Origin of the sequence: Rhodococcus sp. BP-332 (assembly GCF_019836065.1) — a bacterium.
Classification (GTDB): Bacteria; Actinomycetota; Actinomycetes; order Mycobacteriales; family Mycobacteriaceae; genus Rhodococcoides.
Map to the genome: position 1 here is coordinate 169349 of NZ_JABUEC010000005.1, position 200401 is coordinate 369749.

Below are 200401 nucleotides of genomic sequence, written 5' to 3' on the forward strand. Positions count from 1 at the left end.
CTCGCCGATCAGCATCTACGGCGTCACCGTCAACCGCATCGCGGCCGACGCCGGGCTCACCAACAGTCCGCTGACTCTGTTCCTCGGAAGTCTGCTGTTCAACGCGGCCATCGGAGCACTGCTCTTCACGTTCCTGGGCGGACGGTCGCTCATCGGGCGCAGCGTCCACGACGACGACGGTCTCAGGCCGGACGGCGATCCGGGTTCCGTGGGCGGCGGCACCACGCGGACGACCGTGATGCGCGGTTTCGGTGCGACGACGACCAAGCGTCCGTCCCAGACTGTCACCGTGGAGAACGCGCCTCCGCTGGCCACGGCGGTCAAGGCGATCACGCCCGATCAGATTCTCACCCTCGTGGGACTCGTGTCGCTGGCAGTCCTGTCGCTGATCCTCGATCTCGACGTGGGCTTCGTGTCCATGACGGTCGCGGTGGTGCTGGCACTGGCGTCGCCGAAGGCGCAGAAGGGTGCGATCAACCAGATCAGTTGGTCCACCGTCCTTCTGATCGGAGGAATTCTGACCTTCGTCGGGGTGCTGCAGGAAGCGGGCACGGTCGAGTACGTCGGTAACGCCGTCGCCGGCATCGGCATCCCGCTGCTCGTCGCCGTCCTGCTCTGCTACATCGGTGCGATCGTGTCCGCCTTCGCATCCTCCACCGCGATCCTGGGCGTCACCATTCCGCTGGCAGTGCCGTTCTTGCTGGCAGGTGAGGTGGGTGCCGTCGGCGTGATCGTCGCGCTCGCCATCTCGTCCACCATCGTCGACGTCAGCCCGTTCTCGACGAACGGCGCGTTGGTGCTCGCCAACGCGCAGGGCGTCGATCGCGACGTCTTCTACCGGCAGATTCTGAAGTACAGCGCGCTGGTCGTGGCCATCGGACCACTGGTGGCCTGGGCCGTGCTCGTCGTCCCCGGCTGGATGTAACCGCTCCGCCGACGCTCCGTTGACATCTCGTGGGCGTCGTGGTCTCCTTAATTGGCTAGGCCACTAGGTCACCGAACCAAAGCCACGCTCTCCGACAGGATCGAGAAACGCCATGCCTCTCAACACCACGGGCAGGACCGGCCCCCTCGACGGCACCGTCGTCGTCGATCTCACCCGCGCCCTCGCAGGACCGCACGCCGCGATGATGCTCGGCGATCTCGGTGCGGACGTCATCAAGATCGAATCGCCCAAGGGTGGTGACGACACCCGCGTGTGGGGCCCGCCCTTCGTCACACCGGAGCCGGGTGACGGTCACGCCGACCGCGAATCGACCTACTTCCTCTCCGCCAATCGGAACAAGCGGTCGATCGCCCTCGACCTCAAGACGGACGACGGTCGCGACGCCCTCGAGGCGATGATCGCCAAGGCCGACGTCCTGCTCGAGAACTTCCGCACCGGTGTTCTCGACCGGTTGGGATTCACGACCGAGCGACTGGCCGAGCTCAATCCCGGCCTGGTCGTGTTGTCCATCAGCGGTTTCGGCCACGACGGTCCGGAGGGCGGCCGCTCCGGCTACGACCAGATCGCACAGGGGGAGGCCGGCCTCATGTCCTTCACGGGCTCCGGGCCGGACGACGTCCAACGCGTGGGCGTTCCCATCGCCGACCTCCTGGCGGGCATGTACGGAGCTTTCGGAGTGCTCGCCGCACTTCGGGAACGAGATCGCACGGGGCGCGGAAAGGTGGTGCGCACCTCGCTTCTCGCGAGCGTCGTGGGAGTGCACGCCTTCCAGGGCACGAAGTGGACCGTCGCGGGGGAGATCGGACAGGCACAGGGCAATCACCACCCCTCCATCTGCCCGTACGGGCTGTTCCCGACCTCCGACGGCGCGGTGCAGATCTCGGTGGGCAGCGAGGGTCTGTGGCATCGCTTCTGCGACGGCTTCGGCATCGATCCGGACCTCGAGGGCATGGCCACCAACCCGCAGCGCGTCGGTAGCCGGGACGACGTCGTCGAGCTGGTGTCGAAGATCTTCCGCACGTACGAGACCGAGCCGCTGCTCGCTCTTCTCGACGAGATCGGCGTCCCGGCCGGCAAGGTGCGCAACGTCCAGGAAGTCTACGAATGGGAGCAGACCCGGTCGCAGGGTCTTCTCGTCGACGTCGAGCACGAGACGCTCGGGAAGGTGACGCTCCCCGGACCGCCGTTGCGCTTCTTCGACGCCGACGGAGCGGAGACCACCGAGACCCGGCACCTCGCTCCGCCCGTTCTGGGCGCCGACGAGGATCTGGTCCGCGCATGGTTGGCGGAGAGCGTCTGATGGCCGGCGTCGGTGCCCTCGCTCTGCTCGACATCGTGGTCGACGCGGGAAGTTTCGAGTCGTGGGACTCCACCCCGCACGATCATCCGGTCGACGAGGCGTACACCGCGGAACTCGCGGCGGCGCGGGAGAAGACCGGACTCGACGAGTCGGTGATCACCGGTGTCGCCACCATCTCCGGTCGGCGGGTGGCGATCCTGTTGTGCGAATTCCGTTTCCTCGGCGGTTCCATCGGGGTCGCGGCCGGGGAACGTCTGACGACGGCAGTACGCCGGGCGACCGCCGAGAGGCTTCCGCTGTTGGCGCTCCCGACGTCGGGCGGCACGCGAATGCAGGAGGGCACGGTGGCGTTCCTGCAGATGGTCAAGATCACGGCTGCGGTCACCGCCCACAAAGCGGCACATCTTCCGTACATCGTCTACCTCCGGCACCCCACCACCGGCGGAGTGTTCGCGTCCTGGGGATCGCTCGGTCACGTCACCATCGCCGAACCCGGTGCGCTGGTGGGGTTCCTCGGCCCGCGGGTGTACGAGGCCCTCTACGACACGCCGTTCCCGACGGGGGTGCAGACATCGGAGAACCTGCAGGCGCACGGACTCGTGGACGCGGTGAAGCGACCGGATCAACTCGGCGAGGTGGTGGATCGCGCTCTGCGCATCATGACGCTTCCGGCGGGGACACGCCCGCGGCCGGCGCCGGCGCCGGAGTGGTCGATCGACGACGTCCCGGCCTGGGACTCCATCGTGGCGTCCCGGCGGGCCGACCGCCCGGGTGTCCGCGAGCTGCTCTACAACGCGGCCTCGGACGTGCTGCCGCTCAACGGGACCGGGCAGGGTGAGACGGACCCCGGACTGATTCTCGCGCTGGTGCGTTTCGGCGACATGCCCTGTGTGCTGCTGGGGCAGGATCGCCGGGGCCAGACGCCGTTGACCCCGCTGGGTCCGGCAGCACTGCGTGAGGCGAGGCGGGGAATGCGCCTGGCTGCGGAACTACGACTGCCGTTGGTGACCGTGATCGACACCGCGGGCGCCGCGCTGTCGAAGGAGGCCGAGGAAGGTGGGCTCGGCGCGGAGATCGCGCGCTCCATCGCGGACATGGTCGATCTGGACACGCCGACCATCTCGGTGCTGCTCGGCCAGGGCACCGGTGGTGGCGCCCTCGCGCTGGTTCCGGCGGACCGCGTCCTGGCGGCACAGCACGCGTGGCTCTCTCCGTTGCCACCCGAAGGTGCGAGCGCCATCGTGCATCGCGACACCGCTCATGCCCCCGACATGGCTGTGCGCCAGGGTGTCCGGTCGCTCGACCTCCGTGGCGCCGGCATCGTGGATCTGATCGTGCCGGAGTATCCCGACGCCGCCGACGAGGTCCAGCCGTTCTGCGATCGCGTGGGTTCGGTGCTGCACCGGGAGCTGGCCGATCTGCTGGCAGAAGATCCGGACATGCGCAGGATCGCCCGGGAGAAGCGCTTCGACCGGATCGGTTCCGCCATGACGGCGGTGTGACGAGGAACCCTGTCAGCGCCTCCGGAGGGAGCGCACGATCGTGGTGGCCGCCACGCCCGCCAGAACCCACGGACCGCCGACGATGATCGGATCGATCCACGCGTGGTGCATGTCGACGCGGGTGGTTCCCCGCCTCGACCGCACCCCGTGGTGGGTGATCTCGGTGCGGATCCCGGTCTGCGTGATCGGGTTGTCGGGGTGCACGGTGGTCAGCGAACGCAGGTGGGATTCGACGGCGTCCACGCGGTCGCCCGCCAGGAGTAGCAGCCAGTGCGCCGCCCGGCCCTCGCTGTAGCGATAAGCGAACCGGCGCACGGCGCCGGACACCCCGCGCAGAGGTGCCGTCGTGCCGAAGACCGGCGGAAGAGTTCCGTGTTCGATGGATCGTTCGCGGGGACGCAGCTCGGGTTGACGCTCCGGGAAGTCCCAGTGCGCACCGGTCGCGCCGGGGTCGAATCGTTCTCGCGGCACGGACGGACGGTCTGCGGGATCGAGGTCGACACCCCATCCGGGTATTCGTGCGCGCAACTCGTCGTGGTCGGGTACGGGTGGGTGATCGGCACGGTAGACCATGGGTGGTCCTCTCAGCTCGCGTTCGGCAGCACGATCGGCTTGATGCAGCCGTCGAGCTTGGACGAGAAGATGTGGTAGCCGTCGGCGATGTGCTCCAACGGAATTCGATGGGTGATGATCTCGCTGGGCTTGATGTAGCCGTTACGAATGTGCGAGAACAAGCGTGGCCATTGGCGCTTGACGGGGCACTGGTTCATGCGCAGGGTCAGCCCCTTGTTCATCGCGTCGCCGAACTTGACCGCACTGAACATGGGCCCGTACGCGCCCACGACCGAGACCGTCCCGCCCTTGCGGACACTGTCGATGGCCCAATTGAGGGCGATGGGGGACCCGCCCTGGAGTGTGAGCTTCGCGGCGGTGACGTGCTGGAGGAAGTTCCCGTCGGCTTCGGCGCCCACCGCGTCGATCACGCGGTCCGCACCGAGATGGTCGGTGGCCCTCTTCATGGTCACCACGAGGTCGTCGTGCTCCGCGAAGTTGATCGTCTCGGCGTGGGCGAAGGTGCGGGCCTTGGCGAGACGGTTCTCGAGGTGGTCGACGACGATCACCCTGCCGGCGCCCATCAGCCACGCAGACGTGGCGGCGAACAGCCCGACGGGACCGGCTCCGAACACCGCCACGGTGTCACCCTCGACGATGTCCGCGAGCTGCGCGCCGAAGTATCCGGTGGCGAGGGCATCGGTGCACAGGAGCGCGTCCTCGTCGTCCATCCAGTCCGGGATGATCGAGGGCCCGACGTCGGCGAACGGTACCCGGACGTACTGTGCCTGACCTCCGTCGTACCCGCCGCATGTGTGGGAGTACCCGTAGATGCCGCCGACGGCCGTCGCATTCGGATTGACGTTGTGGCAGTTGGAGTACAGGCCGCGTGCGCAGAAGAAACACGACCCGCAGTACACGTTGAACGGCACCATGACCCGATCGCCCGGTGTCAGGTTCCGGACCGACGGCCCGACCTCCTCGACCACGCCGATGAACTCGTGACCGAACGTCGTCCCGATCCTGGTGTCCGGCATCATGCCGTGATACAGGTGGAGATCGGATCCACAGATGGCCGCCATCTCGACCCGGACGACGGCGTCGTTCGGATGCTCGATGGTCGGCATGTCCTTGTTCTGCACTCGGACCTTGTACGGGCCTCGATAAGTCATGGCTTTCACGCGGTGCGATCTACCCGGCCCGCGTGCGGGGAAACACCGAACAGGTGGGTGAATCTCGATTCGGTGCCCGCCGATCACTCAGTCGTCGAGTTTGAAGCCGACCTTCAGCGTCACCTGGAAGTGCGCGACCGCGCCGTTCTCGATGTGTCCGCGGGTCTCGGTGACCTCGAACCAGTCGAGCTCCCGCAGTGTGCTGCTCGCGCGGGAGATGGCCTTGCGGATGGCGTCGTCGACACCCTCCGTCGAGGTTCCGACGATCTCGGTGACGCGGTAGACGTTGTCGCTCATGGTGTGCCCTTCACTCGGTGACAGTTCCCCGTCATCGTGCGTCCTCGGGTGTCGTCCGGTCCAGGGTTCCGATCATCGCGGTTCGACGCGGTCGAGCACCTGTGTCCGTTTCGGAAGTGGGTGGCTCGGGTAGAAGACGTGCGGCGGCAGCGGCGGCGCGTGCGTCGGCGTGGACGCCCGGTGAGGTTGAGACCACAGCCTGCCGATGGAACGGCCTTCCCGCACGGACCACGCGGGCGGGGAGGCCGTTTCCGTCTCTTATTCGGAGTCGGGCGGAGGTCGGATCTACTCAGTCCGAGACGGTGAGACCGTGCGCGTGCACGTAGGCGAGTGCCTGGACCGTGTCGATGCGGGCTCCGTCGAGCACGGCCGACGTCCAGAACGTGGCATCGGCGATGCTGCCCCGCAGATCCGCATCGTTCAACCGGAGCCCGGAGGTGCGGGCACCGCCGAAGTCGACGCCGCGGAGCGTGGCCTTGCGGAGATCGGTCCCGACGAGGTTGGCGTCACGCAGGCGCGCCCCGGTGAGGTCGAGTCCGCGGAGGTCGAGACCGCCGAGCGAGGTGAGCATGAGGTCGACCTCGTCGAAGACCGCGGGCGTGATGCGCGAGTCCGCGATGGCGGAACCGAGGAACGATGTGCTGCGAAAAGTGCTGTGCCACAATCGGCTCCGCCGGAACTCGCAGTTGCGGAAGGCCGACCCGATGTGCGTCGAGTCCGTCAGATCCACGCCGGAGAAGTCGCAGTCGGTGAAGACGACACCGTGGGTGGTCAGACCGCCGAGGTCCGCGTCGATGAAGCTGCAGGACGTGTACGAACGCCTGTCCCACCGCTGGCCGTGTGCGTCGATCTCGTTGTAGTTCTCGTCCTCGAACGACCGGTCGGCGAATTCGTCCTCCACACGGGGGACTCTAGCGGGAAGGTCGGAGGCCGGTCGGGGTGTGGCGGGAAGGCCGGAGGCCGGTCGGGGTGTGGCGGGAAGACCGGAGGCCAATCGGGGTGTGGCGGGAAGGCCGGAGGCCGGTCGGAATGCAGGCGGTCAGGCGGTCGGGCGGGCGGTGGGGCCCATCCGCGGCACGCTGGCGGGGAGCACGGCGTCGACGAGAGCCGCCGCTCGCGGGTCCACGTCGGCATCGGTCCGGGCGATGAACGTCGTGGTGCTGGTGCACACGTCCTCGCCGTGCGACGTCAGATGGTTCTGGACCACCAGGATGTCGTTGCCCGCGAACTGGCGGATCGACAGCACCTGGAGAGTGGACACCAGCTGATCTCCCTGCATGACCGGGCGATGCAGAACGAAGCTCTGATCGGTCTGCATGACTGCCGTGATCTCGTACTCCACGAGGATGTGCGCGAAGAGATAGTCGATGGCGATGGATCCGACGACGCTCACGAAGGTCGCGGGCGCGACGAGTCCCTCGTATCCCAACTCGGCCGCAGCGGCCTCCTTGTGGTGCGCCGGATGTTCGTTCTGGATGGCGCGGGAGAGTTCGCGGATCTTCTCGCGGCCGACCTCGTAGTAGTCGGGGATGACGTAGGCGTGTCCGACCAGGCGGGAGCTGCGTTCGAACCGGTGATCGGGCTCGTGCGGAACGAGCGGGCGAGTCTCGTGAGCACCTGTCACGGAGTCGTCGGTCACCGAATTGCTGGTCACGTGGAGCCTTCCCCTGGGACGCGCCCACCCCCATCGGCACACGCGTATGTGAACAAATCCTACTTCGCGTGTGAATATCCACAAATGCGGCAGTCGAACCCCGTCGGTCGGGTGCGCGGGTGCGTGGTCGCCGCCGGCGTGCACGGGTTTCGTGAGGGGCACACCCTGTGCCGCGTGTCGACAGGGGTGTGGCGCGCTGAGTGGGGTGTGGGCGCGAGATCGGTCAGGGAACCTGAGTCGGTCGCATTCCGGTCAGGTGTCGGACCGGCCGCGTCGACTGTCGAGGTAGGCCCTCGCCCTGAGGGACCGCAGCCATTCCGGACCGGGCCGGACACTGTCGGGAGTGCGCCGGATCGGGTCGAACGACAGGTCGCCACCGGACTGGTCGACCGAGCCGAGCGTCAGTTCGGCCAGCGGGACGTACGCCCCGGTGCCCTCGGCCTGCTCGAACTCGAAGACCAGCGGCCTCGCACGTACAGCGTCGACGATGGAGTCCAGGGTGGGCAGCGGCGGCGCGGCGACGGCCCGCGCGCGGACCCACCACTGACCACCCTCGAACTGCAGCGGCATCAGCGTCGAGAAGGAGGCCGTCTCGAACGCGAGCACCGGGAGCGGAACGCACCGCCTCACGACCTCCCGCCCGGCGCTGGCAAGGAGGATGTCCCAGGCACCGTCGGCCCGGTCGGTCGGCGGGAGACGCAACGCGAGACCCGCGACGTCGGGAACCCGTCGGGGCAGCCCGAGCGCGGTGGACAGGCGCACCGTCACCTCGCACGTGCCCACAGGCAGTCCGGCGTCGCCCTCGGCGGTACGGCGCAGTGTGCCCGTCAGAACCTTCCCGTGGGGATGGAACAGCTTGGCGTGGCGCAGCGCCGACCCCAGCCCGAACGGCAGGGCGAGCGCGCGCACGGGCATCGACGTCTCGTTCACGCTCGGGGATTGCCCGGTGTGTGACGTGAGGAAACGTCGCCGCTCAGGCTCCGTCGTGGGCCTTCTGCAGGTCGGCGACCACGATCTTCGACATCGACAGCATGGCCTGCACGACGCGCTGGGACGCCGCCGGATCCGGGGTGCTCATCAGCTGCATCAGCTGGACCGGGACGATCTGCCAGGAGACCCCGAACTTGTCCTTGCACCAGGCGCACCGGCCCTCGGATCCACCGTCGGACGTGAGCGCGTTCCAGTAGCGGTCGACCTCTTCCTGCCCGTCGCAGCTGACAGCCATGGAGATCGCTTCGGTGAACGGGAACTGTGGCCCCCCGTTCAGGGCGTTGAATCGCTGACCGAAGAGCTCGAAGTCGACCATCATCGCGCGGCCCGGGGCGCCGGGTCCACCGTCGCCGTAGCGGCTGACGTTCAGTATCGCTCCCGTGCCGAACGTCGAGAGGTAGAACTCCGCGGCCTCCTCGGCCCGGTCGTCGAACCACAGTGTGGGGGTGATCTTCTGCATCGTGAGGTCCTTCGTCTTCGGATGGCGGAGCGAACTCGACCCGTCAGCCGTGTCGACTCCGGCCGACGGCGAAAGTCATCGCGCGATGCCGGCGGTCAGCAGTGTGGCCAGCTCCCGGTAGGCGGCGGCGTCGTCCAGACCCGTGCGACGGGCGAGGGCACGGCTCTGGATCGAGACCATCACGGACGCGGCGACGTCGGCGACGAACGCGGCGTGGACGTCCCGCACGTCGCCGGCGCGGACCCCGTCGTCGATGATGCCGCGGACTCGCTCGGCCGCGATGGCGGTGTTGCGTTCGTAGACGAGCCTCGACGGCTCGAAGTCGGCGAGGTCGGTCATGAACCGTTCCGACGCCGGCGCGAGTGCTTCACCGACCGCGCCCAGATACGCCGCGAGGCGCTCGCGGGTGCCCGTCGCGGCGTCGGAGGCCGCGTCCACGCGGACCGCTGCCGAGGTGAAGAAGTGCACCGCGGCGGAGCGGACGAGGTCGTCCTTGCTCGCGGCGAGGGTGTACAGCGTGCTCTTCGAGCACCGAAGGCGGGCGGCGATGTCGTCGAGAGTGAGGTGCGCGAAGCCTTCGGCCAGGAACAGGGCCACCACGGAATCGAAGAGCTGCGCGCGCCGCGCCGTCGCGTGAGCTGCTGTCATGGTGAGCGACAGTACTGCAGAACACCATGCAGTACTGTCGTAGTACTGAGGGGCCCGCTGCAGTACTGGTGCCGCCTCATCCGATCCGCGACCGAGACGAGGACCCATGGCTGTCGAACGACTGCTGCCGAACGACGACGCACGTGACCTTCTCCAGTTGACCCGCGACATCGCGGACAAGGTCCTCGACCCCATCGTCGACGAACACGAGAAGGCCGAGACCTATCCCGACGGCGTCTTCGCCACGCTCGGCGAGGCGGGGCTGCTCAGCCTGCCGTATCCGGAGGAGTGGGGCGGCGGCGGTCAGTCCTACGAGGTCTATCTGCAGGTGCTCGAGGAACTGGCGTCGCGCTGGGCCGCGGTGGCCGTCGCCGTGAGCGTGCACGGGCTCTCCTGCCACCCGCTGATGTCCTTCGGGTCGGAGGACCAGAAGTCGCGCTGGCTGCCGGACATGCTCGGTGGGCGCACGATCGGCGCCTACAGCCTCTCGGAGCCACAGGCCGGCAGCGACGCGGCCGCCCTCTCCTGCAAGGCCGTGGCCGGTCCGGACGGGTACACCGTCACCGGGTCGAAGGCCTGGATCACGCACGGCGGCAAGGCGGACTTCTACACGCTCTTCGCGCGCACCGGCGAGGGCTCGCGGGGCATCTCCTGCTTCCTCGTGCCCGCCGACCTCGAGGGGCTCTCCTTCGGAGCTCCGGAGGAGAAGATGGGGCTGCACGCGATACCCACGACGGCCGCCCACTACGACGGCGCGGTGCTGTCGGCAGATCGCCGCATCGGCGAGGAGGGGCAGGGGCTCGGCATCGCGTTCAGTGCCCTCGACGCCGGGAGGCTGGGCATCGCCGCCGTCGCCGTCGGCATCGCCCAGGCCGCGCTCGACGATGCCGTGGCCTATGCGCAGGAGCGAACGACGTTCGGCCGCAAGATCATCGATCATCAAGGGCTCGGGTTCGTGCTGGCCGACATGGCAGCGGCCGTGGACTCGGCCCGGGCTACGTACATCGACGCGGCACGCCGAAAGGATGCCGGACTGCCGTTCTCACGTCAGGCCTCCGTGGCCAAGCTCGTGGCGACGGACGCGGCGATGAAGGTGACGACCGACGGCGTGCAGGTGTTCGGAGGCTACGGGTACACCCGAGATTTCCGGGTCGAGCGGTACATGCGCGACGCCAAGATCACGCAGATCTTCGAGGGCACCAACCAGATCCAGCGTCTGGTGATCAGCCGGTCGCTGGCCTGACCCCCGTGCGCACTATGCGCATCCAGCGGTACGCACAGGGCGCACGGGGCGATAGCCTCCCGCTATGAGCTCGTTCACCGGAATCCCGGAGGCCGCCCTCGATTTCTACGAGGATCTCGAGGTCGACAACAGCAAGACCTGGTGGGCCGAACACAAGCACGTCTACGACGAATCGGTCCGCGCGCCCATGACCGCGCTCACGGAGGTACTGGCCGAGGAGTTCGGAACGGCCAAGCTCTTCCGGCCGCACCGCGACGTCCGCTTCTCCAAGGACAAGGTGCCGTACAAGACGCACCAGGGTGCCTACGTGCAGGTGGCCCCGTCCACGGGGTGGTACGTGCAGGTCGACGCCTCCGGCCTCATGGTCGCCGGCGGGTTCTACGCGTCCACGTCCGACTCCATCGCCCAGTTCCGCGCCGTCGTCGACGACGAGGTCCGCGGGTCGGAGCTCGCGCGAATCGTGGCCGATCTCGAGAGCCGCGGCTACGACCGCGGCGGTGACCGGCTGAAGACCTCGCCGCGCGGCTACGACGCGGATCATCCCCGCATCGATCTGCTGCGCCACAAGTCCCTGACGGCAGGACGGTCCTTCGGCTGCCCGCCGTGGCTCGACACAGCAGAGTGCGCCGATCACATCCGTGGCGCCTGGCGTGATCTCACACCACTTCTCGAATGGTGCCGTCAGGTACTGGCCTGACGTGCCAGCACGGCCAACTGGAGTTCCATCAGCAGTCGCGCGGCGGGATCCGACAGGTCCGTCCCGGTGATCTCCTCGGCCCGTCGGACCCGATAGCGCAACGTGTTCGGGTGCACGTGCAGGTCGGCCGCGGCCCGGCGCACGTCGGACGGGTGCCGCAGATACGTCGCGATGCTCTCGCGTAGCGACGAGGACGTGCGTGCGTCGTACTCGACGAGCGCCGCCATGCGCGGATCGTGCAGCGAGGGGTGCGCGAGGAGCAGATCGACGATCTCACCGAGCAGCACGGACGTCCGCGAATCGGCGAGTGTGGTCACCCTGTCGTCTGCTCCGGCGGTCCCGTCCAGGACGCGATCGACCTCGCGGCGAGCGGCGGCGACCTCGGACAGGGCGGCCACCGGCGATGCCACCGCGGCCCGCAACCGGATCCCCGTGCGTCCCTCGATGCCCTCGAGCAACCGGCGAGTCCACGACGGCACCGAGGCCTCCGCGCGGGTCCGTGGAACGAGGACGTAGATGCGGTCGCCGAGAGTGGTGACCAGGGACAGTCGGTGAAAGGAACTGGCGTGCAGTCGGATCGCGCCGGACAGATCGGCCATCGTGGCCGACGAGGGGGCATCGGGCGCGGCGCCGTCCACCGCGGCGAGACCGATCACCGCCGCCGGCCCGTCCGTCGGGATGGACAGCGCCGCGGCGAGTGAGGGCACGTCGACCCCACCGCCACGAGCGCCGAGCAGTCGCTGGATCTGCACCGCCTCGTTCGTGGGTGCCTCGAGGATGCGCGTGATCAACCGTGCCGCCACCGCGGCCGCGCCCTGCAGCACGCTCGGAGCATCGTCGGTGAGCGGTCGACGACCTTCCTGGATCCACAGCGTGCCTACCAGTCGCGGTGTGCCCGAACCATCCTGCGTGGCAGTCGTTCTGATGCCGGCGACCAGTCGCCGTCGGATACCCAGATCGGAGTGCGCCGGCACCTCGACGACCTCGTCGGAACGGCGGACCGCGTCGTAGACACCCCACTGCTCGAGTCGCCGGAGATACTCCGCGGGGCCTTCTCGTCCGAGAATGGACAGGGTCCGCAGCTCGTCCGCCTGATCGTCCGACGCCGAGTACGCCAACACGTGCGACCGCTGGTCCTCGATGCTCACCATCCCGCGCGTGAGCACCGCGACGGTGTGCGCCAGCCCGAAGAGATCGGTGTCCGCGCCCACCAGTCCCGCCAGTTCGGACGGTTCCGCGGACGACGGTGGAGGTGTGGTGATCGACGGCGAGGAATGGTCGAGCACGCCGCGCACCATCGACAGGAGGCGGTCCCAGCGGGTCTGCGTGTGCACCGCGACGAGAGCGACGCCGGCCGTGCGAGCCGCGTGCTGCATCAGCGTGGACGAGGCGGCGATCTTCGACATCACCGCGGTGGGTCGAAGGTCGCTGCTCCGCGTCGCCAGGTCGTCGAACCACGCAACGGCGTCCGCTTCCCGCACACCCGCCAGCAGATAGAGGTCCGCCGCGGCGGCGGTCGTGTAGAGCTCGGCGGCCAGATCGTCGGCGTCGACGAGCGTCACCGACCCGATCGGCACGTCCGACCCTGCCGGTGCCACGAGCACCTCGACGAAGGCGGAGTGCAGCGCACGCACGATCGAGTCGAGGGTCGACGAGGTGCGGGTCATGCCGTGCACTCTAGGTGTCCTTCATCCGATCGGACAGGGGTCGGTGTGTTTCTTTGGACGCTGGGCCGAATATCGAGGATGCCGCGTCCGCTTGGCTGAACCCACCGACCCGGCACGAAGACCCGACACCGAGGACCGACATGGACGCCGTCACCGCAGTACCCACCCCCCTGAACGAGCCGGTGCACACGTACGCACCCGGCAGCGCCGAGCGAGCGCGGCTCACGCACCATCTGGATCGACTCGCCGCCACGCCCACCGAGATCACCCAGGTCATCGGTGGAGACCACCGCGACGCGACGGGCCCACGCGAGCACGTCGTGCAACCGCATCGGCACGCGTCCGTCATCGGATCGTTCGCGAATGCCACCCACCAGGACGTGCGCGACGCAATCGACGCGGCGACCGCCGCCGCACCTGCGTGGCAATCGCTGCCCTTCGACGAGCGCGCCGCAGTCTTCCTCCGCGCCGCCGATCTCCTCGCCGGGCCGTGGCGCGAGATCATCGCGGCTGCCACCATGCTGGGGCAGTCGAAGAGCGCGTACCAGGCCGAGATCGACGCACCCTGCGAGCTGATCGACTTCTGGCGCTTCAACGTCTCGTTCGCCCGACAGATCATGGCCGAACAACCGATCTCCGCGCCCGGCGTCTGGAACCGCGTCGAATACCGCCCCCTCGAGGGCTTCGTCTACGCCATCACCCCGTTCAACTTCACCGCCATCGCGGGAAACCTCCCCACGGCGCCGGCGCTCATGGGCAACACCGTGCTGTGGAAGCCGTCGCCCACCCAGGCCGTCGCCGCGTACCTGACGATGCAGCTTCTCGAGGCCGCCGGACTGCCCCCCGGCGTCATCAACCTCGTGCTCGGTGACGGACCCCTCGTCTCCGAGGTCGCACTCGCCGATCGTCGTCTCGCCGGCATCCACTTCACCGGCTCCACACCGACGTTCCAGCGGCTGTGGCGCGAGGTGGGCGAGAACATCGCCGGCTACGACACCTACCCGCGACTGGTCGGTGAGACCGGTGGCAAGGACTTCGTCGTCGCCCACAGTTCCGCCGACCCGGACGTGCTCACCACGGCGCTGATCCGCGGTGCCTTCGACTTCCAGGGTCAGAAGTGCTCCGCGGCGTCGAGGGCCTTCGTGCCGTCGTCGGTGTGGAAGAGGATGGGGGACACGCTCGTCGACACCGCGTCGTCGCTGCGTTACGGCGACGTCACCGATCTGTCGAACTTCGGTGGGGCGGTCATCGACCGGAAGGCCTTCGACCGCAACGCGGCTGCACTCGAGCGCGCGAAGTCCACCCCGGGCATCACCATCGCCGCCGGCGGCACCTGCGACGATTCCGTCGGCTACTTCGTGGACCCGACGATCCTGCTCGGTGACGACGCGGGCGACGAGGCGTTCCACACCGAGTACTTCGGCCCGATCCTCGCCGTGCACGTCTACGACGACTCGAAGCCCGGTGCGTTCGAGAACACGCTCGCCATGGTCGACAGCGGGTCGAAGTACGCCCTGACCGGATCGATCATCGCCGACGATCGCGCCGCCGTCACGCAGGCCACCGAGGCCCTGCGCTTCGCCGCCGGCAACTTCTACGTCAACGACAAGCCGACCGGCGCCGTCGTCGGACAGCAGCCGTTCGGCGGTGCTCGCGCGTCGGGCACCAACGACAAGGCCGGATCACCGCAGAACCTGCTCCGGTGGGCCTCCGCGCGCACCATCAAGGAGACTTTCGTGCCGGCCGTGGACCACACCTACCCTCACCAGGGAATCTGACCGATGGCCACCAACCCGCTCCGCCCCGTCCTGCTCGCCGCCGGGCGATCGCGCCGCCTCGAACGCGTCGTCGCGCGGTCCGTCCTGACCAGGTCGCTCGTCGAACGCTTCATCGCCGGGAGCACCGAACCGGAGGTGGTCGGTGCCGTCGCCGACCTGCTCGGGTCCGGCCGCGTCGTCAGCGTCGATCACCTGGGTGAGGACACCACCGACGCGGCGCAGGCCACCGCGACCGTCGACGCGTATCTGTCCCTACTGCAGGCATACTCACGCCTCCACACCCCACAGCCTCCGGCTTTCCCGTCCAATTCCGGCCGGCCTCCGGCCTTTTCGTCCAATTCCGGCCGGCCTCCGGCCTTTTCGTCCAATTCCGGCCGGCCTCCGGCCTTCCCGCTGGAGATCTCGCTGAAGCTCTCGGCGCTCGGACAGTCGCTCCCCGACGACGGCCACGCCGTGGCCCTCGCCAACGCCCACAAGGTGTGCGCCGCCGCGGACGCCGCGGGAGTGTGGGTCACCGTCGACGCCGAGGACCACACCACCACCGACTCGACTCTCGCGATCGTGCGGGAGCTCCGCAAGGACTTCCCGACTCTCGGCACCGTCCTGCAGGCGTACCTGCACCGCACCGAACAGGACTGCCGCGAGCTCTCCGGTCCCGGATCACGAATCCGGTTGTGCAAAGGCGCATATCGCGAACCGGCCAGTGTGGCCTTCCAGAAGAAGGCGGACGTGGACGCCTCGTACGAGCGGTGCCTGCGGGTGCTCATGGAGGGGGAGGGTTACCCCATGGTGGCGTCTCACGATCCCCGCATGATCGAGGCGGCGCGACGAGACGCGGCCGAACTGGGACGTGGACCGGACGACATGGAGTACCAGATGCTCTACGGCATCCGCGACGGTGAGCAGACACGCCTGGTGTCGGAGGGGTACCGCGTCCGCGTGTACGTGCCCTTCGGTACGCAGTGGTACGGGTACTTCATGCGGCGGTTGGCGGAGCGTCCGGCGAACCTGACGTTCTTCCTCCGGTCACTGCTGACCCGCTCCTGACCCCTCGCCGCGCGCGCGATTCGCGCGTCCGTCGAAGCTCCCGTCCCGGCACCCCTCGCCGAGGGCGGGAGTGAAGACGGTGTCACCGCAGGTGCGGCAGTGGTGCGTGCGATGGTGACCGATGCCGCACGAGCACGACCTGGCTCCCACGAGAACCGAACGCGCTTGCAGCACATGACCGTTACCGCAGGTGGCCGGTGCCTCCTCGTGCCAGACCCCGTTCATCAGGTGCAGTCGGCGCCGACGGTTCATCACGGACGTCTCCTCGGGAATCACACGTCACGAGGGAAGGTCTGACGTCGGGTGGTGCAGTGACACCCACCCTACACGGGTGTCGAACACATGTTCGACTTCGAGTGGATCCGATCCGGGACGGAATCAGACGAGCGCGACGCGGGCCACGGCGCCCGAGGTGGGGAACGGTGATCCGCCCGCGGGTTCCACGGTCACCGAGAGTGCGGTGGCGCCGTCGACGGGCACGGATGCAGGCTGGGAGAGGTCGTCGGCATCCATCGTCCCGACGGACACGGGCGAGCCCTCGATGAGCCAGACCTGGTAGACCGATCCGGCGGGAGGCGCTGCGACATCCGTCATGCGGAGCACGGCGCGCTCGTCACCGGGGGTGTACTGCACGCTCATGGTGCCGCCTCCGGCCACCGGGGATTCGAGCGGTGCCGCGACGGTCGCGGTGGGAGCCGACGGAGTCGCGTTCTGCTGCACGGCCACCGCCCCGCCCACACCGACGACCACCGCAGCGGCGGCCGCCATCGCGGCGATGCGCCATCCGCGTCGGCGGCTGGGACGAAGGGGGAGGACTGTCGCGCCGTCGGGGTCGACCTGCGCCGTGTCCTCCACGGCCCCCAGGATGCGGACCCGGAGATCGGCGGGGGCGGGAGTGCGTGTCGCGTCCGACGTCACGGCCATCGTCTCGCGGACGTCACGCACGATCGCGTCGAACCTCCGCCTGGTGTGGGCGTCCGTGTCGTCGAGGCGAGTCATGGTCTCGTACTGCTCCGAGGCTGCCATGGCGTCGAGGGCACACAGGTACGCGAGCTCGAGAAGGTCCCGATCCGGCAGCTGCACGGGTCGTTCGGGCGAACCGTGATCGCTCATCTCGGGCTGCCTCCATGCGTGTGGTCGGTGGGTCAGTAAGAGTGGGCGAAAAGTACCCCCGTCACATCCACGGCCGTGCTCTCCTGGCTGATACACCGGGTATTCGGTGCGCTCGCCGCACCGGATGGGCGGAGGGCGTCAGCTCGGTCCGCCCTCGTCGACCAGTCGCGGCCGCAGGTGCTCGAAGATCAGTGTGGTCTCGGTCGCGGCCACCGACGGATGAGCACTGAGGTTCTGGACGACGAAGTCCCTCAGGTGCGCAGAGTCCGTCATCGCGACGTGGATCAGGTAGTCGTCGGCACCGGCGATGAAGTAGACGTCGAGCACCTCGGGGAACGTCGTGAAGGACTCTGCGAACTCGCCCAGGTGGCGCCGGGCACCCGCCAGCAGCCGCACCGCGATCATGGCCTGCAGGCCCTGCCCCAGTGCCGCCGGATCGATGTCGGCGTGGAAACCGCGGACGACCCCGCGCTCGACCAGTGAACGGACGCGTCCCAGACACGTCGACGGGGCGATCCCGGCGCGGGCGGCCAGGGTGTTGTTGGGGATGCGGGCGTCGTTCGCCAGTTCACGCAGGATGACGCGATCGATGCGGTCCAGAGATGCCGCCCGAAGATTGTTCGGTCGCACCGGGGCGGACAGACCTGTGTTCGACGATTCGATGTCCATGAGGCCAGTCTACGAAATTATCGTCACTTCGATTGCGGCTCGGTCGAACGAAGTTCACGATTATCGGACATGACGAGTCATCCGGTAAGGGCGAAGGGCGCACCATGAGAATCGGCATACCTCGGGAACTGAAGAATCACGAGTACCGGGTGGCGGCGAGCCCGGCGGGAGTGCACGACATGGTCGTGCACGGTCATCGCGTCGTCGTCGAGACCGAGGCGGGCGCGGGATCGTCGTTCTCGGACAACGACTTCAAGGCTGCCGGCGCGGAGATCTCGAACTCGGCCGACGAGGTGTGGGCGCGGGCCGAGTTGCTGCTCAAGGTGAAGGAGCCGATCGAGGCCGAATACCACCGGCTGCGGTCGGGCCAGGTCCTGTTCACCTATCTCCATCTCGCCGCGTCGGCCGCATGCACCGATGCCCTCGAAGCGTCCGGCACCACGGCGATCGCCTACGAGACGGTGACCGGCGCGGGCGGCAGTCTGCCGTTGCTCGCACCGATGAGCGAGGTCGCCGGCCGGCTCGCGACCCAGGCCGGGGCGTATCACCTGATGGCGCAGACGGGCGGCCGCGGCGTGCTGATGGGCGGCGTTCCGGGAGTGAGTCCGGCCAAGGTGGTGGTGATCGGCGGCGGGGTGTCGGGATCCAACGCTGTGGCGATGGCACACGGGCTCGGTGCGGACGTGACGGTGTTCGACCTCGACATCGCCAAGCTGCGGACCATCGACGCGCAGTACCGCGGCCAGGTCAAGACCGTGGTGTCGAACAGGTGGGAGCTCGAGCAGGCCGTCGTGGCCGCCGACCTCGTCATCGGGGCGGTCCTCGTCCCGGGTGCCAAGGCCCCGACGGTGGTGTCCAACGCACTGGTCGCACGGATGAAGGCGGGGTCCGTGCTCGTCGACATCGCCATCGATCAGGGCGGGTGTTTCGAGGACTCGCGTCCCACCACGCACGACGATCCCACCTTCCCGGTGCACGATTCGATCTTCTACTGCGTGGCCAACATGCCGGGCTCGGTTCCCCGCACGTCGACGCAGGCGCTGACCAACGCGACGCTCCCGTTCGTTCTCGCTCTCGCCGACCAGGGCTGGGAGCAGGCGTGCGCCACCGTTCCCGGGCTCGCAGACGGTCTCAGCGTGCACGCCGGCAACCTGCTGTCGGACACCGTGAGAACGGCGCTGGGTCGCTAGAGTCGGCCGGTATGACTGTCATCGAGGTCGACACCGGAACAGATCGCATCGAGGCGACACTCGAGGTCCCCGCAGGGGAGGGGCCCTGGCCCGCCGTCGTGATCGTGCACGACGTGTTCGGCATGACCGACGACATCAGGTCCATCGCCCGGCGCTTCGCCGACCAGGGCTACGTCGCGTTGGTGCCGGATCTCTACGCCCGCGGTGGCCGCGCAAAGTGTGTGACAGGAGTGTTCCGGTCGCTTCTCGCGCGCTCGGGCCGGGCGGTGGACGACCTGCTGGCGTGCCGCGACGCCCTCACCGCGCGCGCCGACACCACCGGCGCGGTGGGCATCGTCGGGTTCTGCATGGGTGGAGGTTTCGCTCTGGCGCTGGCGCCCCGGGGGTTCGAGGCGAGCGCGCCGTTCTACGGCATCCTGCCCCGTCACATCGAGTCGGCCCTCGAGGGCACGTGCCCGATGGTCGCGAGTTTCGGCAAGCGCGATCCGATGCTGCCGGGCGCGGGCCCGAAGCTCGAGAAGGTGTTGCAGGACAAGGGCGTTGCCCACGACGTCGTGACCTATCCCGGTGCCGGCCACAGTTTCGCGAACGACTTCGGATCGGGTCCGGGTGCACTGGTCATGCGCGTCACCGGATTCGGCTATCAGCACGAGCAGGCCGAGGACGCCTTCGCTCGGGTCTTCACCTTCTTCGGCGAGCACGTCCGGTCGCGCTGACGCCCACGAGGCTCAGCGGCCGACGGCCGGACCCTGCAGCGCCCCGCGCACCTCGCCCGTCTTGGGCTCGACCGCGCCGCGACTCTTGACCCAGCGGCTCGGCAGCTTGCCCACCAGCTCGCCGAGCGGGTTCACCGCAGCGGCGAGGACGTCCACGGTGTCCTGCAGAATCTCCACGCTGACGCTCATGCGCTCGAGGTTGGGCGCCAGCGAACTCAGCGACTCGGCGACGGTCACGAGCTGATCCAGCGGACCGTTGCGTGCCGTCAGCCGCTGGATCGCGCCTTCCTCACCGAGCAGCGTCTCGACGAGCCCGCCCTTGGCGAGGGCGTTGTCGATGACCCCGTTCTCACGGGTCAGCGCCTCGATCACGCCGCCCTCCTTGGTCAGGAGTTCGACAGGGCCGTCCTTCGCGGTGAGGCGCTCGATGGGTCCGTCGACGGCCGTGAGTCGATCGAGCAGACCGCCCTCGGCGAGGAGGCGATCCAGCGCACCGTCCTCCGCGAGGACTCGGGTGAGGGGGCCGTCGTCCGCCAGGATGCGTTCGAGAGGACCGCCGGGCTCGAGCAGTCGATCGAGGGTGCCGCCCTTGCTCGTCAACCTGTCGACGGCGCCACCGGGCTCGAGCAGTCGGTCCAGCGGGCCACCGGGCCGCAGCGCGTGACCCAGTGCGCGGTCGTCGGAGGTGAGCTCGGCCAACTGTCCGAGAAGCTGCAGCGGGCCGCTCCGAGGATTGGCCAGGGTGATGGCGTCGAGTGACCCGGAAGCGCCTGCGGCCAGCGCCATCCGGGTGGTCGCGACGGCCGACTCGGCCACCCCGACCGCCGACTCGGCGACAGCCAATCCGACACGCACCGGCAGTGTGACCGCGGACACCCAGTTCATGGGGTCACTCTAACCCGCGGCGGGAAGGCCGGAGGCCGGTCGGGATGGGACGGCGGGGAGGCCGGAGGCCGGTCGGGACGGCCGGGGGCGCGGTCAGTGGGCGAGCTTGAGTCCGATGACGCACCCGACGAGCCCTGCGATGAGGGCGACGCGGATCGGCGTCGCGGACTCGGTGCCGGACACCATCGCGTAGACGACGGTGAGCGAGGCGCCGATGCCCACCCACACCGCGTAGGCGGTGCCGGTCGGGATGGTCCGCATGGCGAAGGCGAGACCGCCCATGCTGACGACGAGCGCCGTACCGAAGACGATGGTGGCGACGGGCTTCGTGAAGCCCTCGGACTTGCCGAGTGCGGTGGCCCAGACGGCCTCGAACACGCCCGACAACACCAGAATGATCCATGCCATGAGTAGCCGACTCTCCTGGCACCGTCTTGTCGCTGGCCGGGTACGGTGCGCTCGTCCGGGTCTGTGTCGCAGTCTGTCCTCCACGGTAGCAAAGCGGACACGACGCCGGGTCGGGGCTCACAGGAACCTCACAGCGACACCCCGGGCAGGAACCAGCAACGCCGGACACCATGGCACTCGTGAGCGAGAATTCCGTCATGACGACTCCCCGACCGCAGACCACCGCCGAGGCGAAGGTACTGGTGGTCGACGACGAGCCGACCATCGTCGAACTGCTGTCGGTCAGTCTGAAGTTCCAGGGTTTCGAGGTGCGGACGGCGCTGGGTGGGCCCGCGGCTCTGGACGTCGCCCGGACCTTCCGGCCGGACGCGTTGATCCTGGACGTGATGATGCCCGACATGGACGGCTTCGGGCTGCTCCGCCGACTGCGCGCCGACGGCATCGACGCGCCCGCACTGTTCCTCACGGCACGGGACTCGGTGGAGGACAAGGTGACCGGTCTGACCATGGGTGCGGACGACTACGTCACCAAGCCGTTCAGCCTCGAGGAGGTGGTGGCGCGCCTGCGCGTGATCCTGCGCCGGTCGGTGCGCGGTCCGGAGGCGCAGCCGTCACGCCTGACGTTCGCCGACATCGAGCTCGACGACGACACCCACGAGGTGTGGAAGGCGGGCGAACCCGTCTCGTTGTCCCCGACGGAGTTCACGCTCCTGCGCTACCTCATGGTCAATTCCGGGACGGTGCTGTCCAAGCCCCGGATCCTGGACCACGTGTGGCACTACGACTTCGGGGGTGAGGTCGGTGTCGTGGAGTCCTACGTGTCGTACCTGCGCAGGAAGGTCGACACGACGGAACCCCGGCTGATCCACACACTGCGAGGCGTCGGCTACGTCCTGCGGGAACCGCGACGGTGAAGCGGCACCTACGCGCCGTCCCGCTCCGCGTCACCCTGGTGTCGGTGCTGCTGCTTCTCGTCGCCCTCGGTCTCGTCGGTTCGGGTGTGGCCGTGACCTCGGCACTGCAGAACACGCTGACCCAACGTGTCGACGAACAGCTCATGGAGGCGGCGTCCGGCTGGGCCAGGCCTCGTGTGGAGCGGTTCCTCGGACCTCCCCCGGAGGAGGCGAACCCACAGCGTCCGCCCACGGCGTTCTACGTCCGCTCGGTGGCGGCGGACGGCACCGTGCGTACTCCCGTGAACGATGTCGGGGACGATCAGCCGGATCTGACCGGCGTCCTGACCGCCACGCCGACCACTGTCGGATCGGTCGGCGATCCCGACGATTCGTGGCGCACGGTGACCGTCTCGAACGGGGACGGCCAGACGACGGTCGCGATTCCGCTGGCGGGCAACGAGGCCATCGTCTCCAGGCTCGTGACTCTGCAACTGTCCATCGGTCTCGGAGTGCTGGCGGTGCTGGGTGTCGCCGCGTACTTCCTGGTACGCCGGAGCCTGCGGCCGCTGCAGGAGGTGGAGGTGACTGCCGCGGCCATCGCGTCCGGGGATCTGCATCGACGCGTTCCCGAGCGGAACGAACGCACCGAGGTGGGGCGACTGTCCGCGGCACTCAACGGAATGCTCGCCCAGATCCAGCACGCCTTCGCTGCGACGGAGGCGTCCGAGAACGCGGCGCGCGAGTCCGAGAACGCGGCACGTGCGTCGGAGGACCGGATGCGCCGTTTCGTGGCCGACGCCTCCCACGAGCTCCGGACCCCGCTGACGACGATCCGCGGCTTCGCCGAGCTCTACCGGCAGGGGGCCATGACCGACACCGAGTTGCTGATGACCCGTATCGGGGGAGAGTCGGCGCGGATGGGTCTGCTCGTCGAAGATCTGCTGATGTTGGCGCGGCTGGACGCCCAGCGTCCGCTCGATCGGAGCCCCGTGGACCTCCTCGTGATCGCAGCGGACGCGGTGCACGATGCGGCCGCCACGGCTCCGGAACGAGCCGTGAGTCTGCAGGTGCTCGAGGGCAGCGGCGTGCCGGAGGTGCTGGGGGACGATGCGCGTCTGCGCCAGGTGCTCGGCAACCTGGTGGGCAACGCGCTCCGGCACACCCCGCCGACGGCGTCGATCACCGTGGCGGTCGGAACCGTCGGTGAGACAGCAGTTCTGGAGGTTCGTGACACCGGGCCGGGACTCACCGAGGACGATGCCGAGCGCGTCTTCGAGCGGTTCTATCGGGCGGACCGTTCGCGCACGAGAGAGAGCGGCGGGAGTGGTCTGGGTCTGTCGATCGTGTCCGCGCTGGTCGCGGCCCACAGCGGTCGGGTCTCGGTGGCGAGCGCGCCCGGCCGGGGTGCGACGTTCCGCGTGGAGCTGCCCCTGGCGGGCCGGCGTCCGGGTGGACGGGTGGAGTCAGCCGGAGACGAGCCCCTCGACCAGGACGACGGCGATGAGGAGCATGACCACACCGATCAGGACGTCGAGCACACGCCACGCGACGGGTCTGGCGAAGATCGGCGTCATGAATCGCGCGCCGAATCCGAGGGCCGTGAACCAGACGATGCTGCCCAGCGTCGCGCCGAGGGCGAACCACCAGCGCGCTGACCCGGTCTCGCGATTGGCGACGGAGCCGAGGAAGACGACGGTGTCGAGATAGACGTGCGGGTTGAGCCACGTCAGTGCCAGGCAGGTGAGGACCGCGGACCGCAGCGACACACTCGCTCCGTTCCCGCCGACTGTCAGACTCGTCGGGCGCAGGGCCCGTCGGAAGGCCATGAGTCCGTACACGGTGAGGAAGACGGCGCCGGCGACCGTGACGACGGTGACAGCCGTCGGGTAGGTCTCGACGACCACGCCGATGCCCGAGACTCCCGCGAGGATGAGGACCGCGTCGGACAGAGCGCACACCAGGACGACGGCGAGCACGTGCTGTCGTGCGATGCCCTGACGGAGAACGAAGGCGTTCTGTGCGCCGATCGCGACGATGAGGGAGAGGCCGACACCGAAGCCGACGAACAGGGAGGACATGACCGGAACGCTAGGTCGAACCAGACAATGTAGTCCAGCTCATGTTTTTCAGGACTGATGAGCGTAGCTTCACATCATGCAGTCGGACCAGCTCGAGGCTCTGCGTGCCGTCGTCGACGACGGCACGTTCGAAGCGGCTGCGCGGTCGCTGCACATCACACCGTCGGCGGTGAGTCAGCGCATCAAAGCGCTGGAACTGCGGGTCGGTGCCGTTCTCGTCTCGCGCACGAAGCCCGTGATGCCGACCGAGTCCGGCGTCGTGCTGCTCCGGCTCGCCCGGCAGATCCAGACTCTGACCGACGGCGCCGTGCGGGAGTTGCGCGCCGCGGACGACGTCGCTCGGGTGTCGCTGGCCGTCAACTCGGATTCCCTGGCCACGTGGGTGTTGCCGGCGCTCGCGCCACTGGCGGGCTCCGTGATCCTCGACATCCATCGAGAGGATCAGGACCACACCGCCGAACTGCTCCGCGGTGGAACGGTGACGGCGGCGATCACGTCCGTGGACACACCTGTCCGCGGCTGTACCTCGACCAGGCTCGGCTCGATGCGGTACCGCCCCTGCGCGTCTCCGTCGTTCGTGACTCGATTCCTGGACGACGGCGTCACTCCGGACGCCCTGGCCCGAGCCCACGTCGTGGTGTTCGACGAGAAGGACGCGCTGCAGGATCGCTACCTCTCGCGACACGGCGTGTCCGCGTCGGTGCCGCCGCGACACCTGGTGCCGTCGTCCACCGAGTACGCGCGTGCCGTGCATCTGGGCTTCGGCTGGGGCATGCTGCCGGACCAGCAGCGCGGCGGACTCGACGTCGTCGAACTCGACGACACCGTGATCGACGTGGCGCTTCACTGGCAGCAGTGGGCGCTGTCGTCGCCGGCGCTCGACACGGTGGCCGCGGCGATCGTCGGAGCCGCGCGGGCGGTTCTCGGACGACCGATCAGCGACGGGGGACGTGCTGCCCGTGGCCGAGTGCCGTGAGCGCTGCGGTGATCTTCTCCTGCGCCTCGTCCAACGACTCGGGCGACGGGGAGGTGTCGGCGCCGGAGATGTCGAAGTCCGCCATGTCGAAGGCCGGGAACACGTGCAGATGCAGGTGCGGCACCTCGAGACCGGCGATCAGCAGACCCGCCCGAGGGGCGTCGAACGCCGACCGGACGGCCTTGCCGACGGTCTGAGCGACAGACGTGAGCGAGCCGAAGGTCGTGGGATCGACGTCCTGCCACTGATCGATCTCGGCTCGCGGGACGATCAGGGTGTGACCCTGCGTGACCGGGGCGATGGTGAGGAACCCGACGACGTCGTCGTCCTCCCACACGAAGCGGCCCGGGATGTCGCCGGCGATGATTGCGCTGAACACGGATGCCATGGGCCGACTCTATTCGTCGGCTCCGCATCGGCTCCCGGGTACTTCCCGGGTTCGCCCCGGGTCGGTCCCGGGGCGGCGCACGAGTGTTCGGTGCATGACAACCAACTCAGTGGTGGAGCGGGAAGGCCGGAGGCCGGCCGGTGACGGGCGGGAAGGCCGGAGGCCGGCCGGTGACGGGCGGGAAGGCCGTGGGCGCGGGCGGGAGCCGGGGCCGGGTGGGGGTGCGGCGCGGACGGTGACCGTCGAGCTCGTGGTGCCCGTGTACAACGAGGAGGCCGCACTCGAAGCCTGTGTCCGCAGGCTGCACGCCTTCCTGCGGGCCGATGTTCCCTGGTCGACGGTGATCACCGTCGCCGACAACGCGAGCACGGACGCGACACGGTCGATCGCCGAGCGCCTCGCCCGGGAGCTCGACGGTGTCTCGGTGCGACATCTGGACGACAAGGGTCGCGGTCGCGCGCTCAAGGCGGTGTGGACGGAGTCGGAGGCCGACATCGTCGCGTACATGGACGTCGACCTGTCGACGGATCTCGGTGCACTCGTGCCCCTCCTGGCTCCGCTGGCATCGGGCCATTCCGATCTCGCGATCGGGTCCCGGCTCGCCTCGTCGTCGCGGGTGGTGCGAGGGGCGAAGCGAGAGTTCATCTCCCGCACCTACAACGTCCTCCTCCGCACGGGTCTGCGGACCAGATTCTCCGACGCTCAGTGCGGGTTCAAGGCCGCGCGCACCGAGGTCGTCCGGGAACTGCTTCCGCTGATCGAGGACACCGGGTGGTTCTTCGACACCGAACTGCTCGTCCTCGCGGAGCGGGTCGGTCTCCGCATTCACGAGGTGCCCGTCGACTGGGTCGACGATCCCGACTCGAGCGTGGACATCGTCGACACCGCACTGGCCGATCTGAAGGGCTGCTGGCGCGTCGGGCGTGCGCTCGCGACCGGCGCCCTCCCGATCGCGGACCTGCGTCTCAGCCTGGGTCGTGGACCCCTGTCGTCCACCGCCTCCACCACCGAGGTCTCCGAACTGAGGGGAGTGCCCGTCGGCATGATCGGTCAACTGGTGCGGTTCGCGCTCGTCGGCGTCGCCAGCACTGTCGCCTACGCGGTGCTGTACCTGATCCTGCACACGATCCTCGGCGCGCAGGGCGCCAACTTCGTCGCGCTCCTCGTCACCGCAGTGCTGAACACCGCCGCCAACAGAGCCTTCACATTCGGGGTCCGAGGCTCCGACGGGGCTGCGGCGCATCATCTTCAGGGTCTCGCGGTGTTCGCCTTCGGGTGGCTCGTCACCGCCGGTTCTCTCGTCGCCCTGCACGAGTGGGCTCCGGGTGCGTCCAAGCACGTCGAGCTCCTCGTTCTCGTTCTCGCCAACCTGGTCGCCACCGTGACGCGCTTCGTCGCGCTGCGCTGGGTCTTCCGGGCCGCATCCTCCGCCCGCACTCGTCAGATGGAGTCCACCTCGTGACCACCCTCCTCACCGCCCCGGAAGATCACGTGCACGACGGGGCTCCGCGCCCGGTCCGTACTCGTTGGGAACCATGGGCCGCTGCGGCCCTGATCCTGGGAACTGCTGTCGCCTACCTCGTGAACCTGAGCAGCAACGGATGGGCCAACTCCTTCTACTCCGCTGCGGTGCAGGCGGGTTCGCAATCCTGGGAGGCGTTCTTCTTCGGCTCCTCCGAAGCCGCGAACTCCATCACCGTCGACAAGCCGCCGATGTCGCTGTGGCTCATGGAACTGTCCGTCCGGGTGTTCGGGCTGAACTCGTGGGCGATTCTCGTGCCTCAGGTCGTGCTGGGTGTCGCCTCCGTGACGCTGCTGTGGCGCACCGTACGGCGACAGTGGGGACCGGCCGCCGGACTGCTCGCAGGACTGGTTCTCGCGCTGACTCCCGTGGCGGCACTGATGTTCCGTTTCAACAACCCCGATGCGCTGCTGGTGCTGCTCATGATCGCGGCGGTGTGGGCGATGATGCGGGCTGTCGAGACCGGTCGCACCCGGTGGCTCGTGGTCGTCGGCACGATGGTCGGACTCGGCTTCCTGACCAAGCAGCTGCAGGTCATGCTGGTGGTTCCCCCTCTGGCGCTGACGTACCTCCTGGCCGGGCCTGTGTCGCTGCGACGGCGCATCCTGCAGTTGTGTGCCGCGCTGGGCGCGATGATCGTGTCGGCCGGATGGTGGATCGCCGTCGTGGAACTCTGGCCGGCGTCGTCGCGGCCGTGGATCGGTGGGTCGCAGAACAACTCGATCCTCGAACTGACGCTGGGATACAACGGTCTCGGTCGGCTCAACGGTGAGGAGACCGGTTCGGTCACGCCCGGCGGCGGCGGTGGTGGCGGCGGAATGTGGGGGGAGACGGGCATCCTGCGGATGTTCGACGCCTCGCAGGGCGGTCAGATCGCCTGGCTCGTTCCCGCTGCGCTGATTCTGGGAATCGCGGCGATCGTGCTGCGCGGCAGGGCTCCTCGTACCGACCAGCGGCGCGCTGCGCTGATCGTCTGGGGACTGTGGCTCCTGGTCACCGGGCTGACGTTCAGCTTCATGGCCGGCATCTTCCACTCGTACTACACCGTGGCGCTGGCGCCGGCGGTCGCGGCGCTGGTGGGCATGGGCAGCGTGGCGCTCTGGCGGGCCCGCGAGCGCCTCGTCGCACGCATCGTTCTCGCCGCGACGGTGGTCGCGACCGTGGTGACGTCCTGGATCCTGTTGTCCCGCAGCGCATCTTTCGTTCCGTGGCTGAAGGTCGTCGTCGTGCTGGTCGGTGTGCTCGCGGTCGTGGGGCTGCTCGTTCCGCGGCTGACTCGCGGCAGGCTCGCCGCGGTCACGGTTCTGGCGGCGGTGATCGCGGGACTCGCAGGACCGACCGCCTACGCCGCGAACACCATCGCGACACCGCATCAGGGCTCCATCGTCACGGCCGGGCCGAACACCGGTGGCGGCTTCGGGCGTGGCGGCATGGACGGCGGGCGCGGCATGCGCGACGGCGGTGCCGGCCGGATGCCCGCCGGGGGACAGGCGCCGACGGGTGCGCCCGGTCAGCTCCCGGGTGGCGCCGCGCAGATGCCGGGTGGCGCGGACGGTGGCGGCGGCATGGGCGGGTTGCTCGATGGCAGTACTCCGAGCGCCGAGATGGTCGCCCTGCTCGAGGAGAACTCGGACTCGTACACCTGGGTCGCCGCGGCGATCGGGTCCAATGCCGCGTCGGGCTACCAGTTGGCGACCGAGGACCCGGTGATGCCGATCGGTGGCTTCAACGGGAGCGATCCCTCCCCGACGCTGGCCGAGTTCCAGCAGTACGTCGCTGACGGTGAGATCCACTGGTTCATCGCGGGCGGCGGTATGGGAGGCGGTGCGTCCGGTACCTCGGCGGAGATCAGCGAGTGGGTCACCGCGACCTTCACCGCCCAGACCGTGGACGGCGTGACGCTGTACGACCTCACCGCCTGACCCGGATCCGGTGCAGTGAACCGTGCTGACCACGGTCCACTGCACCGGATCTCACATCAGCGAAGTTCTCCGGCGATGTCGGCCGAGGCGAGCATCAGCACCAGCGCGGGCACGACGGTGCGTGCGGCGAGCCGGTAGTCGCCCCGGCCGTGCTGCTCGACGATCCGCGCCGACGTGAGGGTCTTCAGATGGTGATAGAGCTGACCGACGGACGACAGTCCCACCGCCGCCTGAAGATCGGCGGCGACTGCTGGACCGCGCAACAGTGCGCGGACCACGGCGAGCCTCACGGGGTGGCCGAGCGCCGCCAGCACCTCGACCGCCCGGTCGGGGGGAAGATCGAGCACGGCGTCGGGCACGTACTCGATGGACCAGGTGACGTCGCCGGCCAGATGGACGTCACCCGAGTAGGACACGAGGCCCCCGGTGGACGCCGCCGTCTGTCGGGGGTCCCCCTCGAGCGCCGCGACCCGAGCCTCCAGGGCTGCGACGCGTGCCTCCAGCTCGCTCACGAGATGCAGGCTAGCCGCCCCACTGTCGCCGGATCCGCCGCGGCCTCGAGGAGCAGCGTCTGATGCTGGGTCAGGTTCGTCGTCGCGGACTCGTACTCGGCTGCGGTCAGACCATGGTTCAGCCACACCACCACGGCGGGGGCGCCGTCCGCGCGGCGGAACTCGAAGCCGTGCGTGAGAACTCCGGGCAGATTTCCGCCCTTGAACCCCATGGCCACGAACCCGGCGTCCGCAGGCGGGTCCTGCCATTCGAGGTGGCGCCTGACGGTGTCGACCCCCGAGCCGTAGGAACCGTCGGCGACGGCGGTGTGGAATCGCGCGAGCTCGGCGGCCGTCCCGGTCGGGCCGAACCGATCGAAGTACGTGAGGAGTTCCGTCTCGTCGCGCGGTCGCGCGGTCGTTCCGTACGTCGCGCGGAAGTCGGCGTCGAAGGCGAACCGCTGTGCGAGCGACCACAGATCGTCCGTGTCGACGGTCGCGTCGAGGGCGCCGAGCGTGACGCCGACGAGGGTGGGTGGTGTGAAGTCGCTCCACCCGCCCGCTGCGGCGGCGTCCCGCAACGCGTCGTCGCCCAGGCGGTACCGGAGGTAGTCGGGCACTCCGTTGTCGCTCTCACGCACCATCGCGGTGACCATGTCGTCGAGCCGCACCGTCGCGGCCGGATCCGTCGGCGATGTTCCGTCGTTCGCGATGCCGAGGCGATTCAGAGCAGCGATGTGGGCACCGCCGTCCGTGCCGGGTGCGTACCACCGCTGCCAGTCGGCGACAGGGATGCGTTCGTCCGGGTCCAGCGTGCCGTCGGCCACGGCGCGGGCGTAGGCACCGAGGTGTACGACCTTCACGGCGGAGGCGAGGGGGTGCGGCGTGTCCGCGTCGTGCTCGGCGGTGTGTCCGAGCCCGTCGTCCACCGCGAAGGACACCGATTCGGGGTGCTCGGCGGCGAAGCCGATCCAGCCGTCGGGTGTGGTCATGTCCGCAACGGGGGCCGGTGCGCACGTCGTGGTGGACGTCGGCTCGGTCGTGCTAGGCGGTGCGGACGAGCACCCGGCCAGCAGAATCGACGCCGCGGTCACGGCGGTGAGAGTGCGCATCATCGGTTCTCCTCGAGTCGCATCGTTCGGCTATTCCGTAATTCCGGAATTACCATAGCGCGAACGGGTGCGCTGGTCCAGAGGTCGTGGCCAGTACGCTGCTCTAGTGCGAGTACTCGTCATCGGTTCCGGAGCCCGTGAACATGCCCTGCTGATCGCCCTGGCGGCGGACCCCGAGGTGAGCGCGGTGATGTGCGCCCCCGGCAACGCCGGCATCGAGACCGTCGCCCAGACGTACCCCGTCGACGTCGCCTCCGGGGAGGCCGTCGTGTCGCTCGCTCGCGAGCGCGGCGCCGATCTGGTCGTCATCGGCCCCGAGGTACCGCTGGTGCTCGGCGTCGCCGACGCGGTGCGCGAGGCCGGGATCGCCTGCTTCGGTCCGTCCGCCGCCGCCGCCCGGATCGAGGGTTCCAAGGCGTTCGCGAAGGACGTCATGGCGTCGGCCGGGGTCCGCACCGCGACCAGCGAGGTGGTGGACACGCCGGCACTGCTCGATGCCGCCCTCAACCGCTTCGGGCCGACGTGGGTGGTGAAGGACGACGGACTGGCCGCGGGCAAGGGAGTCGTCGTCACGCAGGACCGCCTCACCGCGCGCGCTCACGCCGCCGAGCTCCTCGAACTCGGCCATCCCGTGTTGCTCGAATCGTTCCTGTCCGGCCCGGAGGTGTCGCTGTTCTGTCTCGTCGACGGCGAGACCGTGGTGCCGCTGCTGCCCGCTCAGGACCACAAGCGCGTCGGAGACGGCGACACCGGGCCCAACACCGGCGGGATGGGCGCCTACACACCGTTGCCGTGGTTGCCCGACTCGATGGTCCAGCGCATCGTCGACGAGGTGGTCGCGCCCGTGGCAGCGGAGATGGTGGCACGGGGTTGCTCGTTCACCGGCCTGCTCTACGCGGGCCTCGCGGTGGACGGTGAGGGCCCCGCGGTCATCGAATTCAACTGTCGCTTCGGTGATCCCGAGACCCAGGCCGTGCTCGCACTGCTCGACTCACCGCTCGGTGCGGCGCTGTACGCGGCATCCACCGGAACATTGGCGGACCTGCCGCCGCTGCAGTGGAAGCAGGGTTCGGCGGTCACCGTCGTGCTCGCCGCCGAGAACTATCCCGGCCGACCGCGCACCGGAGACGCCATCACCGGCGCCGAGAACCCCGGCGTGCTGCACGCGGGGACGGCGCACGGCAGGAACGGTGGCCTCGTGTCGGCCGGGGGCCGCGTGCTCAGCGTCGTCGGCACCGGGGCGGATCTCGCCGCCGCCCGCACCGAGGCGTACGACGTCATGGCGCGAGTGTCGTTGACCGGCGGCCACTTCCGCACCGACATCGGACTCTCGGCCGTCGAGGGCCGGATCTCGATCCCCTCCTGACGATGGTCGAGGAATCCGCGCGCTCGCGTATCGAGCCGTTCCGCGTCATGGACGTGTTCGCCGCTGCGGCGCGCCGCCAGGAGACTCACGGCGACGTCGTGTCCCTCGCGGCCGGACAGCCGTCCACGCGCGCGCCCGGGCCGGTCCTCGCTGCCATGCGCACGGCGCTCGACGACGACGTGATCGGCTACTCCGAGACGTTGGGTACCGCGCGGCTGAGGGCGACGATCGCCGCCTACCTGTCGACGCGATCGCAGGTCGTCATCGAGGCCGAGGACGTCGTGGTGACCACCGGGTCGTCGGGTGCGTTCACGTTGCTGTTCCTCGCGGCGTTCGACGCCGGCGACACCGTGGTGATGGCGCGACCCGGTTATCCCGCGTATCGCAACACGTTGTCCGCGTTGGGGTGTCGCGTGGTCGAGCTGGACTGCGGCGAGGACGTGCGCTTCCAGCCGACGGTCGCGATGCTCGATGCGCTCCCCGAACCTCCGAAGGGATTGATCATCGCCAGTCCGGCCAATCCGACCGGCACGATCATCGATCCCGACGAGTTGGCCGCGCTCGCGCGATGGTGCGACGAGCACGGCACGCTGCTGATCTCCGACGAGATCTACCACGGCATCTCCTACGGCGACGTCTTGTGCCGGAGCGCTCGGGAGTTCTCGGACGGCGCCGTCTCGATCGGATCGGTCTCGAAGTACTTCTCCATGACCGGCTGGCGTCTCGGCTGGATGGTGCTCCCGCGTTCGCTCACCCGAGCGGTCCAGCGGCTGGCCTCGAACATGACGGTGTGTCCGCCGACCGTCTCGCAGCTCGCCGCGGTCGCCGCCTTCACAGACGAGTCCCTCGCCGAGTTGGACGGTCACGTGCGGCGGTACGCCCGCAACCGCGAGGAACTGCTCGGCGGTCTCCGTGACGCCGGCATCACCCGGCTCGCTCCCGCGGACGGCGCCTTCTACGCGTACGCCGACATCGGGCACCTGACGGACGATTCGTTCCGGTGGTGTGCCGACACCCTGGACGAGACCGGCGTGGCCGTCGTCCCGGGTGCGGACTTCGACACGGTGCACGGTCACCACACGGTGCGCTTCTCCTTCGCCGGTGCGACCGAGGACATCACCGAGGCGCTGCGTCGGCTCGCCCCGCGACTGCGGTAGTGGGCTGCGCCCCCGTGCGCCCTTTGCGCATCCAGGGATACGCAAAAGGCGCACGGGGGAGAAGCGCCGGTGGCAGCATGTGTACGCATGTCGACCGGCTCCGCTCCCCGCTCGACGCCCAAGGGTCGGCGTCGGCGCGAGGCCCTCATCTCGGCCGCAGCGGATCTTCTGCTGGCCGGAGGGTACGATGCCGTGCGGCACCGGAGCGTCGCGGCGAGGGCCAGGCTTCCGCTGGCGTCCACGACCTACTACTTCGACTCCCTGGACGACCTCGTCACGCACGCCGCGGAACTGAACGGGGTCCGTGAGATCGCGATGATCCGCGACCGGATGACCGCATTCGCGCCGGCTGCGTTGGACACCGCGGACACGGTGGACCTGGTGGTGGACCTGCTCGTGGGTCCGGACGACGGCGACGAGGTCCGGCGGGACCTGATGGTGGCGCGCTACGAGCGGGTGCTGGCTGCGGCGCGGCATCCGCAGCTGCAGGAACTGCACTGCCGGCTGCGTGGTGAGCTGGAGGACATGCTGTCCGACGTGCTGTCCGCCGCGGGTCGGCCCACCGACCGTGACCACGTCCGCCCGCTCCTGGCCCTCGTCGACGGTGTCGTGATGGGCGCGTTGGGTGAGAATGGGGCGGACCTGCGGTCACGCGTGCGGGACGTCCTGCTGGATGCGGTGGACCGTCACGCGCCGTTGTCGCGGGAAGTCCGGAGGACGGTCGCGCAGTAGAGGCGCAGTCCGGGGGACGGTCGCGCAGTGAGGGGACCGTAAACTGGCCGCTCGTGAGCCGTATCCCGAATGTCCTCGCCCACCGTTACGCCAGTCCCGACATGGCCCGTCTGTGGTCACCCGAGCACAAGATCGTGCTCGAGCGTCAGCTGTGGATCGCCGTGCTGCGAGCGCAGGCCGATCTCGGTGTCGACGTCCCGGCGGAGGCCATCGCGGACTACGAGCGAGTGGCCGACCGGGTCGATCTCGAGTCGATCGCGGATCGAGAGCGGGTCACTCGTCACGACGTGAAGGCGCGGATCGAGGAGTTCAACGCCCTTGCCGGCCACGAGCACGTGCACAAGGGTCTGACCAGCCGCGATCTGACGGAGAACGTCGAGCAGCTGCAGATCCTGCGGTCGATGGAACACGTGTACGGGCACGGCGTGGCTGTCGCGGCGCGTCTGGCCGAGCGCGCGGCCGAGTACACCGAGGTGGTCATGGCCGGCCGCAGCCACAACGTCGCGGCGCAGGCCACGACGCTGGGCAAGCGGTTCGCGTCGGCTGCCGACGAGTTGATGGTGGCGTCGACCCGGCTCCGGGAGCTGATCGACCGGTACCCGCTGCGCGGCATCAAGGGTCCGATGGGGACGGCCCAGGACATGCTCGATCTGCTCGGCGGCGATGCCGACAAGCTCGAGACCCTCGAACGCGCGGTGGCGCAGCATCTCGGTTTCGCCCACGTCTTCACGAGTGTCGGCCAGGTCTACCCTCGTTCCCTCGACCACGACGTGGTGTCGGCGCTGGTGCAGGTGGGTGCGGCGCAGTCCTCCTTCGCCCACACGGTGCGCCTGATGGCCGGACACGAGCTGGTGACCGAGGGTTTCCAGCCGGGTCAGGTGGGCTCGTCGGCCATGCCGCACAAGATGAACACCCGGTCCTGCGAACGCGTCAACGGCCTGCAGGTGATCCTGCGCGGGTACGGGTCCATGGCCGCGGAGCTGGCCGGCGCACAGTGGAACGAGGGCGACGTCTTCTGTTCCGTCGTGCGTCGTGTCGCGCTGCCGGACGCATTCTTCGCCATCGACGGGATGATGGAGACCTTCCTGACCGTGCTCGCAGAGTTCGGTGCCTATCCCGCCGTGATCGCCCGCGAGCTCGATCGCTATCTGCCCTTCCTGGCGACGACCAAGGTGCTCATGGCCGCCGTACGTGCGGGAGTCGGTCGGGAGACCGCCCACGAGGTCATCAAGGAGCATGCCGTGGCCGTCGCTCTCGCGATGCGGGAGCAGGGGAGGGAACCGGACCTCCTCGACCGACTCGCGGCCGACGAGCGGTTGCCGCTCGACCGCGCGGCACTCGACACGGCGCTGGCGGATCGGTCGGCGTTCATCGGCGCCGCGCACGCGCAGGTCGCTGCGGTCGTCGCCGCGGTGCAGACACTGGTCGACGCGAACCCGGAGGCGGCTCGGTACACACCGGCTCCCATTCTGTGATGTGAACCGTGACGACGGGATGGTCTCCCGGTGGAAGTGACGGCCGTCAGACCCTACGGTTCGTCATGTGAGCAAAGTTGTCGTCATCGGAACGGGTTACCTGGGCGCCACGCACGCTGCGTGCATGGCCGAGATCGGACACGACGTCCTCGGGGTCGATGTCGACCCGAGCAAGCTGGCCAAGCTCGAGGCGGGGGAGGTGCCCTTCTGGGAGCCCGGCCTCGAGGAAGTGTTGCAGCGCAACATCGCAGCGGGCCGCCTGCGCTTCACCGCGTCGTACGCGGACGCTGCAGCGTTCGGTGACATCTTCTTCCTCGCGGTGGGCACGCCGCAGAAGAAGGGCGAGTACGCCGCTGACGTGACGTACGTGAACTCGGTGGTGGAGAACCTCGCACCGCTGATCACCGGACCCGCTGTCCTCTTCGGCAAGTCCACGGTTCCCGTGGGCACGGCGGAGCGACTCGGCGCGTTGGCCCATGCGCTCTCGCCGGCAGGCGAGGACCTCGAGGTGGCCTGGAACCCGGAGTTCCTGCGCGAGGGTCACGCCGTGGAGGACACGCTGCACCCGGACCGGCTGGTGCTCGGGGTCGACCGGAACCGTCCTCGGCGCGCGGAGGAGGTCGCCCGCGAGGTCTACGCGCCCCTGCTCGCCGAGGGGATCCCCTTCATCGTGACCGATCTGGCCACCGCCGAATTGGTCAAGACGTCGGCCAACGCATTTCTCGCGACGAAGATCTCGTTCATCAACGCTATTTCCGAGGTCTGTGACGCGGCAGGCGCCGATATCACCGTTCTGGCCGATGCAATCGGTCACGACGATCGAATCGGACGCAAATTTCTCAACGCCGGGATCGGTTTCGGTGGCGGTTGCCTGCCCAAGGACATTCGCGCATTCATGGCCCGTGCCGGTGAGTTGGGAGCCGATCAGGCGCTGACCTTCCTGCGCGAGGTCGACAACATCAACATGCGTCGGCGTACAGGCATGGTCGACGTCGTCCGTGACACTGTCGGCACCCTCCTGGGGGCGCAGGTGGCGGTGCTCGGTGCCGCCTTCAAGCCCGATTCCGACGACGTCCGCGATTCGCCGGCTCTCAATGTCGCTGGGCAACTGCAACTTCAGGGTGCCGGTGTGACCGTGTACGACCCGAAGGCCAACGACAACTCGCGCGCGCTGTTCCCCACGCTGGGGTACGCGAGCTCTGCGCTGGAGGCGTGCGCGAAGGCCGACGTGGTACTCGTGCTCACCGAATGGCGTGAATTCCGCGAGCTGGTTCCCGCCGATCTGGAGGGCGTGGTGCGAGAATGCAGAATCATCGACGGACGCAATTGCCTCGACATGAATGTGTGGCGTTCTGCCGGGTGGCACTATCGCGGTCTCGGACGACCCTGAGTCCGACGAAACGACAGTCGACAACGCCATTGATACACTCCTGCCGAATATCGGTCCGAGAACGAGCAGAGGATTGTCGTGTCGAATGAGCTCGGTGGAACCACGACGGCACGGCGACGGCGGGTCCCGATCTGGGTGTGGATCGTGGCCGTCGTCCTCCTGGCCCTGGTCGCGTGGTTCGGGTGGACCGTCTACACGGCGTACAAGGGGCTGAGCTCCGCCCGTGACGATGCACTCGCGGCACGGTCGGCGATCCTGGCCGGCAACGCGGACGAGGGTCGTGAGCGCGTCGCGGACGCGACCGCCGCGTCGACAGATGCGCTGGATGCGACCGAGTCGCCCATCTGGAAGGCCGTCGCCGCCATTCCGGGTGTGGGCTCCCCTCTCGATGTCGTGGGTCCGCTCACCGGACTCGTCCACGACCTCACGACCGAGGTCCTGCAGCCCGCGGTCGACGTCGGTGCGGTGCTGAACCCGAGTGAACTGCGCGCCGACGACGGCACGATCGATCTGGGTGCGCTGCGCGAGGCGTCGCCGACCCTCGAGCAGGTGTCCGCCTCGGCGACCGCACTGAACCAGCGCGCGGAGTCCATCGACACCGACAGTTATCTACCGCAGGTCACCGAGGCCGGTGATTCGCTGAAGGCGCAGTTGGACGATCTGTCCGGGCTGCTCACCAACACCAGCCTGGCGTCGAAGATCCTCCCGGACATGCTCGGCGAGAACTCACCCAAGAGCTACTTCCTGGCGTTCCAGACCAATGCCGAGTCGCGCGGTACCGGCGGGCTCATGGGTGGATTCGCCATCATCGACGCGGACCGGGGCAAGATCTCGCTCGACGCACTGGCGAAGAACAGCGAGCTCGGTGCCCTCTACGACCCGATCGATCTGGGGCCCGACTTCGCCAAGGCGTACGGCAACCAGTACAACGCGACGGCCAACTGGCAGAACGCGAACGTGAGTCCTCACTTCCCGTACACGGGGGAGATCCTCCGATCGATCTGGCAGCAGGAGTCCGGCCAGTCCGTCGACGGTGTGCTGGCCACCGATCCGGTGGCACTGAGTTACATCCTCGGGGTGGTGGGTCCGGTGACTCTCGCCGACGGCGAGCAGGTCACCTCGGACAACGTGGTGAATCTGACACAGTCGGAGGCGTACTTCCGCTTCGCCGACGACAACCTCGCGCGCAAGGACTACCTGCAGCAGATCGCCGCCCGCGTCTTCTCCAAGGTGGAGGGCAAGATCAACGATCCTGCGGGGCTTCTCGATGCCATCGGACGTGGAGTCAGCGAGGGCCACACCGCCGTCTGGAGCGCGGACCCCGCGATCCAGAGTGTGCTGTCCGGAACCAAGATCGCGCACGAGGTGCCGGACGACCCCGCACCGTACGCCGCGCTGGTCGTCAACAACGGCGCCGGCGGCAAGCTCGATTACTACCTCGAGCGTGACATCACCTACACCGCGTCCTCGTGCGTGGGGGACACGCGGACGACGCAGATCACCGCCTCCGTGACCAACACGGCTCCGCCGCAGGACTACCCGAGGTACATCGCCGGACGTCAGAACGAGACGACCGCGTACGAGGGTCCCCCCGGAACCAATCGATCGGTGGTGTCGGTCTTCACGACGACGGGATCGACGCTGACGAAGGCGTCGATCGATGGTCAGCAGGTGTTCGTGCTCACCGGGCAGGAACGGGGTCATCCGTTCTTCTACACGCCGTTCGTCGTCGAGCCGGGGCAGACCAAGACCCTCGTCCTCGACCTCGTGGAGCCGACGGCGCCGGGTGCTGCGCGGGTGCCGCTCCAGCCTGCGACGCTCCCCGGCACCGCCACCGTCGACGTGCCGGACTGCTCGGGATCCTGACGCGGCTCTCGTGAGTTCGTGACGCGCTGGTCACAGCTGTCTGTGACCGGCCCCATTGCACTCCGCCGCCAGGCATGGTTAGGCTCGCCTTACAGTCGCTCGATCCCCCGAGCGTGCCGCAGGCGAGGAGGTCCGATGTCGACAGCGTTCGAACTCGACGCCGCGACGCTCGATGCGGAACCCGGCTTCTATCCGGCGTCGGTGCTGTCCACGACGGCGATCTCACCCAGCATGGTGCGCATCGTTCTCGGCGGCCCGTGGGTGGAACGGTACGTCGGCGTCGAGGCACCGGACGAGTGCGTGACCGTGTACTTCCCGCCCGCCGTCGACGACGTCCTGCCGCCGATGACCTGCTGTAAGGGCGTGTGGGGCTACCACGACGCGGCGACGCGGCCGGAGTGCCGCAACTACACCGTCCGCATGCGCGACGACGACACGCTGACCATCGACTTCGTCCTGCACGAGAGCGGCGTCGCGTCGAACTGGGCGCGGCTGGCGCGCCCGGGCCACAGCGTCGTCCTCTCGCGCCCCCGCTCCTGGTACCGGTGTCCCGAGGACGCCGCGTGGCAACTGCTCGTGGCGGACCAGACGGGTCTGCCGGCCATCGCCCGAGCACTCGAACAGGCACCGGCCGGGCTGCGGACCCACGTCGTGCTCGAGGTCCTCGACCCCGCCGACATCCAGTCGTTCGACACGGCGGCGGACGTCACCGTCGACTGGCGCGTGGGTACCGGCAACGGTGTGATGCCGAGTGTTCTCCCCGATGCGGTCGCGTCGTACGAGCGTCCCGCGGGCTCCGGATACGTGTGGTTCGCCGGTGAGGCGGGCGCGTCCCGCGCGGTGCGCTCCCACGTGCGCAAGCAGTGGGGCATGAGCACCCGTGAGTGCTCGGTCATCGGATACTGGCGCGAGCGCGCCGAGGAGTGGCTGGCCTCCTACAAGCGGTACGAGGCGATGGCACTCGCGGGCTACAAGCGCGCTCTGCGCGAGGGCAAGTCGGAAGCGCAGGCGCAGGACGAGTTCGAGGCACTCCTCGAGCGCGTCGGCCTCTAGCTCTTCTCGGGATCGGCGATACGGCCACCGGGCATCGCGAGTGCGGCGATCAGCAACAGGACCGCTCCGCCGATCACCGTGTAGAACACGATGTGCAGACCGTCGCCGAGTTCGGTCGGCGATGCGTCGTCTCCGACGGTGGCATTGACGATGGCCCCGCACACCGCGATGCCGACGGCGCTGCCGAGGTTGCGGGCGAACGTGTTGGTGGAGGTGACCACTCCGCGCTCGGACCAGTCGACACTCGACTGCGCCGCGATGAGCGCAGGGCCCGCGATCAGCCCCATCCCGGCTCCGATCACGAGGCACCCGACGCAGATCTCCCACACCGACGACGTCGTGGTCCATCCCAGTGTGAGCAGCGAACCGGCCGTGACGATCGACCCACCGATGACCGCGGTGCGCCGGAACCCGATGCGCAGATACACCCGACCCGACTGTGACGACATCAGCGGCCACGACAGCAGGAGCGGTGCGAGGGTGAAGCCGCCCGCCAGTGCGCTCAGCCCCAGTACGCCCTGGACGAACGTCGGGACGTACGTGGTGAGCGTGAGCACGACGGCGCCGATGACGGCGCCCACGGCGCTCGTGGCGACCAGGACACGTCGCGTCAGCACCCACAGTGGCAGCACGGGGGACGCGACGCGTCTCTCGACGAGCACGAAGGCGGCGAGCCCGGCCACTCCGACGGCGAAGACCGCGACACTCGCTCCCGACGTCCACGCCCACGATTGACCACCCTCGAGCAGCCCGAGGATGAGGGCGCCCGCGCCGACGGTGAGCAGCGCGGCGCCGACGTAGTCGATGCTCTGCCGCGTCGACGGCCTCGCCGTCTCGTCGAACTTGCGGATCAGCATCACCGCCGCGACCAGGCACAGCGGGATGTTGACGAAGAAGATCCAGCGCCACGACAGGAACTCGGAGAAGATGCCGCCGAGACTGGGACCCACGATGGACGACATCGCCCACACGCTGGCCAGGTAGCCCTGCGCCTTCGCGCGCTCGCGCACGGTGTAGATGTCGCCGGCGATCGTCTGCACCATCGGTTGGATCGCGCCCGCGCCGATGCCCTGGATCGCCCGGGCGACGATGAGGGCGGGCATGCTCCAGGCGATCCCGCACAGCACCGAGCCGATCGCGAAGACGGCGATGCCGAACAGGACGAGACGCTTGCGGCCGAAGAGATCCGCCAGCTTGCCGTAGACCGGCACGGTGACGGCCTGTGCGAGCAGGTAGATCGAGAAGAGCCACGGGAACTGGGAGAAGCCGCCCAAATCGTCGACGATGGTGAGGACGGACGTGGCGATGATCGTCGAGTCGAGGGCGACGAGCGAGTTGCAGAGCATCAGCGCCGCCAGGATCGGGCCTCGTTCGGACCGGAATCCGACCTGCACCCTGTCCGTCGTCGTCACCCGCCACGCTCCTTCGTTCGCCTCGGTACCGAGGGTCCCTCCGAACACTGCCAGACACCGCCACCACCGCGATGCGCGGCACGACTACGCTCGAACGTCGTGCGCCCCTCTCTCTCGCAGTATCCCCATCTGGCGGCCGGCAAGGTCCGCGACCTGTATCGCATCGACGACGACCATCTGCTCCTGGTGGCGAGCGACCGCATCTCCGCGTACGACCACGTGCTGTCGACGCCCATTCCTGACAAGGGTCGCGTGCTCACCGCGATGAGCGTGTTCTTCTTCGACACTCTCGGCGTGCGCGATCACCTCGCCGGAGACGCGGAGGATCCGCGGATCCCGCAGGAGGTGCTCGGCCGCGCGCTGGTGGTGCGCGCGCTGCGCATGGCACCGGTCGAGTGTGTCGCCCGTGGCTACCTCACCGGGTCCGGGCTGCTCGACTATCGGGAGACGGGTGCGGTGTGCGGCGTTCCGCTCCCGGACGGTCTCACCGAGGCGAGCACGCTCCCGGAGCCGATCTTCACCCCCGCCAGCAAGGCGGCGATCGGCGATCACGACGAGAACATCGACTTCGATTCCGTGGTCGCCCTGGTCGGAGCCGACACGGCGGACAAGCTGCGCTCGGCCACGCTCGACATCTACGCGCGCGCCGCGGAGTTCGCCGCCGGACGCGGAATCATTCTCGCCGACACCAAGTTCGAGTTCGGTGTCGACGACGACGGCGAGGTGGTCCTCGCCGACGAGGTGTTGACTCCCGACTCGTCCCGGTACTGGCCGCTCGACGGCTACACCGAGGGGCAGGCGCAGCCGAGTTTCGACAAGCAGTTCGTCCGGGACTGGCTGACCGGTGAGTCCGGATGGGACCGCCACGGCGACGCACCGCCCCCGCCGCTGCCCGACGACATCGCCGACCGCACCCGGTCGCGTTACGTCGAGGCGTACGAACGACTCTCGGGTCTCTCCTTCGACGATTGGGTACGACCGTGACCGACATGCAGACGCACGACGCACAGCAGACGACACCACCGATCGCCAAGACCGTTCCGCACACGCGCACACACCACGGTGACGTCGTCGTGGACCCGTACGAGTGGTTGCGGGAGAAGTCGGATCCCGAGGTCGTCGCGTACCTCGAGGCGGAGAACGCCTACACCGAGGCACAGACGGCCCACCTGGAGCCGCTGCGCACGGCGATCTTCGACGAGATCAAGTCGCGCACACAGGAGACCGATCTGTCGGTGCCCACGCGCCGCGGACTCTGGTGGTACTACGGGCGCACGCTGGAGGGCAAGAGTTACGGCATGCAGTGCCGCTGCCCGGTCGCCTCGGTGGACGACTGGACGCCGCCCGCGCTCGAACCGGGTGTCGAGGTCCCCGGCGAGGAGATCGTCCTCGACGCCAACGTGCTGGCAGAAGGACACGATTTCTTCTCGCTCGGCGCATTCTCCCTGAGCGACGACGGACACCTGCTCGCGTACTCCGTCGACACCGCCGGCGACGAGCGGTACACGTTGCGCATCAAGGATCTTCGTACCGGAGAGCTGTTCCCGGACGAGATCGAGCAGACCGCTCCCGGAGCGACCTGGTCCGCCGATCAGCAGTACCTCTTCTATCAGACCGTGGACGACTCGTGGCGTCCGGACAAGGTGTGGCGACACCGGATCGGGTCGCCCACGTCCGAGGACGTGGTGGTCTTCCACGAGCCGGACGAGTCCTACTGGGTCAGTTTCGGATCCACGCGCAGCGAGAAGTACCTCGTGATCTGGGTGGGGTCGAAGGTCACCACCGAGGGCTGGTACCTCGACGCGCAGGATCCGACGGGCGAGTTCCACGTGATCCTGCCGCGCAGGGACGGCGTCGAGTACAGCGCGGAGCACGCCGTGGTCGCGGGCCGCGACCGGTTCCTGATCCTGCACAACGACGTCGTCGACGGAGTGAAGGCGGAGAACTTCGTCCTGGCCGACGCGCCGGTGGAGGACCCGTCGGACATGACGATTCTCCTGGAGCACGCCGACGACGTGCGGCTCGAGGACGTCGACGCGTTCGCGCACCACCTGGTGCTGTCGTACCGCCGGGAAGCCGTGCCGCGCATGGCCTTGTGGCCACTGCTCGACAGCGGCTACGGCGAGCGTCACGAGCTCGAGTTCGACGAGGAACTGTTCTCGGTGGGTCTCGGCTCGAATCCGGAGTGGGACGCACCGCTGCTGCGTTTCGGCTATACCTCGTTCATCACGCCCTCGCGCGTCTACGACTACGACCTGGCCTCTGGCGAGCGCATCCTGCGCAAGTCGCAGCCGGTGCTCGGCGATTTCGACCCGACGCGGTACACCCAGACCAGGGAGTGGGCGACGGCGGAGGACGGCACGCGAGTGCCGCTCTCGGTGATCAAGCGCGTCGACGTCGAGGTGTCCGAGGGCGGCGCGCCGACGTTGCTGTACGGGTACGGCTCGTACGAGGCGAGCATGGACCCGGGCTTCTCGGTGTCGAGACTGTCCCTGCTCGATCGGGGCATCGTGTTCGTCATCGCGCACGTGCGCGGCGGCGGGGAGATGGGCCGCCTCTGGTACGAGGACGGCAAGATGCTGCACAAGAAGAACACGTTCACCGACTTCGTCTCGTGCGCACGGCATCTGATCGACACCGGGGTGACGTCTCCCGATCGTCTGGTGGCCGACGGTGGCAGCGCGGGCGGGCTCCTCATGGGAGCGGTGGCCAACCTCGCACCCGAACTGTTCGCGGGCATCCTCGCCAACGTCCCGTTCGTGGATCCGCTCACGTCCATTCTCGACCCGTCGCTGCCGCTCACGGTGATCGAGTGGGACGAGTGGGGAAATCCGCTGGAGGACAAGGACGTCTACGACTACATGAAGTCGTACAGCCCGTACGAGAACGTGGCGGAGAAGGACTATCCGGCCGTCCTGGCCATCACCTCGATCAACGACACGCGCGTGCTCTACGTCGAACCCGCGAAGTGGATCGCCGCTCTGCGGGTGAAGAACACCGGCAGCGAGCCGATTCTGCTGAAGACCGAGATGAGTGCCGGGCACGGCGGGGTCAGCGGGCGATACGAGAAGTGGAAGGAGATCGCCTTCGAGTACGCGTGGGTGATCGAACGCACGGGTGCGATTGCCACGGGTGGCCGCGATACGGCAAGCTGACGGCGTTCGCCGGGGGGTGGACTGCAGCGAATGACGGTCGGGGGCCGCAGTGAGTGAACGTCGTGATGTCGAGTTCGTGTCCGGGGACGCCACCTGTGCGGCGTGGCTGTACCGTCCGGACACACCGAGCGAGCGGCAGCCGATCGTCGTCCTGGCCCACGGTCTCGGCGGTGTCCGCGAGATGCGGCTCGACGCGTACGCCGAACGGTTCACCGCTGCCGGCTACGCGTGCCTGGTGTTCGACTACCGCCACTTCGGCGCCAGTGGCGGCGAGCCACGGCAGCTCCTCGACATCGGGCTCCAACTCGAGGACTGGGCGTCGGCCATCGCGTACGCCCGCACGATCGACGGGATCGATCCGACCCGAGTGGTGCTGTGGGGGTCCTCGTTCGGCGGTGGACACGTCCTCGAGGCCGCCGCTCGGGACGGCCGGGTCGCCGCGGTGATCTCCCAGTGCCCGTTCACCGACGGGCTCGCGTCGGCCCTGGCCACGCCGCTGAGCACGACGCTCAGGATCACCCCGCTCGCCGTCCGGGACATCGTCGGATCGCTCCGGGGCAAGCCTCCCGTGATGGTGCCGCTCGCCGCGGAACACCGTGGTGTCGCACTGATGGCCAGCACCGATGCACTCGACGGGTACCTCGGTCTGCAGCCCCCCGGTTCCGCCTTCTCCAACGAGGTGGCGGCTCGGTTCGCACTCGCCATCACCCGGTACTTCCCCGGCCGGGCGGCGAAGAAGATCACCGCGCCGGTGCTGTTCTGCGTGTGCGATCCGGACACCGTCGCACCGACGAAGGCGACCCTGCGCCATGCGGCGAAGGCGCCTCGCGGACAGATCGAGGTGTACCCGTACGGCCACTTCGAGATCTATGTCGGCGACCCGTTCGAGCACGTGGTGGCCGATCAGATCGCGTTCCTGGAGCGCACGGTCCCGCTGACGTAGCACCCCCGCGGGGAACTACCGGACCTTAAGATCGTCCGGTATGCGAAGAATTCTCGTCGCCCTGATAGTCGCCGTCGCGCTCGCGGGATGTTCGTCGGGCGAGCCCGCCGCGACGGCGCCGTCGCAGGCCGTGGACGACGCGTCGTCCTTTCCGATCACCGTCGAGGGGGCACTCGGATCCGCTGTCGTCGAGAGCGAACCGACACGCGTCGTCGCGTTGTCGTGGACCGACGCGGACATCCTGCTGTCCTTGGGGGTGACCCCCGTGGCGACCGCCCGCGCGACGGCCGAGTCGGGATTCCAACCCTGGACCGAGGCAGCGATCGCGGGGAAGGACGCTCCCGCTTTCCTGCAGGGCGCCAACGCCGATCTGTCGGTCGAGGAAGTGCTGTCCTACGAACCGGATCTGATCGTGGGCACCAAGGCGTTCGGACTCGACACCCGCTACGACCAGTTGTCCGCGCTCGCACCAGTCGTGCACTACGCGAGCACACCGTCGGCGGAGACGTGGCAGGAGGCCACGCGGACCATCGCGGGCGCGCTCGGTCGCGGCGACGACGGCGAGCGCGTGATCGAGGAGACCGAATGGACGATAGCCGCTGCGGCCGAGGCGAATCCCGGTTTCGCGGGCCGCACGTTCACGTTCTTCGTCGGTCCGGCCGACGGCAGTGTGTACGTCGTGAACTCCATCGACGACGCCGGTGCACAGTTCCTCGACGCCCTCGGGATGCGGCCCACCGATCACGCGACGACGTTGCCGACCAGCTCCATTCCGGGACGGGCGCAGATCACCTACGAGGACCTGTCGAACAACGACGCTGACCTCGTCATCGCCACGGGTCCGCCGGCCGCTCTCGACGAGTTCCGGGCACTTCCCGGCGTCTCGGCTCTGTCTGCGGTTCAACGGGGCGACTACGTGCCGCTCGCTCCCACCGAGGCGCAGTCGATCGCGTTCCCGTCCCCGCTCGGTCTCGCGTGGGCGGTCGAGACCATCGTCCCGACATTCTGACCGCACCCGTCGTCAGGCGGTCACCGCCAGCGGTACCGCACCTGGGGCCGTCCGGCCCTGCCGTACTCGGTGTGCCGCTCGACGAGCCCGTCGTCGGCGAGCCGTTCGAGATAGCGCCACGCCGTCACCCGGGAGACGCCGACGGCCTTGGCTGCCTCGGAGGCCCCGAGTCCCTCGGGCTGTGCCCGCACGCTGTTCGAGATCTCGGTGAGTGTCGCCGGAGCGATGCCCTTGGGGGAGGCGGCGCGCTCGTCCGCGGTGCGCAGAGAGGCCATGGCGCGGTCGATGTCGCGTTGACTCACCGCCGACTCGCCGTCGCGCAGGGCACTGCGAAACTCGCCGTACCGTTCCAGCTTGTCCCGGAACGCCGCGAAGGTGAAGGGCTTGAGCAGGTACAGCACCACCCCGTGCGCGACGGCGTTGCGCACGACGGCGAGGTCGCGCTCGGAGGTGATGGCGATGACGTCGGGTCCGGGGCGCAGTCCACCGAGTGCGGCGGCGACGTCGATGCCGTTGGCGTCCGGCAGCCCGATGTCGAGCAGGACCAGATCGAACGGCGACCCGTCGGCGATGGCCTTGGACGCCGCGCGCATGGCGCCCGACCCGGTGTGCACCATCGCACCCACGGTGAAGCCGGGGACACGACCGACGTAGCTCGAATGGGCCTCCGCGATCAGGGGTTCGTCCTCGACGATCAGCACGCGGATGGTGGTGTCGTCGGGACCGGGTGCCTCACTCATGCGGGATGCTCGCGGTGACGACCGATCCGTAGGTCGTCTCCGACGTCAGGGTCCCGTGATGGCGTTCGACCACCTGGGTGACCAGCGCGAGACCGAGGCCCCGCGAGCCGGACTTGGTGGAGTATCCGCGGGTCCGTGCTCTCGCCAGGGCGTCCGCGTCCATTCCCGGTCCACTGTCCGCCACCTGGATCACGAGGTCCGTCTCGCTCTCGCGCACGGTCACCTCCACCCACGGCTCGTCCGACTGTTTCGCTGCATCGATCGCATTGTCTATCAAATTTCCGGCGAGAGTGACCAATTCACGTCGGTCGAAGGACTCGGTGTCGGTGAGGGCGGTGTCCTCGGTGACCGTGAGCTCGACGCCCTGCTCGGCGGCCTGGCTCACCTTGCCCAGCAACAGTGCTGCGACCGCGGGTTCCTGCACCGTGCTCATGAGCCGGTCGATGAGGTTCTGCGACAGCTCGAGTTCCTGGGTGGCGAACTCGACCGCCTGCTCGGTGCGGCCGAGTTCGACCATCGTGATGACGGTGTGGAGACGGTTCGCCGACTCGTGCGCTTGCGAGCGCAGCGACTCGGCGAAGGACGTCATCGAGTCGAGTTCGCCCATGACACGCTGCAATTCGGTGTGATCGCGCAGCACGGTCACCGTGCCGAGCCGGCGGGACCCGTGCAGGACGGGGTCCTGGGTCACCACGAGGACACGCGTCGTCGTCAGGTGCATCTCGTCGCGAACGGCGGTGTCGCCCAGTCCGCGCAGCGATTCCGGAAGGCGCTCGCGCGTCACGGGACCCTCGGGCAGGTCCAGCAGCCGCCGCGCCTCGTCGTTGACCAGCTCCGCCTCCGAGTCGTCGCCCCACACCACCAGCCCCTCGCCGATGGAGTGCAGGACGGCGTCGTGGTGCTCGTACATGCTGCGCAGCTCGTCGGGCGCGAGCCCGAGGGTCTGACGACTGAGCCGCCGATTGAGTAGATACGACGCCGCGAGGGCCACGCCGAGTGCCGCCGCGATGATGCCGAGGACTGCCGGGAGCCCGGCGACGAACTGACTGGAGATCTTCTGGCGGGTGACCCCGGCGGAGACGAGCCCCACGACGCGGCCGTCGTCGAGCACGGGCGTGACGGCGCGGATCGACGGTCCCAGAGATCCGCGGTACGTCTCGGTGAACGTCTCGCCGGCGAGCGCCCGGTCGATCGTGCCCGTGAACTGCCCGCCGATCAGCTCGGTGGTGGTGTGGGTGAAACGCGTGCGGTCGGGCGACATGACGACGATGAAGTCCATCCCCGTCGCGATGCGCACGCGCTCGGTCACCGGTTGCAGCGCGGCTGTGGGATCCGCACTCGCGAGTGCGGTCACCGTGGACGGGGCAGTCGCGATCGAGACGGCGATGTCGACGACCTCCCGGCGGATGCTCTCGTCGCTGTCCCGGCGGGCGTCGACGAGGGCGAGAGCGCCGCCGAGCGTCACGAGAAGCACCACGACCGCGAGCTGGCCGACGAGGAGCTGCCGCGCCACGCTGCGGCGACGCCGGGTGTTCGTGCTGCTCACGGGGTTCCTCCGGGTTCGACTGTTCTGCTCACGACATGCGCGTGACCGCTGTACACATGAACGAAATGAACTCATTGGTGACTCGGGTCACGCTCATGGACCACCATTCCATTCAGACAAGCGTGATCCACCTCACGCCACGATCGTAAGGACAACCATGACCGCCAGCATCGACGCCGAACCGTACGACGCGACCCCGCCGCCCAAGAAGAAGCGGGACAAGACCCACTGGCTCTACATCGCCGTGATCATCGCCGTGATCGGCGGTGTCATCGTCGGTCTCGTCGCACCCGAGGTCGGGTCGAGCCTCGGCGTGCTGGGCACCATGTTCGTCGATCTGATCAAGATGATGATCAGCCCGGTCATCTTCTGCACCATCGTGCTCGGCATCGGGTCGGTCAAGGCCGCGGCCAGCGTCGGCAAGGTCGGCGGCCTCGCCCTCGGTTACTTCATCACGATGTCCACCTTCGCCCTCGCCATCGGCATGGTGGTCGGCAACCTGATCCAGCCGGGAACCGGCCTGAACATCGAGCCGAACTCCGGCGCTGTCGGCAAGCTCGTCGAGACCGCGGAAGGTGCCGGCGGCACGCTCGACTTCATCCAGGGAATCATCCCGACGTCGCTGCTGTCGTCGCTCACCGAGGGCAGCGTGCTGCAGACCCTCTTCGTCGCGCTGCTCGTCGGCTTCGGCCTGCAGGCCATGGGCAAGCAGGGTGAGGGCATCCTCCGCGGCATCGGCTCGATCCAGAAGCTCGTCTTCCGCATCCTGGCCGGCATCCTGTGGCTCGCCCCGATCGGTGCCTTCGGCGCCATCGCCAAGGTCGTCGGTGACACCGGCTTCGAGGCCGTGGTCCAGCTGGCCACCCTCATGCTGGCCTTCTACCTGACCTGCACCATCTTCGTCTTCGGCATCCTCGGCACGATCCTGCGCTTCGTCTCCGGCGTCTCGATCTTCAAGCTGGTCAAGTACCTGGCCCGTGAGTACCTGCTCATCGTCGCCACCTCGTCCTCCGAGTCGGCCCTGCCGCGCCTCATCGCCAAGATGGAGCACGTCGGAGTGCAGCGCACCACGGTCGGCGTCGTCGTCCCCACCGGCTACTCCTTCAACCTCGACGGCACCGCGATCTACCTGACGATGGCCTCGATCTTCATCGCCGACGCCATGGGCAACCCGCTCGGACTCGGCGAGCAGATCTCGCTGCTCGTCTTCATGATCATCGCCAGCAAGGGCGCGGCCGGCGTCTCCGGCGCCGGACTCGCCACGCTCGCCGGTGGTCTGCAGAGCCACCGCCCCGAGCTGCTCGACGGCATCGGCCTCATCGTCGGCATCGACCGGTTCATGTCCGAGGCTCGCGCCGTCACCAACTTCTCGGGCAACGCCGTCGCCACGATGCTGGTCGGCACCTGGACGAAGACCATCGACAACGAGCGCGTCAAGGACGTCCTCGGTGGCAAGCTCCCGTTCGACGAGACCACGATGGTGGACGACGGACACGGAGAGGCCCGCGATCCGGAAGCCAAGCCCGACCTCGTGAAGAACTAGCACCGCGCGCACCGACCGAGAGCGGGCGCATCCTCCACACAGGGAGGGTGCGCCCGCTCTCGTGCTCACGGGTTACCGGCCGGTACTGTGAGCCCATGACAGAACTGCAGAACGTCGGCATCAGCACTCTCGGCGGCGCTCCCACCTCGCTCGAGGAGTACAGCGGCCGCGCGGTGCTCGTGGTCAACGTCGCCTCGAAGTGTGGCCTGACCCCGCAGTACACGACGCTCGAGAAGCTGGCCCGCGAGTACGCGGACCGCGGACTCTCGGTCGTGGGCGTTCCCTGCAACCAGTTCGGTGGCCAGGAGCCCGGCTCGGCCGAGGAGATCGAGACGTTCTGCTCCACGACGTACGACGTCACCTTCCCGCTGATGGAGAAGGTCGACGTCAACGGCGAGAACAGGCACCCGCTCTACGAGATCCTGACGCAGACCGCGGACTCCGAGGGGAACGCGGGAGACGTGCAGTGGAACTTCGAGAAGTTCCTCGTCTCGCCGGACGGCGAGGTCGTGGGCCGATTCCGCCCCCGCACCGAACCGGACGCCCCCGAGGTTCTCGCGGCGATCGACAAGGTGCTGCCCGTTCCGACTCTCTGACGTCGCCCTGCGTTCACGCGGGACGAGACCGTCGTACACCTCGGTGTGCGACGGTTTCTTCATGAGTGCACGTCTGATCGTGTCCGTGTCCGGTATCCGCGACGAGACCCGCGACGCCGCCGCCGAGTTCGCCGCGGAGATGGATCGCCGCGACATCGAGTTGTCGCTTCTCGTGGCCCCGCGGTTGAAGGACAAGTACCGCCTCACGCGCGACACCGAGACGCAGGACTGGCTGCGCATGCGCCGCGATCACGGAGACGCACTGGTCCTGCACGGATACGACCAGGCGGCCACCAAGCGGCGTCGCGCCGAGTTCGCGACCCTCCCCGCTCACGAGGCGCAGCTGCGGTTACGCGCCGCGGACCGGGTCATGGAGGAGATCGGCATGCGCACCCGCGTGTTCGCACCGCCCCGCTGGGTCGCCTCACCGGGTGCGGTGTCCGCCCTTCCCACGGTCGGGTTCCGCGTCTTCGCCGGGCTCGCCGGCATCCAGGACCTCGAGCGGGGAACCACGGTGCGCGGTCGGGTCCACGGTATCGGTGAGGGCTTCGGCACCGGATCCGGTGGCTACGTCTGGGAGCCCGGGTCCACGGAACCGTGGTGGTGCCGCGCGCTCGTCATGGGTGCCGGCCGTACGGCTCGCCGCGGCGGCGTGGTGCGACTGTCGGTGAGCGCCAAGCAGCTCGGCCGTCCGGGCCCCCGTGCCGCCATGCTCGACGCGGTGGACCTGGCGCGCTTCCACGGTGCGACGTCGGCCCGCTACGAGTGGGTTCCGCGCTCACGCACCGCTGTCGCCTGACCCGGCCGCGACCTGCGCGTCGTACAGGTCGTAGGGATCCGCGATCGGCATCCCGAGGGCCTCGGACAGGGACTCCGCCGACCAGCTCGTTCCCTCGGCATCGGTGTCCACGGCGCCGTCCGAGGTGAGGTTCGACCGGAAGATGCCCGCGGCAGACGCGGGCAGGAAGTCCTCGTAGACAACGGGTTCGAGCCCGTCCGGCGTGCGAAGGTAGTAGGCCAGTCCGCGCTCCGCCATCTCCTGATCGGTGCCGGGGAAGTGCTGCGCCCACTCCCGGGCAGCGGCCTCGTCGGAGAGGCCGTCCACCCGCGCCATCGCGGTGTCGTACACCTCCCGGCCGCGGCGGGTGAGGGCGACGCCCCGTGCCTCCACCTCACCGAAGCGCACGCGGAGCCGATCGGAGAACGTGGCACCGGACGCGTCGCGAAAGAGTCGAGGTTCGGCGAGAGCGCGGAACGACGTCTGTCGCAACAGCACCGGCGGTCCGGCCCACCGAGGGGGTCCCTGGATCCTGTCGATCATCTCGATACCGCGCTCGGCCATGCGGCGGTACAGGTCGTCGATGTCGAGCACCCGCGGCGTCAGGTGGTTGATGTGCGTCGACGGCACCCCGCCGATGTCCGCGGCCACCGACGACACGGCTTCGAGCTCGTCGTACCAGGCGCGATCGACCGGCTCCGTGCCGAGTTCGAAGACGGCGACGGCACCGTCGACGAGCGTGGTGGCCTCCGGTTCCGGTAACCCGCCGTCCTCGGCGGCTCGGACCGCGAGGCGCACCAGGTCGGGCGGGACGAGCGTGCGCGCCTCGAGTACGTTCGTGAGTCGCCGCTCCAGATCGGCGGTGAAGAATCTGCGGTCGTCGACGACGAGCATGGAGCAGAACACCCGGAACGGGTTGCGGGCCAACTCGATCGAGTCCACGGGCCGGAACGCCGTGGACACCACCGGTATCGGGGTGGCGGCGTCACGCAGATCGTAGAAGCCGACGGGGTGCATGCCGAATCCCCCGAACAGTCGTGCCACGTCGCGCAACTCGGCGACGGTCCCCACCCGGACGGCTCCGTGCCGTTCCGCCGTGACGCGGTGGAGGGTGCCGAGGCGCTCGGCCTCGGCACCCTCACGGGCCACCACGTCCGCGTTCACCGCGGTCGCCACCTCCACCAGCGTCGTGTACGCCGGGACCTCACGGCCGTACATCGCCGAGAGGGCGACTGCGAAACGAGCGCGGAGATCGGACGCCGGGATCATGCGACGACGCTATCGCTGTCCGACCCGTTCCGGCACCCGGACGGCCACCAGGATGTCGTCGGAGACGTGGGGGGTTCCGGGTGCTGCCTCCACCAGTCGTGGACGCGTCTCGTCGACCGTGACGGTCCACTCGGCGGGGTCGAGGGACTCGGCGACGGAGTGGGGGCTGTGGAAGTCCGACGGATCGAACCCTGCCCAGCGGTGTCCGGGCGACGGGGTGTGGCCGACCATGAGCAGCGTCCCGCCGGGAGCGACGGTGTCGACGAGGCGCGCGACCCCGTCCGCCGGCCCGGACCGCAGGATGCCGAAGTAGTGCAGCGTCAGCAGATCCGTGGAGTGCGGCGGCAGCGGGTCGATCAGCAGGTCCCTTGCCAGCCACGTCACACCGTCGTGCAGTCCGCGTGCCCGCTCCACGGCCACCTCGGAGATGTCGACGCCGGTGACGGTCCAGCCGCGTTCCGCCAGCCACACGGCGTCGGCGCCCTCACCCGATCCGACGTCGACGGCGCGCCCGGGGGAGAGGTGCTCCGCGTACTGGACCAGTGTCGGGTTGGGATTGCCGCTCCACCGCTTGTCCGACTCCCGGTACAACTCGTCCCAGAAGTGCCCGTCCAACGCCGGACGGGGGCGCCCTGCCTGGACCGCCTGGTCGAACTCCTCGGAGACGAGGTTCGCGTTGACGTGAGCGCCGGCGAGGGCTCCCTGCGCGGTGGAGGCGATGACCGTGGCCGACGGGTCGGTGACGTTGCCCGCCGCCCACACTCCCGCCACGGTGGTGGCACCGAAGGAATCGACCTCGACGACGTCGCCGAGTCCGGTCGCGTGCGGCACGGTGGTGAGGCCGAGCGATCCGAGAAGTTCACTGCGAGCGGTGAAGCGCAGTCCCACGGCGAGAGCGTCGACCGCGACCTCGGTCCCGTCTGCCAGCCCGACCGCACGAAGACGATCCTCGCCGGCGAGCACCGCGGTGACCTTGTGCTCGACGATCTCGATGCCGCGCGCGGTGAACTTCTCACGATCCTCGTCCGCCAGTGGTCCGCCGTCGGTGAAGAAGATCAGATTCTCACTCCACTGCCGCCACATCGAGGCGTGATGGATGCTGAACGGCCCGGTGCTCAGGACGCCGATGCGGTGATCCTGGATCTCCCACCCGTCGCAGTAGGGGCACTGCACGACGTCCCGGCCCCAGCGTTCCGCCAGACCGTCGACGGGCGGGAGCAGATCGGTGAGACCGGTCGTCACCACGATGCGCCGCGCCGAGAAGGTGCGTCCGTCGTGTGCGTTCCGACCGTCCTCCGGACTGCCCGCAGTGGTCGCTGTGAAGTGCCCGACGTGACCGCCGAGTGCGGTGACCGTGGCGTCGACCATCGTGACGTCGTATCGCTCGAGGTCGGCTCGGCCGTTCTTCAGGTAGTCGAGCGGCGAGGTGTGGTCCCGACCCAGCACGCCGTGCATGTGCGAGGCAGGGGCGTTGCGAGGAGTTCCGTTGTCCAGAACCAGGACTCGACGGCGGGCGCGGCCGAGCATGAGTGCGGCGGACAGTCCGGCGGATCCGCCGCCGAGGACGATGACGTCGGCGTCGACGTGGTGGTGTGAGGTCATGCGGACACTGTGCGCCCGAGTCTGCGGATTTGACAAACTTATTTGCCGAAACTGCAATATGAGGTATGGACGACTTCGACGGTGTGATCAGTGCGATCGGTCCGCGCCTGCGCGCTCTCCGCGTCGCGGCGGACGTGACCCTGGCCGCAGTGTCCGAACGCACGGGCATCCCGGTGAGCACGCTCTCCCGGCTCGAATCGGGGCAACGCAAGCCCAGCCTCGAGCTGTTGCTGCCGTTGGCCAAGGTGTACGACGTTCCCTTGGACGACATCGTCGACGCCCCCGAGACCGGAGATCCGCGGGTGCAGTTCACGCCGGTCACGACGAACGGCGTCACCGTCGTCCCGCTGACGCGCCGGGCGGGCGGGTTGCAGGCGTTCAAGCAGATCGTCCCCGGAGATCGCTACGAGGAGAACCCGCGGTTGGGGTCTCACGAGGGTTATCACTGGATCTACGTGCTGAACGGGAAGCTACGACTCATCCTGGGCGACAAGGACCTGGTGCTGGGTCCGGGTGAGGTGGCCGAATTCGACACTCACCTTCCGCACTGGTTCGGCAGCGCCGACCGCCGGCCCGTCGAGTACCTGGGAATCTTCGGTCCGCAGGGCGAGCGGATGCACGTGAAGGCGACCTACTCGGGGCGCTGAGGGCCCTCGTGCTCCGGAATGTGCAGGAGGCGTCCGACGACCTCACCCATGAGTTCCGGAGGCACCGTTCCCGGCTGAGCGAGTTCCTCGACGGCGAGTCCGTTGCTGAGTGCCAGGATGACGAACGTGACCCACTCGGCGGGAACGTGCAGCGTCGCGCCGGCGCTTTCGGTGACGCTGACGACGGCGTCGGTGACCGCCGCACGAAGTTGCGCCCGGTGCTCGGCGAACCGGGCGCCCACCTCCGGGTCGCGCAGGGCTCTCGACCAGTAGTCCATGAACAGCAGGTGCCAGTCGCGGTTGTTCGAGATCGCTTCCGTCAGCCGGGTGCTGAGCACACGCTGGGCATCCCGCAGGTCGGACGGGAGTTCGGCGAGCAGGTCGACCGACATCCGGGCCCGGCCGAGCACCTGCCGGTCCATCAGTTCGTAGAACAGCCCCTCCTTGGAACCGAAATTCGAGTAGACCGCGCCCTTGGTGAACCCGGCCTGCTCGGCGATGGCGTCGAGCGTGGCGTCGGCGTACCCGCGTCGGCCGAACTCCGTCATCGCGGACGCGATGATCCGCTCGCGAACCTCGCTGCGAGGGGGGCGCGTGGTCGGCTCGGTGATGTTCGGGTCGGGGGTGCTCACTCGGGAAGAGTACCGCTCGATACCGGCGGTATCGAAAACGTGGTTCGCCGTATACGGTGAGGTCATGGGGATACGAGAGTGCGATGTCGTCGTGGTCGGTGCGGGTCTCGCAGGACTGGTCGCGACAGCGGAACTGGTCGAGGCGGGCAAGCGCGTGATCCTGCTCGATCAGGAGAACGAGGCGAACCTCGGCGGCCAGGCGTTCTGGTCGTTCGGCGGGCTGTTCCTCGTGGACAGCCCGGAGCAGCGTCGTCTCGGCGTCAAGGACTCCTACGAACTCGCCCTGCAGGACTGGATGGGATCAGCCGGCTTCGACCGTCCCGAGGACGAGTGGCCTCGCCAGTGGGCCGAGGCCTACGTCGCCTTCGCGGCGGGGGAGAAGCGCTCCTGGTTGCGCGAGCGCGGCTGGAAGATCTTCCCGGTCGTCGGGTGGGCCGAACGCGGCGGCTACGGCCCCACCGGCCACGGCAACTCCGTGCCGCGATTCCATCTCACCTGGGGTACCGGGCCGGGACTGGTGGAGATCTTCGAACGCATCGTGCGGGACGGTATCGACCGCGGCAGCGTGATCCCCGCCTTCCGGCACCGGGTCGACGAAGTGGTGGTGACTGACGGTGTCGCGACCGGTGTACGCGGCGCCGTCCTGGAGCCGACCCACGTCGCCCGCGGCGTGACGTCGTCCCGCACCGTGGTGGGGGACTTCGAGATCCGGGCCGGCGCGGTGCTGGTGACCTCCGGCGGCATCGGCGGCAACTGGGATCTGGTGCAGAAGAACTGGCCGAAGCGCATGGGCCGCACCCCTTCTCACATGCTCTCGGGCGTGCCGGCGCACGTCGACGGTCGGATGCTGGAGATCTCGCGTGCCGCGGGCGGGAACATCATCAACGAGGACCGCATGTGGCACTACACGGAGGGCATCACCAACTGGGACTCCGTGTGGCCGAACCACGGCATCCGCATCCTGCCGGGTCCGTCGTCGCTGTGGCTCGACGCGTCGGGTGAGCAGCTACCGGCGCCGCTGTTCCCCGGCTTCGACACGCTCGGCACTCTCGAACACATCGTGTCGACGGGACACGACTACACGTGGTTCCTCCTCGATCAGAAGATCATCGAGAAGGAGTTCGGACTCTCCGGTCAGGAGCAGAATCCGGATCTCACCGGCCGCGATCTGCGCAAGCTTCTCGAGCGAGTCCGTCCCGGCGCACCCGGCCCCGTCGAGGCCTTCAAGCAGAAGGGCGTCGACTTCGTCGTCGCCGACACGGTGGCCGAACTGGTCGCCGGTATGAACAAGATCGGTGACGTCACGCTCGACGCCGCCGACGTGGAGAAGTTGGTCGTCGCGCGAGATCGTGAGATGGACAACGACTTCAGCAAGGACCTCTCGGTCTCGGCGATCCACGCGGCGCGCAACTACCGAGGCGATCGCCTGGCGCGCATCGCCACACCGCACAAGCTGCTCGACGAGACCGGGCGTGCCGCAGCGGGTCCGCTGATCGCCGTCAAGTTGCACCTTCTGACGCGAAAGTCGCTGGGCGGGTTGCAGACCGACCTGAACTCCCGGGTGCTTCGAGTCGACGGCACGCCGTTCCCGGGGCTCTACGCGGCCGGCGAGGTCGCCGGCTTCGGTGGCGGCGGTGTGCACGGGTACCGCTCGCTCGAAGGCACATTCCTCGGGGGGTGTATCTTCTCCGGACGTGCCGCGGGACGCGCCCTGCGGCGCTAGGTGTACTGCAGCCGGGGAGTCATCCCAGCGCCCACTGCACGTTCACCGAGACGCTGACGGTCTGCTGCCCCGGCTCGATCGGCACCGCGGACGAGGCGGAGCTTCTGTCGAAGCTGGGCGCCGACTCCTGGCCGGTGATGTTCTCGGTGATCGACAGGACTTTGCCTAGATCGCTTCCGGCCAGGGACGCGTACTGCTCGGCTCGGTCGCGAGCGTCCGCGAATGCCCGTGACCGAGCGTCGGCGATGAGGTCGGAATCGTCGTCGATGCGGAAGGACACGCCGGACACTCGGGTCGCGTTCCCACCTGCGCGGGTGGCGTCGCCCAGCACCGCCGACGCTCGCGACAGGTCGCGCACGGTCACACCGAGGATGTTCGACGCCCGGTAGCCGGAGATCGTGGAGGTTCCGCCCCCGAACCCGTCGGCATACTGCGGGTCGATGGACACCTGGCGGGTCTGGATGTCCGCGCGGTCAACTCCGGCAGCGGCGATCGCCTCGGTCACCGCAGTCACCGCGGTGTTCGCCTCGTCGATCGCCGTCGTCACGTCGTCCGCCGTCGTCTCGACACCGATCTGAGCGGTGAGAGTGTCCGGGGTGCCCTGGATCTCGCCGACCCCGGACACGGAGATCCCCGGCGGTGTGTCGGTGGCCGACGCACCGGACTCCCCGGTCCCGCATGCCGCGGTCGCCGCCACGACGGCCAGCAGGGCGGCAGATCCGATGACCTTCGAGGTACTCCTGGTCCACGTCATCGGGTCAGTGTCCACGACGGTCCGGGAATGTCTAGAGCGACGTGCCCGTCTCCTCCTCCAGGGCGCGGAACTCCGTCCCTTCGCCCGCGAGGCCCGACAGCATGCCGTAGTAGATGCCGCGCGCGTCCGGCGCGACGATGGCCTGGTGGATGGGAACGGCCAGTCGCGGAGAGACGGCGCGGAGGAAGTCGATGCCCTCGCCGATCTTCATCCACGGGGCCGCTGCGGGAAGTGCCAGCACGTCGATCTCCACGTCGGGAACGAACAGCGAGTCGCCGGGATGCATCAGCTGCCCGGGCTGTTCCGGCGTGCCGAGGAGATACGCGATGTTGTCGATCAGCGGGATGTCCGGGTGGATCGTCGCGTGCGTGCCGCCCGCACCCGTCACCTGCACGCCCCCGATGGAGAAGACGTCTCCCGCGTTCACGGCGGTCCACCGATCCCCGAGCTGGTCGGCCGTCTGCGGGTCCGCGTACAGCGCCGCGTCGGGGTTGGCTTCGAGGAGCGCCGGCAACCGATCGGTGTCGACGTGGTCCGCATGCTGGTGCGTGATCAGGATGGCGTCGAGGCCGGTGATGCCCTCGAACCCGTGAGAGAAGGCGCCGGGGTCGAACAGCACCGTCGATCCCGCCATCGACACCTGAATGCACGAATGTCCGAAGTGAGTCAGCTCCATGGTTCCCCAGTATGCGCCGGATTCGTGGAGCGGTTCGGGACTGGGTAAAGTGCCTGCTGGATCTGCCCTCTTAGCTCAGGAGCTCTCACGTGGCCCGTGTGGTTGTCGACGTCATGCCCAAAGCGGAAATTCTCGACCCCCAGGGACAGGCCATCGTCGGGGCGCTGCCGCGACTCGGTTTCGCCGGTGTCTCCGACGTCCGTCAGGGCAAGCGATTCGAGCTCGAGGTCGGCGACGACGTCGACGATGCGACTCTCGACCAGATCGCCGAGACCTTTCTGGCCAACACCGTCATCGAGGAATGGAAAGTGACCCGGCTGTGACTCGCCTCGAAGATCGACCGGCCTCCGGCCTTCCCGCCCGGATCGGTGTGATCACCTTCCCCGGCACGCTGGACGACATCGACGCCTCGCGCGCGGTCACGCTCGCAGGTGGTGAGGCCGTCAGCCTCTGGCACGGCGACGCAGATCTGAAGAACGTCGACGCCGTCGTCGTCCCCGGCGGTTTCTCCTACGGCGACTACCTGCGCGCCGGCGCCATCGCGCGCTTCGCCCCCGTCATGGATGCGGTCATCGACGCAGCGAAGGGCGGCATGCCCGTCCTCGGTATCTGCAACGGCTTCCAGGTGCTGTGCGAGGCCGGACTCCTGCCCGGCGCCCTCACCCGGAACGCCAACCTCCACTTCACGTGTCGCGATCAGTGGCTCACGGTCGAGAGCACGTCCTCGGCGTGGTCCTCGCGGTACGAGGCGGGCGCCGAGATCCTCGTTCCGCTCAAGTCCGGCGAGGGTCGCTTCCAGGCGTCCGAGGCGGTCCTGGACGAGCTCGAGGGCGAGGGACGCGTCGTGTTCCGCTACTCGGGTGACAACCCGAACGGTTCGCAGCGGTCCATCGCGGGCATCTCGTCCGCCGACGGGCGCATCGTGGGACTCATGCCGCACCCCGAGCACGCCACCGAGGCCCTCACGGGCCCCAGCGACGACGGCCTCGGCATCTTCTACTCTGCGCTGGACGCGATCGTCACGGCCTGACGGTCACCGCCCAGGAGTGCGGCCGCAGGTCGTTCTCCACTCCGTCGGCTGCTGCCACGATGTCTCCGGCCGGTCGAGGCACGGGTGCGTCGCCGATGTTCGCCGACAGCACCAGCGTCGTCGTGCCGTCCGTCGCGGTGAGGGTGACCGCGGTGTTCTCCAGTCCGGACACCTCGGCGTGCGCACGGTGCAGCCACGCGAACCGTCGCCGCATCGCGATCAGGGCCTGGTGGCGCCGGTAGTGCGGCCATCCGTACGGCGCCAGATCGTCGGGTGTCGCCGGGAACTCGGGTCGGATGGCATCGTCGCCACCCACCCGCTCCTCCTTGATCCCGCGGAATCCCTGCTCGTCGCCGTAGTACACCGTCGGCGTTCCCGCCACGAAGAACAGCAGCGCGGCGGCGATGTCGGCATCGTCGTCGTCGAGGGTGGACGCGATCCGGGTGACGTCGTGGTTGCCGACGAACGTCGCCGGAACGAACGTGGGCAGCAACTCGTCGTGGCGCCCCAGCGCGTGGGCGAACTCGAAGAAGTTCGCGTCCTTCAGGGCGCTCCACGTCGCCTTCCACAGCTCGTACTGCGTGATCGAGTCGAGTCCGGACTCCCGCACGTACGACGCGTAGTCCCCGTGGATCATCTCGCCGACGATCCAGGCGTCGGGATGTGCCTCTCGCACACGGGGGAGCACCGCCGCCCAGAAGGCCGGTGAGACCGCGTACGCCGCATCGAGCCGCCATCCGTCGACACCGCGGTCGAGCCAGTGCGTCATGACCTGTGCGACGTGCTCCTGCACCGCCGGCTCGTCGTGGTTCAACTCGACCAGCAGATCGTGGCCCTCGAACGTGCGCGGCCGACCGTCCTTCCAGCGGAACCACCGCCCCGCGTCCGAGTCGGGCCCGTCCTGCTCCGCACGAACGAACTGCGGGTGGCTCCTGCCGACGTGGTTGAAGACGCCGTCGAGCAGAACTCGGATGCCCTTGGCGCGTGCCGCACCGATGAGCGCGTCCATGTCGCTGTCGGTTCCCAGACGGGAATCGATGCGGAGATGGTCGACGGTGTCGTAGCCGTGGGTCTCCGACGCGAACACCGGGCCGAGTGCGAGGCCGTTGCACCCGAGCTCGAGGAGGTAGTCGAACCAGCCCTCGATCCGGTCGAGTCGGTGTTCGGTGCGGTCCACTGCCTCGGCCTCGGCGCCGACGAACCCGAGGGGGTACACCTGCCACCAGATGACGTGATCGACCCAGTCCTGCATCGTATTTCCCCCTTTTTCCCGGTCTCGGCGAGGGTTCGCCGAGCGACGGTCTGCTTGTCGGATCGCACAATTCGATTCCGGTTGTGTAGTGACTGTCACTATGGGTGACTGACGTCGGCGGACGACCGTTCGTCACCATCGTGCCAAAGGAGCCCCCGTGTCCTCTGATCTGACCGACCTGTTCCAGAACCTCGCCGGCATCGTCGGCGCACTCGGATCCATCGTCGACGGCTTGTCCTTCTTCAGCTGATCCGAGGTACCTGTGGGGCGGACTCCCGACGAGTGTGCCCCACTGGTATGTCCGGATCGGGACGGGTGGCGCCGTTCCGTCGATCCTGGTGACAATGGTCGTTCCGGACGTCAATGTTGCAGATGATGCAACGATCGGCTCGTGAGTCGGTTCCTGTCACCGAATCGCGATAATTTCTGGGTTGCGAGCCATTCTTTTGTGTGGATTACTTAACACCGCGGGCACACAGCCCACCAACCTCACAAAGGGAGAACACCATGGACCTCACTCAGATCATCGAGACCCTCGGCGCGATCGCCAAGATCTTCGGCGGCTCGGGCGACTTCCTCGACGGCTTGAGCTTCTTCAGCTGAGCTCCACTCGACTCGTGATGCCGGGTCCACCCTCGTGGTGGGCCCGGCATCGCTGTCTCCGCACCCCGTCTCTCTACGATCGGTGACCATGGCGTCCCTCACCTCCGCGACTGCGGCCGGCCTCTGTTCCTTCGTCGACGCGTCCCCGTCGCCGTTCCACGTCGTCGAGACGGTGGCCTCGGAACTGGCGGCGCACGGGTTCACCGCCGTTGCCGAGACCGACGCGTGGCCCTCCGAGCCAGGCCGCTACCTCGTCGTCCGCGGCGGCTCGATCATCGCCTGGTCCACCGAACGTGCACCCGATGCGGCCTTCCGCATCGTGGGCGGACACACCGACAGTCCGAACCTCCGCGTCAAGCAGAACCCCGATCTCGACGTCGCCGGGTGGCAGATGGTCGCCCTGGAGCCGTACGGCGGCGCGTGGCTCAACTCCTGGCTCGACCGCGATCTCGGCATCTCCGGCCGTCTCGGTGTGCGTGACGGCGGCTCGGTGCGCGACGTCCTCGTGCGCGTCGACCGTCCCATCCTGCGGGTGCCCCAACTGGCGATCCACCTGTCGGAGGATCGCAAGGGAGTGCACCTCGATCCGCAGAACAACGTGAACGCGATCTGGGGCGTCGGGCGATCACCCCACTCGTTCATCGGGTTCCTCGCCGACGAGGTCGGGGTGGATCCCGGCGACGTGCTCGGGTGGGAACTGATGACCCACGACCTCAATCCTGCTGCAGTGGTGGGACTCTCGGACGACCTCGTCAGTTCGCCGCGACTGGACAACCAGGGCACCTGCTACGCCGGAACCGAGGCGCTGGTCGTCGCGGCCGCGCAAGCCGACGACTGCATCCCCGTGCTCGCACTCTTCGATCACGAGGAGGTGGGCAGCATGTCGGACCGTGGCGCGTTCTCGGATCTGATGAACACCGTCCTTGAGCGCATCGTGCTCGCGCGTGGTGGCGGCCGCGAGGAGTTCCTGCGCGCGATGGCCGGGTCGATCCACGCCTCGGGCGACATGGCGCACGCGACCCACCCCAACTACGTCTCGCGGCACGAGCCCGCGCACCGCATCGAGGTCAACGGTGGCCCGGTGCTCAAGGTCAACCAGAATCTGCGCTACGCCACCGACGCCGCCGGTGCCGCGGCCTTCGCCTTGGCGTGCGAGCGAGCCGACGTCCCGCTGCAGCGCTACGTCCACCGAGCCGATCTGCCGTGCGGCTCCACCATCGGCCCCATCACCGCCTCCCGCACCGGTCTGTCCACTGTCGACGTGGGTGCCGCGCAGCTCGCCATGCACTCCGCGCGCGAGGTGATGGGCGCACACGACGTCGACATGTACGCCGACGCCTTGGCTGCGTTCCTGGGGGCGTAGCGCTGGGTCGGGCTGCGCTGCGCTGGGTGCCCGTTGCGTCGTGCCGGCGGTGCCGCCGGGCGGTGCGCGCGGTTGTCTGCGCAGGCTACGGGGTGTGCGCTGCACCGGGCGGTGCGCGCGGGCCGTGCGGTGGGTGCGGGAACCCCGTCGACGCGGCCGACGAATCCTGCTGCCGTACGGGGCCCGGCGGGGGAGACTGGCGGGATGGAGATCGCGCGGTGGTGGCCGGCCGTGACGGCAGAGACTCGGGACTGGCTGGTCGAGCACAACGGTGAGCCGCTCCCGACGACCGTGAGGGACGACGTGCTGCGTGTGAACGGCGGTCTCACCAACCCGTCGTGGTGGGCCGGTGAGTCCGTCGACGGTTCGTCCGAGCTGACGGACGCGGCGACGGACTGGATCGAGTCCGCGGCGAACGACGAGTGATGAGTTCCCGCGTCCGACAGGGTCTGTCCCGCAGTGATCGGCGATCGGCGCCGGTTCTTCACGAGGGCGGTACACGATGCGTGCGGTGACGGCAGGGCTCTTCCATTCGGTGGACGGTGTGGTCGAGGCTCCCGACCAGTGGCAGTTCGACAGCTTCGACGACGAACTCGGCCAGTCCATGGGCGGGTTCATGAGCAGGACGACCACCGCCGTCATGGGTCGGGTCGCCTACGAGTCGTGGTCGGATCACTTCGGCAACGCGGGGGCGGACGACCCCTTCGCCGGCTTCATCAATCCGGTGGAGAAGTTCGTCGCCTCACGCACGCTCACCGGAGATCTCGCATGGCAGAACTCGACGCTCATCGACGGCGATCCGGTGGAGTTCGTGCGTCGACTCAAGCAGACCGACGGTGGCGACATCGCGCTGGTGGGCGGCGTCTCTCTGGTCCGCCAGCTCTTCCTGGCCGGTGTGCTCGACACCCTGACCCTGATGACGCACCCCGTCGTCGTGGGCAAGGGCCGGCACCTGTTCGAGCCGGGGGATCCGCTCACTCGTCTCGTCCTGACGAACTCCCTCGTCACGAGCAAGGGCAACGTGGTCGTCGACTACGCCGTCAAGGGGGACTAGCGGGCAGGCCGGAGGCCGGTCGGGGCTGACGAGCGGGCAGGCCGGAGGCCGGTCGGGGCCGACGAACGGGCAGGCCGGAGGCCGGTCGGACGGTGTCGGGTCCTGCACATAGAATGACCTCGACATTCTGCCGAGGGAAGGACCCCATCCACCGTGTCTGTCGAGTCCACTCCTCAGGTCGACGCCCTCCCCACCCCTCCGGTCGACACCGTCTCCGCTGCGGCCGGGTCGCCCGACGTCGCTCAGCCGTGGGCGGAGTTGGGTCTGAAGGAGGACGAGTACGCCCGCATCCGGGAGATCCTCGGCCGCCGCCCGACGGATGCCGAGTTGGCGATGTACTCGGTGATGTGGAGCGAGCACTGCTCGTACAAGTCGTCGAAGGTGCACCTCAAGTACTTCGGCGAGACGACGACGGACGAGATGCGGTCGGGAATGCTCGCCGGAATCGGTGAGAACGCGGGCGTGGTCGACGTCGGCGACGGGTGGGCTGTCACCTTCAAGGTGGAGAGCCACAATCATCCGTCGTACATCGAGCCGTACCAGGGTGCGGCCACCGGCGTCGGCGGCATCGTGCGCGACATCATGGCCATGGGTGCTCGTCCGATCGCGGTGATGGATCAGTTGCGTTTCGGTGCGGCTGATGCTCCGGACACGCGCCGGGTGCTCGAGGGCATCGTGCGCGGCGTCGGCGGTTACGGAAACTCACTCGGCCTCCCGAACGTGGGCGGCGAGACGGTGTTCGACGCGTCCTACGCCGGCAACCCGTTGCTCAACGCGCTGTGCGCCGGAGTGATGCGTACCGAGGATCTGCACCTGGCGTTCGCGTCGGGCTCGGGCAACAAGATCATCCTGTTCGGTGCCCGTACGGGCCTCGACGGGATCGGCGGCGTGTCGGTGCTGGCGTCCGAGACGTTCGACGAGAAGCAGGGCCGACGCAAGCTCCCCGCGGTGCAGGTGGGCGACCCGTTCACCGAGAAGGTGCTCATCGAGTGCTGCCTCGAGCTCTACCAGCAGAAGCTCGTGGTCGGTATCCAGGACCTCGGCGGTGCCGGATTGTCCTGTGCTACCTCCGAGCTCGCTTCGGCGGGTGACGGCGGTATGCACATCGCCCTGGATCGGGTTCCGCTGCGTGCGACCGGGATGACGCCGGCGGAGGTGCTGTCCAGCGAGTCCCAGGAACGCATGTGCGCCGTGGTGGCACCGGAGAACGTCGACGCCTTCATGGCGGTGTGCGCCAAGTGGGACGTGCTGGCGACCGACATCGGCGAGGTCACGGACGGTGAGCATCTCGAGATCACCTGGCACGGCGACGTCGTCGTCGACGTGCCGCCCAAGACGGTGGCCCACGACGGTCCCGTCTACGAGCGTCCCGTGCAGCGGCCCGCGAGCCAGGATGCCCTCGTGGCGAACACCACCGAGGGTCTGCCCCGTCCGACCACAGGTGTGGAACTGCGCGAGACCCTGCTGCAGATGATCTCCTCCCCCCAGCTCTGCAGTCGGCGGCTCATCACCGAGCAGTACGACCGGTACGTCCGCGGCAACACCGTGCTCGCCGAGCACGCCGATGCCGGTGTGGTGCGCATCGACGAGAAGACCGGCCGCGGAATCGCTCTCGCGACCGATGCGTCCGGCCGGTACACCGCGCTGGATCCGTACCGCGGTGCGCAGCTGGCGCTGGCCGAGGCGTTCCGCAACGTCGCGACGACGGGCGCCACGCCGAAGGCCGTCACCAACTGCCTGAACTTCGGGTCGCCCGAGGATCCGGGTGTCATGTGGCAGTTCCAGCAGGCGGTACGCGGCCTGGCGGACGGCTGTGTGCAACTGGGCATTCCGGTCACCGGCGGAAACGTCAGTTTCTACAACCAGACCGGGTCGACGCCGATCCTGCCGACCCCGGTGGTGGGTGTGCTGGGTGTCCTCGACGACGTCCACCGCCGCATCCCCACGGGCATCGGCCTGGAGCCGGGCGAGACCCTGATCCTGTTGGGTGACACGCACGACGAATTGGACGGCTCGATCTGGGCCCAGGTCGTCCACGACCATCTCGGTGGTGTTCCGCCGCAGGTGGATCTGGCTCGCGAGCAGTTGCTGGCCGACATCCTCACGGCGTCGAGCCGCGACGGTCTGGTCACCGCGGCGCACGACCTCTCCGAGGGCGGGCTCGCGCAGACCGTCGTCGAGGTCGCGCTCGCCGGCGAGACCGGGTGCCGCATTCTGCCGCCCGAAGGAACAGATCCTTTCGTCACCTTGTTCTCGGAATCGTCCGGGCGGGTACTCGTTGCTGTCCCTCGGACCGAGGAGACCAGGTTCACGGGGATGTGCAGCGCGAGGGGGATGCCATGGACGCGTATCGGGGTGGCCGACGAAGGGTCGGACGAGGTGGAGTTCCAGGGACTGTTCAGTGTCCCGTTGACCGAACTCCGCGAGGCGTACGAGGGGACGCTCCCGGCGCTCTTCGGCTGACCGACCTTCCCGGCACCGGCACCGGCACCGGCACCGTCCGATGACCGACACCGATACTCGGTCGTCGGACGAACTGCAGCGCCCCCACAGTTTCGAGGAACTGCCGGCGTACGTCCTGAGCTCGGCGACCCGCACGGTGCGCAAGCACCCCGCGTGGATCTGGGCGTGGGGTCTGCTGCGGCTCGACGTCACCGGCATCGCGTTCGGCGCCCTGTTCTTCTGCTGGTCGCTGACGCCGTCACTGCTGCCACGCGGCTGGCTGTTCCAGGGCATCGTCAGCGGCATCACCGCGGCCATCGGGTACGGGGTGGGCGTCGCTGTCGGCTGGATTCTCCTGCGCACGGTGCTTCGTCAGCAGCCGTGGTGGCCGCTGCCGATCCGCGTGGAGCGCGCACTCCTGGTCGCTGTCCCGGTGATCGCGACCGTCGCCGGAGCGGTCATGCTCTACGCCTCTGCGGACTGGCAGCGTCAGCTCGCCGCGCTCATGGGCGCCGAGGGGCTCACGTCCACGGGGTTCATCCGCACCGGCATCATCAGTTTCGCGGTGTGCGCCGCGCTCATCGGACTGTGGCGGGTCATCCGGGACATCCGCCGCTTCGTCGTGCGCTCGATCCTGCGTCTGATCCGACTCCCGCAGTGGGTTGCCAACCTCGTGGGGTTCCTCCTCGTCGTGACGGTGCTCGTCACACTGGTGCAGGGTGTGCTGTTGCGCGGCACCATGACCGTCGCCAACTCGGTCTTCAGCACTCAGAACAGCAACACGCGTGAGGGTGCCGAACAGCCGACGGTGCCCGAGCGTTCCGGTGGTACCGGTTCGCTCGTGGACTGGGACACACTGGGATTCGAGGGCCGGAACTTCGTCTCGGGTGGGTTGTCGGCCGACGAGATGACCCGAGCGACCGGCCGCATGGGCATGGAGGCGATCCGCGCGTACGTGGGACTCGAGAGCGCGGAGACGGACGAGGAGCGCATGAATCTCCTGGTACGCGAACTCGATCGAACCGATGCGTTCTCCCGCAAGGCCATCGTCGTCATCCCGACCACGGGAACCGGGTGGGTCAATCCCACCGCAGCTCGGGCCGTGGAACTGATGTACGACGGGGACGTCGCGCTCGTGGCGTCCCAGTACTCGTACCTTCCGAGTTGGATCTCTTTCCTCGCCGATCGCGAGAAGGCGGCGGCCGCGGGGAAGTTGCTCATCGACACCGTGCACCAGCGATGGGAGCAGGAGCCCGAGGCGTCCAGGCCCAAGTTCTACGTCTACGGAGAGAGTCTCGGAACCCAGGCCGGCGAAGGCGCGTTCGCGGACATCGCCGACATCCGGGACACCGTCGACGGCGTGCTGTGGGTGGGCCCGCCGAACTCCAATCGCATCTGGGACACCTACGTCAGCCGACGCGATCCGGGGACCACCGAGGTGGAACCCGTCTATGCCGGCGGACTGCTGATGCGTTTCGCCGACAGCACCCGCGACGTCGAGGCACTCAGCGGGGACTGGCCCTATCCGCGCGTGCTGTACATCCAGCACCCGTCCGACCCCATCGTGTGGTGGACGCCGGACCTGATCTTCCAACGTCCCGACTGGCTCGCCGAGCCGCCCGGGTACGACCGACTGCCCAGCATGCGGTGGTTCCCGTTCGTCACCTTCTGGCAGGTGAGTGCCGACCTCACGAACGCGGCCGGCGTGCCGGACGGCCACGGCCACAACTACGGGACGACGGTGCTCGACGGTTTCGCCGCCGTGGCCGCCCCCGACGGGTGGACGCAGGCCGACACCGAACGCATCCGGGTCGTCATGAACGAGTACGCCGACGCCGACGGTCCCGAGAAGTGACCGGACTGGCCCGATGGGTGCTGTTCGACATTCCCATCGGGACAGTCCTTCCGGAGGAGTTCCTGTTCCGCGGCGTCGTGGACACCGTGGCCACTGCCGTGGTGGGTCCGCGCGCCGCGCTCGTGTTCGGCTCCACGGCATTCGGGGTCTGGCACTGGTACGACTCGGGCAGGTCGGTGCCCGTCGTCCTGTTCACCGGGGCGGCCGGCGCACTGTTCGTCGAGTCGAAGCGGCGAACCGGCACCATTCTCACGCCCATGGCACTGCACTGGGCCGCCAACTCGGTCGGTGCTATCGCATCGACGTGGTGGCGCTCTACTCGAGGTGACAGACCGCCTCGAGGTTGAGGCCGTCGGGGTCGTACACGAAGCCGCCGAAGTAGTTCTCGTGGTACTCGGGGCAGACGCGCGGCGACAGCTTGTCCCGCGCGCCCGCCGCGAGGGCCGCGGCGTGGAACTCCCGGACGGCGTCACGGGTGGGTGCCGAGAACGCCACGTGCAGTGCGGGATCGACGGTGCTTCCCTGGACGAGCCAGAAGAACGGCTTGCGGCCACTGCCGAATCCGACCATGCGGACGTAGTCGTCGTCCGGCCCGCCGGTGAAGTCGAGCAGCTTCTCGATACCCAGTACCGCGAGGGCCGGCACGTAGATCGCGAGTGAGCGGTCGACATCCGTGACCGTCACGTTGAGGTGGTCGATGGTCGATCCTTGATAGAGATTCGGTGTCATGGAGACAGTGAAGCGTCCATCGCGGACAGTGGCGGTCCTCGTTGATCAGACCGTGCCTCAGCATCCGCAAGTCCCACGAATCGACGGGATCCCGTCGATCAGAGCGACCTGTGGACGGTGAGGCACGGCTCGGGGCACACCGCGCTCGGTGAGACACTGAACGGCGTGGCACCCTCGAAACCCGTCGACCCGGCCGAGCTCCGGAGCGCACTGCAGACCGTGTCTCCGTGGCTCGACGACCCCGACCTCCCGAAGCCGCCGCGCGCCGATCTCGCCGCCGCGGTGCGGCTCAGTGCGCGCACCATCGAGCAGACGGCGCCGGGCTCGAGTGTCGAGGTGCGCGTGCCGCCGTTCGTCGCGGTGCAGTGCATCGTCGGGCCTCGTCACACCCGCGGTACGCCGCCGAACGTCGTCGAATGCGACCCGCGGACATGGCTGTTGTTGGTGACGGGGCGCGTGGCGTTCGACGACGCCGTGCGCGGAGCGGGCGTCACGGCATCGGGTGGCCGCGCCGGCGAGGTGGCGCACTGGCTTCCGCTCGTGCGTATCTGACTGTCACCGCCAGGGCTGCACCGGCGGCTTCACCCACAGAATCTTCTCGTCGGAATGCGCCCGGCGGGCCGCGTCGTGATCGGGGTGATCGCGCGCCCACTCGGCCTTCTCGCGCAACAGCGTCGAGACCACCGTCCACGTCTCGTCGGAGCTGGGCGGGTTGATGTCCGCGGCCCGGGCCACCTTGCGTCGGACGTCCGCGGCCATCGCCGCGAGATCGTCCGCTGAGATGTCGCGGTCCCACAGATACCGAGCGAGAGCGACGGCCTTGTCGCGTCGGGACTTCTCGGCCGCGTCGGAGTGGCTGTAGAAGTTCTTCTCGGCCACTACCAGCCCCAACTCCCGGCGATGCCCTTGAACGGTCCGACGACGTCCCGGGTGATCCACCCCGCGTAGAAGCCGCCCTCCTGCGGGCGTGCCACCTCGCCGTCGAGCTCGCACGTCAGGGACACGGGAGAGAAGGAGAGCGCGCCGGCGACCGGTGCGAAGGACGGGGTGGGGTTCTCGTAGCTCCAGCCGCCGGCCTCGAGCACGGCGCCGTCGTCGCCCACGATGTCCCAGTAGGTGGCGGATCCCTTCCATTCGCACATCGTCGATCGCGCACACGAGCGCCGCAGTCGGCTCTCGTCGACGTCGGCCCGCGGGATGTACCAGGTGGGCGGATGGCTGGTCTCCAGGACGCGGTGGGCCGCGTGACTGTCGGCGACGATCACGTCGCCGAAGCGCACCACGAGATGCTTCGTGGACGCCTCGAGGGCCGGCGGACGCGGGTAGTCCCACACCGATTCCTGCCCCTCGCCGGGCTGTTCGGGGGTGACGCCGTACGGAAGTCTGCTGACCATGTCTCCATCATGGCACCGCGCCGCGAGTCGTGGATCACAGCTCACCGCGGTATCGGTGCCTGCCGACGGCTTGTTGATCGCGGGGTTGCCCGTAGACTCCCCGAGTGTGCGTGCAGCGTGGCCTGCACCCCACCCCTCCCGGCTTCTAGGAGAGCGCGTCGTGACTCGTGACCCCTCGGTCCACAGCCCGAATCTGCTCGATGACACATCCGGTCCGGAACTGGACATCAACGAGAACGAGCCGCGGGAGGAATGCGGCGTCTTCGGTGTGTGGGCCCCCGGCGAGGACGTCGCGAAGATGACGTACTACGGCCTCTACGCGCTGCAGCACCGCGGTCAGGAGGCCGCCGGCATCGCCGTGGCCGACGGGTCCCAGGTGCTGGTGTTCAAGGACCTCGGTCTGGTGAGCCAGGTGTTCGACGAGCAGACTCTCGGCGCCATGAGCGGCCACATCGCCATCGGGCACTGCCGGTACTCCACCACCGGATCGACGACGTGGGAGAACGCGCAGCCCATCTTCCGCACCACCGCGGCCGGCAGCGGCATCGCCCTGGGCCACAACGGCAACCTCGTGAACACGGCCGAGTTGTCGGAGCGGGCGCGCGACGCCGGCATCATGGGCCGCCCGCGCGGGACCGGTGCCACCTCCGACTCGGACATCGTGGGCGCACTGCTGGCGCACGGCGCCGCGGACAGCACCATCGAGCAGGCGGCCATGGAACTGCTGCCGACGCTGAAGGGTGCCTTCTGCCTCACGTTCATGGACGAGCACACCCTCTACGCGGCGCGTGACCCCCACGGTGTGCGTCCGTTGTCCCTGGGCCGTCTCGACCGCGGCTGGGTCGTGGCCTCGGAGACCGCCGCCCTCGACATCGTCGGCGCCTCGTTCGTCCGCGACATCGAGCCGGGCGAGCTGCTCGCCATCGACGCGGACGGTGTGCGATCCTCCCGCTTCGCCGCGCCCGAGCCCAAGGGCTGCATCTTCGAGTACGTCTATCTCGCGCGCCCCGACAGCGTCATCGGTGGCCGGTCGGTCCACTCGACCCGCGTCGAGATCGGCCGCCGCCTGGCCGAGGAGCACCCCGCCGAGGGCGATCTGGTGATCCCTGTCCCGGAGTCGGGAACGCCCGCCGCCGTCGGCTACGCGCAGGGTTCCGGCATCCCGTACGGCCAGGGCCTGATGAAGAACGCCTACGTCGGACGCACGTTCATCCAGCCGTCGCAGACCATCCGTCAGCTCGGCATCCGGCTGAAGCTCAACCCTCTCCGCGAGGTCATCCGGGGCAAGCGCCTCATCGTGGTGGACGACTCGATCGTCCGCGGCAACACCCAGCGGGCCCTGGTACGCATGCTGCGCGAGGCGGGCGCGCTCGAGATCCACGTGCGCATCGCGTCGCCGCCGGTCCGCTGGCCCTGCTTCTACGGCATCGACTTCGCCTCGCCCGCGGAACTGATCGCCAACGGCATGGACTCCGAGGACGGCATGCTCGAGGGTGTGCGGCAGGCCATCGGCGCCGATTCGCTGGGCTACATCTCGATCGAGGGCATGATCGCCGCCTCGGAGCAGCCCGCGACGCGGCTGTGCTCCGCCTGCTTCGACGGCAAGTACCCCATCGAGCTCCCCAAGGAGACCGCCATGGGCAAGAACGTCCTCGAGGGCATGTTGGCGACCGCAGCGGGCATCGCGATGCCCGCGGCCGTCGACAACGTGAGCGCTCTCTCGCGCCCCTGACACCCAGATGCTGATCCGGCTCGCGATCGCCGAGGCGATCGCGGCGGGAACGATCCGGGTGCAGTACCGGCGCTGGGCGAAGCGGCGCGTCAAGGCGGGTACGTGGATCCACACGCCGGCCGGTGTCGTCGTCGTGGACTCGATCTCCGAGTGCGACCCCGAGTCGCTCACGGACGACGATGCCCGCGCGGCGGGGGAGCCCTCGATCTCGGCCTTGCGCAAGGGGTTTCGGGGCGCCGACGGTGATCCCGTCTGGCGGGTCGAGGTGTCGTTCGGTGGCGGGGAGGCCGGAGGCCGGCCGGATCGGGGCGAGGACCCGCGAGTGGGGCTGCGTGCGGACGACGATCTGTCCGACGACGACGTCGCCATGGTGACCACGAAGCTCGATCGCATGGACGAGCGTGCCGACGCGCCGTGGGCCTGGCGCACCCTCGAGCTGATCCGGGAGCGCCCGGCGGTGCTGGCGGCGGACCTCGGCGCCGTGCTGGGACTCGAACGCGACGTGTTCAAGCCGAGGGTGCGACGGCTGAAGGCGCTGGGTCTGACCGAGAGTCTGAAGGTGGGATATCGGCTGTCTCCGCGAGGCGAGAAGCTGTTGGACATCAGGCGGTCGGACAGGTAAGTACCGGTCATGTTAAAAATTTCGTGTGGTTCGACACATGAACGACATGCGCACTCGGTAACGTGCCGTTCACCGAACCACCGGAACGACCCGGCCGGACGGGACGCGACGCGCGCTTCCGACACCGCGGGCCCAGACTCACGAAGGACATCCACACCATGAGCGTGCCCTCCCGAGGACGCACGGCGCGGCGCACCGCAGCCGTGTCCATCCTGTCCGTCGCGGCTCTCACCGCGGCAGCGTGCGGCTCCGGCCGCACCGACGACGGCGGCGGCGCAGGCGGTGAGGGCGGCGGCGAGGCGCTCGTCGTCGGCACCACCGACCAGGTCTACTCGCTCGATCCTGCCGCCTCGTACGACAACGGCTCGTTCACGATCATGAACCAGGTCTATCCGTTCCTGATGAACTACGCCCCCGGCAGCGACGAACTGCAGCCCGACGCCGCCGAGAGCTGCGAGTTCAGTCAGCCGACGGTCTACACCTGCACGCTGAAGGACGACCTGACCTTCGCCAACGGCCACGCGCTGACCAGCGAGGACGTCAAGTTCTCGTTCGATCGCATCGTGTCCATCAACGATCCCAACGGCCCGTCCTCGCTGCTGGCCAACCTGGACTCGGTGGCCGCGCCGGACGACAAGACCGTCGAGTTCACGCTGAAGGCCGCGAACGACCAGACCTTCCCCCAGGTGCTCGCCACCAACACCGGGCCCATCATCGACTCCGAGGTCTTCCCGGCCGACTCGATCATGGACGACAACGCGGTCGTGGCGGCCAAGCCCTTCGCCGGCCCCTACTCGATCGACAGCTACGAGAAGAACTCCCTCGTCAGCTTCTCCGCCGCGGCGGACTACAAGGGCGTGCTGGGCGAGCCCAAGACCGGATCGGTCACCCTGCGCACCTACACCAGCGCGGACAACCTCAAGCTCGACATGCAGAACAAGTCCATCGACGTCGCGTGGCGTTCGCTGACCCCGACCGACATCGAGTCGCTCGACCAGGTAGACGGCCTCACTGTCCACGAGGGCCCCGGCGGCGAGCTCCGCTACATCGTCTTCAACCAGAACACGATGCCCGGCGGCACACCCGAGCAGAAGCTCGCGATCCGCAAGGCCATGGCCGCCTCGGTGGACCGTGACGCACTGTCGGAGAACGTCTACAAGGGTACGTTCACGCCGGCCTGGTCCGTGGTGCCCAGTGGTCTCGAGGGCGCCAACACCGCGTTCAAGGACGTCTACGGCGAGGCCCCGAACAAGGACGAGGCAGCGAAGTTCCTGTCCGACGCCGGTGTGCAGACCCCGGTCGCGGTCAATCTGCAGTACAACCCCGATCACTACGGTTCCTCGTCGTCGGAGGAGTACGCGGCGGTCAAGGCGCAGCTCGAGAGCTCGGGCCTGTTCACGGTGAACCTGCAGTCCACCGAGTGGAACACCTACAACAAGGAACGCGTCGCGGACACGTACCCCGTCTACCAGCTCGGCTGGTTCCCGGACTTCCCGGATGCGGACAACTACCTGACGCCGTTCTTCGCACCGGACAACTTCCTGCAGAACCACTTCGAGAACCCCGAGATCACTGCGCTGATCGACTCCGAGCGGACCGAGACCGACCCGGCTCGCCGCTCCGAGATCATCGGTGAGATCCAGACGCGGATGGCGCAGGACTTCGTGTCCACGCTGCCGCTCCTCGAGGGCAAGCAGATCGCGATCTCGACGGACGAGGTCCAGGGTGTCGACGAGACTCTCGACGCCTCGTTCAAGTTCCGCTTCACCCCGCTCACGAAGGGCTGATCCATGGTCACCACCACGCCCGACGAGGCGTCGGTGGGGAAGCAGTCACGGGCGAGCGCGTCGTCACGCTACGGCGCGCTCGCCCGTTATCTCGTGATCCGGTTCCTGCTGATCATTCCCACGGCATGGATCCTGGTCACGGTCGTCTTCTTCCTCATGCGCGTTCTCGGCGATCCCATCAGTGCTGCCCTCGGTGGACGACTGCCCGCCGACCAGATCGCCGAACGACGCGCCGCAGCCGGCTACGACCGGCCGATCCTGGTGCAGTACTGGGAGTACCTGTCCGGTCTGCTGCGGGGAGACTTCGGTCGCTCCGCGACCAGCAACCAGGAGATCAGCGGTGTGCTGATCACCAACGGCGCGGCGACGCTGGAACTCGCGTTCTGGGCGTTGCTCGTCGCGTTCGCCGTCGGCATCCCCCTCGGCTTCTACGCCGCGACCCGCCGCGACTCGATCTCCGACGGCACCCTGCGCATCCTGGCGATCCTGTTCTACGCGGCGCCGGTGTTCTTCGTCGGCATGCTGCTCAAGCTGGTCTTCGCCGTGAAGCTCGGGTGGCTGCCGGTGGCGGGCCGGGCGAGCACCAACGTCGAACTGGCACTGCAGAACGTGTCACCGAAGACCAACATCCTGCTGATCGACTCGATTCTCTACGGGGAGCCGAGCTACACCGTCGACGTGCTGAAGCACGCCGTGCTCCCCGCGGTCGCGCTCGGACTTCTCACCGCCGGCGTGTTCCTGCGCCTGGTGCGGGTGAACCTTCTGCAGACCCTGCAGTCCGGCTACGTGGAAGCTGCGCGCGCACGGGGACTCTCGGCGCGCGTCGTCGCCCGGCGGCACGCCTTCCGCAACGCGCTCATCCCGGTCGTCACCGTGATGGGGCTGCAGATCGCCATGCTGCTGGGCGGCGCGGTGCTCACCGAGACGACGTTCGAGTGGCAGGGACTGGGCTATCAGCTCGCTCGCTACCTGCAGGCGCGCGACTTCATCGCCGTCCAGGGCATCGTCACGTTCCTGGCCATCGTCGTCGCGGTCGTCAGCTTCCTCACCGACGCCATCGTGGCGATCGTCGATCCACGAGTGAGGTTCTGATGAGTATCGAGGTGAGCGTCGGCTCGATCGAGGCGCCGAAGCGACGTCGGGGTGTGCCCGGCCTGTCGATCATCCGCTCGAGTGCCGGACTGCAGAAGGCCACCATCGTCATCGGGCTCGTGCTGGTGGTGCTGTTCGTGATCATGGCGGTCTTCGCTCCGCTCATCGCGCCGTACACCTTCTCCCAGACGTCCGCCGACGGCGTGGAGTTCGCGCGCCAGGCGGCGCCGAGTGCGGACCACATCTTCGGGACGTCGGTGCGCGGAGAGGACGTGTTCTCCCGCGTCGTCTACGGCGCACGGACCGCCCTGCTCGTCATCGTCACGTCGCTGGTGCTGTCGATCGTGGTGGGCGTTCCCCTCGGACTGCTCTCCGGCTACGTCGGCCGGTGGGTGGACCGGGTGTTGGTCCTCTTCATGGACGCGATGTACGCGTTCCCGAGTCTGCTTCTCGCCGTGGTGGTCTCGATCGTCGTGGCCGGAGGCCAGTCCAGCAGTTTCGGTGGTGTCCTCTCGGCCGCGATCGCCATCACCGCCGTCTTCGTGCCGCAGTACTTCCGCGTGGTGCGCAACGCGACGGTCTCGGTGAAGACCGAGCCCTACGTGGACGCGGCGCGGGTCACCGGCGCCGGCCCGGTGCGGATCATGTTCCGCCACATCCTCGCCAACGTCACGCAGACACTGCCGGTGATCCTCACGCTCAACGGCGCCGAGGCCATCCTGACTCTGGCGGGTCTCGGCTTCCTCGGGTTCGGCATCGAGCCGACGTCCGCGTCCGAGTGGGGATACGACCTCAACAAGGCGCTGCCGGACATCTCCAACGGCATCTGGTGGACGTCGATCTTCCCCGGCACGGCCATCGTCCTGGTCGTGCTCGGTATGACCATGGTGGGCGAATCCGTCAGCGAGACACTCAATCCCGTTCTGAGAACCAGACGCAAGCAGAAAGATCCCTCATGACGGCCTCAGCGTCCACCCCGCAGGCGGCTCTGACCCTCGAGGCACTGTCGGTCAGCTTCGCCACCGACGCGGGGCCCGTCGACGCCGTCAAGGGAGTGAGTTTCGAGGTCTTCCCGGGCGAGGTCCTGGCCGTCGTCGGCGAATCGGGCTCCGGGAAGTCGGTCAGCGTCCGCTCCGCCATCGGGCTGCTCCCGGACACCGCCCGCGTACGCGGAACCGTCACCGTGGGGTCCCGCGAGGTGACGTCGCTGTCGGACAAGCAGTGGGCCGATCTCCGCGGCAACGCCGTGGCGATGGTGTTCCAGGAACCCGGCAGCGCCCTCGACCCGCTGTTCACCGTCGGTTTCCAGATCGTCGAGGCCCTGCGAGCTCACGCCGGACCGGACGGGAAGGTGCTGGACAAGAAGTCCGCCCGCGTCCGGGCGATCGAGTTGCTCACCATGGTGGGTCTGCCCGACCCGGAGCGGCGATTCGGCTACTTCCCGCACGAGTTGTCCGGTGGCCAGAAGCAGCGTGTGATGATCGCGATCGCCATCTCGTGCGAGGCGAAGGTGATCATCGCGGACGAGCCGACGACGGCACTCGACGTGACCGTGCAGGCCGAGATCCTCGACCTGCTGCGCGACCTCAAGGACCGTCTGGGGTGCGCGATCGTGCTGATCACGCACAGCATGGGCGTGGTGGCGGACATCGCCGATCGGGTCGTCGTCATGAAGGACGGCGAGGTGGTCGAGGAGGCACTCGTCCACGATCTCTTCGCTGCGCCGAAGGCCGACTACACGAAGACGTTGCTGGCGGCGGTCCCGACGCTCGATCCCGTGGTCACCGATCGCACCGTCTCGGACGAGGTGGTGCTGTCGGTGCGCGATCTCGTCGTGCAGTTCCCCGGCGGCATCGGTCAGCCCGTCTTCCGGGCCGTCGACTCGGTGACGTTCGATCTGCACCGCGGCGAGACCCTCGGTCTGGTGGGGGAGTCCGGTTCGGGCAAGTCCACCATCGGCCGTTGCGTGGCCGCACTGCAGAAGCCGACGTCCGGCTCGGTGGACGTCCTCGGTCAGGACGTGGGCAGGCTGCGGGGGTCCGCGCTGAAGAGTCTGCGCAAGCGTTTCGGATTCGTGTTCCAGGATCCGTCCACGTCGCTCAACCCCCGACTGACCGTCGGCCAGTGCATCGCCGAGCCGATGATCGTGCACAAGGCCGGGTCGAAGGCGGACATCGCGCGCACGGTCGTGGAGTGGCTCGATGCGGTCCAGCTCCCGAAGGGCACGGAGAAGCGGTACCCGCACGAGCTGTCGGGGGGTCAGCGTCAGCGGGCATCGCTGGCGCGGGCACTCGTCCTGAAGCCGGATCTGCTGGTCGCCGACGAACCGACCAGCGCGCTGGACGTCTCGGTGCAGGCCGCGGTTCTCGACCTCTTCGAGGAACTGCAGACCGAACTGCACTTCGCGTGCCTGTTCATCAGTCACGATCTCGCCGTGGTCGACCGCCTCGCGCATCGGGTGGCGGTGCTGCGGGGCGGCGCCGTCGTCGAGCTCGGGACGCCCGGACGGATCCTCCGGGATCCGGCGGAGGAGTACACCAAGCGCCTGATCGCGGCCATTCCCAGGCCCGAGGTGACACGAGACCGGAAGGACCGATAGGCCTCCGGTACCGTTAGGGCCGCATCCGACCCTCCCGGGTACTCACACACAGATCAGGCTGGAGCAGTACACCCATGACCGATGACACCCACCAGCCCGGCGCAGGAGCCTCGTACGCAGCGGCAGGAGTGGACATCGAAGCCGGTGATCGTGCCGTCGAGCTGTTCGCGCCCCTCGCCAAGCGGGCGTCGCGACCGGAGGTCATGGGCGGTCTCGGTGGGTTCGCCGGCCTGTTCGCGCTGAAGGGCGGATACCGCGAGCCGCTGCTCGCCGCGTCCACCGACGGTGTGGGCACCAAGATCGCGGTCGCGCAGGCTCTGGACAAGCACGACACGGTGGGACTCGACCTGGTCGCGATGGTCGTGGACGACCTCGTCGTCTGCGGCGCCGAGCCGTTGTTCCTGCAGGACTACATCGCGGTGGGGCGCGTGGTGCCCGAGCACGTCGCGCAGTTGGTCAAGGGCATCGCCGACGGCTGCATCCTGGCCGGATGCGCACTGCTGGGCGGCGAGACCGCCGAGCACCCCGGCATGATGGCGGACGGCGAGTACGACCTGTCCGCGACGGGTGTCGGCGTCGTCGAGGCCGACCAGGTACTGGGCCCGGACCGGGTGCGTCCCGGCGACGTGGTCCTCGCGATGGGGTCCTCGGGACTGCACTCCAACGGCTACTCCCTCGCTCGCAAGGTTCTGCTCGACATCAGCCGCATGTCGCTCACCGGTCATGTCGAGGAGTTCGGCCGCACGCTCGGCGAGGAGATGCTCGAACCCACCCGCATCTACGCCAAGGACTGCCTCGCCCTCGCGGCGGAGACGGACGTGCGGACGTTCTGCCACGTCACCGGTGGTGGCCTGGCTGCCAACCTCGCTCGCGTCATGCCGAAGGGCCTCGTCGCCGAGCTCGATCGCGGAACGTGGAGCCCGGCTCCGATCTTCGCGATGATCGCGCAGCGCGGACGCGTGGAGCGCGAGGAGATGGACCGCACGTTCAACATGGGCGTCGGCATGGTCGCGATCGTGGCACCCGAGGACGTCGACCGCGCCCTCGCCGTGCTCACTGCTCGCCACATCGACTGCTGGACGCTGGGGACGGTCAAGAAGTCCGCCGACAGCGGAACCGACGAGCGCGCCGTGCTGACGGGTAATCACCCGCGTTTCTAGGTTCTCGTTTGTCGCAGGACTGGTCGGGCACCCGACCGGCATGACGACGTACGACGGATTCGACACCCTCCCGATCGCCGGTCAGTGGCGAGTGGGCCGAGACGGCCGCACCGCCGACGACGTGAACCCGTACTCGGGCGACGTCCTGACCACCCTCCCGCTGGCCGATGCGGCCGACGTCGACGCAGCGTTCACGGCGGCGAGCATCGCGCAGCGGGACTGGGAGTCCACGCTCCCGACCGAGCGTGCGGACGTGTTCCACCGCGCAGCGCGCATCATGGAGGAGCGCAAGGACGAGATCGTGGACTGGCTCGTCGCGGAGGTCGGCGCCATCCGCCCCCGTGCCGAGTGGGAATGGCTGGCCGTCCGCGCGGTGATGCTCGAATCGGCGAGCTACCCCACTCGATCGGCCGGGCGCATCCTCCCTGCCGCCCTGATCGACGGCAAGGAGAACCGCGTGTACCGGCGGCCCCTCGGCGTGGTCACGGTGATCAGTCCGTGGAACTTCCCGATGCAACTGTCCGCCCGCTCGGTGGCGCCCGCGCCGGCGCTCGGCAACGCAGTGGTGCTGAAGCCCGCGAGCGACACCCCCGTCACCGGCGGACTCCTGCTGGCCAGAATCCTCGAGGATGCCGGGTTGCCCGCCGGCCTGCTGTCCGTCGTCGTCGGCAAGAGCAGCGAGATCGGTGACGCCGTGACCTCGCATCCCCTCACACGGCTCGTGTCGTTCACGGGTTCGACGCCCGTGGGGTCGGGCATCGCGGCGTCGGCGCCGCTCACCAGGATGTCCCTCGAACTCGGGGGCAACGGGCCTCTGGTCGTGCTCGAGGACGCGGACGTCGAGGCAGCCGTGAACGCGGCGGTCTTCGGGTCGTTCTTCCACCAGGGTCAGGTGTGTATGGCGACCAACCGGGTGATCGCGGTCGATGGGGTGCACGACGAGGTGGTGGACCGGCTCACCGAGCGGGTCCGGTCACTGCGCACCGGCGACCCCGCCGATCCCGACACACAGATCGGCCCGATCATCAACGACGCGCAGGTGGAGTCGATTCTCGACCGGATCTCTCGCGCGGAGTCGGACGGCGCGGAAGTCCGCGTGCGCGGATAGCGTTCGGGACCGTCCGGGCGGGTGCTGGGCCCACATCTCGTGCTGGGGACGAACGGCGTCGCGACCGCCGCCGAGGAGGTGTTCGGACCCGTCGCCACGGTGATCCGGGCAGACGGGGAGGACGACGCCGTCCGGATCGCGAACGACACCGAGTACGGGCTCTCCAGCGCGGTGTTCTCGCGAGACGTCGGGCGTGCGGTCCGGGTGGCGACGAGACTCGAGGCCGGAATGACACACGTGAACGACACCACGATCAACGACGAGCCCAACACCACGATCAACGACGAGCCCAACACCGCGTTCGGCGGCGAGAAGAACTCGGGCATCGGTCGTTTCGGCGGCGAGTGGGCCATCGACGAGTTCACCACCGACCACTGGACCAGCGTCCAGCACACGCCGCGACAGTATGCGATCTGACCTCGCGTGAAGAACCTCGCACACACGACCGTGCGGGGCGTCCCTGAGTCGGAACGCCCCGCACGGTCGTGTGTGCGATGTGAGGATTCCCCCCGTGTCAGGGGATGCGGTCAGCGCCGCCAGTCGTCGTAGTCGTCATCGTCGTGTCGGGACGGCTCCCGATCGGCGATGCCGTTGCGGTGCGAGTCGGGGGAACCTGTGAGCTCTCGTTGGAGACTCTCGAAGTCCGTGGACGGTGAGCTGTACTTGAGCTCACGTGCAACTTTGGTCTGCTTTGCCTTAGCCCGGCCGCGGCCCATGGCTAACCCCCTCGCGAGTAGCGGGGCGGCCTGGGATTTTTTGGCGGCCCCGTCTGATTGTGTGTTCTTCCTGCCCACACTCTAGCGTGCGAATCGGGTCTGCGCTTCCACCGGCGCCGGTGTCACACCGACGGTGCGCGCCGCGCCGCCCGCGCCGCCATGTCGCGGGCCTCGCGGTAGACCTTGGGCGCCAGATCGGGGGTGTTCAGAAGGATCTGCATCGCCTCCGCCGACACCCCGGTGAAGAGGTCCCGCACGGTGACTCCGTGGTCGGGAACGGACACGATCTCGATGTCGTCGCCCGCCGAGAGCGCGCCGACTCGCACGACGCGCAGGTATGCCCCGACATCGCCCCGCGCGGTGAAACGCTTGACCCAGGTCTTCTCGCCCGTCCACCGCGCGAAGGCGGCACACGGGCGCCGCGGAATGGTCACCTCGAGCTCGGCGGTGCCCACCGACCAGCGCGTTCCGACGACCGCATCGGTGACAGGCAGTCCGCTCACGCGCAGGTTCTCACCGAACCACCCCGCGGGAACCTCCCGGCCGAGTTCCTCGGCCCACCTGTAGGCCTCGGCCTCGTCGTACGCGTAGACCGCCTGGTCCGCGCCGCCGTGAAAAGTGACGTCGCAGGAGCGATCACCGTGCAGGCCGAGCTCGGTGACGTCGACCGGTCCGGACACCGCTCGCTTGTCGATGGCGGAGTCGACCACCGCCGGCCGAGAGATGGGGTGGATGGTGTGCACGACGCACACCGACAGCACGCGTCCCGACGGGGCCGGCTGCGTCACCGGCCGCGCAGCCGATCCACCGCGGCGCGGCCCGCCTGGACCGCGGTGTCCAGGACGTAGGAGTCTGGATCGATCGAGGCGGCGCACGGCCCGGCGTCGAGCGTGGTCTCCACCGGCACCGCGCGCTTGATCTGAGCGAGCGCGATCGGCCCGAGCTCGAAGTGATCGACGACGGTGCCGATGCGGCCCACGGATCGGCCGCCGACGGTGACGTCGTCGCCCGTCTCCGGTCGACCGTCCGCGGAGCCGTCGAGGTGCAGCAGGACCAGTCGGCGCGGCGGCTTGCCCAGATTGTGGACGCGCGCCACCGTCTCCTGTCCGCGGTAGCACCCCTTCTCGAGGTGGACGGCCCCGAACTCGCTGACCCCGCCGATCCAGCCGACCTCGTGGGGAATCGTGCGGTCGTCGGTGTCGAGACCGAGGCGTGGTCGACCGGACTCGACGCGCAGCGCCTCGAACGCCCAGCTGCCCGCCTCACGCGCACCCGCGACGACGAACTTCGCCCACCACTCGTCGAGACGGTCGGCGGGGACCAGGACGTCGAAGGAATCGGTGCGGGTCGGCCACGGCATCCGGCGGACCAGACCGAGGTCGGGGTTCGCGGCGTCGAGCGGCAGGGCGTCGTACGGCATCGCGGGCACCTCGGCGCCCACCGCTCGCAGGATGGAGCCGGCCTTCGGGCCGAGCAACGACACGACGACCCGTTCGCTGCCGCGACGCGGCGCGGCCTTCGACCAGAACACCATCTTCGACAGGAAGGCGAGAAGGTCCGGTCCGCGGTCCGCCTCGGTGTCGATCCAGGTGGTGCCGCCCAGGTCGGTCATGACCATGTGGTGTTCGACGCGCCCGTTGACGTCCAGGCTCAGGTTCTCCGCGGAGGCTCCGTCGGCCAGCGTCGCGACGTGCTGGCTGGAGATGGTGTGCAACCAGGTCAGTCGCTCCTCGCCGGTGATCGCGATGACGAACCGGTTCGATCGATCGACGACCGCGGCGGTCGTGACGGCGGCGCGCTGCTCACCCAACGGATCCCCGTAGTGCCAGGCGGTTCCACGATCGGGACCGTCCTGGGGTGCGGCCACCGCGCCGGGGCGGGCCAGAACGGGGGAGGAGTACAGGCCAGGGGTCTCGGACACCCCACCAGTCTAGGAGCGGACTGCCCGGTCCGGCCACGGCACTACCCTCGGGGCCATGACTTCACGCGTGGTGGTGACCCTGGACGGTGCCGTGCTCGATCCGACCGAGCCTGTTCTGCATGCCGACGACCTGGCGGCGGTGCGCGGGGACGGCATCTTCGAGACCGTGCTGATCCGCGAGGGTCGGGCGTGCCGACTCGACGCCCACCTCGCCCGCCTCACCCGGTCGGCGGCCATGCTCGACCTCGCGGAACCGGACGTCGACGCATGGCGGCGCGCGGTGGACGTGGCACTCGCGCAGTGGGAGAGGACCGGTGGCGGCGAGGGTGCGATGCGGCTGCTGCTGAGCCGGGGGCGCGAGGGGGCGGACGATGCCGAGACGGCGCTCGTCATGGTCTCCGCCGTCGCCGATCGCGTCACCCAGGCGCGCGCGGAGGGCGTGTCGGCCCTGACCCTGAACCGGGGTTTCTCCATCGACGCGACACAGCAGTCGCCCTGGGCGCTGCTCGGTGCGAAGACTCTGTCCTACGCCACCAACATGGCGGCCCTGCGCCACGCGGCACGAGAGGGCTTCGACGAGGTCGTGTTCCGCAGTATCGAGGGGCAGGTGCTCGAGGGTCCACGGTCGAGCGTGCTGGCCGTGGTGGACCGCCGCATGGTCACGCCGCCGGTGGAGCACGGGGTGCTGCGCGGCACCACGGTGGACGCTCTCTTCGAGGTCGCGGGCGACGCCGGCTTCGACTGTGCGCACGAGCCGTTGCGGGTGGCCGATCTGATCCTGGCCGACAGTGTCTGGCTGATCTCCTCCGTCACGCTGGCCGCGCGCGTGCACACGCTCGACACCACGCACCTCAAGGAGATGCCGTCGGACCGCGTCGTGCGCGAACTGGTGGACACCGCCGTCGCGCGTTGACGCGCGCCACAGGTAACGGTGGACACAGTCCATCGCCTACTACTACGCGTAGTAGTAGCGTCGGCCCCGTAGGCAGGATCCCCGCCTCGCAGCCGACGACAAGAAGCTGGTCATGGACGCACTCGATGTCTCACGATGGCAGTTCGGAATCACCACCGTCTATCACTTCCTGCTCGTCCCGCTGACCATCGGACTCGCTCCGATCGTCGCCGCGATGCAGACCATGTGGGTGATCACCGGCAAGGACTCCTGGTATCGGCTCACCAAGTTCTTCGGCAAGCTCTTCCTCGTCAACTTCGCACTCGGCGTCGCCACCGGCATCGTCCAGGAGTTCCAGTTCGGCATGAACTGGTCCGAGTACTCGCGGTTCGTGGGCGACGTCTTCGGTGCGCCGCTCGCGCTCGAGGGCCTCGTCGCGTTCTTCCTCGAGTCCACGTTCCTCGGGCTGTGGATCTTCGGGTGGCAACGGCTGCCGAAAGCCGTTCACCTGGCGACGATCTGGCTGGTGGCCATCGGGGTCAACGCCTCCGCCTACTTCATCATCGCCGCGAACTCGTGGATGCAGCACCCGGTGGGGGCCGTCTACGACCCGGACACGGGGCGTGCCGAGCTCGTCGACTTCTGGGCCATGCTCACCAACAACACGGCGCTCGCGGCGTTCCCGCACGCGGTGGCCGGATCCTTCCTCACCGCAGCGACATTCGTCGCCGGCATCGCCGGGTGGTGGATGGTGCGCAGCGCACGTCGCGGCGATGTCGGTCCCTTGTCGGAGGCCCGCTCCATGTTCCGCCCCGCGGCCCGGCTGGCATTCGTCGTCATGATCGCCTCCGGCGCTGCACTCGCGATCACCGGAGACGTGCAGGGCAAGTTGATGTTCGAGCAGCAGCCCATGAAGATGGCATCGGCAGAGTCGCTGTGTCACACCGAGACCGGCGCCTCGTTCTCGATCCTCACCATCGGCACCCACAACAACTGCGACAGCGTCCAGCACATCGTCGCGATCCCCGGCCTGACATCGTTCCTCGCGAAGAGCGACCTCGACGCGACCGTCCAGGGGGTCACCGAGCTGCAGCAGCAGTACGAGGAGCAGTACGGACCGGGTAACTATCGGCCCAACCTCTTCGTGACCTACTGGGCCTTCCGGATGATGATCGGCCTCGCCGCCGGGTCCGCCGTGCTCGCAATCGCCGGCCTGTGGGTCACTCGAGGTGGCCGAGTTCCGGACCAGCGCTGGTTCTCCCGGCTCTCACTGCTCGCGATCCCGACACCCTTCCTGGCGAACAGTGCGGGCTGGATCTTCACCGAGATGGGCCGCCAACCCTGGATCGTCGCGCCCAACCCCAGCGGAGTCGACATGATCCGCCTGACGGTCGACCAGGGTGTGTCCGACCACCCCGTCGCTCTGGTGGCGGCGTCCCTCGCGACGTTCACCGTCCTCTACGCCGGGCTCGGTGCCGTCTGGTTCACGCTCATGCGTCGCTACGTGCAGGCAGGTCCGCTCGAGCACGACAGGCACCCCCACGACGACGACGGTGGCGACACCGACGCCGACGCCCGCCCGCTCTCGTTCGCCTACTGACCCGCCGGAGACATGATCATGGGAACGCCCGAATTCTGGTTCGCCGTCGTCACCGCATTGTTCGTCGGATACTTCGTTCTCGAGGGATTCGACTTCGGGGTCGGCATGCTCATGCCCGTTCTCGGTCGATCCGGCCGGGACGACGCCGAGGCCCGACGTCGCGTCGTGCTCAACACGATCGGTCCGGTGTGGGACGGCAACGAGGTGTGGCTCATCACGGCGGGAGGAGTGCTCTTCGCGGCCTTCCCCGAGTGGTACGCGACGCTCTTCTCCGGCTTCTATCTGCCGCTGCTGCTGATCCTCGTGGCGCTCATCCTGCGTATCTGTGCCATCGAGTACCGCGGCAAGATCGACGACCCCGTGTGGCGGCGTCGGTGCGACCTCGGTATCGGGATCGGTTCCTGGGTGCCCGCGGTGCTGTGGGGTGTCGCCTTCGCGAACATCGTGCGCGGTGTCGCCATCGACGCGGACAAGAAGGTCACCTCGGGACTGCTCGACCTTCTCACTCCCTATGCGCTGCTGGGTGGTGCGACCACGGCGATGCTCTTCGCGTTCCACGGTGCCGTGTTCATCGCCCTCAAGACGGCCGGCGAGGTTCGAGCGGACGCATCGAGACTCGCTGCGGCACTCATCGTTCCGACCGTGGTGGGCGCCGGGGTGTTCGCGCTGTGGACTCAGCTCGCGCACGGGAAGGGCTGGACCTGGTGGATCGTCGCCGCTGCCGTGGCAGGGCTGGTGACGGCAGCGGTGGCCGTGCTGCGCGGGCGAGACGGATGGGCCTTCGTCGGCACCACCGTGACCATCGGCGGAGCCGTGCTGTTGCTCTTCTGCTCACTGTTCCCGGACGTGATGCCCTCGACCATCGACGCCGCGTTCTCGCTGACCGTCGACAACGCGTCGTCCTCCGCGTACACGTTGCGCATCATGGCGTGGCTGTCGGCGATCGCGGCACCGGTGGTCCTGGCCTACCAGGGCTGGACCTACTGGGTCTTCCGTCGGCGCATCTCGACGACGCAGATCCCGGCGTCCATCGGCCTGGCGAGCACTCGATGACCGCGACGAGGCGGCCCCGGGGACCGATCGACCCCCGGTTGTGGCACCGGTCGGTGCCCGTCCGTCGTCACCTCGTGGGGTCGGTGGCGCTCTCCCTGGTGACGACCGCGTGCGTCGTCGTCATCGCCGTCGTCGTCGGGACCGTGCTGGGCGGCGCGGTCACCGACCCGACCCGTCGGACGGTCGGAGCCTGGACCACCGAGCTGACGGTCCTGGCTGCCGCCGTACTGGTCCGCGTCCTCGCGTCGTGGGCGCGGTCGAGGTACGCGCACCGCTCGGCGGTCCGAGTCGTGCGCGGGTTGCGCGCGGACATGCTGGACGCGGCCACGACGACGCGCTCGCGCGGCGGGGAGGATCGGGGCGAGTGGTCGACGGTGGTCACGCGTGGTCTCGACGGACTGGCGCCCTACCTCACCGACTACGTCCCGGCCCTCGTCCTGGCGGCGACCGTCACGCCGATCGCGACCCTTATGATCGCGTTCGTCGATCCGCTCTCCGCGGTGATCGTGGCGGTCACACTCCCGACGATCCCGGTGTTCATGGTGCTGATCGGTCTGATGACCCGCGGGCGGTCGCGACGAACCCTCGACGCGATGACGCGACTGTCCTCTCAGCTGATGGACCTGCTCGCCGGAATCCCGACACTGCGCGCACTCGGCCGGCAGGACGGGCCGGCCGCGCGGGTCGGCGAACTCGGGGACGAGCACCGCCGCCGGACGATGGCCGCACTGCGCGTCGCCTTCCTCTCGTCCATGGTGCTCGAACTGCTGGCCACGCTCGGCGTCGCACTCGTCGCGGTGTCGATCGGTCTACGCCTCGTGTACGGCGACATGGAGCTGGCACCCGGCATCGTCGCGCTCATTCTGGCGCCCGAGGTCTACCTGCCGCTGCGCGCACTCGGTGCCGCCTTCCACGCGTCCGAGGACGGTGCGGAGGCCGCGGGACGTACCTTCGCTCTGCTCGAGAGCGACGAGTCGCAGGCGCCGCGTGACCAGCGGACGGCCGCGCCGCCCACCGGTCCGGTCACCGTCGTCCTGACGAACCTGTCGGTCCGCGGGCGGGACGGGTGGGCACCCCGCCACCTCGACGCGACGTTCCGGGCGGGACGGGTGACGGTGCTGACCGGCGCCAACGGGACCGGGAAGTCGACGGTCCTGGCGTCCGTTCTCGGGCTCGTCGATCCCGACGAGGGGTCCGTCTCCCTCGTGGGCTCCGACGGGGTGCGGGTCGACCTGTCGACCGTCGACCTCGACCAGTGGTGGCGCCGTGTGACCTGGCTGCCGCAGCGTCCGGCCGTCGTCGCCGGATCCGTCGCCGACAACCTCGACCTCGGGGCGCGTGGTGACGTGGCCGAAGCTGCTCGTGCCACGGGGTTCTCGTCCGTCCTGGCGTCCCTGCCCCGCGGAGCCGCGACGATGCTCGGCGCCGGGGGAGTGGGACTGTCCGTCGGAGAAGCCCAGCGGTTGGCCCTGACGCGCACTCTCGCCGCGACGGGATCCGTCGTGCTCCTGGACGAACCGACCGCCCACCTCGACCCGGAATCGGCGCGTCGGGTGCTCGGGTCCCTGCGGGCCGCGGCCGACGGCGGCCGCACGGTCGTCATCGCGGGGCACACGCCCGAGGTGCTCGCCGCCGCGGACACTGTCGTGCACGTGGACCGAGCGGCGGTGTCGGCATGAGCAATCTGACGCGGGCACTGCGGCTGCTCGACCTGCCGCCGGGGCGCGTCGCGCGGGCCGTGGCGGCCGGAGTCGCGACGCTGGGCAGTGCACTCGCGCTGTCCGCGCTCTCGGCCTGGCTCATCACGCGGGCATGGCAGATGCCGCCGGTGTTGCACCTCTCGGTGGCCGTGGTCGCGGTGCGCGCGCTCGGCATCACGCGCGGCGTGTGTCGGTACCTGGAACGACTGGCCACGCACGACGTCGCACTGCGCGGGACCGTCCGTGCGCGGTCCACCCTGTACCGCGAACTGTCGCAGGGTGATTCGGCCACGGCGGTGACGACGCGGCGAGGGGATCTCCTCGTGCGGACCGGCGCCGACGTGGACGCCGTCGGCGACGTGGTGGTGCGCGCCCTCGTTCCCGTCGCCGTCGCGGCGGTGGTCTCGGCTCTCGCGGTCGGACTCGTCGCCGTGTGGTCCCCTGCCGCGGCAATCGTCCTGGCGGTCGCGCTGCTCGTCTCCGGGGTCGTGGCGCCCTGGTCGAGCGCCAGGGCCGAGCGGGCCGCCGCCGAGGATCTCGTCGCTGCGCGAGCCGACTTCGCCGCCCACGCCGTCACCGCGATCGACCACGCCGCCGAACTCCGGGTGTCCGGGCGACTGGCAGACGTGCGACGCCGCGCCGACGAGGCCGACCGCGCCGTCGGTGCCGCGCAGGACCGCGCCGCCGGGTGGTCCGCCCTGTCCGCCGCGGCGACCCCGCTGTCGATGGGAGTCGCGGTGCTGGGCGCCCTCGCCGTCGGCATCTCGGCGTACGGCACCGCATCGGGGTTCGCGGGCGGCACCGACCCCACCGGGCTCGCCGTCGTGGTGCTGGTTCCGCTCGCCGCGTTCGAGGCGACGGGTGCGATACCCGCCGCCGCGGTGGCGTGGGTGCGCGGAGCCGCGGCGGCTCGGCGGATCATGGCTCTCGTGGACGAGGCCCGCTCCGGGCCGGCGGTGACGCCGAAGGACGACCCGCCGCCGTCGCCATCGGTGCGCCTCGAGGTGTGCGACGTCGTCGCAGGCCGCCGCGGATCGCGGACCGCGCCGGTATCTCTGGTGGTGGAACCCGGTGCGCGCCTGGCGATCAGCGGACCCAGCGGCGTCGGCAAGTCCACGCTCGCCATGACGATCGCGGGGCTCGTCGCCCCCGCCGCGGGCACCGTGCTCGTCGACGGCAGGTCCGTCGACGAACTGACCGAGGACGCGATGCGCCGGACGGTGTCCTACGTCGCCGAGGACGCCCATGTCTTCCGGACCACCGTTCTGGAGAACCTCCGTGTGGTGCGCGGTGACGTGACCGAGACGGAGGCGACGGCGGCACTCGACCGGGTCGGGCTCGGCGACTGGGTGCGCGCACTGCCCGACGGTGTGCACACGGACCTCGACGGCGGCGCGGAGGTGCTGTCCGGCGGACAGCGTCGCCGACTGCTGCTGGCCCGCGCGACGCTCTCGCGGGCGGCGGTGATCATCGTCGACGAGCCCACCGAACACGTGGACGACGTGTCCTCCGCCGCGTTGCTCGCCGCGATGCTCGATCCCGACGGTGGACTGTTCGATCGGGCGACGACCGTTCTGGTCGTGACGCATCGACCGGTGCCGACGGGCGTTCGAGTGGTGACCGTGAGCGGTGAACGTCAGGTGTGTTCGCTCACGGAAAAAGACGTTGCCGACCGGGCTGATCCACGCGTAGCGTCGTCTGTACACGAGAGAGGAGGTGGTCTGGAATTGTATGACTCTTGGACGCGTGAGGTGGCTGCCCGCTAGCCGCAACCGCTGACGGTTCTTCTCTCACCGCGCGAGCGGCGGGCGAATACCAGGCAGCTACCCGACCCCCGAGCCCTCGGTCCGTCCAGACCGAGACCCGTACTCCTGCAACGGTGTACCGGTAGGGCTCGGGGGTCGTCCCATGTCCGGACCAGGCCCGCGCGCCTGGTCTTTCCCGTTCTGCCGAGCAGACCCCCTCGCCTGTGTCACTGTGGGGGACATGACGAGTGACGAGCAGCCCGACACGACGAACACCGACGACACGTCCTCCGACACCGGTTCGGCGAACGAGGAGACCGTGGGCCCCGAGCTGACGCAGGAGGACCTCGATCGCGCCGGCGAGAAGATGGACGGCCTCAATGCGCGGTACGAGACCGGTGCGCGCGAGACGGTGACGCTGCCCGGCACCGGCGGCACCGTGTCCGGTACCGCGTTCGCGGACTTCGACGAGGACGGTGCCTCCGAAAGATCCGACACCGGTTCCGGAGAGGATGCGGAGAGCGAGAAGGGCGAGCGTCAGCCCACGTAGCGTTCGAGGCGGGCGGACAGCCGGGGCTCGAGATCGCCGTCCGGTCCGACCCGCTCCTCGACGTACGCGAGATCGCCACCCTCGACGATGCCGTAGAGACGCTTCGCGCCCCCGACCAGCGCCGCCGACGTGCTTCTGATGACCACGTCGGTGGCCAGCTCCCAGGACGACTGCGTCAGTGCGCGGCCGTAGTACAGCTCGATGAGCCCGCTGGCGTGGGTCAGCAGGAGCTCGAGGGTCTCCTCGCCGTCGTCGCCGGGCTCACCGGTTCCGCTCACCCGCCAGAAGCCGGACTCGCGCAGGTCGCGACCGGCGTAGGCGCCGTTCTCGTCGACGCGCCAGGTGCGGGACTCCCACGACAGGTAGGGACCGCCGTCGTGGCTCACGACGATCTGCTGTCCCAGTGTGTAGTCGCCCTCGGCGTCGTGTCCCTCACCGGTGCCGCGCCACACGCCGACCAGCGGCAGCAGTGCCAGCATGGAGTGCGAGATGTCGGGACCCTGCCGCAGATTGGCGGTGTCACCGTCACCGGGCAGATCGGGGAGCAGCGGGATGTTGCGCCCGGCCGTCTCCTTGGCCCGTTCCTCCGCACGCGCGACCGCGGCGTCACCGCTCAGGCGGGGCGCCGGGGTGCCGAACTCGTCGGTCACGACTCGTCGGTGACCAGGCGATAGACGACGTACAGCGAGAACCAGGCGATGAGGATCGACGCCAGGATGAGGAGTGCTTCGAAGAATAGGACCACGCACCGATTGTAGACCGGCGGTGTCGTGGATCTGCCACGGGCCGCCGTCGCGATCGGTCGACGCAGGCGGTCCGCAGACTGTGTGACGGATGACAACCTGTGCCGGGTCCGGTGACGCGATTCATTGTTTAAGGTCGTGAGGTTCTGGAACCGAGAGACGAGGGTGATCCATCCATGCTTCGTGTGACCGGGCTCGACCCGACCGACCGTCGGCGGACCGGGCCGACGAGGATCGTGCTGCGCGCGGCGACCGCTGCCCTCGCGACACTGCTGTTGTGCGCGATCCCTGGAGGACTGGCGGGGGCGGCACCGATCACCCCCTCCGATCCGCTCGGTCTGGGCGACGACCCCGTCGAGTCGGTGCTCGACACGTTCGGGCTGGGCACGAAGGTCGATCAGGATCCGAACAACTACGCGTACGACTGCCCCGACGTGCTCATCGTCGCCATCACGGGCGCGACGGACTCGGAGTCGGACCGGAACCCCGTCGACGAGGTGGACCGGCTGCCGTGGTCCAACTGGGTCGGCAACGTGACCGTGCCCGCGGGGGAGGCCTCGGCGTCCACGCCCGGACGAGTCGGTTGGGTGTACGTGCCGTACGCGTCGGAGTACGGCGTGGCCGTGGCCGAGCCGGTGCCCACCTATCAGGAATCCGTCGCCGAGGGCCTCGCGACCATGGGCCGGATGATCGACGCCAACAAGACCGCGTGCGGCACGTCGACGAAGTACGTGCTGCTCGGCTACAGCGTGGGTGCCGAGGTGGTCGAGCGCCTCGCCGTCGACATCGGGTCCCGACCGTCCACGGCGCACGTGACGTCCGACGACATCGCCGGGGTCGCCCTCGTCGGAGATCCGTACCGCCCTGCCGGCACTGCGTCTCTGGACAAGCCCGGTCCGCCGGGTGGTGGCTTCATGTCGTCCGAGCCGAAGGACTACGGAACCCTCACGAACAAGATCCGGTGGGCGTGCCGTCCGATGGACATCGCCTGTGACGCACCGGAGAACCTCGGCGTCCTGCCGTTGGCGCTCAACGTCTTCGGGCGGATGCACTTCACCCTGCTCGATCCGGGCCGCACCGTCACCGAGTTCGTCGCGGTCTCGTCCGACGTCGCGGCTCGCACCATCGCGCACGTCTTCAGCGACCCGGACTTCGCCACGTCGGACGAGTCTCTGCTCGACGTGATGCTCCGGGTGTCGGACCGCACCCAGCCACTGCCGGACGAGAGGTCGCCGACGCCGCGCGAGATGTTCGACGCCGTGACGTGGGCGCTCGGTCCCGGCCGCCCCGTCGTCGAGGCCAAGCTGCAGGCGGAGGCCGTGGGGTTCGGCGAGGACAACGCCGACATCCCGCAGCTGTTCGAGAAGCCCTACGTCGAACTGGGGTTTCTGCAGCACCTCTACTACTGGGACAACTTCCCGGACAACGGCCGCGACTGGGAGAGCGAGAAGATGATCCGCTGGATCACCGACCTCGCTCGCGAGCAGAGCGAGGCCCCTCCGGTCGACGAGCCGGCCGCTCCTCCTGCGGGAGACACGACGGCGCCCGCCGAGCCCCGCGTGATTCCCCCGGTGAATCCCGGCTATCTCGCGCCGCCGGCGCAGCCCGTGGAGACGGTGCCGTCGACGTGGGAGGAAGTGCTGAAGTCCCTCGGCCTCCCGCCGGAGCCCGGCAAGTAGTTCCCGCGGTCGGATCGCACACCCTCCACGACGCGAACACCCTCCCCAGCACGCTGGGGAGGGTGTTCGGCTGAAACGAGAGGTGTTCGGTCAGGCGCCGATCGAGATCTCGGCCTCGTGGAGGCCGGCGGACTCGGGCGAGATGGTCACGTCGCCGTTGCCGGACGCGGACAGCGCGCGCAGCGTCCAGGTGCCGGGGGCCGCGAAGAAGCGGAAGTCGCCGGTTCCGGACGCGACGACCTCGGCGGTGAACTCACCCGTGCTGTCGAGCAGGCGCACGTACGCACCGCCGACGGGCTGACCGTCCGACGCGGCCAGGACACGGCCCGTGATGACCGTCTCCTTCTCCACGTCGACGCCGGCGGGAAGGGTCTGTCCCTGAGCAGGTGCTCCACACATGATTACGCTCCCAACTCGATAGGTGCTCCCACGAGGGAGCCGTACTCGGTCCAGCTGCCGTCGTAGTTCTTGACGTTCTCGTAGCCCAGCAGCTGCGTCAGTGCGAACCAGCTGTGCGACGAGCGCTCGCCGATGCGGCAGTACGCGATCGTGCCCTTGCTCGGATCGATGCCGACACCGTCGTAGAGCTCCTTCAGTTCCTCGTCGGACTTGAAGGTGCCGTCCTCGTTCGCTGCCTTGCTCCACGGCACGTTGACGGCGCCGGGGATGTGGCCGGGACGCTGGCTCTGTTCCTGCGGGAGGTGCGCCGGCGCCAGGATCTTGCCCGAGTACTCGTCGGGGGAGCGGATGTCGAGGAGGTTCTTGGTGCCGATGGCGGCGATGACCTCGTCGCGGAACGCGCGGATCGACAGGTCGGGAGCCTCGGCCTTGTATGACGTGGTCTCCCTCGAGACGGCGTCGGTGCTCAGCGGACGACCGTCCAGTTCCCACTTCTTGCGGCCGCCGTCGAGCAGACGGACGTCCTTGTGGCCGTACAGCTTGAAGTACCAGTAGGCGTAGGCCGCGAACCAGTTGTTGTTGCCGCCGTAGAGGATCACGGTGTCGTCGTTGGCGATGCCGCGCGTCGACAGCAGGTCCGAGAACTGCTCCTGGTTCAGGAAGTCACGAAGGACCGGATCCTGGAGGTCGGACTTCCAGTCGAGCTTGACGGCACCCTCGATGTGGCCGGTGTCGTAGGCGCTGGTGTCCTCGTCGACCTCGACGAACACGGTCTTGGGAGCATGCAGGTTCTGCTCGGCCCAGTCGGCAGTGACCAGGACGTCGGAGCGAGCCATGTGGTTCCTTTCGATTCTTCTCTGACAGGTGGTGGGTGGTTCAGGTGGTGGCATGTCGAGCCGGCAGGAGCCGACTCGCGAGTGGGTAGATCTTGCAGCCCAGGCAGATTCCGAACGCCGCGTTCAGCACGGCGGCGAACAGGGCCAGACCCGTGGCGACGGTGCCGACGGTCGTCGAGGACAGCGCGAACCCGAGGGTTCCCACGATCGAGAAGGCGAATCCCAGTCCCTGCGCGAACCGCAGGGGGGTCGTCGGTTCGGTCTCCGACACCGGGCCCAGGCGCGGTGCGACGACGGCGCGGAACACGCGTCCGTAGGGATGCGCTGCCGGCCCGGCAGCAGCGCCGTACGCGAAGACCAGCGTCTGCAGGCCCAGGAGCACCGCTGCAGCGGTGAGCGACACCGTCGACACGAGCAGCGTCACGACGAGGACACCGGTGGTCACCCAGGCGACGAAGCGGGGACCACGAACGTCGACCTGCGGGGGAATGGATGACATCGAGATGCTCCTGGAGTGGAGGAAAGGGGACCGAGCGGATGCGCATGGTCTCCGGCGATCGTCGAGCGGTCCGAGGTCGGTACAGCACGGCTGTACCCGAGCGGACGGGTCGACGAGGGGAGGACCGTCGTCAGCGGCAACGGCAGCAACAGCCACCGAGGCGGCACAGGTCCACTGTGCGGCGTCGGGTGAGCAGAAGCTCGTGGCTGGCGGTCACGTCGGCCATGGTACCCACGCCGGTCCAGATCCAGAAGTTCCGGGTGTCGCTCGTCACTCCGACGAGGGTGAATCGGACGCCGAGAGCACTGCGGCCCGCAGGTCCTTCGACGACGGCACACCCGACGCGCGCGATCGTTCCCGCATCGCCCCGTCGAGTACGAAGGTGGTCGGGAGAGACATCACGCCGAAGTCGCGGGCGAGCTGCGGATTCTCGTCCATGTCCACCTCGACGTCGGACACGCGGTGCCCCGCCGACTCGAGGTCGCTCACCACGGCGGACACGACGCGTCGCACCGCCGCACACGGGCCGCACCAGGTGGCGGAGAAGTGGAGCACGGTCACCGCGCCGTCGGTGGCGCCGGCGGTGCGCAGAGCGTGAGCTCGCGATCCCGACGCGCCGCCGCGATCCGACGTGCGGACGGCGCCCTCTCGGCGGCGGACCCACAGGCCCACCACGGCGGCGAGCGCCAGGGCGACGAGAAGGACGACGACGGCGCTCACGGCGTGCGGATCTCGTCGAGTTCGATGGTGACGTCCTCGGCGCTGCCCTCGATGACGATCTGGCCGCCCTCCGCGTAGACCGACGTGGGGAGGATGCCGAACGGCAGCTGCTGCTCGTCGATCGTGCGGGTGAACAGGCCCAGGACCGCGGGCTTCAGGAAGTCGGGGATGGTGAAGTCTGCCTGGCCCTCGGGCCCGAAGTAGAGGTCCGACGCGACGATGGACACGGTTCCACCGTCGAGCCGGAGCTCGGCGGTGACGCTGACCGCGGTGTCCAGGGGGCCGACGGGCACGGTGCCCGTGAGGACCACGGCCCCGGCGGTGGTCTCGCCGGAACCGCCCGAACCGCCGGTGCCGTCGGAGCGGTCGGCTGGGGGAGTGGAGACCTGGAGGTCGGGGATCTCGAGGAACCGGCCGAGGTCGGTGGCGTCGATACGGACGCGCGCGTCGAGTTGATCCATGGGCACCGTGCGCACCGATCCGTCGAGCAGGTCGGAGGCCGGAATACGCACGCCGCGCAACGTCGCCTCGATGGTCGTCTTCTCGACGTAGTCGGTGGGGACGTCCTGCGCTCGGATCTCCACGCGGCCGTACCTGCCGTCGGCCGCCTGGGTCAGGAACGGGAAGCCGTGGATGGTCACCTGCGGATCGGACACCAGATCTCCGCCGTCCCGCAGTGCCCGCGAGACGCGGTACTCGGAGTAGGCGGCAGTGCCGAAATCGGCGGCCAGAGCGAGCGCCAGGACGAAGACGAGCCCGACGATCAGTTTTCGCACGGAGTTCCTCTCGGGCGGTTCGGTGTCCTGCGGGCGGGTCCCGAGGCGGGCGGTGGCGGCTCGCAGCCGACTGTCCTGCCTTCCGACAGGTTAGTCTGTGACCGAAGAACAACCGGAAGTGCCGGTCGCGGACCCGCTGGTGGGCTCGTCCGGCCGAAGAAGAGCGGACGAGGAGGCCCTGTGGAGTTGCTGCTGCTGACCTCCGATCCGGATCCGGAGTCCGTGCTCCCGTCCCTCGCGCTCCTGGCGCACACGGTGCGTCCCGCGCCGACCGAGGTCTCGTCGTTGCTCGAGGCCGGGAGCGCGGACATCGCGCTCGTCGACGCGCGCACCGATCTGGCCGCCGCCCGCGGACTGTGCCGACTGCTCGGCAGCGCCGGCTCGTCGGTACCCGTGGTGGCCGTGCTCACCGAGGGCGGTCTGGTCGCCGTCAACGCGGAGTGGGGCCTCGACGACATCCTGTTGCCCACCACCGGACCCGCCGAGCTCGATGCCCGGTTGCGTCTGCTCGTGGGCCGCCACGGAGGCGTCAGCAGTCCCGAGGCCTCGGGAAAGATCACGCTCGGCGAGCTCGTCATCGACGAGGGCACCTACACCGCCCGTCTGCGCGGGCGACCGCTCGACCTCACCTACAAGGAGTTCGAGCTCCTCAAGTACCTCGCCCAGCACGCGGGCCGCGTCTTCACCCGGGCGCAGCTGCTGCAGGAGGTGTGGGGGTACGACTTCTTCGGCGGTACCCGCACCGTGGACGTGCACGTCCGGCGTCTGCGCGCGAAGCTCGGAACGGAGTACGAGTCGCTCATCGGCACCGTGCGCAACGTGGGATACAAGGCCGTGAGACCGAGCCGGGCAGGTAAGGGCGCGGCGGGCAGCGACGACGCGGTCGACCTGCCGTCGGACGGCGACCTGGACATCGAGAACGACACGGCGACACCCTCGTTCGCCCCAGCTGATCGGACGGCCTTCTGACGTGAGCGACGCGATTCGACTCGAGGCACGGCGACCGGTCGGCGACGAGGCCCGACGCGTCCGCGACGCGATCGAGGCCGCCACGACCGCCGACGGGACACCGCCGCTGTCGGAGCAGGCCGAGCGCGCCGTGGACTCTCCGCGGGACGACGAGCATCTGCTGGCACTGGACGGCGAACACCTCGTGGGGTACGCGACGCTCTCGCCCGCGCGCGGTGACGCGCCGGTCATGGTGGAGGCCGTCGTGCACCCCGATCACCGGGGCCGCGGCGTCGGCACCGCGCTGGTCGACCGCGCTCTCGCAGCACCGGGGGCGCGCGTGTGGGCCCACGGGCGGCTGCCCGCCGCCGATCGCATCGCCGAGAAAGTCGGTCTCGAGGTGGTCCGCGAACTGCTGCAGATGCGCCGCCCGCTCGGTGGCCCCGACGCGGCGCCCCTGCCCGAACTCACCGTCCCGGACGGCATCACCGTGCGGACCTACCGGGAGTCCGACGACGCCGAGATCCTGCGGGTGAACAACGCCGCGTTCTCCTGGCACCCCGAGCAGGGTGGCTGGACGCAGGCGGAGATCGACGAGCGCCGCGCGGAGTCCTGGTTCGACCCCGCGGGGCTGTTCGTGGCGACGTCGACGGACGACCCGGACACCGTGCTGGGGTTCCACTGGACCAAGGTGCACCCGCCGACCGGAGACGATCCCGAACTGGGTGAGGTCTACGTCGTCGGTATCGATCCGGCGGCCCAGGGGAGGGGGCTCGGCCGGACCCTCACGCTCGCCGGCCTGCGGTACCTTGCCGATCGCGGCCTCGCCGGCGTGCTGCTGTACGTCGAGTCGGACAACACGGCCGCCGTGCACACGTACGACCGGCTCGGCTTCACCACCTTCCACGTCGACGCGGCGTTCGCGCGCGTCTGACGCGGGACCGGTGCGGTCCCTGAGACGCGCATCGCATCCCGATCCGGGTTTTCGGTCTGTCTGTTCACCCTCCGTTCACAAAGGCGCGGTGAACCGTCCACCACCGGCGCTTACGTTCTCCCACGGGTAGCGCACGCTGCCCGTTGCGGTACGACGTCACCGCATCTTTTCTCGCCCGCCGACCGATCGGTCGCCGACGGGCTGTTTCTGGAGGAGACAGGTGAAGCTCGAGCGCAGCATTGCCCTCATGGGTGTACTGGCTGTCGGCGGATTGACGCTGGCTGCATGTGGTTCCGACGCGAACGTCGAGGCCACCGGCAGTGGTGACTCCGCCGCGACGTGCGAGGGCAAGAGCCCCATCACCGGCGAAGGATCGTCGGCGCAGCAGAACGCGATGTCCAACTTCACGTCCGTCTACTCGGGTGTGTGCTCCGGCAAGGCCGTGGAGTACACCGTGAGCGGTTCCGGCAACGGCCGGACCCAGTTCGTCGCCGGTCTCGTGGACTTCGCGGGCTCGGACTCGTCCATCAAGGAAGAGCAGGCCGACGCGGCCGCCACGCGCTGCGCCGGCAACCCGGCGTGGAACCTTCCCCTCGTGTTCGGTCCGGTCGCCGTGGCCTACACGCTCGACGGTGTCGACGACCTGGTCCTGACGCCCGACGTCATCGCCCAGATCTTCACCGGCAAGATCACCACCTGGAACGATCCGGCCATCGCCGCGCTGAACGAGGGCGCGTCGCTCCCGACCACCGCCATCACGCCGATCTACCGCTCGGATTCCTCGGGCACCAGCGACAACTTCCAGCGCTTCCTGTCCGACGCCGCACCGCAGTCCTGGACGCTGGACCACAGCTCCGACTGGGCCGGTGGAGTGGGCGAGGGCGCCAACGGTTCGTCGGGCGTCGCTCAGGCCGCTGCCGCCACCCCGGGCGCCATCACGTACGTCGAGAAGGGCTTCGCCGATCAGGAGAACCTGACCGCGGCGCAGATCGACTTCGGCGCTGGTGCCGTCGAGCTCACCACCGAGACCGCCGCCAAGGCGATCGACACGGTCACCTTCTCCGGTGACGGAAACGACCTCGCGCTCGACACCGACGCACTGTTCGCCAGCAAGGAAGCCGATTCCTACCCGCTGGTGCTGTCGACCTACGAGATCGTCTGCTCCAAGGGCTACGACGCGGAGACCGCCGCGGGCGTCAAGTCGTTCCTGCTCAGCGCTGCCAACGAGGGCCAGGAAGGCCTCGAGGCTGCCGGTTACGTGCCGCTCCCGGACAGCTTCAAGGAGCGTCTGGTGACGGCGATCAACGCCATTTCCTGACACACTGGTTCTCGCCTGCATCACCCCCGAAGACCATTCACCGGGTGATGCAGGCGATGCCGTACCACCCCACACGAGACAGTGAGCGGTATGAGCGACACCCATTCGATCAGCGACGTCACGCCGGCCACCACATCGGCCGTGAGCGCCGCTCGCAAGACGGAAGCGCCGACACCAGTGCCCGACAAGAAAGCCTCAGGTACGGTCACCCGCCCGGGTGACCGCATCTTCTCGACGCTCGCCACCGGTTCCGGTGTCTTCGTCATCGTCCTGATCGCGGCGATCGGTGGGTTCCTCCTGTGGCGGGCGATCCCCGCGCTGCAGAACAACACCGTGAACTTCTTCACGTACAACGGGCAGTGGAGCACGTCGGACACGTCCGCCATGCTCTTCGGTGTCCGTGACCTGTTCCTGGTCACGGCCACGGTGTCGGTGGTGGCTCTGCTGATCGCCATGCCGGTGGCACTGGGCATCGCGATCTACCTGACGAACTACGCCCCGAAGCGTCTGGCGGGCCCGCTGGGCTACGTCATCGACCTGCTGGCCGCCGTGCCGTCCATCGTCTTCGGACTCTGGGGCCTGTACGTTCTCGCGCCGGTCATCTCGCCCGTCGCCGAGTGGCTCAACACGAACCTCGCGTGGTTCCCGCTCTTCGCCACCGGTTCCGTCTCCATCGCCGGCGGCGGCACCATCTTCACCGGTGCGATCGTGCTCGCCGTCATGATCCTGCCGATCATCGCCGCGGTCACCCGCGAGGTGTTCGTCCAGACGCCCCGTGGCCAGATCGAGGCTGCTCTCGCCCTCGGCGCCACTCGGTGGGAGGTCGTGCGCACCACGGTCATCCCGTTCGGCAAGTCCGGCTTCGTCAGCGGCTCGATGCTGGGCCTTGGCCGCGCGCTCGGCGAGACCATCGCGCTCTACATCATCATCCGCAGCACCCAGGAGACGTTCGGCTGGACGCTGTTCGACGGCGGCAACACCTTCGCGACGAAGATCGCACTGGCCGCGGGTGAGTTCAACAACCAGCTGCAGGCCGGTGCCTACATCGCCGCGGGCCTGGTGCTGTTCGTCCTCACCTTCGTCGTCAACGCCGGCGCCCGCGCCGCCATCGCTGGAAAGAAGGACTGACCCATGGCCGACACCACGTCCGGTGGAACCGCCACCATGGATCGCCCCGTCAAGGAGCCGACCTTCCAGGGTGTCAGTGCCCGTCGCAAGGCCTCCGACTCGATCGCGACGGTCCTCGTGTCCCTCGCGGTGCTCATTGCGCTCGTCCCACTGATCTGGGTTCTCTACACCGTCGTCTCCCGCGGTATCAGCGCCGTCGCGTCGGCCGACTGGTGGCAGTACTCGCAGGCGGGTGTCACCCCCTTCAAGGAAGGCGGCGGCGCGTACCACGCGATCGTCGGAACGCTGCTCCAGGGACTCTTCTGCGCGGTCATCTCCATCCCGATCGGCATCTTCGTCGCCATCTACCTCGTCGAGTACGGCGTGGGTACGCGGCTCGCGAAGGCCACGACGTTCATGGTCGACATCCTCACCGGTGTCCCGTCCATCGTCGCGGCGCTGTTCATCTACTCGCTGTGGATCGCGACGTTCGGCTTCGACCGGTCAGGTCTGGCTGTCTCGCTCGCCCTGGTCCTGCTCATGATCCCCGTGATCGTGCGCTCGGCGGAGGAGATGCTGCGCATCGTTCCCCAGGACCTGCGCGAGGCGTCGTACGCGCTGGGTGTGCCGAAGTGGAAGACCATCGCCAAGATCGTCGTCCCGACGGCGCTCTCGGGCATCGTCACGGGCATCATGCTCGCTCTCGCCCGCGTCATGGGTGAGACGGCGCCGGTGCTGATCCTGGTGGGGTCCGCGACGGCCATCAACTTCAACCTGTTCGCCGGTCCGCAGACGTCGCTGCCGCTCATGATGGTCGACCTCCAGAAGGCCGGAACCGCTGCCCTCACCAGCGAGCGGATGTGGGGTGCCGCCCTCACCCTCATCCTCATCGTCGCGGTGCTGAACATCGGCGCGAAGCTGGTCTCCCGCTTCTTCGCTCCCAAGAACTTCTGACAGAAGGATCTCGACATGGCAAAACGACTCGATCTCAAGGACGTCAACATCTTCTACGGCAAGTTCCACGCCGTGTCGAACGTGACGCTCTCCGTTCCTCCTCGTAGCGTCACGGCCTTCATCGGACCGTCCGGCTGCGGCAAGTCCACGGTGCTCCGCTCGCTGAACCGCATGCACGAGGTCACCCCGGGTGCTCGCGTCGAGGGCTCGGTGCTGCTCGACGGCGAGGACATCTACGGTTCCGGCGTCGACCCGGTCGGCGTCCGCCGCACCATCGGCATGGTCTTCCAGCGTCCGAACCCGTTCCCCACCATGTCCATCCGCGACAACGTCGTGGCCGGCCTGAAGTTGCAGGGTGGCCGCAGCAAGAAGCAGCTGGACGAGGTCGCGGAGGAGTCGCTCAAGGGCGCGAACCTGTGGAACGAGGTCAAGGACCGCCTCGACAAGCCGGGCGGCGGTCTGTCCGGTGGTCAGCAGCAGCGTCTGTGCATCGCCCGCGCGATCGCGGTGCAGCCCGACGTCCTGCTCATGGACGAGCCCTGCTCGGCTCTCGACCCGATCTCGACGCTGGCGATCGAGGACCTGATCGGTGAGCTGAAGAAGGACTTCACCATCGTCATCGTCACGCACAACATGCAGCAGGCTGCACGTGTGAGCGACCAGACCGGCTTCTTCAACCTCGAGGCCACCGGCAAGCCCGGCAACCTGATCGAGATCGACGACACCGAGAAGATCTTCTCCAACCCGTCGCAGAAGGCCACCGAGGACTACATCTCCGGGCGCTTCGGCTAGACCGCAGCTCGCGCGTCCACCCACGGAAAGGGCGCCCTCCCCGCGGGGAGGGCGCCCTTTCGTGCGTCCGGGTACCGAGTGGAAGAACTAGGACACGTGCTGCGCGGGAGGCGTCGGCAGGTCGCTGGGCAGGCTGCCGGTGACCAGGAAGATGACTCGGCGGCCCACCTCGACGGCGTGGTCGGCGAAGCGCTCGTAGAAGCGACCCAGCAGGGTCACGTCGACGGCTGCGGCGACGCCGTGCTTCCACTCCTTGTCCATGAGGACGCTGAACAGGTGGCGGTGCAGGTCGTCCATCGCCTCGTCCTCCTCACGGAGCTTCGCGGCGCGCTCGGGGTCGCGGGTCTCGAGCACCTCACGTGCGGAGGAGCCGAGAGCGACGGCGATGCGTCCCATCTCGGCGAAGTAACCGTTGACCTCCTCCGGCAGTGCGTGCTGGGGGTGGCGACGACGCGCGATCTTGGCGACGTGCAGGGCGAGAGCGCCCATCCGGTCGATGTCGGCGACGATCTGGATGCCGGAGACCACCGAGCGGAGGTCGCCGGCGACGGGTGCCTGGAGAGCCAGCAACGCGAAGGCGCGCTCCTCTGCCTGGGCACTGAGGTCGGTGATCTTGTCGTGCTCGCCGATCACCTGCTCGGCGATCCGGAGATCCGCCTGCAGCAGGGACTGCGTGGCGCGCTCCATCGCACTACCGGCCAGGGCGGCCATCTCGCCGAGCAGGTCGGCGAGTTCTGTCATCTGTTCGTTGTAAGCCACGCGCATGGCCCGATTTTACTCGGCCGTACGTGGGTACAGGGCATGCAGGCGGTGAACGGGCGGTGAATGCGGAGCAGCGATTCACACACAGGACTCGTCGGCCCCGTTCGTGACCGTCAGATCGCTGGGGAGAGCGACCTCCGTGGACGCTCCGGAGACCCCCGTCGCGAAGGTCGGAAGCAGGTCTCCGACGACGGTCGGCGGCGTCAGGAAGCCCTGGAAATCAGTCCCCAGGACGACCTCGACGATGCCGCCCAGAGTCGGCGTCTCCTCGAGAACCGCTCCCGGAATGGTGCTGGCCACCGTCGACGCGTCCGCGATCGACCCGGCGCCGTACCGCACGACGGTCGCCGCGGCACCGGTGGTCTCGGCGTTGCCGGTCCCGACGACCTGGAAGCCGTAGGCCGCCAGTTCGTCCGCGGTGGTGGCGGCCAGTCCGCTGGTCTCCGAGGCGTTGGAGATCTGGACCGACACCAGCGAGGGGTCGACCGCGACCTGCGGTTCGGTGGTGACCGGCGGCGCGACCTCGGGGGTGGTCTCGGGTGCGCGTTCCTCACCGGGGAGCGGCTGGTCGTCGATGATCGCCTGGAAGATCGCCTTGATGTCGTCGGTCCGCGGGATCTCGTTGCCGTAGTCGGTGGTACCCGCGGTGGGGACGGTGAGGAACGTGACCGCGCCCGCCTCGACGCCGCGCAGCGACTTGCCGAGCGTCAGCAGATCCGATGTCTTCACGTTCTCGACGAACGTGTCCCGCGTGAATGCCGTGACGAAGCCGTTGAGGGCGCCCGGGTCGAACAGCACGCGGTTGCTCAGCACGGAGCGCAGGAGCGAGGACAGGAAGAGTTGCTGACGTTTGATGCGTCCGTAGTCACCGGTACCCTCGGCGTCCACCTTGCGGGCGCGCACGTAGTTGAGCGCGGTGCGTCCGTCGATGCGCTGTTCGCCCGCGGTGGCCAGGACCGTTCCCAGCTCCTCGTCGACCAGCGGAACCGGGGAACACACGTCCACCCCGCCGACCTCGTCGACCATCGACTCGAAGCCGGCGAAGTCGATACCCACGAAGTGGCCGATCCGCAGTCCGGAGATCTTCTGAATGATCTTGACCAGGCACTTGGGTCCACCGAGCGCGTAGGTCGCGTTGAGCTTGTCGCCGTCCGCGGCGGGATACATCTCGCCCGTGTAGTCACCGGTGGTGCTGTCCCAGCCCTCGCACTCGGGGCGTTCGACGTCGAGGTCGCGGGGGAACGACACGGCTACCACGCGACTGCGGTCGGCCGGGATGTTGATGAGCATGACGGTGTCGGACCGTGCACCCTCGGCATCGGCCACCGTGCCGGCGCCGATCTCACCACTGGCTCCGGCTCGGGTGTCCGTCCCGACGATGAGGTAGGTCTCGTCGCCGTACTGGCCGGGCGCGTCGACCACGTCGGTGGACTCGGTGTCCAGGGCCGCGACCTGCTCGAACCCGCGGTCGGTCGCCCGGAGATATCCCCACACGACACCGGTGATCACCAGGGCCAGGATCGAGACCATCGAGACGCCGACACGGCCTGCGACCCGCATCCGCTTGCGCTTGCGTGCCCTGCTGAGGGCGAGCCGCGTGAGCGTCGGGGGTGCGACGGGGCCGACCGCCTCGGGTGCCGGACGCTCCGCGGTGCGTCGCTCGTCCACGACGGGGGCGATCACCTCGGTGGGCGGCTCCGGATCCTCGCGAGGTGAAACCGGCGGGGGCGGTGGAGGGCTCGACGCGACCGCTCGATCGTTCGCGCCGGAGGTCGGCGAGTCGTCGCGACCCGCTGCGCGTCCCCGGTTCGAACCGATGCGGGAGATCCGATCCACGACCTCGGCCACCGAGAGCCGTCGATCCTGGTCGTCGGACGAGGACGGCGGTGTCTGGTCGGGCTCGGGTCGATCCGCTGGCGGGCGCTGTTCCGGCGCGGGCTGCTCGGACGGGGGAGACGGTGTCTCGGGGTCGCGATCGGAGCGCGGCACTCGCGAGATGGGACGCTCCCAGGGGGCGCGTCGTCCGGGTGTGGGCGACCCCGGTTCGTTCTCGTCACCCACTGGTCGTTCCGTCTTTCTCTCGGGCGTCGAACAGTGGTCGACGGATCGACGCCATAGTACTGATCATCCGCCCGAGTGCATCAGATCGGCGCCCGCCGGCACCGCACAGTCGTCGGGATCGTCGAGCCAGCCGTCGGGCAGCGACACGGCGCCGGGGGAACCCTGGCGACCGCGGGGGCCCTCGGCGTCGGCCGGGAAGGGAACGGTCGGATCCAGGCGAGCCAGCAGCTCGTCGAGCTCCGCGAGTGTCGAGACGGTGGCCATGCGTACCCGCAGGTCCGAGCCTGCCGGGAAGCCGCGCATGTACCAGGCGACGTGCTTGCGCATCTCCCGGAGCCCGCGGCCCTCGCCGTGGTGGTCGGACAGCAGTTCGGCGTGCCGACGCATGATGACGGCGACCTCGCCCAGCGTGGGCGGAGTCGGCGCAGTGGTGCCGCGCAGAGCGGCGGACAGTTCGGCGAACAGCCAGGGTCGTCCCAGGCAGCCGCGGCCGACGACCACCCCGTCGCAGCCGGTCTCGGCCATCATGCGGGCGGCGTCGGACGCGTCGAAGATGTCGCCGTTGCCCAGGACGGGGACATCGCGGACGTGATCCTTGAGGCGCGCGATCTCGGACCAGTCGGCCGTACCGGAGTAACGCTGCGCCGCGGTGCGCGCATGGAGCGCGACGGCCGCAGCACCCTCGCCGGCGGCGATCCGTCCTGCGTCGAGGTGCGTGTGATGCTCGTCGTCGATGCCGATCCGAAACTTGACGGTCACCGGGATGTCGGTCCCCTCGGTGGCCTTCACCGCCGCGGCGACGATGCGTCCGAACAGCGATCGCTTGTACGGCAGGGCGGCGCCGCCGCCCTTGCGCGTCACCTTGGGCACGGGGCAGCCGAAGTTCATGTCGATGTGGTCGGCCATGTTCTCGTCGACGATCATCTTCGCGGCGTCGTACGTCGTGTCCGGGTCCACGGTGTAGAGCTGCAACGAGCGAGGCGTCTCGGTCGGGCCGAACGTGGTCATGTGCAACGTGGCGGGCTGCCGCTCGACGAGGGCACGCGCGGTGACCATCTCGCAGACGTAGAGCCCGGAGGTGCTGCCCGTCAGCGTCTCCTCGAGCTCTCGACACAGCGTGCGGAACGCCACGTTGGTGACACCGGCCATCGGCGCGAGGACGACGGGACTACGCAGGGCGAGGGAACCGATCTGCAGAGTCATGGTTGATCACACACCAGACATGGTCGACGGGAAACAGCGATGTGCCCGGCATCCGCGGAACGGGTGCCGGGCACATCGAGGGTATCCGTCGGAACTGGCACTCGGCCACTCCGTGGTGCGGTGCGGGTCAGGATGCCTGCGCGGCCTGCCGCTTGGCAGCCTCGCGGGACAGCATGCGGTCGCGCTGCTCCTCGAACTTGAGAACGTCCTTCTCCAGCTTCTCGAGGAAGGCGGCGAGCTCCTCACGCGTCTGCTCGCCCTCGGCGGTGAAGTCGGTGCGATCGAAGATGTTCCACTTGCGCAGCACCGGCATGACGACGTCCTCGAGGTGCTGACGCAGATCGTAGATCCCGTGCTTGGCCATCAGCACGCCGTTGCGGCGGAAGTTGGGCATGCCGGCGCCGGGCATCTGGAAGTTCTGCACGATGTCGGCGATGGCACGCAGCGCCTGGTCGGGCGAGATGTCGAGCGCCGCACCGCACAGGTTGCGGTAGAAGATCATGTGCAGGTTCTCGTCGGCCGCGATGCGCTGGAGCATGCGGTCGGCGATGGGGTCGTTGCAGACCTTGCCCGTGTTGCGGTGGCTGACTCGCGTGGCCAGCTCCTGGAACGTCACGTACGAGACGGAGTGCAGGAAGCCCATCTGATCGTGGCCACCGGCAGCGGCCGAGGAGAAGCCGTTGGTCATGTGCTCGATGCGGGCCTGCTCGAGGGCGACGGGATCCACTCCGCGCGTGACCACCAGGTAGTCGCGCATGACGATGCCGTGGCGGTTCTCCTCGGCGGTCCACCGGCCCACCCAGGTGCCCCAGGCGCCGTCCTGCGAGAAGTTCTCCGCGATCTCGCGGTGGTACGACGGCAGGTTGTCCTCGGTGAGGAGGTTGGTGATCATGGCGGCCTTGGCCACCTCGTCGAGCCGAGACTGTTCGGGCGACCAGTCCTCGCCACCGAGCGCGGCGAAGTTACGCCCCTCGTCCCAGGGGACGTAGTCGTGGGGGTGCCACTCCTTCGCCATGGAGAGATGCCGGTTCAGATTCTCTTCCGCAACCGGCTGCAGCTCTCCGAGCAGCTCCAGTTGGGTCAGATCCCGTGCCATGCGTGTCCTCCAGAATGGTGTTCGGCTCACTGCTTCCGCGCGATGACCGCGCTGCCTCGTACTGTGAGGGCAGCCTACGGCACCGTAACTTCGATGTGAATTGCTTCGACGAGCCGCCGCGAGGGGTGCGTACCGTCCGGTAGACGTTCATCGAGCGGGGCGACAGTTCGTTACGCCCGCCCGCCGTCGACCTCGTCCAGTATATGCCGCGGGGTACGGGGTACAGGTGTTGTGACTTCTGCGAGAAACGAACTCGATGTACTGTGCGTCACTCGGAGTCGGTGGCAGGGGACAGATCACCGGAGCCACTGTGGCGACGACCGTTGTCTGCCATTCTGTCTGCCGTGGCGCAACTGAGAACCGAGGGACACCGCGTTCTGGTCGTCGACCTGCACGGGGACAGCGTGCGGGCGGTCACCGGATCGATGATCGCGTACGAGGGCCAGGTGACCTTCCGTAACGCCGGGATGGGCGGTGGCGGTGGACTGCGCGCCGCTCTCAAGCAGAAGGTCACCGGCGAGTCGCTGTCCCTGATGGAGATGGCGGGGCAGGGAACGGTGCGGCTCGCGGTCGACGCGCAGCACGTCGTCGTCGTGCCGTTGACGGGTGACGCACTCCACGTCGAGTCGTCGCAGTTGCTCGCTCTGTCCGGCGGGCTGCGGTCCGATGTGGCCTTCGCCGGGCTCCGCGGCGCCTCGTCCGGGCAGGGCCTCTTCACGACGGTCGTCAGTGGACAGGGCGAGGTGGGGCTGCTGTCCGCGGGCGGACCGCTCATCGCGCTCGAGGTGTCGCCGCAGTACCCGTTGGTGGTCGATCCGGACGCCTTCGTCGCGCACCGAGGTCAGGTGACACAGAGCTTCGTCACCGACGTCACGTGGCGGTCGGCCGTCGGCGGCGGGAGCGGCGAGGCCTTCTCCCTCCGCTTCGACGGCACCGGTGTCGTCTACATCCAGCCGCAGGAGCGCTGACATGTTGGAACTCGTCAACAGCAAGGTCGTGAAGTCGACCGTCGCCCCGGGCTCGCCCACCCTCGCGCGCCGTGGATCCATGCTGTTCCACCAGGGCGACGTCCGCTTCGTCCCGCACACGATCGGCGGCGCGGGCGGCATGCCGGGGATGGGTGCCGTCGCGGGTATGGCCGGCCGGATGATGTCGGGCGAGCACGTCGCCATGATGGCCGCCGAGGGGTCCGGCACCGTGCACTACGGCCACGCCGGGCTGCACGTGTCCGTCATCGATCTCGACGGGACCGGTGTCATCTCGGTCGAGGCGTCCCGGTTGCTCGCACACAGTGGCGCACTCTCGACATCGGTCGTACCCCTGACGCAGCAGGGAGGCGTCCGCGGCGCGGTGCGCGGGGCGATGACCGGGCAGGGCATGTTCACGACGCAGGTCGCGGGCCGTGGGCAGGTGGCCGTGCTGTCCCACGGTGGGATGGTCGAGATCGAGGTGGGCCCGCACCGGCCGCAGGTGGTGGTCGATCCGCAGGCCTACGTGTGTCACCGCGGCACTCTGACCGTCGACATCTCGGCGAACGTCGGGTGGCGGGACGCCGTCGGCCGCGGTTCGGGCGAAGCCGTGCAACTCGCGATCGGCGGCGCAGGGACCGTGTGGGTCCAGGCGTCCGAGCAGAAGTTCTGACGAGAGGGATCGGACATGACCGACGTCGTGCACAACCCGCACAACTTGCCGGTGAACGACAACGTGGCGGGAAACGACTACGCCTTCTGCATCGAACTCGCGGGGCAGCCGTGGTTCACGGCGAAGGGCGCGATGATCGCCTACTACGGGTCGGTGCAGTTCGAGCCTCTCGGACGGACGTCGATGGCGGCCGTCGTGGCCTCGCGCTTCTCGTCGCCGCTGTACGCGAACGACTGGGTGCTCGCGAGCGGACACGGCAAGGTGCTGCTGGGCGACCGCGGCTTCGACATCAACTCGTTCGATCTCGACGACGGAAATCTGACGATCCGCGCGTCGAATCTGCTGGCCTTCGAACCCGGTCTCGAGTTGAAGCAGTCGATCGTGCCCGGTTTTCTCACGCTGCTCGGCACCGGGAAGTTCCTCGCCTCGTCCAACGGTGCGGTCGTGTTCGCCGAACCGCCCGTTCGAGTGGATCCGCAGGCACTCGTCGGCTGGGCCGACTGCCCCGCTCCGTCCCATCACTTCGACGCGCAGTGGATGCAGAGCTTCCTGGGGGCGGCGCAGGGGATGCTCCTCGGAGCGCAGACGGGGGAGGAGCGGCAGTTCGACTTCACCGGTGCGGGAACGGTGCTGATCCAGTCGTCCGAGAAGGTGGTGAGCGACGCGCATCTGCTCCGACACATCGAGTCGGAGACCGTGGCGCTCGGTCAGAACGCGTTGCGCTCACTCCATCAGAGCATCGGGGCCCGGCTGAGCCAGAACTCCTGAGCGCCGACTGTGTGGGAATGATGTTGTGCCCCCAGTAGGGCTCGAACCTACGACCTGCGGATTAAAAGTCCGTAGCTCTACCAACTGAGCTATAGGGGCAGTGCTCGACGAGTGTAATGGACCCCGGCCGGACGCTCTCGACCTGGCCTCACGTCGGGAGTGACGCATTCACCATTCACCTATTCGCTATGAATCATCACCATTCTCGACGGTCGACATTCGGACACCGGCCGGAGCGATAACCGACATACCGGTCATCGGAGCACTCGACACGCTGGCGGAGCTGTACGAACACGCCGAAGGAACCCGCTCGAGCTCGATGTTTGCGGCCACGTCCGAGGGGATTCTCAGGTTTGTCGGCTACCCTTCAGTCAGTATCAGGGCCCTTCAGGGTGTTCAATTTCGGAGGCAGCAGCGCAATGGCACAGCAAGAACGTGCTCGACGCACCCGGGCCGCGATCGTCGAGGCAGCCGCGTACGAGTTCAGCAAGCGTGGGTACACCGCGGCATCGGTCAACACGATTCTCGAAGGATCACGCGCCACCAAGGGTGCGATGTACTTCCACTTCAGCTCGAAGGAAGAACTGGCTCGCGCCGTTCTGCAGACGGCGATGGAGAAGTACGTCGCGATCATGGACGTCGAACGTCCGGACGGCGTCGATGCACTCGAATGGCTGCACAGCCTCATCTTCCAGCTCGCCCGGTCCTTCGACGAGAACGTCGTGGTCCGTGCCGAGTTCCGTCTCGTGGTCGAGCCCGAGTTCCATGCGAGCATCCGCGAGGGCGCCGGCGCCGTGTGGGGTCGTACTGCGCACAAGCTCGCGGCCGAGGCGCACGAGACCGGTCTGCTGCGCCCCGACATCGATCCGCGCATGTTCACCCGCGTGCTCGTGACCTCGCTCGCCGGACAGCGGTACATGGCCGACCTGACCGCCGAGGACACCGACCTGGTGGTGCTGTTCGAGGAGTCCCTCGAGGTTCTCCTGATGGCGATGGCGTCGCGGGAATGGCTCGACAAGTGGCGCGTCAACGGGTGGCCCCGAGTCGACGCCGTGAGCGTCGAAACATAGCCTCACCTGCGGATTTGTGAAATTCCGAGGCGGTGTCCTAAGCTATCCAAGCTCCCAACGGAACGCCGTTGGGGTACGGTCGGAGCGATTCGACGGGCCCCCTTCGTTTAGCGGCCTAGGACGCCGCCCTTTCAAGGCGGTAGCGCGGGTTCGAATCCCGTAGGGGGTACGTTTCAGCGAGTGACAACGCTGAAGCGGGGAGTGGTGAGAAGTAGGACGAAGATGCAGTAGGGTCTTCCACGCAGTACATGCTTCACAGCATGGCCCTGTGGCGCAGTTGGTTAGCGCGCCGCCCTGTCACGGCGGAGGTCGCGGGTTCGAGTCCCGTCAGGGTCGCAACACCTCAGAGGTCGCAATACCTCAGTGATGCGATGATCGTCAGCACCGAGTAGTACAGCATCACCGGTACCCGCGAGGGTGCCCACGGCCAGGTAGCTCAGTCGGTACGAGCGTCCGCCTGAAAAGCGGAAGGTCGCCGGTTCGATCCCGGCTCTGGCCACCGAGTGAAGACACAGACTGGAACCACCTGCCCGCGCAGGTGGTTCTTCTCGTTTCCGGACCCGTCGTCCGAGGTCGCCGACGACCGGGTGGTATCGATAGGGCATGACTGACATCGATGCGGACGTGATCGTGGTGGGGGCGGGTATCGCCGGTCTACGGTGCGCCGCGGCGCTGCGGCGACGTGGATTCACGGTGCGGGTCGTGGAGGCGGCCGACGCCCCGGGTGGACGGATCCGCACCGACGTCGTGGACGGCTTCCGCTGTGATCGAGGCTTCCAGCTCCTCAACCCTTCCTACCCGGCCGTGAAGCGTCATGTCGACGTGTCCGCACTCGATCTGCGGGTCGCCGGTCGCGGGGTGCGGATCGTCGACGACTCGGGGCGAGCGCACACGGTCGCCGACCCGACACGGCACCCGCGCCTTCTCCTCGGGACGGTGCGGTCCGCGGCTCGCCTGGGCCTGCTGCACCCGGGCGCCGTCGTCGGCGCCGCGCGATGGGCGTTGCCCGCTGTCGGACCGGTGCGCCGCCTTGCGGCATCCCCCGACGCTGCACTCGCCGCCGACTGGGACCGCGTCGGCCTCCGCGGTCCGCTGCGCTCCGCTCTGCTCGCCCCGTTTCTCAGCGGCGTCCTCGCCGACGGCGTGGGAGACACATCGGACCGCTACGTCCGGCTCGTGCTCCGCAGCTTCCTTCTCGCGACACCCGGTGTGCCGAACCGCGGAATGCAGGCGTTCCCCGAGCAGCTCGCCCGCGATGCCGGGGTCGACATCGCGTACTCTTCGCGCGTCGAGCAGGTCACCGACGGCGCGGCACCCGCCGTACGGATCGCCGACGGGGCGGTGCTGCGGGCCCGCGCCGTGGTGGTGGCGACGGATGCGCGAGGCGCGACCGAGCTGACGGACACCCGGACCTCTCCCATGCGCGGGTTGTCGACGTGGTGGTTCGAGGCCGACGCCGCGGAATCCGATGAGTTCCTCCGCATCTCGGGGACGGGCGGCGTGGTGGTCAACACCGCCGAGATGAGCTCCATCGCACCGGGATACGCGCCGACCGGGAAGACCCTGGTGCAGGCGACCACGCTGCTGGACGACGCCGGTCCCGCCGCGGAGTCCGTCGTGCGCGCCGTTCTCGACCGGCTGTGGGGTCGGTCCACCGCGTCGTGGCGGGTGATCGTGCGTCACGACGTGCGGCGTGCGCTCCCGGTCCAGGCACCCGGGACGTCGCTCCGGCGATCGCTGCGGGTCGGTGACCGCGTGCTGCTCGCCGGCGACCATCGCGACACCCCGTCGATCCAGGGTGCTCTGGTGTCGGGTGGTCGCGCGGCCGCCGAGGTGGCGCGGCTGCTCGGCTGACGCGGCGTCCGGTTCGTGGGCCGGAGCGATCTCCACGGAATCTTCACAACGTGTCCCCGAGACCCGCACATGGTGCCGTTACGGTCTGTTTCATGGATCGACGACGAATTCTGGTGGTCGAGGACGAACGGGCCCTGGCCGACGCGATCGCGGCACGGCTGCGGTCCGAGGGCTTCGACGTCGACCTCGCGTCGACCGGACCGGCCGCCGTGGAGACGGTGGCCCGCACGAACCCCGACCTTGTGGTCCTCGATGTGATGCTGCCCGGGTTCGACGGTCTCGAGGTGTGCCGACGCATCCAGTCCCGCCCCGAGGGCGCCGTCGCCGTCCTCATGCTCACGGCGCGGTCGGACGAGACGGACCAGCTGGTGGGCCTCGGGGTGGGTGCGGACGACTACATGTCCAAGCCGTTCTCGATGCGCACCCTGGTGGCCCGCGTGCACGCACTGCTGCGCCGGGTGGAACGCCATCCCGCGCCGACGCCGACCGTCGTGCACGAGTTCGACGACGTGCGGGTCGACGAGCACGCGCGGCGGGTCTTCCGTGACGGCGACGAGGTCCACCTGACACGCACGGAATTCGATCTGCTGCTGTTCCTCGCTCGGCGGCCGGGCGCGGCCTTCGCGCGAGATCGACTGCTGTCGGACGTGTGGGGGTGGTCGCGCGACGACTCCATGACGTCGGTGCCGTCCCGCACGGTCGACAGCCACGTCAAGGCGTTGCGGCGCAAGCTGGGGTCCGACGTGGTGCGCACCGTCCACGGCGTCGGGTACGCGTTCCGGGCACGCGGATGATCCGCCCTCTCGACTCGCTGCGCTCGTTCAAGGTCAAGACCGGCCTGGTGGTGGTGATCGCGCTGTTCGCGGCGTCGGGCACCTTCTGGCTCGCGGCGCAGCAGCCGTTCCGGTACGCGCTGCTGCTCGCACTCGTCGTGGCTCTGGTGGTCACGCAGATCGTCGCGCACGGGATGACCTCGCCGCTGCGCGAGATGACCGCAGCCTCGCGAGCGATGGCGAACGGGGACTACACGCACCGGGTTCGTGCCACGTCGCGGGACGAGATCGGCCAGCTGGCCGTCGCGTTCAACACGATGTCGGCAGACCTCGCAGAGGCCGACCGCTACCGTCGGGAGCTGATCGGCAACGTCTCGCACGAACTCCGGACACCGATCGCGTCGCTGCAGGCTGTGCTCGAGAACATCGCCGACGGGGTGCAGGAGGCGACCCCGGCGACGGTGGGAGTCGCCCTCGAGCAGACCGAACGTCTGGCTCGGCTCGTCGACGACCTCCTGGATCTGTCGAAGCTCGAGGGTGGCGCACTCGGTCTGTCGCGCAGCACGTTCGACCTCCGTCAGTTCCTGACCAGCGTGGTCACCCAGAGCACGGCGACCCGGTTCTCGGTGTCGGTCGAGCCTCCCGGTGCGACGGTGACCGCCGACGAGGAACGGGTACGGCAGGTGATGGCCAATCTGGTCGAGAACGCCGTGCGCCACGGTCCGCCCGACGGTGCAGTGGCCGTGTCGGCCGTGGTGGGTGACGACACGGTGCGCATCGACGTGGTCGACGAGGGCGACGGGATCGCGCCGGCCGATCGCGCTCGGGTGTTCGACCGGTTCGTCCGCGGCGGGTCGACCGACGGCGGCACCGGCATCGGGCTCGCCATCGCTCGATGGGCCGCCGAGTTGCACGGCGGCACACTCGATGTGGTCGACGTCGGCGCCGGGTGTTGCTTCCGGCTCACCCTTCCCGTCTGACCCCGCACTCGGCACGTGACACCGCATCCGGTGCTCGCGCGATCACCCCTGCCCGAAAGAGGTTCACGATGACTACCGACCTTCTTCCCGATCCGGCGGCGCAGTCGCCGGTCCGCACCGTCACCGAGTCTCCGCGTCGCTGGGCCGTGGGCTCCGCCGCAGCGGTCGGGGTGGTCGCCGGCGCCATACTGACCGACCGGCCGTCGGTGGCCTACCTCGTTGTCGGCGTCGCTGCCGTCCTCGCCGCTCGACTGCCGGACCGGTCGCGCTGGTCCGTGGCATGGATCGGCGCCGCGTTCGCGCTGCTGCTGGTCCCGTTCGTCCGCGATTCGGGATGGCTCGCAGCGTCGTCCGTCGGACTGGCTGTGTGGTGTGTGGCTCTGTCGACCACGAGATCGACGACGTTCACCGCCACGGTGCTCGCGCCGATCGTGCCCGTCGTGGTGCAGGGAGCCGTGCTCCGCTCGCTCGGAACCGGTGCCGCACAGGTGACGCTCCCGTCTCGGGGGTCCGCGGTACGCACGCTGCGCGTCGTGGTGAGCACGGCCCTGCTGGTCACCGTGTTCACGCTGCTGTTCGCGGGTGCCGACGGTCGCTTCGCCTCGCTCGTCGACGCGGTGATCCCGACCGTGTCCGTCGACGTCGACCCGCTGGGGCCGGTCGTGGCTCTGTGCGTCGCGCTGTGGATTCTGGGTGTCGCCCACGCGAAGCGTCACGCGATGGCACTCGATGCGCTCGCTCCCGGCGCCGGTCGACGACGACCGGTGTGGGAGTGGGCGGTGCCGGTCTGCGCGCTCGTCGTCGTGTTCGCTGCGTTCGTGGTGGTGCAGGCAGCCACGTTGTTCGGCGGACACGACCACGTGATGACGACGGACGACCTGACCTTCGCGGACCACGCCCGATCGGGATTCTGGCAGCTGATCACGGTGACAGTCGGCGTGCTCGTCGTGGTCGCCGTGCAGGTACGCAAGGTCGACGCCGAGGTGCGGCGCGACCGGGTGCTCGCGCGCATCGCCTTCGGGTCGCTGTGTGTGCTGACGCTGGTGGTCGTCTGGTCGGCGGTGTACCGAATGTCGTTGTACGAGCAGCAGTTCGGTCTCACTCGGCTGCGAGTCGGGGTCATGGCCGTCGAGGTGTGGTTGGGCGTCGTTGTGCTCGCCGTCATCGTCGCCGGTGCGCGCTGGTCCGCGCGCCTACTGCCCGCGGTGATCGTCGGCACGGCGGCGCTGGGCGTGCTGGTGATGGCGGTGGTGAACGTCGATGCGCTGGTCGCAGAGCGGGCAGTCGAGCGCTACGAGCGGACCGGACTGATCGACGTCGACTATCTCGGCACGCTGTCGGCGGACGCGGTGCCCGCCGTGTCGACCCTGCCGCCCACGCTGCGCGACTGCATCGTCGACGAGCCCGGGAGCGACCCGTGGTGGAACGCGAACCTCGCACGCCGTGAGGCCGCCGTCATCGCGGCGAGCGACCCTCTCGCAGAGTGCGCTCTGCCAGCTCGCGAAGCGGGCCGGTGAGTGCCGAATCGCCGGTCTCGCACGAGTGCTCGCCGATCTCGAGTCGCCACCGGAAGGTGTCGCGAGCGAGGGACGACGACTCGGGCAGGCCGTTCAACAGGGGGAGCGCGCGAGTGACCAGCTGCTCCCACTCGGGTGCCGTGTCGCCGAGGGCCGTGGTGTCGACGCTGCCGCGGCGGGTCATCCCGGCCACGCCGCCGCTGCGTACCACCACGATGACCATGTCACGTCCTCTTGCTCGCCTCGTCCGCCGCATCGGACGCGGATCCCGTCCCGGCCGGCTCGAGGCCCACGGTAGTCCACCCGCCGACCACGGCGCGGTGAACGTCGGACCCGGTTCCGTACCGCGCCGATGCGGCCGCGACCGTCGCCGCGGAGAAGGCGGCGAAATCGGCGGTCGGCGTCAGGCTGCCGGACGTGAGAGCGTCGAACCAGACCTGTCCGAGACGATCCCAGGCCGGCCCGCCGAGCGCGACGGCGGCCTCGGCGAACGCGCGGTTGGGGATGCCGGAGTTGATGTGCACCCCGCCGTTGTCCTCGGTGGTCTCGACGTATCCCGCCATGTCCGCGGGCTGGGGGTCCTTGCCGAGGACGTCGTCGTCGTACGCGGTACCGGGTGCCAGCATCGAGCGGAGGGCGCTGCCCTGCACGTCGGGGAGGAAGAGCCCCTCGCCGACGAGCCAGGACGCGTCCTCGGCGTTCTGCCCACGCGAGCGCTGTTCTGCGAGGACGCCGAACACGTCGGACACCGACTCGTTGAGGGCGCCGGACTGTCCGGCGTACTCGAGCTGTGAGGTGTACTGCGTGAAACCGTGAGCCAACTCGTGCGCGATGACTGACAGCGACACGGTGAAGCGGGTGAACACCTCGCCGTCACCGTCGCCGAACACCATGCGGGTGCCGTCCCAGAACGCGTTGTCGTACTGCTCGCCGTAGTGCACCGTGGCGTCGAGCGGCAGCCCCTGCCCATCGAGGCTGGACCATCCGTAGACCTCGGCGAACAGGGCGTGGGTGACGCCGAGGCCGTCGTAGCTCTCGTCCGCCGCCGGATCGCCGACAGGTTCGCCGCCCTCGGTACGCACGACGTCGCCGGGCAGAGTCTGCGTGTTCTTCGCGTCGGCGATGGTGCGCTGCAGCCGATCCGCGACGGCGCCGCGGGGAGCGGTGGGCGACACGGTGGACCGCGTCGAGTCGCGTCGGCGCCGCATCTCGTCGTCGAGTTCCAGCGTGCGGCTCGCGACGGACGGGGCGGTGTCCAGGCGGGCACTGCGTTCCGCGGGGGCCGACGCGAGGCGCTGCAGAAGGTAGGGAGGAACGACGCCCTGGCAGCAGGGCGTGGTGCGCGAGAGGTCGGGGGTGGCCACGATGAGATCCTTCCGAAGGGGAACGATCGCCACGCTAACCCCGATCACCGACAGCCCGCGCACCTCGCGGAGCTCGTGCGGTCAGGGGCAGGCGACCTTCGCCTGGTCGTAGATGCGACCGGCCTCGTCGACACCGGGCTCGTTGCCGTTGTTGGTGGCCTGCGACCGGATGTCGGTGACCACGGCGTCCTTTTCCTTGCCGTCGGTGATCTGCTGGCAGATGCTGCCGAGCAGCGATTCGATGTCCTCGTCGGACTTTCCCTCGGAGAGCGCGGAGAACTGCGCCTTGTAGGCGGCGACGAAGGTCGCGCGCTTGGCGTCGTCGAACACGTTGCCGGCATCATCGGCCAGGCTGCCGGCGCTCGACTGGATGCCGGGTGCGGCCGACTGTGCAGAGCTGAGTGCGCCCTGAGCTGCGTCGCCCACCGATTCCGCGGCGTTGTTCGCGGTGTCCTGTGCGGACTGCTGATCCTCGGAGCTGCATCCACCCAGGATCAGGGCGAGGGTGGCGGCAGCGGCGAGCGTGGCGGGAAGGAGTCTCATCGGACGAACTTTACCGGGCGTACCGTCGCATTCCACCGCGAAAGTGGCCTGTGAATGACCATGATCGACGATGGCCATCATGCAGCGGGATGAGGGTGCGCGGCGGGTGCGGACGCCGATCGTGCGCAGTGCCGACGGGACATCGTCCGTGGAGTCGTTCGTCATCGCCGCGGTCGCGACCATCCTGCTCACCCGCGCCTACCTCGAACTCACCGACTATCCGCAGGTGGGCGGCGGAAGCCTGCACATCGCCCACGCACTGTGGGGCGGTGCGCTGATGATGACGGCGCTCGTCGTCGGATGGCTGTTCCTCGGCTTCGGAGCGCGCTCGTCGGCCGTGCTGCTGGGCGGCGTCGGCTTCGGTCTGTTCCTGGACGAGGTCGGGAAGTTCGTGACGAAGGACAACGACTACTTCTACGGCCCGTCCGCCGAGATCATGTACGTGACGGTGGTTCTGGTCCTGGTGCTCGGACGAACCGTCCGCGACGTCCGCGAACCGACGCCACGGGAATGCCTCGCGAACGCTGCCGCCATCGCGTCGGAAGGACTCGTCGGTGGGGTACCGGGATCGCGCCGGGAGCTGGCCCGCGAACTGCTCGACCGAGCGCGGACGACGGGAGCCGATCCCGAGCTCGTCGCGAGCATCGACACCCTGCTGAGTCGGTGCGTTCCGGCACCGTCCCGGCCGACGAGTCGGCGGGCGTGGTTCTCGCGCGCCGTCCCGTCGTTCGTGACCAGTACGCGCTGGGCGATCGCGTTGTCCTGGCTCATGGTGGTCACCGCGTCCGCGACGGTCGTGGCGGGCATCGCGCAACTGGCCACGGGCGGTCTGGTCATCGAGCGCGACGACCTCGATGTCACCCTCGACCGGATGACCATCTCGGGCGGCATCCTGTGGGTGACGGCGTGCGTCACGGTCGCCCTCGGGCTCCCGTCGCTGATCGCGCGGCGGCGCACCGCGTCCCTCTGGCCTCTGCACCGACTCCGGTCGGCGGCCCTGATCTACGCGTTGCTCGGTGCGCTCGTCGACTTCGCCGAGACGGGCTTCGCCGCCCTGACCAACCTCGCGATCGGACTGCTGACGCTCGCCGCGATCTCGCACCGGATCACGGTGGAGACAGCGCGAGGGTCCGCTGCGACGCGAAGTGCCGCGGTGCGCCTGTGAGCGGGTCGGTGAACTCGATGCTCCGCGCCAGCAGTCGCAGTGGATCCCGGTAGTCGTCGACGGCGACCTCGCGCGGCACGGGATACAGCGAGTCGCCGACTATGGGCAGGCCGAGAGAGGCCATGTGCACGCGTAGTTGATGGGTCTTGCCCGTGCGCGGATGCAGGCGGTAGAGCGCCAGGTCGCCCACCGTGCGCACCTTCTCGATCACGGTCTCGCTGTTCGGCTCACCCGGCACCTCGGTCGCCTGCAGTGATCCACGGTCCTTGACGATGCGGCTGATCGCGGTGTGCGGGAACGAGATCGGCGAGTCGGGGGCCACCGCTTCGTAGACCTTGACCATGCTGCGATCCCGGAACATCTCCTGATATGCGCGGCGGACGTCCTGTCGCGCTGTGAAGACGAGCACGCCCGCGGTGAGGCGATCGAGGCGGTGCGCCGGGGACAGTGCGTCGTTTCCCAGTTCGCGTCGCAGCCGGGTCAGGGCGGTCTGCACGACGAAGCGCCCGCGTGGTGTCGTCGCCAGGAAGTGCGGCTTGTCCACCACCACGATCGCATCGTCTCGGTACAGGATCGGGGCGGTGAACGGCACCTCGGGTTCCACGGGCGGATCCCGGTACAGGTAGACGTCGGCGCGGGGGACCAGGGGAGTGTCGACCAGCACGGGCCGTCCTGCGGCATCGACGACCTCGCCGTCCGTCACCTTCGCGCGCAGGGCCTCCGCATCGCGCGGAAAGCGTGCGACCAGGTACTCGACTATGGTCCTGTGCTCTGCCGGCGCGTCCGGCATGCGGATCCGCGTCGGATTGAGACCGTCTCGGATCGGCAGCGGTGCGGGCACCGGATCGAGCGTAGTGCGCCGGTACCCTCGAACGCGGTCGGCCGCGGCGAGCGGCCGAGTGAAGTCTCAGGGGGGAAGCGCATGGCACAGAAGTCTGCACACAAGTGGGTCGAGACCGACGTACCGGATCAGACCGGCCGGACCTTCGTGGTCACGGGAGCCAACAGCGGGCTCGGCGCCGAGGCCGCGAAGGCACTCGGTCGCGCGGGCGCGACGGTGGTGCTGGCCTGCCGGACTGTGGAGAAGGCGAAGCCGATCGCGGACGAGATCGGTGAGCGCGCCGAGGTGCGTCGACTCGACCTCGCGGATCTGAGCTCGGTGCGGGAGTTCGCCGACGACACGCCCACCGTGGACGTGCTGATCAACAACGCCGGCGTCATGGCACTGCCGCTGAAGCGGACCGCCGACGGTTTCGAGATGCAGTTCGGCACGAACCATCTCGGGCATTTCGCGCTGACCGGCCTCCTGCTGGACAGGATCACCGACCGCGTGGTCACCATGTCGAGTTTCATGCACCAGGTACCGGGACTGAAGCTGTCGGATCTCAACTACGAGAAGCGTCGCTACAGCCGGTGGGGTGCCTACGGGCAGTCGAAGCTGTCGAACCTGCTGTTCGCGTACGAGCTGGATCGCCGACTGCGTGCGGCGGGGTCACCCGTGCTCTCGCTGGCGGCGCATCCCGGTTACTCGAGTACCGAGTTGATGGGTCGGACGGAGAGTGTGCAGGACGCGTTCATGTCACTCGGCCGGGTCTTCGCCCAGTCGGCCTACATGGGAAGCCTGCCGGAGCTCTACGCCGCGACGGCACCGGGGCTGCAGTCCGGCGGCTACTTCGGACCGGACGGGTTCCAGGAGCTGAGCGGGCACCCGAAGAAGGTCGGATCGAACAAGGCCTCGCGTGACGAGGCGAAAGCCCGTGAGCTCTGGACCAGGTCGGTCGAGCTCACGGGCGTCACCTACCCGATCTGAACGGTCAGTCGTCGCTGACGGTGATCTGCACGTCGATGTTGCCGCGGGTCGCATTGCTGTAGGGGCAGACCTCGTGGGCCTTGTCCGCGAGGGCCTGCGCCGTGTCGTGATCGAGGTTGGGGAGGGTCACCTCGAGGACCACGGCGAGCTCGAAGCCGCCGGCGTCGTTCGGGCCGATGCTGACCTTCGCGCCGACGGAGGAGTCGGTGACGTCGGCCTTCTGCTGGCCGGCGACGAGGCGCAGAGCGGAGTGGTAGCACGCTGCGTAGCCGACGGCGAAGAGCTGCTCCGGGTTGGTTCCGTTGCCGCTGCCGCCCATCTCGGTGGGGGCGGCGAGGTCGACGTCGACCTTGCCGTCGGTGGTGCGGCCGTGGCCGTTGCGTCCGTCGCCGGTGGCCAGTGCCTCTGCGGTGTACAGCGTCTTCATGGGTGAACCTCTCGTGGTGGGGATGGACGGGTCAGGCGGAACGAAGCGACGCGGTGGTCTTGCGGACGAGTGCGATCAACGTGGTCGCCTCGTCTTCGGAGAGGCCGGTCGCGGTGAAGATGCACTCGGGAACGTGCGCGGCCGCGGAACGCAGGGCGTGGCCCGTGTCCGTCAGCCGGATCTCGACGCGTCGTTCGTCCTCCGCTGAGCGTTCGCGGGTGACGAGCGACAGTGTCTCGATGCGCTTGAGCAGGGGGGACAGTGTTCCGGAATCCAGGCCGAGTCGATCGCCCAGCTCCGAGACGCTGAGTCCGTCCCGCTCCCACAGCACGAGCATCACCAGGTACTGCGGGTAGGTGATGCCCAGGTCGTCCAGCAGGGGCCGGTAGACCGCGGTGGTGGCCCGCGACGCCGAGTACAGGGCGAAGCAGAGTTGCTTGTCCAGTGTCAGCGCGTCGTTCACAAGACCGAACGTAGCGCACAATTGAATTGTGCACAACCTTTTGCTCCAGACAAAAGTCCATCGCAGCGATCGAGGCGGACGTCAGCGTGCGAACAGGAACATCGCGAGGGTGCGGAGAACGCCGGGGTAGGCGTCGTCACGCGGCTGCGAGGCGGCGGGCGCGGGTCGGAGCGGCGTCATGGGCACCGATGGGTTTGTCGGTGTCACGACATCGACGCCTCACATCCGGGCGTGCCGGGCCATCACGACGGCGTAGACGCCGTAGAGGGCGATGCCGACTCCGGCGAGGACGAGCAGGATCTGTCCGAACGGCTGCGCCCCCAGGGTCTTGACGGCTCCGTCGAGACCCGTCGCCTTGCCGGGATCCGCGGTCAGCACGGCGGCGGCCACCAGGACACCGACACCGACGAGGGCGAGGCCCTTGGCGGTGTATCCGACCACGCCGATGACCCGGACCGGACGCCCGACGTGACCCTCGAGGTCCTTCTCGAACTTGGTGGAGATGCCCTTGTACACGTGATAAGCGCCGACGCCGATGATGACGGCCGCGGCCACGACGAGAACGACCTTGCCGATCGTCGACTCCATGAGGCGGGCGGTGAGCCCGGCGTTCTGCTGACCCGTCGACTGCCCGGCACCGCGAGCGAAGTTCAGCGCGGACCAGGCGAATGCGAGGTACACGACGGCGAGTGCACCGGCCTTGAGTCGATCGGTCGCACTGCCGGAATCGGCCTCGGTCTTCTTACCCACCACCGCCTCGAGAATGCGCCACGCGGCGAGGGCCAGGAAGGCGACGACGGCGATCCACAGCATGACGGCACCGCCGGGCTTGGAGGCCAGCTCGCCCAGCGCGCCGGACTGGTCGGCGTTGCCGCCCTGTCCGAAGGCGAGCCGCACCGCGATGTATCCGATCAGGAGGTGCAGCACTCCGCTCACGAGATGCCCTGCGCGGGCGGCTCTCTCGAACGCCGTGCTGTTCTGGATGCGGTCCCCGCGAGAGGTGTCGATCGCCATCGGACCATGGTCCCACGTCGAGGGAGAAGAATGTCCGCTTCCGCCGCCCGGGTGCGTCGGTACGGCCGTGCGCTACAGTGCCTGTGTGCAGCGAGCATATTTTTGGTTCAGCAGGCCGGCCCTCGGTGGTCCGGTCAGCGGAACCATGCGCTGACCCACTCCACCCGACGAGCCGGCAGGACCGGCTCGCGTGGAATGCGTGTCCCGGTCGTGACGTCTCACCCGACCGCCCCGAGGACTCATCGTGACTCTCGCACTCGACACTCTTCCCGACCTGTCGCGGACAGGTCCGCTCGTCTCGCCGCGTGCGCTGCGGGGCGCGGAACCCGCATCCGCCGACGCGGCTCTCCGCGTCGCCGACAGCCGTGACGCCCTGCGCGCCATCCTGACCGGAGCCGACGACCGCGTGGCCGTCGTGGTGGGCCCGTGCTCCGTGCACGACCCGATCGCGGCACTGGACTACGCCCGCCGGCTGGCCGTCCTGGCCGACGAGGTGGGGGATCGACTCCAGGTGATCATGCGGGTCTACTTCGAGAAGCCGCGGACATCGGTGGGCTGGAAGGGTCTGCTCAGCGACCCCGGCCTCGACGGCTCGGACGATCTCGACGCCGGGCTCCGGGCGGCGCGGCGCATTCTGGCCGCCATCGTCGACGGCGGCCTGCCCACGGCGACGGAGTTCCTCGATCCTGCTCTGTCCGGCCATCTCTCGGACCTGGTGACGTACGGGGCGATCGGTGCCCGCACCGCGTCGTCGCAGGTTCACCGCCAGATGGTCAGCGGTCTGCCGATGCCGGTGGGCATCAAGAACGGGACGGACGGCGACGTGCAGGTGGCCGTCGACGGGGTGCGCTCGGCGAGGTCGCCGCACGTGTACGCCGGGGTCGACGACGACGGCCGACTGGCCGCCGTGCGCACGGCGGGCAACGAGGACGCCCACGTCATCCTCCGGGGTGGGTCCTCCGGCCCGAACTACGACGCGGCTTCGGTGACCGACGCTGGGGAGCGGCTCCGGCGCTCGGGCGCGGACCCGCGGGTGGTGGTGGACGTCAGCCACGGCAACAGTGCCAAGAACCACCGACGCCAGCTCGACGTGCTGGGCGACCTCGCCGACCGGATCGCCGGCGGCGACCGCGGCGTCGTGGGGGTGATGGTGGAGAGCTTCCTCGTCGAGGGCCGTCAGGACCTCGGCACGTTGGGGGAGCCGCTCACCTACGGCCAGTCGATCACCGATGCCTGCCTCGGGTGGGCGGACACCGAACGCGCCGTGCGTGCGCTGGCCGACGCCGTCAGCGCACGCCGTGCGGTCGGAACTGGACGCTGATCCGGGGCCCCGTGGCGCGCGTGCTCTTGGGCACGCAGTGCTCCCAGGTCCGCTGACAGGACCCGCCCATGACGATCAGATCACCGTGTCCCAGAGTGTGTCTCACCGAGGGACCGCCGCCGCGCGGTCGCAGCAACAGCGGCCGTGCGGCGCCGAGGGACACGATGGCGACCATGGTGTCCTCGCGCGCTCCGCGTCCGAGGTCGTCGCCGTGCCAGGCGACGCTGTCCTTGCCGTCGCGGTAGAAGCAGAGTCCGGCCGTGGCGAAGTCCTCGCCCAGTTCGGCCCGGTAGTGCTCGCTCAGCTGTCGACCGGCATCGACCAGGACGGGGGCGGGCAGCCGCTGGGGGTCGGGGAAGAAGGAGACCAGGCGCGGGACGTCGACGACGCGGTCGTACATCGGTCGGCGTTCCGACCGCCACGGAACCTCGTCCACAAGCCGGTCGAAGACGCAGTCCGAGCCGCTCACCCAGTTCGGCAGCACGTCGATCCACGCGCCGTCGGTCAACACCGTCCGGCGGACGGACGTGAGGGAGCCGAGCGACGGTCCGTCCGCGCCGTCGTCGAACAGGGACGCCTGGAGTGCGTAGGTCACGGGGCCATCGTAGCGCGGTCGTTCGAACGTATGTTCCTACACGGCCGTCGTCACCGAACGCGGGCCAGCTCCGCTGCGCGCAGACCGACGTACAGTTCGGCGGCGTCCACCGGGTTCGTGTGATCACGGCCCGTGAGGTCGTGGATACGGCGGAGCCGGTAGAGCACGGTGTTGCGGTGGTAGTGCAAGCGGTCGGCCGCCGCGGTGGTGGAACCGGCGGCCGCGAACCACGCGTCGAGCGTCTCGAGCAGGCTGTCCCGGTCCGCGAGGCGGTGCGGGCCCTCGGCCACGGCGAGCGGACCCAGGATCTGTCGGGCGGCCCGCGCGGCGGCGTCGGGAGTCGAGACCAGCAGCAGCGGAACCGGACACGCGTCGTAGCGACTGATGCGCGCGCTCCCCGGCGGTGCGCAGCGACGAGCCGTCCGGGCCTGCGCCACCGCCGTCGGGGTGGACAGCGACCGCTCGTAGTACGTGCCGACACCCAGTCGGGTGCCGTAGAGCCGGCCCAGGGTGTCCACCGCGTCGTCGAGCACCGCCGGCGCCGAGGCGACCAGCAGTCCCAGGTGACCGTCCGCATCGGTGTCCCACACCGACTCGACACCGAGCGGCAGGATGCTCTCGCGCGCGCTGCCCGGAGTGGCACCCCGGTCGACGGTGGTCTCGGCGGACACGACGGCGAAGTGGCCCGCGTCCGGGATGCGGAAGGCCCGCAGGGCGTCCTGCACGGCAGCGGGATCCGAAGCGGTCTCGTCGAACAGAGCGCGGAGCACCATGCGGCGCGCATCGGCGTCGTCGAGGGCGAGCCGGTCCGCGGCGTCGCGATACGCCTCCGCGGCCGCGTCGGAGTAGGTGTCCACCAACGCCCACACCTCGGTGGCCATCGCGAGCAGCACCTCCGGAGCCCGGCCCGCGGCCGCCGCGGTGAGCTCGGCCCAGATCAGACGACCACCGAGGCGGAACGCGTGCAGCAACGCCGCCAGCGGCACCGCGTTCTCGGCCTTGATCCGGCCGGCCGCGCGTGCGGGTTCCAGGTCGCCGCTCGCGCCCGTGGTCAGAGCGTCGAGCATGGACCGAAGATTGCCGGTGCACACCGTGGCGAGCTCGTCCCGCGTGAGCGACGTGGCCTCGAGGTACGAGTGCTCGGCGACCAGGATGTCGAGGACGAGTCGCTCGCTGAGCTCGCCGACGTGCTCTCCCAGCAGCGCGGCAAGACCCTGCGAGGTGAGCGGTTCCGGTGCGGAGCGGCGGACGGCCACGGGCGTCGACATCACTCCACCGTACGGCTGTCCGGTGACGGACACCACAGGGCGGCTGTGCCTCGGCACAAACCGGGCGCGTGAGCTGCCGACGTCCGCCTATGGCCACCCGATGTAGTACAGGTCACAATCAACGGTATGACCACAGGCGAACTCACCCCGAGTACCACCGGCGCATCCGCCTTTCCCGAGGTCGACGCGGCTCTCCGCGACCTCGAACAGGGCGAGGCCGCATGGGCACGTGCCTCGCTCGGCGACCGCGCGGACCTTCTCGACCGGGTCGCGGCCCTCACGGCGTCGAAGGCGCAGGAGTGGGTCGACGCGGCCGCTCGATTCAAGAAGCTGCCCGCGGCCTCCGCACTCCTCGGCGAGGAATGGCTCTCCGGGCCGTACTCCGTCGTCACCGCGTGCCACGTGCTCGCGCAGAGTCTGCGGCAGCTCGCCGTGGGGAAGAGCCCGCTCGCGGACGCCCGGATCGGCTCGGGTCCGGGCGGGCGCACCACCGTGCAGGTGCTGCCGTCGAACATCTTCGACACGCTGCTGCTCAACGGGTTCTCCGCCGAGGTGTGGCTCGAACCGGGTGTCGACGCGGACACCGCGCGCCGTGACGCCGGACTCGCGCAACGGAACCCGACCGAGACCGGGGGCATCGGTGCGGTGCTCGGCGCCGGCAACATCACGTCCATCGCCCCGCTCGACACGCTCTACGAACTGGTCGCGCACAACCGCGTCGTCGCGCTGAAGCTCAACCCGGTGACGGATCCGATGGAACCGGTGCTCCGCGCCGTCTTCGCTCCCTTGGCCGAGCTGGGCGCGGTGCGCATCCTCACCGGTGGCCCGGACGTCGGCTCGTACCTCGTGCACCACGACGCCGTGGCGCACGTGCACATGACGGGCAGCTCGATCACGCACGACGCCATCGTCTTCGGCACCGGCGAGGAGGGTGCCGAGCGCAGGAAGGCCAACACCCCGTTGCTCGACGTGCCCATCTCGAGCGAACTCGGCGGCGTCTCGCCGGTCATCGTGATCCCGGGCCAGTGGTCCGACGCGGACATCCGGTTCCAGGCCGAGCACGTGGTGACCCAGCGGCTGCACAACGGCGGCTACAACTGCGTCGCGGCGCAGGTCGTGGTGATCTCCTCCGAGTGGCCGCAGCGCGACGCGTTCCTGGCGGCGCTGCGCACGGCACTGCACGAGGCACCGGACCGCGAGCCGTACTACCCCGGCAGCGCCAGCCGCGTCGCCGGTGCCCGAGCGGACTACCCGGGCGCGGAGTCGCTCGGCCCGTCCGGCGGCCGCACCCTCGTGAGCGACCTCGATCCGGACAGCTATCGCGCTCTGCTCACCACCGAGTACTTCGCACCGGTGCTCGGTGTCATCGAGATCCCGTACACCGGGCAACGTTTCGTGGACGAGGCCGTCCGCATGTCGAACGAGGAGTTCGTCGGCACGCTCGGCGTCAACGTGATCGCGCATCCCGACACGCTGTCGTCGCTCGGCACCGCCGTCGACGAGATGCTCGAGGACCTGCGCTACGGCACCATCGCGCTCAACGCGTGGACCGGCGTCGGCTTCCTCACGGCGGCGGCGACCTGGGGTGCGTTCCCGGGCCACACGCTCGACGACGTCCAGAGCGGAATCGGCGTCGTGCACAACGCACTGCTCATCGACCGACCCGAGCGCACCATCGTCCGCGGGCCCTTCCGACCCGCGCCGCGCTCGATCCTGAAGGGCGAGTTCACCCTGTCGCCGAAGCCGCCGTGGTTCGTCACCAACCGCACCGCGGCCACCACCGCGAAGCGGTTCACCGCGTTCGCCGCGGCTCCGTCCTGGAAAGCCCTGCCCGCCATCTTCGCGTCCGCTCTGAGAGGTTGACATGACCGAGACTTCCACCGACTACGTCGTCGTCGGCGCAGGATCCGCAGGATGCGTCGTCGCGAATCGGCTCAGTGCCGCGTCGAACACCGACGTCGTCGTCCTCGAGGCGGGCCCGGAGGACAAGGACAAGTTCGTCCACATTCCCGCCGGGTTCTCGAAGCTCTTCCGTTCGGAACTGGACTGGGACTACGACACCGAGCCGCAGGCCGAACTCGCCGGCCGACGGATCTTCTGGCCCCGTGGGCGCATGCTCGGCGGCTCCTCGTCGATGAACGCCATGATGTGGGTGCGCGGGTTCGCAGCCGACTACGACGACTGGGCGGAGGCAGCGGGACCCGGGTGGTCGTTCGACAGCGTGGTGGACACCTTCCGCCGTATCGAGAACATCGAGGGTGCCACCGAGTCCGACGAGGGCAGCGGCGGACCGCTGCACGTGTCGAAGCAGCGCAGTCCCCGGTCGATCACCGGCGCGTACCTCGATTCGGCCGCGGCACTGGGCTTGTCGACGGAGCGTGCCAATCTCCCCACGCCCAAGGGCATGACCGAGACGATGGTCAACCAGAAGCGCGGCGCCCGGTGGAGCTGCGCCGACGCGTACCTGCGGCCGGCCATGTCACGGCCCAACCTCACCGTGGTGACGGAGGCGCAGGCCACGCGCGTGCTCTTCGAGGGAACCCGCGCAGTGGGTGTCGAGTACTCGAAGGACGGTGCGCTGCACACGGTTCGGGCCTCGAAGGAGGTCATCCTGTCCGGCGGTGCCATCAACACCCCGCAGTTGTTGATGCTGTCGGGGATCGGTGCGCCGGAGCATCTCGCCGAGCACGGCATCGACGTGGTGCACGCCGCCCCCGAGGTGGGCGAGAACCTCATGGACCACCTGGTGTCTGCCCTCGGATACGGGGTGCAGTCCGACACGCTGTTCACCGCGGAGAAGATTCCGGAGCTGATCAACTACCTCGCGCGTCGACGCGGCATGCTGACCTCCAACGTCGCGGAGGCGTACGGCTTCGTCCGCAGCCGCGACTCGCTCGACCTCCCGGACATCGAACTGCTCTTCGCGCCGGCGCCCTTCTTCGACGAGGGTCTCATCCCGGCGGACTCGCATGCGGCCATCCTGGCGTCGATCCTGCTCAAGCCGGAGAGCCGCGGACGCATCTCGTTGCGGTCGTCCGCACCGTTGGACAAGGCGATCGTGGATCCGCGCTACCTGTCCGACCCGGGCGGTGTGGACCGTGCGGCGATGCTCAGCGGGCTGCGCTACTGCGCCGACATCGCGCAGACGGAGCCGCTGAAATCGCGACTGGGGGAGATGGTGCGCCCGGTACTGCGCAACAGCGAGGCACTCGACGAAGCGCTGAGCGAGTCGCTGGAGACCATGTCTCACACCCTCTACCACCCGGTGGGCACCGCCCGGATGGGCTCGGACGCGGCATCGGTGGTGGATCCGGAGCTGCGGGTGCGCGGGGTGGAGGGGCTGCGCGTGGCCGACGCGTCCGTGATGCCGACGATCATCCGCGGCCACACTCACGCACCGTCGGTGCTCATCGGGGAGAAGCTGTCGGAGTTCGTGCTCGCCTCACGCGTGTGAGCGGTACGACCCCGGCGTCATCCCGGTCCACCGTTTGAAGGCGCGGCGGAAGGCGCTGGGTTCGGAGAAGCCGAGACGCGAGGAGATCTCTTCGGCCGTCTCGCCTCGTTCGAGCCCGGCGACCGCCGCGTCGCGCAGCACCTCGTCGCGCAGCTGACCCAGTGACGTGCCCTCCTGGCGCAGCAACCGGCGCAGGTGCGGCACGCTGATGGACAACATCGTCGCGATGTCGGTGGTGGTCGAGGCGCGGCCCATCGCGCCCAGTGCGAGGGCGCGCCGCACCACACTCGCCGCGCTGGAGCCGTAGTCCCGCTCCGAGAACAGGCGATTGGGCGACTCGCGGAGGTACTCCTCGAGGCTCTCCTCCGTCTGCACGAGCGGTGACGCCATGATCGCGTCGTCGAATTCCAGTGCCGCGACGTCGGATCCGAACGTCACGTGCACCCCGAAGATGTCGTCGTACACCCGCGGCGACGGATGCTGCGGTTCGGGGAAGGGCACCTGGACGGACAGCAGTTTCACGCGCCGCCCGATGAGCCATGCCGAGAAGCGGTGCCAGAGGATGAGCAGGAATTCGATGCGGATGCGCTGCGCCGCCTCGGCCGCCTCCGGGGAGAGCTGATCGGCGATCATCGTCGGGGAGTCGACGAGTTCGAGCCGGGCGCGTCCCCCGCCGCGCATCAGCACACCGCGCGGGACGCCGGGAAAGGCGCGACCGACGTCCACCATCCGCTCGAGCGCGCTCCCCAGATCGGGGCGGTGGATCATCGTCAGACTGAGTGCCCGAAAGGTGCCGCGGCGCACCGGAGCCGATCCGAGACCCATCAGCTCGTCGCCCGTCATCTGCCACAGCGCGCGAGTGAGGCGCGTGACCTGGTCGGTGGTGAGGCGGGCGCCGGGTCGAGTGAGGACATGCGGGTCGATGTCGGCCTCGCGCAGGCAGGCGGACAGGTCCACACCCGTCTCCCGCGCGAGGGTCACCGCCGTGCGGACGAACTCCACCGAGATGGTCGGCGGCGCCGCAGTGTCGATCGTCATGGGGTGGCGGACAATCGGGCCAAGCGCGACGCCGCGTCGGCGAGCACGTGATCCTGTTTGCAGAAGGCGAAGCGCACCAGGGTGTCCCAGCCCTCGCGGTGATCGACGAACGCGTCCACCGGTACGCCGACGACGCCGATGCGTTCGGGCAACGCACGGCAGAAACTGTCGGCGTCGGACTCGCCCAGTGGAGCGATGTCGGCGCAGACGAAGTACGTGCCCTCACTGCGCTTGACGTCCAGCCCGGCATGCGACAGCGCGGCGGACAGCGTGTCCCGCTTGGCCTGCAGTCCCGTTCGCAGGGCGTCCACCCAGGCGCTCTCGTGGTCGAGGGCGTGGGCCACCGCCGGCTGGAAGGGGGCGCCGCCGACGAAGGTCATGAACTGCTTGGCCGCCTTCACCGCGGCGATGAGGTCGGCGGGTCCGCAGGCCCACCCCGTCTTCCACCCGGTGGCGTTGAACGTCTTCGCCGCGCTCGACACCGTGATGGTGCGCTCGGCCATGCCGGGGAGCGTGGCGATGGGGGTGTGGACGGCGTCGTCGAACACCAGTCGCTCGTAGACCTCGTCGGTGAGGACCAGGAGGTCGTGCTCGCACGCGACCTCGGCGATCGCGGCCAGCTCCGATGCGGTGAACACGGTTCCGGTGGGATTGTGCGGGGAGTTGACGACGATCATGCGGGTGCGCGGGCCGACGGCGGAGCGCAGGGCATCGACGTCGAGGGCGAATCGATCGCCGTCGACGACGAGGGGGACGGTGCGCCGCTGCGCACCCGCGAGCGCGACGGCGGCCGCGTAGGAGTCGTAGTACGGCTCGACGAGCAGCACCTCGTCACCGCTCTCGACGAGGCCGAGCATCGCGGCGCTGATCGCCTCGGTGGCCCCGACGGTGACCAGGATCTCCGAGTCCGGGTCGTACTCGGTGCCGTAGCGGCCGGCCCGGTCCCGAGCGACGGCGTCGCGCAACACCGCCATGCCCGGCCCGGGCGGGTACTGGTTGAGGCCGGACGCGATGGCCTCGCGCGCCACCTCCAGCATGCGCGCGGGGCCGTCGGTGTCCGGGAAACCCTGTCCGAGATTGACGGCGTCGTGCGTGGCCGCCAGCGCGGTCATCTCCGCGAAGATGGTGGACGCGAAGGGGCGCAGCCGGGCGACGGTGCGGGAAGGCCGGAGGCCGGCCGGATTCGATTCGCGGGAAGGCCGGAGGCCGGCCGGACTCGATGCGCGGTCGTTCGACGTCACAGCCATGAGGGGGAGCCTAGCGTTCGAGTCACGAGTCCCTCGACGCGTCAGTCCGCGCGCTTCTGCAGCAGTTCCTCGGGCAGGTCGTGGGGGTCGATGAGGAGCTGATCGTTCTCGGCCTGCCGCACGGTCTCCGACACGGACAGGTTCTTGCGCAGCAGCTTCCACTCGACCGGATCGATGGCCTCGATGGCCGTCCGCAGCACGGTCCGGTCCCTCGTACCCCAAGCGACGGGCATGGGGCTGACCATCTGCCACGTCTCCGAGATGGATTTGGCGCTCCGGTCGGACAGCACGGCCACGGAGGGGACGCGCTCGCCCTCGGTCATCGTGTGTCCCGGCAGCGCCCGCACGTTCCGGACGACGAGTGCGTAGTGCGGGACGGTGGTCTCCGGCTTGGCGATGTCGATCAGCGCGAGGATCGTGGCTCCACGCGGTCGCGTCTCCGACACCATGGCCGGCACCAACGCGCTCGAGGCGTACAGCTCGTCGATGGACCCGACCTTGCGGGGCGCCCACACGGACACCCACAGCGACATCAGGGCGGCCACGGCCAGCACCGCACACAGGATGTAGGACCACGCGTGGTCGAGGACGTACAGCCAGGCCGCGCCGCCCGCGAGGAGCACGGCGAAGACGACGGACGAGATGCGCAACCGCCGCACGTCGCCGAGGGTCTCGTTCACCGACCGGGCGTGCGCGCGGTCCACGGGGAAGTCGAAGGTGCGCACGTCAGATCGCCGGTCCCAGGAGGTCGTCGGCGTCGGTGATGCGATACGCGTAGCCCTGCTCGGCGAGGAAGCGCTGGCGGTGAGCCGCGTACTCCGCGTCGAGGGTGTCGCGCGAGACGACCGAGTAGAAGTGCGCCTGCCCACCGTCGTGCTTGGGGCGCAGCAGTCGGCCCAGTCGCTGGGCCTCCTCCTGCCGGGATCCGAAGGTGCCCGAGACCTGCACGGCCACCGAGGCTTCGGGGAGGTCGATGGAGAAGTTGGCGACCTTGCTCACCACGAGGGTCTTGATCTCGCCGCGGCGGAACGCGTCGAAGAGCAGTTCGCGCTCCTTGTTCTTGGTCGAGCCCTGGATCACGGGAGCATCCAGGGCCGCACCCAGCTCGTCGAGCTGGTCGAGGTACGCGCCGATGACGAGCGTCGGTGAGTCCTCGTGCCGCGCCAGGATCGACTTCACCACGGCGATCTTCGTGTGCGCCGTGGAGCACAGCTTGTAACGCTCCTCCGGCTCCGCCACGGCGTACGACATGCGTTCCGCGTCGGTCAGAGTGACGCGCACCTCGATGCACTCGGCCGGCGCGATCCAGCCCTGTGCCTCGATGTCCTTCCACGGTGCGTCGTAACGCTTGGGGCCGATGAGCGAGAACACGTCGCCCTCGCGGCCGTCCTCGCGCACCAGCGTCGCGGTGAGTCCGAGTCGGCGTCGCGACTGCAGGTCGGCTGTCATGCGGAACACGGGAGCGGGGAGGAGGTGCACCTCGTCGTAGATCACCAGGCCCCAGTCGCGGGAGTCGAAGAGCTCGAGGTGCTTGTACTCACCCTTGGTGCGGCGCGTGATCACCTGGTAGGTCGCGATGGTGACCGGGCGGATCTCCTTGCGCTCGCCGGAGTACTCGCCGATCTCCTCCTCGGTCAGGGAGGTGCGGGCGATGAGCTCGCGCTTCCACTGCCGACCGGCGACGGTGTTGGTGACGAGGATCAGTGTGGTCGCGCGGGCCTTGGCCATGGCCGCGGCGCCCACCATCGTCTTGCCGGCACCACAGGGGAGGACGACCACACCGGATCCACCGGCCCAGAACGAGTCGGTCGCCATCTGCTGGTAGTCGCGTAGCTCCCAGTGGCCACCGGAGAAGTCCAGATCGATGGGGTGCGCCTCGCCGTCGACGTATCCGGCCAGATCCTCGGCCGGCCAGCCGACCTTGAGGAGCATCTGCTTGAGGCGCCCGCGCTCACTGGGGTGGACGAGCACGGTGTCGTCGTCGACCTGCGCGCCGAGCATCGGGGCGATCTTCTTGTGCCGCATGATCTCGGTGAGCACGGCGCGGTCGAGGCTCACCAGGGACAGCCCGTGCACGGGCGACTTGACCAGCTGGAGCCGGCCGTAGCGGGCCATCGTGTCGACGATGTCGACGAGCAGGGGCTGCGGAACCGCGTAGCGGGAGAAGGTCACGAGGGCGTCGACCACCTGCTCGGCATCGTGGCCCGCGGCGCGCGCGTTCCACAGCGCGAGCGGGGTGATGCGGTAGGTGTGGACGTGCTCGGGTGCGCGTTCCAGCTCGGCGAACGGAGCGATGGCCGCGCGGGCCTGCCCGGCGAGCTCGTGGTCGACCTCGAGCAACAGGGTCTTGTCGGACTGGACGATCAACGGTCCGTCGGTCACGGTCTCTCCTTCACGCGCCCCGCATGGACGAACCGGGGCGCAACCAGTCCATTGTGCCTTGCACCGGCGCGGCGGTTCAGGCGAGCAGGGCCACCGACGTGATGCGGTGCAACGTGAAGTGACGCATGACACCGGCGTCGGGGTCCCACGCGTCGAGTTGGCCGCCGCCGACGGTCACCGGTTCGACGACACGGTTGCTCGAGACACCGGCAGCGTCCACGTAACCGATGCTGATCGGTGAGCGGGACAACGCGGCGCGCTGGAGAAGCGCGATCGTCGCGGCGCCGGACGCACGGGTGCCGTCGGACCGCACCCGTTCACGCTCGGTCCGGCGCACCTCTCCGGCTCGGGTGCCGGCCCGCATCTCCGAGACGAGGCGCCCCAGTTGCTCGTCCGTGGGGACGGCGGGCGTGCGGTAGGGCGAGCGACCGCGACGGGGGACGACGCGCGCACCACGATCGCGAACGTCGACGATCGTGCCGGAGGAGTCCTCGCCCGCGGGTGCGAACCCGGCGGCGCGCAGCCCGGCCAGCACGTCGGCCAGCGGCGCCTGCGAGATCGCGACGGTCGGGGCCAGTGCCCGCAACGCGAGGGCCTCGGCGGCGGGAGAGGAGAGCACCTCCGCGAGCAGTGCGGGGTCCTCGCAGCGGACGAAGGACGACGCCACCCCGGCACGCAGGCGTCCGTGGCGGCGGGCGACGTCGTCGATGAGGTAGGTCAGCGACTGCGGGACAGGCGTCCGCGAATGGGTGGCGAAGAGGGCATGGAGCTCCGCGGCGGTGGTGCCGCCGTCCAGAGCACGTCGCAGCGTCCGCTCGTCGATGCGGTACATCGTCGCGGCGCCCGCCGACTCGATGTCCGCGACCGTCGCCATCCGCTGCGCGAGCTCGGGAGTCAACGGCCCGGGGGCGACGACGGTCAGGTCGGCCTGGACCAGAACGTGGTCGATGGGTTCGGGCAGGACGCGGTGCATCGCCGCCGCGGCCGAGGAGGGATCACCGATCAGTGCGCGTCCGGGGGTGGACAGTGCTTCGCGGCCGACGACCCCGAGAGCGCCGGCCTCGGCCAGGTAGCGGGAGACCGGGCCGACGCCCAGGCGAGCGGCGAGGCGTGGCCTGCGCCAGGTGGCGATGCGGACGACGTCCTCGGTGGCGAGGGCCTTTCCCGAGGCGAGATCGGCGATCACGCCCAGCACGATCCGCCGGTCTCGGGGCGCGGCGGCCGAGCGGGCCTCGTCGGACAGTGCGGCGATCGGCTTGTCGTTGGCGTCGCGCATGCCGATCAACCACGGCACCCTGGGCAGATCCAGCCAGGCTCCGGCCAGGGTGGCCCAGCGCTGTGCCGGCGATGCGGTGACCCACGCGTCGACCGCGGGGGTGGGCGTCCACATGTCGTCGATGTCGGTGAGAGGTCCCGGATCGGGCAGCCCCACCGCGATGAGTCCGGCGCCCGCCAGGACCTCGACCAGCAGGCCGACTCGCGCCTCGTCGAGATCGGCTGCCTTCGCGATGCGTCGGATCTCCCGGACGCCGAGTCCTCCCGCCTTGAGTGCGGGCGCGGGCGTGCGGGAGAGCGAGTCGACGATGTCCTCGCAGTGCCGCAGCAGCTCGAGGGCCTCCCCGGCGGCGGCCGCGTCGACGTCCGCCACCCCGACAGCGGTGGTCGACGCCGCCGGTGGGGCCAGCGACACCGGATCGGTGACGGGCTCGCCGCGGAGTACCTGCGAGACCTGCGGCGGCAGTTCGACCGTGTTGTCGTCGAGCCAGGTGAGCAGCCCGGCGGCGAGCAGGCGCTGGACGGGCCGATCCGCGGGCGTACCGGGTGCGGCGTCGCGCGTCCGGCCGATCGACGACGAGCGGGTCAGCGTGGTGAGCAGCTCACGGCTGCGGTCGTCGATCTCCGCGAGCTTCGCACCGACCACCTCGGCGGTGAGCGAGGCGTCGACGTCGAAGAACCGTCCGACCCGCCACGGCACGGCGTCGCGTGCGGCCGCGACCAGGGTGAGCGACGTCGTGCCGCGCACCAGCGCACGCGCACGCAACACCGACAGTGCCGCGTCGACCGCCTTCTTCGTCGCCCGGCGGCCGACGATCTCGTCGAGTCGGGCGCGGGCGACCGGGGCGGTGTCGGCGCCCTCGTGCGCGAGCAGCTCCACGACGGTCAGGCACGTGGTGTCCAGGTCCTCGGCCGCGCGCAGTACCGAGGCACGTTGCTCGGACCGGCCCGCCAGAACCTCGAGTGTGGGCGGCGGCGGGATGGTCAGGTCGGGGCGGAGCCGCAGCAGTTCGGCCAGTTCGTCGTCGCTGCGCGCGGACAACCACTCGGTGAGTGTGTCCGCCGGCGTGCCCTCGTTGTCGGTCATCGAGGTCAAGCGTAGAGACCGGTCCGGGGACCTGGACTGGCAGAGGCGCTACTCCGAATGGTGAAATGAACCATGGCGAACTCAGAGAAGAAGCGATATGTCGACCCGGGCTGGCCGCACAGTGCGGACGACGACGATCATCCCGTCACCGAACTGATGTCGGCGCGCGCCGGAAACCTGTCCCCGTTCGGTGAGGAGACGGAGTTCCCGCTGCCGGTGGACTCGCTGCCCTACGCGCATCCCCACACGGTCATCAACCGCTGACGCGCGAGACACGAGAAAGGCCCCCACCAGTCGGTGGGGGCCTTTCTCGTGGAGTGGGTCAGCGGGGCAGGAGATCCTGGTTCGCTGCGATGAAGCTCGCCACCTGCGGATCCGCGGTGGCGGCCTGGACGAAGCCCAGGATCGCCGGATCGTTGGTGAAGTTCTGGACGACCTGGGTGAGTCCCTGCACGGCCTGCTCGGTCGACGGGATGCTCGTCAGATCGGGGAGTGCCGGTGCGGTGGGCGCCGTGGTCGCCGGTGCGTCGCGCTGCGTCGGGCCGCTGCTCAGTCCGAGCTGCGAGGAGCAGGACGGCCAGGCGCCCCAGCCCTGCGACTCGAGCACGCGCTCGGCGACGACGATCTGCTCTTCACGGCTGGCCTGGTTCGCGGTGGCCGCGAACTCTCCGCCGCCGTGTCCGGTCCAGGTGCTCGGCGAGAACTGCAGGCCGCCCTGGAAACCGTTACCGGTGTTGATGCCCCAGTTGCCGCCGGCCTCGCACTGCGAGAGACGGTCCCAGTCGGAATCGGGGGCTGCGTTGGCCGTGCCGCTGAATGCGAGACCTGCGGTGCCGACCAGTGCGCCGGTGACGGCGACCTTGGCGACGGTCTTGCCCGTGGTGCTCGGCTTGCGATGACGTCCGCTCATAAGGGTAGAAATCCTCTCCACACGCGCCTGCGAGGTCAGCTGTCGGATTCGGGCTGAGAGGTAGCCCGGCCTCGGTGCGCTCCTGGCTGGAGCGGAGAGGCTTCACCCCTAGGTCGACTGCTCGGTGCCCGGTGGGGCGCCGCGAGAGCCGGCCGGATATCTACGAAGGACGTGTGGGTCCCCCGCCCTCGTCCCTGATCATGTCTGTGAGGGATGTCCGGTACCCGCGGGACGAGGTTTGGCGCGGCGGGCCGGACGTCGGCCGAACTTCCGGCCGTGATGGACAGTATTACGAAACGGGCACACATGTCACTGTTCGATAACTTCCCCTGGTGCGCGCGTCGCGCCGCCGTTGTGAGGTGTTCGAACGGGTCGTCGCAGCTAGGACGGCGAAGACGTGCTGACCACCGTCTCGTCACCCGTTCGTGACCGGTTCGTTATGTGTCCGACGTCACATGTGCGCAGGATCACAGCCACGACGACGAGCACCAGGACACCCGTGGTCGGGTAGACGGTCTGCAGCGCCACACCCTCGAGTCGGTTCGACGGCGGGAGCATGAAGGTGCCGATCGCGTAGACGTCACCGGGCGCCACCCAGAACCAGGCGATCTGCGGCAGGCTCGCGACGAGCGGCAGGAGCCAGGCGAGCGGGTTCGAGGCACGCAGTGCGACGTCCATGCAGACGATGACCAGCGGCAGGAGCCACACCCAGTGGTGACCCCAGGAGAACGGAGACACCAGAGGCGCCGTCAGGCCGATGACGATCAGGCCGAGGAGCGGCAACCCCCGGCGGTGCGCCGCGGCGCCCACGAGAAGGCCGGCCACGCAGACGGCTCCCGCGATGACGATCCAGAGCAGCGTCGGCGCCTCGGTCATGCCGAACCACCTCGGTATCGACGCGCGCAGCGACTGGTTCGCGCCGGACGAGATGTCGCCGATGCGGGACGAGTCGGAGATGGCACCGAACCAGTAGGTGACCGCGTCGGAGAAGAGCACGACGAAGCCGAGCACCACGGTCGCCGCGGCGGTGACGACGCCGACGACCAGTGCCCGCCACTGCCGTGTCAGCGCGAGGTGGACGAGGAACAGTCCGGGAGTCATCTTGATGCCGGTGGCGATGCCGACCCCGATGCCGCGGAGCCGGCTGCCCTCGGGCCGCGACAGGTCCCACAGCACCAGCGCCAGGAGAACGAGATTGATCTGACCGAGCCAGATGGTCATGCGCACCGGTTCGAGCCAGGTGAAGACGATGGACAGTGCGGCGCTGACGATGCGGAGACTGCGGTCGTCGCGGAAGCCGAGGACCATCCAGCAGGACCGGACGATCAGATAGAGCAGCGCGATGTTCCCGAGCCAGAAGACGATGTTGGTCGTCGCGGTGGACATCGCCCCGAGAGGTGCGAACACCAGCGCGGCGAACGGGGGATACGTGAAGGGGAGTTCGCCGACCAGATCGTGGGCGTACAGCGGGGACGAGTCGAGCACCGTCGCTCCGCCGGCGCGGTACACGAGAGCGTCGATGCCGAACCGGAACAACCCGAACTTGGGGACGTCGAACGGGATGAGCCGATCGTGCGCGACGAGCGCCACTGCGGCACCGATCACGGTGAGGGCGACGAAGATCCTGTGTGATCCGAAGGTGCGGTCATCGGATTTCTTCAGTATCACGCACAGGATGGTAGACCGATCCGACGTGTATCACCCCTCGGGCCACGCCGAGAAGGAACCGTTCGTTCTGTTGAGTGCGCGCCCCGACGTCAGTAGCGCGTGGCCACGAACGGTGCGTCCGAGTCGACGATGTCCTTGCCCAGCGGCATGAGCGACACCGGGATCAGCTTGAGGTTCGCCAACGCCAGCGGGATCCCGATGATGGTGATCGCCATGGCGATCGCGGTGAGGACGTGCCCGATGGCCAGCCAGATTCCTGCCACGACGATCCAGATCACGTTGCCGATCACCGAGGCGACGCCCGCCGTGGGCTTGTCCACCACGGTCCGGCCGAAGGGCCACAGGGCGTACACCCCGATGCGGAACGCCGCGATACCGAACGGGATGGTGACGATGAGAATGCAGCAGACGATGCCGGCCACGAAGTAGCCGAGAGCGAGCCACAGGCCGCCGAAGATCAACCAGATGACGTTCAGCAGCAGGCGCATGCGACCAGTATGCCCGGTTCCGCCGTGTCAGCGACGGGCTCGGCGGCCCGACCGCAGCGCGTGGATCAGACCGAGCAGGAACCCCAGCGGGCACAGCATCGCCGAGAGATAGATCCACAGTCCGGGCGGATCGTTCCAGACGAGCAGCGTCACGAACATGACGACGATCGCCAGCAGGCCCAGCCCGAAACAGACGAGGGCGGCGACCAGGAGCGCCGGGGTTCCGGTACGGGGGGAGTCGGTCACGAGAGAGCACACTATCTCTCCGGCCTTCCCGGCCTGATGCCCCGACCGGCCTCCGGCCTTCCCGGCCTGACGATCCGACCGGCCTCCGGCCTACCCGGCGCCTGCCCCGCGATATCGAGGTGCTCGTCGTTCGCGCAGCGGAGTACCATCGACTCATCGCGTCCCGAGCGCCAGGGCCCGTCATGGGCGGCGGCAACGGGCGCGATTATTCATGTGACGCGATCAACGAGACGAATGGGTGAGATCGGTGCCGACCGGCAAGGTGAAGTGGTACGACGTCGACAAGGGTTTCGGCTTCCTCTCGCAGGACGAGGGTGAGGACGTGTACGTCCGGTCGTCCGCGCTCCCGCAGGGAGTCGAGGGCCTGAAGGCCGGCCAGCGCGTCGAGTTCGGCATGGCCGCCGGGCGCCGCGGACCCCAGGCGTTGTCGCTGAAGGTTCTCGACCCGGCGCCCTCACTGCGTCAGGCGGGTGCCGCCGCCCGCCGCGATCAGCCGACCGCTCGCAAGCACACGCCCGACGAGTTGCACGGCATGGTCGAGGACATGATCACGCTTCTGGAGGCCACCGTGCAGCCAGAGTTGCGCAAGGGCAAGTACCCCGACCGCAAGACCGCCCAGAAGATCTCCGAGGTGGTCCGGGCCGTCGCCCGCGAACTGGACAGCTGACCCGGGCGGTCACTCCCAGCGGCCGTGCGTGCGCCAGTGCTCGAATTGGGTGACGAGGGCGTCCGTGTGCCGATGGCCCGGCCGGAAGTTGTCGATCCATCGTGCGCGGCCGATGTTGTCGGTTCCCAGGAGCGTCGTCGTGCGGCCGTCGACGTCGACCACCAGGACGAGCGGGTCTCCCTCACCGCCCTGACGGAGTCGAAAGGTGTCGATCGCGTCGCGGGCGATCACGGACACCACCCCGCTTCGGCGGCGCGTCTCGAGCCGATCCCGGTAGACCACCGTGCGTTCGAAAGGGCTCCGCCATCCTTGCCAGAGCACGACACCGATCACCGCCAGGGAGAACGGGGTCACCCACAGTGGCGTCCAGGTCCATGCGCGGGTCACGACGAAGAAGACCACCATCGTCATACTCACCGTCGTGGCGATGATCGGTCTCAGTCGAGCGTCCCTGGCCTTCATGCCGATCTCGGTCAAGGAGTTCTCGTCCATGACTTCCTTTCGCGCGCCGGGACGGTGACGTCGACAGGGTGTCAGTCCGCTTCCGTGGTGGCGATCGACCAGATGGCGTGGCTGACGATCTCCTCCTGGTCGGTGTCGACGTCGATGACACCGGACGGCAGGCGCACCTCGACGCCGATGAGCACGAGTCCGTCCTCGTTCACCGGCGGCACGGTGAGCGTGTTCCGCGTCCCGGGGGCGAAGTACTCGTCTGCTTCCACGACGTCGCCGGAGTCCGGGTCTCCGTAGACGCTGGCGAAGCCCCACGGGTTCTCCGAGATGGCGCCCGGCAGGGACAACTGCAGCGGATGGCCCTCGCGCACGGGCATCGTCGCGGTCGTGCCCTCGTAGTCGCAGAGCGGCTCCTGCACCGGGCAGTACCGGAACGGTTTCACTTCCTCGTACCGGCCGTCGGCGTACGCGGACACCCGCGGGGACTCCTCGGGGGCGTCGAGGATCGCCTTGCCGACCACCAGCACGAAGGCGACGCCGACGACGGCGACCAGTGCGGACAGTCCGTACAGGATCTTGCGTGTCGTCATCTGGGAGCGTCCTCGCCCGCGGGTGCGCGGCCCGCGTCCTGATCCACTCGGGGGATTCGGCCGGTGGCGTGGCGCAGTTCGCTGCCCGCCACCTCCTGGTCCGCTCGTACCGGTCTCTTACCGCCGAAGCCGGGAAGCAGCGAGCCGCCCCGGTGGGTCACGAATGTCTGCACCAGGCCGATCGTAAGGACCACCGACACCACGGTGAAACCCAGCCAGTACTCGGTGGGGAGCAGCACGCCGAACGTGCCGCCGATGACCCAGCTCAGCTGCAGCACCGTCTCGCTGCGCCCGAAGCCGGACGCGATCGACTCGGGAGGCAGGTCGTTCTGCAACGACGCGTCGAGCGACACCTTCGCCAGCGCGCTCGCGCCCGAGGCGACGAGAGCCGCGAGCGCGGCAGTCAGCAGGCTGTTCGTCAGAGCCGCGACGATCGCGACCGCAGTGACGGCCGCGGTGCAGCGCACCACCAGCACCGACGGGCGACCGAGCTTCACCCGGGCGCCGGCGGCGTTGCCGCCGAAGTTCCCGAGTCCGGCCGCCGCGCCCACCAACGCCAACATGAGTGCCTGCTGGAGTGGCTCGTGCTCGGTGCGGGACTTCGCCACGAACGCGACGTACAGCGTGAGGAAGCCGGTGAGCACGCGGATGGTGCCGTTGCCCCACAGTCCGGTGAGGACGTCGCGGCCGAGGGGCTGCCGGCGTTTGCTGGGCGCCGGGACGATGCCGATCGCGCCGGTGGTCGCCTCGGCGTGGTACCCGAGCGTCGCGGGCACCTCACCCTCGGTGACCTCCACCCAGGACGGGATGCGCATGGAGAGATACGCGCCGAACACCGTCACGGCGAACGTGAACCACAGTGCCCCGGCGGAACCCAGTGCGAACGCGATGGCACCCGCGACCGCTCCCGCCGAGATGGTGCCGCCCAGCAACCCGAACACGGTCAGGCGGGAGTTCACCCGGACGAGGTCGATGTCCGGTGGCAGCACCCGAGGGGTGACGGCTGACTTGAGCACCGAGAACGACTTGCTCAGCACCATCATCCCGAGCGCGGCGGGATAGAGGAGCCAGGTGTCGAAATTGAAGACCAGCACCACGGCGAGGACGGCACGCAGGACGAACGAGGTGGCCAGCGCGATGCGGCGACCCTGCTGCAGGCGGTCGAGCATGGGGCCGATCAGGGGCGCAATGATCGCGAACGGGGCGATGGTGATGAGCAGATACAGGGCGACCTTGGTCTTGTCCTCGCCCGTCGCGGCGGAGAAGAACAGCGTGTTGGCCAGCGCCACCGCCATCGCCGCGTCCGAGGCGAAGTTGGCCATCGTCGCGTAGGTGAGCGCCGTGAGACCGGACTTGTCGGCTCCGTCGGCGGTGGCGGCGCGTCGGAACGTCGCGATGCCCTTGCCCGTGATCTCACGACCACGCATCGCCGCGACGCGGGTGACCGTCAGTTTGCGCGGTACGCGGGGACGGCGGGGACCGGTGTCCTGGTTCGGCATGCGTGTCGTCGGGTCGGGCGCCGTGGTCGGGTCGCCCGGGATCGTCTCGCCCGGTCCGGCCGTCGGTGGATGCAGCGGAGGCAGCGGCGATCGACGGGGTGGGAGTCGCTCGGACGGCGAGTAGTTGTCCCATCCCGGATGTCGCGAACCGGGGCGCGGATCGTCGGGACCTGTCACCCCGTCATTGTCCCCCACCTCGGGTCGGGGAGTGTGGGCGACTCGCTCGGCGGGGGCGGCGTCCCTCGGTCACCGTGGTCGGAACTCGACCTCGAACAGAGTGGGCCACAATTTGCCGGTCACGAGGAAGCGGGACGTGCCGGGGACGGCCGCGATGCCGTTGAGGACGTCGATTCCGGACGTGTCCTCGAGTGCGGCACGCAACGGCGAGGCGTCGACGATCGCCGTCACGGCGCCGGTCGACGGATCGATCCGCACGATGTCGTCGGTCTTCCAGATGTTGGCGTAGATCCCGTCCGCGGTGCACTCCAGCTCGTTGATCGACGTCACCGGCCGCTCGCCCCGAGTCACGCGCACGCTGCCGGTGGGCTCGAAGGTGACCGGATCTCGGAAGGTGAGGGTGTCGGTGCCGTCGCTCATCACGAGGCGGCCGCTCGATCCCGCACTCGACTCGTCGAGGCACAGACCCCAGCCCTCGCCGTCGTAGTCGACGCGTCGCCGCTCCAGCAGAGTCTCGCGATCTCGGGCCACCGCGATCCCGTCCTGCCAGGTCAGCTGCCACACCGTGTCGCCGGCGACGGTGAGGCCCTCGCCGAACAGCGGTGCGGGAAGGTCCACCTCCGCGAGCACGTCGCCCGTCTCCCGATCGGACGCCGTGACGCGGGAGCGGCCCTCGCGGCCCGTCCCCTCGAGCAATCGGTCACCGTCGATCTCGAGACCCTGGGTGAAGGCGTCGGTGTCGTGCGGCGACGTGCCGACGATCTCGACGCCGAAGCGGGGCACGTCCGCGGCCGGCGGTGCGGGATCCGGCGCGCATCCACCGAGCACCACCGCGGCGGCGACGGTTCCGGACCCGATCGCGCGGCCGACTCCCGAACCTGAACGCAAGAGTCCCGAACGCATACGGCCATCCTGTCAGGCCCGGTGGGCGCACGACGCGAGCCGATGCTGCAAAATAGGGGGTGTGAGTGCCCCTGTCGTGACCGAGATCCCCCCGCTCCTCGCCGACGCCGTGTCCGTGGCGCAGGCCGCCGTCGTGGAGTCGGGCGAAGGCCCGGTCGGAGCCCACCTCGGGGTCGAGGCCGTCGACGAGGCCTCTGCGATCCACCGCTTCGCGGCCGACCTGCCCGGATACGGCGGCTGGCAGTGGGCGGTCGTCGTCGCAGCGCCCCCCGGCTCCGAGACCGTCACCGTCAGCGAACTCGCCCTGCTTCCCGGTCCGGACGCCCTGGTGGCGCCGACGTGGGTTCCGTGGGACGAGCGCATCCGTCCCGGCGATCTGGCTCCGGGTGACCTGCTGCCGCCACGCCACGAGGACGTCCGACTGGTGCCGGGGTACCTGGCCACCGGCGATCCCGCCGTCGACGACGTCGCCCTCGAACTCGGTCTCGGTCGCAAGCAGGTCATGAGCCGCGAGGGTCGGCTCGAGACCGCCGAGCGGTGGGCCGAGAGCGACTTCGGTCCCGATTCCCCGATGGCCAAGGCGGCGCCGGGCACGTGCGTCACGTGTGGTTTCTATCTCGCTCTGCAGGGTTCGCTGAGCGCTGCGTTCGGCGTGTGCGGAAACGAGTTGGCCGCGGACGGACACGTGGTGCACGCGGCGTACGGCTGCGGTGCGCACTCGGACACCGAGGGACCGACCGGCGCCGGATCGCCCGCGTACGCGGCCTACGACGACGGTGCCCTGGAGACCACACCGACCGAGAACACCGAGCCCCAGAACACCGAGCCCCAGAACACCGAGCCCCGGGACACCGAGGCGGTCACCGACATCACGGAGTCGTCGTCGACCCTCTGACCGACCCCTTCGGGACGGAGGCACTGCGCGAGTCCGTTCTCGCGGCCTGGTCGTCGTCGCCCACCCGACTGCGGGAGGATGCGGCCACGGAGGCCGATCTGGTGGTGGGGGGCTACCGCGATCGCGTGATCACGGAGCTGGCGCAGAACGCCGCCGACGCCGCCTCCCGCGCCGACGTTCCCGGTCGCCTGGCGGTGTGGTCCGTCGGCGACGCGCTGCACGTCGCGAATGTCGGTGTGCCGCTGTCGATCACCGGGGTGCAGGCGCTGTCCGCGCTGCGAGCGTCCGACAAGACTTCCGAGCACGCCACGTCCGTCGGGCGATACGGAGTCGGGTTCACCGCCGTCCGTGCGGTGTCCGAGCGTATCGAGATCCGATCCACGTCGGGCTCGATCGTGTTCGACGGATCGAGGACGCGCCGAGCGATCGCCGCGCGTGGGCTCAGTGAGCCGGAGCAGGGCGTTCCCGTCCTCCGGTTGCCGTGGGCGTCGGACGACGTGCCGACCCCGGGTTGGGACACCGAGGTCGTGCTGCACGGCGTCGTGGACGTCGCCGAAGTGCTGACCGCGGCCGCCCGTGAGTCGATCGATCTGATGCTCGAACTCGATGCGCTGCAGTCGATCTCCGTCGACGGGACCGAACTCGTGCGTGAGGTGTCGTCGGGCCCGGGAGCGTGGACGGACGTGCGGGTCGGCGGCCGACGATGGTGGCGCGGCGACGCGGCGGCCGCACGCTGGTTTCTGCCGCTCGAGGACGACGGTCTCACGCCGGACTCGCCCGCGCCACTGACGCGGGACGTGCTGCGTGCGCCCACCAGATCCGATGAGGTGCTGACTATTCCGCTGCTCCTGATCGCGGACGTCCCCCTCCAGCCCGACCGTCGACGGGTCCTTCCGGGCGCCGACCTCTCGGTCGTGGCGACCGGATACGCGGCACTGGTCGCCGACCTGCCGGCGTCTCATCGGGCCGCCGCGGTACCGCGTCCGGGACTGCCGGCGTCCGAGGTCGACGAGGCGGTCCGCGCGGCGCTCGTCCGCGACCTGGAGTCGACCGCGTGGGTCCCGACGGCGGCGGGCCGGGCGGTACGTCCCGCGAATGCCGCGGTGGTGGACTCGATCTCACCCGAATTGGCCGAACTCCTCGTGGACGTCGTGCCGGGTCTGGTGGCACCCAGGGCATCGGATCGCGCGTCGGCGACTGCTCTGGCGGCGGTCGGTGTGCGTCGGCTCGGGCTCGCGGGCATCGTCGAGAGCCTGTCGGGGGTGTCGCGACCGCCGATCTGGTGGCACCGCCTGTACGACGCACTGACCGACATCGTGCACGACTCGGCGGACGTCGACGAGTGTGCGGCGCTGCCGGTTCCGCTGACGGACGGCCGCACCGTCACGGGTCCCCGCACGGTGGTGCTGGTGGACGGCGACCGTCTCGGCTCGGTCGGGTGGGCTCGTGTGGTGCACCCGGACGCCGCCCATCCGTTGCTCCGCCGCGCGGGAGCGCGGACCGCTCGCCCGGCCGACCTGCTCGCCGACCCCGCGTTGGCAGCGATGCTCGAGGATCCGGACGACGTGCCGGAGGAACTGGTGCACGACGTGCTGACCCTCGCGGCAGCCGTCGGCGGCGAGACGAGGATCGGCTCCGTCGGGTCGTTGCCGTTGCTCTCGTCGGACGGCGAGATGCGGGCGGCGGACGAACTGCTGTTGCCGGACTCGCTGTTACGGCGAGTGTTGCAGCGGGACAGCCCGTTCGGCGTGGTGGATCGGTCCGTCGTCGACCGGTACGGCGCGGACGCCCTGCGGGTGGTGGGCGTGGGTCACGGCTTCGGCGTCGTGGTGGACGAGACCCCCGCGGGTCCCGATCACGATCTCGACGACGAGGAGGCGTGGTGGGACAGTCTCTCCGGTGAGCCCGGCACCCTGGTCGCCGTGCGTGATCTCGATCTGGTGGACGAGGCGCGCTGGGCGGACGCGCTCACCCAGATCGTCGATGATCCGGTGACGGCCGCGGCGGTGCGGGACCGGACCGGCTACACCGCCTGGTGGCTGCGTCGTCACGCGCGGGTGAACGAGACACCGCTGGGGTTGCTCCGTCTGCCCGGCGACGACTCCCTGCGTGGACTGCTGGACCCCGTCTACCATCCCCGCGCCGCCGAGTTCGCCGCGGCGCTGGCGGGTCCCGCGATCGACGACGCCGACACGGCGGCCGATCTGCTCGCCGCGGCGGCCGATCCCGATCGTGTGGTGTCTCCCGCGGTGGCGATCCGGGTCCACACGCTCCTCGCCGAGGCGGTGGACGCCGGGCGGGTGGATCTACGCGACATCGATCCGCCCGTGGCGGTACGCACTCTCGCCGGCAGCGTGGCCGATCCCGCCGCGGTGGTCGTCCTCGATCACCCGCGGTGGATCGCCCTGCTACCCGCCGACCGAGTCGTGCTCGGGTCGACGGCGTCCGCCGACACCCTCGCGGATCTCCTCGACGTGGAGACGGCGTCGACGGCGCTGAGCGTCGAGATCGTGTCGGTGGGGGAGCGGGCGACGGTGGACACCCATCCCGCCCTCGCGGCCGCACGCGCGATCTCGTCGTGGCCGGTCCCGGACGTCGTCGTCCTGCACGACGACCTGGTGGTGCGGTGTCGCGGCACCGTGCGAGTGGAGCGAGCGGTGCCCTTCTGGGTCACCGACGACGGCGAGACGCACGTGTCACGGACGGTGCTGCCGTGAGCGCGGACCGTGATGTCCTCGACTGGATGGTGGATCACCGGAGCGCGGCCCTGACGGACGCCATGACCGTGATCACCACGGTGGGCAACACCGCGGGCGTCGCACTCGTGACGGTGGTGGTCGCGCTGATCCTGGTGCGCCGGGGGCACCGCCATCTCGGGCCGGGCCTCGTGGCCACGGTGTTCACCGGATGGCTCGTCATGAACGCTCTCAAGTACGCGATCCGCCGGACCCGGCCGCCGGTGCCCGAGCGCCTCGTCGACATCTCGACCTACTCGTTCCCGTCCGGTCACGCCATGGTGTCGGCGACCTTCGCGGCGGCGGTGATCACGCTGCTGGTCGCGCTCGGCGCGTTCGACAGTGCCCGGAAACGAACGAGAGCAGCGGCCGCCGTGGTCACGGCGGCAACGCTGCTCATCGGGTTCTCCCGCGTCTACCTCGGGGCGCACTGGCTCAGCGACGTCGTCGTCGGCTGGCTCCTGGGGGCCCTGGTCGGTGTCGCGGGTATCGCGGTGGTGTCGCGACTCAGCGGTCGCGCTGGGCGATGACGAGAAGCTCGTCACGCATCGCGGGGCTGCCCACGTTGTTCGCGCGTGCGTAGAGATCACGCAGTGCCCGAACGTGGCGGCGGCGGTTGAGGAAACTTTCGACGTACTTCACTTCTATCTCTCCGGACGTTGCTCGAGTAGCTGAACTGACATAACCGATTCTCCACGTTACGTCCGTGTTACTCAACCTCGAGGAGGGTGAGTTCCAGCACGTCAGAGGGGGTTTTCGCGCCCGGAACCTGTCGCCCGGGTCACACCTCGGGCGGGTGCACGAGTCCCTTCTGGGCCGTGCGTCGGCCGCGGCGAGCAGCTCGGCGTTGCAGTGCGAACAGTCCGAACCCCAACGCGCCCAGAGCGGTTCCCGTCCAGCAGACCGCGACTGCGCCCGAGAAGGAGTCGACCACCGAGCACAGGACGGCGGCGACGAGGAACAGCAGCGTCCCGGCAGCGAGCACCGGAGCGGGATCGGTCACGCGCGGTGGCAGTCCGGGCGGGGTGGCGGGGGTGGGGCGCACGGCGCCGACGCTACCCGCGCCCCTCACCGGGTCATGGCCTAGTCTCCACTTCATGTCTCGCGCGACGTCTCTCCTCGACTCGTACTTCAAGATCACCGATCGCGGATCGACCATGTCCGCCGAGGTGCGGGGAGGCGTCGTCACGTTCGTCGCCATGGCCTACATCGTGGTGCTGAATCCGCTGATCCTCGGCAGCTTCTCGCCCGACGACGCGGCGGCCAAGACCGACGTGCTGGGCGACATCCTCCCGGTGCCCCAGGTCGCCGCCGTCACGGCGCTCGTGGCCGGCGTCATGAGCATCCTCTTCGGTGTCATCGCCAATTACCCGTTCGCCATCGCGGCGGGACTCGGCATCAACACGCTGCTCGCCGTCACCATCGCCCCGCAGGTCACCTGGGCCGAGGCCATGGGGCTGGTCGTCATCGACGGCATCATCATCGTGGTGTTGGCGCTCACCGGATTCCGCACCGCCGTGTTCGAGGCCATCCCGAGCGAACTCAAGGCCGCCATCGCGGCGGGCATCGGCGCCTTCATCGCGCTCATCGGTCTCGTCGACGCAGGCTTCGTGCGTCGTGTGCCGGACATCGCCGGCACCACCGTTCCGGTCGGCCTGGGCATCGACGGGTCCATCGCGTCGTGGCCGACGGTGACCTTCGTCTTCGGTCTGCTTCTCATGGGCATCCTCGTGGCGCGAAAGGTGCGGGGCGGGTTGCTGATCGGCATCGTCGTCACCACCGTGGTGGCCGCGATCATCGAGGCGATCACCGACACCGGTGCCTCCGCGGGAGTGAACCCGAAGGGCTGGAACCTCAGCGTGCCGGCGCTGCCCGACGTCGTCGTCGACCTCCCCGACCTGTCACTCGTGGGCAACGTCGATCTGTTCGGCGCCTTCACCCGCATCGGCGTCCTGGCGGCCAGCCTGCTGGTGTTCACGCTGGTGCTGGCCAACTTCTTCGACGCCATGGGCACCATGACCGGGCTCGGCAAGGAGGCCGGGCTCGCAAGCAAGGACGGCACGCTGCCGGGCGTCGGCAAGGCGCTCGTCGTCGAGGGTGTCGGCGCGGTCGCGGGCGGCGCAGGTTCGGCGTCGTCGAACACGGTCTTCGTCGAGTCGGCGTCGGGAATCGCCGAGGGTGCGCGCACCGGCCTCGCCAACGTGGTGACGGGCGTGCTGTTCCTCGCCGCGATGTTCCTGACACCGCTGTACTCGGTGGTCCCCATCGAGGCGGCCGCACCGGCCCTCGTCGTGGTGGGGGCGTTGATGATCGGGCAGGTCGCCGACATCGACTTCACCAAATTCCATGTGGCGCTGCCCGCGTTCCTCACCATCGTGGTCATGCCGTTCACCTACTCCATCGCGAACGGCATCGGCGTCGGATTCATCACCTGGGTCGTCCTCGCCGTCGGTCGCGGCAAGATCCGCAGCGTCCACCCACTTCTCGGCATCGTGGCCCTGCTCTTCGTCGCGTACTTCGCCCTCGGGCCCATCACGGACGCGCTCACGTAGTCGGCGCAGATCCGCTGCTCGCGCGGGTCGTTCAGCACCCGCACGTGCCGTATCCTGTGGCGATGCCTCAGGAACTGCGTGCGTTGGCCGGCGACCTCTCCCTCGCTGTCGTCCGTATGACGCGGCACCTGCGAGGCCGCCGCACCAGCCAGGTGACGCTCACGCAGCTCTCCGCTCTCGCGACCCTCGCACGCGAAGGCGCGATGACTCCGGGCACCCTGGCAGCGCGCGAGCGCGTACAGCCGCCGTCCATGACGCGCGTCGTCGCGTCCCTGGGCGATCTCGGGTACGTGGACCGGATGCCCCACCCCACCGACGGCCGTCAGATCATCGTGTCGCTGTCCGACGCGGGCCGTCAGGTCATCGAGGACGAGGTCAACGCCCGCGAGGCGTGGTTGACCGAACAGTTGCGCGGGCTCGACGCGGACCAGCTCGTGGCGATGCGTACCGCGGTCGACATCATGTCGGCCATCGTCAACGAGTCGGAGTGACGCTCCCCGCCTGACCTCGGGCCGAGGTCTCCGCCACCGGAGTAGATTGGTACTTCGTGCAACTACTTCATCGGCGGACGGACGGGTCCGCGGCCCGGCCCTCTCTGTTCGACGCGTTGCACTCGCGCAACTACAGACTCTGGGCGTCGGGTCAGATCGTCTCGCTCATCGGCACCTGGATGCAGCGCATCGCCCAGGACTGGCTGGTTCTCGAACTGTCCGGGGGCAACGGGCTCGCCGTCGGCATCGTCATGGCACTCCAGTTCGGTCCCACACTGGTGCTGTCCGTGTGGGGCGGGGTGCTCGCGGATCGGTACGACAAGAGACGCCTCCTCATGGCCACTCAGGCCGCTGCCGCCGTGTTCGGGCTCGTGCTCGGGCTGCTCGACGTCGGCGGTGTCGTGGCGCTGTGGCACGTCTACGTCCTGGCGCTGCTCCTCGGCTGTTCGTCGGCGATCGACGCGCCCGTCCGGCAGTCGTTCACCATCGAGATGGTCGGTCCCGCACGGCTTCCCAACGCCATCGGCCTCAACTCGATGACGTTCAACCTCGCCCGCATCGTCGGCCCCGCCATCGCCGGCGTGGGCATCACGCTGGTCGGCACCGGCTGGGTCTTCCTCGTCAACGCAGCCTCGTTCGCCGCGGTGTTCGGCGCCCTCGCCGCCATGCGGCCCGCCGAACTGTTCACCGTCGAGCGTGCACCGCGTCGGAAAGGTCAGGTGCGGGAGGGATTCCGCTACGTCGCGGGGCGGCCGGATCTCTGCGTGCTCCTGGCGACCGTGTTCGTCGTGTCGACGTTCGGCATCAACTTCCCGCTGAGCCTGTCGGTGATCGCGCGCAACACCTTCGACAAGGGTGCGGACGCGTACGGATTCCTGTCCACGGTGCTCGCGGTGGGCACCTTGATCGGCGCGACTCTCGCCGCCCGGAGACGCGGCACCCCCGGGATCCGTCTCTTCGTGCTGTCCGCGGTGGTGTTCGGCATCTTCGAGACTCTGGCCGGAGTGATGCCCGCGTTCTGGGCCGTCGCAGTCATGCTGATCCCGGCCGGCGCAGTCCAGCTCACGTTCAGCACCATCGCGATGAACATCCTGCAGGCGTCGGTCCCGTCGGACATGCGCGGCCGGGTCATGGGCATCTACATGCTGTGCTTCCTCGGCGGAACCCCGCTGGGCAGCCCGTTGCTCGGCTGGGTGGCCGACGTCGTCGATCCTCGCGCACCGCTGGTGCTCGGCGGGATCGTCTCCCTGATCGCGGGCCTGGGCGCGGCGCTGGTCGTGCGCCGCACCCATGTCGCCGACATCGCGATGCCCGACGTCGGGGTCGACGAACCCCGACCCGCCTAGAAGAACCAGCCGATCTGGGGCTGGCTCGGGGTGCCGAAAGCCAGATCGAACTCGTGCAACGCCTTCTCCGTCGTCGACGCCACTCGGCCGGCGGCCGCGAACTGGCGAGCGCGGTGCGCGCCGAGGTAGAGGCTGCCGAGGACGGACGAGGACACCGTCACGTCGGGGTCGTCGTCACTGCGGGTGACCTCGGCGTGCCCGTCGCGGGTGACGAAGCGATAGGCGCCGCCGGCGTGCAGGAACGGATCCTCCACGCCGATCACGAGATCGGTGTCGATGGCGTACGTCCGCGCCGACAGCGCCGCCGGGACGTCCATCAACCGCACCCACAGGCCGTCCTTGACGCCGGTGACCTGCGGGACACGGCGATCGGTCAGCAGTGTCAGCAGCGGATCCCCGACGGGAAGCGTCACCTCGATCGTCTCCACGAGATCGATGCCGCACATCACCTGCCAGAGATCGGAGCGTGCCTCGTCCGTCGCGGCGATGATGTCGACGATGCGCGCCTCCTGCGCCCCCGCTGTCCCGACGCGGTAGCCGCGGCGGAACGCGATGTATCCGTCGGGGTGGACGATGAAGAAGAGCTTGGAGAAACCACCGCGGGAGTTCTTGCGATCGGCGAAGAAGCGATGCCACCGGGTCTGGGGCATCGGCTGGGCGCCGGCGGTCTGTCGCTGCCACCGTCCGTAGATCTCCGGCACTAGTTCACGAGCCTCCGCGGACGTCACCAGACGGGCGCCCCGGGGCGGCGGCAGATCCTTGCGGAACGCGGTGAAGCGCCGGTCGATGGTGTAGTTGACACCCTGCGTGGCGGCGCCGTACCCGAACCGCTCGTAGATGGTCGCCTCGCTCGCCGTGAGCACCGACAGGGGCTTGCCCGCCTCCTCGAAGCGCTCGTGCTGCGCGGTGAACATCCGGCGCAGGATGCCGCGTCGGCGATGCGTGGGAGCGACCGACACCCACGACACCCCCGTCGCGGGCAGGGTGCGGCCACCGGGAACGGTGACGTCCATCGGGAAGTGCATCGTGACACCGACCGGCAGGTCACCGTCGCACGCCAGGAAGATTTCGGACGAGGCCGTGAGTATCTTGGTCTCCTCCATGTCCTCGCTGTTCTGGTGCTCACCGAAAGCGTGGGCGTCGAGGAGCGCGATGGCGTCCCAGTCGTCCTCGGTGGCGGTACGGATGGTGATCGTGTCGTCGGTAGTCATCGCAGACGACCTTATCGGCCGCGCCGATGCACCGCCGGAACACGTCCTGAGAAGATGGGTCCGTGGTACACGTCGTCGACATCACCGACCCAGCCGATCCTCGCCTCGACGACTTCCGGGACCTCAACTCCTCGGACCGTCGCCCCGACCTGCCCGAGGGCAAGGGGCTGGTGATCGCGGAGGGTGTTCTGGTGGTCCAGCGCCTCGTCGCGTCACGTTTCGAGCCCCTCTCGCTGCTGGGCGTCGAGCGGCGGCTCGGTGAGCTCGCGGACGATCTCGTGGACGTCGACGTGCCGTTCTACCGCACCACGGCGGACGTCATGGCGGAGGCCGTCGGGTTCCACCTCAACCGCGGTGTGCTCGCGGCCGCCCGGCGCCCCGCACCGCTGGACCTCGCGGACGTCGTCGCCGACGCGCGGACCGTGGCGATTCTCGAAGGCGTCAACGACCACGAGAACCTCGGCTCCATGTTCCGCAATGCCGCCGGCCTCGGTGCCGACGCCGTCCTCTTCGGCGGCGCCTGCGCCGACCCGCTGTACCGACGGTCGGTGCGTGTCTCGATGGGCCACGTGCTGCGCGTGCCGTTCGCCACGGTCCCCGACTGGCCGCGCGGGCTGTCCGTGCTGCGCGACAACGGGTTCCAGCTCGTCTCGCTGACTCCGAATCCCACCGCCGTTCCGCTGGCCGAGGCGATGACGGGGGAGAAGGTCGCGCTCCTGCTCGGCGCCGAGGGGCCCGGACTCACCGAACACGCGATGCGCGCCACCGACGTCCGGGCGCGGATCCCGATGGCACCGGGCACCGACTCGCTCAACGTCGCCACCGCGGCCGCCATGGCGTTCTACGAGCGGGTGCGCACGGGATGAGGGATCCGGACGAACCGACACCGTGGGGCCCGGGAATTGCGTGTGCCGTCGCCGCGGCACTCGTCACCGCCGCCGCGGTGATCTCGCTGGGCCTCACCCTGCTCCGGGTCAGCAGCCTCTTCGCTGTCCTGGTGATGGCCGTGATGGTGGGCGGCGCTGCGCCGTCGGTCGCCCGCCGGCGTGCAGATCCGGTGTGGCGCTTCATCGTTCCGGGCATCGCCGCCGGCGCGGCCGTGGGTGTGCTGGCGTTCGCCGTCGACGCGTCGGTCTAGCGGCGCCGGAACAGGCCGCGCTTGCGCTGCGGCTCTGGAGTCTCCGGTCGCGGCGGTTCGGGCGGAGGGGTCGCCGCCGGATCGCGCATCGCGAAGTCGCACAACAGCACCGACCCGGGGTCGGTGTCCCCGTCGCGGGCACCGCCGATCATGCGGACGCCGAGCCAGTGGGCGCTCGCCGCGTCGGCGAACTCTTGGGGGTGGAACGGCAGCGCCTGGGGATCGGGAAACTTCTCGCCGTCGAACTGCAGCGGATGGTCGCCCGACCAGAAGGGCCGTTCCCACGGGAAGGGAAGACCCTCGTCCTCGTGGATGTAGGTGGGGCCGGCGCTGAACGAGCGCTTCAGGGTGCCGGAGTCCCAGTGCGCGAAGGCGCCCCACGCGTGCTCGCGTTCGGAAGCGACGAGAAAGGTGTGCGTGGACGGCAGCAACGACGTCCACGACTCCTCGAGAGTCGACGGGCGCACCGCGGCGGGCTCGGACGCGCAGACGACGGTGATGCCCGGGTAGCAGCCGACCAGCACGCGGTTCGGCTCCGACGCCACGGCGAACGCCGTCAGGGGAGCCATGCCGACGAGGGTGGGCTCGAGACCGGGGTGGAGCTTCCGTGCGACGGCCGCGGCCGCATCGGTGTCGGACTGCACTCCGGACCGCAGTACCGCGATCGGATCAGGTGCGTCGACGAACCACAACGCTGCTGTTCCCAGCCCCACCGGGCGCCCCCTTGTCGTCGTCCGGTCTCAGACGGTCACTTTCTCGGCCGTGAAGATCGCTCTGCCGTGAACACTGCTCGGCTCAGCGGCCGTTGCTGCGCACTCCCAGCAAGACATCCTCCCACGACGGCATGGCCGGCTTTCCCCGTTTGTCCTTCGCGTTCGCATGGCCCGGCGCCGGCTTGGGTTGCGTCGGTTCGGGCTCGGGCTCGGCCTGCACTGCGGGTGTCTCCGCGGGTTCGGGCTGCTCCGCCGTGGTCTCCGTGTCCGAGTCCGCGTCGACCCCGTAGTAGTCGTCGAGGGTCTGCTGGGACGGCGAGTCCTCCTCGGCGGCGACGACGGGGGCCAGCCCTCGGAGCTGGCGGCCGAAGTCGGGGTCTATCAGCTCGGACGCCGCGTCGTCGAGGGGCGTGACACTGCCGCCGTGGGCATCCGGCTGGAAACGCCAGTGCGCGGTGTTGGTGGTGCGTCCCGCGGGCCACGTCAGCTGAGCGATCCAGTGATTGTCCTCGTCGCGCCACGCGTCCCACTCGGCCTGGTCCATCGAATGCCCGCGGCCGCGGAACGCGAGTCCCACGATCTCCACGAGGGTGAGCACGGCGGGCCCGTCGGCACGCAGGGGGTGGCCCAGCTGGGCGAGTTCGGCGGCGCGGGAGCGTTCCAGTAGAACCGGGTGCGCGTAGCGCTCCACCTTGCTCGCCGGCATACCCGACTCCTTGGCCACCTGCTCGATGGAGGCGCCGGACCGGATGCGCGCCTGGATCTCGCGCGGTCGCATCAGAGAATCCATCTCGATCTCGATCTGTCCGAGTCGCGCGGCGTCACCACGGGCGGCGGCACGCAACTTCTCGTCGGCCGGCAGACGAAACTTCTCACCGGAGGAATCGGCACAGACGATGTGCTTGCCGTCCGACGCCAGGCCGATCACGTGGATCTCTCGCACGATCACTCCTTTGCGTCGCGACGGCCCCTGCCCCTCGGCTGCTCGCTGTCCGAGCACGGGGCCGGGTTCGGTGCCTCCCCCGACTGTAATGCACCACAGTGCAGCAGTCGGGGGGACACGCACTCTCTCACGCCAGGTGTTCGACCACGTGATCGATGCAGGCGGTCAGGGCGGTGACGTCGTCGGGCTCGACGGCCGGGAACATGCCGACGCGCAGTTGGTTGCGGCCGAGCTTGCGATAGGGCTCCGTGTCGACGATGCCGTTGGCGCGCAACGTCTTCGCGACGGCTGCAGCGTCGACCTTCTCGTCGAAGTCGATGGTGCCGACCACCTGCGAGCGATGCTTCGGGTCGACGACGAACGGCGTCGCGTACTCGGAGCGCTCGGCCCAGTCGTACAGCCGCGACGAGGAGTCGGCGGTCCGTGACGTCGCCCAGTCCAGGCCGCCCTTGCCGTTCAGCCACTCGATCTGGTCGGCGAACAGGAGCAGCGTCGCCACCGCGGGGGTGTTGTACGTCTGGTTCTTGGTGCTGTTGTCGATGGCGATGGGCAGCGACAGGAAGTCGGGGACCCAGCGCTTGCTCGCCGCGATCTCGTCGACACGGGCCAGGGCAGCCGGGCTCATCAGCGCGACCCACAGTCCGCCGTCGGCAGCGAAGTTCTTCTGCGGAGCGAAGTAGTAGACATCCGAATCGGCCACGTTCACGGGCAGTCCGCCGGCGCCCGAGGTCGCGTCGATCGCGATGAGGGCGTCTTCCGAGTCCGCGGGACGCGACACGGGAATGGCCACACCGGTCGAGGTCTCGTTGTGCGCCCACCCGATCAGGTCGACCGACGGGTCCGACGTGGGCTCCGGAGCACTGCCCGGCTCCGCGGAGACGACGATCGGGTCACCGATGAACGGGTTGGCCTTGGCCACCGAGGCGAACTTCGAGCTGAACTCACCGTTGGTGAGGTGCAGCGACTTCTCCTTGATCAGGCCGAACGCCGCGGCGTCCCAGAACGCGGTGGTGCCGCCGTTGCCCAGCACGACCTCGTAGCCCTCGGGGATCGAGAACAGCTCGCGCAGACCGTCGCGCACCCGACCCACCACGTCCTTCACCGGCTTCTGGCGGTGGCTGGTGCCGAACACCGACGCGCCCACGTCCACCAGGGACTGGAGCTGCTCGGGCCGAACCTTCGACGGACCGCACCCGAAGCGTCCGTCGCCGGGCTTGAGGTCGGAAGGAATGGTCAGGTTCTCGGCCATACGGGGTTCGCGTCCTTAGTTTCGGTGTGGGCGGTACCGGCGAGATCAGGGTAGTGCAGCCGTGACAGGGGTCGTGCACCCCATTGGGCGTCTCGGTGCTGGTTGCCCGGTGCTGGTGGGCCGGCGGGCGCACCGCGCGGTGCCCTGCGCAGGATGCGGCGTGCGCTCGTCGACGGGCGCTGCGCGTGGAGGGCGCGGTCACCCCACCCGAGTGGTGCGCGGCCGTGCGCCCCCGCACCCTGCGGCCAGCACCCGACGCAGTTCGCGGCCGAGTTGCGGCGACGTCAGATCAGCCCACGTCCAGCGCACCACCGTCCATCCGTGTGCGCGGAGCAGGTCCTCGCGACGCTTCTCCCGCACCAGGACGTCGGCGGGTGACTCGCCGGGGCGTGCGAGAGCCGAGTACTTCGAGACACCGTCGAACTCGCCGATCACACCCTCGTCCTCCCACAAGAAATCGGGGCGGAAGGTGGTGCGGCGGTCCGAGAGCATCAGCGTGACCTGCAGTTCCGGGCACGGAACGCCGAGATGGTGCAGATACACGCGGCTCCGCGACTCCCCGACGCTCTCGCTTCGCCCGTCCAGAAAGCCGAGTACACACTCGGCGGCGGTGCGTCTGCGATGGGACGGCGTACGGCTCAGCGACTCGCGCACCGACTCCGGCGTCACGAGATGTCGGTTCAGTGCGGAGTCACCGGCGCAGACCGCATCCTCGAACGGGAGGGTCCGCGCGAGGTCGGCGACGGTGCGCGCAGCGGACGTGCAGCGCAGGCCGTCGATGACGTCGACGTCCCGCTCGGTCAGACCGTCGGCATGCACGTGGCGATGCCGACCGACGTGGCCACCCGACGATCGCGGGATGCCGAGATGCACCCGTTCCGGGACTCGCCACAACGACATCCCGTGCACCAAGGCTGCGGAACCGTGTGCGGCGGCCGCCGCGGGGGCGCTCGCCAGCAGCGTCGCGCGCACCTCGAGCAGGTGCCGGCCGGTGGCGTCGAGCGATTCGAGGACCGCAGCCGGAACGTAGATGCCGCGCCGGACGACGGCGATCTCGCGACGCGCCAGTGCAGCCTTGATCTCGGCGTCGGTGGCGCCGCGTGCCAGTGCGTCACGACGGCTGAGCAGGTGTTCCCCGTAGAAGTTCACGGCCGCAGTGTGCGCACGAGTCGGTCGCCCGCGCTGCGGCCGTCCACAGTCGGCCGTCATCCCCGGGTTCGAGCGCCCGCCCCTTGCCCCGCGCGCACCGCTCGGCTACGCGCGCAGGACGAGAAATGCGCGAAACACCGTGCGGTGCGCGCGGCGGAAACCCGGGCACCCAGCAACTGGGCACCCCGCCTACCTCACGCGATGGTGCCCCACCCCTCGACGCTCTCGGGGGAGCGCGGTGCGGGACCGGTGTAGATGGCGGCGGGACGCACGAGCTTGCCGAGGCGTTTCTGTTCGAGGATGTGGGCGCACCAGCCGGCGGTGCGGCCGCAGGTGAACATGGCGGGCATCATGTGCGCGGGTACTTCGGCGAAGTCGAGGATGACGGCGGCCCAGAATTCGACGTTGGTCTCGATGGCGCGGTCGGGGCGGCGTTCGCGCAGTTCGGCGAGTGCGGCCTGCTCGAGGGCGGCGGCGACCTCGAAGCGGGGTGCGTTCAGGCGCTGTGCGGTGGCGCGCAGGACGCGGGCGCGGGGGTCCTCGGCGCGGTAGACGCGGTGCCCGAAGCCCATGAGCTTCTCTTTGCGGTCGAGGATGCCCTTGACCAGTGCCCGTGCGTCGTCGGACTTCTCGACTTCCTCGATCATGGGGAGCACGCGGGCGGGGGCGCCGCCGTGGAGCGGTCCGGACATGGCGCCGATGGCTCCGGAGAGGGCGGCGGCGACGTCGGCTCAAGTGGAGGCGATGACGCGGGCGGTGAAGGTGGAGGCGTTCATGCCGTGCTCGGCGGCGGAGACCCAGTAGGCGTCGATGGCCTCGGTGTGGGCGGGATCGGGGTCGCCCTTCCACCGAGTCATGAATCGTTCTGTGACGGTGGAGCACTGGTCGATTCGCGTCTGCGGCACGGCCGGCTGGTAGATGCCGCGCGCGGACTGGGCGACGTAGGACAGCGCCATGACAGAGGCGCGGGCGAGGTGTTCGCGGGCGGTGTCGTCGTCGATGTCGAGGAGCGGTTCGTAGCCCCAGATCGGTGCGAGCATCGCGAGTCCGGCTTGGACGTCGACGCGGACGTCGCCGGTGTGGATGGGGAGGGGAAAGGGTTCGGCGGGCGGTAGTCCGGGGCCGAAGCGTCCGTCGACGAGCAGTGCCCACACGTTGCCGAAGGTGACGCCCTTGCCGACGAGGTCCTCGATGTCGACGCCGCGGTAGCGCAGTGCGCCGCCGTCCTTGTCGGGTTCGGCGATGTCGGTGGTGAAGGCGACGACGCCCTCGAGTCCGGCGACGAAGCCCTCCGGTACCACTGTTTCCTGGGCCATGAAGATCCCTCGTTCTCCTGTGTCCGCGGACCCCGCTTTCGTGCGTGGACCTGCACCTCACCGCACCCTAGTGGGTAGCGCGGGCCGCACCGTACTCCGGGAGTAGCGTCTGCGCGGTGAGCGAGAACATCGACCTGGCGGATATGCGGGTGGCGTATGGCGGGGACGACGATCTCGAGGAGAGCGACCTCGCCGACGGCTGGCTCGGGCTCGCCCGTGTGTGGTTGCAGCAGGCGATCGACGCGCGTCTGCCGGAACCGAATGCCATCACACTCGCGACGGTGGACGCGGACGGCCGACCGGCGACCCGCACGGTGCTGTGCAAGGAGTTGTCGGAGTCGGGTGTCGTCTTCTACACGAACTACGGATCCGCGAAGGCCCGCCATCTCGAGTCGACGCCCTTCGCATCGGCGACGTTCCCGTGGATCGGCATCCAGCGCCAGCTCACGGTGCGCGGACCGGTCACGCGGGTGAGCGCCGACGAGACGGCTGCCTACTGGTCCACCCGGCCGCGGGGGTCGCAGCTCGGTGCGTGGGCGTCGCAGCAGTCGAGCCCCATCGGATCGCGTCAGGACCTGGAACGGCACCTCGCCGACGTGACCGACAGGTTCGAGAACCAGGATGTGCCGGTGCCTCCGAACTGGGGCGGCCTCCGCATCGCGCCCGAGTCCGTGGAGTTCTGGCAGGGCCGGAACAACCGTCTGCACAACAGGCTGGTGGTCACGGCGTCCGGCGTCGAGCGTCTGCAACCGTGAGACTTCTCGCCGACACCACTCCTCTCCAGAATCCCGATTATCGACGCCTGTGGGCCTCGGGCGTCGTCACGGTCATCGGCGCCCAGCTCTCGGTCGTCGCTGTGCCGCAACAGATCTTCCAGATCACGTCGAGCTCGGCGTACGTGGGGCTCGCGGGTGCGTTCGCGTTGATTCCTCTCGTCGTGTTCGGGCTGTGGGGCGGGGCGTTGGCCGACGTGATGGACCGGCGCACCCTGCTGATGATCACCACGGTGGGGATCGGCGCGACGTCGTTCATGCTGTGGCTGCAGGCGCACCTGGGACTGGACAACGTGTGGATCGTGTTGGTGCTGCTCGCCGTGCAGCAGGGCTTCTTCGCGGTGAATCAGCCGACGCGCAGCGCCATCATTCCGCGCCTGATTCCGTTGCGGCAGTTGCCCGCTGCCAACTCACTCAACATGACGGTGTTCAACTTCGGTGCCATCGCGGGCCCGATGCTGGCCGGTGCGTTGATTCCGGCGTTCGGGCTGCCGACGCTGTACCTGCTCGACACCATTGCGCTGTCGGTGACCCTGTGGGCAGTCGCGCGACTGCCGAAGATTCCGCCGACGGGGGAGTCCCGACGCGCGGGTCTGCGCGAGGTGTTCCAGGGGTTCGCCTACCTGGCGACGCAGAAGGTGCTGCTCGCCTCGTTCGTCGTGGACATCATCGCGATGGTGTTCGGGATGCCGCGCGCACTGTTCCCCGAGGTGGCCACCGAGACGTTCGGTGACCCGGCCGAGGGTGGACTCGTCCTCGGACTGCTGTTCGCGTCGCTGTCGGCGGGCGCGGTGCTGGGCGGAATCTTCTCGGGGTGGTTACCGCGCGTGCAGCGTCAGGGTGTCGCGGTGATCGCGTGCATCGTGGTGTGGGGCGGCGCGATGATCGGGTTCGGCGTCTCCGTGGCGCTCGCGACCGTCGGTCAGCGAGGGTGGGCGCTGTACCTGGCGCTGGGCTTCCTGGCGATCGGCGGCGGCGCCGACATGATCTCCGCCGCGTTCCGGAGTTCGATGCTGCAGTCCGTGGCCACCGACGACATGCGTGGCAGGTTGCAGGGAGTCTTCATCGTGGTGGTCGCGGGCGGCCCGCGGGTGGGCGACGTCCTGCACGGCGCGGCCGCCTTCATGGTGGGTACCGCGGCCGCGGCGGCGGGCGGCGGGGTGCTGGTCATCGTCGGCGTGATGATCGCGGCCCTCGCCATCCCGGCCTTCGTCAAGTACCGCGTCACGGCTCACACCTGAGCGGTGCGGCGGCACACCTCCGCCCAGGGAGTGGGCTCGATGCCCAGCATCTGCTGTGACCGCGTCGAGTCGAGGACGTAGGGCGCGGTGCGCTGGTAGGACAGCTGGTTCAGCTCCCGCAGCATCGGTACGGCGAGACCCGCCGCCCGCGTGATCACTCGGGGTACGACGCGTACGGGCACCGGGGGTCTGCCCACGGCCGCGAGTGTGTCGGTGATCGCCTGCCGCAGTGTCACCGCGGGATTGGTCGGCGCATGCCACACCTGACCCCATGATTCGGGAGTGTCGACGGCGGCGATCAGTGCCCGCGCCTCGTCGAGGACGTCGGTGAACGAGTGCGGCACGTCGGCCGCATCGATCGCCCACACTGCCTTGCCGTCGAGCGCAGCGGGGAGGAGGCGCGTGACGTGGCCGTTCGCGCCCACTCCCGTTCCCACGTAGTCGGATCCGCGTACCTCGACGGCGCGCAGAGAACCGGCGCGGTGAGCGTCGGCGAGCTCCGCCCACATCTGGGCCCGCAGCACACCCTTGTGGTCGGTGGCCGCGTCGGGCATTCCCTCGCGCATGACACCGCCGGCGACGGGCCCGTACGGGTAGAGGGTGCCCGTGACAGCCAGGACGGCGCCTGTCCGTTCGGCAGCGGTGCGCAGCGACCGCGCCAGAGGCGGCCACACCTGATGCCACTGCGTGTAGTCGCTCGGGTTGGCGCAGTTGTACAGCGCGACGGCACCGTCCGTGAGGGCGCTGAGAGCGTCGGCGTCGGAGGCGTCGAGCGTGGCGGAGGTGACGCCGGGGGCCGTGGTGCCGCGACGGGAGACGAGAACGACCTCGGAGCCGCGGTCGGCGAGCAGGCGGGCGACGTGGGTACCGACGGGGCCGGCCCCGACGACGACGTGACGATCGGACATGGGAAACACCTTCCGTAGTGGAGAGCACCGCTCTCGCCACAACTATGAGAGCACCGCTCTCGAAAGTCAAGAGCGGTGCTCTCGGTTACTGTGAAGGCATGCCCACGCCTCGGGAGACCGCCCGCACGGAGACGATGGCCGCGATCCTCGGCGCAGCTCGGACCCAGCTCGCCGACATCGGACCCGCGGCGCTGTCCCTGCGCGCCGTGGCGCGGGAGATCGGCATGGTGTCCTCGGCCGTCTATCGCTACGTTGCGAGTCGGGACGAGCTGCTCACGGCACTGATCGTGCAGTGCTACGACGAGCTGGGTGCGGCCCTCGAGGATGCGGATCCGCAGAGTGGGAAGCCCGTCGACCGCTGGGTCGCGGTGTGTGACGCACTGCGATCGTGGGCCGCGGCGCACCCGCACGAGTACGCGCTGCTGTACGGCTCGCCCGTGCCCGGCTATCGAGCGCCGCAGACGACCGTCGGTCCGGCCACGCGCCCGACTCTCGTGGTGGTGAGCATCGTCGTCGACGCGCATCGGTCCTCACCGCCGGTCCGTATCGAGCACGACATCTATTCACCGGCGCGCGACTTCGTCGTGGAGCACTATCGCCAGGCCACCGGTGAGGACGTCGGCGGCGTGATGACGACCGACCTGGTGGCCCGCACGTTGTCGGCGTGGATCACGGTCTTCGGCGCGGTGTCGTTCGAGCGTTTCGGCCATCTGGTCGGCGTCACCGAGGACACCGGCGCGTTCTACGCCGACATCGTGCGGGATCTGGCGGCGTCGCTCGACCTCAGTGGAAGGTGACGTGCCACACCGCGAGTGCGGCCAACGCGCCGGCGCCGTTGAGTGCCCAGTGCAGACCGATGGGAGCGAGGATGCTCCCGCCGCGATGGCGCAGCCAGGTGAAGACGAAGCCGGCGACCGTGGTCCCGGCGACCGCGCCGCACACCCCGATGATCTGGCCGAACAGTCCGGTTCCCAGCACGGCGGAGAACCCGTCGTTGCCCACTGTCAGGCCGAGTGACGACGCCACGTGCCATAGGCCGAAGAGCAGCGAGCCGATGACGGCGACCGCGCGAATGCCGAAGCGCCGCGACAACTTCGCGTGCAGGACGCCGCGGAACGCGAGTTCCTCGGGAATGACGGTCTGGAGCGGGATGATGACGAGGGCCGCGAACAGCGTGGCGCCGACGTTGACGCCGTACCGCTCGTTGAGGAAGGCGCTCTGGGTGAGGGGGATCGAGGCGGCGATGGCCACCACCACCAGCGTGAGTCCGGCCGCAGCGGCGCCGTGACGGGCTCCGCGCCCGATGTTGCTCAGCCCGAGGTCGCTCCACTGGACGCCGCGCGCACGAGCGAAGGCGAGCAGGATCAGGGCGCCGACCGGCACCGCGGCGACCGCGATGGGAGTGGGCGCGAAGTGTGCGGTCAGGTTGAAGACCACAAGGGCGGCGACGACCACGACGATGTCGACGAGGGTCCTGTCGAACCAACGGCGGGATGTCACCGGTTCGGTGGCGACGACGACTGTGGACACTCGATCCACCGTACAGAGAACGGCGCGTCACATCAGGGCGGTAGCGTGCTGCCATGGTCGACGACGCGCCATCCGCCCTGTCCCATTCGCTGCGCCACGGTGCGTACAGAGCCGACGTCGCCGCCACCGGTGCGGGACTGCGAGCCCTCGAGCATGCCGGCCGGCGGCTCACCGAGACGTGGGACGCGGGCAGGCCGGAGGCCGGTCGGGATCGGGTCGCCGTCAAGCCCCCGTTGTCGGCGGGGCTGGTGTTGGCGCCGTGGCCCAACCGCACGCGCGACGGCCGGTTCACGTTCGACGGTGAGACACATCAGCTCGAGATCACCGAACCGGCACGGAACAACGCGAGTCACGGACTCGTCCGCCGACGGGAATGGGACGTCGCGGAGCGGTCCGACTCGTCGATCACCCACACCATCGACATCGGTGGCGAACCGGGATGGCCGTTCGCGCTGCGGCTGACAGCTCGGCACAGCCTCGGCGACGACGGATTGACCGTCACCCACACGGCCACGAACATCGGCGACCGCACCGCGCCGTTCGGCATGGGCGTCCACTCGTTCGTCCGCGCAGGCGATGCGCCCCTGGACGAGTGCACGCTCCGACTCTCGGCGGGTGTGCGTCTCCCGCTCGACGGCGAGCGCAACCTGCCCAGCGGCGGCCCCGTGCCCGTGCAGGACACGGACCTCGACTTCGCTGCTGCGCGGAGCCTCGCCGGAGTCTGGCTCGACACCCCGTTCAGTGCCCTCGTCCCGGACGCGGACGGCATCGCACGGCAGTACCTGACGCCGCCGGACAGCGCGGCCACCGTTCTGTGGACCGACGCGAACTTCCCGTGGGTGCAGGTGTTCACGGCGGATCCGGCGCACGATCAGGCCTACCCGGACCGCGGCCGAGCCCTGGCGATCGAACCGATGACGTGCCCACCGGACGCGCTGAACTCAGGGGTGGGGCTGATCGTGCTGGAGCCGGGGGAGACCTGGACCGGGAGCTGGGGCATCCGGGCGGACGACGGGAGCGCCTCGTGACGATCCTCGTGTGCGGCGAGGCGCTGGTCGATCTGGTGCCGGATCGCCAGGGCGGTGGTCCCGCGTTGACACCCAAGCTGGGCGGCGGCCCGTTCAACGTCGCAGTGGCGCTCGGTCGGCTGGGCGCGGACGTGCAGTTCCTCTCCCGGATTTCCCGCGACCCGTTCGGCCGCGACCTGGTGGCGTGGCTGGAGGCATCGAAGGTGGGACTCGACCTGCTCCAGCGTGGGCCGGAGCTGACCACGCTCGCCCTGACCGTGCTCGACGCGCACGGCGCCGCCGAGTACTCGTTCTATGCAGACGGCACTGCGGACCGACTCGTCGAGGCGCCCGCGACCATCCCCGAGTCGGTGACCGCGGCGTCGTTCGGCACGCTGTCGCTGCTCTACGAGCCGGGCGCGAGCGTGTACGCGGCGCTGCTCGCGAGGGTGCACGACGCCGGGGTCCTGACGATGCTCGATCCGAACATCCGCCCGGCCGCGATGACGGACGGCGACGGTTACCGCGCCCGGTTCCGTACCTGGCTTCCGTCGATCGACATCCTCAAGGTGTCGGTCGAGGACGCGGGATGGCTGGGGGAGGGGCCGCAGGGCACCACCGTCCGAGACTGGTTGGACGCGGGCGTGACGGCCGTCGTCGTCACGCGCGGCGGGGACGGACTGTCGGTGGTCACCGCGGCCGGCGAGACAGTCGTCCCCGGTGTGTCGGTGCAGGTCGCGGACACCATCGGTGCGGGCGACACCGTCCACGGGGCGATGCTCCACCACCTGACGGAGCACGGCGTGCGCTCGTCGGCGGACCTTCTGCGACTCGATTCACAGGCCTGGACGGCGGCTCTCACGTTCGCCGCGAAGGCAGCCGCCATCACCGTGTCACGACCGGGGGCGGACCCTCCCTGGGCGGACGAGGTCGGCGACGACTAGTTTTATCGAGACACCACAAGTTCCGTTACACCGAGCTCGAGAGGGACCCTTCGTGCCCGCTGAGAATGCCGACAACGCCGCCACCGCCAAGCTGATCTATCCCGGCGGCGAACACGAGATGACCATTGCGAGAGCGACCGAAGGCAACGACGGTATCGAGCTGGGCAAACTGCTCGCGAACACCGGGTACACGACGCTGGACGGTGGGTTCGTCAACACGGCCTCCACCAAGTCCGCCATCACGTACATCGACGGTGCCGAGGGCATCCTGCGCTACCGCGGATACCCGATCGACCAGCTCGCCGAGAAGTCGTCGTTCCTCGAGGTCAGCTACCTGCTGATCTACGGGGAGCTGCCCACCACCGTCGAGTTGGAGAACTTCACCGACCGCATCCGTCGGCACACCCTGCTGCACGAGGACCTCAAGCGCTTCTTCGACGGCTTCCCGCGCAACGCGCACCCGATGCCCGTCGTCTCGTCCGCGGTCAACGCGCTGTCCGCGTACTACCAGGACTCGCTCGACCCGAACGATCCCGAGCAGGTCGAGCTCTCGACGATCCGTCTGCTGGCCAAGCTGCCGACCATCGCCGCGTACGCGTACAAGAAGTCGGTGGGCCAGCCGTTCCTGTACCCGGACAACTCGAAGAGCTACGTCGAGAACTTCCTGCGCATGACCTTCGGTTTCCCGGCCGAGCCCTACGAGGCCGATCCCGAGATGGTCAAGGCGCTCGACATGCTGCTCATCCTGCACGCCGATCACGAGCAGAACTGCTCGACGTCGACGGTGCGCCTGGTCGGCTCGTCCGACGCCAACCTCTTCACGTCCATCTCCGGCGGCATCAACGCACTGTGGGGTCCGCTGCACGGCGGCGCCAACCAGGCCGTCCTCGAGATGCTCTACCGCATCCAGAGTGAGGGCGGCGACAGCGCCGACTTCCTGAAGCGGGTCAAGAACAAGGAGGACGGTGTCAAGCTCATGGGCTTCGGACACCGTGTCTACAAGAACTACGACCCGCGCGCGGCCATCGTGCGCAAGACGGCGCACTCGATCCTCGAGAAGCTCGGCACCAACGACGAGCTGCTCGACATCGCGATGAAACTCGAAGAGGTCGCCCTGTCCGACGACTACTTCGTCGAGCGCAAGCTGTACCCGAACGTCGACTTCTACACGGGTCTCATCTACCGCGCCATGGGCTTCCCCGAGCGCATGTTCACGGTGCTGTTCGCGCTCGGCCGCCTGCCCGGGTGGATCGCGCACTGGCAGGAGATGCACCAGGACCCGAACGCCAAGATCGGCCGCCCCCGTCAGATCTACACGGGCTACACCGAGCGCGGCTACGAGGGCATCGACGGCCGCTGATCGGCCCGCCCCTCGCGACACCCCCGACGCGGTGCGTCAGAACTTCCGGTTGGCCAACACCGGCAAGTTCTGGCGCACCGCGTCGATCTCGTTCGGGTCGATGTCGAGCGTGAGCAGACCGGGCGCCGCGCCGAGCTGGTCGAGCACGTGGCCGGTGGGGGACACCACCATCGAGTTGCCGACGCCCACGGGTGCCGAGCCGGAGATCTCGATACCCGACTCGGCGGGGTCCGCCTGCCCGCAGGCCGCGAGGAACGTCGTCGAGTCCAGTGCGCGGGCGCGGGCGAGCAGTGTCCACTGATCCACCTTGCCGGGGCCGCGGCCCCACGACGCGGCGACGACGGTGAGCAGGGCGCCGCGGTCCGCGAGGGTCTGGAAGAGGCCGGGGAAGCGAATGTCGTAGCACGTCGCGAAGCCGACACCCACGCCGTCGATGTCGACGACCACCGGCTCGGTTCCCGGTGCGACGGTGTCGGACTCGGCGAAACCGAACGCGTCGAACAGGTGGATCTTGTCGTACGACGCCTCGACGCCCCCGCCGGTGATCAGCAGGGTGTTGCGCACCCGCTCGTCACCGCCGACGGCCGGGGTGAACATGCCGGCCGCGACGGTGATGCCCGCGTCGTCGGCGATCTCGCGCACCGCGGTGGCCCAGGGGCCGTCGAGCGGCTCGGCGACGTCGGCGATCGATCCGCCGAATCGGCGCATCGTGGCCTCGGGAAGGACGCACAGCCGGGCGCCCGCGTGCACGGTGTCACGGACGGACGAGCGCACCAGGTCGAGGTTCTCGTTCGGATCGCGGGACGCGGTGATCTGGGCGAGGCTGATTCTCATGCGGTGCTCCTGACGTCGGCGTGCGGGGTGTCGAGGGTCGTGACTGGTATACACACAGTATGCAAGAACAGTCCGGTCGCGAGCGCGCCTATGTCTATCTCCGCGACCGCGTGCTGTCCGAACCGGCGTTCACGGGCACGTTCCTGAACGAGGGCGAGCTGGCGTCGCAGATCGGGGTGTCGCGCACCCCGGTCCGAGAAGCGTTGCTGCTGTTGGTGTCCGAGGGTCTCATCGAGATGGTGCGAGGCCGGGGCGCGTACGTGCCGCCGATGTCCGGGCGCCAGATCGGTGAACTGATGGACCTGCGCGGCGTGCTCGAACGGCACGCCGCGGAGAAGGCGATCGACGCTGGGAACGTACCCATCGCGGCGATGACGGCCACTCTGGAGTCGCAGGAGGCCCTGGCTGCCGGTGCCGCCGAGGATCACGCTCGAACCTTCATCGACCTCGACGGGACGTTCCACCAGGAACTGATCGACTCCGCAGGCAGCGAGTTGCTGTCCCGGACGTACGCCGGGCTGCGGGCGCGGCAGTTGCGTGCCGGATTGTCAGCGCTGTTCGGCGCTCCCGACCGCAAGCGCCAGGTGTGCACCGAGCATCGCGCGATCGTCGACGCGTTGGCCTCGGGGGATCTGGCCGCGGCGTCCGCGCAGATCGATGCACACCTGGACGTCACCATGCGAATCCTGCTGCGCGGCTAGCTCTCCCGTGCCGAGAGCTGCTCGGCGCCGAGGTTCTGCGCGACGTAGCTCTCCTCCTCCGCGGGATCGGGACCACGGCCGAGTGCCAGGCCGAGGACGGTGAGCACACCCATCGCCGTGATGTAGACGAAGACGGGCACCCAGCTGTCGGTGCGGTCGAGCAGGAACGTGAACATCAGGGGAGCGATCGCGCCGCCGAAGACGCCGGCGATCGTATACGCCAGCGACGCGCCGGTGGAGCGCAGGCGCAGGGAGAACTGCTCCGTCACGAACGCGGCCTGCGGCCCGTACATGAACGAGTGGAACGTCAGTCCGACCACGACACCCAGGACGAGCATGCCGAACGAGCTGCCGCCGATGAGGAGGAAGAAGACGGCCACCCACGCGACGCCGCCCACGGCCGCGACGGCGTAGAGCAGTCGCCGGTTCACGATGTCGGACAGGGCGCCCGCCAGCGGGATGGTGGCCAGCTGGAACGCCGAGCCGATGAGGATGGCTGTGAGCACCTCGCTGCGCACGAAGCCGAGCTTCTGCACGCCGTAGGTGATGGAGAAGACGGTGAAGAGGGCGTAGATGACGTCGGGCGCGATGCGCGAGAGGATCGCGGCGACCAGGGGGCGGCGCTGCTCGCGGAACACCTCGGTGATCGGTGCCGCGGGTCGGTCGCCGCTCTCCTGCAGCGCCTTGAACACCGGGGTGTCCTCGAGCTTCAGGCGGATCCACAGTCCGAAGCCGACCAGAACGGCCGACAGCAGGAATGCCACGCGCCAGCCCCACGACTCGAACTGCTCCTCGGTGAGGGCGAAGGTCAGGGCCGCGAGAGCGCCGTTGGCCATCAGGTTGCCGGCGGGCGGGCCGATCTGCGCCGCGGACGACCAGAATCCACGCTTGCGCGGATTGCCGTACTCACTCGAGAGCAGGACGGCACCGCCCCACTCGCCGCCGACGGCGACGCCCTGCGCGAACCGCAACGCCACCAGGATGATCGGCGCCGCGACGCCGATGGTCGCGTAGCCCGGCAGCAGTCCGATGAGGAACGTCGTGACGCCGATGAGCAACAACGTGATGACGAGCAGCTGTTTGCGTCCGATGACGTCGCCGAGGCGGCCGAAGACGAATCCGCCGATGGGTCGCGCGACGTACCCCACGGCGTAGGTCGAGAACGCGAGCAGCGTTCCCGTCAACGGGTCGCTCTCCGGGAAGAAGATGATGGGGAAGATCAGTGCGGCCGACGCGGAGTAGACCGCGAAGTCGTACCACTCCAGTGCCGTACCGGTCAGGCTGGCAGCGAAAGCCTTGGTCAGCGCAGTCTGGTCGGGACGCACCGCCCCTCGGCCGTCGGGTGTCGTGCCGTCCATGGGATGTCCTTTCGGGTGTCGTGGTTCATATACTTGCTGTATACAAGACGTATGCGCAACCCCTCGTGCGCTCCCGAAACAGAGAAGTAACAGGAGAAATGATGACGACACTGACCTTCGAACTTCCCGACGGTTCCACCGAGTCGGTCACCGTGACCACCCTCCTGAACGCCGGGTACGCGGGCCGTGACCAGGCCGAGGTCGCGTCCCACATCGCCGAACTGGCCGAGCTCGGCGTTCCCGCACCGACCACCATTCCGGCGATGTACCCCATTTCGCCCTACCTGGCACAGCAGACCTCCGAGGTGCACGTCCAGCACGGACACACCTCGGGCGAGGCGGAGTGGGCACTGGTGATCACGGGTCCCACCCGCGACGACGTGCTGCTGACCGTCGCGTGCGACCACACCGATCGCGATCTCGAGGTGCACAGCGTCGCGTGGAGCAAGAACGCCTCACCCGACGTGCTCGGCACCGGGGCCTGGCGGCTCGCGGAGGTGGCCGACCGCCTCGACGACATCACGCTGCGCGCCCGGGTCGGAGACGACGAGACCTTGATCCAGGACGGCACTCTGGGCGATCTGCTCTCGCCCGATCACTGGCTCGACGTCCTCACCGAGCGGGGGCTCTTCCGGGCGGGCACGGTGCTGATGTCCGGCACGGTGTCGATGGTTCCGGGGGTGGACCAGTTCGCGAGCGCATGGAAGGTCGAGCTGCGCGACCCGGCGACCGATCGAACTCTGACCTGCGCTTACCGCACCGTCGCCATGCCGTCCCCGATAGGCTGAGCGCAGTCACGTTACAGTCGATCGGTACAGGACATCGTCGTTCGGTATCAGTCGACTACAGGAGTTCATCGTGACCAAGCCCGAGATCGAGTTCCAGGCCGGCCCCCCTCCTACCGACCTCGTGGTCCAGGACATCACGGTCGGTGACGGCGCGGAAGCCGTTCCCGGCGGCACCGTCGAGGTCCACTACGTGGGCGTCGAGTTCGAGAGCGGCGAGGAGTTCGACTCGTCCTGGAACCGCGGCGAGTCCATCACCTTCCCGCTGCGCGGCCTCATCCAGGGCTGGCAGGACGGCATTCCCGGCATGAAGGTCGGCGGACGCCGTCAGCTCACCATCCCGCCGGAGCTCGCCTACGGCCCCGCAGGTGCCGGACATCGGCTGTCGGGCAAGACCCTCGTCTTCGTCATCGATCTGCTGAACGCCTGACCTCTGCTCCGCAGATTCGACGGGCTCACGCCACGTCGAGCACCAACCTCGCACCGCCCAGCGGGCTCGCCTCCAGATGCACCGTTCCACCGTGCAGGTGAGCCTGCTGGGCGACCAGTGCGAGCCCGAGTCCGGATCCACCCGCCGCGGCTCGTGATCCGCGCTCGAAGCGTCCGAAGACACGTTCCCGCTCGTCCTCCGGGACGCCGGACCCGTTGTCGTCCACGCTGATTCGCGCGCCCTCCGCCGTGCGCGCCACGCTGATCACCACGGTCGTCGCGCCGCCGTGACGCACGGCATTGAGCACGGCGTTGTCGAGCGCCAACCGTAGTCCCGTGGGATGACCCAGGGCGGACACCGGCCCGTCGGCCTCCACCCGCACCCGCGTCTCCGGCAACGTCCGCGCGGCGTCCCGTGCGACGAGGTCGGCGACCTCCACGACGTCCACGCTCACCCGGTCCGCGTCGGTGGTCAGCTCTCCGGTGGCCAGCCGTTCCAGCGCGGCGAGAGTCGATTCCACCCGGCCCTGCGTGCGCTGCAGGTCGTCGAGGATCTCCTGCCGCTGCTCGGCCGAGAGATCGAGCGTGCGCAGCACCTCGATGTCGGTACGCATGGCGGTCAGCGGCGTCCGCAGCTCGTGCGCCGACACGGCGGCGAAGTCGCGGGCCGTCTCGAGGGCGCTCTCGGTGCGCGCCTGGGCGTCCGACACTCGCTGCAGCATGTCGCCGACGGCGGCCGCGAGGGCGTCCGCCTCCCGCACACCCGTCGACTTGCGGGGTGGTGTCGGCGGGTCCTTCGCGACGTCGTGCGTGAGCCTCATCAACGGGCGAACTGCCCGTCCGCCGAGGATCCAGCCGAGTGCCGTCGACGCGCCGACCGCCAGAGCGCCGGCCTGCAGCACCTGCCGCTGCTGGTCGTCGGTGATGTCCTGCGCCTCCGACAACGGCACCGCGATGGACACGGTGACGTCCGTCCGGTCCGGCACCGCGGCGGTGTAGACGCGGAACGGGGTGCCGTCGACGTCGGCGGTCGCCGAACCGAGCGGCATCGCGGGGAGCTGCGGCTGAGTACTGGCCCGCACCTGATCGGTCTGCCTGATCGTGATGGCGAAGGCCTCGGACCTGCTCAGGCTCCCGAGGAACATCTCGAACGTCTGCGCACGCGGCACCACCACCTCCGATGCGGTCTCGAGCCGACGGTCGAGCTGCAGGATGTTGTTGCGGGAGATGGCCGCTGCGACGTACCAACCGACGAGCGAGACGATGATGAGGGCGCCCAGGGCGGTGGCGGCGGCCACGCGGGCGCGCAGCGAGAAGACCCGGGAAGGCCGGAGGCCGGTCGTCATGCGCCGGGAAGGCCGGAGGCCGGTCGTCATGCGCCGGGAAGGCCGGGGGCCGGTCGTCATGAACCCGTGCGCAGGACGAAGCCGACGCCGCGGACGGTGTGCAGGATCCGTGGCACCCCACCGCTCTCCATCTTCCGGCGCAGGTACCCGACGAAGACGTCGACGACGTTGGTGTCGGCCACGAAGTCGTACCCCCACACCAGTTCCAGGAGCCGCTCCCGGCTGAGCACCACTCCGGCGTTGTGCGCGAGGACGGCGAGGAGTTCGAACTCGCGCTTCGTGAGGTCGAGGGGCCGCCCGTCGATGGTGGCGCGGTGGCCCGGCTCGTCGAGGCTCAGCGGCCCGACCACCACGGCGGCAGTGGCCGGGACGCTGGTACCGATGGTGCCGCGGCGGCGCAGCATCGCGTTGATGCGTGCCACCAGTTCGGCGAGGACGAACGGCTTGGTCAGGTAGTCGTCGGCGCCGGACTCGAGGCCCGCGATGCGGTCGTCGACGGAACTGCGCGCGCTCAGGACGCACACCGGGACGTCGTTGCCGCGGGCGCGCAATGCGGTGACCACGCCATTGCCGTCGAGGACGGGCATGTTCATGTCCAGCACCACGACGTCCGGATCCTGCGCACCGACGAGGTCGAGAGCGGCGGCGCCGTCGCGAGCGGTGAGCACGGTGAACCCGGACAGCCGCAGTCCGCGCTCGATCGAGGCCAGCACGTCGACGTCGTCGTCCACCACGAGGACGGTGGGCTGGTCCGGAGCGGTCATCCGTCGATTGTGCCGGAACGACCGTGGTGTGCGGATGCGCCCCGCGCCGCGGGAGTCGACCTGTGTGCAGTGATCCGCGCTCACCGCGGATCAGTGCACACAACCGGCCACGCCGGGAACGATCGCGGTGGTCACGTCTGCGCAATCTTCCCGGAACAGAGCGTCTCTATCGTCTCTCGAAGCCGTCGGTGCATCCAGCGCGGTCGGGGTCGAGCATGCAAGGGGTATCACGATGAGCGCGAACACGGTCCGTCTCCAGGCTCTGCGAGCGGTCGAGGCGTACCAGCCTCCCGCCGTCAGCTACACCGACACGGAGACCCCGGGTCAGGTCTTCGGCGAGAACGTGTTCAACCGCGTGGTGATGCAGAAGCGCCTGCCGAAGTCGGTCTACAAGTCGGTGATGAAGACGATCGAGCACGGTGCGCCGCTCGATCCGATGGTGGCCGACGCGGTGGCGTCCGCGATGAAGGACTGGGCCATCGAGAAGGGTGCGACGCACTACGCGCACGTGTTCTACCCGCTGACGGGTCTGACGGCGGAGAAGCACGACAGTTTCCTCGAGCCGGTGTCGGACGGTTCCGCGTTGGCGGAGTTCGCCGGCAAGACGCTGATCCAGGGCGAACCCGACGCGTCGAGTTTCCCGAACGGCGGTCTGCGCAACACCTTCGAGGCGCGTGGTTACACGGGGTGGGACGTCACCAGCCCGGCGTACGTCCTCGAGAATCCGAACGGCAACACGCTGTGCATCCCGACGGTGTTCGTGTCGATGACCGGTGAGGCACTGGACCACAAGACGGGTCTGCTGCGCTCCCAGCAGGCGATGGGCCGGCACGCCGAGCGCATCCTGACGCTCTTCGGACACGAGGATCCCGAGCACGTCGTGTCCTTCTGCGGACCGGAGCAGGAGTACTTCCTCGTCGACCGGCACTTCTTCCTGGCGCGTCCGGATCTGCTCAACGCGGGGCGCACCCTGTTCGGTGCGAAGCCGCCCAAGGGTCAGGAGTTCGACGACCACTATTTCGGCGCGATTCCCGAACGCGTCCTGGGCTTCATGATGGACACCGAGCGCGAACTGTTCAAGCTCGGCATCCCGGCCAAGACCCGGCACAACGAGGTGGCGCCCGGACAGTTCGAGATCGCGCCGATGTTCGAACGCGGCAACATCGCCGCGGATCACCAGCAATTGCTCATGACGACGTTCAAGACCATCGCCAAGAAGCACGGCATGGAGATCCTGTTTCACGAGAAGCCGTTCGAGGGCGTCAACGGGTCGGGTAAGCACGTCAACTTCTCGTTGGGCAACTCGGAGCTCGGCAGCCTCCTGGTCCCGGGGGACACCCCGCACGACAACGCACAGTTCCTCGTCTTCTGTGCTGCGGTGATCCGCGCGGTGCACAAGTACGCCGGGCTGCTGCGTGCATCGGTGGCGTCGGCCACGAACGATCACCGACTCGGCGCGAACGAGGCTCCGCCGGCCATCATCTCGATCTTCCTGGGTGACCAGCTCGCCGACGTCTTCGACCAGATCGCCAAGGGCGCGGCGACGTCCTCGAAGGGCAAGGGCACCATGATGATCGGGGCGGACACGCTACCCGTGCTGCCCACCGATCCGGGCGACCGCAACCGTACGAGCCCGTTCGCGTTCACCGGCAACCGATTCGAGTTCCGCGCCCCGGGGTCGATGCAGACGGTGAACGAGCCGATGGTCGTCATCAACACGATCATGGCCGAGTCGCTCGACCACATGGCCACCGAGCTCGAGACGGCGGTCGCGGACGGCGTCGACTTCGACACTGCCGTCCAGAATCTGTTGACGCAGATCATCACCGACCACGGCGCCGTCGTCTTCAACGGTGACGGGTACTCGGAGAACTGGCCCATCGAGGCGGAGGCGCGGGGTCTCGCCAACCTGCGCACGACGCTCGACGCGTTGCCGGAGCTCATCACCGACGAGGCGCTGGCCCTCTTCTCGAAGTACGACGTGTTCAACTCGCGAGAGATGCACAGCCGCTACGAGATCGGGCTCGAGCAGTACGCACTCACCATCGGTGTGGAGGCTCGGTTGACGCTCGAGATGGGCACCACCATCGTGCTGCCGGCGGCAGTGCGGTACCAGACGGAGGTCGCCCAGAACCTGGCCGCGCTGCAGGCGGTGGGCGTGGAGATCGACAGGGCACCGCTGGACACCGTGTCCGTGCCGCTCGCGGCTCTGCGGGCCGGGCTGGCGACGCTGAAGGGCGCGCTGGACGCCGACACCGGGCACGACGCGCTCGGCGAGGCGACCCACGCCAGGGACGCACTCCTTCCGGCCATGGCGGAGGTGCGGGCGGCGGCCGATCAGCTCGAGGACATCGTCGCCGACGACCTGTGGCCGCTGCCGACCTACCAGGAGATGTTGTTCGTCCTGTGATGCACGCGGCGCGCTGGTGACATTCACTCGAGGCGTGCCGAATGTCCGTTTTCCGTGCGGCACCACCTCCGGCGGGCGGTAGCTTCCCCGTCGGGGGTGATGCGGCATGGGGTCGTCGGGATCAGGATCGTCAGGGTGGAATGCAGGGTCGTTGTTCGCGCTACCGGTTCGGGTCGGGTTGGTCCTGACCGCGGTGGCGGCGACGGTGGTGGTCAGCGCCGTCACGGCGGTCGCAGCGCCCGCCGACCCGGCCGTCGGCTCCACCTACGCGTGCAGCGGCGACGTCGCGGGTGCGGCGGAGGACCCTGTGGTGTTGGTGCACGGCACCTGGACGAACAGTGTCGAGGACTTCGGCGCGGTGCTCGAACCGTGGCTCACGCAGACCGGTCGACCGTTCTGCACGGTGGAACTACCTCGGCGCGCGACGGTCGACGTGCAGATCAGCACCCGCTTCGTCGTGGACGCCGTGCTGCGCACCGCGAACACCCGCGGTGGCCCGGTCGATCTGGTCGGCCACAGCCAGGGCGGAACTCTCGCGGCGTGGGCGGTGAAGTCCGATCCCGAGGTCGCCGCGGTGGTGGACGACGTGGTCGGGCTCACTCCGGTGGGTGCTCCGCAGGACACCGATGCGGTGTGCGCGGCGCTGGGCGGCTGTGCGGCGCCCATCTGGCAGTTCTCGGAGGGTTCCGACTTCATGGCCGCACTGACGTCGACGCCGTTCCCGGCGGGCACGTCGGCCACCACGATCTCGACGGCGTTCGACGAGCTGGTGCGACCGGCCCCGGCCGCCGGCGCGATGGCCGGGGCGTCGAACCTGGTGATCCAGGACGTCTGCCCCCTGAAGTACGTCTCCCACGTCCTGCTTCCGTCGGACGCCACGGCGATCGCGATGCTGGCCGACGCGTTGGACAACGACGGCCCGGCCGTCGAGTCGAGGGTGGGCACGCAGAGTTGTCTCCAACTCACTCCGCCAGGAACCGATCCGCTCGGCCCGCTGCGTACCGCGCCCACCGCCATCGCCGGCCTGGTGGACGCGCAGATCCAGACGCAGATGCTACCGGCCGAGCCGGCCTACACCGGACCCTGACGTTCGGCCGGGGCGCGGAACGGGTACGAACGTCTGTCATGAGCTCTTCTGCACCCTCCGTCCTGTGGTTCCGCCGCGACCTGCGCCTCGGTGACCACCCGGCACTGGCCCACGCCGCCGAGGACGGCCGGGACGTGCTGGCGCTGTTCGTGCTCGACGATCACCTCCTCGGCCCGTCGGGTGCCGCGCGCCGCGACGTGCTGTTCCGGTCGTTGACAGCGCTGGACGATCAGCTCGGCGGCCGCCTGATGGTGGTGAAGGGCGATCCGGTGGCCGCGGTTCCGGCCGTGGCGAAGGCCGTGGGAGCGGACGCCGTACACGTCAGCGAGGACTACGGTCCGTACGGTCGACGCCGCGACGACGCCGTCGCCGAGAAGGTCGACCTGGTGCGGACGGGGTCGCCGTACGCGGTGTCGCCCGGCCGCATCGTCAAGGACGACGGCGAGGGTTTCAAGGTCTTCACGCCGTTCTACCGCCGCTGGCAGGACCACGGCTGGCGCGGCCCCGCCGACACCTCCGCGTCGTCGGCGTCGTGGATCGATCCGGACGACGTGTCGGGCGGCCGCAAGCGAGTGACCATTCCGACGGAGAAGACCCGTGCGGACGTCGAGGCCGGCGAGCAGGCGGCGCTGTCCTCGTGGGCGGACTTCCGCGACGACCGTGCGACCGGGTACGACGACGAGCGCAACCGTCCGGACAAGGACAGCACCAGCCGGATGTCGGTGCACCTGAAGTACGGGACCATCCATCCGCGCACCATGCTGGCCGATCTGGCCTCACTGAAGAACGACGGCTCGGAGGCGTACCGACGCGAGTTGTGCTTCCGAGACTTCTACGCCGACATCCTCTTTCGCCGACCGGACAGCGCTCGGGAGAACTACGACAAGAGGTTCGACAAGATCGAGCTCGACTCCGGGCCGCACGCGGACGAGCTCTTCCAGGCGTGGTGCGACGGCACGACGGGCTTCCCCATCGTCGACGCGGGCATGCGCCAACTGGTCTCGGAGAACTGGATGCACAACAGGGTGCGGATGATCGTCGCATCCTTTCTGGTGAAGGACCTGCACCTGCCGTGGTGGCGGGGTGCACGCTTCTTCCTGCAGCACCTGATGGACGGCGACATCGCCAGCAACCAGCACGGGTGGCAGTGGACCGCGGGCACGGGAACCGATGCGTCGCCGTACTTCCGGGTGTTCAACCCCACGACGCAGGGCGAGAAGTTCGACCCGAACGGCGACTACGTGCGTCGCTGGGTTCCCGAGCTCCGCGGTGTCGAGGGTAAAGCCGTGCACGCTCTGAAGAACGGACGGCCGGAGGACTATCCCGAGCCGATCGTCGACCACAAGCACGAGCGGGAGGAAGCGCTCCGACGCTTCGGCGCGCTCAAGTCCTAACTGTGCGGTCCGTTCAGGGCCTGAAGAGGGCCGCCAGGGCGTCGAGCACGGACGCGTCCTCGATGGTCGACGGCACCACCACCTCGTCGCCGTCGACCATCTGGCGCATCGTCTTGCGCAGGATCTTGCCCGAGCGTGTCTTGGGCAACGCCTGTACGACGGTCACGTCACGGAACGTGGCAACGGCGCCGATGTCCTCGCGAACGGCCGCCACGAGTTCGGAGCGCAGGGTGTCGTCGTCGATGTCCACGCCGGTCTTGAGCACGACGTAGGCGCTGGGGCGTTGACCCTTCGTCTCGTCGTGGATGCCGATCACGGCGCACTCGGCGACGGCCGGGTGGGCGCCGACGACGGCTTCGATACTGCCCGTGGACAATCGGTGCCCCGCGACGTTGATGACGTCGTCGGTGCGCCCCAGGACGTAGACGTAGCCGTCCTCGTCGACGTAGCCCGAATCACCGGTGAGGTAGTATCCGTCGAACGCGGCGAGATACGACGACAGGAACCGGTCGTCGTCCTGCCAGAGTCCGGCGAGTGTGCCGGGCGGCAGGGGGAGTTCGAGCACGATGTTGCCCTCGGTGCCGGCGGGTACCTCGGCCCCCGAACCGTCGACGATGCCGACGTGGAACCCGGGCACCGGCACCGTCGGTGAGCCCGACTTCAGCGGCATCGGTTCCAGCCCGCGGAGGTTCGCGCAGATAGCCCACCCCGTCTCGGTCTGCCACCAGTGATCGACCACCGGTCGGTCCAGGATGCGGGACGCCCACGCGAAGGTGTCCGGATCCAGGCGCTCGCCGGCGACGAACAGGGTTTCCAGGGACGACACGTCGTGATCGCGCAGCAGCGCGGCCTCCGGATCGACCTTGCGTACGGCGCGCAGTGCCGTGGGCGCCGTGAACAGCGCACGCACCCCGTAGTCCTCGATCACTCGCCAGAACGCGCCCGCGTCGGGGGTGCCGACGGGCTTGCCCTCGTACAGCACCGTCGTCGCTCCGGCCAGCAACGGGCCGTAGACGATGTAGCTGTGGCCGACCACCCAGCCCACGTCCGAGGCGGTCCACATGACCTGGCCGGGTCCGACGTCGTAGATGTTGGTCATCGACCAGCGCAGCGCGACGGCGTGTCCGCCGTTGTCCCGGACGACGCCCTTCGGCTTCCCGGTGGTGCCCGAGGTGTAGAGGATGTAGAGCGGATCGGTCGCCGCGACCGACACGGGATCCGCGGGGGTCGCGGCGTCGAGTTCCCGGTGGAAGTCCAGCCAGTCGCCCGGTGCCTCGATGTCGATCTCCGGTCGGCGCGTGAGGAAGACCGCACGCGGGGACGACGTCGACATGGCGAGGGCCGCGGCGACGGGTGTCACGTAGTCGACGGTGCGTCCGGGTTCGAGACCACCCGTGGCGGTCACGATCGCGACGGGATCCGCGTCGTCGATGCGCACGGCCAGTTCCTTCGCGGCGAACCCGCCGAACACCACCGAGTGGACCGCACCGAGGCGCGCACAGGCGAGCATCGCGACGACGGCCTCCGGGATCATCGGCATGTAGAGCACGACGCGATCACCCGCACCGACGCCGCGAGCGGCGAGCGCCCCCGCGAAGCGGGACACCCGGTCGAGGAGTTCGGAGTAGGTGAACGACACGCGAGCGCCCGTCATGGCGGAATCGTGGATCAGCGCGGTCCGATCGCCGGCACCGGCCGCGACGTGGCGGTCGAGCGCGTTGACGCACGTGTTCAGTCGACCGTCCGGGAACCAGCGGTGGAAGGGTGCGTTCGACGAGTCCAGGGCGATGGTCGGCGCGACGTCCCAGTCGATCGCCCGCGCCGCCTCGAGCCAGAAGGCGTCGGGGTCGGCGGCAGCGGCGTCGTAGGCCTGGCGGTAGGCGCCCGATTCGGTCATGAGCCGACTGTAATCTCGGCCGCACTTCCGTAAGGTCGAGACATGACCCTGATTGCCGAGGATCTGCTGCTTCTTCTGCTGGACGACGGAACGGGCAAGCCCGTCGTCGACAGCACCAAGCTGCCGCGGGTGCTCGCCGGCGCGGTGATCCTCGAGCTCGCGATGGACGGCACCGTGTCGGTGGCCGGCGACAACGAGACGACGAAGAAGGGCCGGCTCGCGGTGTCCGGCGCTCGAACGGTGTCGGATCCGATACTCGAGCGGGCCGTGGAGGCGATCGAGACGGCCAAACGTCCGATGACGCCGAAATCGGCCGTCGAGAAGTTGCACAAGGACATTCGCGAGCAGGTGGTCGCCCGCGTCGTCGAGCGTGGGTTCGTCGGCGAGGAGAAGGGCAAGGTCCTGGGCCTGTTCCCCACCACCACGTGGCCGACGCTCGATTCGTCGCACGAGGACCGGGTCCGCGAGACGCTGCACTCCGTCCTGATCGACGGTCTCGATCCCGATGCGCGGACGTCCGCGGTGGTGGCGTTGCTGTCGGCGATCGACGCGACGCACAAGGTCTTTCCCGATGCGGACAAGCGCGCGGTGAAGAACCGTGCCAAGGACATCGCGCAGGGGGAGTGGGCGAGCGATGCCGTGCGCAAGGCGGTGCAGGACGTCTACACCGCGGTCACCGTGGCGGTGATGGTTCCCGTCATGGCCGGTACGTCGGGGAGCTGATCCCGACCGCTTCCTGGACCGGGGTCTCCCGGGTGACGCGGTGCCGTCCGCAGTGGCACCGGTGATAGACGACGGTGCCCTCGCTGGTGCGGTGGCGGGACTCGGCCGTCCATCGATGCAGACATTCCACGGTGCTCATGACGACGAGTCTGCTGTAATGGTCATGTGCACCTCAACCCTTACGGAGAATATGCGGTCCGGCTGGCCGTCGACATCGTGAACTCGCCCCCGACCGATGCGGTGGAGTTCGAGAGCCGGTGCCTCGAGGCGGGCATGTCCGACGACACGGTGGCCATGCACACCGATCTGGCCCGCGCGGAGGTGTTCTTCGAGGAGTGGCTCGGCGTGGTCGACGCGCCGACGCACGAGCAACGGGCGCTCGCACTGAACGCGTTGCTCGCGCAGACCTCGGCATACCCGAGGTTGACGAACCACGCCGACGACGGCTGGCACCTGCACTACCGGGATCCGGATCTGCCGCTCGCGGACGTCGTGCGCGCGCTGGTGAGCGTCGGTACCGCGCTGCATCTGGTGGGCCGCGGCATGCACCGTCTCGGTCGGTGTTCGGCGGACGACTGCGACCGTGTCTACGCCGACTTCTCCCGTACCGGTCGCCAACGGTACTGCGGCACGGCCTGTTCCAACCGAGACGCGGTCCGGCGGCACCGCGCGAAGGCTACTGCCCCAGCGTCCTGAACCGACGCAGTCGCTCGGACTGTCGGACGCCCGGGTCGAGGGCGGTGACGGTGTCGAGTTCGCGGGCGATCGCGGTCCCGAGGCGACCCATGAACCGGTGTGGTTCGTCGGCGGCATCCGGGTCCTCGGGCACGATGGTGTCGACGATCCGGGCCGACCGGAGGTCGACGGGCCGGATGCCCTGCGCCTCGGCCATCGCGGGCGCGTGTGCGGTGTCGCGGTGCACGATGGCACTCGCCCCTTCCGGCGGGAGCGGCGCCAGCCAGGCGTGCTGCGCGGCCACGACGCGGTCGGCGGGAAGCAGTGCGAGCGCGCCGCCGCCGGTGCCCTGCCCCAGCAGGACCGACACGGTGGGAGTGCGGAGGGTGATCAGCGTCGAGATGCAGCGCGCGATTCCGGGAGCCAACCCGTGCTCCTCGGCCTCGCGTGAGAGCGATGCGCCGAGCGTGTCGATCACCAGGACCAGCGGCAGGCCCAATTGCTCCGCGAGACGCATGCCGCGCAATGCTTCTCGGAGAGCGCCCGGACCCATGGTGTTCTCCGGCGTCTGCCCGGTGCGATCCTGCCCGAACAGGACGCACGATCGTCCGCGGAACCGGGTGAGGGACAGGGTCACGGTGGAGTCGAAGTCGCCGCGCCCCGTGCCGCTCAGCGGGATGTGATGAGAGACGTTCGCCGCCAGCAGCTCTCGCACACCGGGGCGGTCGTCGCGCCGACTCAGCAGGACCGAGTGCCATGCCGACACGGAGGTGTCCGCACCCTCGTCGGACGGTTCCGCGTACTCGGGGGTCGCCTCCGGCTCGTCCTGCAGAACCACCAGGGCCCGTTCGAGGACGCCGCGGACATCGGCGAGAGGGACGACCGCGTCGATCACGCCGCAGCGGAACAGGTTCTCGGCCGTCTGCACGCCCTCGGGGAAGTCCTGGCCGTAGAGGGCCTGGTAGACCCGCGGTCCGAGGAACCCGATGAGGGCACCGGGTTCGGCGAACGTGACGTGGCCGAGCGATCCCCACGACGCGAACACGCCGCCCGTCGTGGGGTGCCGGAGATGGACGAGGTAGGGCAGGCCGACGTCCTTGTGCAGGGTCACCGCCGCGGCGATCTTCACCATCTGCACGAACGCCGCGGTGCCCTCCTGCATGCGCGTGCCGCCGGAAGTGGGGGACGCGATCAGCGGAAGCCGCTCCGCCGTGGCGCGTTCCACGGCCAGGGTGATGCGCTCCGCCGCGGCCACACCGATGGATCCGGCGAGGAACGCGAACTCGCACACAACCACGGCGACGCGCCGCCCGCCGACGGTGCCCGCACCCGTCAGGACCGCCTCGTCCACTCCGCTCCGGATTCGTGCGCGCTCGAGGTCGGCGAGGTACTGCTCGTCCGCCGCGACGACGAGCGGTGCCCGATCCCACGAGAGGAAAGTCCCGGGATCGAGCACCGCGTCGAGGAACTGCTGCGCCGTGGTCGTCATGCGCTCAGTATGGCGTGCGATCAGGCGCGCCCGAGCGCCTCCTTCCAGGACACCGTGCGGCCGATGCGCAGGATGGAGCGCTGGTAGATCTTGGCCGCGACGACGGCGAGAACCAGGGTGGCGACGATCATCAGCACGATGGTGCCCACGATCTGGATCGGGTCCGCGACGCCCGCCGCGATGCGCAGCGGCATGAGGATGGCGGAGAACGGGGGAATCCACGACAGGACGGTCGGCAGTGTCGCTCCCGGGTCGTCGATGGACGAGAACGCCGCGAAGAACATCGCCAGGATCACGATCAGCAGCGGCATGGTCGTCGAGTTGACGTCCTCCTGGCGCGACACCATGGAGCCGCCGGCGGCGTAGAGCACCGCGAAGAACGCGAAGCCCAGCACGAACCAGCCGATGGTGGAGACGAAGACGCTGACGGCGGTACCGGTGACCGTGAGCGTGCCGGTGGCCGTGCCCGCGATGAGGCCGGCGGCGCCGTACGCGGTGAGCTGCACCAGTCCGACCACACCGATGCCGATCACCTTGCCCCACAGCAGCTGCAGCGGGCGCACGGTGGAGAGCAGCAGTTCGACGACCCGGGACGACTTCTCCTCCACGACACCCATCGCGACGTACATGCCGAAAGTGATGATCTGGGCGTACAGCAGGATGACGGCGATGAAACTCAGCGCGAGTCGTTGACCCTGTGCGGGATCGGGCGGATCGACGGCCTCGACCGTGACCGTGGCGGCGCTCGTCGCCGAGGTGACGGTGGCGGGATCGACTCCCAGCCCGGTGAGGGTGTCGTTCTGCGCCTGCGCGGCGACCGCGCTGTCGATGACGGCCTTCAGGGTGCCGTCGACGGTGTCCTCGGTGACGGCCGTGTACGCGCCGCCGGTCCCGGGGACGAGCGCCACGTCCACGTCGCCGTCGGTGACCTGCGTGCGAGCCTCGTCCGCCGAGCCGATCTCGCGGACCTCGACGGGAGCGCCGAGTTGATCGCCCACCGCGGTGAGGGTCTGGGACAGGCTTTGGTCACCGACCAGCCCGAGGGGCGTCCGGTCCTCGGAGTCGCTGCCGCCGGAGAAGATCGAGAACGCGACGATGCCGCCGACGATGACCAGCAGCACGATGGCGTTGGAGATCAGGAAGCTCTTCTTCCGGACCTGGACGTCGAACTCGCGCCGGGCGACGAGCGCGATGGCTCGTCCCGCCGAGAGCGGTGATCGGGTGGTCGACTTCTCGCTCATGCCACTACCTCTCGGTACAGGTCGGTCAGGGACGGTGTGCTGCGGGCGAACTCGTGCACGGGTCCGGTGGCGAGCGCTGCGGCGAGCACCGCCTGGTCGTCCGCCTCGGGCGCCAACGACAGGCTGGTGCGCCCGTCGGAGTGCGACACGGTGGTGACCCCGGTCAGCGCGTCGGCCCAGCCGGCGGGAGCGGCCGGGGCGTGCACCTCGAGGGTGGTGCCGGACTTGCCGCGCAGTTCGTCGACGTTGCCCACGGCCTTCATCCGGCCGGAACCGATGATGCCGACCCGATCGCACAGGCGCTGCACCAGATCGAGCTGGTGGCTCGAGAACAGCACGGGGACACCGGTGCGGGCCTTCTCGAGAAGCACCTCGCTCATGGTGTCGACGGCCACGGGGTCGAGACCCGAGAAGGGTTCGTCCAGCACCAGGACGGCGGGATCGTGAATCAGGGCTGCGGCCAACTGGACTCGCTGCTGGTTTCCCAGTGACAGTGAATCGACCGTGTCGTTCACCCGGCCGTCGATGCCGAGGCGCTCGGTCCAGGTCGCGACCGCGGCGGAGGCGTCGGACGTGGACAGCCCGTGCAGCTCGGCCAGGTACTTCAGCTGCGCCCCCACCTTCATCTTCGGGTACAGCCCACGCTCCTCCGGCATGTATCCGATGGTGCGGCGCACGTTCAGGTCGATGGGCTGCCCGTTCAGGCGTGCCTCTCCCGAATCGGCTCCCAGCACGCCGAGGGTGATGCGCATCGTCGTGGTCTTGCCGGCACCGTTGCTGCCGACGAACCCGAACACCTCGCCGGGATTCACGGTGAACCCGACGCCGTCGAGTGCGACGGTCTCGCCGTATCTCTTGTGCAGGTCGTCGATCTCGAGAGTCGAGCCGCTCATGCTGATCCTTTCTCGGGGGAGTGGGGTGTGGGAGTGGGGAATTCGTCCGGTTCGTCGACCGGCGCCGTCCAGGCGAGGATGATGCCGGGAGAGCAGATCCCGACAAGTAGACCACTCAGTATGATGAATCCGCCACCGAGTGCCAGTCGGGGATCGTCGGTGAAGGTGGTCGCCCACACCAGTGCGAGCGCCGGAACCGTCACCGCGCCCTGGGTGATCGCGAACCCGATCGAGCGAGCCGCGTTGCGACGTTCCAGGTCCCACTCGTCGAGCGCATCGGCGGGAGCATCGCTGCGGCGGCCGGTGACGATCTGCAGCGTCGTCCACGACACGCTCATGAGGATCGCGCCGGGAAGCCAGGTGAGCGGCGCCCACTCGGGCCCGACGAGAATGAAGATCGACGATGCCGCGAGCGCGACGAGCGAGGCGACGAGAATCCACACCAGCAGCCGGCGCCGTGACCTGGTGCGCCAGCCGGGGAGGTAGTGCGCGTACCGCGCCTCGTTCTGCAGGTATCGACGGGTGCGGAACGCCTGATAGCGGTCCAGAACGGTGTCACTCATCGTGGTGTCCCTTCCTCGGGCTGGGTGCGTCGGTAGACCTCCGTGGACAGCGGCGCGAACTCGGTACGCGAGAACACCGCCTCGACCGGCAGCCCGAACACGTCGCAGATGCGCATCGCGAGATCGAGGCTCGGGTAGTGGTCGCCGCGTTCGAGTGCGCCGACCGTCTGCGGGTTGACCTCGACGAGTTCCGCGAGCTGGGCGCGGGTCATCCGACGCTCGGCGCGCAGCACACCGATGCGGTTGTGGATGGGGAGCGTGGTCCCGCGTTTGACCGGACTCATATATCGAAGTGTTGTATAAACCCAACGATGTGTCAATACTGTGGGCAGCGCTGTTCGGGCGAGCGCGCGCTGAACCACACGATCGTGCGTGATTCTGCCGATCGGCAGGAACTGCGACGATCGGGTGGGGAAATCCTCAGTCCTGGTGCAGAACGCCCTGCGCGACGGTCCACCGGCGCGTGCTGCGCACCGAGTCGAGCATCCGCCGGTCGTGGGTGACCAGGAGCATCGTTCCCTCGTAGGTCTCCAGTGCCGATTCGAGCTGCTCGATGGCGGGGACGTCGAGGTGGTTGGTGGGCTCGTCGAGCACGAGCAGGTTCACCCCTCGTGCCTGCAGCAGCGCGAGTCCCGCTCGGGTGCGCTCGCCGGGGGACAGGGATGCCGACGGCCGCAGGGCGGCCTGTCCGCGGAGACCGAACTTCGCCAGGAGTGTGCGGACGTCGGCGTCCGGCCAGTCCGGAACGGAGGCTGCCAGCGCGTCGGCGACAGAGTCGGGTCCGTCGAAAGCCGAACGGGCCTGGTCCATCTCGCCGATCTCGACTCCGGAGCCGATGCTCACGGATCCACTGGTCGGCGTGATGCGGCCCAGCAGCAGGTGCAGCAGGGTGGTCTTGCCCGAGCCGTTGGCGCCGGTGACGACGATTCGGTCCCCGGCGTCGATCTGTGCCGTCACCGGCCCGAGCCGGAACGCCCCCCGCTCCACGACGGCGGAGTTCACGGAGACCACGACGCTGCCGCTGCGGGGCGCCGCCGCGATCTCCATGCGCAGTTCCCACTCCTTGCGCGGCTCCTCGACGACGTCGAGCCGTTCGATGCGTCGCTGGGTCTGGCGCGCCTTGGCGGCTTGCTTCTCCGTCGATTCGGCGCGGACCTTCCGGCTCGCCTTGTCGTTGTCCTTGCTCTTGCGTCGAGCGTTCCGCACGCCGTGCTCGAGCCAGTTCCGTTGCATCCGAGCGCGATCCTCGAGCCCGGACCTGGTGTCGGCGTACTGCTCGAACTCTTCCCGTGCGTGACGACGCGCCACGTCGCGCTCGACGAGGTAGGCCTCGTACCCGCCGTCGTAGACCGCTATCTGCTGCTGCGCCAGGTCCAGCTCGACGATGCCGGTGACGGTGCGCGCCAAGAACTCACGATCGTGACTGACGATCATCACGGCGCACTGGGTACTCGTCACGAAGTTCTCGAGCTGGTCCAGTCCCGCGAGATCCAGATCGTTGGTGGGCTCGTCGAGAAGCAGGACGTCGTAGCGCGCCAACAGGATTCCCGCGAGTGATGCGCGGGCCGCCTGCCCACCGGACAGGGCGGACATCTCGGCGTCGAGCGCCGCGTCCAGGCCCAGGCCGGCGAGCACCGACTCGGCTCGCTCGGGCAGATCGGCGCCGCCGAGCGCCAACCACCGCTCCAGTGCCGGTGTGTAGAGATCGTCCGACGCGCTCGCGTCGCCGAGCGTCTCCGCCGCCGCGTTCATCGCGTCCTCGGCCGCGCGCACTCCGGTGCGGCGCTGCAGGAACATCTCGACGGTCTCACCGGGAACGCGGGAGACCTCCTGCGCCAGGTGGCCGACGGTGGCGTCCGACGGGGTGAGCGTGACCGTGCCGTCGTGGTCGACCCCGGTCGCCGTGCCCGCCAGCAGGCCGAGCAGCGTCGACTTGCCGGCTCCGTTCGCGCCGACCAGCCCGACGACGTCGCCGGGTCCGACGGTGAGGTCGAGACCGTCGAACAGCGTGCGCTCGCCGCGATAGGCGGACAGGTCGTCGACACGGACCACGGCACTCACGTCTCGCCCAGCTCCTGAAGTAGTTCCCGCACGGCCGTGCGTCCCGCACGGTTGGCGCCGATGGTGCTGGCCGACGGACCGTATCCGATCAGATGGACGGTGGGCCGCGCGGCCACTCGAGTGGCCGACGCGCCGGTCATCGTGATGCCGCCGCCCGGCCCGCGCAGTCGGAGCGGCGCGAGGTGATCGAGCGCGCTGCGAAACCCGGTGGCCCACAGGATGACGTCCGCCCGTGTGGCGGTGCCGTCGTCCCACCGCACTCCGTCGGGTGTGACCTCCGCGAACATGGGCCGCCGTACCAGGACGCCGCGATCGCGGGCCTCGCGCAAGCTGGGGGTGAGGATCAGACCGGTCACCGACACCACCGATCCTGGCGGCAGTCCGCGGCGCACTCGATCCTCGACCTGCGCGACGGCAGCGCGGCCCACCTCGGGTGTGAAGTCCCGCTCGAGGAAGACGGGCTCGCGGCGGGTCACCCACGTCGTGGTGGTCACGCGCGAGATCTCGTCGAGCAACTGCACCGCGGAGATCCCGCCTCCGACGACGACGACGTGCTCGCCGCGGAACTCCTCCGCCGAGGTGTAGTCGCGCGTGTGCAGTTGGCGCCCCGTGAACGTCTCCATGCCGGGGTAGCGCGGGACGAACGGGTGCTCCCAGGTGCCGGTGCAGTTGATCAAGCCCCGTGCGTGGACGTCGCCCTGCTCGGCCTCCACCCGGTACCGCATCGTCGTCTCGTCCCGGTCGCAGACGACCGACACCCGTCCCGGCCGCCGCACGGGCAGCGCGAAGTGCTTCTCGTACGCCGCGTAGTACTCGGGCACCGCCGACGACGCGGGCACGTGCGCGGGGTCGACGTCGGGGGCCAGCGTGTCCGCGAACGCCATGCCCGGAAGGTCGTGCACCCCGTTGACGGTCTCGAGGGTCAGGGAGGGCCAGCGGAACTGCCACGCCCCACCGGGAGCCGGCGCACCGTCGAGCACGACATAGTCGTCCCATGCCCGCAGCCCCGCTCGCTGCAGGAAATAGGCCGCGGACAGACCGGCCTGCCCGGCACCGATCACTGCGACGTCGACGTGTTGCACCCGTCCAGTACACCAGTCAGGGCTCCGCACCCGGTAAATTCGCGTAAGGGGGTCTCACAGAACACTTCGTTCCACGCAGAGAGAAGACACAACGTGACCATTGGTATCACCAGGAACGGCGCGGTTCTCACCGTGGAACTGCAGCGACCGGAGCGCCGCAACGCTCTGAACACGGCTCTGTGCACCGAAGTGCGTGAGGCGGTGGAGGGTGCCGAGGCGGACGGCACCCGCGTCGTCGTGATCACCGGCGAGGGCACGAGCTTCTGCGCGGGCGCCGATCTGTCGGGCGAAGCCATCGCCGACGAGTTCCCCGAGGCGCTGCTGTCGATGAACCGCGCGCTCCAGACCGTGTCGGTCCCGGTCATCGCCGCCGTGAACGGGCCTGCTGTGGGTGCGGGTACGCAGTTGGCCATCGCCGCAGACCTGCGGGTGGTCGACTCGGGCGCTTTCTTCGCCATTCCCTCCACCCGGTTGGCCATCGCCGTGGACAACTGGACCGTCAAGCGGCTGGTGTCGCTGGCCGGCGGCGGTCCTGCCCGCACGGTGCTCCTGGGTGCCGAGCAGTTGTCCGCCGAGCAGGCGCTGGCGTGCGGACTGGCCAACAAACTCGGCGATCTCGACGTCGCGCACGCGTGGGCCGAGGAGATCGCGCAGCTGGCGCCACTGTCGCTGCGTCACCTCAAACTCGTCTTCAACGACGACGGCACACGTGACGAGGCGAACGCCACGCAGCTCGACGCGTTCGCGGCCGCCTGGGCGAGCAACGACGCCGTGGAGGCGCGGATCGCGCGCAAGGAGAAGCGACGCCCGGTCTTCCAGGGCCAGTGACGACATCGGGGTCGCTGACCTGCCGATTCGGACAAAGGCGACACCCCGGCACCACGTAACGCACTCGACACAGAGTGCGTACAGTCCGGCAACACAGCGTTCCTACGGTCATCTCGCATCGCGCCGCCACGGCGTGCGACACGACCGGAGGCACCCGACCATGACCGCTCTCGGAGACGTTCCACCCGACTCCACGCTCACGTCCGACAGTCAGAAGCAGTCGGCGGCACTGAAGGAGACGCTCGAGGACTACACGCTGCGCTTCGCCCCGCGCAGCTACCGCAAGTGGGGGACCGGCGTCGTGGCGACGTCGGCTCTCGGCGGAATCGCCTATCTCGCGGACTTCGCGATCGGCGCCAACATCGGCATCTCCTACGGCACCGGCAACGCGCTGTGGGGAATCCTGGTGTTCGCCGTCGTCATCTTCCTGACGGGTCTGCCGCTCGCCTACTACGCGGCGCGCTACAACATCGACCTCGATCTGATCACGCGCGGAAGCGGATTCGGCTACTACGGGTCGGTGGTCACCAACGTCATCTTCGCGACGTTCACGTTCATCTTCTTCGCGCTCGAAGGGTCGATCATGGCCCAGGGCCTCGAACTGGGGCTGAACATCCCGCTGCCCATCGGGTACGCGGTGTCCACCCTGATGGTCATCCCGTTGGTCATCTACGGCATGAAGGCGCTCGCCACACTGCAGGTGTGGACGACCCCGCTGTGGCTGATCCTCATGGTGCTGCCGTTCGTCTATCTCGTGGTGAGCAACCCCGACTCCATCGGTCAGTTCATGGCCTACGGGGGTGCCGACGGTGCCGCCGGCACCGGTGTGAACCTCGGATCCGTCATGCTGGCCGCGGGTGTCTGCCTCTCGTTGATCGCTCAGATCGCGGAGCAGATCGACTACCTGCGCTTCATGCCGCCCAAGACGCCGGAGAACTCGCGTCGCTGGTGGACGGCCGTCCTGCTCGCGGGGCCGGGCTGGGTCATCTTCGGTGCGCTCAAGCAGATCGTCGGACTCTTCCTCGCCGTGTACCTCATCGCGAACGTGGTCGACGGATCGTCGATCGCCAACGAGCCGGTGCACCAGTTCCTCGAGATCTACGAGAACTTCATGCCGGGCTGGCTAGCCATGACCCTCGCCGTGGTGCTCGTGGTCATCTCGCAGATCAAGATCAACGTGACCAACGCGTACTCGGGCTCCCTGGCGTGGACCAACTCGTACACCCGCGTCACCAAGTCCTACCCCGGACGACTGGTCTTCGTGCTGTTCAACCTCGCGATCGCGTTGATCCTGATGGAAGCCAACATGTTCGACTTCCTCAACAACATCCTGGGGTTCTACGCGAACTGCGGTATCGCCTGGATCGCGGTGGTCGCCTCCGACATCGTGTTCAACAAGTACCTGCTGAAGCTGTCCCCGAAGGTGCCGGAGTTCCGCAGGGGGATGCTCTACGCGGTGAACCCCGTCGGTTTCGGTTCCATGGCGGTGTCCGCGATCCTGTCCATCCTCGTGTTCTTCGGGGCGTTCGGGCCGGCGATCAAGCCGTACTCGCCCATCGTGGCGCTGATACTGGCGATCGTGCTGCCGCCCGTGCTGGCGATCGCGACCAAGGGCAAGTACTACCTGCGGCGCACCGACGACGGCATCGACCTGCCGATGTTCGACGAGTACGGCAACCCGTCCGACGCGACGCTGCTGTGCTCGGTGTCGGGCATGGAGTTCGAGCGGCCGGACATGATCGCGTCGGCCAAGAAGGGGCCGAACGGGGAGACGCTCTACATCTCGTCGCTGTCGCTGAGCACCGACAAGACGGGGGAGCACATCCTGCCGGAACAGACGTGAGCCGATACTTGTGAAGTCGGTACACATCAACCGTGGACTAGTGTCGGAGGCGTGAAACCAGCCACCGCAGCAGTGTCCATCGGGCTCGCCGCCGCAGGGTTGTCCTGGCTCGCGCGCGCGGCGTGGGGTGTGCCGTCCGCCGTCGGCGCCGGACGCGGTGCCATCCGTCCGTACGCCGCCGCGTCCTCGCACTACCGGGACCGCAAGTTCCACAACACACGGAGCAGCTCGCCGGTCGCGGCGGGGGAGCAGGCGAGCATCGGAGCCGCGATGCTCACGCGCGGCCGCTCGGGACGACCCGAGCGCGCCGTGCCGTTGGCCACCCCGCTCGCGCCGGCGGAGGCCGGGGACCTGGCCGTCACCTGGTTCGGGCACTCCTCGGTGGTCGTCGAGATCGACGGTCACCGCGTGCTCACCGATCCGGTCTGGAGCCGGCGGGTCTCACCGTCGCGGGTTCTCGGACCGGCCAGGTTGCACCCGGTACCCGTTGCGGCCGAGGCGCTTCCGCAGGTCGACGCCATCGTCATCTCGCACGATCACTACGACCACCTCGACCGTGACACGGTGGCCACGCTGCTCACGTCGCAGTCGGCGCCGTTCCTGGTGCCGCTGGGGGTGGGCGCCCATCTGCGCCGCTGGAAGGTTCCCGAGGACCGGATCGTCGAGCTCGACTGGAACGACGACGTCCGCATCGGATCGCTCACCGTCACGTGCCTGGAGGCACGACACTTCTCGGGCCGGTCCCTGGTGCGCGACACCACGCAGTGGGCGTCGTGGTCGGTGGTGGGTCCGGAGCACCGGGCCTTCTTCGGCGGCGACACCGGCTACACCGAGGCGTTCGCGGACATCGGCGCGCGGCTCGGTCCGTTCGACGTGACCCTGCTTCCCGTCGGTGCCTACGACGACCGGTGGCCGGACATCCACATGAACCCCGAGGAGGCGGCGCGGTCGCACGGTGACCTGCAGCAGGGCACCCCGTCCTCCGGCATCGTCGTGCCCGTCCACTGGGCGACCTTCAACCTCGCGTTCCACCCGTGGTCCGAACCCGTGGAGCGGCTGCTGACGGCCGCCGAGGCGGAGCGGATCTCGGTGGTGGTGCCGATGCCGGGCCAGCGTGTCGATCTCGCGCGTCCTCTCCCGCACCGGCGTTGGTGGTCCGGCGCGGTATCGTGACGACCATGGCACTCGTGGACAACCTCAAGAAGCTGATCGGCCAGGGCAAGAAGGCCGCCGCTCAGAACAGTGACAAGATCGAGAAGGCCGTGGACAAGGCAGCGGACTTCGCCGACAAGAAGACGCAGGGCAAGTACGCCGACAAGATCGACAAGGTCCAGGACGCCGCCAAGAAGGCGATCCCCGAGAAGTAGCAGACCCGCGCGGTAGTCGAGTCGATGGACGGGTGGCTCCTGCTTCTGGTGATCGTCGGGGCCGTCGTCATCGCCGGCTTCGCCAAGCGCCTCGATCTGCAGGTGCCCCTCGTTCTCGTCGCCGTCGGGTCGGTCGCCTCGTTCGTCCCCGGGCTGCCGCGTCCCGCTCTCGAACCCGAACTCCTTCTGGGCGTGATCCTTCCGCCCCTGCTGTACTCGACAGCGTTGAACTTCTCGTTCCGCTCCTTCGCGCACAACTTCCGCTCCATCGTCCGGCTCGGCGTCGGTCTCGTCGTCGTCACGACCGTCTCGGTGGGGTACTTCTCGTACTGGCTCGTCCCGGAGCTGACACTGGGCGCCGCCCTGGTCCTCGGCGCCGTGGTCGCGCCGCCCGACGCCGTCGCCGCGGTGGCCGTGGGGCGCAAGCTGGGTCTGCCCGCGCGCATGATGGCGATCCTCACCGGCGAATCACTCGTCAACGACGCGGCGGCGCTGACCCTGTTCACCATCACCGTCGCCTCCGTGACGGGAAGCCGGGTCGGCATCGACTCGCCGCTCCTGTTCTTCGTCTACGAGGTCGTGGGCGGCGTCGCCGTGGGATACGTGCTCAGCCGACTCGTGCGCTTCGTCCGCAGCCGTATGGCGGACAGCGCGCTGGAGACCGTGCTGGGCATCCTCGTTCCCTTCACCGCCTACCTCGCCGCGGAGCAGATCCACGCCTCGGGTGTGCTCGCCGTCGTCACCGCCGGATTCGTGCTCGGTTCGGCGCGCAGCGGCGACGCGATCCCGACGCGAATCCAGGAGCGGCACGTCTGGCCGACGCTCGATCTGCTCCTCGAGACCTTCGTCTTCGCCTACATGGGCTTGCAGCTCAAGTTCGTCATCGACGACATCAGCCGCGAGGGGCTGCCCGTCCACCACATCTTCCTGTACGGACTTCTGGTCCTCGCGCTCGTCATGGCGGTGCGTCCGGTGATGCTGTTCGCCGGCTCGGCGCTGCGACGCGTCTACCACCGGGCTCGATCGACCGAGGACGCGGAACTGACCTGGCGCCAGAACGTCGTCCTGTCCTGGGCCGGGATGCGCGGAGTGGTGACCCTCGCGGCGGCCGCCGGTGTCCCCTTCACCACCCTCGCGGGGGACGACTTCCCGGGGCGCGGAGTCATCCAGGCCATCGCCTTCACCGTGGCCGTCGGAACCCTGCTGATCCAGGGGGTGACATTGCCGCTGGTGATCCGACGGCTGGACATCTCCGACCCGGACGAGGCCCGGCATCTCGACGAGCAGCGCGCACTCGCTCGGCAGATCGCCCGCCGTGCGGTCGAGGAGTCGCTCGACGAGGCGATGACGAAGGTCGAGGGAACCGAGGCCGCCGAGGTCGTCGATCGGGTGCGCCGCGTGATGCTGGGCCGACTCCGGACGGAGCAGGACGAGGACGATCAGGAGAGGGCCGCGCGGGCGCGGTCCTCCGGCGCGGTGTTCGATCGATGGCGGCGCACCGCACTGCGGCGACAGCGCGAGGCGTTGCTCGCCGCACGCGACGCGGGGGACCTCGACGACGAGGTTCTCGCCGCGGTTCTGGACGGGCTCGACATCGAGCAGGCCGCCACCGAGACACGGTTGCAGCGATTCATGGCGGAAAGAGGGCGAGAGTGAACGTGTGCAGGATCGGTTCGAGACCAGGACTGCGCGGCAGGGTCCCGGTCCTGCTGGGATCGGCACTGGCCGCGTCGATGCTGATGCTGTCGGGATGTGCGTCGTCGGATCCCGCGCCCAGCCCGGGGAACGACGCGACCACTGACGCGGCACCCCGCTCTCCCGCCCCCACGGGCGACGAGCGCGGCTCGCTGGTCGCCGACGTGCTCCTCGGTCAGGTCGACCAGGCGGTCACCAACCTCGGCGCCACGGCGCACCGCATCACGTACCGCTCGACGTCCGGGGTGGACGGCGGCGGTGTCGACGTCACGGGCACGGTGTTCGTCCCGTCCGGCGCACCGCCCGAGGGGGGATGGCCGGTCGTGTCCGTCGGGCACGGCACGACGGGTGTGACCGACGAGTGCGCACCGTCCCTCTATCCCAATCTGCTCGGCTCCATCGGCCTGGTCACGCCGATGCTCGAACGCGGCGCCGTCGTCGCGGTGACGGACTACGAGGGCCTGGGAACCGACGATCCGCATCCGTACCTGAACGCCCCGTCGGCCGGCCACGACATCATCGACGCTGTCCGCGCAGCGCGGAACGTGTCGCCCGGCAGCGGGACTCGCTGGGCGGCGCTGGGCGTGTCGCAGGGTGGGCAGGCCACCTGGGCCGCCGCCGAGATGGCCGCGGAGTACGGCGACGGGCTCGAGTTCCTGGGATCGGCCAACCTGTCCCCGGCCGCGGACATCAGCCCGATCGCCCCGGAGTCCGGACTGGGGCAGCTCACGTTGCCCCAGAAGGCGATCATGCCGTTCGTCGTCGAGGGCTTCCTCGTGGACCATCCGGAGTACACCGACGCTGACTTCCTCAGCGGCGGACTGCTGGAGAACAAGGACGTCCTGTTGGCCTGCACGGGACCCCTGGCCGCCGGCAAGTTGACGGCCGCGGGATCCATCGGACCGGACGACGTACGCCCCAGCTCGCCGGAAGCGTACGCCGCCATTCGAGAGTGGTTGTCGGACAACGCCCTACCGCAGGGGCGGGCCGCGGCGCCGATGATGGTGCTGGTCGGTTCGCGAGACGATCTCATCCTGCCGCAGTGGACCGAGGACGCGTCCCGCCGAGCGTGCGCGCAGGGCGACGTCATCGACTACCGGGTCCGGGCGGACCAGGGCCACGCCGACTCGGCCGCCAACATCGAGGGCATCGACTGGATCACCCAGCGGTTCGAGGGAACCGGACAACCGACGAACACGTGTGACCAGGTGCCGTGACAGCCACCACGGCGGTCGTCCTGTTGGTGATGGCCGCGGTCGTCGCCGGTGCGGTCGTCGTCATCACGCGCCGGGGGACGCGCCCGCTGACCACGCCCACCGAACGCGCGGTGCACGCCGCGCTGCACACCGCATCGCTCGCGGCACGCCCGTTGCGGCGGGGCCTCGACGCCGCGTCCGCGTCGGAGGCGGCGCCGCACCTGCGCACACTGACCGGCGCCGCCGCCGTCGTCCTGGCGGGACCGGACGGGACGGTGTTGGGCCACGACGGTCCCGTCGACGGGACCCTGGACGAGTTCCCCGTGGTCGCCCGCCGTGCCGTCGACACCGAGCGTCGGGTGCTGCTGCGCACCGCCGCGACCGCAGACGCCCCGGCACGTTCGGTGGTGGTGCAGCCGGTCCTCACCGAGGGCGCCGGCGTGGTCTGCGTGCTGGGCGTGGTCACGCTGGAGGAACCCGGTCCCGGTCTGCTCGGGGCCTGCACCGAGGTCGCGCGGTACGTCGGCGAGCAGGTCGAGCTGGCCGAACTCGACGCGAGCAGAGCACGCCTCGACCGGGCCGAGGTCCGGGCGCTGCGCGCCCAGATCAGCCCGCACTTCATCTACAACGCCCTGACGACCATCGCGTCGTTCGTGCGGACCGATCCCGATCGTGCGCGCGAGTTGGTCCTCGAGTTCGCCGACTTCACGCGCTACTCGTTCCGCACGGCGGGGGAGTTCACGGTGCTCTCCGACGAGCTCCGCAACATCGACCGGTACCTCACGCTCGAGCGCGCGCGTTTCGGTGACTCCCTCGACGTGACGGTGCAGATCGCTCCCGAGGTGCTCGGAGTGGTGTTGCCGTTCCTGGCGCTGCAGCCGCTCGTCGAGAACGCGGTGCGCCACGGTGTCGCCGGCCGGGGCCGCGGCCGTATCACCGTGATCGCGGCGGACGCGGGTACGGACGCGGCCATCAGCATCGAGGACGACGGTGTCGGCATGGATCCGGAACTGCTGCGCTCCGGCGACCTGGGATCGGAGGAGGGGGTGCACGTCGGACTCGCCAACGTCGACGACCGGTTGCGCGCCGCCTTCGGCAACGACTACGGCCTGGTGGTGGAGACCGCGCCGGACGCCGGCACCAAGGTGAGTATGCGGATCCCGAAATTTCGGGCAGGCATCCGGCCCTGACGTGCGCGCGCGACATGGCACGATGAAGACGCCATGAGCCCCACCCATGCCACCGAGGCGACCACGCCCGCCGCTGCCGACCGGCCCCTGCGGCTGCTCGCCGTGGACGACGAGCGGCCGGCCCTGGACGAACTCGTCTACCTGCTGCGCCGCCACCCGGCGGTCGGATCGGTCGAGGGAGCGAGCGACGCCACCACGGCGCTGCGCATCCTGCGCGACGCGCCGGTCGACGGTGTCTTTCTCGACATCGACATGCCCGGACTCGACGGCATGGAACTGGCCGGAGTGCTGAGCAACTTCGCCTCACCGCCGGCGGTCGTCTTCGTGACCGCCCACGACGATCGCGCCGTCGCCGCCTTCGAGATCGGGGCCGTCGACTACCTCCTCAAGCCGATCCGCGACCAGCGCCTGTCCGACGCTGTCCGCCGCGTCGTCGACAAGAGGTCCGGCGCGGTACCGGGTCCCGCGGGGCGCAGCGACCAGGACGACGTGATCCCGGTGGAGCTCGGCGGTGTGACGACGATGGTGCCACGGTCCACCGTCGTCTGGGTGGAGGCCGAGGGCGACTACGCCCGGCTGCACACGACGACCGGCACCCACCTGGTGCGGATCGCCCTCTCGACGCTGGAGTCCCGCTGGGCCGACCACGGATTCCTGCGCGTCCACCGGTCGTACCTCGTGTCCGTCGGCCAGGTCGGGGGGACCCGCACCGTCGGGTCCGGACTGGTGGTCTGCCTGCGCGGCACGGGTGCCTGCCCACCCGTCGAGCTCCCGGTGAGCCGTCGCCACACCCGCGAGCTCCGCGATCGGCTCGTCCGCGGCCCACGAGCGGCACTCGCCGGACAGCACCGTTCCTGAGATGGCGGCGCAGCGAGAGAAGGTGGTGTTGGCCCAGCGCCGCGGCGCACGCATCGTGCGCACCCGGGTGGAGGTCCAGGAGCAGACCGAGGTGGGCGAGGCCATGATCAACGGCCTGGTCCGCGCACAGTTGGCGCTCGCGTTGCGCACCGCGGCCGTCGTGGTCCTGATCCTCGGCATCGTCCCGCTGGTGTGGGTGTTCGCGCCGGCCGCGGGTACCGCACGCATCGCCGGCATCGGGGTCCCGTGGTGGTCGCTCGCCGTCGCCGCGTACCCGGTCCTGCTGGTCGCCGGGTACCTCTTCGTCCGTTCGGCCGAGCGCAACGAGCAGGAGTTCACCGAACTGGTGGAGGACTGATGGCCGGCGCTCTCACGTCCGGCACGCGCTGATGGTGTCCGTCCCCACGGTGCTCGCCGTCATCTTCTCGGCGGTGGCCACCGTCGCGGTGGGCGCGTACGGAGTCCGGTTGGCGCGCACCACCTCCGACTTCCTCGTCGCCTCCCGTAGCGTGGGTCCGCGGTGGAACGCCGCGGCCGTGTCCGGTGAGTACCTCTCGGCCGCATCGTTTCTCGGGGTCGCGGGCCTGATCGCCAAGTACGGTGCCGACGCACTGTGGTACCCGGTGGGCTTCACGGCCGGGTATCTCGGGCTGTTGCTGTTCGTCTCGGCGCCGCTGCGACGGTCCGGTGCGTACACGGTGCCGGACTTCGCCGAGTTCCGCCTCGGTTCGGCGCGGCTCCGCACGTTGGCCATGCTGGTGGTCGCCGGGGTGTGCGCGCTGTACCTCGTCCCGCAGCTGCAGGGCGCCGGGCTCACCCTCAACATCCTTCTCGGCGTTCCCAGTTGGGTCGGCGCGGCTGTCATCGGGGTGATCGTGATCCTCAACGTGGTCGGCGGCGGCATGCGCTCCATCACGTTCGTCCAGGCGTTCCAGTACTGGCTCAAGCTGACGGCCGTCGCGGTACCGGCGCTGGTGCTCGCGGTGCACTTCGCGGCCGATCCGCGCGAGATGGGCACCCCCGCACCGCCGTCCGTGGACACCGCCACGACGGTCGACATCAGTACCGACGTCGTCGTGCAGGTGCAGGAGAACCTCGACGTCGTGGTCCGCGGCACCGTCGACGGCGCCGCGGTGGACGGACCGACGACACTCGACGCGGGCGACCACACGCTGCAGTCGGGCACAGTGCTCGAACTCGAGGCCGGATCGCCGGTCCCCGTGGTGGCGGGCGCACCGGTCGAGGGCTCCGACTGGCTCTCGCCCGGCAACGGTTTCGGTGGTCCCTTCCCGCTGTACCAGGTGTACTCGCTGATCCTCGCCACGTTCCTCGGCACGATGGGGTTGCCCCACGTCCTCGTGCGCTTCTACACCAACCCGGACGGGCCGGCGGCCCGCTGGACGGCGCTGACCGTGGTGGGTCTGCTGTCGGTGTTCTACCTGTTCCCGACGGTGCTGGGTGTGTTCGCACGCCTGTACGTTCCTCAGTTGCTGATCACCGGTGCATCCGACGCGGCCGTGCTCCTGCTGCCGTCGGCGGCCATCGACGGGGTGCCGGGGCTGCTGCTCGCCGCACTCGTCGCCGCGGGCGCGATGGCGGCGTTCCTGTCCACGTCGTCGGGACTGCTGGTGACCATCGCCGGAGTGCTCAGCACCGACGTCCTGCGCGGCCGGGTGCGCGACTTCCGGATCGCCGCGATCGTGGCCGGCACCGGTCCGCTGCTGCTGTCGGTCGGGTTGGTGACGCTCGACCTCTCCCGCACCGTCGGACTCGTGTTCGCCGTCGCGGCGTCGACGCTGTGTCCGCTGCTGGTGCTCGGCATCTGGTGGCGCGGTCTCACCGCCGCCGGGGCCGCCGCGGGGCTGATCGTCGGCGGCGGGGTCTCCACGGCCGCCGCATCCCTCGCCGTGCTCGGCGGGGTGTCCGATCAGCTCCTGGGTGGGTGGGCCGCAGCGATCGTCGGCTACCCGGCGGCGGTCAGCGTGCCCCTCGCCTTCGCCGTCATGGTGACGGTGTCGCTGGCGACTCGGTCCTCGATACCGCTGGACATCGGCCGCATCATGTCGGCCATGCACGCACCCGAACGCCTCGGTCTGGGCGTGGAGCGACTGCGCAAGCAGTGAGCGGCACGACCGTTCGTCCCGCCCGGCAGACCGTTCGGCGCACCGGCACGCTGCTCGGCGTGTGATCGGCGCCACGCCGTATCGGTGTGATGGTGGTCTCACTACCGTCATCCGAGTATCTCCCGACACGTAGGAGCACCCGTGACCACCGCACAACCCCATTCGGGCGCACACCCCGAACCCCGGACCCCGCTCCCCCACG

190 protein-coding genes, 4 tRNA genes, 3 pseudogenes and 2 riboswitches (1 of these 199 only partly in view) are annotated in these 200401 nt (G+C 69.1%); of the genes and pseudogenes, 110 read left to right on the forward strand and 87 right to left on the reverse strand.

What is annotated here, in order from left to right:
• From HQ314_RS19050 to HQ314_RS19060, 3 genes are all read left to right on the forward strand, one after another.
• Positions 1-925, forward strand: partial view of an SLC13 family permease gene (locus HQ314_RS19050; RefSeq protein WP_222627960.1) — the 3' portion only. Its footprint begins 449 nt before the window's first position; the window shows 925 of its 1374 coding nt (coding positions 450-1374); its start codon lies beyond the left edge, outside the window; it ends in the stop codon at positions 923-925.
• A 112-nt stretch (positions 926-1037) separates the two neighbouring features.
• Positions 1038-2246 (forward strand): CaiB/BaiF CoA-transferase family protein, encoded by a 1209-nt coding sequence (locus HQ314_RS19055; protein WP_222627958.1) that lies wholly within the window; start codon positions 1038-1040, stop codon positions 2244-2246.
• A complete protein-coding gene (locus HQ314_RS19060) occupies positions 2246-3748 on the forward strand; it encodes a carboxyl transferase domain-containing protein (protein ID WP_222629238.1) in 1503 nt (500 codons plus the stop codon). Before HQ314_RS19055 ends, HQ314_RS19060 begins: the two co-directional genes overlap by 1 nt.
• Before the next feature lie 12 nt (positions 3749-3760).
• Here the strand turns inward: HQ314_RS19060 and HQ314_RS19065 are convergent, their stop codons facing one another.
• The 8 genes from HQ314_RS19065 to HQ314_RS19100 all read right to left on the reverse strand — a co-directional run bounded on the left by HQ314_RS19065 (position 3761) and on the right by HQ314_RS19100 (position 9521).
• Positions 3761-4321 carry a hypothetical protein gene (locus HQ314_RS19065; RefSeq protein ID WP_222639617.1) on the reverse strand — a complete coding sequence of 187 codons (561 nt, stop codon included), beginning with the start codon at positions 4319-4321 and terminating at the stop codon, positions 3761-3763.
• Between the two features lie 11 nt (positions 4322-4332).
• Positions 4333-5481 carry a zinc-dependent alcohol dehydrogenase gene (locus HQ314_RS19070; RefSeq protein WP_222650935.1) on the reverse strand — a complete coding sequence of 383 codons (1149 nt, stop codon included), beginning with the start codon at positions 5479-5481 and terminating at the stop codon, positions 4333-4335.
• Positions 5482-5559: 78 nt separating this feature from the next.
• Complete coding sequence (locus HQ314_RS19075) at positions 5560-5769, reverse strand: dodecin (RefSeq protein WP_027504346.1); 210 nt, start codon at positions 5767-5769, stop codon at positions 5560-5562.
• A 289-nt stretch (positions 5770-6058) separates the two neighbouring features.
• Entirely contained in the window at positions 6059-6619 is a 561-nt protein-coding gene (locus HQ314_RS19080) for a pentapeptide repeat-containing protein (RefSeq protein WP_231476201.1), read from the reverse strand.
• 189 nt (positions 6620-6808) lie between these two features.
• Complete coding sequence (locus HQ314_RS19085; RefSeq protein WP_051612996.1) at positions 6809-7423, reverse strand: MaoC family dehydratase N-terminal domain-containing protein; 615 nt, start codon at positions 7421-7423, stop codon at positions 6809-6811.
• A 252-nt stretch (positions 7424-7675) separates the two neighbouring features.
• Positions 7676-8353 (reverse strand): phosphodiesterase, encoded by a 678-nt coding sequence (locus HQ314_RS19090; RefSeq protein WP_222650936.1) that lies wholly within the window; start codon positions 8351-8353, stop codon positions 7676-7678.
• A gap of 43 nt (positions 8354-8396) precedes the next feature.
• Positions 8397-8873, reverse strand: coding sequence for a VOC family protein (locus HQ314_RS19095; protein WP_027504343.1), 477 nt, complete (start codon positions 8871-8873; stop codon positions 8397-8399).
• 75 nt (positions 8874-8948) lie between these two features.
• Positions 8949-9521, reverse strand: a complete 573-nt coding sequence (locus HQ314_RS19100) for a TetR/AcrR family transcriptional regulator (RefSeq protein ID WP_056447480.1) — start codon at positions 9519-9521, stop codon at positions 8949-8951.
• Between the two features lie 106 nt (positions 9522-9627).
• Between HQ314_RS19100 and HQ314_RS19105 the strand changes: the two genes are divergently transcribed.
• Both HQ314_RS19105 and HQ314_RS19110 read left to right on the forward strand, forming a co-directional pair.
• Complete coding sequence (locus tag HQ314_RS19105; protein WP_222627948.1) at positions 9628-10764, forward strand: acyl-CoA dehydrogenase family protein; 1137 nt, start codon at positions 9628-9630, stop codon at positions 10762-10764.
• A gap of 64 nt (positions 10765-10828) precedes the next feature.
• Positions 10829-11461, forward strand: a complete 633-nt coding sequence (locus HQ314_RS19110; RefSeq protein ID WP_222627946.1) for a DUF2461 domain-containing protein — start codon at positions 10829-10831, stop codon at positions 11459-11461.
• Here HQ314_RS19110 and HQ314_RS19115 read toward each other — a convergent pair.
• Positions 11446-13128 (reverse strand): CdaR family transcriptional regulator, encoded by a 1683-nt coding sequence (locus HQ314_RS19115; protein ID WP_222650937.1) that lies wholly within the window; start codon positions 13126-13128, stop codon positions 11446-11448. The two genes, HQ314_RS19110 and HQ314_RS19115, sit on opposite strands and share 16 nt — an antisense overlap.
• A gap of 140 nt (positions 13129-13268) precedes the next feature.
• On the opposite strand from HQ314_RS19115, the gene pruA reads away from it, so the two are divergent.
• Positions 13269-14906, forward strand: a complete 1638-nt coding sequence (pruA, locus tag HQ314_RS19120; protein WP_222650938.1) for an L-glutamate gamma-semialdehyde dehydrogenase — start codon at positions 13269-13271, stop codon at positions 14904-14906.
• A 3-nt stretch (positions 14907-14909) separates the two neighbouring features.
• Complete coding sequence (locus HQ314_RS19125; RefSeq protein ID WP_222650939.1) at positions 14910-15953, forward strand: proline dehydrogenase family protein; 1044 nt, start codon at positions 14910-14912, stop codon at positions 15951-15953.
• Between the two features lie 378 nt (positions 15954-16331).
• Here HQ314_RS19125 and HQ314_RS19130 read toward each other — a convergent pair whose 3' ends face one another.
• Positions 16332-17066, reverse strand: a complete 735-nt coding sequence (locus HQ314_RS19130) for an anti-sigma factor (RefSeq protein ID WP_051612994.1) — start codon at positions 17064-17066, stop codon at positions 16332-16334.
• A 138-nt stretch (positions 17067-17204) separates the two neighbouring features.
• Entirely contained in the window at positions 17205-17735 is a 531-nt protein-coding gene (locus HQ314_RS19135) for an Lrp/AsnC family transcriptional regulator (RefSeq protein ID WP_027504334.1), read from the reverse strand.
• Positions 17736-17839: 104 nt separating this feature from the next.
• Here HQ314_RS19135 and ald point away from each other — a divergent pair, with 104 nt between their 5' ends.
• Entirely contained in the window at positions 17840-18925 is a 1086-nt protein-coding gene (gene ald, locus HQ314_RS19140; protein ID WP_222650940.1) for an alanine dehydrogenase, read from the forward strand.
• Between the two features lie 11 nt (positions 18926-18936).
• The gene (locus HQ314_RS19145) at positions 18937-19641 is read left to right on the forward strand and encodes a dienelactone hydrolase family protein (protein ID WP_222650941.1); all 705 of its coding nucleotides are present in this window, start codon (positions 18937-18939) and stop codon (positions 19639-19641) included.
• A 12-nt stretch (positions 19642-19653) separates the two neighbouring features.
• Here HQ314_RS19145 and HQ314_RS19150 read toward each other — a convergent pair whose 3' ends face one another.
• Both HQ314_RS19150 and HQ314_RS19155 read right to left on the reverse strand, forming a co-directional pair.
• Entirely contained in the window at positions 19654-20526 is an 873-nt protein-coding gene (locus HQ314_RS19150) for a hypothetical protein (RefSeq protein ID WP_051612993.1), read from the reverse strand.
• Positions 20527-20619: 93 nt separating this feature from the next.
• A complete protein-coding gene (locus tag HQ314_RS19155; RefSeq protein WP_222650942.1) occupies positions 20620-20934 on the reverse strand; it encodes a multidrug efflux SMR transporter in 315 nt (104 codons plus the stop codon).
• 15 nt (positions 20935-20949) lie between these two features.
• Positions 20950-21011, reverse strand: a riboswitch (guanidine-III (ykkC-III) riboswitch).
• A 120-nt stretch (positions 21012-21131) separates the two neighbouring features.
• Between HQ314_RS19155 and HQ314_RS19160 the strand changes: the two genes are divergently transcribed.
• A complete protein-coding gene (locus HQ314_RS19160) occupies positions 21132-21848 on the forward strand; it encodes a response regulator transcription factor (RefSeq protein ID WP_027504330.1) in 717 nt (238 codons plus the stop codon).
• Positions 21845-23485 carry a HAMP domain-containing sensor histidine kinase gene (locus HQ314_RS19165; protein ID WP_308119495.1) on the forward strand — a complete coding sequence of 547 codons (1641 nt, stop codon included), beginning with the start codon at positions 21845-21847 and terminating at the stop codon, positions 23483-23485. The genes HQ314_RS19160 and HQ314_RS19165 overlap by 4 nt, the downstream gene beginning before the upstream one ends.
• On the opposite strand, the pseudogene HQ314_RS19170 reads toward HQ314_RS19165, so the two are convergent.
• Positions 23375-23908 (reverse strand): annotated as a pseudogene (locus HQ314_RS19170) (LysE/ArgO family amino acid transporter); the annotation flags it as partial. The gene HQ314_RS19165 and the pseudogene HQ314_RS19170 sit on opposite strands and share 111 nt — an antisense overlap.
• Positions 23909-23984: 76 nt before the next feature.
• On the opposite strand from HQ314_RS19170, the gene HQ314_RS19175 reads away from it, so the two are divergent.
• Positions 23985-24884, forward strand: coding sequence for a LysR family transcriptional regulator ArgP (locus HQ314_RS19175; protein WP_222650943.1), 900 nt, complete (start codon positions 23985-23987; stop codon positions 24882-24884).
• On the opposite strand, the gene HQ314_RS19180 is transcribed toward HQ314_RS19175, so the two are convergent.
• A complete protein-coding gene (locus HQ314_RS19180; protein WP_027504327.1) occupies positions 24844-25272 on the reverse strand; it encodes an HIT family protein in 429 nt (142 codons plus the stop codon). The two genes, HQ314_RS19175 and HQ314_RS19180, sit on opposite strands and share 41 nt — an antisense overlap.
• Before the next feature lie 94 nt (positions 25273-25366).
• Here HQ314_RS19180 and HQ314_RS19185 point away from each other — a divergent pair, with 94 nt between their 5' ends.
• Positions 25367-26734 carry a bifunctional glycosyltransferase family 2/GtrA family protein gene (locus HQ314_RS19185; protein ID WP_222650944.1) on the forward strand — a complete coding sequence of 456 codons (1368 nt, stop codon included), beginning with the start codon at positions 25367-25369 and terminating at the stop codon, positions 26732-26734.
• Complete coding sequence (locus HQ314_RS19190; protein WP_374197856.1) at positions 26731-28716, forward strand: glycosyltransferase family 39 protein; 1986 nt, start codon at positions 26731-26733, stop codon at positions 28714-28716. The genes HQ314_RS19185 and HQ314_RS19190 overlap by 4 nt, the downstream gene beginning before the upstream one ends.
• Positions 28717-28772: 56 nt before the next feature.
• Here HQ314_RS19190 and HQ314_RS19195 read toward each other — a convergent pair whose 3' ends face one another.
• Both HQ314_RS19195 and HQ314_RS21555 read right to left on the reverse strand, forming a co-directional pair.
• Positions 28773-29228 carry a helix-turn-helix transcriptional regulator gene (locus tag HQ314_RS19195; RefSeq protein ID WP_056446646.1) on the reverse strand — a complete coding sequence of 152 codons (456 nt, stop codon included), beginning with the start codon at positions 29226-29228 and terminating at the stop codon, positions 28773-28775.
• On the reverse strand, positions 29225-30322 hold the full coding sequence (locus HQ314_RS21555; RefSeq protein ID WP_261781861.1) for a class A beta-lactamase-related serine hydrolase: 1098 nt from the start codon (positions 30320-30322) through the stop codon (positions 29225-29227). Before HQ314_RS21555 ends, HQ314_RS19195 begins: the two co-directional genes overlap by 4 nt.
• Before the next feature lie 103 nt (positions 30323-30425).
• On the opposite strand from HQ314_RS21555, the gene purD reads away from it, so the two are divergent.
• The 7 genes from purD (at position 30426) to HQ314_RS19230 (ending at position 39358) form a co-directional block, all read left to right on the forward strand.
• Positions 30426-31685 carry a phosphoribosylamine--glycine ligase gene (purD, locus tag HQ314_RS19200; RefSeq protein WP_222650945.1) on the forward strand — a complete coding sequence of 420 codons (1260 nt, stop codon included), beginning with the start codon at positions 30426-30428 and terminating at the stop codon, positions 31683-31685.
• A 2-nt stretch (positions 31686-31687) separates the two neighbouring features.
• On the forward strand, positions 31688-32842 hold the full coding sequence (locus tag HQ314_RS19205; protein ID WP_222650946.1) for a pyridoxal phosphate-dependent aminotransferase: 1155 nt from the start codon (positions 31688-31690) through the stop codon (positions 32840-32842).
• Positions 32843-32929: 87 nt separating this feature from the next.
• Positions 32930-33574: a TetR/AcrR family transcriptional regulator gene (locus HQ314_RS19210; RefSeq protein ID WP_027504321.1), complete on the forward strand. Its 645-nt coding sequence runs from the start codon at positions 32930-32932 to the stop codon at positions 33572-33574.
• A gap of 53 nt (positions 33575-33627) precedes the next feature.
• Entirely contained in the window at positions 33628-35049 is a 1422-nt protein-coding gene (purB, locus tag HQ314_RS19215) for an adenylosuccinate lyase (RefSeq protein ID WP_222650947.1), read from the forward strand.
• A 67-nt stretch (positions 35050-35116) separates the two neighbouring features.
• Complete coding sequence (locus HQ314_RS19220; RefSeq protein ID WP_222650948.1) at positions 35117-36439, forward strand: UDP-glucose/GDP-mannose dehydrogenase family protein; 1323 nt, start codon at positions 35117-35119, stop codon at positions 36437-36439.
• Positions 36440-36517: 78 nt separating this feature from the next.
• Positions 36518-38305 carry a DUF4012 domain-containing protein gene (locus tag HQ314_RS21830; protein WP_222650949.1) on the forward strand — a complete coding sequence of 596 codons (1788 nt, stop codon included), beginning with the start codon at positions 36518-36520 and terminating at the stop codon, positions 38303-38305.
• 135 nt (positions 38306-38440) lie between these two features.
• On the forward strand, positions 38441-39358 hold the full coding sequence (locus HQ314_RS19230; protein ID WP_222650950.1) for a siderophore-interacting protein: 918 nt from the start codon (positions 38441-38443) through the stop codon (positions 39356-39358).
• Here the strand turns inward: HQ314_RS19230 and HQ314_RS19235 are convergent.
• Entirely contained in the window at positions 39355-40770 is a 1416-nt protein-coding gene (locus HQ314_RS19235) for an MDR family MFS transporter (RefSeq protein WP_027504317.1), read from the reverse strand. The two genes, HQ314_RS19230 and HQ314_RS19235, sit on opposite strands and share 4 nt — an antisense overlap.
• Before the next feature lie 99 nt (positions 40771-40869).
• Here HQ314_RS19235 and HQ314_RS19240 point away from each other — a divergent pair, with 99 nt between their 5' ends.
• The 4 genes from HQ314_RS19240 to HQ314_RS19255 are packed head-to-tail and all read left to right on the forward strand — an operon-like array spanning position 40870 to position 45877.
• Positions 40870-41754: a phosphoribosylaminoimidazolesuccinocarboxamide synthase gene (locus tag HQ314_RS19240; protein WP_056446672.1), complete on the forward strand. Its 885-nt coding sequence runs from the start codon at positions 40870-40872 to the stop codon at positions 41752-41754.
• Between the two features lie 5 nt (positions 41755-41759).
• On the forward strand, positions 41760-43925 hold the full coding sequence (locus HQ314_RS19245) for a S9 family peptidase (RefSeq protein WP_056447493.1): 2166 nt from the start codon (positions 41760-41762) through the stop codon (positions 43923-43925).
• 49 nt (positions 43926-43974) lie between these two features.
• Positions 43975-44868 (forward strand): alpha/beta hydrolase, encoded by an 894-nt coding sequence (locus HQ314_RS19250; protein WP_222650951.1) that lies wholly within the window; start codon positions 43975-43977, stop codon positions 44866-44868.
• Positions 44869-44908: 40 nt separating this feature from the next.
• Positions 44909-45877: an ABC transporter substrate-binding protein gene (locus HQ314_RS19255; RefSeq protein WP_222650952.1), complete on the forward strand. Its 969-nt coding sequence runs from the start codon at positions 44909-44911 to the stop codon at positions 45875-45877.
• 20 nt (positions 45878-45897) lie between these two features.
• Here HQ314_RS19255 and HQ314_RS19260 read toward each other — a convergent pair whose 3' ends face one another.
• Positions 45898-46617: a response regulator gene (locus HQ314_RS19260; protein WP_222650953.1), complete on the reverse strand. Its 720-nt coding sequence runs from the start codon at positions 46615-46617 to the stop codon at positions 45898-45900.
• Positions 46610-48163: a sensor histidine kinase gene (locus tag HQ314_RS19265; protein WP_027504311.1), complete on the reverse strand. Its 1554-nt coding sequence runs from the start codon at positions 48161-48163 to the stop codon at positions 46610-46612. The genes HQ314_RS19260 and HQ314_RS19265 overlap by 8 nt, the downstream gene beginning before the upstream one ends.
• Before the next feature lie 157 nt (positions 48164-48320).
• Here HQ314_RS19265 and HQ314_RS19270 point away from each other — a divergent pair, with 157 nt between their 5' ends.
• The 3 genes from HQ314_RS19270 (at position 48321) to HQ314_RS19280 (ending at position 51101) form a co-directional block, all read left to right on the forward strand.
• On the forward strand, positions 48321-49706 hold the full coding sequence (locus HQ314_RS19270; protein ID WP_222627095.1) for a cation:dicarboxylate symporter family transporter: 1386 nt from the start codon (positions 48321-48323) through the stop codon (positions 49704-49706).
• A 95-nt stretch (positions 49707-49801) separates the two neighbouring features.
• Positions 49802-50302, forward strand: coding sequence for a glutathione peroxidase (locus HQ314_RS19275; protein WP_027504309.1), 501 nt, complete (start codon positions 49802-49804; stop codon positions 50300-50302).
• Positions 50303-50363: 61 nt separating this feature from the next.
• Positions 50364-51101, forward strand: coding sequence for a DUF2334 domain-containing protein (locus tag HQ314_RS19280; protein ID WP_027504308.1), 738 nt, complete (start codon positions 50364-50366; stop codon positions 51099-51101).
• On the opposite strand, the gene HQ314_RS19285 is transcribed toward HQ314_RS19280, so the two are convergent.
• Both HQ314_RS19285 and HQ314_RS19290 read right to left on the reverse strand, forming a co-directional pair.
• On the reverse strand, positions 51081-52349 hold the full coding sequence (locus tag HQ314_RS19285) for a VOC family protein (protein ID WP_037184015.1): 1269 nt from the start codon (positions 52347-52349) through the stop codon (positions 51081-51083). The two genes, HQ314_RS19280 and HQ314_RS19285, sit on opposite strands and share 21 nt — an antisense overlap.
• A 9-nt stretch (positions 52350-52358) precedes the next feature.
• Positions 52359-53951 carry a bifunctional NAD(P)/FAD-dependent oxidoreductase/class I SAM-dependent methyltransferase gene (locus HQ314_RS19290; RefSeq protein ID WP_222650955.1) on the reverse strand — a complete coding sequence of 531 codons (1593 nt, stop codon included), beginning with the start codon at positions 53949-53951 and terminating at the stop codon, positions 52359-52361.
• Positions 53952-54016: 65 nt separating this feature from the next.
• Between HQ314_RS19290 and HQ314_RS19295 the strand changes: the two genes are divergently transcribed.
• Positions 54017-54598 carry a helix-turn-helix domain-containing protein gene (locus tag HQ314_RS19295; RefSeq protein WP_222627893.1) on the forward strand — a complete coding sequence of 194 codons (582 nt, stop codon included), beginning with the start codon at positions 54017-54019 and terminating at the stop codon, positions 54596-54598.
• On the opposite strand, the gene HQ314_RS19300 is transcribed toward HQ314_RS19295, so the two are convergent.
• Positions 54583-55230, reverse strand: coding sequence for a TetR/AcrR family transcriptional regulator (locus HQ314_RS19300; protein WP_222650956.1), 648 nt, complete (start codon positions 55228-55230; stop codon positions 54583-54585). The two genes, HQ314_RS19295 and HQ314_RS19300, sit on opposite strands and share 16 nt — an antisense overlap.
• Positions 55231-55294: 64 nt before the next feature.
• Here HQ314_RS19300 and HQ314_RS19305 point away from each other — a divergent pair, with 64 nt between their 5' ends.
• Positions 55295-56953 carry an FAD-binding dehydrogenase gene (locus tag HQ314_RS19305; protein ID WP_222650957.1) on the forward strand — a complete coding sequence of 553 codons (1659 nt, stop codon included), beginning with the start codon at positions 55295-55297 and terminating at the stop codon, positions 56951-56953.
• 19 nt (positions 56954-56972) lie between these two features.
• On the opposite strand, the gene HQ314_RS19310 is transcribed toward HQ314_RS19305, so the two are convergent.
• Together HQ314_RS19310 and HQ314_RS19315 are read right to left on the reverse strand one after the other, a co-directional pair.
• Entirely contained in the window at positions 56973-57707 is a 735-nt protein-coding gene (locus tag HQ314_RS19310) for an SIMPL domain-containing protein (RefSeq protein ID WP_222627889.1), read from the reverse strand.
• Between the two features lie 31 nt (positions 57708-57738).
• Positions 57739-58383, reverse strand: coding sequence for an MBL fold metallo-hydrolase (locus tag HQ314_RS19315; protein ID WP_027504303.1), 645 nt, complete (start codon positions 58381-58383; stop codon positions 57739-57741).
• An 89-nt stretch (positions 58384-58472) separates the two neighbouring features.
• On the opposite strand from HQ314_RS19315, the gene purS reads away from it, so the two are divergent.
• Both purS and purQ read left to right on the forward strand, forming a co-directional pair.
• Positions 58473-58706 (forward strand): phosphoribosylformylglycinamidine synthase subunit PurS, encoded by a 234-nt coding sequence (gene purS, locus HQ314_RS19320; RefSeq protein ID WP_027504302.1) that lies wholly within the window; start codon positions 58473-58475, stop codon positions 58704-58706.
• On the forward strand, positions 58703-59413 hold the full coding sequence (gene purQ / locus HQ314_RS19325) for a phosphoribosylformylglycinamidine synthase subunit PurQ (protein ID WP_307095590.1): 711 nt from the start codon (positions 58703-58705) through the stop codon (positions 59411-59413). The genes purS and purQ overlap by 4 nt, the downstream gene beginning before the upstream one ends.
• Here the strand turns inward: purQ and HQ314_RS19330 are convergent.
• The gene (locus tag HQ314_RS19330) at positions 59403-60665 is read right to left on the reverse strand and encodes an alpha-amylase family protein (protein WP_222650958.1); all 1263 of its coding nucleotides are present in this window, start codon (positions 60663-60665) and stop codon (positions 59403-59405) included. The two genes, purQ and HQ314_RS19330, sit on opposite strands and share 11 nt — an antisense overlap.
• Before the next feature lie 691 nt (positions 60666-61356).
• On the opposite strand from HQ314_RS19330, the gene HQ314_RS19335 reads away from it, so the two are divergent.
• From HQ314_RS19335 to HQ314_RS19360, 6 genes are all read left to right on the forward strand, one after another.
• A complete protein-coding gene (locus HQ314_RS19335; RefSeq protein WP_056447496.1) occupies positions 61357-62631 on the forward strand; it encodes a M18 family aminopeptidase in 1275 nt (424 codons plus the stop codon).
• A 231-nt stretch (positions 62632-62862) separates the two neighbouring features.
• On the forward strand, positions 62863-63057 hold the full coding sequence (locus HQ314_RS19340; RefSeq protein WP_308119497.1) for a hypothetical protein: 195 nt from the start codon (positions 62863-62865) through the stop codon (positions 63055-63057).
• Positions 63058-63142: 85 nt separating this feature from the next.
• On the forward strand, positions 63143-63685 hold the full coding sequence (locus HQ314_RS19345; RefSeq protein ID WP_222650960.1) for a dihydrofolate reductase family protein: 543 nt from the start codon (positions 63143-63145) through the stop codon (positions 63683-63685).
• 153 nt (positions 63686-63838) lie between these two features.
• Positions 63839-66148, forward strand: coding sequence for a phosphoribosylformylglycinamidine synthase subunit PurL (gene purL, locus HQ314_RS19350; protein ID WP_051612987.1), 2310 nt, complete (start codon positions 63839-63841; stop codon positions 66146-66148).
• 40 nt (positions 66149-66188) lie between these two features.
• On the forward strand, positions 66189-67982 hold the full coding sequence (locus HQ314_RS19355) for an alpha/beta-hydrolase family protein (RefSeq protein ID WP_222650961.1): 1794 nt from the start codon (positions 66189-66191) through the stop codon (positions 67980-67982).
• Positions 67979-68329: a CPBP family intramembrane glutamic endopeptidase gene (locus HQ314_RS19360; protein WP_222650962.1), complete on the forward strand. Its 351-nt coding sequence runs from the start codon at positions 67979-67981 to the stop codon at positions 68327-68329. The genes HQ314_RS19355 and HQ314_RS19360 overlap by 4 nt, the downstream gene beginning before the upstream one ends.
• On the opposite strand, the gene HQ314_RS19365 is transcribed toward HQ314_RS19360, so the two are convergent.
• Positions 68298-68711 (reverse strand): VOC family protein, encoded by a 414-nt coding sequence (locus HQ314_RS19365; protein WP_027504296.1) that lies wholly within the window; start codon positions 68709-68711, stop codon positions 68298-68300. The genes HQ314_RS19360 and HQ314_RS19365 overlap by 32 nt on opposite strands.
• Before the next feature lie 165 nt (positions 68712-68876).
• Here HQ314_RS19365 and HQ314_RS19370 point away from each other — a divergent pair, with 165 nt between their 5' ends.
• Positions 68877-69263, forward strand: coding sequence for a sterol carrier family protein (locus tag HQ314_RS19370; RefSeq protein ID WP_222627871.1), 387 nt, complete (start codon positions 68877-68879; stop codon positions 69261-69263).
• Between the two features lie 3 nt (positions 69264-69266).
• On the opposite strand, the gene HQ314_RS19375 is transcribed toward HQ314_RS19370, so the two are convergent.
• Both HQ314_RS19375 and HQ314_RS19380 read right to left on the reverse strand, forming a co-directional pair.
• Positions 69267-69590: a hypothetical protein gene (locus HQ314_RS19375; RefSeq protein ID WP_056070453.1), complete on the reverse strand. Its 324-nt coding sequence runs from the start codon at positions 69588-69590 to the stop codon at positions 69267-69269.
• The gene (locus HQ314_RS19380) at positions 69590-70105 is read right to left on the reverse strand and encodes a DUF427 domain-containing protein (RefSeq protein WP_222650963.1); all 516 of its coding nucleotides are present in this window, start codon (positions 70103-70105) and stop codon (positions 69590-69592) included. The genes HQ314_RS19375 and HQ314_RS19380 overlap by 1 nt, the downstream gene beginning before the upstream one ends.
• Before the next feature lie 160 nt (positions 70106-70265).
• Here HQ314_RS19380 and purF point away from each other — a divergent pair, with 160 nt between their 5' ends.
• From purF to HQ314_RS19420, 8 genes and pseudogenes are all read left to right on the forward strand, one after another.
• Positions 70266-71837, forward strand: a complete 1572-nt coding sequence (gene purF, locus HQ314_RS19385) for an amidophosphoribosyltransferase (RefSeq protein WP_056446723.1) — start codon at positions 70266-70268, stop codon at positions 71835-71837.
• A 7-nt stretch (positions 71838-71844) separates the two neighbouring features.
• Entirely contained in the window at positions 71845-72459 is a 615-nt protein-coding gene (locus HQ314_RS19390; protein ID WP_222650964.1) for an ASCH domain-containing protein, read from the forward strand.
• Positions 72460-72617: 158 nt separating this feature from the next.
• A complete protein-coding gene (locus HQ314_RS19395) occupies positions 72618-74246 on the forward strand; it encodes an ABC transporter substrate-binding protein (RefSeq protein ID WP_056447497.1) in 1629 nt (542 codons plus the stop codon).
• Positions 74247-74249: 3 nt separating this feature from the next.
• A complete protein-coding gene (locus HQ314_RS19400; protein ID WP_081821062.1) occupies positions 74250-75338 on the forward strand; it encodes an ABC transporter permease in 1089 nt (362 codons plus the stop codon).
• A complete protein-coding gene (locus HQ314_RS19405) occupies positions 75338-76297 on the forward strand; it encodes an ABC transporter permease (RefSeq protein ID WP_222627862.1) in 960 nt (319 codons plus the stop codon). The genes HQ314_RS19400 and HQ314_RS19405 overlap by 1 nt, the downstream gene beginning before the upstream one ends.
• Positions 76294-77937 carry an ABC transporter ATP-binding protein gene (locus HQ314_RS19410; RefSeq protein ID WP_056446729.1) on the forward strand — a complete coding sequence of 548 codons (1644 nt, stop codon included), beginning with the start codon at positions 76294-76296 and terminating at the stop codon, positions 77935-77937. The genes HQ314_RS19405 and HQ314_RS19410 overlap by 4 nt, the downstream gene beginning before the upstream one ends.
• Before the next feature lie 74 nt (positions 77938-78011).
• Positions 78012-79097, forward strand: coding sequence for a phosphoribosylformylglycinamidine cyclo-ligase (gene purM / locus HQ314_RS19415; protein ID WP_027504286.1), 1086 nt, complete (start codon positions 78012-78014; stop codon positions 79095-79097).
• 40 nt (positions 79098-79137) lie between these two features.
• Positions 79138-80622, forward strand: a pseudogene (locus tag HQ314_RS19420) (aldehyde dehydrogenase family protein).
• 110 nt (positions 80623-80732) lie between these two features.
• On the opposite strand, the gene HQ314_RS19430 reads toward HQ314_RS19420, so the two are convergent.
• The 3 genes from HQ314_RS19430 to HQ314_RS19440 all read right to left on the reverse strand — a co-directional run bounded on the left by HQ314_RS19430 (position 80733) and on the right by HQ314_RS19440 (position 82842).
• Positions 80733-80921, reverse strand: coding sequence for a DUF3073 domain-containing protein (locus tag HQ314_RS19430; protein WP_081821107.1), 189 nt, complete (start codon positions 80919-80921; stop codon positions 80733-80735).
• Between the two features lie 122 nt (positions 80922-81043).
• Positions 81044-81709: an MOSC domain-containing protein gene (locus HQ314_RS19435; RefSeq protein WP_222641167.1), complete on the reverse strand. Its 666-nt coding sequence runs from the start codon at positions 81707-81709 to the stop codon at positions 81044-81046.
• Positions 81706-82842, reverse strand: a complete 1137-nt coding sequence (locus tag HQ314_RS19440; protein WP_222646609.1) for a folate-binding protein YgfZ — start codon at positions 82840-82842, stop codon at positions 81706-81708. Before HQ314_RS19440 ends, HQ314_RS19435 begins: the two co-directional genes overlap by 4 nt.
• Before the next feature lie 55 nt (positions 82843-82897).
• Between HQ314_RS19440 and HQ314_RS19445 the strand changes: the two genes are divergently transcribed.
• The 6 genes from HQ314_RS19445 (at position 82898) to HQ314_RS19470 (ending at position 90382) form a co-directional block, all read left to right on the forward strand.
• Positions 82898-83755, forward strand: a complete 858-nt coding sequence (locus HQ314_RS19445; protein ID WP_222650967.1) for an aminodeoxychorismate lyase — start codon at positions 82898-82900, stop codon at positions 83753-83755.
• A gap of 112 nt (positions 83756-83867) precedes the next feature.
• Complete coding sequence (locus HQ314_RS19450) at positions 83868-85334, forward strand: cytochrome ubiquinol oxidase subunit I (RefSeq protein ID WP_222650968.1); 1467 nt, start codon at positions 83868-83870, stop codon at positions 85332-85334.
• Between the two features lie 18 nt (positions 85335-85352).
• Complete coding sequence (gene cydB / locus HQ314_RS19455) at positions 85353-86387, forward strand: cytochrome d ubiquinol oxidase subunit II (protein ID WP_222650969.1); 1035 nt, start codon at positions 85353-85355, stop codon at positions 86385-86387.
• Complete coding sequence (cydD, locus tag HQ314_RS19460; protein ID WP_222650970.1) at positions 86384-88066, forward strand: thiol reductant ABC exporter subunit CydD; 1683 nt, start codon at positions 86384-86386, stop codon at positions 88064-88066. Before cydB ends, cydD begins: the two co-directional genes overlap by 4 nt.
• Entirely contained in the window at positions 88063-89853 is a 1791-nt protein-coding gene (gene cydC, locus HQ314_RS19465) for a thiol reductant ABC exporter subunit CydC (RefSeq protein ID WP_222650971.1), read from the forward strand. The genes cydD and cydC overlap by 4 nt, the downstream gene beginning before the upstream one ends.
• A 220-nt stretch (positions 89854-90073) precedes the next feature.
• The gene (locus HQ314_RS19470; protein ID WP_222650972.1) at positions 90074-90382 is read left to right on the forward strand and encodes a hypothetical protein; all 309 of its coding nucleotides are present in this window, start codon (positions 90074-90076) and stop codon (positions 90380-90382) included.
• Here the strand turns inward: HQ314_RS19470 and HQ314_RS19475 are convergent.
• Entirely contained in the window at positions 90370-91032 is a 663-nt protein-coding gene (locus HQ314_RS19475) for an FABP family protein (protein ID WP_027504278.1), read from the reverse strand. The genes HQ314_RS19470 and HQ314_RS19475 overlap by 13 nt on opposite strands.
• A 269-nt stretch (positions 91033-91301) precedes the next feature.
• Here HQ314_RS19475 and HQ314_RS19480 point away from each other — a divergent pair, with 269 nt between their 5' ends.
• A complete protein-coding gene (locus tag HQ314_RS19480; RefSeq protein WP_222646616.1) occupies positions 91302-92804 on the forward strand; it encodes a cutinase family protein in 1503 nt (500 codons plus the stop codon).
• Positions 92805-92894: 90 nt separating this feature from the next.
• Here HQ314_RS19480 and HQ314_RS19485 read toward each other — a convergent pair whose 3' ends face one another.
• From HQ314_RS19485 to HQ314_RS19505, 5 genes are all read right to left on the reverse strand, one after another.
• Positions 92895-93203, reverse strand: coding sequence for a DUF1416 domain-containing protein (locus HQ314_RS19485; protein ID WP_027504276.1), 309 nt, complete (start codon positions 93201-93203; stop codon positions 92895-92897).
• A 2-nt stretch (positions 93204-93205) separates the two neighbouring features.
• A complete protein-coding gene (locus tag HQ314_RS19490) occupies positions 93206-94039 on the reverse strand; it encodes a sulfurtransferase (protein ID WP_056446752.1) in 834 nt (277 codons plus the stop codon).
• A 40-nt stretch (positions 94040-94079) separates the two neighbouring features.
• Entirely contained in the window at positions 94080-94538 is a 459-nt protein-coding gene (locus HQ314_RS19495; protein ID WP_222627838.1) for a DUF4395 domain-containing protein, read from the reverse strand.
• A gap of 270 nt (positions 94539-94808) precedes the next feature.
• Positions 94809-95258, reverse strand: coding sequence for a thioredoxin family protein (locus HQ314_RS19500; RefSeq protein ID WP_222650973.1), 450 nt, complete (start codon positions 95256-95258; stop codon positions 94809-94811).
• Positions 95255-96034, reverse strand: a complete 780-nt coding sequence (locus HQ314_RS19505; protein WP_027504272.1) for an LmeA family phospholipid-binding protein — start codon at positions 96032-96034, stop codon at positions 95255-95257. The genes HQ314_RS19500 and HQ314_RS19505 overlap by 4 nt, the downstream gene beginning before the upstream one ends.
• 180 nt (positions 96035-96214) lie before the next feature.
• Between HQ314_RS19505 and HQ314_RS19510 the strand changes: the two genes are divergently transcribed.
• From HQ314_RS19510 to pstB, 6 genes are all read left to right on the forward strand, one after another.
• The gene (locus tag HQ314_RS19510) at positions 96215-97003 is read left to right on the forward strand and encodes a response regulator transcription factor (protein ID WP_056446762.1); all 789 of its coding nucleotides are present in this window, start codon (positions 96215-96217) and stop codon (positions 97001-97003) included.
• 1 nt (position 97004) lies between these two features.
• Complete coding sequence (gene mshD, locus HQ314_RS19515) at positions 97005-97916, forward strand: mycothiol synthase (protein WP_374197857.1); 912 nt, start codon at positions 97005-97007, stop codon at positions 97914-97916.
• 220 nt (positions 97917-98136) lie between these two features.
• The gene (pstS, locus tag HQ314_RS19520) at positions 98137-99234 is read left to right on the forward strand and encodes a phosphate ABC transporter substrate-binding protein PstS (protein ID WP_027504269.1); all 1098 of its coding nucleotides are present in this window, start codon (positions 98137-98139) and stop codon (positions 99232-99234) included.
• Positions 99235-99324: 90 nt separating this feature from the next.
• Positions 99325-100362 (forward strand): phosphate ABC transporter permease subunit PstC, encoded by a 1038-nt coding sequence (gene pstC / locus HQ314_RS19525; protein WP_027504268.1) that lies wholly within the window; start codon positions 99325-99327, stop codon positions 100360-100362.
• Positions 100363-100365: 3 nt separating this feature from the next.
• A complete protein-coding gene (gene pstA, locus HQ314_RS19530) occupies positions 100366-101295 on the forward strand; it encodes a phosphate ABC transporter permease PstA (protein ID WP_222650974.1) in 930 nt (309 codons plus the stop codon).
• A 15-nt stretch (positions 101296-101310) separates the two neighbouring features.
• A complete protein-coding gene (gene pstB / locus HQ314_RS19535) occupies positions 101311-102087 on the forward strand; it encodes a phosphate ABC transporter ATP-binding protein PstB (RefSeq protein WP_027504266.1) in 777 nt (258 codons plus the stop codon).
• A gap of 87 nt (positions 102088-102174) precedes the next feature.
• Here pstB and phoU read toward each other — a convergent pair whose 3' ends face one another.
• The 4 genes from phoU to HQ314_RS19555 form a co-directional block, all read right to left on the reverse strand.
• Positions 102175-102852, reverse strand: a complete 678-nt coding sequence (phoU, locus tag HQ314_RS19540; protein WP_027504265.1) for a phosphate signaling complex protein PhoU — start codon at positions 102850-102852, stop codon at positions 102175-102177.
• Between the two features lie 75 nt (positions 102853-102927).
• Positions 102928-104910: an LCP family protein gene (locus HQ314_RS19545; protein WP_222650975.1), complete on the reverse strand. Its 1983-nt coding sequence runs from the start codon at positions 104908-104910 to the stop codon at positions 102928-102930.
• A gap of 63 nt (positions 104911-104973) precedes the next feature.
• Positions 104974-106113 (reverse strand): tRNA dihydrouridine synthase DusB, encoded by a 1140-nt coding sequence (gene dusB / locus HQ314_RS19550; RefSeq protein ID WP_056446780.1) that lies wholly within the window; start codon positions 106111-106113, stop codon positions 104974-104976.
• 127 nt (positions 106114-106240) lie between these two features.
• The gene (locus HQ314_RS19555; protein WP_027504262.1) at positions 106241-107209 is read right to left on the reverse strand and encodes an acyl-ACP desaturase; all 969 of its coding nucleotides are present in this window, start codon (positions 107207-107209) and stop codon (positions 106241-106243) included.
• A gap of 353 nt (positions 107210-107562) precedes the next feature.
• On the opposite strand from HQ314_RS19555, the gene HQ314_RS19560 reads away from it, so the two are divergent.
• Genes HQ314_RS19560 through HQ314_RS19570 form a run of 3 tightly spaced genes read left to right on the forward strand, consistent with a single transcriptional unit; the run spans position 107563 to position 109618 of the window.
• Positions 107563-108177, forward strand: a complete 615-nt coding sequence (locus HQ314_RS19560) for an AIM24 family protein (RefSeq protein WP_374197858.1) — start codon at positions 107563-107565, stop codon at positions 108175-108177.
• Between the two features lies 1 nt (position 108178).
• Complete coding sequence (locus HQ314_RS19565; RefSeq protein WP_222650977.1) at positions 108179-108850, forward strand: AIM24 family protein; 672 nt, start codon at positions 108179-108181, stop codon at positions 108848-108850.
• A gap of 15 nt (positions 108851-108865) precedes the next feature.
• The gene (locus tag HQ314_RS19570) at positions 108866-109618 is read left to right on the forward strand and encodes an AIM24 family protein (RefSeq protein WP_222650978.1); all 753 of its coding nucleotides are present in this window, start codon (positions 108866-108868) and stop codon (positions 109616-109618) included.
• Between the two features lie 26 nt (positions 109619-109644).
• Here the strand turns inward: HQ314_RS19570 and HQ314_RS19575 are convergent.
• A tRNA-Lys gene (locus HQ314_RS19575) sits at positions 109645-109717 on the reverse strand.
• Positions 109718-110037: 320 nt separating this feature from the next.
• Here HQ314_RS19575 and HQ314_RS19580 point away from each other — a divergent pair.
• The 8 genes from HQ314_RS19580 (at position 110038) to HQ314_RS19615 (ending at position 115812) form a co-directional block, all read left to right on the forward strand.
• Positions 110038-110688 carry a ScbR family autoregulator-binding transcription factor gene (locus HQ314_RS19580; protein ID WP_204866260.1) on the forward strand — a complete coding sequence of 217 codons (651 nt, stop codon included), beginning with the start codon at positions 110038-110040 and terminating at the stop codon, positions 110686-110688.
• Positions 110689-110784: 96 nt separating this feature from the next.
• Positions 110785-110857 (forward strand) — tRNA-Glu (locus HQ314_RS19585).
• Positions 110858-110950: 93 nt separating this feature from the next.
• A tRNA-Asp gene (locus HQ314_RS19590) sits at positions 110951-111024 on the forward strand.
• Positions 111025-111113: 89 nt separating this feature from the next.
• Positions 111114-111187: transfer RNA gene (locus HQ314_RS19595), tRNA-Phe, on the forward strand.
• A 104-nt stretch (positions 111188-111291) separates the two neighbouring features.
• Positions 111292-112542: an FAD-dependent oxidoreductase gene (locus tag HQ314_RS19600; RefSeq protein ID WP_222650979.1), complete on the forward strand. Its 1251-nt coding sequence runs from the start codon at positions 111292-111294 to the stop codon at positions 112540-112542.
• A 92-nt stretch (positions 112543-112634) separates the two neighbouring features.
• Entirely contained in the window at positions 112635-113336 is a 702-nt protein-coding gene (locus HQ314_RS19605) for a response regulator transcription factor (protein WP_027504256.1), read from the forward strand.
• Positions 113333-114295 (forward strand): HAMP domain-containing sensor histidine kinase, encoded by a 963-nt coding sequence (locus tag HQ314_RS19610; protein ID WP_027504255.1) that lies wholly within the window; start codon positions 113333-113335, stop codon positions 114293-114295. Before HQ314_RS19605 ends, HQ314_RS19610 begins: the two co-directional genes overlap by 4 nt.
• Before the next feature lie 68 nt (positions 114296-114363).
• Complete coding sequence (locus HQ314_RS19615; protein WP_222650980.1) at positions 114364-115812, forward strand: DUF4153 domain-containing protein; 1449 nt, start codon at positions 114364-114366, stop codon at positions 115810-115812.
• Here the strand turns inward: HQ314_RS19615 and HQ314_RS19620 are convergent.
• The 3 genes from HQ314_RS19620 to HQ314_RS19630 form a co-directional block, all read right to left on the reverse strand.
• Positions 115751-116035, reverse strand: coding sequence for a protealysin inhibitor emfourin (locus HQ314_RS19620; protein WP_027504254.1), 285 nt, complete (start codon positions 116033-116035; stop codon positions 115751-115753). The genes HQ314_RS19615 and HQ314_RS19620 overlap by 62 nt on opposite strands.
• A gap of 1 nt (position 116036) precedes the next feature.
• Entirely contained in the window at positions 116037-117176 is a 1140-nt protein-coding gene (locus tag HQ314_RS19625) for a M4 family metallopeptidase (protein WP_051613070.1), read from the reverse strand.
• An 81-nt stretch (positions 117177-117257) separates the two neighbouring features.
• Complete coding sequence (locus HQ314_RS19630; protein WP_222627818.1) at positions 117258-117719, reverse strand: hypothetical protein; 462 nt, start codon at positions 117717-117719, stop codon at positions 117258-117260.
• A gap of 79 nt (positions 117720-117798) precedes the next feature.
• On the opposite strand from HQ314_RS19630, the gene HQ314_RS19635 reads away from it, so the two are divergent.
• Positions 117799-118884, forward strand: coding sequence for a hypothetical protein (locus HQ314_RS19635; RefSeq protein ID WP_222650981.1), 1086 nt, complete (start codon positions 117799-117801; stop codon positions 118882-118884).
• Here the strand turns inward: HQ314_RS19635 and HQ314_RS19640 are convergent.
• Positions 118826-119674 (reverse strand): pseudouridine synthase, encoded by an 849-nt coding sequence (locus tag HQ314_RS19640; protein ID WP_222651028.1) that lies wholly within the window; start codon positions 119672-119674, stop codon positions 118826-118828. The genes HQ314_RS19635 and HQ314_RS19640 overlap by 59 nt on opposite strands.
• 132 nt (positions 119675-119806) lie before the next feature.
• Between HQ314_RS19640 and HQ314_RS19645 the strand changes: the two genes are divergently transcribed.
• On the forward strand, positions 119807-120694 hold the full coding sequence (locus HQ314_RS19645; protein WP_027504251.1) for an oxidoreductase: 888 nt from the start codon (positions 119807-119809) through the stop codon (positions 120692-120694).
• A 4-nt stretch (positions 120695-120698) separates the two neighbouring features.
• On the opposite strand, the gene HQ314_RS19650 is transcribed toward HQ314_RS19645, so the two are convergent.
• The 3 genes from HQ314_RS19650 to HQ314_RS19660 all read right to left on the reverse strand — a co-directional run bounded on the left by HQ314_RS19650 (position 120699) and on the right by HQ314_RS19660 (position 122598).
• Complete coding sequence (locus tag HQ314_RS19650; RefSeq protein WP_027504250.1) at positions 120699-121121, reverse strand: organic hydroperoxide resistance protein; 423 nt, start codon at positions 121119-121121, stop codon at positions 120699-120701.
• A gap of 31 nt (positions 121122-121152) precedes the next feature.
• Positions 121153-121584, reverse strand: coding sequence for a MarR family transcriptional regulator (locus HQ314_RS19655; protein WP_308119499.1), 432 nt, complete (start codon positions 121582-121584; stop codon positions 121153-121155).
• 219 nt (positions 121585-121803) lie between these two features.
• Positions 121804-122598, reverse strand: a complete 795-nt coding sequence (locus HQ314_RS19660) for a DUF1206 domain-containing protein (protein ID WP_056446809.1) — start codon at positions 122596-122598, stop codon at positions 121804-121806.
• A 244-nt stretch (positions 122599-122842) separates the two neighbouring features.
• On the opposite strand from HQ314_RS19660, the gene HQ314_RS19665 reads away from it, so the two are divergent.
• Positions 122843-123919, forward strand: coding sequence for a 3-deoxy-7-phosphoheptulonate synthase (locus tag HQ314_RS19665; protein WP_308119500.1), 1077 nt, complete (start codon positions 122843-122845; stop codon positions 123917-123919).
• On the opposite strand, the gene HQ314_RS19670 is transcribed toward HQ314_RS19665, so the two are convergent.
• On the reverse strand, positions 123885-124514 hold the full coding sequence (locus HQ314_RS19670) for an alpha-ketoglutarate-dependent dioxygenase AlkB (RefSeq protein WP_222650983.1): 630 nt from the start codon (positions 124512-124514) through the stop codon (positions 123885-123887). The genes HQ314_RS19665 and HQ314_RS19670 overlap by 35 nt on opposite strands.
• A gap of 50 nt (positions 124515-124564) precedes the next feature.
• On the reverse strand, positions 124565-125782 hold the full coding sequence (locus tag HQ314_RS19675) for a CdaR family transcriptional regulator (RefSeq protein ID WP_222650984.1): 1218 nt from the start codon (positions 125780-125782) through the stop codon (positions 124565-124567).
• Between the two features lie 126 nt (positions 125783-125908).
• Here HQ314_RS19675 and HQ314_RS19680 point away from each other — a divergent pair, with 126 nt between their 5' ends.
• Entirely contained in the window at positions 125909-127645 is a 1737-nt protein-coding gene (locus HQ314_RS19680; RefSeq protein ID WP_222650985.1) for an aldehyde dehydrogenase family protein, read from the forward strand.
• Position 127646: 1 nt separating this feature from the next.
• A complete protein-coding gene (locus HQ314_RS19685) occupies positions 127647-129236 on the forward strand; it encodes a GMC family oxidoreductase (RefSeq protein ID WP_027504243.1) in 1590 nt (529 codons plus the stop codon).
• On the opposite strand, the gene HQ314_RS19690 is transcribed toward HQ314_RS19685, so the two are convergent.
• The 5 genes from HQ314_RS19690 to HQ314_RS19710 all read right to left on the reverse strand — a co-directional run bounded on the left by HQ314_RS19690 (position 129225) and on the right by HQ314_RS19710 (position 136265).
• On the reverse strand, positions 129225-130274 hold the full coding sequence (locus HQ314_RS19690) for an AraC family transcriptional regulator (RefSeq protein WP_056446817.1): 1050 nt from the start codon (positions 130272-130274) through the stop codon (positions 129225-129227). The two genes, HQ314_RS19685 and HQ314_RS19690, sit on opposite strands and share 12 nt — an antisense overlap.
• Positions 130271-131521, reverse strand: a complete 1251-nt coding sequence (locus HQ314_RS19695; RefSeq protein WP_222650986.1) for a pyridoxal phosphate-dependent aminotransferase — start codon at positions 131519-131521, stop codon at positions 130271-130273. The genes HQ314_RS19690 and HQ314_RS19695 overlap by 4 nt, the downstream gene beginning before the upstream one ends.
• A gap of 41 nt (positions 131522-131562) precedes the next feature.
• Positions 131563-132246: a DUF3239 domain-containing protein gene (locus tag HQ314_RS19700; RefSeq protein WP_222640926.1), complete on the reverse strand. Its 684-nt coding sequence runs from the start codon at positions 132244-132246 to the stop codon at positions 131563-131565.
• A gap of 1 nt (position 132247) precedes the next feature.
• Positions 132248-133903 carry a DNA repair helicase XPB gene (locus HQ314_RS19705; protein ID WP_027504240.1) on the reverse strand — a complete coding sequence of 552 codons (1656 nt, stop codon included), beginning with the start codon at positions 133901-133903 and terminating at the stop codon, positions 132248-132250.
• Between the two features lie 76 nt (positions 133904-133979).
• On the reverse strand, positions 133980-136265 hold the full coding sequence (locus HQ314_RS19710; protein ID WP_222650987.1) for a helicase-associated domain-containing protein: 2286 nt from the start codon (positions 136263-136265) through the stop codon (positions 133980-133982).
• Between the two features lie 72 nt (positions 136266-136337).
• On the opposite strand from HQ314_RS19710, the gene HQ314_RS19715 reads away from it, so the two are divergent.
• Positions 136338-136529 (forward strand): hypothetical protein, encoded by a 192-nt coding sequence (locus HQ314_RS19715; protein ID WP_027504238.1) that lies wholly within the window; start codon positions 136338-136340, stop codon positions 136527-136529.
• A gap of 58 nt (positions 136530-136587) precedes the next feature.
• On the opposite strand, the gene HQ314_RS19720 is transcribed toward HQ314_RS19715, so the two are convergent.
• From HQ314_RS19720 to HQ314_RS19735, 4 genes are all read right to left on the reverse strand, one after another.
• Complete coding sequence (locus HQ314_RS19720; RefSeq protein ID WP_027504237.1) at positions 136588-137175, reverse strand: transglycosylase family protein; 588 nt, start codon at positions 137173-137175, stop codon at positions 136588-136590.
• An 8-nt stretch (positions 137176-137183) separates the two neighbouring features.
• Positions 137184-137390: riboswitch (cyclic di-AMP (ydaO/yuaA leader) on the reverse strand.
• A 166-nt stretch (positions 137391-137556) separates the two neighbouring features.
• Positions 137557-138843 (reverse strand): glycosyltransferase 87 family protein, encoded by a 1287-nt coding sequence (locus HQ314_RS19725; RefSeq protein WP_222650988.1) that lies wholly within the window; start codon positions 138841-138843, stop codon positions 137557-137559.
• Between the two features lie 89 nt (positions 138844-138932).
• Positions 138933-139331 carry a YccF domain-containing protein gene (locus HQ314_RS19730; protein ID WP_222650989.1) on the reverse strand — a complete coding sequence of 133 codons (399 nt, stop codon included), beginning with the start codon at positions 139329-139331 and terminating at the stop codon, positions 138933-138935.
• 27 nt (positions 139332-139358) lie between these two features.
• A complete protein-coding gene (locus tag HQ314_RS19735; RefSeq protein ID WP_222650990.1) occupies positions 139359-139577 on the reverse strand; it encodes a hypothetical protein in 219 nt (72 codons plus the stop codon).
• 247 nt (positions 139578-139824) lie between these two features.
• Here HQ314_RS19735 and HQ314_RS19740 point away from each other — a divergent pair, with 247 nt between their 5' ends.
• Positions 139825-140244: a cold-shock protein gene (locus HQ314_RS19740; RefSeq protein ID WP_027504234.1), complete on the forward strand. Its 420-nt coding sequence runs from the start codon at positions 139825-139827 to the stop codon at positions 140242-140244.
• Positions 140245-140253: 9 nt separating this feature from the next.
• Here HQ314_RS19740 and HQ314_RS19745 read toward each other — a convergent pair whose 3' ends face one another.
• The 4 genes from HQ314_RS19745 to HQ314_RS19760 form a co-directional block, all read right to left on the reverse strand.
• Positions 140254-140736 (reverse strand): hypothetical protein, encoded by a 483-nt coding sequence (locus HQ314_RS19745; RefSeq protein WP_222650991.1) that lies wholly within the window; start codon positions 140734-140736, stop codon positions 140254-140256.
• A gap of 41 nt (positions 140737-140777) precedes the next feature.
• Positions 140778-141287 (reverse strand): DUF2771 domain-containing protein, encoded by a 510-nt coding sequence (locus HQ314_RS19750; protein ID WP_222650992.1) that lies wholly within the window; start codon positions 141285-141287, stop codon positions 140778-140780.
• On the reverse strand, positions 141284-142963 hold the full coding sequence (locus HQ314_RS19755) for an MFS transporter (protein WP_285187861.1): 1680 nt from the start codon (positions 142961-142963) through the stop codon (positions 141284-141286). The genes HQ314_RS19750 and HQ314_RS19755 overlap by 4 nt, the downstream gene beginning before the upstream one ends.
• 69 nt (positions 142964-143032) lie before the next feature.
• Positions 143033-143866 carry a glutaminyl-peptide cyclotransferase gene (locus tag HQ314_RS19760; protein WP_056446841.1) on the reverse strand — a complete coding sequence of 278 codons (834 nt, stop codon included), beginning with the start codon at positions 143864-143866 and terminating at the stop codon, positions 143033-143035.
• Between the two features lie 52 nt (positions 143867-143918).
• Here HQ314_RS19760 and HQ314_RS19765 point away from each other — a divergent pair, with 52 nt between their 5' ends.
• The 3 genes from HQ314_RS19765 to HQ314_RS19775 all read left to right on the forward strand — a co-directional run bounded on the left by HQ314_RS19765 (position 143919) and on the right by HQ314_RS19775 (position 148026).
• Positions 143919-144761 carry a DUF3027 domain-containing protein gene (locus tag HQ314_RS19765; RefSeq protein ID WP_308119506.1) on the forward strand — a complete coding sequence of 281 codons (843 nt, stop codon included), beginning with the start codon at positions 143919-143921 and terminating at the stop codon, positions 144759-144761.
• A gap of 125 nt (positions 144762-144886) precedes the next feature.
• Positions 144887-147478 carry a sacsin N-terminal ATP-binding-like domain-containing protein gene (locus HQ314_RS19770; protein ID WP_308119503.1) on the forward strand — a complete coding sequence of 864 codons (2592 nt, stop codon included), beginning with the start codon at positions 144887-144889 and terminating at the stop codon, positions 147476-147478.
• Positions 147475-148026 (forward strand): phosphatase PAP2 family protein, encoded by a 552-nt coding sequence (locus HQ314_RS19775; RefSeq protein WP_027504228.1) that lies wholly within the window; start codon positions 147475-147477, stop codon positions 148024-148026. Before HQ314_RS19770 ends, HQ314_RS19775 begins: the two co-directional genes overlap by 4 nt.
• Here the strand turns inward: HQ314_RS19775 and HQ314_RS21565 are convergent.
• Together HQ314_RS21565 and HQ314_RS19780 are read right to left on the reverse strand one after the other, a co-directional pair.
• Positions 148004-148138, reverse strand: a complete 135-nt coding sequence (locus tag HQ314_RS21565) for a hypothetical protein (RefSeq protein ID WP_261769702.1) — start codon at positions 148136-148138, stop codon at positions 148004-148006. The two genes, HQ314_RS19775 and HQ314_RS21565, sit on opposite strands and share 23 nt — an antisense overlap.
• 139 nt (positions 148139-148277) lie before the next feature.
• Positions 148278-148541, reverse strand: a complete 264-nt coding sequence (locus HQ314_RS19780; RefSeq protein WP_051612979.1) for a DUF2530 domain-containing protein — start codon at positions 148539-148541, stop codon at positions 148278-148280.
• Positions 148542-148593: 52 nt separating this feature from the next.
• Here HQ314_RS19780 and HQ314_RS19785 point away from each other — a divergent pair, with 52 nt between their 5' ends.
• From HQ314_RS19785 to HQ314_RS19795, 3 genes are all read left to right on the forward strand, one after another.
• Positions 148594-150048 carry an NCS2 family permease gene (locus HQ314_RS19785; protein ID WP_027504226.1) on the forward strand — a complete coding sequence of 485 codons (1455 nt, stop codon included), beginning with the start codon at positions 148594-148596 and terminating at the stop codon, positions 150046-150048.
• 62 nt (positions 150049-150110) lie between these two features.
• A complete protein-coding gene (locus tag HQ314_RS19790) occupies positions 150111-150539 on the forward strand; it encodes a MarR family winged helix-turn-helix transcriptional regulator (RefSeq protein ID WP_056447507.1) in 429 nt (142 codons plus the stop codon).
• 104 nt (positions 150540-150643) lie between these two features.
• Positions 150644-151885, forward strand: a complete 1242-nt coding sequence (locus HQ314_RS19795; protein WP_051613067.1) for an MFS transporter — start codon at positions 150644-150646, stop codon at positions 151883-151885.
• Here the strand turns inward: HQ314_RS19795 and HQ314_RS19800 are convergent.
• A complete protein-coding gene (locus HQ314_RS19800; protein WP_222650993.1) occupies positions 151882-153096 on the reverse strand; it encodes a GNAT family N-acetyltransferase in 1215 nt (404 codons plus the stop codon). The two genes, HQ314_RS19795 and HQ314_RS19800, sit on opposite strands and share 4 nt — an antisense overlap.
• 62 nt (positions 153097-153158) lie before the next feature.
• Here HQ314_RS19800 and HQ314_RS19805 point away from each other — a divergent pair, with 62 nt between their 5' ends.
• Positions 153159-153962, forward strand: coding sequence for an RNA methyltransferase (locus HQ314_RS19805; RefSeq protein WP_027504223.1), 804 nt, complete (start codon positions 153159-153161; stop codon positions 153960-153962).
• Positions 153959-154234: a DUF2537 domain-containing protein gene (locus HQ314_RS19810; protein WP_222650994.1), complete on the forward strand. Its 276-nt coding sequence runs from the start codon at positions 153959-153961 to the stop codon at positions 154232-154234. The genes HQ314_RS19805 and HQ314_RS19810 overlap by 4 nt, the downstream gene beginning before the upstream one ends.
• Here HQ314_RS19810 and HQ314_RS19815 read toward each other — a convergent pair.
• The 5 genes and pseudogenes from HQ314_RS19815 to HQ314_RS19835 form a co-directional block, all read right to left on the reverse strand.
• A complete protein-coding gene (locus HQ314_RS19815; RefSeq protein ID WP_222650995.1) occupies positions 154231-154947 on the reverse strand; it encodes a hypothetical protein in 717 nt (238 codons plus the stop codon). The two genes, HQ314_RS19810 and HQ314_RS19815, sit on opposite strands and share 4 nt — an antisense overlap.
• An 82-nt stretch (positions 154948-155029) precedes the next feature.
• Positions 155030-155890, reverse strand: coding sequence for a septation protein SepH (gene sepH, locus HQ314_RS19820; protein ID WP_222640911.1), 861 nt, complete (start codon positions 155888-155890; stop codon positions 155030-155032).
• A 127-nt stretch (positions 155891-156017) separates the two neighbouring features.
• Positions 156018-157139, reverse strand: coding sequence for a phosphoserine transaminase (gene serC / locus HQ314_RS19825; protein ID WP_222650996.1), 1122 nt, complete (start codon positions 157137-157139; stop codon positions 156018-156020).
• A 198-nt stretch (positions 157140-157337) separates the two neighbouring features.
• Complete coding sequence (locus HQ314_RS19830) at positions 157338-158288, reverse strand: hypothetical protein (RefSeq protein ID WP_222650997.1); 951 nt, start codon at positions 158286-158288, stop codon at positions 157338-157340.
• Positions 158289-158482: 194 nt separating this feature from the next.
• Positions 158483-159604 (reverse strand): annotated as a pseudogene (locus HQ314_RS19835) (citrate synthase 2).
• A gap of 143 nt (positions 159605-159747) precedes the next feature.
• On the opposite strand from HQ314_RS19835, the gene pdxH reads away from it, so the two are divergent.
• The gene (gene pdxH / locus HQ314_RS19840) at positions 159748-160359 is read left to right on the forward strand and encodes a pyridoxamine 5'-phosphate oxidase (protein ID WP_222651032.1); all 612 of its coding nucleotides are present in this window, start codon (positions 159748-159750) and stop codon (positions 160357-160359) included.
• On the forward strand, positions 160356-161618 hold the full coding sequence (locus HQ314_RS19845) for an MFS transporter (RefSeq protein ID WP_222650998.1): 1263 nt from the start codon (positions 160356-160358) through the stop codon (positions 161616-161618). Before pdxH ends, HQ314_RS19845 begins: the two co-directional genes overlap by 4 nt.
• Here the strand turns inward: HQ314_RS19845 and HQ314_RS19850 are convergent.
• Complete coding sequence (locus tag HQ314_RS19850) at positions 161609-162526, reverse strand: NAD-dependent epimerase/dehydratase family protein (protein ID WP_222650999.1); 918 nt, start codon at positions 162524-162526, stop codon at positions 161609-161611. The two genes, HQ314_RS19845 and HQ314_RS19850, sit on opposite strands and share 10 nt — an antisense overlap.
• Before the next feature lie 98 nt (positions 162527-162624).
• On the opposite strand from HQ314_RS19850, the gene HQ314_RS19855 reads away from it, so the two are divergent.
• Entirely contained in the window at positions 162625-163323 is a 699-nt protein-coding gene (locus tag HQ314_RS19855; protein WP_222651000.1) for a TetR/AcrR family transcriptional regulator, read from the forward strand.
• Here HQ314_RS19855 and HQ314_RS19860 read toward each other — a convergent pair.
• The gene (locus tag HQ314_RS19860; RefSeq protein WP_285187886.1) at positions 163310-164056 is read right to left on the reverse strand and encodes a CPBP family intramembrane glutamic endopeptidase; all 747 of its coding nucleotides are present in this window, start codon (positions 164054-164056) and stop codon (positions 163310-163312) included. The two genes, HQ314_RS19855 and HQ314_RS19860, sit on opposite strands and share 14 nt — an antisense overlap.
• A gap of 53 nt (positions 164057-164109) precedes the next feature.
• Here HQ314_RS19860 and HQ314_RS19865 point away from each other — a divergent pair, with 53 nt between their 5' ends.
• From HQ314_RS19865 to HQ314_RS19875, 3 genes are read left to right on the forward strand one after another with little or no spacing between them, the layout of a single operon-like run.
• Positions 164110-165084, forward strand: a complete 975-nt coding sequence (locus tag HQ314_RS19865) for an aldose 1-epimerase family protein (protein WP_222651001.1) — start codon at positions 164110-164112, stop codon at positions 165082-165084.
• Positions 165081-166007: a carbohydrate kinase gene (locus tag HQ314_RS19870; protein ID WP_222651002.1), complete on the forward strand. Its 927-nt coding sequence runs from the start codon at positions 165081-165083 to the stop codon at positions 166005-166007. The genes HQ314_RS19865 and HQ314_RS19870 overlap by 4 nt, the downstream gene beginning before the upstream one ends.
• Before the next feature lie 52 nt (positions 166008-166059).
• Positions 166060-167367, forward strand: coding sequence for a citrate synthase (locus tag HQ314_RS19875; RefSeq protein WP_037183979.1), 1308 nt, complete (start codon positions 166060-166062; stop codon positions 167365-167367).
• 36 nt (positions 167368-167403) lie between these two features.
• Here HQ314_RS19875 and HQ314_RS19880 read toward each other — a convergent pair whose 3' ends face one another.
• Positions 167404-168201, reverse strand: a complete 798-nt coding sequence (locus HQ314_RS19880) for a carbon-nitrogen hydrolase family protein (protein ID WP_222651003.1) — start codon at positions 168199-168201, stop codon at positions 167404-167406.
• A 59-nt stretch (positions 168202-168260) separates the two neighbouring features.
• On the opposite strand from HQ314_RS19880, the gene HQ314_RS19885 reads away from it, so the two are divergent.
• Positions 168261-168902: a GntR family transcriptional regulator gene (locus HQ314_RS19885; RefSeq protein WP_027504209.1), complete on the forward strand. Its 642-nt coding sequence runs from the start codon at positions 168261-168263 to the stop codon at positions 168900-168902.
• Here HQ314_RS19885 and HQ314_RS19890 read toward each other — a convergent pair.
• A complete protein-coding gene (locus tag HQ314_RS19890) occupies positions 168899-170260 on the reverse strand; it encodes an MFS transporter (RefSeq protein ID WP_222651004.1) in 1362 nt (453 codons plus the stop codon). The genes HQ314_RS19885 and HQ314_RS19890 overlap by 4 nt on opposite strands.
• Before the next feature lie 101 nt (positions 170261-170361).
• Between HQ314_RS19890 and HQ314_RS19895 the strand changes: the two genes are divergently transcribed.
• Positions 170362-171048, forward strand: a complete 687-nt coding sequence (locus tag HQ314_RS19895; protein ID WP_056447514.1) for a DUF2848 domain-containing protein — start codon at positions 170362-170364, stop codon at positions 171046-171048.
• A 70-nt stretch (positions 171049-171118) separates the two neighbouring features.
• Complete coding sequence (locus HQ314_RS19900; protein WP_027504206.1) at positions 171119-171475, forward strand: FKBP-type peptidyl-prolyl cis-trans isomerase; 357 nt, start codon at positions 171119-171121, stop codon at positions 171473-171475.
• Positions 171476-171500: 25 nt separating this feature from the next.
• Here HQ314_RS19900 and HQ314_RS19905 read toward each other — a convergent pair whose 3' ends face one another.
• Together HQ314_RS19905 and HQ314_RS19910 are read right to left on the reverse strand one after the other, a co-directional pair.
• Positions 171501-172820, reverse strand: a complete 1320-nt coding sequence (locus HQ314_RS19905) for a sensor histidine kinase KdpD (protein ID WP_222627756.1) — start codon at positions 172818-172820, stop codon at positions 171501-171503.
• Positions 172821-172876: 56 nt separating this feature from the next.
• Entirely contained in the window at positions 172877-173584 is a 708-nt protein-coding gene (locus tag HQ314_RS19910; protein WP_222651005.1) for a response regulator transcription factor, read from the reverse strand.
• A gap of 232 nt (positions 173585-173816) precedes the next feature.
• Here HQ314_RS19910 and HQ314_RS19915 point away from each other — a divergent pair, with 232 nt between their 5' ends.
• The 3 genes from HQ314_RS19915 to HQ314_RS19925 all read left to right on the forward strand — a co-directional run bounded on the left by HQ314_RS19915 (position 173817) and on the right by HQ314_RS19925 (position 178475).
• Positions 173817-175994 carry a glutamine synthetase III gene (locus HQ314_RS19915; RefSeq protein WP_027504203.1) on the forward strand — a complete coding sequence of 726 codons (2178 nt, stop codon included), beginning with the start codon at positions 173817-173819 and terminating at the stop codon, positions 175992-175994.
• A 151-nt stretch (positions 175995-176145) separates the two neighbouring features.
• Positions 176146-177081, forward strand: coding sequence for a triacylglycerol lipase (locus HQ314_RS19920; RefSeq protein WP_222651006.1), 936 nt, complete (start codon positions 176146-176148; stop codon positions 177079-177081).
• A 38-nt stretch (positions 177082-177119) separates the two neighbouring features.
• Positions 177120-178475, forward strand: a complete 1356-nt coding sequence (locus HQ314_RS19925; protein ID WP_222640866.1) for a deoxyribodipyrimidine photo-lyase — start codon at positions 177120-177122, stop codon at positions 178473-178475.
• A gap of 13 nt (positions 178476-178488) precedes the next feature.
• On the opposite strand, the gene HQ314_RS19930 is transcribed toward HQ314_RS19925, so the two are convergent.
• Positions 178489-180372, reverse strand: coding sequence for a propionyl-CoA synthetase (locus tag HQ314_RS19930; RefSeq protein WP_222651007.1), 1884 nt, complete (start codon positions 180370-180372; stop codon positions 178489-178491).
• A gap of 42 nt (positions 180373-180414) precedes the next feature.
• On the opposite strand from HQ314_RS19930, the gene HQ314_RS19935 reads away from it, so the two are divergent.
• A complete protein-coding gene (locus tag HQ314_RS19935; protein WP_222640862.1) occupies positions 180415-181095 on the forward strand; it encodes a GPP34 family phosphoprotein in 681 nt (226 codons plus the stop codon).
• Positions 181096-181260: 165 nt separating this feature from the next.
• A complete protein-coding gene (locus HQ314_RS19940) occupies positions 181261-181791 on the forward strand; it encodes a CGNR zinc finger domain-containing protein (RefSeq protein WP_027504199.1) in 531 nt (176 codons plus the stop codon).
• On the opposite strand, the gene HQ314_RS19945 is transcribed toward HQ314_RS19940, so the two are convergent.
• From HQ314_RS19945 to HQ314_RS19975, 7 genes are all read right to left on the reverse strand, one after another.
• On the reverse strand, positions 181772-183259 hold the full coding sequence (locus HQ314_RS19945; RefSeq protein ID WP_222651008.1) for a carboxyl transferase domain-containing protein: 1488 nt from the start codon (positions 183257-183259) through the stop codon (positions 181772-181774). The two genes, HQ314_RS19940 and HQ314_RS19945, sit on opposite strands and share 20 nt — an antisense overlap.
• Before the next feature lie 20 nt (positions 183260-183279).
• Positions 183280-184500, reverse strand: coding sequence for an ABC transporter permease (locus HQ314_RS19950; protein WP_222651009.1), 1221 nt, complete (start codon positions 184498-184500; stop codon positions 183280-183282).
• On the reverse strand, positions 184497-185393 hold the full coding sequence (locus HQ314_RS19955; RefSeq protein WP_027504196.1) for an ABC transporter ATP-binding protein: 897 nt from the start codon (positions 185391-185393) through the stop codon (positions 184497-184499). The genes HQ314_RS19950 and HQ314_RS19955 overlap by 4 nt, the downstream gene beginning before the upstream one ends.
• Positions 185390-185956, reverse strand: coding sequence for a hypothetical protein (locus tag HQ314_RS19960; RefSeq protein ID WP_037183974.1), 567 nt, complete (start codon positions 185954-185956; stop codon positions 185390-185392). The genes HQ314_RS19955 and HQ314_RS19960 overlap by 4 nt, the downstream gene beginning before the upstream one ends.
• Positions 185953-186240, reverse strand: a complete 288-nt coding sequence (locus tag HQ314_RS19965; RefSeq protein WP_027504195.1) for a helix-turn-helix transcriptional regulator — start codon at positions 186238-186240, stop codon at positions 185953-185955. Before HQ314_RS19965 ends, HQ314_RS19960 begins: the two co-directional genes overlap by 4 nt.
• Before the next feature lie 136 nt (positions 186241-186376).
• Positions 186377-188017: an ABC-F family ATP-binding cassette domain-containing protein gene (locus HQ314_RS19970; protein ID WP_222651010.1), complete on the reverse strand. Its 1641-nt coding sequence runs from the start codon at positions 188015-188017 to the stop codon at positions 186377-186379.
• A complete protein-coding gene (locus tag HQ314_RS19975) occupies positions 188014-189099 on the reverse strand; it encodes an NAD(P)-binding domain-containing protein (protein WP_222651011.1) in 1086 nt (361 codons plus the stop codon). Before HQ314_RS19975 ends, HQ314_RS19970 begins: the two co-directional genes overlap by 4 nt.
• A 93-nt stretch (positions 189100-189192) precedes the next feature.
• Here HQ314_RS19975 and HQ314_RS19980 point away from each other — a divergent pair, with 93 nt between their 5' ends.
• From HQ314_RS19980 to HQ314_RS20025, 10 genes are all read left to right on the forward strand, one after another.
• The gene (locus HQ314_RS19980; RefSeq protein ID WP_027504192.1) at positions 189193-189927 is read left to right on the forward strand and encodes an enoyl-CoA hydratase; all 735 of its coding nucleotides are present in this window, start codon (positions 189193-189195) and stop codon (positions 189925-189927) included.
• A 160-nt stretch (positions 189928-190087) separates the two neighbouring features.
• Complete coding sequence (locus tag HQ314_RS19985; RefSeq protein ID WP_222651012.1) at positions 190088-191770, forward strand: cytosine permease; 1683 nt, start codon at positions 190088-190090, stop codon at positions 191768-191770.
• Between the two features lie 51 nt (positions 191771-191821).
• Positions 191822-192943 (forward strand): MBL fold metallo-hydrolase, encoded by a 1122-nt coding sequence (locus HQ314_RS19990; protein WP_235578801.1) that lies wholly within the window; start codon positions 191822-191824, stop codon positions 192941-192943.
• 5 nt (positions 192944-192948) lie between these two features.
• Positions 192949-193137: an antitoxin gene (locus tag HQ314_RS19995; RefSeq protein WP_042575922.1), complete on the forward strand. Its 189-nt coding sequence runs from the start codon at positions 192949-192951 to the stop codon at positions 193135-193137.
• A gap of 24 nt (positions 193138-193161) precedes the next feature.
• The gene (locus HQ314_RS20000; protein WP_222651013.1) at positions 193162-194793 is read left to right on the forward strand and encodes a Na+/H+ antiporter; all 1632 of its coding nucleotides are present in this window, start codon (positions 193162-193164) and stop codon (positions 194791-194793) included.
• A 77-nt stretch (positions 194794-194870) separates the two neighbouring features.
• Positions 194871-196049 carry a lipase family protein gene (locus HQ314_RS20005; RefSeq protein ID WP_222651034.1) on the forward strand — a complete coding sequence of 393 codons (1179 nt, stop codon included), beginning with the start codon at positions 194871-194873 and terminating at the stop codon, positions 196047-196049.
• Positions 196050-196078: 29 nt separating this feature from the next.
• The gene (locus HQ314_RS20010; protein WP_037184426.1) at positions 196079-197218 is read left to right on the forward strand and encodes a sensor histidine kinase; all 1140 of its coding nucleotides are present in this window, start codon (positions 196079-196081) and stop codon (positions 197216-197218) included.
• 33 nt (positions 197219-197251) lie between these two features.
• Entirely contained in the window at positions 197252-198076 is an 825-nt protein-coding gene (locus tag HQ314_RS20015) for a LytTR family DNA-binding domain-containing protein (protein ID WP_051612976.1), read from the forward strand.
• A 1-nt stretch (position 198077) separates the two neighbouring features.
• Positions 198078-198434 carry a hypothetical protein gene (locus HQ314_RS20020; protein ID WP_222627731.1) on the forward strand — a complete coding sequence of 119 codons (357 nt, stop codon included), beginning with the start codon at positions 198078-198080 and terminating at the stop codon, positions 198432-198434.
• A gap of 31 nt (positions 198435-198465) precedes the next feature.
• Positions 198466-200199 (forward strand): cation acetate symporter, encoded by a 1734-nt coding sequence (locus tag HQ314_RS20025; protein ID WP_056446914.1) that lies wholly within the window; start codon positions 198466-198468, stop codon positions 200197-200199.
• Positions 200200-200401 lie beyond the last annotated feature (202 nt).

What these genes read in the sequence shown, in the direction of transcription:
- HQ314_RS19400 (WP_081821062.1), top strand. Translation starts at nt 74,250, where the DNA reads ATGGTCACCACCACGCCCGACGAGGCGTCGGTGGGGAAGCAGTCACGG.
- HQ314_RS19715 (WP_027504238.1), top strand. Translation starts at nt 136,338, where the DNA reads ATGGCGAACTCAGAGAAGAAGCGATATGTCGACCCGGGCTGGCCGCAC.
- serC (WP_222650996.1), bottom strand. Translation starts at nt 157,139, where the DNA reads ATGGCCGAGAACCTGACCATTCCTTCCGACCTCAAGCCCGGCGACGGA.
- HQ314_RS19785 (WP_027504226.1), top strand. Translation starts at nt 148,594, where the DNA reads ATGTCTCGCGCGACGTCTCTCCTCGACTCGTACTTCAAGATCACCGAT.
- HQ314_RS19760 (WP_056446841.1), bottom strand. Translation starts at nt 143,866, where the DNA reads ATGCGTTCGGGACTCTTGCGTTCAGGTTCGGGAGTCGGCCGCGCGATC.
- ald (WP_222650940.1), top strand. Translation starts at nt 17,840, where the DNA reads ATGAGAATCGGCATACCTCGGGAACTGAAGAATCACGAGTACCGGGTG.
- HQ314_RS19675 (WP_222650984.1), bottom strand. Translation starts at nt 125,782, where the DNA reads ATGTCGACGCCCGTGGCCGTCCGCCGCTCCGCACCGGAACCGCTCACC.
- HQ314_RS19730 (WP_222650989.1), bottom strand. Translation starts at nt 139,331, where the DNA reads ATGCGCCTGCTGCTGAACGTCATCTGGTTGATCTTCGGCGGCCTGTGG.
- HQ314_RS19850 (WP_222650999.1), bottom strand. Translation starts at nt 162,526, where the DNA reads ATGTCCGATCGTCACGTCGTCGTCGGGGCCGGCCCCGTCGGTACCCAC.
- HQ314_RS19105 (WP_222627948.1), top strand. Translation starts at nt 9,628, where the DNA reads ATGGCTGTCGAACGACTGCTGCCGAACGACGACGCACGTGACCTTCTC.
- HQ314_RS19645 (WP_027504251.1), top strand. Translation starts at nt 119,807, where the DNA reads ATGGCACAGAAGTCTGCACACAAGTGGGTCGAGACCGACGTACCGGAT.
- HQ314_RS19960 (WP_037183974.1), bottom strand. Translation starts at nt 185,956, where the DNA reads ATGAGTGACACCGTTCTGGACCGCTATCAGGCGTTCCGCACCCGTCGA.
- HQ314_RS19330 (WP_222650958.1), bottom strand. Translation starts at nt 60,665, where the DNA reads ATGCAGGACTGGGTCGATCACGTCATCTGGTGGCAGGTGTACCCCCTC.
- pdxH (WP_222651032.1), top strand. Translation starts at nt 159,748, where the DNA reads ATGCGGGTGGCGTATGGCGGGGACGACGATCTCGAGGAGAGCGACCTC.
- HQ314_RS19430 (WP_081821107.1), bottom strand. Translation starts at nt 80,921, where the DNA reads ATGGGCCGCGGCCGGGCTAAGGCAAAGCAGACCAAAGTTGCACGTGAG.
- HQ314_RS19885 (WP_027504209.1), top strand. Translation starts at nt 168,261, where the DNA reads ATGCAAGAACAGTCCGGTCGCGAGCGCGCCTATGTCTATCTCCGCGAC.
- HQ314_RS20000 (WP_222651013.1), top strand. Translation starts at nt 193,162, where the DNA reads ATGGACGGGTGGCTCCTGCTTCTGGTGATCGTCGGGGCCGTCGTCATC.
- HQ314_RS19255 (WP_222650952.1), top strand. Translation starts at nt 44,909, where the DNA reads ATGCGAAGAATTCTCGTCGCCCTGATAGTCGCCGTCGCGCTCGCGGGA.
- HQ314_RS19115 (WP_222650937.1), bottom strand. Translation starts at nt 13,128, where the DNA reads ATGACCCGCACCTCGTCGACCCTCGACTCGATCGTGCGTGCGCTGCAC.
- HQ314_RS19695 (WP_222650986.1), bottom strand. Translation starts at nt 131,521, where the DNA reads ATGGCTGTGACGTCGAACGACCGCGCATCGAGTCCGGCCGGCCTCCGG.
- HQ314_RS19570 (WP_222650978.1), top strand. Translation starts at nt 108,866, where the DNA reads ATGACCGACGTCGTGCACAACCCGCACAACTTGCCGGTGAACGACAAC.
- HQ314_RS19605 (WP_027504256.1), top strand. Translation starts at nt 112,635, where the DNA reads ATGGATCGACGACGAATTCTGGTGGTCGAGGACGAACGGGCCCTGGCC.
- HQ314_RS19925 (WP_222640866.1), top strand. Translation starts at nt 177,120, where the DNA reads ATGAGCTCTTCTGCACCCTCCGTCCTGTGGTTCCGCCGCGACCTGCGC.
- HQ314_RS19720 (WP_027504237.1), bottom strand. Translation starts at nt 137,175, where the DNA reads ATGAGCGGACGTCATCGCAAGCCGAGCACCACGGGCAAGACCGTCGCC.
- HQ314_RS19965 (WP_027504195.1), bottom strand. Translation starts at nt 186,240, where the DNA reads ATGAGTCCGGTCAAACGCGGGACCACGCTCCCCATCCACAACCGCATC.
- HQ314_RS19290 (WP_222650955.1), bottom strand. Translation starts at nt 53,951, where the DNA reads ATGACCTCACACCACCACGTCGACGCCGACGTCATCGTCCTCGGCGGC.
- HQ314_RS19095 (WP_027504343.1), bottom strand. Translation starts at nt 8,873, where the DNA reads ATGCAGAAGATCACCCCCACACTGTGGTTCGACGACCGGGCCGAGGAG.
- HQ314_RS19985 (WP_222651012.1), top strand. Translation starts at nt 190,088, where the DNA reads ATGACCGCTCTCGGAGACGTTCCACCCGACTCCACGCTCACGTCCGAC.
- HQ314_RS19150 (WP_051612993.1), bottom strand. Translation starts at nt 20,526, where the DNA reads ATGAACTGGGTGTCCGCGGTCACACTGCCGGTGCGTGTCGGATTGGCT.
- HQ314_RS19650 (WP_027504250.1), bottom strand. Translation starts at nt 121,121, where the DNA reads ATGAAGACGCTGTACACCGCAGAGGCACTGGCCACCGGCGACGGACGC.
- purM (WP_027504286.1), top strand. Translation starts at nt 78,012, where the DNA reads ATGACCGATGACACCCACCAGCCCGGCGCAGGAGCCTCGTACGCAGCG.
- HQ314_RS19335 (WP_056447496.1), top strand. Translation starts at nt 61,357, where the DNA reads ATGGCGTCCCTCACCTCCGCGACTGCGGCCGGCCTCTGTTCCTTCGTC.
- HQ314_RS19135 (WP_027504334.1), bottom strand. Translation starts at nt 17,735, where the DNA reads ATGGACATCGAATCGTCGAACACAGGTCTGTCCGCCCCGGTGCGACCG.
- HQ314_RS19910 (WP_222651005.1), bottom strand. Translation starts at nt 173,584, where the DNA reads ATGACCGCTCCGGACCAGCCCACCGTCCTCGTGGTGGACGACGACGTC.
- HQ314_RS19160 (WP_027504330.1), top strand. Translation starts at nt 21,132, where the DNA reads ATGACGACTCCCCGACCGCAGACCACCGCCGAGGCGAAGGTACTGGTG.
- HQ314_RS19600 (WP_222650979.1), top strand. Translation starts at nt 111,292, where the DNA reads ATGACTGACATCGATGCGGACGTGATCGTGGTGGGGGCGGGTATCGCC.
- HQ314_RS19365 (WP_027504296.1), bottom strand. Translation starts at nt 68,711, where the DNA reads ATGACACCGAATCTCTATCAAGGATCGACCATCGACCACCTCAACGTG.
- HQ314_RS19950 (WP_222651009.1), bottom strand. Translation starts at nt 184,500, where the DNA reads ATGAGCGAGAAGTCGACCACCCGATCACCGCTCTCGGCGGGACGAGCC.
- HQ314_RS19640 (WP_222651028.1), bottom strand. Translation starts at nt 119,674, where the DNA reads ATGCCGGACGCGCCGGCAGAGCACAGGACCATAGTCGAGTACCTGGTC.
- HQ314_RS19865 (WP_222651001.1), top strand. Translation starts at nt 164,110, where the DNA reads ATGGTCGACGACGCGCCATCCGCCCTGTCCCATTCGCTGCGCCACGGT.
- HQ314_RS19270 (WP_222627095.1), top strand. Translation starts at nt 48,321, where the DNA reads ATGACCGCCAGCATCGACGCCGAACCGTACGACGCGACCCCGCCGCCC.
- HQ314_RS19565 (WP_222650977.1), top strand. Translation starts at nt 108,179, where the DNA reads ATGTTGGAACTCGTCAACAGCAAGGTCGTGAAGTCGACCGTCGCCCCG.
- HQ314_RS19880 (WP_222651003.1), bottom strand. Translation starts at nt 168,201, where the DNA reads ATGAGAATCAGCCTCGCCCAGATCACCGCGTCCCGCGATCCGAACGAG.
- HQ314_RS19175 (WP_222650943.1), top strand. Translation starts at nt 23,985, where the DNA reads ATGCAGTCGGACCAGCTCGAGGCTCTGCGTGCCGTCGTCGACGACGGC.
- HQ314_RS19610 (WP_027504255.1), top strand. Translation starts at nt 113,333, where the DNA reads ATGATCCGCCCTCTCGACTCGCTGCGCTCGTTCAAGGTCAAGACCGGC.
- HQ314_RS19275 (WP_027504309.1), top strand. Translation starts at nt 49,802, where the DNA reads ATGACAGAACTGCAGAACGTCGGCATCAGCACTCTCGGCGGCGCTCCC.
- HQ314_RS19450 (WP_222650968.1), top strand. Translation starts at nt 83,868, where the DNA reads ATGGACGCACTCGATGTCTCACGATGGCAGTTCGGAATCACCACCGTC.
- HQ314_RS20005 (WP_222651034.1), top strand. Translation starts at nt 194,871, where the DNA reads ATGCTGATGCTGTCGGGATGTGCGTCGTCGGATCCCGCGCCCAGCCCG.
- pruA (WP_222650938.1), top strand. Translation starts at nt 13,269, where the DNA reads ATGGACGCCGTCACCGCAGTACCCACCCCCCTGAACGAGCCGGTGCAC.
- HQ314_RS19690 (WP_056446817.1), bottom strand. Translation starts at nt 130,274, where the DNA reads ATGACGATCGACACTGCGGCGCCGCCGACCATCTCGGTGGAGTTCGTC.
- HQ314_RS19280 (WP_027504308.1), top strand. Translation starts at nt 50,364, where the DNA reads ATGAGTGCACGTCTGATCGTGTCCGTGTCCGGTATCCGCGACGAGACC.
- HQ314_RS19315 (WP_027504303.1), bottom strand. Translation starts at nt 58,383, where the DNA reads ATGGAGCTGACTCACTTCGGACATTCGTGCATTCAGGTGTCGATGGCG.
- HQ314_RS19060 (WP_222629238.1), top strand. Translation starts at nt 2,246, where the DNA reads ATGGCCGGCGTCGGTGCCCTCGCTCTGCTCGACATCGTGGTCGACGCG.
- HQ314_RS19205 (WP_222650946.1), top strand. Translation starts at nt 31,688, where the DNA reads ATGGTCGAGGAATCCGCGCGCTCGCGTATCGAGCCGTTCCGCGTCATG.
- HQ314_RS19410 (WP_056446729.1), top strand. Translation starts at nt 76,294, where the DNA reads ATGACGGCCTCAGCGTCCACCCCGCAGGCGGCTCTGACCCTCGAGGCA.
- HQ314_RS19790 (WP_056447507.1), top strand. Translation starts at nt 150,111, where the DNA reads ATGCCTCAGGAACTGCGTGCGTTGGCCGGCGACCTCTCCCTCGCTGTC.
- pstB (WP_027504266.1), top strand. Translation starts at nt 101,311, where the DNA reads ATGGCAAAACGACTCGATCTCAAGGACGTCAACATCTTCTACGGCAAG.
- HQ314_RS21555 (WP_261781861.1), bottom strand. Translation starts at nt 30,322, where the DNA reads ATGATGCGCACTCTCACCGCCGTGACCGCGGCGTCGATTCTGCTGGCC.
- HQ314_RS19890 (WP_222651004.1), bottom strand. Translation starts at nt 170,260, where the DNA reads ATGGACGGCACGACACCCGACGGCCGAGGGGCGGTGCGTCCCGACCAG.
- HQ314_RS19305 (WP_222650957.1), top strand. Translation starts at nt 55,295, where the DNA reads ATGGGGATACGAGAGTGCGATGTCGTCGTGGTCGGTGCGGGTCTCGCA.
- HQ314_RS19580 (WP_204866260.1), top strand. Translation starts at nt 110,038, where the DNA reads ATGGCACAGCAAGAACGTGCTCGACGCACCCGGGCCGCGATCGTCGAG.
- HQ314_RS19480 (WP_222646616.1), top strand. Translation starts at nt 91,302, where the DNA reads ATGCTTCGTGTGACCGGGCTCGACCCGACCGACCGTCGGCGGACCGGG.
- HQ314_RS19800 (WP_222650993.1), bottom strand. Translation starts at nt 153,096, where the DNA reads ATGACTACCGACGACACGATCACCATCCGTACCGCCACCGAGGACGAC.
- HQ314_RS19935 (WP_222640862.1), top strand. Translation starts at nt 180,415, where the DNA reads ATGACCCTGATTGCCGAGGATCTGCTGCTTCTTCTGCTGGACGACGGA.
- HQ314_RS19630 (WP_222627818.1), bottom strand. Translation starts at nt 117,719, where the DNA reads ATGAGACTCCTTCCCGCCACGCTCGCCGCTGCCGCCACCCTCGCCCTG.
- HQ314_RS19745 (WP_222650991.1), bottom strand. Translation starts at nt 140,736, where the DNA reads ATGGACGAGAACTCCTTGACCGAGATCGGCATGAAGGCCAGGGACGCT.
- HQ314_RS19615 (WP_222650980.1), top strand. Translation starts at nt 114,364, where the DNA reads ATGACTACCGACCTTCTTCCCGATCCGGCGGCGCAGTCGCCGGTCCGC.
- HQ314_RS19915 (WP_027504203.1), top strand. Translation starts at nt 173,817, where the DNA reads ATGAGCGCGAACACGGTCCGTCTCCAGGCTCTGCGAGCGGTCGAGGCG.
- cydB (WP_222650969.1), top strand. Translation starts at nt 85,353, where the DNA reads ATGGGAACGCCCGAATTCTGGTTCGCCGTCGTCACCGCATTGTTCGTC.
- HQ314_RS19930 (WP_222651007.1), bottom strand. Translation starts at nt 180,372, where the DNA reads ATGACCGAATCGGGCGCCTACCGCCAGGCCTACGACGCCGCTGCCGCC.
- phoU (WP_027504265.1), bottom strand. Translation starts at nt 102,852, where the DNA reads ATGCGCGTGGCTTACAACGAACAGATGACAGAACTCGCCGACCTGCTC.
- HQ314_RS19075 (WP_027504346.1), bottom strand. Translation starts at nt 5,769, where the DNA reads ATGAGCGACAACGTCTACCGCGTCACCGAGATCGTCGGAACCTCGACG.
- HQ314_RS19125 (WP_222650939.1), top strand. Translation starts at nt 14,910, where the DNA reads ATGGCCACCAACCCGCTCCGCCCCGTCCTGCTCGCCGCCGGGCGATCG.
- HQ314_RS19285 (WP_037184015.1), bottom strand. Translation starts at nt 52,349, where the DNA reads ATGATCCCGGCGTCCGATCTCCGCGCTCGTTTCGCAGTCGCCCTCTCG.
- pstC (WP_027504268.1), top strand. Translation starts at nt 99,325, where the DNA reads ATGAGCGACACCCATTCGATCAGCGACGTCACGCCGGCCACCACATCG.
- HQ314_RS19445 (WP_222650967.1), top strand. Translation starts at nt 82,898, where the DNA reads ATGACTTCACGCGTGGTGGTGACCCTGGACGGTGCCGTGCTCGATCCG.
- HQ314_RS19490 (WP_056446752.1), bottom strand. Translation starts at nt 94,039, where the DNA reads ATGGCTCGCTCCGACGTCCTGGTCACTGCCGACTGGGCCGAGCAGAAC.
- HQ314_RS19905 (WP_222627756.1), bottom strand. Translation starts at nt 172,820, where the DNA reads ATGACGACCGGCCTCCGGCCTTCCCGGGTCTTCTCGCTGCGCGCCCGC.
- HQ314_RS19710 (WP_222650987.1), bottom strand. Translation starts at nt 136,265, where the DNA reads ATGACCGACAACGAGGGCACGCCGGCGGACACACTCACCGAGTGGTTG.
- HQ314_RS19100 (WP_056447480.1), bottom strand. Translation starts at nt 9,521, where the DNA reads ATGACAGCAGCTCACGCGACGGCGCGGCGCGCGCAGCTCTTCGATTCC.
- HQ314_RS19295 (WP_222627893.1), top strand. Translation starts at nt 54,017, where the DNA reads ATGGACGACTTCGACGGTGTGATCAGTGCGATCGGTCCGCGCCTGCGC.
- HQ314_RS19995 (WP_042575922.1), top strand. Translation starts at nt 192,949, where the DNA reads ATGGCACTCGTGGACAACCTCAAGAAGCTGATCGGCCAGGGCAAGAAG.
- HQ314_RS19390 (WP_222650964.1), top strand. Translation starts at nt 71,845, where the DNA reads ATGCTGATCCGGCTCGCGATCGCCGAGGCGATCGCGGCGGGAACGATC.
- HQ314_RS19145 (WP_222650941.1), top strand. Translation starts at nt 18,937, where the DNA reads ATGACTGTCATCGAGGTCGACACCGGAACAGATCGCATCGAGGCGACA.
- HQ314_RS19130 (WP_051612994.1), bottom strand. Translation starts at nt 17,066, where the DNA reads ATGAGCGATCACGGTTCGCCCGAACGACCCGTGCAGCTGCCGGATCGG.
- HQ314_RS19355 (WP_222650961.1), top strand. Translation starts at nt 66,189, where the DNA reads ATGACCGACACCGATACTCGGTCGTCGGACGAACTGCAGCGCCCCCAC.
- HQ314_RS19245 (WP_056447493.1), top strand. Translation starts at nt 41,760, where the DNA reads ATGCAGACGCACGACGCACAGCAGACGACACCACCGATCGCCAAGACC.
- HQ314_RS19310 (WP_222627889.1), bottom strand. Translation starts at nt 57,707, where the DNA reads ATGACGTGGACCAGGAGTACCTCGAAGGTCATCGGATCTGCCGCCCTG.
- HQ314_RS19495 (WP_222627838.1), bottom strand. Translation starts at nt 94,538, where the DNA reads ATGTCATCCATTCCCCCGCAGGTCGACGTTCGTGGTCCCCGCTTCGTC.
- HQ314_RS19055 (WP_222627958.1), top strand. Translation starts at nt 1,038, where the DNA reads ATGCCTCTCAACACCACGGGCAGGACCGGCCCCCTCGACGGCACCGTC.
- cydC (WP_222650971.1), top strand. Translation starts at nt 88,063, where the DNA reads ATGAGCAATCTGACGCGGGCACTGCGGCTGCTCGACCTGCCGCCGGGG.
- HQ314_RS19260 (WP_222650953.1), bottom strand. Translation starts at nt 46,617, where the DNA reads ATGAGTGAGGCACCCGGTCCCGACGACACCACCATCCGCGTGCTGATC.
- HQ314_RS19810 (WP_222650994.1), top strand. Translation starts at nt 153,959, where the DNA reads ATGAGGGATCCGGACGAACCGACACCGTGGGGCCCGGGAATTGCGTGT.
- HQ314_RS19680 (WP_222650985.1), top strand. Translation starts at nt 125,909, where the DNA reads ATGACCACAGGCGAACTCACCCCGAGTACCACCGGCGCATCCGCCTTT.
- pstA (WP_222650974.1), top strand. Translation starts at nt 100,366, where the DNA reads ATGGCCGACACCACGTCCGGTGGAACCGCCACCATGGATCGCCCCGTC.
- HQ314_RS19955 (WP_027504196.1), bottom strand. Translation starts at nt 185,393, where the DNA reads ATGAGCGGCTCGACTCTCGAGATCGACGACCTGCACAAGAGATACGGC.
- HQ314_RS19750 (WP_222650992.1), bottom strand. Translation starts at nt 141,287, where the DNA reads ATGACGACACGCAAGATCCTGTACGGACTGTCCGCACTGGTCGCCGTC.
- HQ314_RS19635 (WP_222650981.1), top strand. Translation starts at nt 117,799, where the DNA reads ATGCAGCGGGATGAGGGTGCGCGGCGGGTGCGGACGCCGATCGTGCGC.
- HQ314_RS19855 (WP_222651000.1), top strand. Translation starts at nt 162,625, where the DNA reads ATGCCCACGCCTCGGGAGACCGCCCGCACGGAGACGATGGCCGCGATC.
- HQ314_RS19945 (WP_222651008.1), bottom strand. Translation starts at nt 183,259, where the DNA reads ATGACGACCACGGCGCAGCAGTTCCTCGACGCGGTGCTCGATCCCGGG.
- HQ314_RS19555 (WP_027504262.1), bottom strand. Translation starts at nt 107,209, where the DNA reads ATGGCACGGGATCTGACCCAACTGGAGCTGCTCGGAGAGCTGCAGCCG.
- HQ314_RS19065 (WP_222639617.1), bottom strand. Translation starts at nt 4,321, where the DNA reads ATGGTCTACCGTGCCGATCACCCACCCGTACCCGACCACGACGAGTTG.
- HQ314_RS20020 (WP_222627731.1), top strand. Translation starts at nt 198,078, where the DNA reads ATGGCGGCGCAGCGAGAGAAGGTGGTGTTGGCCCAGCGCCGCGGCGCA.
- HQ314_RS19660 (WP_056446809.1), bottom strand. Translation starts at nt 122,598, where the DNA reads ATGGCGATCGACACCTCTCGCGGGGACCGCATCCAGAACAGCACGGCG.
- HQ314_RS19180 (WP_027504327.1), bottom strand. Translation starts at nt 25,272, where the DNA reads ATGGCATCCGTGTTCAGCGCAATCATCGCCGGCGACATCCCGGGCCGC.
- HQ314_RS19395 (WP_056447497.1), top strand. Translation starts at nt 72,618, where the DNA reads ATGAGCGTGCCCTCCCGAGGACGCACGGCGCGGCGCACCGCAGCCGTG.
- cydD (WP_222650970.1), top strand. Translation starts at nt 86,384, where the DNA reads ATGACCGCGACGAGGCGGCCCCGGGGACCGATCGACCCCCGGTTGTGG.
- HQ314_RS19895 (WP_056447514.1), top strand. Translation starts at nt 170,362, where the DNA reads ATGACGACACTGACCTTCGAACTTCCCGACGGTTCCACCGAGTCGGTC.
- HQ314_RS19210 (WP_027504321.1), top strand. Translation starts at nt 32,930, where the DNA reads ATGTCGACCGGCTCCGCTCCCCGCTCGACGCCCAAGGGTCGGCGTCGG.
- HQ314_RS20025 (WP_056446914.1), top strand. Translation starts at nt 198,466, where the DNA reads ATGGTGTCCGTCCCCACGGTGCTCGCCGTCATCTTCTCGGCGGTGGCC.
- HQ314_RS19485 (WP_027504276.1), bottom strand. Translation starts at nt 93,203, where the DNA reads ATGTGTGGAGCACCTGCTCAGGGACAGACCCTTCCCGCCGGCGTCGAC.
- HQ314_RS19185 (WP_222650944.1), top strand. Translation starts at nt 25,367, where the DNA reads ATGACAACCAACTCAGTGGTGGAGCGGGAAGGCCGGAGGCCGGCCGGT.
- HQ314_RS19685 (WP_027504243.1), top strand. Translation starts at nt 127,647, where the DNA reads ATGACCGAGACTTCCACCGACTACGTCGTCGTCGGCGCAGGATCCGCA.
- HQ314_RS20015 (WP_051612976.1), top strand. Translation starts at nt 197,252, where the DNA reads ATGAGCCCCACCCATGCCACCGAGGCGACCACGCCCGCCGCTGCCGAC.
- HQ314_RS19405 (WP_222627862.1), top strand. Translation starts at nt 75,338, where the DNA reads ATGAGTATCGAGGTGAGCGTCGGCTCGATCGAGGCGCCGAAGCGACGT.
- HQ314_RS19230 (WP_222650950.1), top strand. Translation starts at nt 38,441, where the DNA reads ATGTCGACAGCGTTCGAACTCGACGCCGCGACGCTCGATGCGGAACCC.
- HQ314_RS19155 (WP_222650942.1), bottom strand. Translation starts at nt 20,934, where the DNA reads ATGGCATGGATCATTCTGGTGTTGTCGGGCGTGTTCGAGGCCGTCTGG.
- HQ314_RS19620 (WP_027504254.1), bottom strand. Translation starts at nt 116,035, where the DNA reads ATGGTCATCGTGGTGGTACGCAGCGGCGGCGTGGCCGGGATGACCCGC.
- HQ314_RS20010 (WP_037184426.1), top strand. Translation starts at nt 196,079, where the DNA reads ATGGCCGCGGTCGTCGCCGGTGCGGTCGTCGTCATCACGCGCCGGGGG.
- HQ314_RS19110 (WP_222627946.1), top strand. Translation starts at nt 10,829, where the DNA reads ATGAGCTCGTTCACCGGAATCCCGGAGGCCGCCCTCGATTTCTACGAG.
- HQ314_RS19470 (WP_222650972.1), top strand. Translation starts at nt 90,074, where the DNA reads ATGACGAGTGACGAGCAGCCCGACACGACGAACACCGACGACACGTCC.
- dusB (WP_056446780.1), bottom strand. Translation starts at nt 106,113, where the DNA reads ATGACTCTGCAGATCGGTTCCCTCGCCCTGCGTAGTCCCGTCGTCCTC.
- HQ314_RS19380 (WP_222650963.1), bottom strand. Translation starts at nt 70,105, where the DNA reads ATGGTCAGCAGACTTCCGTACGGCGTCACCCCCGAACAGCCCGGCGAG.